Genomic DNA, 178,130 nt, shown 5'->3' on the forward strand with positions numbered 1-178,130 from the left:
TATAGGTGTTATCGACAGCGTTGTTCTTGTTGGGATCAAGCACGTTGAATGCGTCTGCAGGCTCGACTTTAGGACGAGGGTAGGGTGTTGCGTTAATGGATAAAGTGCCGTCAAGCGCCTGCTTGATCGCAGCCGTCAATTTGTCTTTTTGGTCGGTGGTGAGGGAAGTGATCTTCATTTTCTTTTGCTCCTTCCAAGATTGCGCGTTGTCATCTTGATGTTGTCCCACAGCGTCCAGTCGGTCTCTCCGGTAACGCGGATGAAGTGAATGGGCAGGGCGGTGGTGGAAATGAAGTGATGATTTGTCGTTGCTGGCAGGGTTTTAGTCTCGACGATAGTTTTACCGGCATCCAGCAAGTCGATACGGGTTTTACCGTTGCAGCCATAAATGTCGAATTCAATTTTCGAGCAGTCGCGTCTCAAATCCATCAGGACGACTTGGGTTCCTGGTTGGTTGGCCGGATGTTGATAGCAAATGTGAAGTACAGGCAGTTGCAACGCCGCCGCCCCGTCGGGGGGTACGTCATCGCGTATCGGGAATCCTGCCTGGCCGTTGCCCGACTCAAAAAACAGTGTGATGTAATCGGTGCTGAGCGTTCCTCCGGCCCGGATCATCGCGCCCGTGCGTGACGTGAAATCATCCGTGATCTCGTTCGGGATCGGATCAAGGATCGCAAGCGTTCGGGTGACTGATTTGCCGCTGCCCCCAGCCGTACGCTTTACTTCATAAAACACATTAACGGTGCTGCCGCGGCTTGGATCAATCTGCGCTGCCAACACCGGCCAATCGAGGGACTGATTATCGCTGGCGATCGTAAACGTCTGCGACGCACTGCCCTCTTGAACGGGGCCGGTCCAGTAAATCGTCACTTCGTCCAGGCGCTTGAGGGCAGCAGCGACGCCATCCACATGTACCGAAGTGCCATTGGGATTGGCCGCCGGATCGAAAATGTCGCCAGGGGCGTTCAGCACCGTCGGGATGGTAAGCAATATGCTTCCGCTGACGGTGTAAGCCGTGACCTCTGACTTCAACGTTGCCCCACCCGGTTTGTTAACGCGATAGCTTATGCTCAACGAGCCACTGGCCAGGGGCGTGAGTAGGTTTTTGTTTACCTCCATGTCTTTCCCAATCGAGGCTTCACCATTCCCTACGGTATAGGTGTCCGAGTACACCAGCGCGTTACCGGCCTCCGTCAGCCCCTCCCAGGAGAGAAAAATCACATCATTCTCTGCTTTACCGGCATAGGCAGGTATCCGAACCAGTACCGGATCCGAGATCACGCCAATGTCTATGTCACCGACAACGCCAGGGATCAGTGGTGCTGTCAGTTGCGCGGGCACACCGACCACAGTGATGGTGGTGCGTTTCGAACCTTTGCCTTGTACCAGATAGCTGACAACTGCCCCGCCACCGGCAATGGCCACAACATCAGCGTTGGCCACGGTGAACTCCAGATTGAGTCCGCCTCCGGGGTATGTTGCTGGCCCAAGGACCTTTTCGAATGGCATACCGTCCGCAGCTCTGCCCTTCCAGTTCAGCGTTATCGAGTCCCCGGCAGCGGGAATTCCGTTGTCGTGGGGAATTTCGACCTGGACATTGCCGCTGCCCAACTGATCGAGATCGATGATGCTCACCCGCGTCCCGGCTACTTTGACGGCCGGTGCTGGAGGAGCGTTGGGATCAACGATGACGTTGGTAAAAGCTGGCCTGGACACGAGCGAGTAATTGTTGACGATGTCCCTGATCTCATAACTCACCGTCACGGGGCTGCCGTCGCCCGCACCAATGAGCGTTTCTCTGGGGATAACAACGGTCTGAGGCTGACCTACCTGCGCGCTGTCCAATGGAGGCTGTGTAAGTCGAACGCCGTTCCAGATGACCGTGAGTTCGTCGCCTTCGGCCATGTACAGCCATGGCGCGACAGTGACACTGACTGGGGTATTCTCGTCAGTTATGTCGCCTGCAGGTGTAATACTCGCTACGGTCAGTCGGTCATTGAGGTAGGGCGTTGAAGCGTCGGTATCAGGTCCGCCGGGCACTGACAACTTTACGCGCACCGTTCGTTTGCCTGACGGTTCAGTTGAGTCGCTGAGTTGGTCATAAATGGTGTAATAAACTTCACCACTGGGCTCGACAATGGAGACCGGATAGAGGTTGAACGCCATGAAGCTGTTTTGAAAGTGCGATTCCTCCAATGAGAAGGTCTGTACAGTTTCGTCGTTCCAATAGAGCGTGACGAAGTCTCCCGGTTGGTAAGCCTGGATATTTAACCGAGCCTGCAAGAACACGGGCTTACTGGGGTCGTTCAAGTCATCCCAGCCTAAGCCAGGCCTCGCCGACCCGTAATCCATAACGGGGATGATCAATGGATTGAGCGCTAACGTTCCACTTGAGCGGGGTGAGACAGTGCCGTCTGGTAAAACTGCCATAACATGATTCCTTTCAGAGCGAACGGTGTTAGAAGCCAGACCTCTACAACAGGGCCCTACTGCGCCCTGTTGTAGAAGAGTGACTACGCGCGAGGAATAACTACGGTTCTCGAACGCGAATCGGCCGGTATTGTAGGGTTGATCGGACAAACAAAAAGGTCTCCTACTGGACCCAGTGCGATCCGGATATACTTCTGATCCGCCTCAACAGGTGTGCCAACTTTATTGGTAATGGAGTAATTCACCGTGCAGCCAGCACGGCAGATTTTTTGCAGATAGGGATTATAAGGAACAGCAAGTTCGTAATAACCCAGTGCTATTTCCTGGTCGGTGATCTTGTGGTCGATGACAACAAGTTCGGTCCCGGAGATTTCCGGAGACGTGGGGTCAACCAGACCTTCCCGACCCACAAACCTCAAGTTGATGAGGTCATCCTTGGCAATGTTGCTCACACCCTTCAGCATAATCTGGATGGGCGTTCCGTCCAGCCCGTTTACTCTGTTGATCACATTCTGAACGGTATCCTCTTCGGGGAATATCGCCTTGGCTAACGAACCGTCCCCTGGCAGTAAGCCTGGCGATTGCACATCGACCGGTGTCGGTTCGGATACTGCAGTCGCTACCTGATTGCTGGGGGGCAAATCACGGCTTACGATGTAGAACACATCTTTCAGTCCGGTCGAGGCTCCCACTGTCACTGCGGGTATAGTGATTTTCGCATCTTGTTTTTCATTTGCGAGGGTAATGGGAAATGGCGTTCCAATGAGTATGCCGTCCCAACTGACTTGCACCCGATCCCCTGGTTTCCAGATAACCATCCCGTCTTTGCCGATATGGGGAACAGTGGCTACAGCATCCTTGTTGAAGTCGCCAGGCGGAATCACGTTATCACCGCCAGCGCCGCTGTCACCGACGACGACCAGCGGCACGAGGTTTTCATGCCAAGGCGTTCCTGGGTCTGGATCGGGGCCTGGGCCTGGGCTGTCGAGATTTACGTTAACGGAAGTTGACGGAGAAGTGTTTGCAAGCACGCTCCCGCGCCATACTTCGTATGTAACTAATTTGCCGTTTCCGCTGCCTTCGGCTAGAACATCCGCATAAGGCAACTTGATCACTTTCAAAAATGCGGGTGGGGCAGGGTTTAAGTCGGCCGCCACCAACGTCACGGGCGGCATTTTCGTATTGCCCCATACGACGTAGATTCTGTCGCCTTCCGCAGCGTTCGTATAATTCGGTATTTCGACTTCCACCAGTTCAGCCGCATCTTGCTGAGTCACGACGCCGTGTGCTTCGTTGTCCGGAACCACCGGAGGCTCAAGATCAGTTGGCGCTTCAGTCAGGAGTACTTCAATAGCGACAGGATTCGAGCGTGAACTGATATTGCCGGCCTTGTCCGTGAGTCGATAAGCAAAGTAAAGGACCTTGTTGCCCATCGGCTCGATGTCTGTGACCAAAAACTCGACATCCAAGGCTTTGCCTGCGCTTGCATCTGTCAGCGTAAAGGTGCCGGGAAGATATTTAGCGTCGTCCTCTGCTGCGGTATCGCTTAGCCACAGTTGCGCAACATCCAGGCCGGCGCTCAGATACCAGGCGGGCAGGCTGACGGGAATGCCATCACCGACGACATCCGCCAGGGTAATGCCTGACAGTTGCTCCTGGGTGAATTCCAGCAAAGGCATGTCGGGGGGCGAAGCTCCACCTGGGGCTTCGCGATCGAAGATCACTGTTACAAGATTTCCTGACAGACCTTCTCCGCTGGAAAGCGGGTCAAAAACGCTGTAATCGAGTGCCCATGGCGTGGTGCCCGTTGCAGGAAAATCCGTTTTGGGAATCGCCAAATCGAACACGAAGCTGCCATCATCTGACTCGGTCTGGGTAATAGGGCGTTGAGGTCCTAGTTCCGTCGCTGTTCCGTCTTCGGCCACCCGGTACAACTGAATGACGGCGCCCGCCGGAAACTCGGGAACTTTGTTCGGGATGCGAACTGGAAGATCCGCACCCAGTATCGCAAGAGGAAGAGTGCCGTCCGGAAAGACCGTGTCTGGCACTTGGAGTGGGGGGAGTAGGGTGGCAACAAGCTTGCCCACGCCGTTATCGACCGATGCGCGACCGCTTTTCTCAAAACGTTTTTTTGATTTGTAACGCCAGCGTGTCAATGACACAGGAATTTCGCGGCTGCGTGCCACCTCGGACTGGTTCCCCAACCCGTCCCTCAGTTGATACGCGAAATATTGAGGAACATCACCGTTGATGAGCAGGAGAGACTTGGGGAAGCGCGCAAAGGTAGTTTCGCTGATACTTGTGACTTCCACCGCACTCTCGGTGACCAGCACTCCTTCCGTTTCAGAAGTGCCCAGCCATGGCGTAAGAACATCCCCGATACGCTTGCCATACCAGAGTGGCGCCCGGACTTCGAGGTAGTCGTCCGTCAAGTCGCTCTGTGCGATGCCGTCGAGTTGCTCAGGTGTGAAGCTCAAGTAGGGAAGCGGCGTTCCACCTGGAGGTTCTCGATCCAGAATCACCTCCACAGGCAAATTGGATAAGTCCTTTACGCTGCCAGAGCCTACGTAGTAATCCACGTTGAACGTTACACTTTCACCCTCGGACGGAAAAGAAGCCTTATCAATAGTCATTGAGTAGTAGAAAGCGGGGTTGCCCTGGGCGGCTTGCTTGTCGGCAGCGGTGACGGTACGGCGTGTTCCGAGCGGGGTGCCTCTCACATAGAGTTCCAGAAAATCGCCGACGAAGATGTCGTCGCTGTCGGGAATTCCCACCTCAAGGTCTGCGTCCAGAAACTCAAGCGGAATCGTATGAGTAACCGGGTCTCTATTAAAAACAGTCAGTTGCAAAAGCGCGCGTCCTGCTCGAGCTCTTGTTGATGACGGAAAGATATTGTTTCCCATGTCCAACTCCCTGTGAAGATATGGCGTAAATGCCGATAACAAGATGGTGGGTTTTCAAGAGTCTGTCTGCTGTCATAAATGACAGTGCCGTGGGCGGGCGATAAATAAATGTCAACGAAAGTACTTGGCATATCAATGTGTTGTCGGCGCCGTTGGGCGGTTAGAGCGAACTGAAATAACCATTATTTCGAATGGTTATTAAAACGGGCGTTAATACGCATGCTAAATAATGAGTGCTGCATACACTTGGTTTACCCTTTGATAAGCGCCATGAGCACGCTCGGCAATCGCTAATCAATCAGGGGCGACTCAAGGAAACAGGGAGGTTAGTTATGACACGTCGTAAAGGATTCGGAACTGAAGGTTGGGAATTTCCCGTTCTCATGGTGTTTGGAATGGCCGTCAGTCATTGCGCAGGCGCGGCAATTTTAGCTCCGGGCACAACGGGTATCGTCAATGCCGGGTCGCCCGTGACATTCTGGCGACTTGATAACGCGACTCTGCTCGTCAATCCGGGGGGGGCAACTCAGGGGATCAGCGCTCAGGCAGGATCAACAGTGAATCTCGACGGTGGCTCGGTTTCGGCTATTGATCCTGCCACCCAACCTAACTCTTCCGGCGTCAGCCTGATCGTCAGCAACGGCCTGATCAACGATTCAACCATTTCATCGGTCAATGCTGTTGGCCTGTCTGTCAACCGTCAGATTTCCGGTGCAGGAGGCGGGTCGACTGCCAGTGTCACTAACAGCTCGATCAGCGGCATTGGACGAGGCGTCAATGTCGTGGGCAACAGCACGGCAACGCTGATCAATACCCAAGTGACGAGCAGCGGCAGCGGGCCCGGGGGCGTCATCGCCGATGGAGTGGGGCTGACGGTTATTGGCGGATCGTTATCCCTGCAAGGGGGGGCGGCTACCGGCAGTAACCGGGGCGCGGTTCTGACGGCCGACAACGGCGGCCGAATCACCCCGTCGCTCAGCCTGGATGGCGCCACTCTCACAGGCACCTCCGGCAGCGCAATTCTGATCGGGACAGTCGTCGGCACGGTGACCAACGCCACGGTGACCGTGCAGAACGGTTCCACGCTCAATAGCGGCAATGGCGTGATTCTCGAGGTTGGGCAGGCGGCTACGGCTTCCCGGGCATCGAACGTGAACTTTGTGGCCGATGACAGCCGACTCGTCGGTGATGTCAATGTCATCCAGGGCTCGCTCGCCGACGTCACATTACGTAACAACGCTGCTTTCACCGGCGACATGACCCATATCAACAGTCTGAACATAAATGCCGCCACCATGACCGGCAACGTCATTGCCTTGCCCGGTTCGCCGACTGCGGTCGTCATGGCAAACAACTCGACATTCACAGGATCCATGTCCGACATTGCAAGTCTTGATCTGAGTGCGAGCACCGTGACCGGTAACGTAACCGAGAGCAGTGGATCAGTTGCGAGGGTGTCCATGACCAATGGTGCAAACCTTGTCGGCACATTGAGCAACCTGGGCAGCCTGAGTCTCGATGGGAGCACTATGACCGGCGACGTGGTGCAGGACGCTGTTACCCCGGTTTCCATCGCGCTCAATAACGGTTCACAACTGACCGGGACAGTGGTTCAGGGGCAACGGATGGCCGTCGACGGGGCCTCCACGTTCAACATGGTCAGCGACTCCTCAGTGGGCGAGCTGACAATGGCTGGCGGGACGGTAAACATGCGAGCGGGCGGTCAGGGTTTCCGCACGCTCAACGCCAGCAGCCTCGCGGGGAATGGCGCGTTTACGATGGGCACGGATCTGGCCGGACATCTCAGTGACCTGGTCAACGTGGTGGGGAATGCCGATGGGGCGTTTGTGCTGCGTGTGCAGAATACGGGCGTCGAGCCCATCCAGGAGGATTTCGCGCAGAAGGTTGTGCACTCGGGAGGCGGTAGCGCGGCCTTTTCTGTCCTGGGCGGCCAAGTGGACGTGGGGACATTCGTGTACCGGCTCGAAAAAAGAGGCAACGAGTGGTTTCTTGCCCAGGCAACCACCGGTGGAGGCGAACCGCCGGTGGGCCCAGGCGAAGGGGGCGGAGGTGAACCGCCGGTGGGTCCAGGCGAAGGGGGCGGAGGTGAACCGCCGGTGGGTCCAGGCGAAGGGGGCGGAGGTGAACCGCCGGTGGGCCCAGGCGAAGGGGACGGAGGTGTACCGCCAGTCGATCCTGGCAAGCCGATCATCTCGCCGTCGGCGCGCGCCGTCATCGGAGTGTTCAGTGCCGCCCCTACTGTCTGGTACGGCGAGACCGCTACGTTGCGCAGCCGCATGGGGGAACTGCGCAACGGGCGCGATCAGGGCGGCGTCTGGGCGCGAACCTATGGAAACCGATATAGGGTCTCGGCAACGGACCAGGTCAATTACACACAGACCCAGTCTGGCATTTCATTCGGCGTAGACACCCCGGTCTCTGAAGTAGACGGGCAGTGGCTGGTGGGTGTAATGGGCGGTTACAGCGAATCCGCGCTCGACTTGCAGCGAGGCAGCGATGGTCGGGTCCAGAGTTATTATCTGGGTTTGTACAGCACCTGGCTGTCGACAAGTGGTTACTACGTTGACGCGCTGATCAAGGCCAACCGCTTCCAGAACAAGGCGGATGTGCGCATGAGTGACGGTGAAAAATCGAGGGGTAATTATCAAAACTACGGCATCGGCGGTTCTGTCGAAGTGGGTAAACACATTAAGTTTGCCGAAGACTGGTTTGTCGAACCCTTCGCACAGGTCTCGGCTCTGTGGGTACAGGGAGAGGATTACGCACTTGATAACGGATTGGAGGCCCGCAGCAACAAGGCCGATTCCTTAGTTGCCAAAGCGGGCACCCACTTGGGCAAAAATATTCCGTTGACCGGGGGAGGATTCGTTCAGCCTTATTTGAAAGTCGCCGCGGCTCATGAGTTCGCACGCAACAACGAAGTCAAAGTCAATCGGACGACGTTTAGCGATGATCTGTCCGGTAGCCGCGTTGAGTTGGGCGCGGGCGTGGCGCTTCAACTCAATAATGTGTTGCAGCTCCATGCCGATGTGGACTACAGCAGGGGCGAAAACATCGAGCAACCCTGGGGTATGAATGTCGGGTTGCGCTATTCCTGGTAATGCGCCGTTTCGCGTGGTTGCGTCTCAGGCGCAGGAAACTTCTCGATTCTTCCACAATTTGTGTACCAAGATAAGTTTGTTTAGGAAATGTCCTACATGACCGTAGGACCTTTCTTGCCGTAATTTAAGAAGTTCTCCTATCAAATGGCCTCTCTTTAAAGCCGCACATCGTTGTGCATGAGGGAGAGGAACTGTTTGATGAAATCCGAACGAGTATTTATGCGAGCTGCACCCTGGCCCATCGCCGTTTTCCTGGGGACTGCGCTCACGTGCGAAGGGGGATGGGCCAGCTATCTTCGCCCAGGCAGTGAGGCCACAGTCAGTTACGCCGATACACCGGAAGACTGGCGGCTGAATAATGCGCGACTCGTCGTCACACCGGGAGGTGAAACAGGAAACATTGATGCCCGCTGGAATTCCACCGTTGATATCGACGGTGGCACAGCGACAAGCCGGGGCAGCGCCGGCGTGTTACTCGAGACAAGCCGTGCCGTCATCAACAACGCAACCATTACCGCGCAGAACATCACGTCCTCAACGTCGGAAGCCAGCTTCGGACTGCATCTGTATCGCTATGACACGGACACGGGCGGCTCAAGCGCGGTTGTCACTAACAGCATCATTTCCGGTGCCGGTCGCGGGATTAACGCATTCGACGGCGCTGAAGTTTCACTGGTGAACACAACCGTCAAAGGCAATGCTGGCGTCGACACAGTGGGGCCTATTTCCGGTGGTGTCGGTATGGTGCTGGGCGGCAGTCGCGCCACGATGTCGGGCAGCACCGTCGTAGGGGAAAACAACGGCGTGGTCATGGTATCGGGTCGAACAGGGGCTCAGTCTTCTGCCGCAAGCCTGGTTGTGGCCGATGGTTCTGCGGTCGTGGGTGAGAAGGGCAGCGCCATCCTGGTCAGTGCCGGCAACTCTCCGGCTGTCGAAACCAGGATCGATGTCGCCAACGGCTCCACCCTCAAAGGTGGCAACGGGGTGATCCTCGAGGTAGAAAACGCTGCTATCGCCACATTCAACGTCAGCGCCAGTCAACTGGAAGGTGATGTTCTGGTGCAAGAGGGGTCTACCGCCAAGCTGTCGCTGGATAGCAATGCCAGTCTCACAGGCAAGGTGACTAACGCTACGAGCCTCGCTATCGATCACTCTTCTGCGTGGATCATGCAGGGCCACTCCTCAGTCAACTCGCTCTTGCTGAACGGTGGGACCGTTGATCTGCGAGGAACGACACCCGAATTCAGCCGCTTGACACTGGGCCAACTGGAAGGCAATGGCACATTTGCCATGGGCACCGATCTGGCGGCTGGCGAGAGTGATTTCCTGGAGGTGACAGGAACTGCCGTCGGCAGTTACCAGCTTTTGGTACAGAACACCGGTGTCGATCCGGTTCAGGCCAATGATACCCACACCCTCGCGCATGTGGCAGAAGGCGATGCACAGTTTTCTCTGCTCGGCGGCAAGGTCGACTTTGGCACCTACGCCTATCAGCTTGAGCAGAACGTGGCCGAAGGCGGCACGGACTGGTCGCTGGTGAAGACCGACGAGCTCTCCGAGTCTTCACAAGCCGTGATCGGCCTGTTCAGCGCCGCGCCAACCATTTGGTATGGCGAATCAGCGACGCTGCGCACTCGCATGGGAGAATTGCGCAACGGTACTGATCAGGGCGGCGGCTGGATTCGCAGCTACGGCAATAAATTCAATATGTCTGCGGGTGGCGGCGTGGCCTATAAGCAAGTCCAGCAGGGGGTAGCGTTCGGTGCTGACGCGCCTTTACCAAGCAACGAGGGCCAATGGCTTGTGGGCCTGATGGGCGGTTACAGCAAGTCCGACCTGGACCTTCAGCAAGGCACATCCGGTACGGTTGACAGCTATTACCTCGGCGCCTACAGCACCTGGCTTGCCGATGATGGGTTCTATGTCGATGCGCTGATCAAGGCCAACCGTTTCCAGAACCATTCCGAAGTGCGCATGAGCGATGGCGAGAAAGCAAAGGGTAATTACAACACTGCAGGCGTCGGTGCCTCGGTAGAGGTCGGCAAGCACATCAAGCTCGCAGATGACTGGTTCGTCGAGCCCTTCGCTCAAGTTTCCGGGCTGTTGGTCGGTGGAGAAAGTTACGATCTCGACAACGGCATGCGCGCCAGCAGCAACCGGGCCGATTCGTTGCTGGGCAAAGCCGGTACGCAAGTGGGCCGCACATTCACGCTGGACGATGGGGCATTTGTTCAGCCCTATATGAAGGTGGCCGCTGCTCACGAGTTTGTGTCGCGCAATCGCGTCAGCATCAACGAAAACCGCTTCACAAACGACCTCTCTGGCTCTCGCGTCGAGTTGGGGGCCGGCGTTGCCGCGCAAATGACCGACGTGCTGCAGTTACATGCGGATGTCGACTTTATGAAGGGCCGCAACATCGAACAACCTTGGGGCGTAAGCGTAGGCGTTCGCTATAGCTGGTAACGAAGACGCAACCATTTGCTGTCATGGAAGGGGTCTTCAAAGGCCCCTTATTTCTGAGTGTTCGCTTGGCATCCGTGACGTTAGGGGGGCCTTCCTTTGATATGACCCATTGGCAGAGGGCTTTATGGCTGATCGACAGGGTATCGCTGCGCCCGGCATGAAACCTGCTTTGCAGGTGTAAGCGCCGTAGAGGCAGGTATTGAATCCATGGTCGAGTCGCATAAGCCCCTACTCGCCGACAGAGGATTGCCGTATAACGAGCAACAATCGCGTGTTTGGCAACGAAGGACCCCCAATAAAAGCTGATGAAGACTCCTAAACGCATTGAACCCCTGATCGAAGACGGTCTGGTCGACGAGGTGCTGCGCCCGCTCATGAGCGGCAAAGAGGCAGCTGTTTATGTGGTGCGCTGTGGCAAAGAGCTGCGGTGTGCCAAGGTTTACAAGGAGGCCAATAAACGTAGTTTCCGTCAGGCGGCGGAATACCAGGAGGGCCGCAAGGTCCGCAACAGCCGCCAGGCCCGCGCCATGGCCAAGGGTTCGAAGTTCGGCCGCAAGGAAACCGAAGACGCGTGGCAGAACGCTGAAGTCGCGGCGCTGTTCCGTCTGGCAGGGGCCGGCGTGCGAGTGCCCAAGCCGTACGACTTTCTCGAGGGCGTGCTGCTCATGGAGCTTATTGCCGATGAGTACGGTGATGCCGCGCCGCGTTTGAATGACGTGACGCTTGAGCCCGATCAGGCGCGCGAGTATCACGCGTTCCTGATTCAGCAAATCGTGCTGATGCTGTGTACCGGCCTGGTGCACGGTGACCTGTCCGAGTTCAATGTGCTGCTCACGCCTACCGGGCCGGTCATTATTGACTTGCCGCAAGCGGTAGATGCTGCGGGCAACAATCATGCATTCACCATGCTGGAGCGCGACGTCGGCAACATGGCGTCCTACTTCGGCCGCTTTGCGCCCGAGCTGAAAGAGACGCGCTACGCCCGTGAGATGTGGTCCCACTTCGAAGCCGGCACGTTGTCCCCTGCGACCGTGCTGACCGGGGAATTTGCAGATCCGGACGATATTGCCGACGTCGGCAGTGTGTTGCGCGAGATCGAAGCGGCGCGACTGGATGACGCAAGGCGCCAGGCCGCGCGAACGGCGGACGATGCGCCGCCGAACAAGTCCGAAGAACCGCCTCCGCCCTGGATGCAGTAGCAAGCCGCCAATGAAGCGCTGGATCAGTGTCCAGCGCTTCATCTAACGATGCTCAGCCACCGCCAGGTCTGGCAGGGATTCAGTGGTAGACAGGGTCCGGATCGGGCTCGAGAGGGTTGCATCCGGCTGCTACCGTTTTGGTATACCCCACGTATGGCCTCCACGGCTCCAGATTCCACTCAGGTTTTTCCCGCGCGATGTAGAGGTGACAGGTCAATTGATTGATCATGCCCCGGTTATTCGACCAGTGTTCGCTCTGTCCGAACTTCTTGACGACTTCATAAAACATGTACGCCGTTTCAGTTGCGTCGATGTAGCGGCCGCATGCACTGGGTGTCAGTGACAGCATCCATTCGTTGAATTGATAATCGCTGCTGAAGCGATACACCCATTTTCCGCTCTGAATGTACTCACTGCAGTTCTGGGCAACAGAAGGTTTAAGGGGCTGTTTCATGGCCACCTCTGCAGCTGAGAGCTGTGTGGCGGCAGCGCCGGCTAATAACGCGGCGATTAAAAGCATCCTTGTTTTCATGGGGCGTTCCTCGCCAACTAACGTTTGAACAGCAGCTTGATGAGCACATAGGCGCTCGCTATGAAGCGTTGAATAGCATCGCGCGTAGCCGGATCGAATTGCTCGATCGTTCCAGGATCGACTTCCTTGTACTTCAAGTCGTTGACCCGCAGTATTTGCGAGTAAAAGATTTGACTATTGCCGAAGCGTTTCAAGCTCCAGTTAAACAGTACGGGCCTACCCCTGTTTGCGTTCAGCCAGGTTTGATCAATAGTGAAGTTTATATAGTTGCCGTTAAACTGTTTTATAGGACTTTCAACGGTGGTCAGCCCGATGAACCGCGCCTGCGCCGAGTAGTAATCAGTCGCAAACTGAACGCGCAGGTTGTTGTTGTCCGGGCTATTGATGGTGGGCGCGGCAATGGCACCGGAATGGCCCATGACCGTCAAGGACAAGGCCAGAGACCTATGCACTTCGTTGCTGGGCGGCCGTACCACGGTGTATTTGATGGTTGCGTTGACCCCGATGCAGTCGATGACCTCGTACATGGAAATCTTGAAGACCAGCGGAATCGCAGGATTGGTTACCGTTTGGATCTCGGAGTCTATCGTGACGCTCCTGCCCACCCAAGACACACGCACCGTATCTCCATTCAGGGCACCATAGGCAGGAATCTCCACGTAACCATCGCCTTCGTAGGCGTAATAATTGATCTGCTCTCTGCCGTTCCCTGCACTTGTCGCATTTTTGAAATGGGGTTCGACAAGGTTCATCTCATTATTCTGTTGGATGTTGACGGTCCATGGATTGGAGATAACGCCATCAACGCGAGCAGTAAAGGTATGTGTGCCTTGTGCGAGCCCCGCAGCGGGTAAGTTCCATGTGCCATCGGCCTGGAGTGTGGCGGTGCCAAGAGGAACTCCATTGTCGAGAACTTGTACTGATCCTGCTGTAGGCGGAAGACGCGCCATTTTGTAAACTCCTTTTAAGTAGGGGTCGCGTGACTCCTTGTCTTGACTTCAATGTATAGATGGAGAGAGCGCGGTATGCCATGTTCTTCAAATATTGATTCGCGATAGTGTCCTGTCAGGCATATAGCGAATAACCTGCGGGCGTCGGCAGTACCGAGTTGCCTGTTGGCCGTTGTGAAAGGGAATCAGGGGAGGGTGCGCATCGCGCAGGCATCGCTAGCTGAAGTTGATTACTTTCAGCTCATCCTTGCCAGGGCGGCAAGGTCGTTCTGAGCCGTTATCAGTAATTCAAATCCGCTTTTTTCAGATACATCCCGTTGGGCCCGGACGCGATGCGGTATTTCAGAACGTCACCTGCATTGATGTGCAGGCGTGTGTTGTTCTGCGCCTCAATGCCCGGCGAGCAGCCCGGCGTCTGGCCTGGCAGTACACGCAAGCGCACAGACAGGTCGCCCGCGGGCAGGTTGAAGGAGCGAGACTCTTCCTGGTACAGGCGCCCGACGAGTTGGTCCTGCATGAAGATCCCGATTTCGCAGGACGTGGAGATCTCCAGGCGCTCGCGGGAAATGATCAGCACGCCATAGTCCTGATCGGCATGAGCCCAGGATGCGCAAGCCAACAGTCCGGCGAAACCTGCAATACGAAAGGCTGACCAGCGCATGTCTGATTCTCCTGATATGACGGTTGTAGGCGCACTCTGGCGCAGAGTACGGATGAATGCCAGCCCGGCCGATTAACTGGAAACTTGACCTTGCCCCGACGGAAAGGTCTTAGATGGCGTCATCACACGTTTTCGATGGGAAGAGGAGTCAGCAAATGCAGGTATTCAAGGTTCAAGGCATGACCTGCGCACATTGCGTGCGAGCCGTCACCGGCGCCATTCAGGGGCAAGACCCCACGGCGCAGGTGCAGATTGATCTCGCCACAGGTGAGGTGAAAGTCCAGAGTCAGCTTGAGGCTGAGCAGATTGTGGAATTGATCGAAGAAGAAGGTTACACCACGACGCGCACATAGCAGTGCTGGCCTCTTCCCGGCTAAAGCCAGTCCTACACAACCGTCGCGCGCATTGTAGGACCGGCTTCAGCCGGGAAGACGTCGGGCATCACACTGAAAAACCAGGAGCGCATCACTCAATAGTGATACCACTTCAGCTCAAGCATCACTTCATTAACCGGTGAGGTCAGCTGGCTGAAATCCCGCTGCGCACTGAGCCGCAGGCCGAGGTTGCGCGACAGTTCCCATTGCTGATTGAGGCTGATGTTGCGCCGTACTTCGCCGTTGGTGAAGTAATCGCCCTTGGTTTCCAGGCTGAAATTACCCAGTGGATTGCGCCACAGCACGCCGGTATTGAAACCCGCCGCCGGCGAAATAAGCGCCGAGAAATCGTTGTTGTGTTCAACCCGCACGGTGCCCAGTGCGAAGCCCAGCACGTCATCCCCCAATTTCCATGTCCCGCCCGCGCCGCCGTTGACGTGACTCACCAGATTCTCGTCGCCGTGCTTGCCCAGCACCCGCTCAAGGCCGCCCGCCACTTGCCACGACCAGGGCTGCAATAGCTCGTTGCGAGGTGTCAGCGAGCGGATTGTCGCCAGATCAAGCCGCTGCACCTGCCAATGACTGTCTTCGTATTGGCGCAGCTTGAGCTGCAGGATTTCGATCTGCGCGCCGAGCGGAAAGCCATACGCGTTGTCATTCAAATCGTGATACGCCATGCGCAGGCCGTATTCGGCGAACTCCTTGTCATCCCGGGTGCCGGCACCCAATTGCCATGTGCGCGACTCATGCCCGTCCTCCGGCAGACCCGGGCGTTCAATCTCCAACGGCGGCGGCGGATTGGTGCTGATCGCACGCAGCAGGTCATAGCTGCGTTGCGCGCTCGTCGGATCACGTTCCTGGCCGTTGGCGCGATACCGCTCCAGCCTGTAGGCCGCGTCCTGAATCAATGCGCGACGTTCCTTCGGCAACGCGATGTACTCGGCGCTCTGCATTTGCTTCTGGTCCGCGCTGACTTTCAAAACCCACTGCTGCTCATCGTGATTCAGCGGCTCGGCGCGGCTCAGCAGCTCGCGTTCCCTGGAAGGGCGATACTCGATCTTCTCGACCAGACCCGCTTCCTTGACCGCGCGCACGGTGTCCGTGGGAATGGCCGTCAGACGAAACTGCGGCGTCAGGTCCAGACTAGGGCGAGCCACCTGAAGCAGCTCTAGCAAGCGGTAGGAGCAGTTCTCGTCAAAAAAGAAATACCCGAAGCGAATCTGTTTGAGTTCCCACACGTGCTCGACCATGCGCCGGGTTTCTTCGGGCGTCAGGTTGAGGCGGTATTCCCACAAATCGCGGTTCTCCAAACTACGGTACTCGGAGAGTTTTTCCTGGTACGGCACCAGCGCGAACAGCCCCGGATAGCCTCCTGCCAAGCCTTTCCACGCATACAGAATGCTGTTGTCGGAACCCTCGATGTAAGCGCCGAAATTAATCGCGTAGCTGAGCAAAGCGGTCTTGTTGGCCTGCACGTCCGCCTGATCGATGCGCAGCAGCGTGTGGCCGAACATGGACGACGGGCTGTTGAGGTAGGCCGCCGGGAAGATCAGCACGGTGCTGTCCGGGGCCACATCGGAAAACCATTTGTTGAATTCTTTGCAGTCAACCGCGGGCAAATCGGTCAGCTTCAATTCGTCGCGCAGAAAGCGCGTGCGGGAGGGGTAAACGCATTGCGGATGGGCGTTTTCCTGGCCTTGGGTGACAGGGCGGTAGATCGCCTCAAGCGTCGCGGCCAGCTCGGCTTTGGGGTCATGGGCGCCGTTCTGGGCGAGGAAGAATTTCGGGTCGTCGACATAGCTGCGCCAGCCACCCAGCTTGCCGGCTTCGTAGTGGCCGATGGAGATCCAGAATCTGGAATTGGCCAGTTGCTGCAAACGATCATTGTCGACGTGAGGCGCGGCGGACAGCGGGGCGCAGACACAGAGCATCAGCCAGGCAAGGCGTTTGAGCATAGAGTGGCAACTAGTCAGAAGTGGGCAGGGCGGAGAACCTGCCTTCCGGGGAGGAAGGCAGGCGGCACGACTTTAAGCTTGGGTTGCGTATTTAGCCAGAGTCGGATCGTTCTTCAGGATGTCGATGGTGTTGGTGTGAACGTCTTCAGCAGTGGCGTCGGCCTTGGTGAAGATCTGCTGATAGTGCTCGTGGGTGACTGCGGCGAAATGCGCACGGTCTTCCGGTGCAACGCCCAACACGACCGCATACGTGGTCAGTGCTTCGCCTTGGCCCATGGCCATGTCCTTGGAAAGCTCATCCATCATGCCGTTCATGGCAATCCAGGATTTGCCGCCGTAAGTCAGCGCGCTGTTGGTGGAGCAACCGTTGGTGCCCGAGGTCATGCCGAAGGTGGCGTTGCCCGAAGTACCGTTGGTGGTGGAAGCGAGGAAGTGAGCGGGAGTACCGCGTTGACCTTCAAACAGCATGTTGCCCCAACCGCAGTCCGGACCGCCAGGCGCTTGAGCCATGGCGTTGATGGACACAGCGGCGAAGAGAGTACCAAGAAGAATCCGTTTCATAGCTTTAGTCTCTGTTGTTTCAACCAAGGGTCGGATTCCTGGCCGTAAGGGCGCCAGGGCGAACCGGTTATTTAAATTGTTACCGGTCGCGCAAGTTGGAGTTTAGGCACGATATGAACGTTCCGTCAGCAATTGCAGATTGTTGCGTGTAATCCACCTCCGCCGGGTGTGTAGGCAGGTTCCTCATACGGAAAAGCGATCAGGTGGTTCATGCCTTGCCAGTGCGGTGCGGCGAGCGCCAGAATGCGCCCATCTGCCCCGCCTGATGTAAGGATGTCCGATGCCCGATTCTGTTGCTGCCAGCTTGCGACTTGCGCCCGAAGCGCTGACCCGTCCCTTTTCCGCTGAACAGTTCAGCTTCACGACAACCAACGATCTGGAACCCTTTCGCGGCGTGCTCGGCCAGGAACGAGCGGTCGAAGCCCTGCAATTTGGCGTCGCCATGCCGCGCCCCGGCTACAACGTGTTCGTCATGGGCGAGCCTGGCACCGGGCGCTTCTCTTTCGTCAAACGCTACCTCAAGGCCGAAGCCAAGCGCATGCAGACGCCGTCGGACTGGGTGTACGTCAACAATTTTGACGACGCCCGCGAGCCGCGCGCATTGGAATTGCCGCCCGGCAGCGCCAGTGCGTTCATTGCCGACATCAACGGACTGATCGACAACCTGCTGTCGACGTTTCCTGCGGTGTTCGAGCATCCGTCCTACCAGCAAAAGAAGAGCTCGATCGACCGCGCCTTCAACCAGCGCTATGACCGTGCACTCGACGTCATCGAGCGTCTTGCGCTGGAAAAGGACATCGCGCTGTACCGCGACAACACCAATATCGCCTTCACCCCGATGCTCGAAGGCAAGGCGCTGGACGAGGCCGAGTTTTCGCAATTGCCGGAAGTCGAGCGCGAGCGTTTTCACACCGATATTTCGGCGCTGGAGGAGCGCTTGAATGAAGAGCTCGCCAGCCTGCCGCAGTGGAAGCGCGAGTCCAACAACCAGATGCGTGAGCTCAATGAAGAGACCATCATCCTCGCGCTTCAGCCCCTGCTGGCACCGTTGTCCGAGCAGTACGCCGAAAACGCCGCGGTGTGCGCCTACCTCCAGGCGGTGCAGGTCAACCTGCTGAAAACCGTGGTCGAGCAACTGGTCGACGACAGCAAAACCGATGCCCAGGCACGCAAGCTGCTCGAAGAGCAATACTGCCCAAGCCTGATGGTCGGCCATGCCGCCAGCGGTGGTGCGCCGGTGGTGTTCGAACCACACCCGACTTACGACAACCTCTTCGGCCGTATCGAATACAGCACCGATCAGGGCGCGCTTTACACCACCTATCGTCAGCTACGGCCCGGAGCGTTTCACCGGGCCAACGGCGGCTTTCTGGTGCTCGAAGCCGAGAAGATGCTCAGCGAGCCATTCGTGTGGGACGCCCTCAAGCGCTCCCTGCAATCGCGCAAGCTGAAGATGGAAGCACCGTTGGGTGAGCTGGGGCGTCTGGCTACCGTGACCCTGACCCCGCAGACCATTCCGCTGCAGGTCAAAGTCATCATCATTGGCGCACGATCGCTCTATTACACACTGCAGGACCTCGATCCGGACTTCCAGGAGATGTTCCGGGTGCTGGTGGATTTCGACGAAGACATCCCGATGGTCGACGAGAGCCTGGAGCAATTCGCCCAGCTGCTCAAAACCCGGACCTCGGAGGAGGGCATGGCCCCCCTGACGGCGGACGCGGTCGCGCGCCTTGCCACGTACAGTGCGCGTCTCGCCGAGCATCAGGGGCGCTTGTCGGCGCGCATCGGCGATCTGTTTCAACTGGTCAGCGAGGCGGACTTCATCCGCAGCGTGGCCGGTGACGAGCGCACCGACGCCGGACACATCGAGCGGGCGTTGAAGGCCAAGGCCACCCGCACCGGTCGTGTTTCCGCACGCATTCTCGACGACATGCTGGCGGGCATCATCCTGATCGACACCCATGGCGCGGCGGTCGGCAAATGCAACGGCCTGACGGTGCTGGAAGTGGGGGATTCCGCGTTCGGTGTGCCGGCGCGCATCTCAGCGACGGTCTACCCGGGCGGCAGCGGCATCGTCGACATCGAGCGTGAGGTCAACCTGGGTCAGCCGATTCACTCCAAAGGCGTAATGATCTTGACCGGTTATCTGGGCAGCCGTTATGCCCAGGAATTCCCGCTGGCCATTTCCGCGAGCATCGCGCTGGAGCAGTCATACGGCTACGTCGATGGCGACAGCGCGTCCCTCGGCGAGGTCTGCACGCTGATTTCCGCACTGTCGAAAACCCCGCTCAAGCAGTGCTTCGCCATCACCGGCTCGATCAACCAGTTCGGTGAAGTCCAGGCGGTGGGTGGCGTCAACGAGAAGATCGAAGGATTCTTCCGGCTCTGCGAAGCCCGAGGTCTTACGGGCGATCAAGGCGCCATCATTCCCCATGCCAACGTTGCCACGCTGATGCTCGACGAGCGCGTGCTGCAAGCGGTGCGCGCCGGCCAGTTCCACGTGTACGCCGTGCGTCAGGTGGATGAAGCGCTGAGCCTGTTGGTGGGCATGCCTGTCGGAGAAGCGGACGAAGACGGTCAATTCCCCGATGATTCGGTCAACGGCAGGGTAGTGGACCGCCTGCGCGACATCGCTGAAATGCTCAGTGACGACGACCTCAAAGAGCTCGAAAAGGAGGCGCCACAATTACAGCCCGAGCTGAAAAGCTAGGCCTTTGACGTCAATGAAACGGGGCGCTTGATGGCAAAATGACCATTCGGCGCCCTTTTCGTTTTCGCGCTTTTCCAACGGGGTATTTGTTCGATATTGTCGGGTTGCAGCAGTTGTCAAAGGGACTGACGCATTTCTCTCGTTACGCGAAGGAGATGAATACTGCAATCAATGAGGAGCTCGCCATGCCGCGCAGCCTCTGTCTTACTCGCCAATGCCTGGGTCTGGTGACCCGAATCGAATGTGTCGTTCGCCCGTTGTCAGGCGATACAGGAATGTGGACCTTGTTGTTCGCTGCCGGAATGTCTGGCGAACAGCCCTCGGCACTCAAGGCTCAGGGGCCTTTTCATGGACCGATTGCTGCCGAATCGGTGCTTGATGCCATTGCTGAAAGCCTTGTGTTGCATGGCTATGAAACGGCGGAGGAGATCCCGATCTGGAGCCTTCACCTTCAAGGGGAGCTGCGAAGGATCAACAGCGACGCTGCTCAGGCTCAGCGGACGTCTCCGGTCAACTGATCCCAGCCTCTCGACGCGTCCGCATGTGCTTTCTTCGGTCTCCAAAATGCGGATTCGTCGATCTCCTCCGGCGCCCGATCGGGCGTTATTGTTTCAACTCTTTTCGCGGTGGGTTGTGCTAATTGGCCTTCGCCCTATACTCGCGAGCTTTTCAATGATCTGTGAGCTTCAATGGAACGTTTTATCGAAAATGCCATGTACGCATCGCGCTGGTTGCTGGCGCCGATCTACTTCGGTTTGTCTCTGGGGCTTCTGGCGCTGGCGCTGAAGTTTTTCCAGGAAATCTTTCACATCATCCCTAACGTGTTCGCGCTGGCCGAATCGGATCTGATTCTGGTGCTGCTGTCGTTGATCGACATGGCGCTGGTCGGTGGTCTGCTGGTCATGGTGATGATCTCCGGCTACGAAAACTTCGTGTCTCAACTCGATATCGACGAAGGCAAGGAAAAGCTCAACTGGCTGGGCAAGATGGATTCTTCGTCGCTGAAGATGAAAGTCGCCGCGTCCATCGTCGCGATTTCGTCCATTCACCTGTTGCGGGTGTTCATGGACGCCAAGAACATCGAGCCTCAATACCTGATGTGGTACGTGATCATCCACATGACATTCGTGGTCTCTGCCTTCGCGATGGGCTATCTGGACAAGCTGACCAAGCACTGATCGCCTGCGCTTCCGGCTGTAGGGTGATCGCAGCGTTACGAGCCAATATGACCAGCGGCACTGCTGGTCCCTTGCGCTCAGGCCAGTGTCAGCGAGACTTGGGGTTCGCTTATTCAGCCAGTCACCACGAGGCTTAGCCATGAACTTGCAGGAACTCACCTCACACGCCGGCGCCGGCCGCATCGACGAACTCAACCTTATCTCCATCGAAGGCGGCATCTACCTGCTGGAAGCGCGGATGCAGGGCGTCGCACATCGTCTGGTCGACGCACAGAACAAAGCGTTGCACCTGCGTTCGGTCGAGCACGCACGGCAACTCCTGCAATCTGTGCCGCCCATCCCGTTCAGTCTGGTCCACGCCGTGGTCCATGATGAGATGTGTGGCGTGGAAGACGCCCTGGACCAGAACGTCAAGATCCCCCTGTCCATCCGCTCGACCTGGTAGGTTTTTACTGGATATTGCCCTTTGTGCTAGTCTGCCCGGCCTTTAAATGTGAGCACCCACGGGTGCTCTTCAGCGGAGCAGTGTCATGTCCGAAGTCAATCTGTCCACCGACGAAACCCGCGTCAGCTACGGTATTGGTCGTCAGCTGGGCGACCAACTGCGTGACAACCCGCCGCCGGGCGTCGACCTCGACGCCATTCTGGCCGGTCTGACCGACGCCTTTGCCGGCAAACCGAGCCGCGTTGGCCAGGAAGAAATGGGTGCGAGCTTCAAAGTCATCCGCGAAATCATGCAAGCCGAAGCAGCGGCCAAAGCTGAAGCAGCCGCTGGCGCCGGCAAGGAGTACCTGACCGAGAACGCCAAGCGTGATGGCGTTACCACTCTGGCCTCCGGTCTGCAATATGAAGTGATCACTGCGGGCGAAGGCGCTCAGCCGACCCGCGAAAGCAACGTGCGCACTCACTACCACGGGATGCTGATCGACGGCATTGTGTTTGACAGCTCCTACGATCGTGGCGAGCCGGCTGAATTCCCGGTTGGCGGCGTGATCCCAGGCTGGACCGAAGCCCTGCAACTGATGAAGGCCGGCAGCAAATGGCGTCTGTATGTTCCTAGCGAACTGGCCTACGGCGCTCAAGGCGTTGGCAGCATTCCGCCGCACAGCGTTCTGGTCTTCGACGTTGAACTGCTCGACGTTCTGTAAGCCTCTGTAGCGACCGCTTCACGCTCGACAGATGCCGAGTCAGCCCCGCGCTGGCTCGGCATTGTCATTTTAGGTGTCGTCATCAATGCAGTTCACTGGTCGGACGCAATGCCCGCGCATAGCAGAACAGAAACAGGCTCCGCACCATCTCCTTCTGAACGCCGGGTTCGCTTGAACTCAGGCTGCTGACATCCAGATCCCCCTGATCGCGCAATTCGTCCAGCGCCTCTTCTTCCAGCACCGCACACACTTGACCCGTCTCGCGATCGAGGATGCGCAGGTAGGGTTGTGGCCGGTCAAGCCAGGCATCAATCAGATACGTCATGTGATTCTCCTTGAGTGTTTCAATGAGAATAATTCTTATCTGAGGAATAGCAAGGATCTATTTGAGATTAATTCGCATTGCTGACGGGGCAGGCCTTGAGGGTGGGCCTGAATCCCGCACAACAAAAAGCCCGTCACATGGACGGGCTTTCAGCGGAGTGGAGCGGGGCAGCGGTCAGTGTGTGCGAGCGACCGCAAATTCACTCAGCTCGACGAGTGCGTCGCGATAGACGCTCGGCGGCAGCACATCCAGACAGGCAATGGCGCGAGCGATGTAGTCGCGTGCCAGCTGGGCGGTGTACTCGAGGGCGCCTGATGTTTCCACGGCGTTGCGGATGCTTTCGAGATCTTCCAGGCCGCCCTTCTGAATGGCCTGACGAACCAGCGCAGCCTGTTCAGCGGTGCCTTCGCGCATGGTGTAGATCAGCGGCAGGGTGGGCTTGCCTTCGGCGAGGTCATCACCGACGTTCTTGCCGAGGGTCTCCGCATCGCCGCGATAGTCCAGCAGGTCGTCGACGAGTTGGAAAGCGACACCCAGATGATCGCCGAAGGTACGCAGCGCTTCGCTTTGCTCCGGGCCGGCGTTGGCCAGGGCTGCGGCGCTGTGGGTCGACGCTTCGAAGAGCATTGCGGTTTTGCCGCGGATGACTTCCATGTAGGTTTCTTCGGTGGTGCTGGCGTCGCGTACTTTGGACAGCTGCAGCACTTCGCCTTCCGCGATGACCCGCGTGGCCTTCGAGAGGATCTGCATCACCTGCATCGAGCCCAGTTCAACCATCATCTCGAACGAGCGCGAATACAGGAAATCCCCCACCAGCACGCTGGGTGCGTTCCCCCACATGGCGTTGGCTGTCGAGCGGCCGCGACGCATGCCGGACATGTCTACCACGTCGTCGTGGAGCAGGGTGGCGGTGTGCAGGAATTCGATGGTCGCCGCCAAAAGGCGCAGGTCATCACCGCCAGAGCCCAGCGCTTTGCCGCACAACAGAACGAGCAACGGACGCAGGCGTTTACCGCCAGCGGAAGTGATGTAGTCGCCGATTTTGGAGACCAGCGGCACGCGCGATGTCAGCTGCTTCTTGATAATGTGGTCGACGGCTGTAAAGTCGTCCGCCACAGCGGTGTAGAAGGCTTGGGGTTGCATCAGCGAGACGTGCTCCAGAAGGGTTGCGCGGCATGCTAGGTTGCAGGCCCCACCCTGTCAAGGCGTGACATAACGCAGCTTGCAAGGCGTTGATCGCTTGCGTACAATCGCGCACCCTAACTTCCTGGGCAGCACCTGCCTTACGCAATTGCATGTCGGCCTTCCAGCCTTGTGCAGCCATGCCAGCCAATACCTCTTCCTATAAAGAGCTGGGTGAGCAGGATTATCGGAGATACACCATGTCTTATGCAGTAATCGTTACTGGCGGCAAGCAATACAAGGTCGCCCCAGGTGAATACCTGAAGATTGAAAAACTGGAAATCGCTACCGGCGAATCCGTTACTTTTGATCGCGTTCTGTTGGTTGCCAATGGCGACGACGTGAACATCGGCGCTCCAGTTGTTGCAGGCGCTACCGTTGTGGCTGAAGTGATCTCCCAAGGTCGTCACGATAAAGTCCGCATCATCAAGTTCCGTCGTCGTAAGCACCACATGAAGCGTATGGGCCACCGCCAGTGGTACACCGAGATCAAAATCACCGGTATTCAGGCTTAATTTCAGCCTAATCCTCACTAGGAGAATTGACTCATGGCACACAAAAAAGCTGGTGGTAGTACCCGTAACGGTCGCGACTCAGAAGCCAAACGCCTTGGCGTGAAGATGTATGGCGGCCAGGTTATCGTTCCGGGCAACATCATCGTGCGTCAGCGCGGCACCCAATTCCACGCTGGCTACGGCGTTGGTATGGGCAAAGATCACACCCTGTTCGCTAAAGTCGAAGGCGTGATCAAGTTCCAGGTTAAAGGCGCCTTCGGTCGTCGCTATGTAAGCATCGTGCCAAAGACTGAAGTCGCGGCATAATCTTGCGTTCAGGGGGTATGAGGGCCTGACCTTCATACCTCCTGAGCTGAAAAGCCCTGTCGATGACAGGGCTTTTTCGTTTGTAGAAGGGTCTGTTTCCGGTGAGTCTCTTGCAAAGCTGTTTGTGTGGGCCGTTGTGGTGTGAAGTCGCTGGTTTTTGATCGGTATCGCAACGCTCATCTTTGCAAGAGCCTTATGAATTTATGTTGTTTGCTCGTCTTTGTGACGGGAGGCGTGCGCTATGAAATTTGTTGATGAAGTATCCATTCGAGTAAAGGCCGGTGATGGCGGTAACGGTTGCATGAGCTTCCGTCGCGAGAAATTCATCGAGAACGGTGGTCCTAACGGTGGTGATGGCGGTGACGGCGGCTCGATCTACATGATTGCCGACGAAAACCTCAACACCTTGGTCGACTACCGCTACACCCGTCACTTCGACGCCGAACGCGGCTCGAACGGCGGCAGCACCGACTGCACCGGTCGCAAGGGTGAAGAGCTGGTGTTGCGTGTGCCGGTCGGCACGACTGTGATCGACGCCGGCACCCAGGAAGTCATCGGCGACCTGACCAAGGCCGGCCAGCGTCTGCTGGTGGCTCATGGCGGCTGGCACGGTCTGGGCAACACGCGTTTCAAATCCAGCACCAACCGCGCGCCGCGTCAGACCACCCCCGGCAAGCCGGGTGAGCAGCGTGACCTCAAGCTTGAGCTGAAAGTACTGGCTGACGTCGGTCTGCTCGGTTTGCCGAATGCCGGCAAGAGCACGTTCATTCGCTCGGTATCGGCTGCCAAGCCAAAGGTCGCTGATTACCCTTTCACCACGCTTGTCCCGAACCTGGGTGTCGTCAGCGTCGATCGCTGGAAGAGCTTTGTCGTCGCCGATATTCCCGGCCTGATCGAAGGTGCTTCCCATGGTGCAGGCCTGGGGATTCGCTTCCTCAAACACCTGGCCCGGACACGTCTGCTCCTGCACCTCGTCGACTTGGCGCCGCTGGATGAAAGCAGTGCGCCGGATGCCGCTGAAGTCATCGTCAACGAGCTGGTCAAGTTCAGCCCTGCGCTGGCCGACCGCGATCGCTGGCTGGTCCTGAACAAGTGCGACCAGATCCTCGAAGAAGAGCATGAGGCCCGCAAGCAGGAGATCATTGATCGTCTGGAGTGGACCGGCCCTGTCTACGTGATCTCGGCCATCGCCAAAGAAGGCACCGATCGCCTGACCCACGACATCATGCGCTATCTCGAAGACCGTGCTGATCGTCTGGCCAATGACCCGGCCTACGCTGCCGAGCTGGCTGAGCTGGATCAACGCATCGAAGACGAAGCTCGCGCCCAGTTGCAGGCGCTGGATGATCAGCGTGCCTTGCGCCGTAGCGGCGTGAAGAGCGTACATGACATCGGCGATGACGATTGGGATGAGGAAGACGTGGAAGACGAAGATGGTCCGGAAATCATTTACGTCCGCGACTGATCGACTGAAGTAAACTACGACGCCGCTCTTGAAGCGGCGTTTTAGTATCTAGAATTCGGACTCTCTGGCTTAAGGTTGAAAGATCATGCGGAGCAAGGTGACAGGTGCCCAGCGTTGGGTGGTGAAGATCGGAAGTGCGCTGCTGACGGCGGACGGCAAGGGTCTGGATCGCAACGCGATGGGTGTTTGGGTCGAGCAGATGGTGGCCCTGCATGAGGCGGGTGTCGAGCTGGTCCTGGTTTCATCCGGCGCAGTAGCGGCCGGTATGAGCCGTCTGGGCTGGACTGCGCGACCGAGTGCCATGCATGAGCTTCAGGCCGCTGCAGCAATCGGTCAGATGGGTCTTGTGCAGGCGTGGGAATCCAGCTTCGCCGAGCATCAACGGCATACTGCGCAGATTCTGCTCACTCACGATGATCTGTCCGATCGCAAGCGCTACCTGAACGCCCGAAGCACGTTGCGTACTTTGGTTGAGCTGGGAGTCATCCCTGTCATCAACGAAAACGACACCGTCGTCACCGACGAGATCCGTTTCGGCGACAACGACACCTTGGCGGCTCTGGTGGCCAACCTGGTTGAAGCTGATCTGTTGGTCATCCTGACCGACCGTGACGGCATGTTCGACGCCGATCCTCGCAATAATCCGGAGGCGCAGCTCATTTATGAAGCGCGCGCCGATGATCCCGCCCTAGATGCGGTGGCTGGCGGCACCGGCGGTGCGCTGGGTCGTGGCGGCATGCAGACCAAGTTGCGTGCGGCGCGACTCGCCGCCCGTTCCGGTGCGCACACCGTGATTGTGGGTGGCCGCATAGAACGCGTCCTGGCTCGTCTGAGGGCGGGTGAGCGATTGGGCACGTTGCTGTCCCCTGAGCGCGAAATGCTCGCGGCTCGCAAGCAATGGCTGGCCGGGCATCTGCAAACCCGTGGCACGCTGGTGCTGGACGAGGGGGCGGTAAAAGCACTGACCCAAAGCCATAAAAGTTTGCTGCCTGTCGGCGTCAAGCTGGTGCAGGGCAGCTTTCGTCGCGGCGAAATGGTGGTCTGCGTGGCGGCTGACGGTCGCGAGATCGCCCGCGGGCTGACCAATTACAGCGCGCTCGAAGCGCAGAAGATCATCGGTCTGCCCTCTGACGCCATCGTCAAGGAGCTGGGTTACATGGCCGAGCCTGAACTCGTGCACCGTGACAACCTGATTCTGGTCTGAAGTGCATCATCAAAAGAAGGAAGCATACATGCGAGTCATGAAAGGGCTGGTAGGCGCGTTGCTGATGTTGCCGTTGCTGGCATCGGCTGAAGAGATCGGCCAGGTATCTACTGTGTTCAAGATGGTCGGTCCTAACGATCGGATTGTGGTCGAAGCATTCGACGACCCCAAGGTCGACGGTGTGACGTGCTATCTGTCTCGCGCGAAAACCGGTGGGGTGAAGGGTGGTCTGGGCCTGGCTGAAGATCGTGCCGAAGCGTCCATCGCGTGCCGGCAGGTCGGTCCCATTCACTTCAAGGAGCAATTGAAGGATGGCGACGAAGTGTTCAAGGAGCGAACTTCGCTGGTGTTCAAGACGATGCAGGTCGTGCGATTCCTCGACAAGAAGCGCAATACGCTGGTGTACCTCGTTTACAGCGACAAGGTGATCGAGGGCAGTCCGCAGAATGCCGTGACCGCGATCCCGATCCTGCCATGGACACCTGCGCCGGCACCTTGAAGCTGCAGAGGCAAATCGAAGGCAATAAAAAACCGACCCTGGGGTCGGTTTTTTAAAAAGCGAATCGCTTAGGCTGCAGCAGCAAGGTTCAGAGCCTTGATGTGGCCATTCAGGCGACCTTTATGGCGAGCAGCTTTGTTCTTGTGGATGATGCCTTTATCGGCCATACGGTCGATAACTGGCACAGCCAGAACATAAGCAGCTTGCGCTTTTTCAGCGTCTTTAGCGTCGATGGCTTTAACTACATTCTTGATGTAGGTACGAACCATGGAACGCATGCTGGCGTTGTGGCTGCGACGCTTCTCAGCCTGTTTTGCACGTTTTTTGGCGGAAGGTGTGTTGGCCACCGTCGAGCTCCTCGAAAGACTTGGGAAATAGCTAACAAAATAGGCCGCGAATCATGCCGATGAGTTTGACACTTGTCAAGGGCAGTTGATGCGTTCCGCTGAGTGGTCGCAGTGTGGTGCCGAGGTGATTTCTTTCCGGCGTGCGACCTGTAAACTCGCGGGCTTTGGCTCTGAGCTGTTTTGCGGCGCGGAGTATCGCATATATGGAACGCGCTTTGGCGCTTCCTTTGGTCAGGCGTATAACCTTTCGATGAATCTACTCAAATCGCTTGCCGCCGTGAGCTCTATTACGATGCTTTCGCGGGTGCTGGGCTTTGTCCGCGACACCATCATCGCGCGCGCTTTCGGTGCCGGCATGGCCACTGACGCCTTCTTTATCGCCTTCAAGCTGCCCAATCTGCTGCGCCGGATCTTTGCCGAGGGCGCTTTTTCCCAGGCCTTCGTTCCCATCCTGGCGGAGTACAAGAGCCAGCAGGGCGAAGAGGCAACCCGCACATTTGTCGCGTATGTCACCGGCCTGCTGACCTTGGCCCTGGCGATCGTCACGGTGCTGGGCGTCGTATTTGCCCCGTGGGTCATCTGGGCCACCGCGCCGGGTTTTGCCGATACGCCGGAGAAGTTTCAGCTGACCTCGGACCTGCTGCGGGTGACCTTTCCTTATATATTGCTCATTTCTCTGTCATCACTGGCCGGCGCGATCCTCAACACGTGGAATCGCTTCTCCGTACCGGCGTTCGTGCCGACGCTGCTCAATCTGGCGATGATCTTCTTCGCCCTGTTCCTTACGCCCTATTTCCACCCGCCCGTGATGGCGCTGGGCTGGGCTGTGCTGGCGGGCGGTTTGCTGCAGCTTCTTTATCAGCTGCCGCACCTGAAAAAGATCGGCATGCTGGTGCTGCCGCGACTCAACCTGCGCGACACCGGTGTCTGGCGGGTGATGAAGCAGATGCTGCCGGCCATGCTCGGGGTGTCCGTCAGTCAGATTTCGCTGATCATCAACACCATATTCGCCTCGTTTCTTGTCGCCGGTTCCGTGTCTTGGATGTATTACGCCGACCGCCTGATGGAACTGCCTTCCGGGGTGCTCGGCGTGGCGTTGGGGACGATTTTGCTGCCTATCCTCTCGAAAACCTACGCCAGCCGGGATCGCCATGAATATTCGCGGATTCTCGACTGGGGCCTGCGCTTGTGTTTCCTGTTGGTGCTGCCGTGCACCCTGGCGCTCGGGCTGCTTGCCGAGCCGCTAACAGTTTCGCTGTTCCAGTACGGCAAGTTCGACGCCGTGGATGCTGCGATGACCCAGCGTGCGCTGGTCGCGTACTCGGTGGGACTGCTGGGCATCATCGTGATCAAGGTGCTCGCGCCGGGCTTTTATGCTCAACAAAATATCCGCACGCCGGTGAAAATCGCGATCTTCACCCTCATAGTGACTCAGCTGTTCAATGTGCTTTTCGTCTATGTCATCCATCTGGCACACGCCGGTTTAGCGCTCGCGATCAGTGTCGGGGCTTGCCTCAATGCGTTGCTGTTGTTCTGGCAGTTGCGCAAGCAGGACCTGTTTCAGCCGCAGCCGGGTTGGCCGATGTTCCTGGGCAAGCTGATTATCGCGGTGGTGGCGATGTCCGCCGTGCTGCTGGGCCTGATGCATGTGATGCCCGCTTGGTCAGACGGCGAGATGCTGCAGCGATTCCTGCGCCTCGGCGCGCTGGTACTGGCAGGTGTCGTGACGTATTTCGGCACTTTGCTGTTGCTGGGTTTCCGGGTCAGGCATTTCGCTCGCAAGGCGATCCTGTAGGATCAGTCGTCGTTTTCTGCCGGTTAACGTCGATTGTTGTGGTTTGCCCGGATGTGTCGCCTGTCGTAGACGGCGGTGTGTGGTTATAATCGGCCACTTTATGAGCAAGAAGCGCGTTATGCAGCTGGTTCGAGGCCTTCACAATCTGCGCCCGCAGCACCGGGGCTGCGTCGCCACCATTGGCAATTTCGACGGTGTACACCGGGGTCATCAGGCTATCCTGGCGAGACTGCGTGAACGCGCCGTCGAGCTGGGCCTGCCCAGCTGTGTAGTGATTTTCGAACCGCAACCGCGTGAGTTCTTCGCTCCCGACACTGCGCCGGCCCGTCTGGCCCGGCTGCGCGACAAGCTCGATCTGCTGGCTGGCGAGGGCGTTGATCTGGTGTTGTGCCTGGCCTTCAATCAGCGCTTCAGCAAGCTCAGTGCATCCGAGTTTGTCGACACCGTGCTCATCGATGGCCTGGGTGTGAAACACCTGGAGGTGGGTGACGACTTCCGTTTTGGCTGTGACCGCGTGGGCGATTTCGATTTCCTGCAAACAGTCGGCGCCGAAAAGGGCTTCACCGTCGAAGCGGCGCAGACCGTTGAAATCGATGGCGTCCGCGTCAGCAGCACCAAGGTGCGCACCGCGTTGGCCGCCGCAGACTTCACCCTGGCCGAGCATTTACTGGGCCGCCCGTTCGAAATCTCTGGCCGCGTACTGCATGGCCAGAAACTGGCGCGTCAGTTGGGTACGCCCACGGCCAACGTGCAACTCAAACGTCGTCGCGTGCCATTGACCGGTGTCTACCTGGTCAGCGCGCAGATCGATGGCAAGGTATGGCCGGGCGTCGCCAACATTGGCGTGCGTCCCAGCGTGGCGGGCGATGGACGTCCCCATCTGGAGATTCACCTTCTGGATTTTACCGGCGATATCTATGGCCGGCGTTTGACGGTGGTATTCCACCACAAGCTGCGTGATGAGCAGCGCTTTGCCTCCCTTGAGGCGCTCAAGACGGCGATCGATGCGGATGTCGCTGCCGCTCGTGCCCACTGGCACGACCAACCGCTAAACTTTAGAGCCTGAAATGACCGACTACAAAGCCACGCTTAATCTTCCGGACACCGCCTTCCCGATGAAGGCCGGCCTGCCCCAGCGCGAGCCGCAAACTCTGCAGCGCTGGGACAGCATTGGCCTGTACCAGAAGCTGCGCGAAATTGGCAAGGATCGGCCCAAGTTCGTGCTGCACGACGGGCCTCCGTACGCCAACGGCAATATCCACATCGGTCATGCGGTCAACAAGATTCTCAAGGACATGATCGTTCGCTCGAAGACCCTTTCCGGCTTCGACGCGCCTTATGTCCCGGGCTGGGATTGCCACGGCCTGCCGATCGAGCACAAGGTCGAAGTCACCCACGGCAAGAACCTGCCTGCGGACAAGACCCGGGAACTGTGCCGGGCCTACGCGGCCGAGCAGATCGAAGGGCAGAAAGCCGAGTTCATCCGTCTGGGTGTGCTGGGCGACTGGGACAACCCGTACCGCACCATGGACTTCGCCAACGAAGCCGGTGAAATCCGCGCGTTGGCTGAGATGGTCAAGAACGGCTTCGTCTTCAAGGGCCTGAAGCCGGTCAACTGGTGTTTCGATTGCGGCTCTGCATTGGCTGAAGCGGAAGTTGAATATCAGGACAAGAAATCGTCCACCATCGACGTCGCCTTCCCGGTGGCCGATGCCGACAAGCTGGCTGCCGCCTTCGGTCTGCCAAGTCTGGGCAAACCTGCTGCCATCGTGATCTGGACCACCACCCCGTGGACCATCCCGGCAAACCAGGCGCTCAACGTTCACCCGGAATTCACCTACGCACTGGTCGATACCGGCGAGCGCCTGCTGGTGCTGGCTGAAGAGCTGGTTGAGCCCTGCCTGAAGCGATGGAACCTTGAAGGTTCGGTGCTGGCGACGGCCGAAGGTTCGGCGCTCGAGCTGATCAATTTCCGTCATCCGTTCTACGATCGTCTTTCGCCCATCTATCTGGCCGACTATGTCGAGCTGGGCGCGGGCACCGGTGTCGTTCACTGCTCGCCGGCCTATGGCGTCGACGACTTCGTGATCTGCAAAAGCTACGGCCTGACCAACGACGACATCATCAGTCCGGTGCAGAGCAACGGCGTGTACAGCCCGTCGCTGGAGTTCTTCGGTGGCCAGTTCATCTTCAAGGCCAACCAGCCAATCATCGACAAGCTGACCGAAGTCGGCGCGTTGCTGCACACCGAAACCATCACCCACAGCTACATGCACTGCTGGCGCCACAAGACGCCGCTGATCTACCGCGCCACCGCGCAGTGGTTCGTCGGCATGGACAAGCAGCCGACGTCGGGTGACACCCTGCGCAACCGCGCCGTGAAGGCCATCGAAGAAACCAAATTCGTCCCGGCATGGGGGCAGGCGCGCCTGCACTCGATGATCGCCAACCGTCCTGACTGGTGCATCTCCCGTCAGCGCAACTGGGGCGTGCCGATCCCGTTTTTCCTGAACAAGGAAAGCGGCGAGCTGCACCCGCGCACCGTTGAGCTGATGGAAGAAGTCGCTCAGCGCGTCGAGCAGGAAGGCATCGAAGCCTGGTTCAAGATGGACGCTGCCGAGCTGCTGGGTGACGAAGCGCCGCACTACGACAAGATCTCCGACACTCTGGACGTCTGGTTCGATTCAGGCACCACGCACTGGCACGTCCTTCGCGGCTCCCACCCGATGGGCCACGAAAGCGGTCCACGCGCCGACCTTTACCTCGAAGGCTCGGACCAGCATCGCGGCTGGTTCCACTCGTCGCTGCTGACCGGTTGCGCCATCGACAATCACGCGCCGTACCGTGAATTGCTCACCCACGGTTTCACCGTGGACGAGAACGGCCGCAAGATGTCCAAGTCGCTGGGCAACGTCATCGCGCCGCAGACCGTCAACGACACACTGGGCGCGGACATCATGCGCCTGTGGGTTTCGGCGACCGATTACTCCGGCGAAATGGCCGTTTCCAACACCATTCTGCAGCGCAGCGCAGATGCGTATCGACGCATCCGCAACACCGCGCGCTTCCTGCTCTCGAACCTGACCGGCTTCAACCCGGCCACCGACTTGCTGCCAGCCGAAGAGATGCTGGCGCTGGACCGCTGGGCGGTGGATCGCGCCCTGCTGTTGCAGCGTGAACTGGAAGAGCACTACGGCGAATATCGGTTCTGGAACGTCTACTCGAAGGTGCACAACTTCTGCGTTCAGGAATTGGGTGGCTTCTATCTGGACATCATCAAGGACCGCCAGTACACCACCGGTGCCAACAGCACGGCGCGCCGCTCTTGCCAGACTGCGCTGTTCCACATCTCCGAAGCGCTGGTTCGCTGGATCGCACCGATCCTGGCGTTCACCGCCGATGAGCTGTGGCAGTACTTGCCGGGCGAGCGTAACGAGTCGGTCATGCTCAACACCTGGTATACCGAGCTCAGCGAACTGCCTGAAGGCTTCGAGCTTGATCGCGCCTACTGGGAGCGGATCATGGCGGTGAAGGTGGCGGTCAACAAGGAAATGGAAAACCTGCGCGCGGCCAAGGCCATTGGCGGCAACTTGCAAGCCGAAGTCACGCTGTACGCCGAAGACGCGCTGGTGGCGGATCTGTCCAAGCTGAGCAATGAGTTGCGCTTCGTGCTGATCACCTCAACGGCCAGCGTCGCGCCTTTCGTCAGCGCGCCTGCCGATGCGGTGGTCACCGAAGTGGCTGGTTTGAAACTCAAGGTCGTCAAATCCGGCCACGCCAAGTGCGCGCGCTGCTGGCATCACCGCGAGGATGTCGGGGTCAATCCGGAGCATCCGGAAATCTGCGGTCGTTGCGTCGACAACATCAGCGGCGCAGGCGAGGTTCGTCACTATGCCTAATGCATCGGCTGGCCGTATGGGCCGACTGGGTTGGTTGTGGTTGAGCGTGCTGGTGGTGGTCATTGACCAGGCCAGCAAGTTCTACTTCGAAAACCGCCTGGAGTTGTACGAGCAGATCGTCATCCTTCCTGACTACTTCAGCTGGATGCTGGCCTACAACACTGGCGCTGCGTTCAGCTTCCTGGCCGACAGTTCCGGCTGGCAGCGCTGGTTGTTTGCGCTGATCGCGGTCGTGGTGAGTGGGGTGCTGGTGGTCTGGCTCAAGCGGCTCGGGCGCGACGAAACCTGGCTGGCGATTGCCCTTGCCCTGATATTGGGCGGGGCGCTCGGCAATCTGTATGACCGAATCTTCATCGGCCATGTCATAGACTTCATATTCGTGCATTGGAAAGAACACGGCTTCCCGGCCTTCAATGTTGCGGACAGCGCCATTACCGTTGGCGCGATCATGCTGGCTCTGGACATGTTCAAGAGCAAGAAAACCGGAGAGACCGTCAATGACTGATCAGTTGATGACCGAACAGGCTACTCAGGAAACACGCATCGGTCAGAACACGGAAGTCACCCTGCATTTCGCGCTGCACCTGGAAAACGGCGACACCGTCGACAGCACGTTTGACAAGGCGCCGGCGACCTTCAAGGTCGGCGATGGCAGCCTGCTTCCGGGCTTTGAGGCGCTGATCTTTGGCTTCAAAGCCGGTGACAAACGCACGCTTCAAGTGCCGCCGGAAAACGCTTTCGGTCAGCCGAACCCGCAAAATCTGCAGGTCATGCCCCGTTCGCAGTTCCAGAATATGGAGCTGTCGGAAGGGCTGCTGGTGATCTTCAACGATGCGGCGAACACCGAGCTGCCGGGCGTGGTGAAATCGATGGACGATGATCAGGTCACCGTCGATTTCAACCATCCGCTGGCGGGCAAGACGTTGACCTTCGAAGTGGAAATTTTCGAGGTGAAGGCACTCTGAGCATCGCCAGAGCGCCTGGCCCCGGCACTGTTCGGGGCCTTTTCGTTTATATGTTTCATTGCGCGTAGACACGAGGCACATCATGCAAATCAAACTCGCCAACCCACGTGGCTTCTGCGCCGGGGTGGACCGTGCGATCGAAATCGTCAATCGCGCGCTAGAAGTGTTTGGCCCGCCGATCTACGTGCGTCATGAAGTGGTTCATAACAAATTCGTCGTCGAAGACCTGCGCAGCCGTGGCGCGATCTTCGTCGAAGAGCTCGAGCAGGTGCCGGATGACGTCATCGTGATCTTCAGCGCCCACGGCGTGTCGCAGGCGGTGCGCACCGAGGCGGCAGGTCGCGGCCTGAAGGTGTTCGACGCCACCTGTCCGCTGGTGACCAAAGTGCATATCGAGGTCGCGCGCTACAGCCGTGATGGCCGCGAGTGCATCCTCATTGGGCACGCCGGCCACCCTGAGGTCGAGGGGACGATGGGGCAGTACGACGCCAGCAATGGCGGCGCGATTTATCTGGTCGAAGACGAAGCAGACGTCGCCAACCTCCAGGTGAGCAATCCTGAGAACCTTGCCTTCGTGACCCAGACGACGCTGTCGATGGACGACACCAGCCGGGTCATCGACGCCCTGCGCACACGATTCCCGGCCATTGGTGGCCCGCGCAAGGACGACATCTGTTACGCCACGCAAAACCGTCAGGATGCGGTCAAGGTCCTTGCCGATGAGTGCGACGTGGTGCTGGTGGTCGGCAGCCCGAACAGCTCCAACTCCAATCGCCTGCGTGAACTGGCTGAACGCATGTCGACCCCTGCCTATCTGATCGATGGTGCCGAAGACATGCAGCGCAGCTGGTTCGACGGCGTGGGCCGCATCGGCATTACCGCCGGTGCTTCGGCGCCCGAGGTGCTGGTGCGTGGCGTGATCCAGCAGCTGCACGCCTGGGGTGCGACCGGCGAAGACGAGCTGGCCGGGCGCGAAGAAAACATCACCTTCTCGATGCCCAAGGAATTGCGCGTCAAGTCGCTGCTGTAATCCGGTCACTCCGTAACCGCATCATGCGCAGGGCTCGCTGCTGAATCCCTCGGATCGCAGCGTGACCCTGCCGGTCACCGCAATCACCAACTGGTAGCGACTGGCAGGTGCGTCTCTGAGGCACACCGCCAGTGTCCCGTTAGCGTTGTTCAGCAGCCGCCCCGTGTTATCGAAACCAATGCGCACGGCCACTTTGCTGTTGCCCACCACCCTGACGTCACGGTGGCTGGCGAACTCGGCCAGCGACAGCTCACCCTCGTCTCTGAGCTGGTTGCGGTTGCTGTCGACGAACACGTTCCAGCCTCGGCTCCAGTCCTTTTCAAGGGCCTGTATCACCACTGGCTGACTGCGCAGAATCGCCTCTGTGCGAGCCATTCGCAGCCCGCTGGCCAGTTGCTGAGCCGTGTCCTGACGTCGTTGTGAGTCGATCAACTGCCCGAAGGCGGGGATCGCGAGCGTCGCGACGATACCCACAATCACCAACCCTGCCAGCAGTTCAATCAGCGTCAATCCTTGCTGTTTCACGAGCGTCTTCCGTTGAGTTCGGCGCTCAAGCAAACACCCGCTCCGTTGCGCTGACAACCGGTTCGATTGTCAGCCGGTATGTCCGCAAGCCGCCGTTACACATCCTCCGGGCAAACCGCTGCGCATCGACTTCACTGGTCCCTGCACAGCGGACGGCAGAGGTGGGCGATGGCAGGGAAGGCGATGCAATCAGGGATGACATTGATCGAAGTGCTGGTTGCGCTGCTGATCTTCAGCGTTGGCGTATTGGGTGTGGCGATGCTGCAGCTCAACGCGCTGAAGTACACCGACAGCTCGATGCGCAGCATGCACGTCAGTTTCATCGCCCATGATCTTCTCGAGCGAATCCGCGCCAATCCGGGCACCAGTTATGCGCTGGCTTCGCTGAGTCAGGCGCCATCGTCCGGCAGTCTCGCCGTCCCACGCCAGCAAGACCTGTACGACTTCGCGACGCAGTTGAGACGCGCGGTCGGTGACGATGCCGAGGCATCCATTGCGGTGTCGGGATCGAGCGTGACCGTTACATTGAAGTGGGACGATTCCCGCGCCAGCCAGGAGGCCGCACAGAAGCAGACGCTGACGTTGACCGCAGATGTATCTGCCGAGCGGGGCGCACGACCATGAGGCCTTTGGAGAAAGGCTTTGGCCTCGTCGAAGTTATGCTGGCGCTGGTGTTGGGATTGGTGATGTCGCTGGCCTTGGCGCAGATATTCATCAGCTCAAAGAGCAGCTATGCCAGTCAGACATCGTCCGCCAGCCTGCAGGAAGACGCGCGATTCGTGCTCAGCAAAATGGTCCAGGAAGTGCGGCTGGTCGGCATGTTCGGCTGTTTGGGAAAAGTCGACGACGCCAGCGTCGGCAATGGCTTCTCCAAGGCGTTTGAAGCGCCGATCCACTGGGACGCGAGCTCGCAGACACTGAGCCTCGCCACCGCCGGAACCGGGGAGGGCGGAGGCTGGTCGACCTGGGTCATACACACCGACTGCGTGTCATCCGCCACCGCGTACTCCAACGGCCGGGCGCCCCGGCTCGCCGGACATGAGACCGCGATGCCCATTCACAAGCAGGTGTATCGCTTCAACAAGGCCCGCAATGAGCTGTCGCTGAATGGCCAGCCCCTGGTCAGCAACGTGCGCGCGTTCAGCGTGCTGTTCGGCGTTGCCGGTTCGATCAATGACCGCTCCGTTGCGCGGTACGCGGCCACCGCCGAACCCTCGTTGATCCGCAGCATACGGCTGACCCTGACACTGTTCGACCCCGCAGATCGGGCGCAGGAACAGACCATCGACGTCGTTGCCGCCCTCCGTAATCGGCTGGGGTGATCACATGAATATGAATCCACAACGTGGCGCGGTGTTGATCGTCAGCCTGGTGTTCCTGCTGTTGCTGACCCTTTTGGCGACATCGTCGATGCAGAACGCCACCCTCCAGGAAAAAGTGGCGGGCACGCTCAAGCGGCGTGATGCGTCGTTTCAGTCCGCCGAGACAGCGCTGCGCATTGCTGAATCAAACATCCTGTCATCCGGGTTTTCACTGCCGGCCTGTTCGTCGCCAGCGAGATGTTTGCCTCCGCCTGAAGCGCTGACACTTTCCAAAAGCGAAACGGGCGGGGCGTCGGGTGTGAATTGGGTCGCAACGCGGGGTGGTTTCTACGGCATTCAGCATGTCGGCCAAACCGATCAGCCACCCGGTGGCGGAGACGGTCAGTTTCGGATCCTGTACCGCGTGACGGCCATCGGCATTGAGGGCGACTCACGCACCGTGCTCGAAAGCATCCACACCCTGGAGCGCCGCGTAATGTGGCGGCAGCGGCAATGAGCAGACGAACCGGGGGCTTCACCCTGATCGAACTGCTGATTGCCATCGCCATCGTCGCGATTCTCGCCGCCGTCGCGTACCCGCAGTACAGCGAGTACATCCGGAAAACCCGCCGCTCGGAGATCGCCGGGGTGCTGGTTGAAGAGGCGCAGAAGCTTGAGCGGTTTCATTCACGGGCAGGGCAATACTCGGACGTCAGCGGGCCTCCGGCGCTTAGTCATGAGGTGTCGATGGGGAATGGGTTTTATCGGATAGGGGCTGAGCGCAAGGAGCGGACGTTCGCGCTGACCGCTTCGCCGGTTGGCGGAGGAATGATGGCGGGCGATGCGTGTGGGAATTTTGTGCTGGAAAACACTGGCAAGCGCGACAATCTCGAGATGTCGGGGGCTGCCAGTGTGGCGGGGTGTTGGGGGCGCTGAAATGACCTGGATCGGCTACGGCGCCGCGCGTCAGGGCGTTCGTCCGCCGAAAACAGCCACACATCCCCCCGGCAAATATTGAAACAACCGGTTGCTATATAGTTTCTCCATTAAGGAGAGATTAAATGCCCAAACGGTGTCGGGGTTTTACGCTGGTCGAGTTGCTGGTGACCATCACGTTGGTCGGCATCCTCGCCGCGATCGCCATTCCAAGTTTCACCTCTGCTATTCAGAACACCAAGGCCGACACGGAAGTAAGCGACTTTCAGCGTTTCCTTAACTACGCCCGCCAACAGGCTATAAACAGCGGCACTGTCATCCGTGTAACGCCATCGGTGGCGGGTGCTGCCTGGAATACTCAGCTGAGTGCCATTGATCCTGCGGCAACGGCGCCGATTCCCATTCTGCGAGTTTTGCCAGCGATGGACTCTGCATCAGTGCTTGCAGTGAGCGGAAATCCTACTGCGATCGACTTCAACAACCTGGGGGGGTTGGCCGCACCGGTGCCGACGGCGGCTGCTGCCGTAAGCATCACCTACACACGCGGCACCATCACCCGCGTGATCAACATATGCCTGAGCGGCCGTATCGTGTTGGGCGGTTGCTGATGAAGGCCAGAATTGATTCCAGGCAACAGGGCACGACGCTGATTGAGGTGCTGGTTGCCCTGCTTGTTCTAGCCATTGGGCTGTTGGGTGCGGCAGCGCTCCAGTTGAATGCGCTGAAATACACGGACAGTTCAAGGCTCAGCAGCCAGGCAAGCTTTATCGCGTACGACATGATGGATCGCATACGTGCCAATCCTGATGCTGACTATAGTTTGACTTCCCTGGCGGCGGTGACTTCTGGTCCCAATCTGACTGTTCCGCGGACGCAGGACCTCTACGACTTCAAGACTAATATCCGAACTCTCGACCCTGTCACGGGGGATGGGACGATTGCGGTGGATTCGGCAAATAAGCGGTTGGTCACCATTACTGTGATCTGGAGTGATGCCCGGGCCACCAACACGGCAACTGCCTTGCAGACCTTCAAAGTTACAAGTCGTGTGGCGATAGACGCGAAGGTGACGCAATGAAGCACCGCGCCATGGGCTTCGGCCTGATCGAGATCATGATCTCGCTGCTATTGGGTTTGCTTATAGTGGCGGGTGTTATTCAGATTTTCATTTCAGCCAAGAACACCTATCTGTCACAGAACGCCTCGGCGGTCATGCAAGAGGATGCACGTTTCATCCTCACCAAGATGGCTCAGGAAATACGCATGGTCGGAATGTTTGGCTGTCTGGCGACGGTCAAAGACTCAAGCGCCAACAGTGACTTCGCCGCTGCGCAAATGACGCCGGTCCGGTGGGATAACGCAACGTCGAAATTGACGCTGGTAACAGCCGACGTGGGAAATAATGGTGGTGTTCCTACCTGGACCGTTGTCTCCGATTGCAAGTCAGGAGCGACCGCTCGGACCGGAACGGCCATCCCTGCCGCCACCGAATTAGCATTTCCAATACGCCAACTCGTCTACCAGTTTGCGAATAAGCAGTTACTTCTTGGGGGGGCTGTCATCGTAAATAACGTGAATGACTTCTCGGTGATGTTTGGTACTGCCAATACGGCGTCGGACACAACGGTTACAGCGTACACCGCGACGCCCGCCAGCATGGCTACGGTGCGCAGCGTCAGGCTGACCCTAGAACTGCAGGACGCAACAGGTCGAGTTAAAAACCAGAAGTTCAGCGTTATGACCGCTTTACGCAACCGTCTCTACTAGGTGTTGCCATCTTGAATGTAACCAGACACAGAGGTGTACAACGTACCCGGGCCCGCGAGCGCGGAATGGCGCTGATCGTCAGTCTGGTGTTTCTGTTGCTGCTGACGTTGATCGGGATTTCATCAATGCAGAACGCTACGCTTCAGGAAAAGATGTCCGGCAGCGTCAAGTTCCGCAACGAGTCCTTTCAGATTGCGGAGGCGGCTGCGCGTATGGGGGAGTCTGCAGTTCAGGCCAGTAATTACAAGCTGGCGACATGCATAAAATGTGCTCCACCTCCGGAAGCTACAAGCGTAACGGGACCGGGTGCCAACAGTACCTCGGGAGTGACCTGGTTCGCGACGACAGGCATGACGGGAGGTTTGTGGGCTGTCCAGAAAATCGCCACAACCAAGGACCCGGTTAACATCAATTCTGTGGGGTGGGATGAAAGTAAGTCGTGGACGCTTTATCGCATCACAGGCGTTGGCATCTCTGGTAACTCACGAACTGTAGTGGAAAGTATTTATGCCAAACGTTGAGTGGTGCCGCAGGGCAAGGCTTTATCTGTGCAAGCTGATGATGGGCGCACTGCTTGGCCTTTATGGCTCGGCCACCGCTTTCGCCGCATTTGTGCCGTCTGATTCTCCCTTGTTAACCGTGGGGTCGGTGACGCCGAACGTCATGCTGCTGGTGGATGACTCCGGGAGTATGAACAGTATCATCTGGGCCTCGGGGTTTGATCCCAACGCGGATCCGGTTCAAGTTTACAGCTGCAATTCGGATTTCAACTGCAGTAATGTCACTGCAATGGATATGACGGACACCAACTTTTTTGTGGGAAACCTGCGTGCCGGCGGCTGCGATAATGGGTATGACGGTTTCTACAAGTTCACCACACGCACGCGCGTCTGTCTCAAACTCCCCGACCCGGTGGGCAACGGGAATACCCGGTACACCACTGCTTACATCAGCTACTTGCTTTACGCCACGTCGTTGTCCAAAAAAGACTACACGGATGATTCGATTCCCGACGATTACAGAATCAGTGTCGCGCGCACGGTGTCTGCCGCGCTGGTGGCCAGCAATCGAAATCTGCGAATTGGCCTGGCCACCTTCAATCCCCCTACGAGCGGAAACGCTGGGCCTGGCGGCAACATCGCAAGGGCGATCAGCGATCTGTCCCAGACGACCGCTACAACTACCGCGCAAGCCAATGCCAACTACAACTCGCTGATCTCGTCCATCAACGGCCTTGCGGCAATCGCCAACACGCCATTGGCTGAAACCTATTACGAGGTGACCCGCTACTTTCGCGGAATGACGCCCTATTACAATACGACGCCTTCGACCTACACCAGCCCGATTCAGTACCGTTGTCAGCGAAACTATGGAGTCGTGATTACCGACGGTCTGCCGACCTACGATCGAACCTTCCCCACGAATGATCCGCTGGGCGGCGCAAGCTTGCCCAACTGGGACGGCAAGAACAACGACGGTGATAACCTCAATGGCGATGGGGAGGGTGACACCCTTTATCTGGACGATATCGCGAAATTCGCCTACGACATCGATATGCGAGCGAGCGGAACCGATGCCGCCGGCAAGAGCTGGGACGCTGCAGATTTCACCAAACAGAACATGTTCACCTACACAGTAGGATTTACAGCAGCCAATGCAATGCTCTCGGACGCGGCCACTTATGGTAAGGGTACTTATTACCAGGCGACGGACAGCGCGGGTCTCAATGCTGCGTTATCCGCGGCTCTGAACGACATCACCTCCCGCGCAGGAACCGGGGGAGGTGTAGCGTCGAATTCATCCACACTGTCCAGCTCATCGGTTTATTTCCAGACGCAATACGATCCGACTGACTGGCGGGGCACAATCAAGGCTTCGGCAATTTTGGCTGATGGAACCGTAAACACCGCATCGCCTATCTGGTCCACCGACAAACAAATCGTTCCGGGCATTACTGCTACTTACGAGTCCTGGAACTCCCTGACCAATGCCGTTATTCCGTTGTCCTTTCCAAGCTTTTCATTGCCCCAACAGACCGTGCTCAACGCCAATCTGCCGCTTGGGATTTCTGGGCTGGATTTAGTGCAATGGAGTAAAGGGACGAACAAAACAGGATTGAAAACACGTACGGTGTTGCTCGGTGATGTGATCAACTCGCCCTTGACGTACGCCTCACCTACGGACAACCCAGCGTCGGACCCTGCCTCTGATAATAGCTATTCCACGTATTTGGATATCAAATCAAACTCAATGAATCCCTCCCTCGTGGTCAACGCCAATGATGGGTTAGTCAACGTGATCGACCCGTCGACGGGTAACAGGCTTTATGGGTACATGCCATCCACCGTTCTCGCGAACCTGCATTACGTCGCTGACCCTAACTACATCAACGGCGTATCTCACAAATTTTTGGTGGATGGGCAAATTTCCATCGTAGATGTCCAGTTTGCTTCGTCCTGGAAAACTCTAGCCATCGGGGGGACGGGCTCCGGTGGCAAGGGATTTTATGCGCTGCAGCTGTTTAATGCCGGTGCTTCTAATACGGTTAAAGCGCTTTGGGACATCAGCAGCGTTAGCACAGGTTTTGCCAACATGGGTTACGCGTATGCCAAACCGGAGGTGGCTCAACTGCCAGACGGCCGATGGGCAGCATTCATCTCTAATGGCTATGGCAGCACCAATGGCGTGGCGTCACTCTTTGTCGTTGATGTCAGCAATGGGGCTCTGATAAGAGAGATCGCCGTCGATACCTCAGGCAACAATGGATTGTCCTCAGTCAAGTTACGCGTCAATGCACAGAGTGTTGTTCAGTACGCTTATGGCGGTGATTTGAAGGGTCAGATGTGGAAGTTTGACTTCACGGGGCAAACCGCATCCACCTGGAAAGTAGGGCTGGGTGGAAGTCCACTGTTCACTGCCTCAGGAGGGGCGAATCAGCCGATCACTGTTCAGCCGGTCGTGGGAAATAATCCGAACGGCGGCAAGATGGTTTATTTTGGCACGGGCAAATTGCTCGAAACCGCGGACAAGACCACGACCGCGACTCAAGCGTTTTATGCGGTCTGGGACAATGACGGGACGAGTGCCAACTATCGCGAAAGCGACCTTGTAGCGCAGGCTATAAATGGGGTCTCAAGCGGAGCTTCTGGGCAGTTTTTTACCACTACCCAAAATGATGTGAATTATGCAGCCAAGAAAGGCTTCTACCTTCCGTTGATCTATAACACCGTCGCGACGGGGGAGCGTGTCATCTATCCGGCGACACTCGCGTTCGGCCGGGTTCGATTTACCACGGCTATCGTCGACACAGGTGATCCATGTTCAAGCTCTGGATCGGGTAGATACGTTGAACTTGATGCATTAAGCGGGCGGATGCTTAGCTATCCGGTTCTGGATACAAACGGTGATGGGCAGGTCAACAGCGCTGACGCTAATTCAAGCGGTATCCTGATAAGCGGTGGCGTGCCTAACGCAGCCGTTACGCTTGATAAAGAGAACGGCAATCAAGCAATTCCTTTGGGCGGTTTAGGTACCCCTCAAACCATCACTGATTTGGGCGGGGTGTCAAACCGACGCATCATGTGGCGACAGATCAGATGAGGAAAGAAAAAATGATGGGCAGTAAATCGAAGGGATTCACCCTCATAGAACTGATGATCGTGGTGGCGATTGTGGGTATTCTCGCGGCGATCGCCTACCCCAGTTATACGGAATATGTGAGGCGCACTCACCGTACCGAGATTGCTGGGATTTTGATGGAGCAGAGCCAGGTATTGGAGCGTTACTTCACCAAGACCGGTAGCTATAAAGACGCGACGGTGACGGCCTCGAATGCTTGGTACACCGTTGCAGTGGTGCCCGCCGATGCGATCTTCACCTTGACGGCTACACCCATAGCCAACTCCATGATGAACGGCGACAAGTGCGGCACCTTCCAGATCACCAATACCGGCGCGCGCACCAACTCCACCGGGCTGTCGAATAAAGACTGTTGGGGCCGTTGAATCCATGCAGATGAACAGGCCGTGGCCGTCGTGCTAAATCAAAACATAGTCATCATCGGCGGAGGCGTCATCGGCCTTCTGACCGCCTTCAACCTCGCCTCCAAAGTCCGAAGCGTAACGCTGATCGACCGATCGGAAGTCGGCCAGGAATCCTCCTGGGCCGGTGGCGGCATTGTGTCTCCGCTTTACCCGTGGCGCTACAGCCCCGCCGTAACGGCACTCTCGCACTGGTCGCAGGATTTTTATCCGCAGCTCGCCGAGCGCTTGCTGGCAATGACCGGCATCGATCCGCAAGTGCACAAGACCGGCCTTTACTGGCTGGATCTCGACGACGAAGCAGAGGCGCTCGAATGGGCAGCGCGTGTGAATCGTCCGATGACATCGGTGGATATTTCTGCGGTCTACGACGCCGTGCCCGTCATGGGCGGCGGGTATTCACGTGCGGTGCACATGGCCGATGTCGCTAACGTGCGCAACCCGCGTCTGGTCAAGTCGCTCAAGGCTGCGTTACTGGCATTGCCCAACGTGGTGATTCGCGAGCACTGCCAGGTCATCGACTTTGTGCGCGAAGGTGATCGCGTCCTGGGTGTCACGACGGACGGGGGCGATGTGCTCGGCGACAGCGTGGTGCTGGCCGCCGGTGCATGGAGCGGTGATCTGCTCGGCAAATTGGGGCTGGCGCTGCCCGTTGAGCCGGTCAAAGGGCAGATGATCCTCTACAAGTGCGCCGCCGACTTTCTGCCGAGCATGATCCTCGCCAAGGGCCGTTACGCGATCCCTCGGCGTGACGGGCATATCCTCATCGGCAGTACACTTGAGCACGAAGGGTTTGATAAGACACCCACCGAAAATGCCCTGGACAGCCTGAAAGCCTCGGCGATCGAACTGATCCCGGCTCTGGCGGATGCGCACGTGGTCGGGCACTGGGCGGGGTTGCGACCGGGGTCGCCTGACGGCATTCCATTCATCGGGCCGGTGCCGAATTATCAAGGCTTGTGGCTGAACTGCGGGCACTACCGCAACGGCCTGGTGCTGGCGCCGGCTTCGTGCCAGTTGCTGACGGATTTGCTGGTGGGGGAAAAGCCGATTATAGATGAGGCGCCTTATGCGCCAGAGGGGAGACTGAAACCATGAGCGGCCATCTCCGACGCCAGTAGGCCTCGAAGAGCTTCGGTACTCGTGAGTAGCTCCGCGAGCAACGCGTCATCGATATCCATGTAGCCTTCGTACTCAGCGAGGTTTCTGCGCTCGTGGCAAAGCGCAAAGAGCCGTACCCGCACTTTATCCAGATTCAGCGTGTGTGGAAGGCACTGAAACACGAGATAGCGGCGGTCCGACCGGTATCCTTTCAGGCGCAGTGCCGACAGCGCCATTGCGTGTGCAGCGTTATAGGCCAGATCAAAACGGCTGGCGTATGAAAGAGCGGAATTATGAGCGTCCAACAGCCTATCAAGGGCCGAGCGGACCAGTCCGATATTCGTTCTTGTCAGCAGGCTCGGCTTTCAATCCGCCGGTACCTACCAAGTTCGCCAAAGGCTCGTTGCCCATTCCGTGGGTTCTCCCTAATCGCTTCCGATGATGTCGATCTTTTCCTGCTCTGCCACTCGGGTCACGAAGCTGTTGCCGGTGGCGAGCTTCGCTTTCCAGTCCGACGGCGTGTAGAGCGTTGGGTTGATGGGCCTGCCCAGCATCTCTTCGAGCCGGATCATACGCTCCATCACTTCGCTGTAGCTGACGCCTTCACCGATCAGCATCAGATCTATGTCGCTGGATGTGTTGGCGGTCCCTTTCGCAACCGAGCCGTAGATAAACGCTCGCTGAATCTGGTCTGCGAAAGGCAGCAACTCCACTCGGAGGTGATCGGCGATGCCGAATGTTTTGCGCACAAGGCCAACCAGTTCGGGGTACACCGGGCTTTCAGGATTCGCCTGATAATGGATTTGGTTGCCCTGCCGGGTTGCGGTCAGCAAACCTGCTGAGTGCAATTTCTCCAGCTCACGAGTTGTGCTGCCTTTGCCGACCTGGACCCAGCGACTGATTTCGTTGGTATAGAAGCTCCGCTCCGGATTGCCGAAGAGCAGGCCCAGCACTCGTTGCTGAGTCGTGGTGAAGAGCGCGTCGCCGATGTTCATAGGGATCTGTCTAGATAAGTCCCAAAAAGGGAACGATAGGTCCCTTTTTGGGACCTGTCCAGCGCGGCGTAATCCATCACTCCAACCCCAACTTCTTCAACCGATAACGCATCGACCTGAACGTCAAATTCAGGCGCTGCGCCGCAGCCGTGCGATTCCAGCGGGTTTCCTCCAGCGCCTGCAGGATGAGCTTGCGCTCGATGCTTTCCAGATAGTCTTCCAGGTTATCGATGTTGGCCAGGCTCGGGCCGTCCTCCTCGGCGGGGCGTGACGGCTCGGCCAGGCGCAGGTCGGCGGTGTCGATCTGATCGTCTTCGCACAGCGTGTATGCCCGCTCAAGCATGTTTTCCAGCTCGCGCACGTTGCCGGGGAAGCGGTAGCCCTTGAGCGCCGCCAGCGCGTTGGGCGGGAGGAGGGTGACAGGCTCGCCGGCAGATTCAGTCAGGCGGCGCAGCACGCTGTTGGCGATCTCTTCGATGTCCTCGCGGCGTTCGCGCAACGGCGGTACGCGCAGCTCGATGACGTTCAGCCGGTAATACAAATCCTGCCGAAAGCGCCCGGCAGCCACTTCCTGATTAAGGTCCTTGTGGGTCGCGCACAGCACGCGAACATCCACCACTTGCTCCTGCTGACCGCCGATGGCGCGAACGGACTTTTCCTGGATCGCGCGGAGCAGTTTCACCTGCATCGCCAGCGGCAGGTCAGCCACTTCATCGAGAAACAGGGTGCCGCCGTGGGCGACCTGAAACAGCCCGTGCTTGTCTTCATGGGCGCCGGTGAAGCTGCCTTTGCGATGTCCGAAGAATTCGCTTTCCATCAGCTCTGAAGGGATCGCGCCACAATTGACCGGCACAAACGGCTGCTCGGCGCGCGGGCCTTGCTCATGAATAAGCCGGGCGACCAGTTCTTTGCCGCTGCCCGATTCGCCGCTGATGTAGATCGGCGCCTGGCTGCGCGCCAGTTTGGCGATCTGCTTGCGCAGCGCCTGCATCGGCGGGGAGCTGCCCAGCAGGCGATGGTCAATGCGGTTTTCTTCGGCAGGCGCGGTGCGCAGGCGCAAGGCGCTGGACACCAACTCACGCAAGCGTGTCAGGTCGACCGGCTTGGTCAGGAAATCGAACGCGCCGGCTTTCAGTGCATGGATCGCCGTGTCGAGGCTGCCATGGGCGGTGATCATCGCCACCGGTACCTGGCTGTGGCGTTTCTGAATGTGTTGCACCAACTCCAGGCCGTTGCCATCGGGCAAGCGCATGTCGGTCAGGCACAGGTCGAACGGCTCGCGGGCCAGCCACTCCTGGGCTTCCTTGACGTTGCGCGCGCTGCGGGTGTCCAGTTTCATCCGACCGAGCGTGATTTCCAGCAGCTCGCGAATGTCCGGCTCATCGTCGACGATCAGGATCTTTTGCCGTTGGCTCATGTTCAGCTCAGCTTGAACGGATGGGCGAAGGTCATTCGCATGCAGCTTCCGCCGCCTTCCCGTGGAATGTAATTGAGGCTCGCCTGATTGCTTTCGCACAACTCGCGCGAGAGATACAGGCCCAGGCCGGTTCCTTTGCTTTCGGTGGTGAAGAAGGGCTCGAAGATTTTCGCCAGATGCTCTTCGGCAACGCCTGGCCCGTCGTCGAGAACCTCCAGTGTAGGCAGTTCGCTGAACGGGGCTTGAAACAACCTTAGCCAAACTTGCGCGTGTTCGTGGAGCTGGCCGCTGTAGCGCAAACCGTTTTGCACCAGATTGCTCATCACCTGCTGCAATTGTTCGGCATCCATCTGCGTACTGAGCACGCCTGCGCCGATGTCCAGATGCACGCTTTGACCCGCCGTCAGCTCATCCCGAAGGTTAACGACGAACGCCTCCAGCCATTGCTTGAGATCGAGCAGATGGGGTTCGGTCTGACGTCGACGAGACAGCTGCAGAACGTTCTCGATCACCAGATTCATCCGCCGCGATTGATCGTGAATGATCTGATTGAGACGCCGGTCCGCCGCGGTCAGTTCCTCCGATTCCAGCAGCAGTTGCGCGGCATGACTGATGGCGCCCAGCGGGTTGCGGATCTCGTGGGCAATACCGGCGGTCAGTCTGCCCAGCGCGGCCAGTTTGAGCTGCTGGGCCTGTTGGGAAATCTGCGACAGGTCATCGAGAAATACCAACGTGTGGCGATGACTGCCGCGCGCCAGGGCGATGAACCCCGGACGCAGCACCGGGCCAATGGCCGAGGTGGTGATGCTGCGCGGGGCCATTGACGGATTGGTTATCCACTGACCCAGGCGCTCGACCAGCTGGGGCGAGTAAACATCGATGATTTCCCCCAGCAAGCGCTCGTGGCCCAGTAAATTCAGCGCGCTCTGGTTGGCGAGCAGTACTTTGTGGTCCTCGTCGAGCACCAGAATGCCGGTGCGCATGCGCTGCAGGATCAGCGCGTTGAGTTCTTCAAGGTTGTCGACGTCAGCGGCGCGACGTTCGGCGATGTCTTCACTGAGCTGCAAGCGGCGTGACAGGGCCTGAACCAGCAGTGCCGCCGCAAAACACAGGGCGCCCAGCGAGCCGGCCTGCACGAAATGATTGGCGGCAGAGGGCTTGTGATAGCTGATGTAGAAGGTCAGATAGATGATGCCGATGGCTGACAGCGCGGCAATCAGCAGGCCGGTTCGCTTGCGCAGGAGCACATTGCTGATTGCCACCGAGGCGATGATCAGGTTGCCAATGCCGCTCGGTGCACCGCCCCCGGCGTAGAACAGCGCCGCCAGCATCAGCGTGTCGGCCATGGCGAGGGAGAACAGTTGCCCCTGGCGGCTCGGGCGTTCGAGCAGCACCACGACAAGGATGTTGAAGACCAGATACAGCCAACAGCCGATGCGGAACAGCTCGATGTCGGCCAGCTCCAGCAGTTCGGCATCCAGGCTGCTGGAGATCAGCAGCACCAGCAGCACGCCGATGCTCAGACGGTACAGGTGATACAGCCGCAGGATGCGTTGGGCCTGAGGCGTCGCCAGCGACAGGCTGTCAGCGGTCACGTGCAGCGGGGCCCTGCAAACGGTGCGCTTCGGTGCAATACCATTGCTGGTTTTGGCTCAGCGCGCGATCGCGGGGGACATGCACGCCACATTGCGCGCAACGCACCATGGGCGCTGCGTCGAGCTCCGGCGTTGCGGGCTTCTGGCGTGGTGCAGGGCCGTTGACCAGGCGTTTGAAAAACCAGACGACCGCCACAATCAGGGCGAGCCACATAATCAAGCGAATCATGTCTGTCAGCTTATGAAGTGAAGAGCGCGCAGTGTAGCCAAGCGGATGTCGGGCGCACAGTCATCTCCATCGCCGGATGCTGTCGGAAAGTGGTCGGGCATGAAAAAAGGCCCCGAAGGGCCTCTTTTAGCTGACGTTTGGCAGGGACTGAATCAGTCGAACAGGCCAAAGGTCATGTAGCTGAAGATCGAGCGGCTTTTCGGCGTGCCGTCGTCGTCATCGTTTTTCTTCTCTTCGTCAGCCGACTGGTTCTCAGGCAAGAGTTCGGCAGGGATGGCTTCCTTGGCGTCCTGATACTGCTTGATCACGTCCTGGTTGGCGCGGGTTTGTCCTGGCGGCAGCGGCGGACGGCTTTCAATCAGACCCAGGGTCGCCTTGGACAGCCAGGAGCGGTTGTCGGCTTCTGCCGTGCGCGCTTCGAACTTGCCATCTACCAGCTGCGGGTGATCCGGATAGTTGGTTTTCAGGACTTCCAGGCTGGTTTCAGCCAGGTCGTCCAGGTGCAGACGCTGATAAGCCTCGACCATGACCGCCAGGCCGTCACCGACCGATGGGGTTTCCTGGAAGTTTTCGACAACGTAACGACCGCGGTTGGCCGCTGCGACGTAGGCCTGACGGGTCAGGTAGTAGTCGGCAACGTGAATCTCGTAGGCCGCCAGCAGGTTGCGCAGGTAAATCATGCGCTGCTTGGCGTCAGGGGCGTAGCGGCTGTTCGGGTAGCGGCTGGTCAGCTGGGCGAACTCGTTATACGAATCGCGAGCAGCGCCCGGGTCACGCTTGGTCTGATCCAGCGGCAGGAAGCGGGCAATGATGCCGACGTCCTGGTCGAACGAGGTCAGGCCCTTGAGGTAATAGGCGTAGTCGACGTTCGGATGTTGCGGGTGCAGACGAATGAAACGCTCGGCCGCCGACTTGGCAGCCTCGGGCTCGCCATTCTTGTAGTTGGCGTAGATCAGCTCGAGTTGCGCCTGGTCAGCATAGCGACCGAACGGATAACGCGACTCCAGCGCCTTGAGCTTCTCGGTGGCGCTGTTATAGCTGTTGTTGTCCAGATCGGCCTGCGCCTGCTGGTACAGCTCGACTTCACTGAGGTTTTCGTCGATGACTTCTTTCTTCGAAGAACAGGCAACAGTAAGTCCGAGGATGGCTATCAGCAGCAGGTGTTTCACTTGCATGGCGGCTTGCGTCCCTATAACGGCCTGCTGTCTTGCGCAGGACCGTCCTGTTATGATGGGCGCCCCGTGGAACCCCCGGGACAAAAGACGCCGTATTTAACCACAAGCGCACAGCCGAAACCAAAGGCCAGTGCCACCTCCTAGTTTGAGCATGTCTGAGATCATAGAACTCCGCGCAGAGGTGCCGTCCGAATTGGGCGGTCAACGCCTCGACCAAGTCGCCGCCCAACTATTCGCAGAGCACTCGCGCTCGCGCCTTTCCGCCTGGATCAAAGACGGCCGCCTGACTGTGGATGGCGGCGCTTTGCGCCCGCGTGACATCGTGCATGGCGGCGCCGTTCTGCTCCTCAAAGCCGAGCAGGAAGCCCAGGGCGAGTGGATCGCGCAGGACATCGAGCTCGATATCGTCTACGAAGACGACCAGATCCTGGTGATCAACAAGCCGTCCGGTCTGGTGGTGCATCCGGCAGCAGGTCATGCCGACGGCACCCTGCTCAACGCTTTGCTGCATCACGTGCCGGACATCATCAATGTTCCGCGTGCCGGCATCGTGCACCGCCTGGACAAGGACACCACCGGTCTGATGGTGGTCGCCAAGACCATCCAGGCGCAGACGCAACTGGTCACCCAGCTGCAGAATCGCAGCGTCAGCCGCATCTATGAGTGCATCGTCATCGGCGTGGTGACCTCGGGTGGCAAGATCAACGCACCCATCGGTCGTCATGGCCAGCAGCGTCAGCGCATGGCGGTCATGGAAGGCGGCAAGCCTGCGGTCAGCCATTACCGGGTTCTGGAGCGTTTCCGTTCGCACACCCACGTGCGGGTGAAGCTGGAAACCGGGCGTACCCACCAGATCCGCGTGCACATGGCCCACATCAACTTCCCGCTGGTCGGCGATCCTGCCTACGGCGGTCGTTTCCGGATTCCGCCTGCAGCCAGTGTCACCATGGTCGAATCGCTGAAACACTTCCCGCGTCAGGCGCTGCATGCGCGTTTCCTTGAACTGGATCATCCGACGACCGGTAAGCGCATGAGCTGGGAATCGCCGCTGCCGGACGACTTTGTCTGGCTGCTGACCCTGCTCAAGCAAGACCGCGAAGCGTTCATCGGATGACTGAGCGCGTGACGGACTGGCTGTTTCCCGACTGGCCTGCGCCTGCGGGTGTCAAAGCGTGCGTCACGACGCGTTCGGGCGGTGTCAGTGTGGCGCCGTTCGACAGCTTCAATCTCGGCGATCACGTTGATGACGATCCGGCAGCCGTTGCACATAACCGTTCGGCGCTGACCACTCGCCTGCACGTTCAGCCTGCATGGCTGAAGCAGGTTCATGGTATTGACGTCGTCGAGGCTGCACCGGCAGATGTACTTCAGGCTGATGCCAGCTGGAGCCGAACCCCGGGCGTTGCCTGCACCATCATGACGGCTGATTGCCTGCCGGCGCTGTTCTGCAACAAAGCCGGTACTCAGGTCGCCGCTGCCCATGCAGGTTGGCGCGGTCTGGCGGCAGGTGTGCTTGAGGCGACTGTGGACAGTTTTGCCGATGCGTCATCCGAGATCCTCGTCTGGCTTGGCCCTGCCATCGGGCCGCAGGCATTCGAAGTCGGTCCCGAAGTGCGTGAAGCCTTTATAGCCATGCACCCCGAGACGGCCGATGCGTTCGTGCCGGGCGCCAACGCCGGCAAATTCATGGCCGACATCTATCAGTTGGCGCGTCTGCGTCTCGCTGCCCACGGTGTCACAGCGGTCTACGGCGGCGGTTTTTCGACCTATAACGATGAGCGCTTCTTTTCTTATCGCCGTGGCGCACGCACTGGACGCTTCGCTTCGCTTGTCTGGGTCGAAGCCCGTTAGCCTCCGCCGCTCCACTCTTTCCTCCCGAATCCTCTCCTTCAAGCTAATGTTGACCCATGTCAACCAGTGCGCGCTTGAATCCTGCCTAATCGACCGCATCTAAAGAACCATCTGGCAGGTTTTCTTTATTAGGTGTGTTCATTACTCCGGCCTGCCCATATAGGAAGGTGAAGAATGCGTATTGACCGTTTAACCAGCAAATTACAACTCGCTCTCTCAGATTCTCAATCACTGGCGGTGGGCCTGGACCATCCGGCTATCGAACCCGCGCACCTGATGCAGGCGCTGCTTGAGCAGCAGGGCGGTTCGATCAAGCCTTTGCTGCTGCAAGTGGGCTTCGATATCAACAGCCTGCGCACCGCGCTGACCAAAGAGCTCGACCAACTGCCGAAGATCCAGAACCCGACTGGCGACGTGAACATGTCGCAGGATCTGGCGCGCCTGTTGAACCAGGCCGATCGTCTGGCTCAGCAGAAGGGCGATCAGTTCATCTCCAGCGAGCTGGTGTTGCTCGCCGCGATGGACGAGAACAGCAAACTCGGCAAGCTGCTGCTCGGCCAGGGCGTCAGCAAGAAAGCCCTGGAAAACGCCATCAGCAACCTGCGGGGCGGCGATGCTGTCAACGACCCGAACGCCGAGGAATCCCGTCAGGCGCTGGACAAGTACACCGTCGACCTGACCAAGCGCGCCGAGGAAGGCAAGCTCGACCCGGTGATTGGCCGCGACGACGAGATCCGTCGGACCATCCAGGTACTGCAGCGTCGGACCAAGAACAACCCTGTGCTGATCGGTGAGCCTGGCGTGGGTAAAACCGCCATCGCCGAGGGCCTTGCCCAGCGCATCATCAACGGCGAAGTGCCGGACGGACTGCGAGGCAAGCGTCTGCTGTCGCTGGACATGGGCGCACTGATCGCGGGTGCCAAGTTCCGTGGCGAATTCGAAGAGCGCCTGAAAGGCCTGCTCAACGAACTGTCGAAGCAGGAAGGTCAGATCATTCTGTTCATCGACGAGCTGCACACCATGGTCGGTGCCGGCAAGGCCGAAGGCTCGATGGATGCCGGCAACATGCTCAAGCCGGCGCTGGCCCGGGGTGAGTTGCATTGCGTGGGCGCCACGACGCTCAACGAGTACCGCCAATATATAGAGAAGGACGCTGCCCTCGAGCGTCGCTTCCAGAAAGTGCTGGTGGATGAGCCGAGCGAAGAAGACACCATCGCCATCTTGCGCGGCCTCAAAGAGCGCTATGAGGTTCACCACAAGGTGGCGATCACTGACGGCGCAATCATTGCGGCCGCCAAGCTCAGCCACCGCTACATCACCGACCGGCAACTGCCGGACAAAGCCATCGACCTGATCGACGAAGCCGCCAGCCGCATCCGCATGGAGATCGACTCCAAGCCGGAAGTGCTCGACCGTCTTGAACGTCGCCTGATCCAGCTGAAGGTGGAAGCGCAGGCGCTGAAGAAGGAAGATGACGAGGCCGCGATCAAGCGCCTGGAAAAACTCCAGGAAGAGATTCAGCGCCTTGAGCGGGAATACGCCGACCTCGAAGAAATCTGGACCTCCGAAAAAGCGGAAGTGACCGGTTCTGCACAGATCCAGCAGAAGATTGAGCAGTCCCGCCAGGAACTGGAAGCGGCGCGGCGTAAGGGCGACCTCAACCGCATGGCCGAATTGCAGTACGGGGTCATCCCCGATCTGGAACGCAGCCTGCAGATGGTCGACCAGCACGGCAAGCCGGAAAACCAGCTGCTGCGCAGCAAGGTGACCGAGGAAGAGATTGCCGAAGTCGTGTCCAAGTGGACCGGCATTCCGGTTTCGAAGATGCTCGAAGGCGAGCGTGACAAGCTGCTGAAGATGGAAGAGCTGCTGCACCAGCGGGTAATCGGCCAGAACGAAGCGGTCGTCGCCGTGGCCAACGCGGTGCGCCGGTCGCGTGCCGGGTTGTCGGACCCGAATCGTCCGAGCGGCTCGTTTATGTTCCTTGGCCCAACCGGTGTGGGTAAGACCGAGCTGTGCAAGGCGCTGGCGGAGTTCCTGTTCGACACCGAAGAGGCCATGGTGCGCATCGACATGTCTGAGTTCATGGAGAAACATTCCGTGGCTCGTCTGATCGGCGCGCCACCTGGCTATGTCGGGTACGAAGAGGGCGGTTATCTGACCGAAGCGGTACGCCGCAAGCCTTACTCGGTCATCCTGCTGGACGAAGTCGAGAAAGCGCACCCGGACGTCTTCAACGTCCTGCTGCAAGTGCTCGAAGACGGGCGTCTGACCGACAGTCACGGGCGTACGGTGGATTTCCGTAATACCGTGATCGTCATGACCTCCAACCTCGGCTCGGCTCGCATCCAGGAGCTGGTGGGTGATCGGGAAGGGCAGCGCGCGGCGGTCATGGATGCGCTCACCACGCACTTCCGTCCGGAGTTCATCAATCGGGTGGACGAAGTGGTGATCTTCGAACCGCTGGCCCGCGATCAGATCGCAGGCATCACCGAGATCCAACTCGGCCGACTGCGCAAGCGTCTGGCGGAGCGCGATCTGGGACTGGAGCTGTCCAGCGAGGCGATGGACAAGCTGATCGCTGTCGGCTACGACCCTGTGTATGGCGCGCGGCCGCTCAAGCGGGCCATCCAGCGCTGGATCGAAAACCCGCTGGCTCAGTTGATTCTGTCGGGTGGCTTCATGCCTGGTACCAGCATCAGAGGCACGGTGCAGGACGACGAGATCGTCTTTGGCTGATTCGCACTTCTATATAGAGGCGCAGAGGGCTCTCCTGGTGGGGGCCCTTTTTTATGCGGGGTGATTTATTCGCCGAGCGCAGGATTTTCGCGAGGTTGAGGGCGATCCGCAAAAAATTCGCAAATCATTGTCTTGAAAGCAATTTAGAGGGTTGACAGGTGTTTCTGGAAATGTAGAATAGCGCGCCTCAGAGACGTGAACGCAGCGATGCAGACAGGTCGAAGAGGCTGAAAATGCGGTAGGTTCAGTGAGGTAAACGCCAGATTCGTTTGGTGCGAAATTACTGAATTTGTTGTGTTGAAGCGCGTCAAACGCTGCATCTGAAATTGATAGATTTGAAAAGATCGTTCCGTGATAGCTCAGTCGGTAGAGCAAATGACTGTTAATCATTGGGTCCCAGGTTCGAGTCCTGGTCACGGAGCCAATTTCAAGAGGTAGTACCGTCGGGGTATAGCGCAGTCCGGTAGCGCGCCTGCTTTGGGAGCAGGATGTCAGGAGTTCGAATCCCCTTACCCCGACCATTATTTGGGTCGTTAGCTCAGTTGGTAGAGCAGTTGGCTTTTAACCAATTGGTCGTAGGTTCGAATCCCACACGACCCACCATTTTTGACCTGGCTTCATCGGGTTGGATCTTAGGGAGTGACGCCATTCGCGTCACCCGCTCTGGAAACGCCTTAGGGTGTTTTCATGTTTCACCGGGGTATAGCGCAGTCCGGTAGCGCGCCTGCTTTGGGAGCAGGATGTCAGGAGTTCGAATCCCCTTACCCCGACCATTTTCGCCTAAGCAGTATTCGGGCAGAAAATACCGCTTCAACGCCACTCGCGCTGAAGCTACAAAAAAGCGTCCTTCGGGACGCTTTTTTCGTTTCTGGCCTTCACTGAGCCTTGGGCGGATTAGCCCAGTACGCCTCGATCTGATTCTTCAGGTCATCCGGGATCGGCGCGAAGTCCAGCGAGCGTGCGTGTTCCTGCCCGCTCTCCAGCGTCCAGCGAAAGAAATCCTGGACGGTCTTCTGACGATCAGCGTCCTTGGGTTGCCTGTACATCACGATGAACGTCGCGGCGGTGATCGGGTAAGCGTTTTCCCCCGGCGCGTCGAGCATCGACAGGTCAAAATCCTTCGCGTTTTTCCAGTCTGCCGTCGCGGCTGCCGCCTGAAAGCTTTCGGTGCTCGGCGTCACGAACGTGCCGGCAGCGTTCTGCAACAGCCCATAATTCAACTTCTGCTGTTTGACGTAGGCGTACTCGACGTAGCCGATCGAGTTCGGCACCTGTTTCACGTACGTCGCCACGCCCTCGCTGCCCTTGCTGCCCATGCCTACCGGCCAGTGCACCGATGCGCCTGCCCCGAGCTGACTCTTCCATTGCGGGCTGACCTTCGCCAGATAGCTGACCCAGTTAAATGTGGTGCCGGAATCATCCGAGCGATACACGACGCTGATTTTCGCGTCAGGCAGTTTCACGCCCGGGTTCAGGGCTGCGAGGGCCGGGTCATTCCATTTGCTGATCTTCCCCAGGTAGATGTCGGCCAGCACTGGGCCTGTGAATTTCAGGGTGCCGGGTTTTATCGAAGCGATGTTGATGACCGGTACGATGCCGCCGATCACCGAGGGAAACTGCTGCAGCCCGAAGGATTGCAGGTCTGCCGAGCTCATCGGCCGGTCGGTCGCACCGAAATCCACGGCGCCTTCCTTGATCAGCGCAATGCCTGCGCCAGAGCCGATATATTGGTAGTTAACCTTGATCTGGGTCTTCTGGTTGTAGTCAGTCGCCCACTTGTACAGCACCGGATAAATAAACGTGGAGCCGGCGCCGGTGACCTCGGACGCTGCGGCTGCCGTGGCGGCCATGGATAGATTGAGCGCGATGCCAAGGCCTGCGGCCAGCATCAGTCGGGAGAGCTGCGACATGGATGACTTCCTGTAATCGAGCGACATCGGGGTGAGATGCGTTGATGGGATCACAGCAAACAGCACGTTTTTATGACAAGGCGTGACAGAATTCCTTCTTTGATAGCGTGATCAATTGCCACGGCCAGGTCAGTTATTTACACGTCGCTCCGGTGCGGATTCATGAGGCCGGGTATAGACTTCAGGCAGTCTTTTCAGGATCGGCCGTGTTATGAAGTCGCCAACTCCTTCATTCGAGCAACAGCGACTTGAAGCGCTGCATCTTCTCGAAGTACTCGACACCCCACCCGAGGTCGCGCTGGACCGGATCACTCGTCTGGTGGCGCAAGTGCTGAACGTGCCTATTGCCCTGATATCGCTGGTGGATCAGGACCGCCAGTGGTTCAAGTCCCGAGTGGGGCTTGAGGCTGTCGAGTTGCCGCGGGAGCTCGCTTTCTGTGCGCACGCCATCCTTGAGGCCACCGAGCTTGTGGTGCCCGATGCCATCGAGGACGCGCGGTTCTGCAACAGCCAACTGGTCACCGGCGATCCCCATGTCCGCTTTTATGCCGGCGTACCCATACGCACCAGCCAGGGCTTCGCTGTGGGCACGCTTTGCGCCATTGACGCACGGCCCAGAATCCTTACCCCAGACGAGCTGTCCATCCTCCACGACCTGGCCGAGATCGTCAGCCGCGAAATGCAGCTGCGGGAAAACCTGATGCTGACGCGGATTCAGAAGAACCGCTCCGAAGCAATGTTTCAGGCCAGCGAGGCAGGCTATCGCTCGATGTTCGAGCTGGCCTCGGTGGGCATTGCGCTGGTTGCGCCGGATGGTGGCTGGATCAGCGTCAACGCCGCGCTGTGCGACGTCCTTGGCTACGCACCCGATGAGCTCAAGCACCTGACGTTTCAGGACATCACTCACCCCGACGATCTGGACAGTGATCTTGAGATGCTGCATCAGTTGAGTGTCGGCCAAATCAACAGCTACCAGATGGAGAAGCGCTACCTGCGCAAAAACGGCAGCTCGGTCTGGGTCAATCTGAGCGTCACGAAGAAGCTGTCCGAAGCCGGAGAGCTGGAATATTTCATCTCCATCATTCAGAACATTCAAGCGCGCAAAGAGCTTGAGCAGGAAGCCCGACATGACGCCCTGACCGGGCTGCACAATCGCCGCGCGCTGGACTCGCTGTTGCCGATCGCTCAGGCCCGTGCCGACCGCTCCAGGTTGCAGCTGGCGTTGATGTTCATCGATCTGGATGGGTTCAAAGTCATCAACGACAGTTACGGGCACGATGCCGGGGATGATCTGCTGCGCGCTGTTTCCACACGTTTGCAGAGCTGCATTCGCAGGACTGACAGCCTGGTGCGGCTGGCCGGTGATGAATTCATCGTGATCCTGGAAGGCATCACGCCGGGTGTGGAGGAGGCCCGCGAAGTGGCTCAGAAACTCCTAGTCGCGATTGCACAGCCCTTTACAATCAAAGGCGATGTCATTCGCTGCAACGCCAGCATCGGCTTTTCTATGTACGAACCCGGCTCGGGCAAGGCCCCTGACGAACTCATGCGCGAAGCCGACCGCTGGATGTACAAGGCCAAGCATCTGGGCAAAGGGCAGGTGATGCCTTAGCGCAGGCGTGCGCTCGTGGCAGACGAGTTGCGAGGGCGGTTGGGCGGAACGGGGAGAGGTGAGGCCCGCCGCATTGGCGCGGCGGACCTGCAGGGCTGATTCTTAGTGCAGCTTCATCCGTGGCTCGGTGCCGCGGCCGATTCGGCTGCCCAGCATGAGCATCAACGTGCGGAACATGCCGTAGAGTGCCATCTGGTGCATGCGGTACAGCGAAACGTAGAACATCCGCGCTAGCCAGCCTTCGAGCATGACACTGCCGGTCAGATTCCCCATCAGATTACCGACTGCCGAGAACTTCGACAGCGAGATCAGCGAGCCGTAGTCCTGATAGCGATACTCGGGCAGTGTGCCGCCCTCGATGCGCAGCTTCAGCGATTTCACCAGCAACGACGCCTGTTGATGCGCCGCTTGCGCACGGGGCGGGACATTGCGGTCGGTGCCTTTTTGCGGGCAGGCCGCGCAGTCGCCGAAGGCGAAGATACTGTCGTCGCGGGTGGTCTGTAGCGTCGGACGCACCTGCAGCTGATTGATGCGGTTGGTCTCAAGACCGGCAATGCCCTCCAGAAACGCCGGAGCGCGGATGCCCGCCGCCCAGACCTTCAGCGTTGCAGGAATCACCTGACCGGTCGCAGTCACCAGGCTGTCAGCCGTCACCTCGCTGACCGCCGAATTGGTCAGCACCGTCACGCCGAGTTTCTCCAGCGTCTTGTGTACCGGGCCGCCAATACGCTCCGGCAGCGCAGGCAGAACGCGCGGCCCTGCCTCGATCACCGTGATACGCAGGTTTTCCGGCTTGATCTGGCCGAGCCCGTAGGCCGCCAGTTCATGCGCAGCGTTGTGCAGCTCTGCAGCCAGCTCGACACCGGTCGCGCCGGCACCGACGATGGCGACGTTGATTTCTTCGGCCGCATCGTTCTGGCTGGCGTGGGCCTGCAAATAGCGATTCAGCAATTGCTGATGGAAGCGCTCGGCCTGCTTGCGCGTGTCGAGGAAAAGGCAGTGCTCAGCCGCGCCTTTGGTGCCGAAATCATTGGTCGTGCTGCCCACGGAAATGACCAGCGAGTCGTAATCCAGGCTGCGCGCCGGGACCAGCGCACTGCCGTTTTCGTCGAGGGTCTCGGCCAGGTGGATCTGCTTGTTCTCGCGGTCCAGCCCGGTCATGCGGCCCATCTGAAACTGAAAATGGTTCCACTTGGCTTGCGCCACGTAGTTCAGTTCGTCCTCATAAGAGTTGAGCGAACCGGCGGCCACTTCGTGCAGCAGTGGTTTCCAGATGTGGGTCAGATTGGCGTCCACCAGCGTGACGCTGGCCTTGCCTTTCTTGCCGAGGGTTTTACCCAGACGGGTAGCCAGTTCCAGACCGCCAGCGCCTCCGCCGACAATCACAATACGATGGGTCATGGGGGTATCTCATAAGGCTTAAGGAATTCTGTGTCAGCGAAATCCGCGCGAGCGCAAGGCAGCTCATAGCGTCAGATCGCTCGGCAAACGGGTCAACGGGCCCGGTCCGAGCACCACCACAAGGAGCAGCCGAAGCCAAAAAGGCCAGCGCTCGACTTGGGGTGGGGGCTCGAATGTACGCTTCGACACGCGCTGGGTCGGCAGGTTTCAGGCCGCTGATCATTTGAGGCGCTTTATCAACATTGACCCGGATCAGGAGGCGGCGCTGTTGGCTGCGTTAAAGTCATGGACGCTCGGTTCGATCGGCTCGATACACAACACGTCGTCCAGACGCACGATGCCGCTTTGTATCACCCGCGCGGTGATTCCGCCATGGCCGCGAACGGCCTGAAAGATGCCGTGGCCGAGGCGTTGCTCAAGGCGCGCGCAGGGCTGGCACCAACCGGTGGTTTCGAAGATCGCCTGACCGATGCGGAAGCGTCGGTTCTTCAGGCTGAACAGGTTGATGCCGCTGATCACGATGTTGCGTCGCAAATCCTGGGGCAACACCGGATTGTCCTCGGGCCGCCCCATCAGCGAACTGACCACTGCAAAGTGTTCCCACTGGATCAGCGTCACCTGTCGAGCGTTGCGCGGGCCGGGGCGGGCATGATCGCCCGTCAGGCCTGCTTCGCGACGGGCTTCCACGGCGTCCAGCTCAACCATCTCGCCCCGGGATTCCGGGCGCACACCAATCCAGCGCACACGCCCGCGCTGGGGTACATCGGCGATCAATTCCTGCAACGGGCTCATAAACTGATTCCTACATCAAACACCACGCTGCGGCCCAGATTGGTCCGCAGGAAATCCGGGGCATCCGGATGGGCGAACAATACCCGGGCGAAGGTCGGCCCGACCAGCGAGAGTGACCGCCAGCCCTGACGCAAATACTCGGTGGGCGGCGGAAAGTGGCTGTTCAGGTCGAGGACCTCGCGCTTGAGGCTAGCGAAGGCAATGATGTCCAGCTCGCCCACATCCAGCCCACGCTCTTTGTAGTTGTGGGCCTTTTTGCGCAGCGTGGGTGCCAGGCGTCGGAGCAGCTCGGCAGCGGGAATGCGCTTGGGTTTGGCTTCGCGCCGCACCAGTTGGCTGAGGGAAAACGCGCTGCGTCGACGTTGCAGTTCTTCACGCCACTCATCGTTGAGCCGACGGCCTTCATCCAGAACAAAGAACACTTCAAAACACGCGTCGCGAAACAGTACGTCCGGCGGCTCTTGCCCGGCAGGCAGGAAGTCGTCAGTACGATGGGGAATATTCAGGCCCTGCAGCAACCGCTCGCACACCCAACGTTCGCGCTCCCACTTGCGCGCATTGGACAGAAACGCATTGGCTTGCTCGGCCTGGCTCGTCAAAAGACGCAGATAATCAGAGTCATCCATGGCGCCAAGCTTAACGCTGCTGAGGGGATAAGAAATACTGGAGCGGAGATAAAGTTGGGCGGGGCGGTGCTTATCGGCTCAAGAAATTGCCGCTAGCCCATTGTGGGAGTGTGCTTGCTCACGAAGACGGCATTGGAACTGCTGGATATCCAGCGGATGTACCGGCCTCTTCGCGAGCAGGCACGCTCACACAAAACGTCATCCCGCTCGCCGCTCGCTTTTGTTGACGGGATGCTCTCAGCTCTTGGGAGATGTGGCAGCACTGGCGTTGTCCGTTCTGTGTGGCTGCCAAGTTTGATCAATGCTGACGAGGGTCGAAGTCACCCGAAAACAGCTCGTCTTCAGCATCCGGCGCCACCGGAATCGCATGTTCTTCCGACGCCCAGGCGCCCAGGTCGATCAGCTTGCACCGGTCCGAACAGAACGGCCGAAATTTACTCTCCGGCGTCCATTCCACGGGCGCTCCGCAGGTTGGGCAATCGACGGTCATTGGTTGGCTCATCATTGGCCTCCACGCAAAGTTAAATAAAAGTGATGCAGACGCTCCACCTCGCTTTTCAGCCAGGCCGGGTCACGGTCATTGACGATTACATCGTCGGCCCGGCTCAAGCGCTCCTCGCGACTGGCCTGCGCTTTGAGAATCGCCCGCACCTGTTCCTCGTTGGTCTTATCGCGCAACACTGTGCGCTGGATTTGCACCGATTCCGGCACATCAATGACCAACACCCGCTGAACCATCTGGTGCTGAGAAGTCTCCAGCAACAACGGCGACACCAGAATCGCGTAAGCCGATTCAGCGCGCGCCAGGTACTGACGGATTTCCTCGCGGATCAGCGGATGCAGCAGGCTTTCGAGCCAGAGCCGCTGCTGGGGATCCTTGAAAATCAGCTCGCGCAACGCCGAGCGATTCAGCGTGCCATCGGCCTGCAACACGCTTGGGCCGAAGTGCTCGGCAATCTGCGCCAGGGCAGGGCGCCCGGGTTCGACGACCCAGCGTGCAGCGTGATCGGCGTCCACCAAGTGCACGCCCAGATCCACGAAGCACTGAGCCGCCGCACTCTTGCCGCTGCCGATGCCACCGGTGAGGCCCAGAATCCAGGGTTTTGACGCAGGAGAAGTCATCTGAAACCGGCGATCTGCAGATACGAAGTCGTTATTTGATCACCCCAGAGCAAAGCGATCCACCCTGCGAGCGCCAGATAAGGACCGAAGGGGATCGGCGTGCTGGTTTCGACATTGCGCAAGCGCAGCAGAATCAGGCCCAACACCGCACCGACAATCGACGACAGCAGAATCGTCAGCGGCAGAATCTGCCACCCGCCCCATGCGCCGAGCATCGCCAGCAACTTGAAGTCGCCGTAACCCATGCCTTCCTTGCCGGTGATCAGCTTGAACAGCCAGAACACACACCACAACACCAGATACCCGGCGACCGCGCCCCACAGTGCGTCGGTCAGCGAGGTGAACAGGCCGAAGGCGTTGACGATCAGGCCCAGCCACAACAGTGGCAGCACGATTGCGTCCGGCAGAAGCTGGTGGTCGGCGTCGATCAGGCTCATCGATAGCAGGCCCCACGTCAGCACCAGCATCGCACCTGCCTGCCAGCCGAAACCGAAATGCCAGGCGATGAAGGCTGAGAGTAGGCCGCACGCTAATTCAGCCAGCGGGTAGCGCTTGCTGATGGGGGCTTTGCACTGGGAGCACTTGCCGCCGAGGAACTGGTAGCTCATGACCGGAATGTTCTCCCAAGCGCGGATTTTGTGAGAACAGTGCGGGCAGCGGGAGTGGGGGAGGATGAGGTTGAAGGTTTCTGTTGGGGGCTCGGCGGGGAGGTCGAGGATTTCCCGGGACTGGGCTTTCCAGTCGCGGAGCATCATTTTCGGCAGGCGGTAGACGACGACGTTGAGGAAACTTCCGACGAGCAGGCCCAAGACGAGTGCGCATAAAACAAAGGCCAGCGTGGAGCTGGCCAGGAGGTCGAGGAGGGGCATGGTTAGACGACACTGCCGAGTTGGAATATTGGAAGGTACATAGCAATGACGAGCCCGCCGACAATGACACCGAGGAAGGCCATGATCATGGGCTCCATTAGGCTTGTCAGACTGTCGACCATGTTGTCGACTTCGTCTTCGTAGTAGGTAGCCACCTTATCGAGCATAGAGTCCAGCGCGCCAGACTCTTCGCCAATGGCGGTCATTTGTACTGCTAACATTGGGAATACGCCTGTGCTGCGCATTGAAAAGTTTAGTTGCATGCCCGTTGATACGTCTTGTTTAACTTTTTGAACTGCATTTCTAAATACAATGTTGCCTGTTGCACCTGCGACGGAGTCCAAAGCCTCAACTAAAGGGACACCAGCGGCGAAAGTTGTTGAGAGAGTTCGGGCGTAGCGAGCTACGGCTGATTTGTAGAGCAGTGGACCGATGATCGGGAGCTTCAAAAGTATCTTGTCTATTCGGTCTCTGAACTTGCTTGAGCTTTTGTATGCCTTTCTGAATGCGATGAAAATAGCTGTTGATGCGATCAGGATCATGTACCAGTAGTCCTGAACAAACTCTGACAGGCCAACCACCATTTGAGTGAACGCAGGCAATTGTGCTCCGAAGCCTTCAAAAACTGACTTAAACTGCGGAACAACTTTTATAAGGAGAATGCCCGTCACGATAAAAGCGACAATCACTACTGCGATGGGGTAGGTCATAGCTTTTTTTATTTTTGCTTTTAGTGATTCAGTTTTCTCTTTATAAGTTGCTACCCTGTCGAGAAGAGCTTCAAGGGCGCCAGCTTGCTCACCTGCGTCTACGAGATTGCAAAACAGATCATCAAAATATTCCGGCTTTTGCCGCAACGCGGTGGCGAAGCTGTGGCCTGCTGCAATCTCTTGTTTAATATCATCAAGGAGTTTCCGCATTCGCGGATTCTCAGAGCCTTCTATGATGATGTCAAAAGATTGCAAAAGCGGCACTCCAGCTTTCATCATTGTGGCCATTTGCCGGCTGAAGAAAGCAATGTCCAGTGGCTTTATCTTTTTTCCCGAGCCAAAAAACGAAACTGACTTCTTTCGTACTTTAGTTGGATTTATACCTTGTTTTCGAAGTTGTGCTTTAACAAGTGCGATATTGTGCCCGTTGATTTCACCCCTTTGTTTGGTTCCTTTTTTATCGACCCCCTCCCATGCGTAAGCGCTGATTTTAAGTGGTTTGGTAGCCATTCTTAATCCTTGGTCACGCGGTTGATTTCTTCGAGGCTGGTCACGCCTTGCATGGCCTTTATCAGGCCGGATGTTCGGAGGTCATTGAACCCATCCTTACGCATCTGAGCGGAGATTTCAATTGAGTTACCCTCCTCCATGATTATGCGCTCCAACTCGGGAGTGCTTTTTACCACCTCGTAGATCCCTACCCGCCCTTTGTAACCCGCATTGCAGTGATCGCACCCTACCGGGGCGTAAAGCTTAAATAAGCCAATTTCTTGCGCAGGGAAACCTTCTGCTATCAATACGTCGCGGGGAAGGTCTGTTTCTTTCTTGCAATGCGAGCATAACTTTCGAGCAAGACGCTGAGCAATGATCAAGTTTATAGCTGTTGCTATGTTAAAAGCCGCAACGCCCATGTGATGGAGACGAGTAAGTGTCTCTGCAGCACTGTTAGTGTGAAGGGTGGAAAGTACCATGTGCCCGGTTTGCGAAGCTTTGATCGCGATCTCTGCCGTCTCGAGGTCTCGAATTTCGCCGACCATGATTACATCTGGATCTTGGCGTAGGAATGCCCGTAGGGCTTGGGAAAAGTCCATTCCCTGGCGTGGGTTTACATTAACTTGGTTTATACCTTCTAAGTTAATCTCTACCGGATCCTCAGCAGTTGAAATATTGATATCGACTGTGTTGAGGATATTCAGGCCCGTGTATAGGGACACGGTCTTACCCGACCCCGTTGGGCCGGTGACCAAAATCATGCCTTGCGGTTGGCGTAGCGCCTGAAGATAGAGTTCTTTCTGGTCGGGCTCATACCCTAATGCGTCGATGCCCATCTGCGCGCTGGTCGGATCAAGAATCCGCATAACAATCTTCTCGCCCCAAAGCGTGGGCAGTGTGTTTACCCTGAAATCGATAGCGCGGTTCTTGGAAATACGAAGCTTGATCCGGCCATCCTGCGGTTTGCGACGTTCAGAAATATCCAGGCTTGCCATAACTTTCAGGCGCGCAGCAATCCGGCCAGCCAAATGAATGGGCGGCTTCGCTACCTCATGAAGAATTCCGTCAGTCCTGAGGCGGACGCGGAAGATCTTCTCGTAGGGCTCGAAATGCAGATCGGATGATCCAAGCCGGATGGCGTCCATGAGCATTTTATTGACGAAGCGAACGACTGGAGCGTCATCAGCGTCTTGGCCAGCAATGGCTGATTCTTTTGACTCGTCAACGGTTTCGATTTCCAACCCCAGATCTACGTCCGCCAAATCCCCCATTCCTGCATTGCCATCGAAGAACTTCTCGATGGCAAGAGTGAGTTTGTCGTCCTCCACCAGTATCGCTTCTGTTGTGAGACCGGTACTAAATTGGATGTCAGTGATGGCTTGATGATTCGTTGGGTCGGAGATGCCTACGAACAACTTGTTTCCGCGGCGCCAAAGCGGGAGCGCGCAGTGCTGGCGTATCAGCTTCTCACTGACTAGGCCTCTCGGCTGGCTTTCCCTTTCTAAGGCACTGAGGTCCAGAAACGGGATGCCGAATTGGTCGGAAGCGACTTCAGCAAGCGTGATGCTTTTTAATAGCTTGGTCTCGACGAGATGGTGCACCAGCGAAGTTTTATCTCGCCGTGCTTGTTCGTAGGCCTTCACAGCCAGTTTTTCATTGATCAGCTCAGCGACAACAAGCTGCTTGGCCAAACCGGTTAACACGACATCAGTCATTACAGCCACCAGACACGGACATTGAAGCGTTTATAGCGTAGTCAGGCTTGACTGCCAAATGAACCACGTTGAGGTGACGAAAAATGTCAGTTTATGCGCGCCTGCATCTGCATCGACGTGTTCGTCACAGCCAGACGGCTTGCGAGTGGCATTTCTGGAGATGGCACGCTGCGTGCTAACACAATTGGGAGCAACACCAAATTGACGCTTGGAGTAGTACCGATGAATGCACAAAAAGGTTTCACACTGATTGAACTGATGATTGTAGTGGCAATCATCGGTATTTTGGCAGCCGTAGCGTTGCCTGCCTACCAGGATTACATGATCCGCAGCAAGGTCACTGAAGCATTTGGTCAAGCCGCTTCTGCTAAGCTTGCCGTCACCGAGGCCGCTGCCAACCAGGTCAACGGTGTCGCTGGTGTGACAGCTCTAAACTCAGGCTACACGTTCAACGCAGTTGCTACTAACAACACCTACGTAGCATCGGTCGTGATTGCCAACGGCGGGACCATTACGGTGACGACGAAAGCCACGGGCGCTGCAATTCAGCCGGTCTTTACACTGACCCCGCTGCAGGCCTCGATAAACGACCAGATTACCTGGACATGTGCCACGACTGCAGGCCTGACGAAGCATATGCCTGCTAGCTGTCGTTAATTGTCAATCCGGAACGCTATGTGCGTTTTGCTAGGCTAGCTAAAACGCCGAAATAGCTCAGTAGGTAGAGCAGCGCACTCGTAACGCGAAGGTCGTAGGTTCGATTCCTATTTTCGGCACCAGAAACACGAAAAGCCCGGTCCTCAACACCGGGCTTTTTCGTACCCGACAGCCCGCAATTTAATCAGCCCCGGCGGAATCTCTGTTTCAGGAGGAGTCCACAGCCCGCTTTCTCCTAAGTGGAAAACGAGGGAGAGGCCTCCAAACGTAAGGCATCGCCGCAAGCCCGCTTGCCATTCAGTCAGTTGTTAGCTTTGATGGGAGACGGTGTCATCACCTCTACGGACTCGCTAAACCGCGCCATATCTACAGCCCAGCAAACGGATGCGCGAGCGTGTTTGATACTTTAATCGAAGAGATTTTTCGTGTTGCCTGCTTTCCGATCGGTTGGCCTTTGGTGAAGCTGGTCACGCTAGGCAAATATCCATCGAAGGGCTCATGGCTTGCCTGTACACCGGAAGCTGAGTGGACTGCTGGTGTAGGGCTCGCCATTTTAGTCGTCGCATTGATGGCAGCCATGAAACAGTTCGTTTTTTCTTAGCGCGTCAATAACATCGCCGAGAGGTGCGATCACTGGGTGCGTATCCTGGCAAACTTGGAGACCCAGGAATCGATGAGGAGACCCGCAGGAGATGAGATACAAAAGGATTTTGACGCGCATCGTCGTGTACGGCATCTACTCCGCCTGCCTACTGCTGTACGCGCTTTTTCAAGGGTCTGAATACGATTGGATGAACACTGGCTCGCCGCTGGATGCACCATCGGATTGGGGAGAAAACGGCTCCAGCAATCGGTCTGTGCTAAGAGGACTGGCGGTCGCGACAGCGATCGGAATGCAGCTGTTGATCTACGGCAACTTCACCACGCGTGAGGCAATCTTGACGTCTATCTTGCTCGGAGTCGTGCTCGCAGTATTTTGGTAACTAGAATCCCATGACTAACCTTTGAACTTGGAAGGGTGCAACCCAGGCGAGGGCCGCATTCCTTCTCAGGCGACGCGGCCCACATCCCGTATCCCGTATCCCGAATCAACAAATCCCCGGCGGAATCCCGTCCTTATTGAAATCCTTTAACCGTTCCTTCTCCTCCTCAGTCGAGTGAGCCGGAACGTCCTCTTCAGGTTCGACAGGTTGCTTCTCGTCAGCCATCGTTATTTCCTCTTCCGTTTGATTACCAATTCGATCTCAGAGATCTCAAGCCCATAACCAGCAGAGCCCGATCATCCGTCGCAGTTCAACCTTTAAGACGTCGCAACGCTCTCAAATGCTCAACCGCATCGACAAATCCACCGCCTTCACATCCTTAGTCAGCGTCCCAATAGAAATGTAATCAACACCAGTTTCAGCAATGTTACGCAAAGTCGCATCGGTCACACCGCCGCTGGCCTCAAGCTTGGCGCGTCCGGCAGTGAGGTGCACGGCTTCGCGCATGTCGTCCAGGCTCAGCTCATCAAGCATGATGATGTCGGCGCCGCCGTCGAGGGCTTGTTTGAGTTCGTCGAGGCTCTCCACTTCGATTTCCACGGGCTTGCCTGGCGCGATTTTGTGCGCGGCGGTGATGGCTTCCGCAATCCCGCCACAGGCAGCGATGTGGTTTTCCTTGATCAGAAAAGCGTCGAACAAGCCGATCCGATGGTTATGGCAACCGCCGCAGGTGACGGCGTACTTCTGCGCCATTCTCAGGCCTGGGAGGGTTTTGCGGGTGTCGAGCAGTTTGACCTGAGTGTCGGCGACCATGTCCGCGTAGTGCTGCGCGCGGGTGGCGACGCCTGACAGCAGCTGCAGAAAATTGAGTGCGCTGCGTTCGCCCGTCAGCAGCGAACGGGCAGGGCCTTCCAGGTGGAACAGCGCCTGATTGGGCTGCACGCGATCGCCGTCAACGACCTGCCAATGCACCGCGACGCGCGGGTCAAGCTGACGGAAAACAGCATCGACCCACGCTGTGCCGGCGATCACCGCTGCGTCGCGGGAGATTACAGTGGCCTTGGCCAGGCGCTCTGCCGGAATCAGCTGCGCGGTGATGTCACCACTGCCCACATCCTCCACCAACGCACGGCGCACGTTGGCTTCAATTTCGGCAGTGAGGGCGTCGAGACGTAGGTTTGGCATATCAGGCTCCACGAACTAAGTGCGCCGAGTATATGGCAGGCGCGTGTACCAACCTATGTAGGCCACGTGTCCAGTCGGGTGCATAACCTGCACTTTGTCGGTTTTTTCCTCGCTTATGCGACAGATTGTGATTTTGAGGGTCTATCGCTGCGCACGTCCCTTCGCCGCCTCCTATTATTCCAATCAAGGCGAAGTGTCCGCTGGCGAGCGGCCCGGATTTAACTGATACTTTCGCCTTGTATTTGACGTCATAGCGTTGACGTTAGCCTGCAACATCCCCAGGGATAAAATGTTGAGATCCGTTTGAATGGAGTCAAGTCTTCATTCGCTGCGGGGTGTAGCTGTTGTTAAAGCAGTTGTGTCGACGGTGTGAAGGAGTCCTTGATGCAGAACGACGGAAACAAAGTGGTGCCCTTGAAGGCAGGTGCGGATCATCCGGGATCCTCGCCTGTCGCTCGGCTGCCCGTCGTTTTGCTTCAGGTTCGTGACCGAGCCGCGCAGCAGTTGAAGGAGAGCCTGCAGACGTTGTTCGATAACGCTGACGACACGCTTTTCGAAATGGCCGACCGTGCTCACAACAACGCTGAGCAGAACATCTTCTTCGAGGCCATGCGCGACTTGCGTTTGAAGCGCAAAAGCATCGAGCGCAACTTCCTCGACAAATTCTTTGAAGCATTCCTGCGCCTGGGTCAGTACGAAGTGGCCGAGCCCCCGATGCCCGAGCCCGTTTCCTACGACAAGTTAGCCTTGGTCCATAACGATGATCTCGAACGCACCGTTGCGGTTGACGCCATGGTGGTCAAGGTCATGAGTCGCGACGGTATCGCCCTCGGTCAACTGACCACGCGTTTGAATGTTCTTATCCCTCAGCCGTTGACCGACGAGACCAATCCGTTGGGACCGACGCTGCTGTGCGACTATTTCCTGCAGGCCGGACGCAGTCTTGGCGTTGAAATCAAGGTGAAGCTGATCATTCTCAAGTTGTTCGAGAAGTACGCCTTGAGCAACGCCGATCAGCTCTATGAGGAAGCCAACCAGTTGCTAATTTCCGCAGGTGTATTGCCGGAACTGAAGGCGTTGCCGTCCCGTCGCTCCACTGATCGTATCGCCAGCGTGCCGCCTTCGAGTGAAGCCTTGCGTGCCGACAACGCCGCTATTCTCCAGGCGACCGAAAGTCTCGATAAAAGCGTGCAGGACGTGTTTTCCGCGTTGCAGGAGTTGCTGGTGCATGTGCGTGGTCACCTGACGCCGCGCCCCGAGTCGGTGACCGATGCGCGTCCGATTTCCAGTCAGGACTTGCTGCGTCTGCTGTCTCACTTGCAGCAGTACGTACCGAAAGCCGAGGAGAGCGACGACTTCGACCTGCGCGCCCAGCTTGAGCAGTTGATCAGTCGTGTCAGCGCGAGAAGCGGCAAGTTTCGCGTTGTGGGTACCATGGATGAGGACGTCATCAACCTCATCTCGATGTTGTTTGAATTCATTCTCGACGACCGCAACCTGCCCAGTTCGCTGCGGGCGTTGATCGGCCGTTTGCAGATTCCGATGCTCAAGGTCGCGGTGATCGACAAGAGTTTCTTCAGCCGTGGCAGTCACCCTGCGCGTCGGCTGCTGAATGAAATCGCCTCTGCGGCGCTCGGTTGGGGTGGTCGCGACGACACCCAGCGTGACTCGCTTTACGCCCGCATCGATCAAATCGTCCAGCGCCTGCTCCACGATTTCGTCGATGACCCGGCAATTTTCACTGAGCTGCTGGTGGATTTTCTGGCCTTTACCGGCGACGAGCGTCGTCGCAGTGAGTTGCTTGAGCAACGCACCCGTGACGCCGAACAAGGCCGCGCACTGGCAGAGTTGGCCCGTCAGCGGGTGCAGCAGGCGCTGAACGATCGCCTGCTCGGCAAGACCCTGCCGCAGGTCGTTGTTCGCCTGTTGCAAGAGGCTTGGAGCAAGGTGCTGTTGCTCACGTGCCTCAAACACGGCGACCAGTCAGTTGAATGGACGTCAGGCCTTCAGGCGATGGACGATCTGATCTGGAGCGTTGAGTCCCATGACGAGCCGGAAGCGCGACAGCGTTTGCTCGAGCTGGTGCCTGGGTTACTCAAGTCCCTGCGCGACGGCTTGAGCAGTGCCGCCTTCGATCCGTTTGCCACCAGCGAATTCTTCAGTCAGCTCGAAGCGCTTCACGTCCAGGCGTTCAGCCACGTGACGAAAGCACCTGGCACGACCACCGTTGGCGACCAGGTCGCGTCTGATCATGGGCCGACGATGATGGCCGTGGTCGAAGAGATCGTTCTCGTTGGGCCGGGCGAGCAGATTCAGACCGAGCCATCGATGCAGTTGCCTGCCGACGACGAAGGTTTGATGCAAGTCGAAAAGCTTCGCCTGGGCAGTTGGGTCGAGATCCAGGAAGACGAATCCCACAAGCTGCGCTGCAAGCTGGCGGCGATTGTTGATCCGAGTGGGCGCTATGTGTTCGTCAATCGTACGGGTATGAAGGTGCTTGAGAAAACCCGCATGGGCCTGGCGGTGGAATTTCGTCGCGGCGCTATTCGTGTCCTCGACGACGCCCTGCTGTTCGACCGCGCCCTTGAGTCGGTACTGGGCAATTTACGCAAGCTGAAGGGCTAGGGCGCAGATCGAGCCTACGACTTCTTGCTGCGAATTCGCGCAACCTCAGGGTAGATTCGCCATCCACATCCTTTCCTGTCGCGGGCATACTGCGCGCTGTTGTTTCACGCCCTAAGGATTTTCCATGCATCTGGACCCTGCCACCGGCTGGTGCCACGGCGCGCAGCATTGCCCTTCACCCAATTTCAATGCCCGGCCTGACAATGAAATTTCGTTGCTGGTGATTCACAACATCAGCCTGCCGCCCGCGCAGTTCAAGACCGGCAAGGTCCAGGCGTTTTTTCAGAATCGGCTGGACGTCACAGAACACCCTTACTTTGAAGGCATCGCTGAACTGCGGGTGTCTGCGCATTTCCTGATTGAGCGCGATGGAGCGGTCACTCAATTCGTGTCGTGCCTCGACCGTGCCTGGCACGCAGGTGTCTCGATCTTCGACGGTCGCGAGACGTGCAATGACTTTTCCGTTGGCATCGAGCTCGAAGGCACGGATGATCAACCTTTCACCGGCGCGCAGTATGAGGCGCTGATCGAGTTGACCCGCCAGTTGCAGGCGGCGTGGCCAGCGATCACGGGGCAACGCATATGCGGTCACAGCGACATTGCGCCGGGGCGCAAGACCGATCCGGGTCCGTGTTTTGACTGGGAGCGGTTTCGTGCCGCCCTGGACGTTTGAAGTGAGGAGCAGCTAATGAGTTTTCTGGTTTTGCTGCTGGCGGTCTGGATCGAGAAGTTTTCGGCCCTGCGCCAGCGCATTCAGCGCGACGGGCCATGGCTCAATCAATTGAGCCGGCTTGAATCCAACCCACGCTCAGCCAAGCGACCGTGGTGGATTTTAATGGTGACGGTTGTGCTGCCTTTGGTGGTCCTGGCCCTGGCATTGGTGATCGTGGGCTCGGTGGCCTACGGCTGGCTCGCGCTGCCGATCCACTTGCTGGTGCTGATTTACAGCCTCGGCCGTGGCGACGTCAAAGCCGCGCTCGGCTCGTTTCGAGATGCCTGCCGTCGAGGCGATCAGGAAGCGGCGGTGCTAGTTGCCGAACGCGACCTTGGGGTCCTGGCCGAGAATGAAGAACAGCTACTGGGCGGCGCTCAGACATATTTGCTGTGGCAGATTTATCAGGGCTTTTTTGCGGTGATTTTCTGGTATTTCGTGCTCGGCCCTGTTGCGGCGTTGGCCTACCGCTTACTGGCCCTTGCTTCGGAACACGGCAAAACACCGGCGCTCGTCGAGCGTGCAACACAGGCAAGGCATGCCTTTGACTGGGTGCCTGTGCGCTTGCTGGCCGCCAGCTTTGCGCTAGTGGGCAACTTCGTCGCGGTCAGCCGCGTGATGCTCAGCGAACTGCTCAACTGGAACATCAGCGCCTCCCGCCTGATCAGCAAAGTCGGCTGCGTCGCTGGCGAGGTCCCTGCGCCCGTGGTGGGCGTCGAGGGCGTCAACAGCTTGGACGTGTTGTGGGAGTTGCTCATCCGCTCGGCCATCGTCTGGTACGTCGGGTTTGCGCTGATCACGTTATTCGTTTGAAACGGTGGGAGCCGGCAAGCCGGCTCCCACCTGTTCAGCCCTCGCTTCGCTTGGTCCAAAAAAACCTGTCCGAATTGACCAGCGTTGCCGCTTCGCTACCTGACCACTGATTGATATAGATCAATACCCCTCCGGTCCTTGACGCTATCCTCTTTTGCCTTCGGCAAGACGCCGCCATCCCTCTGAACTGACAGTTCTTCTTAACGTTATTCACCCTTCAAACAACATAATTAGTCCAAGTAAAGATGGCTTGTCGCCAGCAACTAGCGGCTGGCCGGTTCTTGATTAACAAAACGCTGTTTTCTTGATTAACAAGAATCCTTTGCTATAGCTAAATCCTCTCACCTTTTGCAAACAGGGCAACGGAATGTCAGTCGCTAAGAAAATGAGCGTCGGTCAGCTCACGATGTTGACTGCGGTCAACATGCTCGGGTCCGGCATTGTGCTATTGCCCACCAAACTCGCCGAGGTGGGCGGCATTTCCATCCTGTCCTGGCTGATTACGGCCACCGGTTCGCTGGCTTTGGCCTACGCTTTTGCGCGGTGCGGCATGCTCAGTCGCAAGACCGGCGGCATGGGTGGATACGCGGAATACACCTTCGGTAAATCAGGTAACTACATCACCAACTACACCTACGGTTTGTCGTTGTTGATTGCCAACGTGGCCATCAGTATCACCGCAGTTGGATATATACAGACGCTGTTCGATATCAAGTTGGGTTCGCTTCAAGTTGGCCTGGCCACCATCGCGCTGTTATGGATCACCACGTTCGCCAACTTCGGCGGCGCACGTATTACCGGCAAGATTGGCGCGGTGACCGTATGGGGCGTTATTGCTCCGGTGGTGCTGGTATCGACGATCGGCTGGTTCTGGTTCGACAGCAGCACGTATGCGGCCGGATGGAATCCCCACGACAAAACCTGGTACGAGGCAGCGGGCGCTTCGGTAGCGATTACCCTGTGGGCGTTTCTCGGCCTGGAGTCGGCGTGCGCCAACGGCGATGCGGTGGAGAACCCCGAAAAGAATGTGCCCATCGCAGTGCTTGGCGGGACACTTGGCGCAGCAGTGATTTACATCGTGTCCACCAACGTCATTGCCGGCATCGTCGACAACGCGGCACTGGTTTCCTCAACGGCGCCGTTCGGGCTGGTGTTCGCCAAGATGTTCAACCCCATGATCGGCGACATCATCATGGGGCTCATGGTGCTCGCCTGCGTCGGCTCGCTGTTGGGCTGGCAGTTCACGGTGGCGCAGGTGTTCAAAAGCTCCGCAGACACCGGTTACTTCCTGCCTATCTTCGCCAAAGCCAACAAGCACGGGGTGCCCATCATCAGCATGCTGATCCTGCTGGCGATCCAGACCGCCCTGGCGCTGCTGACCATCAGCCCTGACCTGGCCAAGCAGTTCGACACACTGGTCAATCTTGCGGTGGTCACCAATCTGGTGCCGTACATCCTGTCGATGGCCACGCTGATGACCCTGCAAAAGGTCTCCAACGTGCCGCCGCAAAAAGCCCTCATCACCAACATCGTCGCCGGGATCGCCACCGCGTACAGCTATCTGGCGCTGTACAGCTCCGGCGCCGAGGCGTTGATGCTTGGCGGTGTGGCGACCATCGTCGGTTACACCCTGTTCGGCTTCGTCAACACGCGCCTGATCAAGCTTGAAGCGCTGAACAACAGCGTGCCGACCCAGACCGTTTCCGCGCAGCACATCGTCGGCGAGCCGATCCCCGTCAACAACCTGAACCTGGCCACCCTGGAGACTCGACCATGAGCGACAACAGACACCTGCTCGGCATGCTGGCGCTGCTGGTCAGCAGCCAGCCCGACAAACGCAGCGTGTTCGGCCGGGCCCTGATCCAGCTGATCAGCGATGTGGAAGATCGCGCCATCAGCGTGCTGACCTCCGAAAGCCTCAGCGACGCGAAGTCGATCCTCAGCACCGATCCGGCGATCCAGTGTGTGTTGCTCAGTTGGGAAATGGACAGCAGCGACGACCACAAGCAATGCATCGATCTGCTCACCACGCTGCGTGAGCGCAACACGCGTGTGCCGGTGTTTCTGATCAGCGATCGCAGCACGGCATCGAGTGTGCCGTTGATCGTCATGCAGCACGCCGATGACTTCATCTGGCTGCCGGAGGACACCAGCCGCTTCCTCAGCGGACGCATCATGGCGGCCATCGAACGCTACCGTCAGGCGGTGTTGCCGCCGATGTTCGGTGCGCTGCTGAAGTTTGCCCGCAGCTACGAATATTCCTGGCACACCCCGGGACACGCCGGCGGTACGGCCTTTCTGAAAAGCACGGCAGGCCGAGCCTTCTACGAGTTTTTTGGCGAGAACCTGCTGCGCTCCGACCTGTCGATTTCCGTCGGCGAACTCGGCTCGTTGCTCGACCACAGCGGCCCGATCGGCCAGGGCGAGCGCTATGCGGCGAAGGTGTTTGGCGCCCATCGCACGTACTACGTGACCAACGGCTCGTCGATGTCCAACCGGGTGATCCTGATGGCCAGCGTCACCCGGGACCAGATCGCCCTGTGCGACCGCAACTGTCATAAGTCTGCCGAACACGCGATGACGCTGTCCGGCGCCATCCCCACCTACCTGGTGCCCACGCGCAACCGCTTCGGCATCATCGGCCCGATCCTGCCGCAGACCTTGAGCGCCGAGAGCGTCAAAGCCGCCATCGCCAGCAACCCGCTGGTCAAAAGCCACATCGACCCGACGCCGGTGCATGCCATCGTCACCAACTCCACCTACGACGGCCTGACCTACAACGTCACCCGCGTTGAAGAGCTGCTGGGGCAGAGCGTTGACCGGCTGCATTTCGACGAAGCCTGGTACGGCTATGCCCGGTTCAACCCGCTGTACAAGGACCGCTTTGCCATGCACGGCAGCCCGGATGATCACGATCCGTCCAAACCCACCGTGTTCGCCACGCAGTCGACTCACAAGCTGCTCGCGGCGCTGTCCCAGGCCTCGATGATTCATGTCCGTAACGGCCGCAACCCGATTCCCCACGGGCGGTTCAACGAGTCCTACATGATGCACGCGTCGACCTCGCCCAATTACGCGATCATGGCGTCCTGTGACGTCAGCTCGGCGATGATGGAGGCGCCTAGTGGCCAGATTCTGACCAACGAATCCATTGAAGAAGCGGTGGCGTTCCGCCAGGTCATCTCGCGCATGCAGACCGACATGCTAAGCCAGGACGACTGGTTCTTCTCTTGCTGGCAGCCGCCTACGGTGCAGGTCGGGGCCACGGCGATTGCGTTTCACGAAGTCGATCCGGTTCGGCTCAAGACTGACCCGAACTGCTGGGTCTTGCACCCCAACGAGGTGTGGCACGGCTTCGGCGACATCGAAGACGGCTACTGCATGCTGGACCCGATCAAAGTGTCCATCCTCAGCCCGGGAATGGGTGATGACGGCAACCTGCTGGACTTCGGCATTCCGGCCTGCTTGCTCAGTGCCTACCTGGGGCATCAAGGCATCATCGTTGAGAAGACCACCGACTTCACCATCCTTTTCCTGTTCTCCATCGGAATCACCAAGGGCAAGTGGGGCACGCTGGTCAACGCGTTGCTCGACTTCAAGCGTGACTACGACACCAACCTGGAACTGGAGCTTTGCTTGCCCGAATTGCTGACGGCGAATCAGCAGCGCTATGCCGGCATGGGCTTGAAAGATCTGGCAGAAGACATTTTCGCCGCGATGAAAGAGACCAAGACCACAGCGGCCATGTCGAAGGCGTTCGGCACGTTGCCCAAGGCCGAATTCAGCCCGGTGGAGGCGTACGAGAAGTTAGTCAAAAACGAGGTAGAGCAGGTCACCTTGGAAGAGGCCGCCGGACGAATTGCCGCGACTGGCATCGTGCCTTATCCGCCGGGCATCCCGCTGCTGATGCCCGGGGAAAACGCGGGCCCTGCAGATGGGCCGTTGCTGGCCTATCTTCGGGCGCTGGAAAGCTTCGATCGGTCATTCCCCGGCTTCACCCACGACACCCACGGGATTGAAAGCGAAGCGGGGGTGTATCGGATGCTGGTCTTGAAATAGCTGCAGCGCTGAAAGGGGTGAGCCGTCTGGCGCCCCTCCGGCTCAGTTGCTCTGGGCCTTCTGCAGCGCTTGCTGCGTCAGCGCCACACATTCACGCCCGCCGTCATCGTTGTGCCGCGCCAAGGCCGCTTCGGCGCGGTGCACGGTCGTGTCGATATCGCTTTTGACCGCATCGCTGAGATGGGGGTTAGCGACTTTCGCGTCACGAACCTTGCTCAGGTTCATCTGGCACTGATTGTTGTCGTCGTTGGCATTTGCCGTGAAGGGCAGGGCACATGCAGTCAGGAGCAAGCCGGCAAGCAGGGCGTGTTTCATGTGGGTTTCCGCAGAATTGGGGGTGTGGCTCGTTATCGGTACGAGCCTTGTGCATCAGACCTCAGATTCCGGATTTCTGCCAGTGGGTGCCCAATGCTGGCTATCAGTTCACCAGCGTGATGATGCCCACCACCTTCTTGTCACCATCCAGCACCGGCAGATATTTGCTGTCATTTTTGGCGAGCATCTTCATCGCGTCAGCCATCGAATGCTCCAGCGAGAGGCTGTGGGTACTGCGCGAGAGAATCCGGGCGGCGTCGATATCGGAACGGTTGCGTCGCAGCGCATGGGCTTCGGTCTTGTGCAGAATCTCCTCAAGGTCCTCGCGAGAAACATCGACGAACTCGCCCATTTCCTCCAGCGCCTTGTCGAGATCTTCAGCGTTGAAGCCGTCGCTGTTGAGTGGCACCTGTTCGGGCGTCGGCAGCTCACTGGCCTGCGCCTTGGGGTAACGCACCCTGGTCAGGTTGTTGTAGATCAGCGCGCCAGCCAGCAGACACACTGCGTTGAGCATCACCGGGCCAAGCACTTGAAGGCCCATGGGCGACAGCTCGTTCTTCGAGGTGACGATGCAGATCGCGACCGCAGCAGCGGGCGGGTGCAAACAGCGGAGCACGCACATGAGCAGGATGGACGAGCAGACCGCTAGGCTAGCGGCATTAATGGTGTTGCCGAGCAGCCTGATGGACAACAGCGCCACCAGCGCGGCGATCAGGTAACTGCCGAGGATCGCCCACGGTTGAGCGAGCGCGCCGGTCGACACCGCGAACAGCAGCACCGCCGACGCGCCCACCGGCCCCAGCAGGTGCAGCGTGATGTCGATGCCGTACAACTCGCGGCAGAACACCGCGCTGACGAAGATGCCCAGGCACGCGCCGATGGCGGCACGCGACCATTCGGCAGGGTGGGTGTTTAGCGAGTGGGGGATAAAACTACGCAGGAGGTTTTTCACGATCAACACATTTCAAGAGAGAGGATAAAAGCGTTGAAGCCCACCACCTCATTGCTGAAGTGGTTTTCCGCCGAAGGCATCATGAAGGCGCCGAAGCGATTGTCCTCAACGAGACCGTGGCCGTTCTTGCGGGCGATGACATGTTGTGAGTAATAGTTCTTTCCAAATGTTGGAAAACTAACGTGCAACGTGACGTCTCGGGTCATGTCGATTGCTCCGCATGTAACAGAACGTTGAAAGCGTGAAAGGTGCTGATAAGTGTCAGCTACTTGGCCTTAGTTGGCCGGTGCCACAACACGACTGTCCTCATCGTCCGCGGTCATCAAGACCGATCCCAGATCGAAGAGTTTGAGGGCGACGACGTAGCTGGTAAGCGCTGCGAGCGTCAAGCAAGTAAGGAGATGAACGATCATTTTTCCTGCCCTCGGTTCGTGTTTGGGTGTGAGGGCGATGGTACGCCCATCAGTTTTGAGCGGAAGGCATTAGCGGGAATGTTGGTTATCGATGGGAATGATGGATCGTTCGCCGTGGCGCGGCGAACGCAGTTCATGTGGGAGTGAGCTTGCTCACGAATACGGCGTTTCAGACGCTGGCTGTCTGGCAGATACACAACTGTTTGAGAGGAAGCTTGAGCGACATCACGGTCGCTCCCGCCTTTCATACTGTGTTCGGCGTTTCGTCTTTATGCCCGAATGGTTTCGCCATAGCGATGTGTCGCCAGGCACGCCAGCAACAAACCACTGATCGCGACCATCCCGCCTACCAGTCCGATGTTGGCCACGCCGAGCTGGCTGATCACCACGCTGCCCAACAGCGCGCCGCCGCCGATGCCAATGTTGTAGATGCCCGAATGCAGCGCCATGGCCACGTCCGTGGCGTCCGGCGCCATCGCCAGGACCTTGGACTGCATTACCAGACCAAAGCACATGATCGCCATGCCCCAGACCACGCTCAGCGTACCCATCGACGATGAGTTGCCGGACAGCGGCAGCAGCAGAATCAGACACGCCGCCAGGGCGCCGATCGCAGTGATCAGCAGGCCGCGCGGGTAACGGTCGTTGTAGCGGCTGAAGATCACCGACCCGACGATCCCGGCGCCGCCGAACAGCAAGAGGATAACGGTGGTCATGTCGCCATTCATCTTCGCCACGATCTGTGCGAACGGTTCGATGTAGCTGTAGGCCGTGAACTGCGCCGTGACCACCAGCGCCGTCAGCAGGTAGAGCGACATCAGCGCCGGGCGCTTGAACAGCATCGGCAGGCTGCGCAACGAGCCCGAGTTCTGGCTCGGCAGCAGCGGCAGCGACTTCATCAACACTAACACCGTGAGGCCCGAGGCAATGGCAATCGCCAGGAAGGTTGCGCGCCAGCCCAGCGCTTCGCCGAGCACGCGTCCCAGCGGAATGCCGAGCACCATCGCCAGCGCTGTGCCGGTTGCCAACAGACCGAGGGCTTGAACCTGCTTGCCCTCCGGTGCCACTCGCACAGCCAGCGATGCGGTCACCGACCAGAACACGGCGTGGGCCACTGCGATACCGACGCGACTGACCAGCAGCATGCCGAAGCTCGATGACAGGCTCGACATCACATGGGCGGCGATGAACGTCAGAAACACAAACAACAGCAACTTGCGCCGCTCGATGTTGCGGGTCATCAGCATCATCGGCAGCGACGTGAGGGACACGATCCACGCATAAACCGTCAGCATCAGGCCGACTTGGGCGGTGGTCATGTCGAAGCTATGACCGATGGCGCTCAACAAACCCACCGGCACGAATTCCGTGGTGTTGAAGATGAACGCTGCCAGGGCCAGCGCGATCACGCTCAGCCAACTTCCGGTGTGTGCATTAGTGGTATTCATCAATACGAATGCCCTCCTGAAGAATTCGGTTTGCCGTTTCCCCAGTGAAAAACGCCGACAAGCAGAAAGACCGCTCGAGGCGTGTGCCTGGGCGGTGCATGCGGTCAGCTGAATATTATGAGTATGGGGAGATGCGACGAGATGTTGCGGATTCTACGCCGTTGTCATCGTTGTCACAACCGCGGCCGGGCGCGGTCGCCGGGTCACAAGCCGGTGCTGATCGAAGGCTTCAGGCGTGTGCCTAAGCGGCGTTTTCCCGCAAACTCACCTGTCGATAAGGCTCGCGCCGTTTGACATGTCGGGGTTTGTATCCTTCGCTTGTACTGTCAGGGCGACAATTGGACGCACTTGCTTGAGTGCGCTCTTTATAGGGATGTAAGCACGCGGGTCATTCCGCAGGACGTTGTGATGAAACAGCCCGATCGGGCATTTTTCCGCCAGTTTCTCCGTGTGTCTTGTGTATCAGTGCTGTTGCCAGTCACGCCGATCGAAGCGGCTTGCACGTTGGTGTCAGGGACAGGAAATGACAACTACGTATGCGACAGCAGCACCAGTCCGGGCCTGGTCGATCTGGCCGGCGATAACGTGCTGACGTTTCCAACTGGCGGCACGGGCGTGGTGACGGGCAACATCCTGTTTGGCAACGGCGCCGACCGGATTGTCATGAGCTCCGGCCGGGTACAGGGCACCATCAACCAGGGCGCGGGCACAAACGTGATGGTGATGGAGGCCGGGACCATCACCGGCAGCCTCATGCAGGGTCCCGGTATCGACAACTTTTTCATGAGCGGCGGCACCCTCCAGTCACTGGCGCAGGGTGATAGCCGCGACGTGTTTTCCATGAGCGGCGGGACCATCGTCGGGGCGTTTGAAGACGGTGACGTCGCGACCCTCAGCGACGGCACCATTGGCCGCGTCGACATGAAGCTCGACAACAATCTTTTCGACATGTCGGGCGGCCGGATCATCGGCAACCTCGTCACCGGTTTCGGCCGCGACACCATTGTCGTTTCGGGCGGCAGCATTGGCGGCAACATCAGCGTCAGTGGCGGCAACGACAGCATCAGCGTGAACGGCGGGACGGTATCCGGCGAAATCCGCGCCAGCTTCGGCGACGACACGTTCGCGTGGAACGGGGGCGGAGTGATCCAGTCCTCCGTGCTGATGGGCGACGGCAATGACCGCGCCTCAATCAGCAACCTCAATGAAAGCACGCTGAGTTCGAACCCTTTGCTAGACGGCGGACTGGGTAATGACCAACTGACGTTTTTCCAGACCCTCAGCGCCGGGGCCGGGCGCTACCTGGGGTGGGAAGCGATTGATCTCACCGGGCAGTCGCGTTTCACGCTCGACACCGACCTCTTTCTTGGCGACAGCGTGAGCAACACCGGCACGTTCAACATCGACAGCTCCAGTACGTTGGAGGTGACACAAGGCGCCTTTCGCCCGTACGCCGCAGGGCAGCTCGCCTCGTTGAACAACGCCGGGACTGTCGACATGACCGCCAACAGCGTCGTGGCCGGCGACAGACTTACCGTGTACGGCAACTACCTGGGCAATAACGGCCGGTTGCTGCTGCAGACAACGCTGGGCGACGACCGCTCGGCCAGTGACCGACTGGTGGTGTCCCAAGGTGCAATCAGCGGCAACACCCAGCTGGGCATCAGCAACCTCAACGGGCTGGGCGGAGTGACTCAGGACAATGGTATTGAGGTAATTCAGGCCGTCAATGGAGCGACCAGCACCGGCGACGCCTTTGTGCTGGGCAACCGCGTCGTGGCCGGCGCTTACCGCTATCAGTTGTTCAAGGGCGGCGTGACGGCCGGGACCGAAAACAGCTGGTTCCTGCGCTCTTCGGTGGCTGCGGTCCGAAGCCCATTGAGCGTACCGCCGCCCACCGCACCGCATGTGGTGGATCCGACACCCCAGCCCGTCACGCCGTCGCCTGTCATTCCGACGCCTATACCAACGCCAACACCAACACCAACACCTGTTCCTGTTCCCGTTCCCGTTCCCGTTCCCGAGCCAGTGCCAGTGCCAGTGCCAGTGCCTCCGGTCCCTGTCGATCCGGACGAACCGGCCGTTGAGCCACCGACCCTTGTTCCCGTCCCACCGCCTGCTGCTCCGGTTACACCCTCCGTTGCGCCTGCCGTTGTCTCGCCAGTCCCGGCCCCGTTAACGGCACCATTGCCAACGGCGTCGCCCGGCGCCGAGCCCATCCCGTTATATCGCCTGGAAGTGCCGATCTATTCGGTGTTCGTGCCGGCTGCGCAGATCATGGCGCGTGAAGCGCTGGGTACTTTTCATGATCGTCAGGGCGATCAAAACCTGCTCAGCGGTGCGCCCGGCGGATGGGCGCGGCTGTATGGCAGCGACATACGCAGGGACTGGGCCGGCGATGCCTCGCCGCATTTCGATGGGTCGACCAAGGGCTACCAAGTGGGCCACGACCTGTATGTCGCACCGACTGATTCCGGCCGGGTGCAACGCGCTGGCGTCTTCGTCGGCCAGAGCCGGTTACAAGGCAGCGTCGAGGGATTCGCCGAAGGCTTCAAGGGCACAAAAGCCGGCCGCATGAAAATCAACGGCGACCACTTCGGCGCCTATTGGAGCCTGGTCGACCCGGGCCGCTGGTACCTGGACGCCGTCGCCATGGGCACACGTCTCGGCGGCAGCAGCCGATCCGATCAAGGCATCAGGCTCGACACCGACGGCCATGCCATCAGCCTGTCTCTGGAAACGGGCTACCCGATGGCCGTCTCCGAACGCTGGGTCGTTGAACCCCAAGTGCAGGTCATCCATCAACGGATCGACCTCGACCGCCAGAACGACGGCATCTCCGACGTCTCGTTTGATTCACAGGACTACTGGACGAGTCGAGTCGGCGCGCGCTTGAAGGGCCGTTACTTGATCGACAATCTGCCCGTCGAACCCTACCTGCGCGCGAACGTCTGGCAGGTGCTGGATGGCAAGGACACCGTGACCTACAACGGCGTCGACCGGATCAAAACCCGACACAGGTCCTCATCCACCGACATTGGCGCTGGCTTGATCGTTGGTGTGGCGAAGGGAGTAAGCGTGTACTTCGCGGTGGACTACGCCGCCCAGCTGGACAGCAATGAACTGGCGGGAGTCAGCGGCAGTGTCGGCATTCGTGCGAGTTGGTGAGCCGTGTGATGGGCAGGCGATTTCGAAACCGCCCGTCTAATCCGCGGCACTTGGAGCGCTTGTGGGCTTCTCATGGTCATGGTGCGGATAACTCGCACGTAAACGAGGAGATCGAATTCATGGCTAATGACACTTCGCTTACAGGGACCAGCGCGCAGACGGATCCGGATAAGGATCTTGGGTTTAATGAGGAATCGCCCGATGTTTCCGACCCGCAGGTTGATCCGACAGAGCCCGCGCGTACCGAGAACGATCCGGTGACTGAAGAGCCAACCACTAGGCGTGGGAATGATGAGCTGTTGCCGGGGAAGGGCGGGGTCTGATCGACTCGCGGTGAACCCAAAAGCCCTGCTGATTCGAGCGGGGCTTTTTTATGGCTTTTGGCGAATGTTGACGGCGTGCTGATCAGCGCTGCTTGCGCTTGACCGGAATAACACCGAGCTCATTCTGCTGATAAATCGTGTAGGGCAGGACGAGGGTGTCTGCAATCCCTGAAAGCAGCATGTCGGCCGCAGCGATCGGAGCTGAGTCATGGACGCCATACCTTTCCGGCGCATCCATGGTGCAATACCCGTAAGCGAAGCCGCTGTAAACGCGCGGGATCTGAGAGCAATACGAATGCCACCCGGCCAGATTTTCCGCTGCGCCCGGCCCGTTGTAGAGCGTGAGGATGGTGCCGCAGCCAGATAGGGGTAGGGTGAGGAATGCTGCAATCCATTGCTTCATGAGCGGTCCTGGTTTTGGGGTGTTAGGGGCTGCAAATCCAATTGCGGATTAGAGTCTGACGACGTGGCCAAATAATTTTTGGTTTGAGGTATATACCATTCACGACAGAGACCCTTGCCGCTATATCTCATGCCCTGGCAGCGGTATGTCGGTCTTACTGTTGTACAAAGGGATATTGCTGTAGCTGACCTGCTCCAGCAGAGTCGGATCCCAAGTTTGTGTTTTGGCGGCCAGATACAACATCCCTAGCTTAATTGGTATCTTCCCCTGTCTCTCCTTGCCACGCCTGAAAGAGAGCAGGTCAAAACCTTCTGGCACGAAGTATCTGTAAGGGTCATAGTTATCGATGTTCACCGAGAACCGTTGGAAAAACTCTGGCATCAGCTCGTTGGCGTCGTCGCCTTCAATGCCTAGATCACGGTTGATATCCGTGGATAGACTTAAATCTTTAAATGCGGTTGCGCTGAATTCAAAGGTTTCGTGAATGCACTCTATTATTTTGCCGAGCAGTTCGTAATCAACTTCATTATTGTTCATTCAAAATACCTGATCTTCAGGGCGCACAATAGCGTTGTAGGTAACGACAGTCTTGTAGCCTATTAGGCCTAGCTCGGCGGCAGTGTAAGCCCATCCGAATACAGGTATGGCACGCCCTACGAATGCAGCGAGATAAGGGGTTCGTCTTAATCTGGGCGGCCACATTCCAACAACTGTTGGTGCCCGATACCCGCCAGGGAACTTTGTTTTTCTAAGCACGCGTCGGGAAAGGACAGACGCTACGGAAGTGTTCGGAATCGCGCCCCCAGGCTTCCCCCGAGTTGGAATTACATTAGCCCCGCTAACGATTGCCAACGCAGATGCTACATCGTCTAGACCAAATTCTTCCATTGTCGTCTCAGCGGCAATCACCCAGAGCAACTGATCCGCCGTAAGCCCACAATCGCCGTCATAGCAATATATATTAGGCGCTTATACCGTCCTTATGCGTAAGTGTTGTTTCGGGTTTGGTCCCAGCCGGCAGAGCTTTGCCCTGTGATTAGCCCGGTGATGCGGCTTTGCTGGGAGTACACAATGTTGACTTTGGCATAATCAAACCATACGACCTCTTCAGGGAATAACGAGGCCGCAGCGTCGAAAATATTTCCGCTGTGGATGCCACTTATGATAACTTCCTCGAATACAATCTCCAGAAATTTTTGTTTTTCTCCACCTGCTCTATACACGCTCATTACTATCTTTTTGAAGTGCCGTCCCGCGCAGCAGGCTTCGAGTATTTTAGGTGTTGCAACATCCACTCGTTTTACAACGCTGAAGTGACTTAAATAAACGCGGCCTACTGTGGCACCGCCAGCCGAGCTCGCTGTTCTGGAGACCGCTTGAGTAGCGGCGAGGTTGTACGCGGATATCTCTATCCAGTTTTTATGCTCGAAGTCCGAGCAATCGCCATCCAGACCGTCTATCCATAAAAAAGTATCAAATGCCTTTCCTGCTCCCTGCAACTGATCGTGCGGATTTGATTGATGTCAGGGGCAAAGCTTAACGTCGCTATCAAACCTCGCCAACCCTTACCAACAGATGCCAGAGCACCTGAATGCTCATAGCCATTGGCATCAAGCAAAACAGACATCAGTAGGTGTCTTTTTGGATTCGAGCCAAGGGCGGCTCTTTGCGGCTAGTCTTGGATGCCGGGACACCGGATCACGCTGGCAACCCCTTGCTGGGCGGAGCGGTCATCGGGCTGTTTGGGGGGGGGGCTGTCAGGGCAAAGGCAGCCGACTCTATCAGCGCCAAGGGGATGTCTGCGTAATACATTCATTTTGTGAGGTCCTAAGCTGGTCATTGAAATGCCCAGCCGAATGATGGCACTGTCTGGTCTCTCCAACGAAAGGATTCCGACTGTGCACCGCAAACTTTCCCTGATCCTGTGCCTTAGCTGCCTGCCTGCTTTCTCTCAAGCCGCTGATTACGATATGAAAAAATACTGTGGAAAAGTTTCGGATGCAGTGGGGGGTAGTGCTCAGATCGAGCTCGGCTGTCGAGAGCAAGAAGCGGATGCTCGGGCTGAGATCCCTGCCAAGAACGCTTCGCCAAAAATAATGGCTTACTGTGATCGAGTAGCGAAAGCAGTAGGCGGGAGTTACCAAATATTGTCAGGTTGCATCGACCAAGAGCAGGAAGCCCAAGCGCAACTCGACAGGTGATCCTATTTAGCCGATCAATACCGCCCCGGCCCATCATTTCTGAAGAATCGGATGAGCCTGCCGCTTATGCTGGCGCTGGCGGTTCAATCCTAAGCTCAGCAAGCGCATCGAGTCGTTGCGTGGCCGCAAATCACTACACCTTCGCAGTGCCTGGCAGTGCATGGGCTCTTGAGTTAATCGCATTTCAGCCACAAAAAAAGACGTCCAAGGACGTCTTCTTTTTAGGATTTGGTGGAGCCGGGGGGATTTGAACCCCCAGCTAAGCCTTGAAATACGTGGCCCTCAGTCCGAAGGCTGGCATAAAGCTGTCATTGTCTAGCATCGGTCCGTCATAGCTGTTTTGAAAAACGTTCCACCGCCCCAACAACTTCACGAGCCCCGGCTTGAATTTCTAAAATCACGCTACCCGCTTGTTGAGCAAGGTTCAGACCTAATTCTGCCTGCGATTTGCTAGTACCCATGCCAGACACCGCTTGATTTACCAAGGACTGGTTCTCTTGGACTACGGTAACTATCTCCTCAGTGGCGGAGCTTGTGCGGGCCGCGAGTTGCCTAACTTCGTCAGCCACCACCGCGAATCCTCGTCCTTGTTCTCCTGCCCTTGCCGCTTCAATAGCAGCGTTCAATGCCAGGAGGTTAGTTTGCTGCGCAATGCCTCCAATGGTTTGAACAATTGAGCTAATCAATAATGACTGTTTTCCCAACGCCTCGATACCGTTTGAAGCCGACGTGACCTGATCAACGATCAAATTCATCGTAGCAACCGTTTCCTTTACTACTGCAGCTCCACGCATCGCCGTAGCATCAGTTCGCTGCGAAATATCGAAGGCGGTATTTGCCGCGTCATTGACCTCTTGCTCTCGACGCACCTGATCAGTGACTGGTGTTGCAAACTTTACGACTTTATAGAGCCTGTTTTGAGTGTCTAGGACTGGGTTGTAGGTGGCTTCTAGCCAGATCTCATTGCCGTGACTGTCAATTCTCTTGAAGCGATCGGCAACAAAGCGCCCTGACCTGAGAGTATTCCAAAAGCTTTCATATTCCGGTGATCCCACGTGTGTCGGGTCACAGAAAATACGGTGATGTCGACCCTTGATCTCGGCGAGTGAATAGCCAACAGCCCTTAGGAAGTGGTCGTTAGCGGTAATCACATTGCCTGCCATGTCAAATTCTATGACCGCTGTAGATCTCAGCAAAGCTTGAATGAGTGCGCTCTCTTCTTGATGCTTGTCGATAGATTCGGTGACATCAAAGCCGTAGCATGTCATGGCGATGACCTGGCCAGTGACATCGATCGATGGTCTCCATGCCGCACGCATCCAGACAAGAGTATTGTCATTTTTGATGAATCTATAATCATCAGATGTCGAGGTGCCATTTTTCATAGCTTTCATGAAATTTTTGTAGCAGGGAAGTTCGCTGACATATGGAGGCGTGATGCTCCCCAATGGTTGGCCTAGGAGCGATGATTTATCTCTGCTCAGAAAAGCCGCAAACTTTTCGCCAACCTGGATAATGTTCATGTTGCGATCGACGGTGATCGTCAGCATCTCCTGAGCAAGCATCTCCTGTGCGCTCCGTAGGTTCTGAACCTCAGCTTCTAGACTAGCAACCGTGCTTTTCAGCCTTTTGTTAAACATGCAATCACCGTCCGATATGAGCGCTCATATCGTTGTATCGGTGCTTAGGACATAAAGCTTAGCCTGCCAGAGAGAAATATTTAGTTGTATGGCTTGCTATTTATATTGGCATCCGCTTCGGCAGAGCTCGCATACCACAACTTCTCAGCTTTTGAGCCGACGGTTTCGTCCGCGCTTGGCATCCATCGGCCGTACACCCTCGCTATCATCGTCCAGTCGCTATGACCCATTTGCTGAGCGACCCACATCGGATGCTCGCCCGCAGATAGCATCATCGAGGCGTATGTGTGGCGGGTCTGGTACGGCCGCCGGTACCGAACACCAGCTTTCTTCACCGCGTGTGCCCACATGGTCTTCCGGATCGGTCCGTCACCAGCCCAGCGTTCGAGAGTGCGAGGATTCTGGAACACCTCATCCCCGGCTAGGAAGGTGTGATCCTTCTGCGCTTTTAATGCCGTCAGAGCTGGACCAAGTAGCTTTACCGCTCGGCGGCCTGATGCCGTCTTCGGTATCTCTGCAACCCCCTTTGCCGCTTGGGTCATAGCCTTGGTGATCATTATCTCTCCACGTATCCAGTCAACGTCCCCCCAATTCAGCGCAACCATCTCGCTCGTCCGGAGACCAGTCCATAACGCGAACTGCACTAGGTTTGCCGCTTGGCCAGCGAGGGCGGCAATGATCGCTCGCTGCTCTTCCGGACTGAATGGATCAACGTCATCCTCATCTGCCGGAGCCGACTTGCGCTTGTACGTCCATCCGGCCATCGGGTTGTTCTCAATCAACTCCTCGTCGACCGCTTCGGTGAGTGCCGAGCGGAGGCAGCTCTGGATGTTGCTCAGCGTCTTGTTGCCAATCTCCAGCGTGTCGAGCCAGTCCTTGATCATCTTCCGCTTCAGATCGACCATCATGTGCGTGCCGAGGGCTGGCACGAGTCGGTGCTCGACAAGTTTGCGATAGCCTTCGTAGGTGCTGCTGGAAAGGTGCTTCTTCTTCGACGCGAGCCACCTGGTCAGGAAACCGGCGACCGTTTCATGCGATGCTTGCGGCGCAAACTTAGCAGCCCTGGCCGAGCCCGGGAAGGTGACCGAGTAATCGAACGTGCCGATGGAAATTGCATGCTCGATCGCCGCCTTGTGCTGCCCGGCTTTCTTCAGATTAGTGGCGGTGGGCTTGAGCGTGATGCGCTCGCGGCACCGGACGCCCCGATACATGAACGTGATTTCGATACTCGAATCGGAGATCGCCCGAACTCCCCGCCCATCTCTACCCATGACTCATATCCCTCTGTGTCGATCAGCGTCCGGCCGTCCGGAGCCTTGTACCAAATCTCGCCAAGCCGCCAGATTCCATCACGGATCTTCGAGCGGATAGCGTCCTCGCTGTAGCCAGACTCGCTGGCAAATTTTCTAATAGTCATGTAGCGCATTGAGTGACTCCTGACGCGTCAGGTTTGCTATCCGTCTAAAGCTGACGTGCGCGCCAATCCGCGCCAACTGAGTTGATTGGCGGGACGGTGCGGCGTGCTTTATCGTTTGGCATCAGACCGCAGGAGGCCCTATGCGCCAAAGAGGCTTGAAGTTTCATCAGTGGACCGAGCGAAGGCTCAGTGCTTTCAGATATAGCGAGATTTTGCCAGGCGGCACGCAGCTCGACATTCGGATTCATGTCTCTGAGCCAGTAACGCTCATCTTCGTCGGCATTTATACGAGCGATGGCTCGATGGTGAGTGAGGAAACTTACGCCACCCTGCACGTCGCACATGATGAAGCACTCAGCCGAATGACCAGCTCCCCGTTCAACTGCGACTTGCCTGACGCACCGGCGAGCAAATTGCCCGGTGCAGGCAGTATCGCGCCGGGCATCAGCGGCAGCGGGCGATCAAAGATCGGGCCGTTGTCGGCCGTAAACGACTCTTTTGGCTGACTGAGCCCAGCGGTGACGACTGGCGCTGCCTGCCGAGGAACCTGCGCCGCAGCGACAGGCGCAGCCTGTTTAATGCCATCTGCTGCAACCACGGGCGCAGGCTGCTGACTGATGCCCGCTGCGAAGTGCCTGAGCCCTTCCGTGCCGGTATTGATCACACCGCCGGACAGCGTGGCAGGGTCGCTTTTCGAGAAAAAGTTGCTGACCTGCGCCGCCTTGCCCTTGACCCAGCCCGTGGCCGCTTCGGTTTTCTGATTGGCCCAGTCACCTGCCTCCATCAGCGGCTGAATGTAAGGCCGAATCCTCTCGAACAGGCCCTTGAAGTAAGCCACCAGTCGCTCCCACTTCTCGGTGACGATCTGCACCGGATCAAAGCCCAACTGCTCTTTGATCCAGCCCCATGCCGCAGCCATGGTGTCCTTGATGCCTTCCCAGGCAACCGCAGCCAGCGCGCGAATGACGTCCCACAGCGCGCTAAAGAACTCCGACAGCGGTTGCCAATTGCGAGCGATAACCGTCATGGGTGCCCAGTTGAAAGCAGCCTTCATGAAGTCCCAGGTGGACACAGCGGCGGCCTTGATGACGTCCCAGAGCGCTCCGAGGAATTCGCTGATGGGCTCCCAGTTGGCAATGATTTGTCCCACCGGGGACCACTTGAACAACTGTTTCATCCAGCCCCACACCGCCATTGCCGGTCCCTTGATGCTGTCCCACAGCTGCTCGAAGTACGGCGCCAGGGTGTCCCAATTTGCGACGATCACACCGACAGCGGCGGCAATAGCCACGGCCGCAATGCCGATCGGGGTCGCTGAAAAGGCAAGCCCTAACAACCTGGTGGCGACAGTTGCTGCTACCGCGCCCACGCGAATGGCAGTGAAAGCGACGCCAGCCATGGCGAGTCCTCTGACAAACGCAGGGTTGGCCTGAATCAAGTCGCCCACATGGCTGATAAAGGGCCGCAGCTTATTGATCACGGCATTTAGCGGGGGTAAAAATGCTTGGTCCAACGCTATGCTCGCCCGGTTCAAAGAACCTCGCATGAGCGTCAAGTTGTTTTCAGTCGTGGCCGCACGCGAAGCGTATTCGGCTTCCATTGAGCCGGCGTACTGCGAAGCGTCACCGGTCTTTTTAAGATTGCTCTCAAGCAGCCCTAGATTGGTAAGCAGTGGCGAGATTGCAGCAACGGACTCAGTGCCGAAGAGATTGGTCAGCAGCGCTGGGCGCTTGACTGCATCAACCTCAGCAATACGCTTGAGCACCTGAAGCATCGTGCCTTGAGCATCCTTCTGCATTCCTGCCGCCACGGTTTTCGAGTTCAATCTGAGCGACTTCATCGCGTTTGACTGAGTCTTCGTCGCGGCGCTGCCCTTGGTAAGCGCCAGCATGAAGTTCTTGATGCCGGTGGCAGCCACCTCCTGCTCGACACCCGTGCCAGCCATAGTCGCGCCCAGCGCCGCAATCTGACCCGACGCTACGCCCGCGACTTCCCCCAACGGCCCGACGCGAGTAACGATGTCGGAAATCTGCTTGGTATTGGCCGGCCCGGTGTTCCCCAAGTAGTTGATCTTGTCAGCGAGCCCGACCACCTCGGCTTGGGTCATTTTGAAGGAGGTCCGCCACTTGGCCATCATGTCGCCGCTTTGCTCAGCGGTCTGGTCAAACGCGATGCCCATCTTTACCGCGTCTTGTGCAAAACCCAGAAGTTCTCCCCGGGCAATGCCTGACTGCCCGCCCGCTGCAACGATCTTGGCGATGTCATTGGCGGCCATCGGCAGCCGTTCCGACATTTTGGTGATGTCGTCGCCCATCTCCTTGAATTGGCTGGGCGCGTCAAAGTTGACTACCTTGCGCACGTCGGCCATCGCCGATTCGAACTCTATCGCTGCGCGCGTCCCCATCACGAACGGCGCTGCCAGCGCGCCGCCGGTGATGACCTCCTTGAAACTGAGATTGCCCAGACCTGTGTTCTGCAGGCCCTTGCGGAAGTTGGCAACGTTCTTGCGAATGCCGGCCAGCGTTGGCGACAGCTTGTCGACACCGGTGATCAGTGCCTTGAGCTGAAATTGATCTGCCATCAGTCCACCTGCAACGCGCGGTTGATCCGCTGCGCCTGATCCAGCGATTCAAGAAAGATATCCAGCGGCCTGGCCATCATCTGTTCAGGGTCAACCTTCCAGAAATAGGCCAGGTCGTAGACTAGGGAAATCAGGTCTTCGAGGCTGGTGACGCCGGGGTCATGAAAAAACCTGCCACCATCCAGGCGAGTTTGTTGAGGTCCGCCAGATCCAGTTGATTCACCGACGAAGGCGGAATGCCGGCGCACACGGCGATGTACTTGGCCGACACATCCAGATCCAGGCACACCGCCTCATCCGCGTCGATCTTGTACGGCAACGCTTTGATCGCGCGGGCTTCCTGCGACGTCGGGCGGCGCAGCACCAACTCAGTGAGCTGTTCGCTATGCGCCTGAATCGGGGAGCTCAACTTGATCGGCGCGTTCGGGTCAACAACCTGCTTTTCTTCACTCACAGCCATACCCCTTTAACGCCGTCAAATTGCAGTTCAATGGTGCCTTCCTCGCCGTTGGAACTCGGCTGATCCACCAGGTAGGCGCCGGAAAGTGTGTAGACCTTGCCGTTCTTGAGCTCGGCAGTAATGGTCATGTTCGTCCCCTCGGTCAAAGCCTTGAGCGGGAAGTTCGCTGTATGCACCGCGGAGAACTTGAGCCAGGGCGCCTTGTCCTCCTCCTTGAAAAATCCAGGGACCACGGTCTCCCGCGTTTTGTCCATGAGCGGTGCTTCCACGCCGCCCTTGAGGGTTAGCTGCGTGCCGTCAACCTTGACGTAGCAGGTACCAGCAACTTTCTGCCCCATGAGTGGGCCTCCAAATAAAAAGGCCCGCTCGTGGCGGGCCTTGAAAACGGGACAGCGTTACGCCGCTTCGGCGGTGTACTGCAGGCGGAACTGATTGAGCAGCGCGAAGATGCGCAAGCCGTTCACGTAATCCGGCGGGTACAGCACGTTGATGCGCGTCGGGCTCTTGCTGTCGCGCTCCACGATCAAGTACTGGGCGAATAGCGCCGAGTTCTCGACGTGGCCGTCGCGCTCCATGTTGCCGTATTCACTGATCAGCTCACCGCGAATGACGTTGGGTGTGACGATCGGCTGACCATCGCCGAACTGGGTTCCATCGCTCGCGAGCTTGTGGCGACCGTACTTGCTGGTGATGATGCCTTTGAGGCGGCGCACGATGTACGCGCTCTGGTGCATCGTCTCGCTGTCTAGGTAGGAATCATCCGCCTGACCATAAGCGTTTTTCTGGTACGTGGTGATCGCGCGCTGAATGCGCACATAGCCGCCTTCAAAGAACAAGGTCGCGATACCGTACTGCAGCAGCGAGTTGAACTCGGTCAGCGTGAAGCGCGCCCCCTCAGGCGCGGGATCAATTCCCACCAGCACGCCGGTCTGGGTTGGCCGGCTGGCATCGGCGGAAAGGAACAGCGCCTGACGTGCAGCGCCAGCAGCGGCCACGCGCCAGAATGGCTGAGGAACGCCCGCTTCGAAGCCGAAGATGGTCATGTGCTGGTCGTTTCGCGGCTGACCAGCTGCTACCAGGGTGCCAAGCGTGCCGCGCAGGGCACTGTAGACGTGACCGTAGAGCTGCTTGGCCCAGGACCAGCGGCCACTGGCATCACCCATCGCAATCTTCCATGCGTCCAGTGTGGTGGTGTCGGCCCAGGGTACGCAAATAAACTCGAACGGTGCGTCGCCGAGCGCGGCAAGGGCGGCTGTAGCATCGGGGGTGCCCGCGCCGCCGGACATTGGCGCTACCACAACAGTAAGGCCCGCCGGGGTGAATTCGCCATTGCTCTTGCCCAGACGGTTCAGGCTCAGGCCGATATCGTTGCCTGAGTCACCCAGCCACTTGGACGTCAGCGTCACCACACCTGCCGCCGCAACCGCAGTTACAGGAAGATCGGCAGCAGCGTTGATCTTGGTAGCCAACGAAGCGGCAGCGACGGCGGCTGCAGCGCCAGAGGCCACGGTTGCCTGAACACGCACACCCGCCACGTACAGGTTGATCAGCCCGGTTTCGGTGGCGGTGTTGGTGATGGTCACCTTGCCCGTCGCCGCAGCACCGGCACTGGCCTTGACCGGCAAACACCAGATCTCGCCCACCAGGTCGTTCTGACGCCAGGTGTCGTACATCGCCGCGAGCATCGAGCCTTGGCCGCCGATCGTCTTGGCCTGGGCCAGGCTCGACACCAGCACCAGCTTGCCGATTTCATCGGCGGTGGACAGGTCGTTGACCTGACCCACGATCAGGCGGCGCAGCGCGCTCGACGCGCTATTGGCGTTCGAGTTGTCCATCTCCGCATAGAACAGCGGCACGCGGATATCCGCGGGGATCTGTTGAAATCCTACGCTCATTTGGTCGCGACCTCTTTGGCGGGGGCGTTAGGGATCACGACGTCGCCATCAGCAAGACGGCGGCGCCAGTAAGCGTCATCGGGCACATCCCGACCTTCGGGCAACAGGAGTTCCCCGGTTTCCGGATCGGGCACCGCGCGCCCCTTGGCCGGCACCACAGTAATGCGGTTCATGGCAGTTCCTCTTTGAGTTGAATTTCAATACGCCCATCCGGGCCGGGGTATTTGAGGTTGCGGTCTGCCGGGTCGATGCAGTCCACGTTGATGTCCATGCCCTCCAGCTTGGGCAAGCCGTCGAGCTCAAGCTCATGCCAGGTCTCGGCAGGATCCGTTGACGCATTGCGGCCCAGCTGGAAAGCAGTCACGAAGGAATAGCGGAAGATCACCAGCGCCCGGTCGATCTGAACCAAGTCCCCACCGTCGTAGGTGACGGGTTCGTACTCGGCGCCAGGCTTCCAGCCGACCAAAGCGCGCCACAGATCGGCGCGTATGTCGTGGAGCACGTCCACCGCCAGTTGCCCGCGCTGATCCTTCGCATCCAGGATGACCACCACGTCAAAAGCGTCCGTGATGTCTTGGCGGATGCCGTTCTGTAGGTCGTTGTCCGTTGCGTCATCACCGGTCGCGATGACGAACGCCCCAGGCCGATCAACTTGCTGACTGGCCTTCACGGCATCGAAGTCGATGCCGCCCGCCACGCGCCCACCGAACAGCGGGCAGCGCTGCCGCAGGTGCAGCACCACAGGAGTGATTTTCATTGGTTGTCTCGTTGATCAGCGCAGAGCGGCGGCAAAGGCCTGCTTGAGGATCGAGCGCACGGCGTCCTTGCTGTTGTTGAGCGCGTCGACCATGTAGTTCTCGCGCGGTTCGATCCGCCATGCTCCGGTCGCTTCCTGCTTTTTATGGGACTTGCCACGCTTGGCACCGCGGCGCACTCCGTACCAGAGGTAAGCCGGGTAGAAGTCCTTCATGTCGGCGGTCTTCTGCGGTTCGATCTTTACCAGGAAGCCGGCACGGCTAACCCGGTATGTGATCGAACGGCGCAGCCTGCCTTTGCGCATGCCGGGGTACTGGCCTTTGCCTGACACTGCGCGCTTGCTGACCAGCTTTCGGCCCTCGGCGCGCACCAGCACGCCAGCCTTGCGCATGGCCTTGCGGATTTCCTTCTTGTCGAAGTCGAGCTTGCCGTAGCTGTCGAACTCGCCGAAGTGCAGATAGGCTGCAGGTCTAGCCATATAGGCTTCCTCCAGGCTGTTCTAAGCCAAGTTCCTCGACCTCGAGCACGGTGAATCGGCGGCCGCCATTCATGGCAGCGACACGACGCACCGCATAGATACAGCCCTCCGACGTGATTTCATCTGCCTCGGTAACTCCTTGCAGGTACCGAACAAAAACCCGGTGGGTAATTTTTCTGTCGGTTTGCACTCCGTTGGCATATACGGCCGTGCCCACGGGCTCGATCTTTGCCCATCGCTCCCTGGGCAGCGTGAGCACCGAATCAAGACCCATGTCTTCGGCCGGGTAATCGGTTCTTCGTTGAATCGTAATGCGCCGATTAAGGTCGCCAGCACCAAGGTCCTGGTATGCCATTTTCTTCGTCCGGTTCGGGTGCATCGCGGAAGTTGCGCGAGCTCCATAGAAAGGAGTCGACCGCCAACGGCAGCGTTTCCAGCGCAGCGCCCGAGGCGACGGCCTCTCGGTTTTCGTAGGAATGAGCAGTGAGAAGCAGCAGTGCGACTTTGAATGATGCCGGTATGTCGGATGCAGCAACCAGCAATGGGTTATCGCAATACCACAAGGCCCATGGTATTCGTCCACGATCGCGCAACTTGGTGAAGCGCCGTCACCCGGGTCGCCAATCAGCGGCTCGAAGCGGCTGAAGTCGGAGGGGATATTCATGTTCGAGGCATTGACCTCGATCCCCGCCGCCTGGACCAGCATTGGCGATTTGCTGACCATCAGCTTCGCAGGCCTGAAAACCTCCCACGCCTGTTTCTCCGTGGTCGCTCCGGCGTACACCTCGGCGCCATGCTCGCCATCGGCGACAAACATGCTGATGCCCACGCCGCCGGCGACAACGGATTTACCGTTCTTGCGGGGTACCTCCCAATAGCTTTCGCGGAACCGTCGATGCCCGCCCTTCTTTTTGACCCAGCCAAATGTGACGGCCAGGCCGAACAGCTGCCAAGGCTCCAGGCTGATCAGCTGCCGCTTGAAAGCCCACTCGCCCTTTGTATGAGGCAGGAGCTGTATCAGCTTGAGTTTCTTCTCAGCCTTTACCGGATCGAACTTGAATCGGAAACCACGCTTACGACTGGCAGCCATGTCGTCGAAGTGACGCTGCACCGCCTGATGAATGAAGCGGCACGCCGGTACCTTGCCGCGCAGCAATGACCGACCCCACGCCATCGCCTTGTCGACGTTGGGGTGGGATGGTTTGGTCATCAGCTACTCAATAGTTTGGCGAATTCGTTGGTTTCTTTTTCCTTGTTGCCGCCGATAAGGCGTGTGCGGCTCGCCGGGTCCAACCCAAGCATCGCGCCGAAGGTCACCATCTGGCGCATCGTTTCGTTTGCCGCGGTCAAGGCCGGGTTTTTCATCGGGCCGCCAGTGGCTCCGGTCACCACAATGCCGAACTGCTTGATCGACTCTTGCGCGAGCCGCCAGTTGTCATAGGCGCTGCAGAATGCTTCGACGTTATGCAGATCGGTGATGGCCACCACGTTCTCGCGAAGCAACTCTGGAACGATCATTTTCCACATCGTGGCTGCGCGTTCGCTCAACCACTCGGGCGGGTCGATCTGAGTGATCTTTGAAAACTGGGGCTCTGCATGGTTGAGCGCTCGCTTGCCTGGATTGCCTGCGAGAACCTTCTGGGCCGTGGGTTTGGGAGTACGGCCCGACCTCCCCTTCACCCCGGCCATGGGCCCACTCCTGAGTTTTATATTTCGCGGGTGTAAAAAAACGACGGGCAGGCGGTGTCCGCCTCGTAAACCCCTAGACTTTCGACCCTCCCCCCGCCCCAAAACGGTGCACATCCGACGAGCGGTCGGGAAGTTGGCGTGCCACACAGGGCCTGCGACGTGCCACACTGGGCCACTGCCGTGTCACAGCCTCCCGCCACGCCTCAGCCGTTGGCGCGGGCGGCCTGCGCCTCGCGCGCCGTCTTCAGCTTGTGGCAGTCGTGATGGATCGCCCTGAGGTTGCTTGGGTAGTCAGTGCCGCCATGTGCCAAGGCCACGATGTGGTCGACCTCCGTCGCAGCACGCACTCTGCCAAGCCGAACGCAATCATCGCAACGGCATAGGTAATGATCGCGCGCGAGAATCTGATCTCGCAGTCGTCGCCATGGCCTGCCGCCACGGCCCGAGCCTTGCCTGGCTCCCCATGCCTTGGAGAGATCCAGGTGCGCGTCGCAGTACTTGGCGTTGCGAGTCAGCGCATTGCAATCTCTCGCGGCGCATGGCTTGAGAGTTCTCTGCGGCATGAGCGCCTCAACATATGGAGCAGGTCGGCCACTTGCATCGCGCGAATGCCAGGGCACCAGCGTAATCGTGGTCTTCCTGCATGATCATTGGAGATGGTTTGTAGCCCTCGTACAGGCGGCCGGGTATTCGGCTTCGGGCAAACGCGGCTGCGTCCCGCTCCAGAAAGTGGCCCGAGCATTGCTTAAACGTGCGACTAACTAAACCGCGGTGGAAACTTGGCGTACCGAACTCGCCATAGAGATCAACGCCACCTTCATGCGAGGAGTGAACATGAAATACGAAGAGTTTGAGCAGCTGTTTCAAGATTACAAACTGCTTGCAGCTCAGCTAGCCAAATTGAGAGCCGAGGGGACGCATGGTCATCCCGCCCTCATAGATGCTATGGAGCAGTTGTGCGACGCAAATCTTAATCTCAAAGAAAGGCTTGAGGAACTTAGCTGCGCCGAAGCTGGCATCAGTCCCGCGCGCAAGCGGAAGCCAGATCTGCGAATCGTGAAGTAGACCTCGTCGTCGATCATTTACTTCTACTGCGAAGGATTTGGGCGTCTACCTGATCGGCGCACGTGTCGAGCAGCTTGATGGCCTGATCCTTCAGTTCCCATACGTCGCCGTTATCACGCAGATCGGTATCGTCTGCATTCACCCGCTCGCATGGGATCAACTCAGGGGCTTCCAGCCTTATGGCTGTTGTCTTTGTTACCACTTGCGGCTTTGCCGCGCAGGCCGTCAGGCAAAGGCTGAGCAGCCCAATCACGAACAGGTTTGCTGTTGCGCTTAAGATCATCGAAATCCTTCTTGGCCTTTTTGGCCTTGTCTTCGCTGGCTTTGATGCGCTTAGTGAGGTCCGCCGTGTAGTCAGCGTTCCGCTTCGCTTCCGCGCGCAGCGTGGTGATCGTCGCCTGGCTGGCGTTGTTCGCATCTACCGCTTCCTGCTTAGCTTTAGCCTCGACGGTCACAGCGCCCTGAAGCGTGACGACGCGGATCTGCTGGATAGCGATCAACAGGCTCATCACGATGACGATGACGATGGCCGCCGCAATGGCTCGCAATGTGGAGCCAACCTTGGCTACTGCGACAACGGGTTCGAGGCTCATAGTGAGTCCGCCTTGCGGCCGAGGAATCGGATGATCAGTTCGCGGATCGCGGTGACACCGATGAACCCGATAGTGCCGCCCGCGGCGACAGACAGGCTCGAGGGCCAGGCCATCCATTCGATGACGCTGCTGGCGGACAGGCTCAGGGCGCCGCAGATCAGCGCCTCGAGCACAACGCGCCACTTGTTGGCCTCTTTTCCTTCGTACAGCACGCGCAGTAGTGAAATCGTTGCGGCCATGATCGCTCCTTGCCAGAGCGGATTCGACAGGACGAGCCAGACCTGCGCCCAGAAGTCAGGTGATTTTTCAGGCATGTTCGTCGTAGTCCGACATCCGCCCTTTCGGGATCGGGGAATGGGTCAGCCCCACAGCACTCCCAGCTCGGAGCGATGGGTGTGGCGGGGCTGAAACTAAAAAGCCCCGGCAAATGCCGAGGCTAAAAATCGCGATGTCTTTCCATCAGCCCGCCAAAGCCGCCCCGCGCACTCTCGATAGAGGAGAAGCCATGGATTGAGTGATGCCTGTTCAGCGGCTCATCCAACATTCCGGATAGTTCCAAACGGGCTCACTAGCTGGCAACATGACATCCCCTAAGCCAATTCAGGAAGATTCGCTATGGCTATAGATCACATCGTCGAGTTTGACGGCGTTGTAGGTAATGTCTTAAAGGCGCTTCATCAAAGTTTTCCTACGCCTATATACCTAGATCCTTGCGTCATAGGCTTGTCGACGGTAGCTGCTACTTTCAATGAGTGGGGGGAACCCACCAATGATGAGGGATGGATACGAGCCGACGCGCTAATCCGGCTGGCTGCTAGGTGGCTGGCTGATGAAGGATACCTTCAGGATCGATCCTCATTGTGGCCGAACCATTACTCGCTTTCTGCAGCCGGGCTGAAATGCGTTCATAGTCTGCACGGGGACGAATGCCCACTACCGCGCTTATTGAAAGACTGAAGCAACAAAAAGCCCGATCTAAATGTCGGGCTTTTCATCTGGGGTGTCGCGCTGAATGCGTTGAACACCGTGCCATGAAAACAGGTGTTTATCCGCCCGCATAGAACTTTTACGCAGCTTCGCGAAAATGTTCTAAAGCCGAGTCAATCCACGCCACTCCCTGCTTGATGATCTCCCGCGCCTTGCGCTCCGCCATCCGGTTTTGCTCACCGATCCTGATGGCCGTCCACTTGGCTCCGAAGTAAAGCCACACGAAGTCCCCCATCTGCTGATTACGCCCAATCAGCCGCGCAATCGCCGAGTCCACCACCATCGCCACGTCGTCAGTGATGACATAGCTCATCTGGTCATTGCACGGGTCAGCTTGGGCAATGACCGATGCAAGCTGCGAGACGTAGCGCGGAACGCCCATGCCGGACACGCAAGCGCGCTGCCTTGGGCCTGATCCGGGTTCGGACGAAGTCGGTGAACTTCAGATCGGCCATCGGGTTGGCGTCGAGCAGCTTCAACCGGGCAGCTTGCCGAAACGCCGCCGCCAGCACGCCGTAGACCGAGCGCACGAACGACAGCGCGTATTTCTCCTGCATCGGCCACATCAGCAGGCGGTCGAGCGATGACCGATTGAGGCTGGCCAGCTCCAGATCCTGAAGGCGCGGCACCAAGTGACAACGCAGCGCCGACTGCGCGCTGGCCTTGCGTTTGGGAGAGAGGCCACGGTCCCGCGTCATCCGGTCGGTGTACCAGGTCAGCACGTCGCCGACGGTGCGCCAACTGGTGGTCGTCGACGCTGCAGTCGAGTCCACGGCTCGGCGCGCGAGAATGTCGGGCAGCGTGGCCTGCATCAGCTTGGCGTTGATGCCCGGGTAGCTGCCGGCCTTGCCCCACTTGCCGCCCACGACGACGTGCCAAACGCCCTTGGCGCGGTCGACGGTCGAATATCGGAAGCGCAGCTGCGGATAGCGAGGATCGCGTAGCTGACGAGCACTGGTGGCTGCCTGCTTGCGGATCTCGGTGTCGGTGATGGACACATGAACGGTCCGGCCTTGGTCATTCATCACCACGCTCCTGCCGCAACCGGTCGGCCTTGCCGATATGCTGGTTAACGCGCTCGAGGTGGCTGTCACGCTCGGCTCTCAGCGTGCGAAGCCGATCAGCCTCGCGCTCCGCAGACCGCTCCCTCATCTCATCGCGGATTTGGCGCAAGCGATCCCTTACCTTTGGCGAGGGCGACGCAGTCTTTCCTGTGAGCAGCCCGGCTATCGCACGCCCGTCTTCGTTGATCGCTGGTTGTCCAAGCCCTTCGAGCGCAAGATTTGCAGCCATCGGTTCAAGGCGCTTCATCAGTACCGCCTGTTGAATTGCGGCTACGCGGCGCTGTGGATCAAAGCCTGCGGAAATACTCCACCGCGCTGGCTCGCCTTTCTGCCGCGCCTCGGCGATCAGACGGTCATAGGCAGACATAAACGCCATGCGAGCACCGACTTTGTCGCCCACTGTCAGAATTGGCTGTGCCGCCGACATCGCCAGGCGAATTTCCTCGGTCATCACAACGGTGTCGGTCTCGTCGCTTGATGCCAGCCCGATGGACCAAGCTTCGTCCCGTCCAGGACGCCCATCCGCCGACTGCAGCCGCTGGATGATTGCTGCCAGCGTTAACCGGCCATTCAGCTCGCGGCGGCAGAGCTGCAGCGCGTCAACCAGCGCAGACACCGAGAACTGCTCCAGATCGTCGGCCATAGTCTTGGCGGTGTTTGGGCTCAAGGTGGTGCCGAGCGCCTCTGCGGTCACGCACAGAGCTTCGACCAGAGCGATTTTATCGGCGGAGGAAAGCATTACCCTGCCCTCCTTCCAGAATCATCGCTTTGGCCTGTTCGGCGGCGTTGAGATTGGCCTGGGTGTTTTCCATCTGCCGAGCCGTAACCCCATTCACCTGCGTGTTGGTTGCCCACTGCGTTCGGTAGGCTTCCGCCTTTGCCAGCAGCGATCCAAGGTCATGACAGCTCCGGATTAAGTAGCTGTCATTGATCGTCACGTAGTACGCCGCGACATGAGGCGCCTCAACGCTGCCCAGCCGCTTGAGCAGATCGTTCACCTGCGTGTTGATCTTGGCATTGCGCACCGGCTCAGTCCGGTACCGCGCAAAGTAAGCCGTCGAGTAGGAGGACCAGATCATGCGGCAAGCTTCTTGCCGCTCAGCATCGGCCAGCTCCGCCTTCGGTCTTTTCGCCGATTTGTTCGAGACGGCGGCCTTCGTCGGGGGGGCCGAAAGGTCGCCGCAAGGCTTTTCAGTTTTACTTCCTGTTTTATCTTCCTGGTTATATTCCTGTTTTATAGGTCTGTGTGACCCTACCCCCAGGTCACTGTGACCTAACCCCTCGGGTCTGTGTGAACCCACGGTGGGTTCATCCTGAACCGGGTAGGTTCTGTGTGACCCTACCCCCCTTTCAAGGCAAAGCCGGTACTGATTCGGCAGCTTCACCGCATTGAATGCTCGGTTTTCGATGACCAGATAACCGTCCTCCTCCAGCTGCTGGATAGCACGCTTCACAGTCGAGGCGCTCATACCGCAGTCATCTGCCAGACGCCGATGCGAGGGGTCACAGCGGCCGGTGTCGTGGTTGGTTCTGTTGGCCAACATCAGAAGCACGAACTTCTCCCGAGTAGGCAACTTCTGCTCGACCGCCCACGCCATGGCTTGGAAGCTCATTGCAGGGTCTCCCCGGCAGGCCGGTAGGAGCGAGTGACAATTTCCCTCATGCTTTCGATGCTGCCACCTGACATGCGCCGTACGAGCAGACGCAGAGCCGTCAGCGAGTTCTTCATGGGGATAATGCAGTCGCGGAAATCCTGTGGGTTCATCTGGTGATCCGCCCCGAGAACAGCAGCCTGTCCGACCCGAAGACGGTTGTGACGCTGACCGTTGACGGGCTGGATTATTCCGGTTGGACCTCGGTTGAAATCAGCGCCGGTCTTGAGCGGCAGGCGCGCAGCTTCAACATCGGCATCACCTGGAAGTGGCCCGGACAAAATGTGCTACGCCCGGTCAAGCAGGGTGCTCGCTGCGAGGTGCGCATCGGCGGTGATCTGGTGGTGACGGGCTGGGTGGATGCCACGCCGATCAGCTATGACCATGAAAAGGTCACCACATCGATTGCGGGCAGGTCCTCAACTGGCGACCTGATCGACTGTGGCGCTATCAATCAGCCGGGTCAGTGGAAAGGCCAGAGTGTGCAGGCAATCGTTCAAGCGCTGGCCAGCCCCTATGGACTTTCTGTCAGGAGTGAGATCGCGACCACCAGCGGCTTGACAGACCACACCATCGAGCCGGGAGAAACGGCGTTTGAATCCATCGATCGCCTGCTCACCCTATATCGGGTGTTCAGCACCGACGATGCGAAGGGCAACGTTGTACTGGCCGAGGTGGGTAGCGCAGGGCGCTCAGCCGAATCGCTGGAGCTGGGCCGCAACGTGCTCAAGGCAGACGCCGCGCTGGACTTCACACGCGTGTTCTCCGAGTACCGGGTCATCGGCCAGCGCTCAGGCACCGATGAGGACTTTGCCAAGACCACCACCGAGGTCAACAGCTCTGTCGCGGACCCGCGTATGGCGCGCAAGCGAGTCAAGGTCATTCATGAGAGCGGACAGCTCAGCGACAAGCTGGCGGCCGACCGGGCCAACTGGGAACGCGGCACCGCCGTGGGCAAAGCGCTGGAAGTGACCTATGACGTCCAGGGCTGGCGGCAGAGCAACGGTGCGCTGTGGCTGCCAAACACCATCGTGCGCGTCGTTGATCCAGTGATCGGTTACGACCGCGACATGCTCATCGCCGAGGTGACCTACACGCTCGACGAGCAAGGGACGATCTGCCGTCTTCGAGTGGGACCGCCCGAGGGCTACCTGCAAGAGCCTGACGACCCGCACAAGAAGCGCAAGGCCAAGAAAACCGACGCCGTCGAATACCTCCTACCTGCGGACTACAAAGACAAATGAGCCGACTGATGAACCTGCTGACGCGCGGCGTCGTGGCCATGGTCAAGTCCACGGGCAAGATGCAAAGCCTGCAGATGCGCCTGACCCATGGCGAGCTCAAAGACGGGATGGAGCACCTTGAGCCCTACGGCTTTACGAGCTGCCCCCACGAGGGGGCGGAAGGTTTGGCCGCGTTTATGGGCGGCGACCGATCCCATGGCGTCGTGGTAGTCGTCGCGGACCGACGATATCGCTTGCAAGCCCTGGAGGCGGGCGAAGTCGCGATATTTACCGATGAGGGCGACAAGATCCATTTCAAGCGTGGCCGCATCATCGACATTGAGACCCAGACGCTGAACATTCGCGCGGCGAAGGGTGTTCACTTCGAAACGCCCAGCATTACGCAGACCGGGACAATCGTCAGCCAGGGCGACCAGATCGCCGGCGGCGTTAGCCAGATCAACCACCCGCACACCGGTGTGAAGGAAGGCCCAGACCAGAGCGGCCCGCCGGTCCCTGGGGGTGCGTCATGACCGTCATCGTTGCGGATGGCGTAGAGGTCAACCTGCGCCGGGCTGTGGAAATCAGCCTGTTCACGTGGCGCCGCGCCAATGCCTCCGATCAGGTCGAAGACGAGGAGCGCTACGGCTGGTGGGGTGACAGCTTTCCGCTGGTTGCGAACGATCGTATCGGCTCGAGGCTCTGGCTGCTGCGCCGGCGCAAGCTGACCAGCGCAACCATCGGTGATGCCGTGACCTATGCCCAGGAGGCGCTCAAATGGTTGCTGGATGACGGACATGCCACTGCGGTGCAGGTGCTTACAGAACGCGCCGGGCATTCCCGGCTCAACCTGGGCGTAGTCATGACCCTGCCCTCGGGCGAAACCCTGGATATCTACCCTAACGAACATTGGCAGGTGCTCTATGCCGTTTGAAACCCCGACCCTGCCCACGCTCATCAGCCGCACCGCTGCTGACCTTGCCAGTGATGCCTTGCGCCAGTCAGATGCGCAGGTGCTGTCACGCACGATCAGTGGCGCGGCTTATGGGCTGTACGGTTACCTCAACTGGATTGCCAAGCAGATCCTCCCCGACACCGCGGACGCCGTCACGCTCGAGCGCCAAGCGCTGCTGCGGCTGGAAACCCCGCGCATCCCGGCGAAAAGTGCAACCGGATCGGCGAGCTTCTTGGCCTCAGCAGGATCTGTTCTGGATGCGAATCTGGTGGTGCAGGCGAGCGACGGGCGTCAGTACCGTGTGGTGGACGCTATCACTCCGGCTTCAGGGATAAACACCGCGAAACTCGAAGCCGTTGACGGCGGAATCCTGGGCAATGCAGCCGCAGGCCTGACCCTGAAGCTGGTGCAGCCGGTGACGGGCATTGACGAGACGTTCACCGTCTTGGCGCCGGGCATCACCGGTGGCAGTAACCAGGAGTCAGTCGAATCGTTGCGCAGTCGCGTCATTCGCAGCTACCAGGTTATTCCCCACGGGGGAGACGCTGATGACTACGTGACGTGGGCGCTGGAGTGCGCAGGGGTGACGCGCGCCTGGACGGTGAAAAATTACCTGGGCCCCGGCACCGTGGGTGTGTTCTTCGTTCGCGATGGCGACGCCTCGATCATTCCGGACGCCAATGAGATCGCCACGGTCAAGAACTACATCCACACCAAGGCGCCGGTGACCGCCGAAGTGATCGTGCTTGCGCCGGTGCTCAAAGCCGTCAACTACACGATCAAGCTCACCCCGGACACCACCGTGGTGCGCACTGCGGTTACCGCTGAACTCACAGACCTGCACGAGCGAGAGGCGGGCCTGGGTGAGACGCTGCTGATCAGTCATATCCGGGAGGCGATTAGCAGCGCACAAGGTGAGGTCGACAACGTGGTTGGCAGCCCTGCGAATGACGTTACCGCCAAGCCCAACGAGCTGCTCACGGTGGGGGCAATCACATGGCAATAAGGACCGCCGATGAGTACCTCTCACAGTTGATCGCTCTTCTTCCTCAAGGTCCGGCCTGGGATCTGGAGGGGGCTCCCGAGCTGGAAGTCGTGCTCACCGGGATTGCGCAGGAAATGGCCCGGCTGGATGCCCGGGCGTTTGCTCTTAATTCCGAGATGGACCCGGCCCATGTCTTCGAGCTGGTGCCGGAATGGGAGGCAGTTATGGGGCTCCCTGATGACTGTCTGGGCAGCTCACCGGCATTTGCTGATCGCCAGCTCGGGGTGCAGCAACGACTTCTCGCGATTGGCAGCCAGCACGTCAGCTATTTCATCGCGATCGCCAGAGGGCAGGGCTATCCGAACGCGTCTGTCACTCAGCACAGAGCGCCACGCTTTGGTCGTGCTCGCATGGGGAAGAGCCACTTCGGCACGTGGCAGGCCCAGTTCATGTGGACCCTGAACACGGGCGGGCGGCAATCCCTCGGCCGCCGATTTGGTGTGAGCCATTGGGGTCAGCGATTTGGTGCGAATCCCGGCAGTGCCCTTGAATGCATCATCCGCCGCTACGCACCTGCGCACACCATCGTCAATATCAACTACAAGTGAGAATAATCAGTGGACTATCCAATTAGCGTCCCCAGCGTCGGGCTCGTGGGCGGAAGGTTTGTGGATGAAAACACGGCCACCGGCACGATCGGCTCGTTGATCCCCTCGGACTGGGGCAATGCGGTCACCGATGAAATCCTGAATACCATTCGGGGCGCATCGCTGGTGCCCAAGGAAAATACAAACAATCAGCTACTCGCTGCCATCAGGGCGATCATCGCGAGCCAGGTTGGCAAACTCAAAAATATGGTCCGGCTCACCGCCAATGGCACTTTCATCGTGCCGGATGGTGTGTATCAAATCTGGCTAAGCGGTTGCGGTGCTGGCGGCGGCGGTGGCGCAACTCTGTCGACCAATTCATCGTCGTTTGTCACGGGAGGATCAGGCGGCGGCGCAGGTCAATCGCTCTATCGGCAGTTGATCAACGTCAACCCCGGACAGTCGATTCCCTACGTAATCGGCGCTCCAGGTGTTGGAGGGACACCTGCCGCCAATAACGCAACAGATGGCGGCGCCACTATTTTCGGGAATCTTACGCTTGCAGGCGGCACCAAGGGGCTGCTGGGCTCCGGCGGTACCGCCTCCCCTGCAAACTACGCAGGCCCAGAAGGCGGCGCTGGATTCCCGAAAGGCGGGTATGCCTCAGACACCATGGTGTATTCCGGCGGACAGGCTTCCGGTGGCATGGGTGGAATTGGCGGCAGCACCCCATTCGGCAACGCAGGACCTCCGGGCCGAGGCGCGGTAGGCGCTAACCCCAGCGCTTTTCCGGGAAGTGGTTACGGTGCTGGCGGCAGTGGTTCTGGTGGTGCGTACACCTCGCCCGTTTCAGCGCCTGGCGGCACCGGTGCGCCAGGTTTACAAGGTGTTCTCATTCTGGAGTGGTAATTGGCAATGGCAAACTACGCAATCGTTGAAAAAGGAAAGGTGATCAACGTGTCGGTCTGGGACGGAGACACCGAGAACTGGACCCCGTCCGAGGGTCAGGAGGCGGTGCTAATTCCTGACGGGCTTCCGGTAACCACCGGCACCAAATGCAAAAAAGGGGTCTTCACTTTGGAGCCAATTGCGCAGGCGCCTGAACTCGTGCCATCGGCGGAAGACATTCTGAAGAAGAACACCAACCTTCGTGACACGGCGCTGGCGACGGCGACGCTCGCCATCGGACCGCTTCAGGACGCAGTGGATCTCGACGAAGCTACCGCTGAAGAAACCGGCCTGCTAAAAAAGTGGAAGCAGTACCGGATAGCGGTAAACCGCATCGACCTGACGCTGACGTCCCCGCCATGGCCTGAACAGCCCTCGTAACCCCCCCGACCGCCTTGAGCGGTTTTTTTTCGTCTGGAGAAAAGTGATGACTGTAACCGAGAAAGATCGCGACGTGCTGGCGCGCACGCTGTGGGGCGAAGCGCGCGGCGAGGGGCTGGCCGGGATGGTGGCCGTGGCCTGGACGATCCGCAACCGCGTGGACGACGGCAAGGACAAGTCGTGGTGGGGAGAGGGTTACGCCGGGGTCTGCCAGAAGCCTTACCAGTTCAGCTGCTGGAACCGCAACGACCCGAACTATCAGTTCCTGAGCGGCGCGCGGCCGATCCCGTTCCGCGAGTTGGCACAGTGCCGAATTGCTGCTGACCAGGTGATCGACGGCAAGGTGCCAGACCCTACCGGCGGCGCTACCCACTACTACGCCACCACCATGCCGAAGGCGCCGGACTGGGCCGCTAAGGCGAATCGCACGCTGAAGCTGGGCAATCACATGTTCTTTCGCGACGTGCCCTGATAGCGGCCTCTCGATTTCGACCACTAGGAGAACGCAGTGCAGACAACAACGAAAGAAGAGACCTTCTCGCGCGCGATGCGCGTGACGCTGGGCGTGAAGGCAAACGGCGGTTCGGTCGCGGTTCAAGTCAAGATGGGCGACAGCTGGGTGACGTCCGACACGCTCTGGGCCGACGGGGCGTATCAGCTCAATATTCCCCCGGCCACGGTTCGATTCGTGCCATCGGCTGGCGCCGCCTTCGAGGTGTTCGCATGAGTCTTATCGCCGAGGGCCAGCAGACCCGCCGTCGCATCCGTCGTGGCCTGGGCCTGTTGGGCGACAGCTTCAGCGCAAACTGCCACACGATTGATCCGAAAGCCTTCGGTACCGAGGCGTATGGTTACGCCGGCGCGGTTGCCGCGAAGACAGGCCTCTTTCCAAGCTACCTGGACAATCAGGGCAAGGTCGGCGACCACACCGGCCAGTTCATGCCGCGCCTGCCGTCCTGTCTGACGTCAGTCACGGCGGATCTGTGGCTGCTGTTGTCGCGCACAAACGACAGCACCACGCCAGGGATGACGCTCGCGGACAGCAAGGCGAACGTGATGAAGGCGGTCATGGCGTTCCTGAATACGCCGGGTAAGTACCTGATTGTCGGCACCGGCACGCCGCGGTTCGGCACTAAAGCGCTCGCCGGCCAGGCATTGGCGGACGCGATCGCCTATAAGGATTGGGTGCTGACCTACGTCAAACAGTTCGTGCCGGTAGTGAACATCTGGGATGGCTTCACCCAGGCCATGACGGTCGATGACCTGCACCCGAACCTGATCGGCGCCGACTTTATCCAGTCCCGCTGCGTGCCGATCATCAATGCCAACTTCGAGTTCTTCGGCGTGCCGCTGCCAACGGATGCCGCCGATCTGTACTCGGCGATTCGGCCCTTTGGCTGTCTCAACGCGAACCCGCTGCTGGCCGGCACTACCGGAGCGATCAACGCCTCGGTCAACCCGGTGGCAGGTTCGGTGCTGGCGGACAGTCATAAGGCATCGGGCTCTGGCCTGACCGGTGTCGCGACGCGCTGGTACAAGGAGCCCGCAGCATTCGGCGAGGCGCAGTGCATCGAACTCAGCGGCACGATGGCGGCAGCCGGCGGATACATCTACGTCCAGCCAGCGGCGAACCTGACCCTGAGCAACCTGGCCCTCGGTGACGTTATCGAAATGGTCGCCGCGCCAGAAATCGTGGGAACGACCCGGGGGATTCTCGGATGGGAAGCCGAACTGATCGTCACCAAGCCCGTCGGCGGCGCATCATCACTGGTGTATTACCGCTCGATGGACAAGTACCAGGAACCGTTCACGCTGCCGGCGAACTGGAAAGGCGAGCTGGAGACACAGCGATGCAGTTTCGACGCGACCGAGACGGTAATCAGTTGGCGGATGGGCCTGTACTTGGCCGCCGGAATCGCGTTCGATTCGAAGGTTAAAGTCGGCCAGATGGGCGTTCGCAAGCTCTGACTGAGAAGAATTAAAAGGCGGCGCGCATGGATGCCGTGCCGCCTTCCGCATACTACTTGCCGAGATGTTCGCGAACCTTCTTGGCCGAATGCCCGACGGCTTGTACGGCCCGCTTTAGTTGATCCTCAGTTACACCAAATTTCTTTGCCCAGTCCCTTAGCTCCCAGGGTTCCTTGATGCTGATCAAATCGGTGTCTGGGTGTCCGCGGTTGGATAGGTCATCAGCCATATTCATCTCCTTTTGATACCTGCAAGGTTCAGGTTGATGAAATATAGGTCAAACAATTTCGATGTCAAACCGGTCAATTTACGGCACGGCGATGTGACTGGCGCGCAATTAACAGCCACCGCGAGAAGCTGGGCGCATCTATATGCAGTCGCGTACGATCAGTGTCTTCTGCCTACTGTTTTTTATGAAATTGCTCTTGACGCATCTTCTGAGTCGCTTCGTGCCTTGCCGTTGCGATGTCCCGCAGCGTGGCTCCTGCTGCTCCGACCATTCCCACCCCAACGAACAGTATTAAAACTTCACCCGCAAACCAGAGATTGTGAATCTCTAGGATGTCTATAAGACTAGGCCGGGCAGCAATCGCCCAAACTGTACTGATGAGTGGTATTTGAGTCTGCTCATAAATGGCGCTAGTAATCCTGACAATCGGCCCTATCCCGTAGTAATGGGAGTAGTCATACAGTGCGAGGAGCATAGAGGCGACAATAAAAGGAAAGCTCAAAAGGATTATAAGCAAGCCAAAATTTCGCTGCTTTCTAGCGGATGATATTTCTTGTTGAACGTTCACAACTGATTCCTTTCTAGGTGATAGATCCTGAACCGCACGTGCCGATTGTTGGCAAAAACTAGCCTCAAGCTTCACATCGGGACGGTGGAAATCTTGAAGGTTCGCGTCAGAATTGTACGTTCATTTGTACGTGAAGCACAAAAAAAAGGCCTGCATCGCTGCAAGCCTTTGTTTTGTATGGTGCCGGCACCAGGAGTCGAACCCGGGACCTACTGATTACAAGTCAGCAGCTCGAAGTCGGAATCGCGATTTCTGGCTGATCAGTAGTATCTGTTCGCAGCGCGGGGCAGCATCGCTGCGCACCCTCGATAGTAGGATGAAACGCTCCTAGTTTAGCTCGGGCAGGCGATCAACTTCTCTAACTTAAACGCGTCATGAAATACCTGCTGAATCGCAGCCTTTTGAAGCTTATTAGGCTTAATGATCACGAAGATATCCGCATGAGACGTTTTATCTTTGAGCGGAGTGGCGAACACTCCGAACAACCGCTGGCCTTCTGGGAACTCAGCTTCTCTGAAATCAGAGCACAGTCCGTTAATGAACCCGATGTAGCTTCTTTTCTTCTCAGGATACTTGGTATTATGTTTCAGTACCTTATCTGCACCAAACGCATGAATTTCTTCGTCGCAGGTCATCTCGTACCGTTGTACCGAAATGCCACGTTGAGTGGCTTCAGTGAACGCCCCTCTTGTGAATTCCATTATTTCAGAATCTATATGGCTCGGGTCTTCAAGTACGCGGGCTAATAGCTCACCACCACCCACTGGCCCACAGCCGGAGCCGTATACAGTTTCTTCAGCTTCATTCAGCTGAGCAGAACTCAAAGAGCATGCCACGATTAGATCGTGGCGCTCTTTTGGGTCTGTAACGTCTTCGTCAAGTATCGTTGTTAGCTTGGGAGACATTGGTTGCTCTCAAAAGCTGTCTACGAATTCTAACGTCTTTGCAAGCTCTCTGGCATCGCCCATGTTAAATTCATAGGCCTCAATCTTTCCGCTCGCTCGTTTCTTCGAATACATTGTTACGTAGTAGTCCCCGTAGAAAGATAGTGAAAGGTAACTCTCGTTGTTGTCGACGACATACGACGGAATACCTTCATGATCAAGCACGCAGGAGATTTCTGGGCACGAATCGACATTAGCGCTCACTAGCTGTAGGAACAGCTCAGCATCGTACAAGCTTTTGACAGATGGAGCTGGTGCATCACCGCCGTCCCAGCCATCAACTAAGTCGTAATATTTGCGCAGTTGTGTTTGAGCACGCAGACAGAAGTCTCTAAAAATGACCTCGTCTTCTTCTATTGATACCAGTTCAGAGTCAGCGCTGTACAAGTAATTCTGATAGTCTGACGGACGAATCAGGGCTTCATCTAAGCCACTCCAAAAAAAGTGCGGCTCCGACATCGTTGTCTTGTTTACTAGCTTTAAGCAGACATCAAACGCCGATTCAAAAAAAACAGTTCTCGTAAACTCGGTAGGGGCGAGTGGAAAGCTGATTTTTTGGAATACATCGAGAGCACCATTCATGGACTCAAACTTTGTAGCTTCCAAGCTTCTCATTGCTACGCTCATGATTATCTCCCTTCGTGCCGCGCCAAGCCAATTTTTTCTGCCATGCTGTCTGACAGCATATCTTTCAGAATGGTCTTGTGGTAATTCCTTAATGCATGTGCATTTTCCTCAAGCATTGCCGAGAAGGAATCGCCTGTATCTACTTCTGCCACTTTTAGTACGTGCAACAAATCAATCGCCAAAACATACCTGGCGTCACCGCTCGCTGTTGGCTCGGTGTCGTCCGTGGTGACAATGACGTGGCTAACTTTAATATTGTGCAGTAACGGTAAACCGCGTGGAAGCTCGCTATCAAAAACTCCGATTTGAGAGTGCCAAAAATCACCTTCGCGGAGGCAAGCTTTAGCAATATATTTCGTTTCGGGATTTAGCGCTTCCTGAATAGGCCAGTCAATATTGTCACTGACAAACTCATCCCTATAGCTTAGAATAATGCGGTCTATGTTATGGCCGGACTTAGCATAGGCTTGATAGGCTATTGAAAGCGCAAAGGAAGCTTCTGCGAGAAAACTATTAAAGTCTGTATAAGCTTTACTTGTAAAGCTGGCTCTCGATTGTAATATATCAAACCGAGTAACTTCTTTATCTGCCAGTTTATTAATGTAAGCATGACCAACCACATCTGGCAATGAGCCCTGCGGGTCGTGAGCATCCGGCCGACCTTTACGTATGGTACGTCTGATCGGAAATTTGACTTTCAGCCGGGAGGCTTCATCTCGCACCACGGCGAGCCCGTTACCATCCACTTCACCGCTGAATTCGCATATCAGCGATATGGACTCAATGGAATGAGCTTCGGAAATGGGTTTCAGCACAAAAATTTCCTTACGTTCAGAATCTGAAAGCCTGCGAGGTCCGGCGTGCATCTGGGTAGACTAGCAGGAACACCGTTTAGCTGCATCGGCTTAGCTATAGAATTCTTGAGCATGCCCATGCTGTCATTAAGCTGGCATTCCCCAGCCAAATCAGCCCTAAAAGGCACAAAAAAAGCACTGTTGCAAAATGCTAAGTGCTTGATTTGTAATGCTTGTTTGGTGGAGCCGGGGGGATTTGAACCCCCGTCCGCCAGTACTCCGCTTTCGGGCCTACATGCTTAGCCGTGTCTATTAAGTTAACCCTCAGCGACCCGACGGGCAGGGTGCTTTGGGCGAGCTGTGTAAGTTTTAGCCGATTCGTCCACAGCGTACTGCACGGCGATCCTGTTCTATATGACAATCACTTTGGGTTTACAGGCATCCCCTGGTGATTGCTGGAGCCGAAGCTACCAGAAGGAAGGCTAGCACCGCTTACGCGGCGAGAGCTTGTTCCCCGTAGGTTTCGTCATTGGCAACTATAGAAAGTTGCAACAGTGGATTTACGACTTCTGTTACCAAGTCGGCATGCCCCTAGAGTTTCATCACCGGCGTCGAATCCTAATCGGCCCCAATTCTGCTGCTCTAGCAGTCAGGCGGCGGAGTCTACCCGAATCAATGAGATACGTCGACCGTCCGCCTGACATTCCGCTCGCTACGGCTTTGGAGCCGTCGCGATTCGGCAATTACTTCGCGGCACCGCCGTCGCTGCCGTCACCGCCGGTCTTCAGCTCGGTGATTTTCTTCTGAGTGATCGAGATGCACTCTTTCTCATTACCAGCTTTTTGCGCGGCGGTGGCATCAGCAACGGTTTTTTCAATATCGGTCTTGCTGTCGCCGGCGAGGTTGGTGACAGTCGACGCTTCAGCATTCTTCAGTGCCGCGATGTTCGCGCCGCACAGGTCATCAGCAGCGAAAACCGGGGAGCCCAACAGTGCAGCGGTAAGAAACAGTCCAGTCAGTGCGGTGCGCTTCATGTGTATCTCCTTGAGCCTGTTGACTCGGGGTCGCCGCTCAATTTGCCGGTGCCCGAGATAGAGGGAAAAGCGCCGAATGGTTTGTGGCGCCTAAAGACATGGACTGCCGCCTGTCGCAGGGGTTCTATTTTTTTTTCACGATGCTGTGAAAAAGCCACGTTGCCGGATGTTTCGGGATTATGGGGCGATCTGCGCCCCATTTGTGTGCATTAAGGGGTTCTTGGTTGAGTCACTCGATCCACGAGATAGACCAGGCCGTGGTAGTCGATACCACCGTATTGCGTAAGCCCGATCTCGCACGTCCGGCTGGTCGAAATGCCTTCATCACAGTACTGAACCGCGTCTTTCAGCGAGCGCAGCGCATGGGCGTTCAGCTCCGGTGTGGTGAAGCCTTTGTCGCCCGCGAACCCGCAGCAATGAATGCCTTCGGGCACGACCACATTCACGCTGCACATCCTCGCAAGGTCGATCAGCGCCTGGCTCTCGCCCAGGTGTTGCGTGCTGCAGGTGACGTGAACGGCGATGGGCGCCTGCTGCGGGGTGAACACCAGTTTATCCAGCAGATGGGTGCGGATGAAACGTACCGGGTCATACAGGTCGAGCCGTGTTTCCTTGAGGTCCTGAACCAGACGCAGGGTGCAGGGGCTGGTGTCGCAATAGATCGGATCAAGCCCGCCACGACTGGCCTGGGTCAGCGCAGCGAGCATCTGCTGGCGCTTGTCCTCCGCCTGCCCGGCGTAGCCCTTGGAGGCGAAAGGCTGGCCGCAGCACAGACTGTCCTGGTTTTCCGGAAACACCACTTGATAGCCGGCTTTCTCCAGCAGCCCTCGGGTCTTGTCCATCAGCGACATCTGTTCGCGATCCCCCGCCGCAGGCCCCATGACGCGGGACACGCAGGCGGCCAGATAGACTACGCGGGGGCGCGTATCTTCAAACGGGGGCGTGAAGCGAATAGCGTGCTCGGGTTGCGGCATCGCCGGCGTCCATTGAGGTACGCGGCCCGACGACGCCTTGCTCAGCGCGCTGGAAATCTTCGCCAGCCTCGGCGCGCCGAGCAGCATGCGTGCGCCATTGGCCGCATGCAGCGTAAATCGCGCGCCCTTCAACGCTGTCGCAAAATGCTGACTGATCCAGCTGGCCGCCCAGTCATGATGCGCTTGGTCCCCACGAAGCTTTTTCACCAGTTCGCCGGTATTGATGCCGACCGGGCAACGTTGCGCGCACAAACCGGTGGCGGCGCAGGTGTCGATGCCCTGGTACTGGTAGTCGCGCTCCAGCTGAGTGGTGTCGGTGCCCGCACGTTTTTTCGCCTGAATGTCACGCCACATGACGATCCGCTGCCGTGGACTCAGTGTCAGCCCTTTCGATGGACACACCGGTTCGCAAAAGCCGCACTCGATGCATTTGTCGACGATCGCATCGGCAGCGGGCATGGGTTTCAGGTGCTTGAGGTGCACCTGCGGATCCTCACTGAGCACGACGTCCGGATTAAGAATGCCGGCGGGGTCGAGCAACCGTTTGAGTTGCCACATCAGCGCATAAGCCTCGCTTCCCCACTCAAGCTCCACGAACGGCGCCATGTTGCGGCCGGTGCCGTGTTCAGCCTTCAGTGAGCCGTTGAACTCCACGGCCACCAGTTGCGTGACGTCATCCATGAACGCGGAATAACGCGCGATTTCCTGCGGGTCGTTGAACCCTTGGGTGAAGACGAAGTGCAGGTTGCCCTCCAACGCATGGCCGAACAGGATCGCTTCGTCGTAGCGGTGCTTTTCGAACAGTTCGATCAGTCGCCGAACGCCGACGGCCAGTTGCTCGACGGGGAAGGTGACGTCTTCGATGATGACGGTCGTACCGGTCTCACGCACCGCGCCGACGGCAGGGAAGGTGTCTTTGCGAATGGCCCAGAGCCGCGCGTTTTCGATCGCGTCTTCGGTGAAATCAACCTGCTTCTCGACCGGGAAATGCGCGATGGACGCCATGATCTGGGCCAGTTGTTCGTGCAGCAACGGCCGGGTCGCGGCGCGGGCTTCGATCAACAGGGCGCAGGCGCCTTCCGACAGCTCACGAACGAATGCCGGCATGCCTGGCTTGTTCTGCACCGAACGCAGGCTGCGTCGATCAAGCAGTTCGACGGCAGCGACTGGCTGGGTTTTCAGAACCGTTACGGCGTTGCAGCAGGTTTCGATGTCGGGAAAGACAATCAGCGTCGTCGCCTTGTTCGGGTGATCGGGCACCGTGTCATATGTCACCGCACTGATGAAACCCAGCGTGCCCTCCGAACCCACCAGCAGGTGACTGAGGATGTCGAGGGGCTCGTCGAAATCCACCAAGGCGTTTAGCGACAGGCCGCACGTGTTCTTCAAGCGGTACTTGTGGCGGATCTTCGCAGCGAGTTCCGTATTTGCGCGCGTCTCACGACCCAGTTGCGCGAGGCGATCCAGCAGCTCGCCATGGCTGACTTTAAATGCAGCGACGCTGGCGGCATCTTCCGTGTCCAAGCGTGTGCCGTCGGCGAGCAGCAGCCGAATGCCGGCGAGGGTGTGGTAGGTGTTCTGGGCCGTGCCGCAGCACATGCCGCTGGAGTTGTTAGCAACGATGCCGCCAATTTTTGCTGCGTGCATGGACGCCGGGTCTGGACCGATCTTGCGCCCGAACGGCGCCAGCCAGACATTGGCCTGTGCACCGATGACGCCCGGTTGCAAACGGATCTGCGCACCTTGCTCGCGTATTTCACGGCCGTTCCAGTTGTCGCCGAGCACGATCAATACTGAGTCGCTGATGGCCTGCCCCGACAGGCTGGTGCCCGCCGCGCGGAAGGTCACGGAGACTTTATCCGCCTGCGCCAGCTTCAGCAGCGCCACGACTTCGTCTTCTGATTCGACGCGGATGACCAGTTTGGGGATCAGCCGATAAAAACTGGCGTCGGTGCCAAAGGCCAGGGTCGAGAGCGGGTCGTCGAAGCGTCTTCCGGCAGGAATGAGGCTGTTCACTCCGTCCAGAAACGCGGCGGGCAAGGTCATGCGGTTTTCCTCGTGGGTGCATCTCATTGGCGGCTGCGGCCTCTGTCGGGCCGCATGGGGCGGGATCGGCGCGGATCAGGCGCCCAGTTCGCGAACCAGCGAATCGCGAGTGATCTCGCTGATCGACTTGGCACCGGTCAGGACCATCGCCACGCGCATTTCCTTCTCGAACAGATCCAGCAGGTTTTTCACGCCGGCCTCACCGTGAGTGGCCAAGGCGTAGATGAACGCGCGGCCGATCAGCACGGTGTCGGCCCCGAGGGCGATCATGCGCACCACGTCCAGGCCGCTGCGAATGCCGGAGTCGGCGAGAATCTTCAGATCGCCTTTCACCGCGTCAGCGATGGCGGGCAGCGCGCGGGCGGTGGACAGCGCGCCATCGAGCTGGCGACCGCCATGGTTGGACACAACGATGCCGTCGGCGCCGAATTTCACGGCATCCCGGGCGTCTTCCGGGTCGAGGATGCCCTTGATGATCATCGGGCCGTCCCAGGAATCGCGAATCCATTCCAGGTCTTTCCATGAAATCGACGGATCGAAGTTGTTGCCCAGCCAGGCGATGTAGTCGGTGAGACCGGTAGGGTTGCCGCGATAGGCCGACACGTTGCCCAAGTCGTGGGGGCGGCCGTTGATGCCGACATCCCACGCCCATTGCGGGTGAGTCATGGCTTGCAAAACGCGGCGCATCGGCCCGCTTTTGCCGCTCATGCCGGAATGCGCGTCACGGTAACGCGCGCCCGGGACGGGCATGTCGACGGTGAATACCAGTGTCTTCACGCCGGCGGCTTTGGCTCGCTCCAGCGCATTCCGCATGAAGCCGCGGTCTTTCAGCACGTAGAGCTGAAACCACATGGGCCGCTTGATCGCCGGAGCGACTTCTTCAATCGGGCACAACGAAACCGTCGACAGCGTGAACGGAATGCCCTTGGCGTCTGCAGCGCGCGCGGCCTGCACTTCGCCACGGCGGGCATACATGCCGCAGAGACCGACCGGTGCCAGTGCCATCGGCATGCTCAGGGTTTCACCGAACAGCGTCGTCTCCAGACTCAGCTCGGACATGTTCTTCAGGATGCGCTGGCGCAGCGCAATGCTGGCCAGGTCGGAGACGTTGTGGCGCAGGGTGTGCTCGGCGTAGGCGCCGCCGTCGGCGTAGTGAAACAGGAAGGGCGGCAGTTTGCGCTGAGCGGCGGCGCGGTAGTCGGTGGAGGCAGAAATGATCATGGGATCTCGCAGATGAGTGAGCGGGGGCCACAGCCGGGCGCTAAAAACGCACCCGGCGCTCGTCTGATTAATGAACCAGCATGCCGGTGAACCAGTACGCCTGGGCGTAGGTGATGCAGCCAACGATGGTGGCAAAGAAAATGCTGTGCTTGAGGGTGAAGCGGAACAGGTCGGATTCTTTACCCACCAGGCCAGTCGCCGCGCAGGCCACTGCGATCGACTGCGGGGAAATCATCTTGCCGGTCACGCCGCCGCTGGAGTTGGCCGCCACCATCAGCACGTCACTGACGCCCAGTTGATGTGCGGTAGTCGCCTGCAACGAGCCGAACAGCGCGTTCGACGAGGTGTCGGAACCCGTCAGGAACACGCCCAGCCAGCCGAGGAACGGTGAGAAGAACGGGAACGCGCTGCCTGTCCCGGCGAGGACCAGCGCCAGGGTGGAGGACATGCCGGAGTAGTTCATGACGAAGGCAAAGGCCAGCACCATGCCGATGGACACGATGGCCCAGCGCAGTTCGATGAGCGTTTCTTTGAACGTGGTCAGCCCGGTTTTGGCGCTGATACGCAGCACGATCATCGCCAGAATCGCCGAGATCAGAATCGCGCTGCCCGAGGCGGCGAGCAGGTCAAACTTGTACACCGCTGGCATGGCGGTCGGGTTGGCGACAATCGGCGCCATCTTCATGACCAGTTGATCCAGGTGCGGGACGGGGAAGTTCATGGTCAGCCCTTGCAGCGGACCGCCTGCCGCGAACAGCGCCTTGAACGGCTTCAGCGTCCAGATCGTCACGACGACTGTGAGGATCAGGAAGGGCGACCATGCTTTGACGATGGTGCCCGCCGAGTACGGCGATTTCTTGGTGGTGCGCGGCTGACCAAAGCCGCCTGCATTTCCTGCGCCGCCGCCCATGACTGCGGCACCGCCTGGCGTACCGGCGATCTGCGCATCGGCTGCGCGAGCGGGCTGCCAGACTTTCAGGAAGAACGTCAGGGCCACGAGGCTGACCAGCGCTGAGGTAATGTCAGGCAGTTCCGGACCAATGAAGTTGGAGGTCAGAAATTGAACGATGGCGAAGCTGCCGCCCGCGACCAGCGCCGCCGGCCAGGTCTCCTTGACGCCTTTCACGCCGTCCATCATGAACATCAGCCAGAACGGCACGAACACCGACAACAGCGGCAATTGACGACCGGCCATTGCACCGATCTTGAACGGGTCGAGGCCCGACACCTGACCGGCCACGATGATCGGAATACCCAATGCGCCAAAGGCCACGGGTGCAGTGTTGGCGATCAGGCAGAGGCCGGCGGCGTACAGCGGGTTCAAACCCAGGCCAACGAGCAACGCAGCGGTGATTGCCACCGGTGCGCCGAAGCCTGCGGCCCCTTCCAGAAACGCGCCGAAGCAGAAACCGATCAGCAAGACCTGCAGGCGCTGGTCGTCAGTGATCGACATGACCGAACTGCGAATGATTTCGAACTGGCCGCTTTTGACCGTCAGTTTGTAGAGAAACACGGCGGCGACGATGATCCACGCGATCGGCCACAAGCCATAGAGGAACCCGTAACCGGCGGAAGCAACGGCCATGTCGGCAGGCATCTGGAACGCGAAGATCGCGATCAGTATGGCGAGAACAAGCGTGATGGCGCCTGCGACGTGGCCCTTGAGCCGGAATATCGCCAGCGCGAGAAAGAAGAAAACGATCGGAATGACAGCCGCCAGCGCCGAAAAGCCCAAGCCGCCAAGAGGTGTGTAGAGCTGTTGCCAGGTTTGCATGTATGAGGCCCCTAATTGTTTTTGGTTAGGCCCGGTGTCCATGTCTTACGTGCGCGGCTCCTGCAGGTGACAACTGCTTGTCTGTCTTCCTGCCGGCGCTGACGAACGAGTCGCACAGCTCACCAGCTCAAGCGTTCCGCCGTCGGGAAGTGCCTGCGGCGTGGTACAGCGGCAAGCCGTCCATTGCCGGCATTGTAAATTGGTAATACCAATTTACAATGTCTTGGCGCTAGGTTAGAAGCCTTGCCGATGGTGTGTCAATTTATGACGCTTAAACTTTCGTAGCAGCTCGCCCGGATTTCGCCCGCTCTTCGCCTGAGAGGGCGATTTCTCCTACATCTGCCGGGTGAATGTCTGGTTACGATGGGCGAGAATATGCGCCCTGCGGCCATGTCAGGCGGGGCAGTCGGGATGTGGAGTGAAGGGTTATGGGGTTTGATCAGGTGCGTCAGCGCCGCTTGTCCGACGATATTGTCGAGCAGCTGGAAAGGATGATTCTGGAGGGCACGCTGCGCTCCGGCGGTCGCCTGCCGGCTGAGCGAGCGCTGGCCGAGCAATTCGGTGTGTCACGCCCCTCGCTGCGCGAAGCCATTCAAAAGCTGACGGCCAAAGGGCTGTTGGTCAGCCGTCAGGGGGGCGGCAACTACGTCGTCGACAGCATTGGATCGACGTTCAGCGATCCGCTGCTTCATCTGCTGGAAAGCAGTCCGGAAGCCCAGCGCGACCTGCTCGAATTTCGCCACACCCTTGAAGCCTCCTGCGCCTACTACGCGGCGATACGTGCGACAGATGTTGATCGGATGCAGCTGCGCGAAGCCTTTGATGCTTTGCAGGACTGCTACACCCGTGCGGAGGAAGTGAGCCGCGCGGAGGAGGGCGCGGCGGACGCCAATTTTCACCTCGCCATCGCCGAAGCCAGCCATAACGCCGTGTTGCTGCACACCATTCGCGGTCTGTTCGATCTGCTGCGGCGCAGTGTCGTCACCAACATTGGCGGCATGTACAAACAGCGCGCAGAAACCCGGGACATGCTGATTGATCAGCATCGTGAGTTGTACCTGGCGATTATCGAAGGGCGGGCGGACGACGCTCGAGAAGTGTCGAGCCGTCACTTGCTGTACGTGCAGGAAGTGCTGGAGGAAGTGCGCCAGCAAGTGCAGCGAACTGCCCGGGCTGAGCGGCGCAGCCGGATTTGAAGAGGTGATGTTGCGCACGATGGGGAGAGTGCCGCTTATAACCAGCCGGCGCTGCTGAACGTGCATCTTTACCGGGCCTCAGCCGAGACCCGGTCTTGCCGAAACAGGCGGGAGAGACTGAATCAGTCTTCCTTGCCCTTGTTCCGCACGGCGCGTTGCAGCTCGCGATTGGAATCGCGCTCGCGCTCGGTGTCGCGCTTGTCGTATTCCTTCTTGCCTTTACCCAGAGCAATCTCGCACTTGATCAAGTGCTGCTTCCAGTAAAGGGCAAGGGCCACGCAGGCATAGCCTTTTTGCTGAACAGACGACGTTAGCTTCTCCAGCTCGCGCTTGTTGAGCAACAGTTTACGGGTGCGTGTCGGGTCAGCGATGACGTGGGTACTGGCTGTCGTCAACGGCGAGATATGGCTACCCATCAGCCAGGCCTCACCGTCCTTGAGCAACACGTAACTGTCAACCAGCTGCACCTTGTTGGCACGCAGGCTTTTTACTTCCCAGCCAGCCAGGACCAGACCGGCCTCGAACTTGTGTTCGATGAAGTAATCGTGACGCGCCTTTTTATTTTGCGCGATGGTCCCTGTGGGATGTTTCTTGAGCTTAGCCATAGGCGACGCATTATAGGGATCAACGGGCGTCTCGGCTATGGGCTCGCACGCTGAAGCTGTGTGCTTGAGCACGTGGAGTGAATCCCGGACAATGCGCGATCTTTTTTGCGTGTTGGACGTGTCAACGATGTCGACGGACAAGGTTTCGGTTCACGGGAGTTGGGCCAGTCGCTGGGTGTTCATCCTGGCTGCCACCGGCTCCGCCGTGGGGTTGGGCAGCATCTGGAAATTCCCCTACATGGTCGGCGTCTACGGCGGCGGTGCGTTTGTGCTGGTGTTCCTCGCGTGCATCGCCCTGATCGGGATTCCGGTGATGATCGCCGAGACGCTCATCGGCCGTCGTGCGCGGCAGAGTCCGGCCAACGCGCTGCGTTCGCTGGCGCTCGCCGCCGGGCATTCGTCGAAGTGGTCATGGGGCGCGTTTGCCGGCATGGTCACCGCGTTGCTCATCCTCTCTTTCTATAGCGTCGTGGGGGGCTGGTCGCTCGAGTACATCATCGATGTCGGCAAGGGCGATTTCAAAGGCGTGACGCCTGACGGTGTCGGTGCCTATTTTGGCGAGATGATCGCTGATCCATGGCGCCTGGTCGGCTGGCACACGCTGTTCATGCTGCTGTCGGCGATCACCATTGCCAAGGGCGTCAACGCCGGCCTTGAGCGCAGCCTGCGCATCCTGATGCCGTTGCTGTTCGTGCTCATCGTGATTCTGTTGGGTTATAGCCTGACCACCGGGCACTTCATGGAAGGCGTGCATTTCATGTTCGACTTCACGCCTGAGAAGGTCCTTGATGGTCTGCTCCCGGCCATGGGGCACGCGTTCTTCTCGCTCAGCGTGGGCGTTGGATCGATCATGATCTACGGCGCCTACATGACCAAGGAGGCTTCGATCAGCGCGACAGTGGTCGGCGTGGCATTGCTCGACACGTTTGTGTCGCTGCTGGCGGGCCTTGCATTGTTTCCGATTGTGTTCGCAGCGGGCCTGAACCCAAGCGAAGGGCCGGGCCTGATGTTCGTTACCTTGCCGTATGCATTTGGTAACGTCGCCTTCGGTACCGTCATGGGCGTGGTGTTCTTTATTCTTGTCGCCGTCGCGGCCTGGAGTTCGGCCATTTCCTTGCTCGAACCCATGGTCGCGTACCTGGTCGAGCGTACAAAGGTGCGCCGTGGCTGGGTGACTTTCTGGCTATCGTTCATCTGCTGGTTCGTGGGCCTTGGTACGGTTTTCTCGTTCAACATCTGGAAGCAGGCCAAATTCTTCGTGAACGAAGGCGGCGGGTTCCATCTCTATCAGTGGGGATCGTCGTCGGGGCTGGATTTCTTTGGCGTGATCGATTTCTTCACCTCGCGGATCATGCTGCCGTTGGGTGGATTGTGTTTCGTGGTATTCGCAGGTTGGGTGATGGGACGCGGTGCGGTGCGCGACGAGTTGTCGGTACGTAGCCCGGTTCTGTTCGCTTTAACGTTCTCTTTGATGCGCTATGTGGCGCCGATCGGCATCTTGATTGTCTTTGCCGCTCAGCTTTGGAAATGACGCTGACATGACTACGCATATTCAACGTTCCGCCCTTTTGCCGTATCCCGCCCAGGCGCTTTATGACCTGGTCAATGACGTGAGTCGCTACTCCGAGTTTCTGCCCTGGTGTTCCGGCGCCAGTGTGCTGGAGCAGAGTGATACCTCAATGCGTGCGCGTGTCGAGATCGCCAAAGGCGGCTTGAGCCAGCACTTCGTCACACGCAATACGCTGACGCCGGGGCAAACCATCGAGATGAATCTGGAGGAGGGGCCTTTCAGCCAGCTGCACGGCGTCTGGACCTTCAAGGCCCTGAATGAAAAGGCCTGCAAGATCAGCCTAGACCTGTCGTTCGACTACAGCGGCTCGATCGTCCGCGCAACATTGGGGCCGCTGTTCAATCAGGCCGCCAACACCCTGGTTGACGCCTTCTGCCAGCGAGCCAAAGAGCTGCATGGCTGAGCGGCTGATTCGCGTTGAGGTGGTGTATGCCGCCGTTGACCGTCAGACGTTGCTCGCACTGGATGTGCCATCCGGAACATCAGTACGCGCTGCGGCTATCGCGTCGGGCATGGCCGAGCGTTTTCCTGAGCTGGATCTCGCGCAGTGCCCGATGGGCATCTTCGGCAAGCTCGTTGGCGATCCGGAGCGGCGCGAGCTGGATGACGGTGACAGGGTCGAGATTTATCGCCCGTTGCTCGCTGATCCGAAAGAGGTACGGCGTCTGCGCGCTTTAAAAGCCGCGGCTTCAAGAAAGGCGCAAAAATCGATTTAATTTTCTCATCGACACGATTGAGAGACGTAAAAAAGCCCGGGATGTCCGGGCTTTTTTGTGCGGCTGATGCTACTGGGAAACGGTGGATCAGCGCGGATTTGTGTCCAGCGGTTCCTGGGAAGGAACGGGCACGGTTTCGACCTTGTCGACGTCGTTCTGAATCTGCTCAAGCAACGAACCAGGCTTCGGCGGCTCTTCCTTCGGCGGCTGCGTCCCTTGATTTTCGGGGGTGACAGTCGTGTCGCTGCTATTGCCGAGAATGGCCTCGTCGCGGCTGACGCCCGGCTTGAAGTCACCGGACAGGCTCGCCAGTTGGTCATTGCCATTGAATATCAGGCTGACACGCTCCTGCTGGCGTTCACCACCGCCAGGCTGCAGGCTGTACAGATAGTCCCAGCGTTCAGGGTGGAAGGTGTCGGTCAACAAGGGGTTGCCCATGATAAACCTTACTTGCCGACGGGTCATTCCCGGGCGTAACTGGTCTATCATGTCCTGCGTGACGACATTGCCCTGTTGGATGTCGATTTTATAAACCCCGGGGAATGAACAACCGGCGAGTGCGAGCAGTCCCACGAAGGTGAAACTGGTTAGCAAGAGCTTGGTGTTTTGCATCGGTGGGCGACTTCCACTATCTTGGCTGGGACAACGTAAACCCCGATCATACCTGCATTAAGAGAAGCTGCGAAGCAGCGTCTGCGAGAAAGCTGACCATGGTTGAAAATAGCGAACTACGCAAAGCCGGACTTAAAGTGACCCTGCCGCGGGTCAAGATCCTTCAAATGCTCGATTCTGCGCAGCAGCGTCACATGAGCGCGGAGGACGTCTACAAGGCGCTGATGGAGGCCAACGAAGACGTCGGTCTGGCAACGGTTTATCGAGTTCTGACTCAGTTCGAAGCGGCCGGATTGGTGGTTCGCCACAATTTCGACGGCGGCCATGCGGTATTCGAGCTGGCTGACGGAGGTCACCACGACCATATGGTCAACGTGGAATCCGGCGAGGTTATCGAGTTCTTCGACGAAGAAATCGAAAAACTGCAAAAAGCCATTGTGAGCAAGCACGGCTTCGAGCTGGTTGATCACAATCTGGTGCTCTACGTACGCAAGCAAAAGGTGTAAGCCTTTTGTGAAGTACGACAAAGGCGACCCGCGGGTCGCCTTTGTTGTGTCTACGTTGCGTGATCGGGATGCCGCCACATCAACGCCGTCCGGCTCAGGCCATAATGATCGTCACGATTTGGATGTGACCACCATCTTCTTGGCGTGCGCGAGCGACTCCTTGGTCAGATCGATCCCTCCCAGCATTCGCGCCACTTCTTCCACACGTTCATTTTTGCTCAGCTTGGACACCGCCGTGCGCGTCACATCCGCTTCACGAACCTTGTGCACGAACAGGTGTTGATGCCCTTGGGCGGCCACTTGCGGCAAGTGGGTAACCGTCATGACCTGGCCGCGTTCGCCAAGACGTCGCAGCAGCTGGCCAACAATCTCAGCCGTTGGGCCACCGATACCAACGTCGACTTCGTCAAACACCAGCGTCGGAACCCGGGATGTCTGTGCGGTGATCACCTGTATCGCCAGGCTAATTCGCGACAGCTCCCCGCCCGACGCCACTTTCGCCAGCGCCTTGAGCGGCTGACCCGGGTTGGCGCTGACCAGCAGCTCAACCTGCTCCAGCCCGTTGGGTGACAGTTCTTTATCTACGTTCTCACGCAGCTCGATATTGAAGCGGCCGCCCGGCATGCCCAGCCGCTGGATTTCGTGCTCGACCTTGTGGGCCAGCTCCGGTGCAGCGCGGTGACGCAGGTCACTCAGTTCGCGTGCCTTCTCTTGATAGTGCCGCGCGTAGGAACCTACCTCATGCTCCAGTCTCTCGATCGCTTCATCGTTGGCGTTGAGGGTTTCGATCTCGTCGAGCAATTTCTGATGCAGCGCCGCGACTTCAGTCGGCTGCACGCGGTGTTTGCGTGCCAGCGTGTAGATGGTGTCGAGGCGCTCTTCGATTTGCTGCAGGCGGGCGGGGTCCGCTTCGAAGCGATCGAGGAAGCGATTGATCTCGCCGACGGCCTCTTCGACCTGAATCTGCGCACTGGAAAGCAGATTGGTCGCCTCGTTCAGTGCATCGGGCGTGTTGTTCACGCTGCTGAGTCTGTTGAGGCTGGCGGTCAGTGCGTTCAGCGCATTGCCCGAATCGCTTTCACTGCACAGCTCGACCACTTGCCGGCAGATGCCCAGCAGGCTCTCGGCATTGGTCAGCGTGGTGTGTTCCTGCTCCAGCCGCTCGAGTTCGTTTTCGCCGAGGCTCAGGCTTTCCAGCTCTTCAAGCTGGTAGCTCAGCAACTGATGCTTGGCACGCTGCTCGTCGCCGGAGTTGGAAAGACGTTCAAGCTCCTGCCGCGTTTGCCGCCACCGCTGGGAGGCCAGTTGAACCTGACGGGCAAGATCGGTGGCGCCCGCGTATTCGTCCAGCAGTCGCCGATGGGTATCGGTCTTGAGCAGTGACTGATGCTCGTGCTGACTGTGAATGTCGATGACCAGTTCACCAAGTGCCTTCAGGTCGCCTTGGGGGCATGGCGTGCCATTGATGTAGGCGCGTGAGCGGCCTTCGGCAGTAATGACGCGGCGCAGAATGCAGGGGCCATCGGTTTCGAGGTCCCGCTCCTTCAGCCATGCGCTTGCTTCAGGGATATCCGACACGTCGAAGGTCGCGAGAATGTCTGCCTTGTCGGCCCCTGGCCTTACCACGCCACTGTCGGCGCGATCGCCCAGCGTCAGGCCGAGCGCGTCGAGCATGATCGACTTGCCGGCCCCGGTTTCCCCGGTGATCACACTCATGCCGCGATCCAGTTCGAGATCGAGATGTTCAACGATGGCGTAGTTATGTATGGACAGGTGGACCAGCATCAGAGCGGCTCCCAAACAATTTGTCTGGTTATTTATACAGTGTTTTGGTTTGGGCTGACAATGCCCGCCCTTAGCTCGATTTGAAAGGTCATCGCCCATTTTTAGCATCAAACCCGCATTTCGCCACCGCGCGGCGCCGTCGAACTCATGTCGGAACATTTGTAGGGTTATTCAGCCGATCCTGCACCTAAACCCCTTGAACCCGAAAATTACGACCCCATATAGCCGGGCAGAGGCGTGAGTTGAGCTCACGGATGTAATTAGAAGGAGAGAATTTATGGCTGACGAACAGAACCCGGACATGCAGGCCCAGGATCAGGCTGCCGACACGGCGACTTCTCAAGATGATCTGGCAACCCGTGTGCAAGTGCTTGAAGAACAGCTGAAGGCGGCGCAGGACCAGTCTCTGCGTGTGGCTGCGGATCTGCAGAACGTCCGCCGCCGTGCCGAGCAAGACGTTGAGAAGGCGCACAAGTTTGCGCTCGAAAAGTTTGCGAGCGATCTGCTGCCGATCGTCGACAGCCTTGAGCGTGGTCTGGACTTGTCCAACTCGGATGACGAGAGCATCCGGCCGATGCGGGAAGGCATCGAGCTGACGCTGAAAATGTTCTACGACACGCTAAAGCGCTACAACCTTGAAGCCATCGAACCACATGGCCAGCCGTTCAACGCCGAGCACCATCAGGCAATGGCGATGCAGGAAAGCGCGGACGTCGAGCCGAACAGCGTGCTCAAGGTGTTCCAGAAGGGTTATCAGCTCAATGGCCGTCTGCTTCGCCCGGCCATGGTCGTGGTCAGCAAGGCGCCATCGCCTGTTTCGCCGTCGATTGACGAGCAGGCTTGAAATTAGCTGAGTGGCCCCCATTTACAGGCCAAGCGTTTAAGAATTACCGCAATTTGTAAATGCAGTTGCGGCAACCAAATTTAAGTTTCGGGAGAGTCAAAAATGGGCAAGATTATCGGTATCGACCTGGGGACCACCAACTCCTGCGTCTCGGTTCTGGAAAACGGTAAAGCCAAGGTTATCGAGAACGCCGAAGGCGCTCGTACCACCCCGTCGATCATTGCGTATGCCAATGATGGCGAGATCCTCGTAGGCCAATCGGCCAAGCGTCAGGCAGTCACCAACCCGCACAACACCCTGTACGCGGTGAAGCGTCTGATCGGCCGTAAGTTCGACGAAGAAGTCGTGCAGAAAGACATCAAGATGGTCCCTTACAAAATCGCCAAGGCTGATAACGGCGATGCGTGGGTTGAAGTCAACGACAAGAAAATGTCCCCTCCTCAGATTTCGGCTGAAATCCTGAAGAAAATGAAGAAGACCGCCGAAGACTACCTCGGCGAGACCGTGACTGAAGCAGTCATCACCGTCCCTGCTTACTTCAACGACAGCCAGCGTCAGGCCACCAAAGACGCCGGTCGTATTGCAGGTCTGGACGTGAAGCGCATCATCAACGAGCCGACCGCAGCCGCGCTGGCTTACGGTATGGACAAAGCGAAGGGCGATCACACCGTCATCGTTTATGACCTGGGTGGCGGTACGTTCGACGTCTCCGTTATTGAAATCGCTGAAGTCGATGGCGAGCACCAGTTCGAAGTGTTGGCCACCAACGGCGACACGTTCCTGGGTGGTGAAGACTTCGACATCCGCCTGATCGATTACCTGGTTGACGAATTCAAGAAAGAATCCGGCATGAACCTGAAAGGTGATCCGCTGGCGATGCAGCGTCTGAAAGAAGCTGCCGAGAAAGCGAAGATCGAACTGTCTTCGAGCAATTCGACCGACGTGAACCTGCCGTACATCACTGCAGATGCCACCGGTCCTAAGCACTTGAACGTGAAGATCTCGCGCGCCAAGCTGGAATCGCTGGTTGAAGACCTGGTTCAGCGCACCATCGAGCCTTGCCGCATTGCGTTGAAAGATTCGGGTATCGACATCGGCGCGATCAACGACGTGATCCTGGTCGGCGGTCAGACCCGTATGCCACTGGTTCAGCAGAAGGTCACCGAGTTCTTCGGTAAAGAAGCGCGTAAAGACGTCAACCCTGACGAAGCCGTCGCCATGGGTGCAGCCATCCAGGGTGCGGTACTGGCCGGCGACGTGAAAGACGTTCTGCTGCTGGACGTCAGCCCGCTGACGCTGGGTATCGAAACCATGGGCGGCGTGATGACCGCGCTGATCGAGAAAAACACCACGATTCCTACCAAGAAATCCCAAGTGTTCTCGACTGCCGACGACAATCAGGGCGCAGTGACCATTCACGTGCTGCAGGGCGAGCGTAAGCAGGCGGCTCAGAACAAGTCCCTGGGCAAGTTCGACCTGGCCGAGATTCCGCCAGCACCACGTGGCGTGCCTCAGATCGAGGTAACCTTCGACATCGACGCCAACGGCATCCTGCACGTCGGCGCGAAAGACAAGGCGACGGGCAAGACTCAGTCGATCGTGATCAAGGCCAACTCGGGTCTGTCGGACGAAGAAATCCAGCAGATGATTCGCGACGCTGAAGCGAACTCGGACGAAGACCGCAAGTTTGAAGAGCTGGCATCTGCCCGTAACCAGGGCGATGCGCTGGTTCACTCGACGCGCAAAATGATCTCCGACGCTGGCGATAAAGTCACCGCCGAAGAGAAGACCGCTATCGAGGCTGCACTGGTTGCACTTGAAGCCGCTGTGAAAGGCGACGACAAGGCTGCCATCGACGCCAAGATCGAAGAGCTGTCGAAAGTCTCCGCGCCGGTCGCTCAGAAAATGTACGCCGAGCAAGGCGAAAAACCTGAAGGCGGTGCTCAGCCCGCTCAGGAAGAAAGCAAGCCGGCCGACGACGTTGTCGACGCCGAGTTCGAAGAAGTAAAAGAAAACAAGTAAGCGCAGGCTCACTTGATCGCCGGTTGACCACCTTCCAGTGGTCGCTGGTAGGATGTCGCCGCGCGGGAGCTTGCTCCCGCGTTGGCGTGTCTGGAACACCCGAATTTTCAAGCGCGCGATTCCGTATCGCGGGCTTTGTGGCAAAGCCGGATGCTCCTGCACTCCGGCTTGTTCAGCCGCTTTTCTCGGTCGATCGAAGGCCGTTGAACCAAGACCAGGATCGTTGAATTGACGTGAGTTGGGTCCGGGCCTGAAAGGGGCTCAACGAGTTCGGCAGACTCAGGAGGGTCATGCCGGACGTCCTCAAGAGTGCGGAAAAGTTATGTCAAAGCGTGATTATTACGAAGTATTGGGCGTGGAGCGTGGCTCCAGTGAAGCAGATCTGAAAAAGGCGTATCGCCGTCTCGCCATGAAATATCACCCTGACCGCAACCCGGGTGACAAGGCTTCGGAAGACGCCTTCAAGGAAGCCAACGAAGCGTACGAAGTGCTTTCCGATGCCAGCAAGCGCGCGGCCTATGACCAATACGGTCATGCCGGCGTCGATCAAGGTATGGGTGGCGGCGGATTCGGCGGCGGTGGCGCCAACTTCTCCGACATCTTCGGCGATGTCTTCAGCGACTTCTTCGGCGGGGGGCGCGCTGGCGGCGGTGGTCGTGGTGGTGCCCAACGTGGCAGCGATCTTCGCTATACCCTCGAGTTGAATCTTGAAGAAGCGGTGCGCGGCACGACCGTCAGCATCCGTGTGCCGACGCTGGTCAACTGCAAGCCGTGCGACGGCAGCGGCGCCAAAAAGGGCTCGTCCCCTGTGACCTGCCCGACATGCGGCGGCATCGGCCAGGTGCGCATGCAGCAGGGCTTTTTCTCTGTTCAGCAGACCTGCCCGCGTTGCCACGGCAACGGCAAGATCATCTCCGATCCTTGCGACTCCTGCCATGGCGAAGGCCGTGTGGAAGAGTCCAAGACGCTGTCGGTCAAAGTGCCGCCAGGCGTCGATACCGGCGATCGCATTCGTCTGTCGGGCGAAGGTGAAGCGGGGACGCAGGGCGGCCCAACGGGCGACCTGTACGTCGTGATCAACGTGCGTGAACACGCGATCTTCCAGCGCGACGGCAAGCACCTGTACTGCGAAGTGCCAATCAGCTTCACCGACGCTGCACTGGGTGGTGAGCTGGAAGTCCCGACGCTGGATGGTCGCGTCAAACTGAAGATCCCGGAAGGCACGCAAACCGGTAAGCAGTTCCGCCTGCGCGGCAAGGGCGTTGCCCCTGTACGTGGTGGCGCCGCCGGCGACCTGATGTGCCGTGTTGCCGTCGAAACTCCGGTCAACCTCGGGCGTCGTCAGCGTGAATTGCTCGAAGAGTTCCGTGCCTCCCTTGAAGGTGACAGCTCTCACTCGCCTAAAGCCAGTGGCTGGTTCGAAGGTGTGAAGCGTTTCTTCGGCGATCTCTAAGGGGCAGGGCATGCGACGCATTGCAGTGATGGGCGCCGCCGGGCGCATGGGCAAGAACCTGATCGAGGCGGTGCAGGATCGTGCGCCGCTCACCGGGCTGACGGCGGCAATCGTTCGTCCCGGCAGCACGATGATCGGTGCCGACGCCGGCGAACTCGCATCGCTGGGGCGTATCGGTGTTCAGTTGACCGGTAATCTGGAGCAGGTTGCCGACGAGTTCGACGTCCTGATCGACTTCACATTGCCGGACGTCATGCTGAAAAATCTGGCGCTCTGTCGTAAGGCGGGCAAGGCGATGGTCATTGGTACCACCGGCTTGAGCGTCGAACAAAAGCGCCTGCTGGAGGAGGCGAGCCGGGACATTCCTGTCGTCTTCGCGTCCAATTTCAGTGTGGGTGTGAACCTGTCGTTCAAGCTGCTGGATCTGGCGGCGCGAGTGATGGGTGAAGATGCGGACATCGAGATCATCGAAGCTCATCACCGCAACAAGGTCGATGCGCCGTCGGGTACGGCGGTCAGCATGGGCGAGGTCGTTGCCAATGCCTTGGGGCGTGACTTGAGCAAGGTCGCTGTCTATGGTCGTGAGGGCTACACGGGTGTTCGTGACCGCGAGACGATCGGTTTCGCCACGGTCCGTGGCGGTGACGTCGTAGGTGATCACACTGTGCTGTTCGCCGCCGAGGGCGAGCGCCTGGAGATTACGCACAAGGCGTCAAGTCGCATGACATTCGCCAAGGGCGCAGTGCGTGCAGCGCTGTGGCTCGATGGCAAGGCGCCGGGTCTTTACGACATGCAGGACGTGCTCGATCTGCGTTGAGTGGTCCGGTGCTCTGAATCTGACAAGTAACAATGCGGGCAGGAGAGGGGCTTTCCCTGTATCCTGCCCGCAGTTTCAAGCCATTACACACCCGCTACGCGATGTCCCGTCGCACTCCCCAGCCCTCACGGCAATTTTAGCGGTGGATTAAAAAGACCTCTTTCTGTAAGCTACAGCTTTAGTGTGTCCACTAAAAGCGCGCAGATAATTCTATGAAAAAAGCGGGGTGACGTGTCTATACGTCATTCCGCTTTTTTACAACCTGCGATCGCCCTTTCAGGCTTTATTACGGGAGGTCTTCTTGACTAAGCCAGCCATACTCGCCCTTGCTGATGGCAGCATTTTTCGCGGCGAAGCCATTGGTGCCGACGGTCAAACCGTTGGTGAAGTGGTGTTCAACACCGCAATGACCGGCTATCAGGAAATTCTTACCGATCCTTCCTATGCCCAGCAAATCGTCACCCTGACTTACCCGCACATCGGCAACACCGGCACCACGCCGGAAGATGCCGAGTCTGACCGCGTCTGGGCGGCGGGTCTGGTGATTCGCGACCTGCCACTGGTGGCGAGCAACTGGCGTAACAAGATGCCGCTCGCTGAGTATCTGAAAGCCAATAAAACCGTTGCGATTGCAGGCATCGACACTCGCCGCCTGACGCGTATCCTTCGCGAGAAGGGCGCTCAAAATGGCTGCATCATGGCTGGCGACAACATTTCCGAAGAAGCGGCCATCGCGGCAGCACGGGGCTTCCCGGGCCTGAAGGGCATGGACCTCGCCAAGGAAGTCAGCACGAAAGACACCTACGAGTGGCGCTCCACGGTCTGGAATCTGCAGTCCGACAGCAGTCCCGAAGTTGCCGCAGCTGATTTGAAGTACCACGTGGTCGCCTGGGACTACGGCGTCAAGCTGAACATCCTGCGCATGCTGGTTGAGCGTGGTTGCCGTGTGACGGTCGTACCTGCGCAAACCCCTGCCAGTGAAGTGCTTGCCCTCAAGCCGGACGGCATCTTCCTCTCCAACGGCCCTGGCGACCCGGAGCCCTGCGACTACGCCATTCAGGCGATCAAGGATGTGCTGGAGACTGACATTCCAGTCTTTGGTATCTGCCTGGGTCACCAACTGCTGGCGCTCGCCTCCGGCGCTCGGACCATCAAGATGGATCTGGGCCACCACGGCGCCAACCACCCTGTTCAGGACCTCGACACAGGCGTGGTCATGATCACCAGCCAGAACCATGGTTTTGCGGTGGACGAAGCGACCTTGCCGAGCAACGTTCGCGCGATTCACAAATCGCTGTTTGATGGCAGCCTGCAGGGCATTGAGCGCACCGACAAGGACGCGTTCAGCTTCCAGGGTCACCCTGAAGCGAGCCCGGGCCCGACTGACGTCGCGCCGCTGTTCGATCGCTTCATCACAGCCATGGACAAACGCCGCTGAGGCTGCCTTGCGACTGTAGCGAGCAGGTGACCGCGGCGGACCGGACCCGATCCGACAGCCCGCCCGGCACCTGAGATGTTCAAGACGGCTTGCCGACTGACACAGGATTCGAGTGACAACCCATGCCAAAACGTACAGACATTAAAAGCATCCTGATTCTTGGCGCTGGCCCGATCGTGATCGGCCAGGCCTGCGAATTCGACTACTCCGGCGCCCAGGCCTGCAAGGCCCTGCGCGAAGAGGGTTACCGCGTCATTCTGGTCAACTCGAACCCGGCCACCATCATGACCGACCCGGCCATGGCGGATGCGACCTACATCGAGCCGATCAAATGGGCGACCGTCGCCAAGATCATCGAAAAAGAACGCCCTGACGCTCTGCTGCCAACCATGGGCGGGCAGACCGCACTGAACTGCGCACTGGACCTGGAGCGCGAGGGCGTTCTGGAGAAGTTCGGCGTTGAAATGATCGGCGCCAATGCCGACACCATCGACAAGGCTGAAGACCGCTCGCGTTTCGACAAGGCCATGAAGTCCATTGGCCTGGCTTGCCCGCGTTCCGGTATCGCCCACAGCATGGAAGAGGCCAATGCGGTCCTCGAAAAGCTGGGTTTCCCGTGCATCATTCGTCCGTCCTTCACCATGGGCGGCACCGGTGGCGGCATCGCGTACAACCGTGAAGAGTTCGAAGAAATCTGCGCCCGCGGTCTCGACCTGTCGCCGACCAAAGAGCTGCTGATCGACGAGTCGCTGATCGGCTGGAAAGAATACGAAATGGAAGTTGTCCGCGACAAAAAGGACAACTGCATCATCGTCTGCTCCATCGAAAACTTCGATCCGATGGGCGTCCACACTGGCGACTCCATCACCGTTGCGCCAGCACAGACGCTCACCGACAAGGAATACCAGATTCTGCGTAACGCCTCGCTGGCGGTTCTGCGCGAGATCGGCGTAGAAACAGGCGGCTCGAACGTTCAGTTCGGTATCTGCCCTGACACCGGCCGCATGGTTGTGATCGAGATGAACCCGCGGGTTTCTCGTTCTTCTGCACTGGCTTCCAAGGCCACCGGTTTTCCGATCGCCCGAGTGGCAGCCAAGCTGGCTGTCGGCTACACGCTGGACGAGTTGCAGAACGAAATCACCGGCGGCAAGACCCCGGCGTCGTTCGAGCCATCGATCGACTACGTCGTGACCAAACTGCCACGCTTTGCGTTCGAGAAGTTCGCCAAAGCTGACGCGCGCCTGACCACTCAAATGAAGTCAGTCGGCGAAGTCATGGCCATCGGCCGGACTTTCCAGGAATCCCTGCAGAAAGCCCTGCGCGGCCTGGAAGTGGGTGTCAGCGGTCTCGATCCGAAGCTGGACCTCAGCAATCCGGAAAGCATGAGCATTCTCAAGCGCGAGCTGACGGTTCCGGGTGCCGAGCGCATCTGGTACGTCGCTGACGCTTTCCGTGCCGGCATGACGGTTGAACAGATTTTCGGCATGAACATGATCGACCCCTGGTTCCTGGTGCAGATCGAAGATCTGATCAAGGACGAAGAGAAGGTCAAGACCCTCGGCCTGTCGGCGATTGACCGCGACATCATGTATCGCCTCAAGCGCAAGGGCTTCTCCGATGCCCGCCTGGCCAAGCTGCTGGGTGTGACCGAGAAGAACCTGCGCACGCATCGTCACAAACTGGACGTGCTGCCGGTCTACAAGCGCGTTGACACCTGCGCCGCCGAGTTCGCCACCGACACCGCGTACATGTACTCCACGTACGAGGAAGAGTGCGAAGCCAACCCGACGAATCGCGACAAGATCATGATTCTGGGTGGCGGTCCGAACCGCATTGGCCAAGGCATCGAGTTCGACTACTGCTGCGTACACGCCGCGCTGGCCCTGCGTGAAGACGGGTACGAGACCATCATGGTCAACTGCAACCCTGAAACCGTATCGACCGACTATGACACCTCTGACCGTCTGTACTTCGAGCCGGTGACCCTGGAAGACGTGCTGGAAATCGTCCGCGTCGAGAAGCCGAAAGGCGTGATCGTCCAGTACGGCGGCCAGACCCCGTTGAAGCTGGCGCGCGCGCTGGAAGCTGCAGGCGTGCCAATCATCGGCACCAGCCCGGACGCCATTGACCGTGCAGAAGACCGTGAGCGCTTCCAGCAGATGGTCGAGCGACTGAACCTGCGTCAGCCACCAAACGCCACCGTGCGCAGCGAAGACGAAGCCATTCGGGCGGCGGCGAAGATCGGCTACCCGCTGGTGGTGCGTCCGTCCTACGTACTGGGCGGCCGTGCGATGGAGATCGTCTACGAAGAAGACGAACTCAAGCGCTACCTGCGTGAAGCGGTTCAAGTGTCCAACGACAGCCCGGTGCTGCTTGACCACTTCCTCAACTGCGCCATCGAAATGGACGTTGATGCGGTCTGCGACGGCACCGACGTGGTGATCGGCGCGATCATGCAGCACATCGAACAGGCCGGTGTTCACTCCGGTGACTCGGCATGCTCGCTGCCACCGTATTCGCTGCCGGCGCATATCCAGGACGAAATGCGTGAGCAGGTCAAGAAAATGGCCTTGGAGCTCGGCGTTGTCGGTCTGATGAACGTGCAGCTCGCATTGCAGGGCGAAGACATCTACGTCATCGAAGTGAACCCGCGCGCATCGCGTACGGTGCCGTTCGTGTCGAAGTGCATCGGAGTTTCCCTGGCGATGATTGCCGCTCGCGTCATGGCTGGCAAAACGCTGAAAGAACTCGGCTTCACCAAAGAAATCATTCCGAATTTCTACAGCGTGAAAGAAGCGGTGTTCCCATTCGCCAAGTTCCCGGGCGTCGACCCGATCCTTGGCCCAGAAATGAAGTCGACCGGCGAAGTCATGGGTGTCGGCGACACCTTCGGCGAAGCCTTCGCGAAAGCCCAGATGGGCGCCAGTGAAGTCCTGCCGACTGGCGGCACGGCCTTCATCAGCGTGCGTGACGACGACAAGCCGCTGGTGGCAGGTGTGGCACGCAGCTTGATCGAACTGGGCTTCGACATCGTTGCAACCGCTGGGACCGCACGCCTGATCGAAGAGGCCGGGCTGAAAGTTCGCCGCGTCAACAAGGTGACCGAGGGCCGTCCACACGTGGTCGACATGATCAAGAATGACGAAGTCACGCTGATCATCAACACGACCGAAGGGCGCCAGTCGATCGCTGATTCCTACTCCATTCGTCGCAATGCCCTGCAGCACAAGATCTACTGCACCACGACTATCGCTGCGGGCGAGGCCATCTGTGAAGCGCTGAAGTTCGGCCCTGAAAAAACCGTACGCCGCTTGCAGGATCTACACGCAGGACTGAAAGCATGATCAAGTACCCAATGACCGTTCAGGGCGCTCGCGCCCTGGAAGAGGAACACGCACACCTGACCAAGGTGGTTCGTCCCAAGCTCAGTCAGGACATCGGGACTGCGCGCGAGCTGGGCGATCTCAAGGAAAACGCCGAGTACCATGCCGCCCGCGAACAGCAGGGCATGGTCGAAGCGCGCATCCGCGACATCGAAGGCCGGATCCAGAATCAGGTGATCATCGACGTCACCACCATCCCTCACACTGGGAAAGTGATCTTCGGCACTACCGTCGAAATTGCAAACGTGGAGACAGACGACCGCGTCACCTATCACATCGTGGGTGAGGACGAAGCTGACTTCAAACTGGGCAAGATTTCGGTGGGCTCGCCGCTCGCTCGCGCGTTAATTGGCAAGGAAGAGGGCGATGTCGTCGCTGTGAAGACACCAAGCGGTGTGATCGAGTACGAAATCGTGGAAGTGCGTCACGTTTGATGATCAACACCCGCATTGCGCGGGTGTAGATTCAGACAGCGGGTTCGAAGGTCATTGCATGGCCTATCGAACCGGCGGTCGCATGTCGGGTCTGACCGGTTCGGCGCTCAACTTTGCAGCTGGGCATCGAATCTAACGGCCAGCGCGTGTTCGCCGCTGACCCGAAGAGGATCAGTTGAAGCGGTGGACGTTGGACAGCTGCTTGTTTACCTTCGGGTTCTTGCGGTAAATCAGCGCCATTTTGCCAATGACCTGCACCAGATCGGCCTTGCCGACTTTGCACAGTTCAGCGATGGCTGCCAGGCGGCTTTCGCGGTCGAGGATGTTGAGTTTGATTTTAATCAACTCGTGATCGCCCAGTGCGCGCTCCAGTTCGGCCAACACACCTTCAGTCAGACCATTGTCCGCCACGATCAACACCGGTTTCAGATGGTGGCCAATGGATTTGTATTGTTTCTTCTGCTCTTGAGTGAGCGGCATAATCTGACCTCTGCGTCTGATCTTGTAAAAAGCGGCGGCCAGTTTACCCGAGCGAGTCCGGGACCGCCCGGTTAATCGCGACTCGTCCTAATTTTTTGAGGTGCTCCGTGGCACGTTCCAAAACCAGCCATAACTGGCTTAAAGAACACTTCGACGACAAGTACGTCAAAATGGCGCAGCGGGATGGCTACCGTTCCCGCGCCAGTTACAAGCTCCTGGAGATTCAGGAGAAGGACAAGATCATTCGTCCTGGCATGACGGTCATCGACCTTGGCGCGGCGCCAGGCGGCTGGTCGCAGGTGACCAGTCGTCTGATTGGTGGTCAAGGTCGGCTGATTGCATCTGACATCCTGGAAATGGACAGCATCCCTGACGTGACTTTCATTCAGGGGGATTTCACCCAGGATGAGGTACTGGCGCAGATCCTCGAGGCTGTCGGTAATACGCAGGTAGACCTTGTGATTTCCGACATGGCACCCAATATGAGTGGATTGAGCGCTGTTGATATGCCTCGCGCAATGTTCCTCTGTGAGTTGGCGCTTGATTTAGCCGGCCGTGTGCTGCGCCCAGGTGGCGATTTCCTGATCAAAGTCTTCCAGGGTGAAGGGTTTGACGTGTACCACAAGGACATCCGCAAGCTGTTCGACAAGGTACAGATGCGCAAGCCTTTGTCGTCGCGAGACCGTTCCAGGGAGCAGTACTTGTTGGGTCGCGGCTTTCGCGGTGTAGAAGGATCGGCAAGCGATGAGCGCCTTTGATCAAGCGATAGCTTTTTTCAAATGGCTTTATCAAGGGAGCGTAACCAACATCGCGTAGTCAAAGTTTCACAAAGGGTTACAGACGCCGCCTGCCACGCCTGTAGGATCTGTAGTACGTTAGGCCGGTAAATATCATGCGAGGCACGCTCCAGCGTGGAGCTTGCTTCAGAGGGTAGCTAATTGAACGATATGGCAAAGAATTTGATCCTGTGGTTGATCATCGCGGCGGTTCTCGTGACCGTGATGAACAACTTCTCCAGTCCTAACGAGCCGCAGACCCTCAACTATTCCGAATTCATCCAGCAGGTGAAGGACGGCAAAGTCGAGAAGGTTGCCGTTGACGGTTACGTCATTACCGGCAAGCGCAGCGATGGCGACTCCTTCAAGACCATTCGTCCTGCCATTCAGGACAACGGTCTGATCGGTGATCTGGTCGACAACAACGTTGTGATCGAGGGCAAGCAGCCAGAGCAGCAAAGCATTTGGACTCAGCTCCTTGTCGCCAGCTTCCCTATCCTCGTTATTATTGCTGTCTTCATGTTCTTCATGCGCCAGATGCAGGGCGGTGCGGGGGGCAAAGGCGGACCGATGAGCTTTGGTAAAAGCAAGGCGCGTCTGCTCTCCGAGGATCAGGTCAAAACCACGCTGGCTGATGTCGCCGGCTGTGATGAGGCCAAGGAGGAAGTCGGCGAGCTCGTCGAGTTTCTGCGCGACCCGGGCAAGTTCCAGCGCCTCGGCGGTCGCATCCCTCGCGGCGTCCTCATGGTGGGTCCTCCAGGTACAGGTAAAACCCTGATCGCGAAGGCCATCGCGGGTGAAGCCAAGGTTCCGTTTTTCACGATCTCCGGTTCCGACTTTGTCGAAATGTTTGTCGGCGTGGGTGCAAGCCGTGTTCGTGACATGTTTGAACAGGCCAAGAAACACGCGCCTTGCATCATCTTCATCGACGAAATCGATGCCGTAGGCCGCCATCGTGGCGGCGGCATGGGCGGTGGTCATGATGAGCGTGAGCAGACGCTCAACCAGTTATTGGTTGAGATGGACGGCTTTGAGATGAACGACGGCATCATCGTGATCGCCGCCACCAACCGTCCAGACGTTCTCGACCCTGCGCTGCTGCGTCCAGGCCGTTTCGACCGTCAGGTGGTGGTTGGCCTGCCCGATATCCGCGGTCGTGAGCAGATTCTTAAAGTACACATGCGCAAAGTGCCAATGGGCGACGATGTTCAGCCAGGCGTGATTGCTCGTGGTACCCCGGGGTTCTCCGGTGCCGATCTGGCCAACCTGGTTAACGAGGCATCGCTGTTCGCTGCTCGCACAGGTAAGCGCATCGTCGAGATGAAAGAGTTCGAATTGGCGAAAGACAAGATCATGATGGGCGCTGAGCGCAAATCGATGGTCATGTCCGACAAAGAGAAGCGCAATACCGCTTATCACGAGGCAGGTCATGCGATTGTTGGCCGCGTCGTGCCAGAGCATGATCCGGTCTACAAAGTGTCGATCATCCCGCGCGGTCGTGCGTTAGGTGTGACGATGTTCCTGCCCGAGGAGGACCGCTACAGTCTGTCCAAGCGTGCCCTGATCAGTCAGATCTGCTCGCTGTACGGCGGTCGAATTGCCGAAGAAATGACGCTTGGCTTCGATGGTGTCACCACGGGTGCCTCCAACGACATCATGCGGGCCAGCCAGATCGCTCGGAACATGGTCACCAAATGGGGTCTGTCGGAGAAGCTTGGTCCATTGATGTATTCGGACGAGGAAGAAGGCGGTTACCTTGGGCGTGGCGGTGGCGGTCAGAACGCCAGTCTCTCCGGGGACACTGCCCGTCTGATCGACTCCGAAGTGCGCAGCATCATTGATCAATGCTACGGCACCGCGAAACAGATCCTCACGGACAACCGTGACAAGCTGGAAGCGATGGCTGATGCGCTGATGAAATACGAGACCATCGATGCCGAGCAGATCGATGACATCATGGCAGGCCGCACACCACGCGAGCCTCGTGATTGGGAAGGTGGTTCCGGAGATTCCGGCACCCCGATCGCACCTGTAGGTCCGCGTCCGGAATCGCCTATTGGCGGCCCTGCTGCTGAACACTAAGGTCTGACATGACTTCTGCGCTTCACCCGACCCGGTTGCCTTGCGGCAACCGGGTTCTTGATTTATCCCGCACGCACGTGATGGGGATCCTCAATATCACCCCTGATTCGTTCTCGGACGGCGGCCGTTTTGCGCAGCGCGACCTTGCGTTGCGTCATGCCGAAGCGATGATGCTGGCGGGTGCGACCTTGATCGACGTCGGGGGTGAGTCAACAAGGCCTGGCGCGCGATCGGTTTCTCCCGTTGAAGAGCTGGAGCGCGTGGCACCTGTCGTTGAAGCCATCAGCGCCGAGCTCGATGTGATTATTTCGGTCGACACCTCTACGCCGGCGGTCATCCGCGAGACTGCACGTCTGGGGGCAGGGCTCATCAACGATGTTCGCTCGCTTCGCCGTGACGGGGCGCTGGACGCCGCTGCGGCAACGGGTTTACCCGTCTGCCTCATGCACATGCGGGGCGAACCGACGGACATGCAGAATGACCCTCACTACACTGACCTGGTCGGTGAGGTCAGTGCATTCTTGCGCGAGCGCATGGAGCAGTGCGTCGAAGCGGGTATTCCTGTCGAGAGGATTATCCTTGATCCGGGATTCGGGTTCGCCAAGACCCTTGAGCATAACTTGAGCCTCTTCAAACACATGGAAGCGCTTCATGCATTGGGCCGTCCACTGTTGGTCGGTGTCTCCCGCAAAAGCATGATCGGCAAGGTTCTCGACAAACCTGTTGACCAGCGTCTGCACGGCGCCCTGGCGCTTGCCGCCATGGCAATGGTCAAAGGCGCAAAAATCCTGCGTGTGCACGACGTCCCGGAGACGGTCGACGTAGTGCGTATGATTGCTGCTGTTCAGTCAGCAAAATAAGAAATCTGGAGCACCCATGAGCACCAAGAAATATTTCGGTACCGACGGTATCCGCGGTCGTGTAGGCCAATTCCCGATCACCCCTGATTTCATGCTCAAGCTTGGCTGGGCGGCAGGGATGGCATTCCGGAAAATGGGCGCATGCCGAATTCTGGTAGGCAAGGACACCCGTATTTCGGGCTACATGTTCGAGTCGGCGCTCGAAGCCGGCTTATCTGCAGCGGGTGCGGACGTGATGCTCCTGGGGCCGATGCCGACGCCTGCGATCGCCTATCTGACGCGTACATTCCATGCCGAAGCGGGCATCGTGATCAGTGCGTCACATAATCCGCATTACGACAACGGCATCAAATTCTTCTCCGGGCAGGGCACCAAGCTGCCTGATGAAATCGAGCTGATGATCGAGGAGTTGCTTGACTCGCCGATGACCGTCGAGGAGTCCGAGAAACTCGGCAAGGTGTCCCGTATCAACGACGCCGCTGGCCGTTACATCGAATTCTGTAAAAGCAGCGTTCCGACCAGCACTGACTTCGACGGGCTGAAGCTCGTTGTCGATTGCGCCCATGGTGCGACGTACAAGGTAGCGCCAAATGTGTTCCGTGAGCTTGGCGCCGAGGTCACTGTACTGTCGGCGGCCCCCAACGGGCTCAACATCAATGACAACTGCGGCTCCACCCACATGGGAGCGCTGCAGGCCGCCGTTGTCGAGCATGGCGCTGACCTGGGCATCGGTTTCGACGGTGACGGCGACCGTGTGCTGATGGTCGACCATACCGGCGCGATCGTTGATGGTGATGAGCTGCTGTACATCATTGCGCGGGACCTTCAGGAGCGCGGCCAGTTGCAAGGCGGTGTCGTGGGTACGCTGATGAGCAACCTCGGACTGGAGCTGGCGCTTGCGGATCTCAATATTCCGTTCGTGCGAGCCAATGTTGGCGACCGCTATGTCATCGCAGAGCTGCTGGAGCGCGATTGGCAAGTGGGCGGCGAGAACTCGGGCCATGTCGTCTGCTTCCGGCATACCACAACGGGGGATGCAATCATCGCTGCATTACAGGTACTGCTGTCGATGAAGCGTACCGGACAGAGCCTCGCGCAATCGCGCGAAGGCCTGAAGAAATGCCCTCAGGTATTGATCAATGTGCGGTTTGAGGGTGGAGGCGTTGATCCGGTCAAACACCCCGCCGTTATTGAAGCCTGTGACCGCGTGACCGTCGCCATGGGCGGGCGTGGGCGTGTGCTTCTGCGCAAGTCCGGTACCGAGCCGCTGGTGCGTGTAATGGTCGAGGGCGAGGACGAAATCCTGGTTCGCGGGTATGCCGATGAACTGGCAAAACTGGTTGCTGAAGTTTGCGCCTGATTTCGGCTTGCCAGTGTTGAAACTGTTGGGTAACATCTGCGCCCACTTTGACCGACGAGGTACAGCATGCGTCGCCCTATGGTAGCTGGTAACTGGAAGATGCACGGTACCCGCGCCAGCGTCGCTGAGCTGATCGAGGGTCTCGCAAATCTTGCCCTTCCGGGTGGTGTAGATGTGGCGGTCTTCCCGCCAAGCCTGCACGTGAGTCTTGTAGTTGATTGCCTGGAAGGGCAGTTGATCTCCGTCGGTGCGCAGAACTGCGCCCATCAAGCAGGGCAGGGCGCTCTGACTGGCGAAGTGTCGTCGACCCAGTTGGCGGATGCAGGTTGCAAGTTTGTGCTCGTCGGGCACTCGGAGCGTCGTCAGGTAATGGGCGAAAGTAACGAGGTCCTGAATCGCAAGTTCGAGGCTGCCCAGGCAGCAGGTCTGATCCCGATACTTTGCATCGGCGAGACACTCGAGGAGCGAGAAGCAGGCAAGACGCTTGAGGTTGTCGGGCAGCAGCTGGGCAGCATCATCGAAGAGCTTGGCGTCGGTGCTTTCGTTAATGCGGTCATTGCTTATGAGCCAGTCTGGGCCATTGGTACCGGATTGACTGCCTCGCCTGAACAGGCGCAGGAAGTGCACGCAGCGATTCGTGCGCAGTTGAGACAAGAGAATTCTGAAGTCGCACAAGGTGTGCGTCTTCTATATGGCGGCAGCGTGAAGGCGGCCAATGCGGTCGAACTGTTCGGCATGCCGGATATCGATGGAGGCCTCATTGGTGGCGCCTCCCTGAATGCAGATGAGTTCGGTGCGATCATTCGCGCCGCGGGAAACTGAAAAAATGCTGGAAACAGTCGTAGTCGTTCTTCATCTGCTGGGTGCTCTGGGCGTTGTTGCTCTGGTTTTGCTGCAGCAGGGTAAAGGTGCCGACGCTGGCGCATCATTTGGAGCAGGTGCATCAAATACTGTGTTCGGTGGACAAGGTTCCTCTACCTTTCTCAGTAAACTTACTGCTATACTTGCCGCCTGTTTCTTCATGACCAGCTTAGGGTTAGGTTACTTTGCTAAAGAGAAAGCTCACCAGCTGACTCAAGTAGGTTTGCCAAATCCAGCGGTACTGGAAGTGAAGCAAAAGCCGGCAGCAGATGATGTTCCGGTTTTGGAAGGGCAACAGAAACCAGCTGCAGTACCTGCTGATGTTCCTGCCACTCCAGAGCAAAAGTAACACCGGATTCGCAGCTGTTTTTGGGGCTGCAAAAGAGTTGTAATGCCGAGGTGGTGGAATTGGTAGACACGCAACCTTGAGGTGGTTGTGCCCATAGGGTGTAGGGGTTCGAGTCCCCTTCTCGGTACCAATTAACAAGAAAGCCCGCAGTAGCGGGCTTTGTTGTAGGTGGATGTGTCGGATTGACCCAAATTTGGATCGGTCGTATACTTCCGCCCCAGCTTTGTCGCGGGGTGGAGCAGTCTGGTAGCTCGTCGGGCTCATAACCCGAAGGTCGTTGGTTCAAATCCAGCCCCCGCAACCAGTTTTAGCGGAGCCCCTTTTCAGGGGCTTTTTGTTAGCTGGACACTTTATGACGCCGCTTTTCGCCGGCGTTTTCATGATTGGGCTTTTGCCCATTTTTTATTTGCAGCATGCACGAGGGGGTTCAGGTGTCGAGCAAGCTAGAAGAGTTGCAGGCCTTGCTGGCCCCGGTGGTCGTGGCCCTAGGCTATGAATGCTGGGGTATCGAGTTTTCGTCTCAAGGGCGTCACTCGATGTTGCGCGTCTATATCGATAAAGAAGGCGGCGTGTTGGTGGACGATTGCGCGATCGTCAGCCGTCAGATCAGCGGTATTCTGGATGTAGAAGATCCGATCAGCTCCGAATACACGCTCGAAGTTTCCTCTCCAGGCATGGAACGCCCACTGTTTACCATTGAGCAGTTTGCGGAGTTTGCCGGGGCACAAGTGAAGATAAAGCTGCGTTCACCGTTTGAAGGTCGACGCAACTTTCAAGGCCTTCTCCGCGGGGTGGAGGAGCAGGACGTCGTGGTCCAGGTTGAAGATCACGAGTTTCTGTTGCCGATCGATCTGATCGACAAAGCCAACATTATTCCCACGTTTGACTAAGACGTGCCAGATACAGCGGATCCCGCGGATCCAATGGCTTGCGAAAGGCGAGGCGTACGATGAGCAAAGAAGTACTGCTGGTTGTTGAATCGGTATCCAATGAAAAAGGCGTACCGGCCGATGTGATTTTTGAAGCGCTTGAGATAGCGCTGGCTACGGCCACCAAGAAGCGTTTTGAAGATGAAGTAGATCTGCGTGTCGAGATCAATCGTCAAACAGGCGCCTATGAGACATTCCGTCGTTGGACGGTGGTCGAAGAAGACGATCTCGACGATCCGGCGATCGAAACGTGGCCGAGCAAAGTTGCGCTGACGCACCCCGGTGCCAACGTTGGCGATGTAGTAGAAGAGAAGATCGATTCCATCGAGTTCGGCCGCATCGCTGCGCAGACTGCCAAGCAAGTCATCGTGCAGAAAGTTCGCGAAGCCGAGCGAGCTCAAGTCGTGGACGCCTACCGTGAGCGTCTGGGCGAAATCATTTCCGGCACTGTTAAAAAAGTTACACGTGACAATGTCATCGTCGACCTTGGCAACAATGCCGAAGCTCTGCTGGCGCGTGAAGATATCATTTCGCGGGAAACTTTCCGCGTAGGTGTCCGCGTCCGAGCATTGCTCAAAGAAATCCGCACCGAGAACCGCGGCCCTCAGTTGATCCTGTCGCGTACTGCGCCGGAAATGCTGATCGAGCTGTTCCGGATTGAAGTTCCGGAAATCGCTGAAGGGCTCATCGAGGTGATGGCTGCCTCTCGTGATCCTGGATCGCGTGCAAAGATCGCAGTTCGCTCCAAGGACAAACGCATTGACCCGCAGGGCGCGTGCATCGGCATGCGTGGTTCGCGCGTACAGGCTGTTTCCGGCGAGTTGGGCGGCGAGCGTGTGGATATCGTGCTTTGGGACGATAACCCGGCGCAGTTCGTCATCAACGCCATGTCGCCTGCCGAAGTGGCAGCGATCATCGTTGATGAAGATGCCCACGCCATGGACATCGCTGTAGGCGCAGATAACCTCGCCCAGGCGATTGGCCGCGGTGGCCAGAACGTGCGGTTGGCCAGTCAGTTGACTGGCTGGACCCTTAACGTGATGACCGAATCGGACATCCAGGCCAAGCAGCAAGCGGAAACCGGTGACATCCTGCGCAACTTTATCGACGAGCTGGAAGTCGATGAGGATCTCGCTCAGGTTCTGGTAGACGAAGGCTTCACCAGCCTGGAAGAGATTGCCTACGTACCGTTGGAAGAAATGCTCAACATCGACGGCTTTGACGAAGATACCGTCAACGAGCTTCGCGCTCGTGCCAAGGATCGTTTGTTGACTAAAGCCATCGCTACTGAGGAAAAGCTGGCAGACGCCCATCCGGCCGAAGACCTGCTCTCGCTTGAGGGTATGGACAAGGATTTGGCGATGGAACTGGCGGTGCGCGGCGTAATTACCCGCGAAGACCTGGCCGAGCAGTCTATTGACGATCTGCTCGACATCGACGGCATTGACGATGATCGTGCCGGCAAGTTGATCATGGCCGCCCGAGCCCATTGGTTCGAGTAAGTAGATGCGGCCTGAGGAGAGAAGTGCATGACGCAAGTCACGGTGAAAGAACTGGCCAAAACGGTCGACACACCGGTAGAGCGCCTGTTACAGCAGATGCGTGAGGCAGGTTTGCCGCACAACGCCGCCGAACAAGTTGTGACCGATATCGAAAAGCAAGCCCTGTTGACGCACCTGAAAAGCGGTCACAAGGCCAAGGTGGAAGAGCCGCGCAAGATCACTTTGCAGCGCAAGACCACCAGTACCCTGCGCGTTGCTGGCAGCAAAAGCATCAGCGTTGAAGTACGCAAAAAGAAAGTTTTCGTTCAGCGCAGCCCGGAAGAAATCGAAGCCGAACGCAAGCGCGAGCTGGACGAACGTCGTGCGGTAGAGAATGCCGCTCGCCAAAAGGCTGAAGAAGAGTCCCGTCAGCGCGCTGAAGAAGAAGCGCGCCGTCAGCCTTCGTCTGGTGCCCCGGCTGCCGAGGCTGTTGCAGCGCCGGCACCGGCACCGCAAGCTGCCGAGCCAGCCCGGGAAACTCCGGCTGCGGCACCTGCGCCTACTGCCGATCGCAAGAAAGACGAACAGCGTCGCCCTGACAAACCACGCAACGACGATAACAATCGTCGCAGCGGCGGCGGTGGTGACGGCGAGCGCAAGAACGCCCCGCATCGCGCATCGGTCAAGGAAAAGGCGCCAACGCCACGCGTTGCTCCTCGTACTACCGACGAAGAAAGCGATGGCTTCCGTCGCGGCGGTCGCGGCAAGGCCAAGCTGAAGAAGCGCAACGCGCACGGTTTCCAGAGCCCTACCGGCCCTGTTGTGCGTGAAGTGAAGATCGGCGAGACCATCAGCGTGGGCGATCTTGCTCAGCAGATGTCGGTCAAAGCGGCCGAGATCATCAAGTTCATGTTCAAGCTGGGTACTCCGGCCACCATCAACCAGGTTCTGGATCAGGAAACTGCCCAGCTGGTCGCTGAAGAACTGGGCCACAAAGTGACCCTGGTCAGCGACACCGCGCTGGAAGATTCCCTGGCCGAGTCCCTGAAGTTCGAAGGTGAGACGTTCTCCCGTGCGCCGGTTGTAACGGTCATGGGTCACGTTGACCACGGTAAGACCTCGCTGCTCGATTACATCCGTCGCGCCAAGGTTGCTGCTGGCGAAGCCGGTGGTATCACCCAGCACATCGGTGCGTACCACGTAGAAACCGAACGTGGCATGGTGACGTTCCTCGATACCCCGGGTCACGCTGCGTTTACCGCAATGCGTGCCCGTGGTGCCAAGGCAACCGACATCGTGATTCTGGTTGTCGCTGCCGACGACGGCGTAATGCCGCAGACCATCGAAGCCGTGCAACACGCCAAGGCTGCCGGTGTTCCGCTGGTTGTTGCCGTGAACAAGATCGACAAGCCGGGCGCCGACCTGGACCGTATCCGCAGTGAACTGTCCGTTCACGGCGTAACGTCCGAAGAGTGGGGTGGCGAGACGCCTTTCGTCTCGGTCTCCGCGAAGATGGGTACGGGCGTTGACGAGCTGCTTGAAGCCGTTCTGCTGCAGGCCGAAGTTCTGGAATTGATGGCAACGCCGTCGGCTCCGGGTCGTGGTGTTGTCGTTGAATCGCGTCTGGACAAGGGCCGCGGCCCGGTTGCGACTGTTCTGGTTCAGGACGGTACGCTGCGTCAAGGCGACATGGTTCTGGTTGGCTCCAACTACGGTCGCGTTCGGGCAATGCTCGACGAGAACGGCAAGCCAATCAAAGAAGCCGGTCCATCGATCCCTGTCGAGATTCTCGGCCTGGACGGTACGCCGGACGCTGGCGACGAGATGAGCGTTGTTGCCGACGAGAAGAAAGCCCGTGAAGTGGCTCTGTTCCGTCAAGGCAAGTTCCGCGAAGTCAAGCTGGCCCGTGCTCACGCCGGCAAGCTGGAAAACATCTTCGAGAACATGGGTCAGGAAGAGAAGAAGACGCTCAACATCGTCCTCAAATCCGATGTCCGCGGTTCTCTGGAAGCGTTGCAGGGTGCATTGAATGGCCTGGGTAACGATGAAGTGCAAGTGCGCGTAGTGGGCGGCGGCGTCGGTGGTATCACCGAAAGCGACGCCAACCTGGCACTGGCCTCCAACGCTGTACTGTTCGGCTTCAACGTGCGTGCCGATGCTGGCGCGCGCAAGATCGTCGAGCAGGAAGGTCTGGACATGCGTTACTACAACGTCATCTACGACATCATCGAAGACGTCAAGAAAGCCCTCACCGGTATGCTTGGCAGTGACGTTCGGGAGAACATCCTGGGTATCGCTGAAGTCCGCGATGTGTTCCGCTCGCCGAAATTCGGCGCGATCGCAGGTTGCATGGTCATCGAAGGCGTTGTCTTCCGTAACCGTCCAATCCGTGTACTGCGTGAAGACATCGTTATCTTCGAAGGCGAGCTGGAATCCCTGCGTCGCTTCAAGGATGACGCTTCCGAAGTACGTGCCGGCATGGAGTGCGGTATTGGCGTCAAGAGCTACAACGACGTCAAGGTCGGTGACAAGATCGAAGTCTTCGAGAAGGTCCAAGTGGCTCGCAGCCTCTAAATCGCGAGCTTCAGGAGTCATGGCTTGCGCCGCATGAAAGTGCCAGGCGTCGGTCATGGACTCTAAACGCAACGCCCGGTCCGGCTCTCGCCAGGCCGGGCGTTTGCCGCTTTCAGACCACATGGCTTTTGCCATGGGTCAGCAGTGACAGGTAACAAGACATGGCAAAAGAATACAGCCGTACCCAACGTATCGGCGATCAGATGCAGCGTGAGCTGGCACAGCTGATCCGTCGTGAAATCAAAGACCCCCGCGTGGGGTTGGTCACCATCACCGCCGTCGACGTCAGCCGTGATGTCGGCCACGCGAAAATCTTCATGACCGTGATGGGGCAGGACAGCGCCGAAGAAATCGCGCAGTCGATCAAGGTGCTCAATGCTGCTGCAGGGTTCCTGCGTATGCAGCTGGCCCGTGAGATGAAGCTGCGCAGCGTTCCGCAACTGCATTTCCATTACGACGAAAGCGTTGCCCGTGGCGCGCATTTGTCGGCATTGATCGAGCGTGCGGTGGCTGAAGATGGTCAGCACCAAACCGCACCCAAGCAAGACGGTCCGGAGGAATAAGGCGTGGCTCAGGTCAAGCGTATTCGCCGTAACGTCAGCGGGATCATCCTGCTCGACAAGCCGCTGGGCTTCACGTCCAACGCCGCGCTGCAGAAAGTGCGCTGGTTGCTCAACGCCGAAAAAGCCGGCCATACGGGCAGTCTCGATCCGCTGGCAACCGGCGTTCTGCCGCTGTGCTTCGGTGAAGCCACCAAGTTTTCCCAGTACCTGCTCGATTCCGACAAGGGTTATGAAACCCTGATGCAGCTCGGCAAGACCACCACCACGGCCGACGCCGAGGGTGAGGTGCTGCAGACGCGGCCTGTGACCGTTGGTCGCTCGGATATCGAGGCGGTGCTTCCGGCATTTCGCGGGGATATCAGTCAGATACCGCCGATGTACTCCGCCCTCAAGCGGGACGGTCAGCCGTTATACAAGCTGGCCCGAGCAGGGGAAGTGGTGGAGCGCGAACCGCGTTCTGTTACTATTGCGCGCCTGGAATTATTGGCGTGTGAAGGTGAGACCGCTCGTTTGGCTGTCGACTGCACCAAAGGCACCTATATTCGTACCCTCGTGGAAGATATCGGTGAAAAGCTGGGCTGCGGTGCTTACGTCGCCCAGTTGCGTCGCACCCAGGCCGGTCCTTTCACGCTGGCCCAGACGGTAACGCTGGAAGAGCTGGAAGCCGTGCATGCCGAAGGCGGTAACGAAGCGGTTGATCGCTTCCTGATGCCATCGGACAGCGGATTGCTGGATTGGCCGCTGCTGCAGTTCTCCGAGCACAGTTCGTTCTACTGGCTGCATGGCCAGCCGGTGAGAGCCCCCGACGCGCCGAAGTTTGGCATGGTGCGGGTGCAGGATCATGAAGGACGCTTCATCGGGATCGGTGAAGTGAGTGAAGACGGGCGCATTGCGCCGCGTCGACTGATTCGGTCAGAGTGACCGGACCCGTCGCGGCAGGGTTTCCTGGCACGGCGGTACGAGGGTGGCTGTTAACAGGCATGGTCACTCCTCACATTTAAATACGAGAGTCAGCTCTCGGCCTGTTGAAACCGTCTCTCAGGAGCGGTTTCTTGATAAAAGGAATGCCCACATGGCACTCAGCGTTGAAGATAAAGCTCAGATCGTAACCGACTACCAGCAAGCTGTTGGTGATACTGGTTCGCCAGAAGTGCAAGTTGCACTGCTGACCGCCAACATCAACAAACTGCAAGGCCACTTCAAGGCCAACGGCAAGGATCACCACTCCCGTCGTGGTCTGATCCGTATGGTAAACCAGCGTCGCAAGCTGCTGGATTACCTGAAAGGTAAGGACGTTAGCCGTTACAGCGCCCTGATCGGTCGTCTGGGTCTGCGTCGCTAATAACGACTCGGATAGAGGTTGGTTGGTCGTCATGTTCCGCTGGTTTTACCAGTGGGCTGGCGGGCTCCCAGCCTCTAGTTGTATCTGGACTGCCGAAGGGTCCGATTCCCCTCGCTGCCCAAGAATTCGCAAGAAACCAGTTCCCCAAGAGCCACAAAGAAGGTAGGAAACCGTGAACCCGGTAATCAAGAAATTTCAATTCGGTCAATCGACCGTAACCCTCGAGACTGGCCGTATTGCCCGTCAAGCCTCTGGTGCTGTATTGGTCACCGTTGACGACGACGTCACCGTTCTCGTGACTGTGGTCGGCGCCAAGCATGCAGACGCAAGCAAAGGCTTTTTCCCTCTTTCCGTTCACTACCAGGAAAAGACCTACGCCGCTGGCAAGATCCCTGGTGGTTTCTTCAAGCGTGAAGGCCGTCCTTCCGAAAAAGAAACACTGACCTCGCGTTTGATCGACCGTCCGATCCGCCCACTGTTTCCAGAAGGCTTCATGAACGAAGTGCAGGTTGTCTGCACCGTCGTCTCCACCAGCAAGAAAACCGATCCGGACGTCGCTGCGATGATCGGTACTTCGGCTGCGCTGGCAATCTCCGGTATTCCGTTCGACGGCCCGATCGGTGCCGCGCGCGTTGCTTTCCACGAGAGCACCGGCTACCTGCTGAACCCGACTTACGAGCAACTGAAAGCATCGAGCCTGGACATGGTCGTTGCCGGCACCGAAGAAGCGGTACTGATGGTTGAGTCGGAAGCCAAAGAGCTGACCGAAGACCAGATGCTGGGCGCCGTGCTGTTCGCCCACGACGAATTCCAGTCGGTCATCAAGGCCGTCAAAGAGCTGGCCGCCGAAGCTGCCAAGCCAACCTGGAACTGGGCGCCGAAAGCTGAAGCCACTGAACTGCTGGGCGCTATCCGCTCCGAGTTCGGCGCAGCGATCTCCGAGGCCTACACCATCACCGTCAAGGCCGATCGCTATGCTCGCCTGGGTGAGCTGAAGGATCAGATCGTTGCCAAGCTGGCTGTTGAAGACGGCAGCCCGTCCGCCAGCGAAGTCAAAGCGGCATTCGGCGAGATCGAATACCGCACCGTTCGCGAAAACATCGTCAACGGCAAGCCGCGTATCGACGGTCGCGACACCAAGACTGTGCGTACGCTGAACATCGAAGTCGGCGTTCTGCCGAAGACTCACGGTTCGGCGCTGTTCACCCGTGGCGAAACTCAGGCGCTGGTCGTGGCCACCCTGGGTACCGCGCGTGACGCTCAGCTGCTCGACACCCTCGAAGGCGAGAAGAAAGACCCGTTCATGCTCCACTACAACTTCCCTCCGTTCTCGGTGGGCGAGTGTGGTCGCATGGGTGGCGCCGGTCGCCGTGAAATCGGTCACGGCCGTCTGGCCCGCCGTTCGGTTCAGGCCATGCTGCCGGCTGCCGACGTGTTCCCGTACACCATCCGCGTCGTATCGGAAATCACCGAGTCCAACGGTTCCAGCTCCATGGCGTCGGTCTGTGGTGCTTCGCTGGCGCTGATGGACGCTGGTGTTCCAATGAAGGCGCCGGTCGCCGGTATCGCCATGGGTCTGGTTAAAGAAGGCGAGAAGTTCGCCATCCTGACCGACATCCTGGGTGACGAAGACCACCTGGGCGACATGGACTTCAAAGTGGCCGGTACCGCCAAAGGTGTCACCGCGCTGCAGATGGACATCAAGATCAAGGGCATCACCGAAGAGATCATGGAGATCGCTTTGGGTCAGGCGCTGGAAGCACGTCTGAACATCCTGGGTCAGATGAACACCATCATTGGTCAGTCGCGCACCGAGCTGTCGGAAAACGCTCCGACCATGATCGCGATGAAGATCGACACCGACAAGATCCGCGACGTGATCGGCAAGGGCGGCGCTACCATCCGTGCCATCTGCGAAGAAACCAAAGCGTCGATCGACATCGAAGACGACGGCTCGATCAAGATCTTTGGCGAAACCAAGGAAGCTGCTGAAGCTGCACGTCAGCGCGTTCTGGGCATCACCGCTGAAGCCGAGATCGGCAAGATCTACGTCGGCAAGGTCGAGCGCATCGTCGACTTCGGCGCGTTCGTTAACATCCTGCCGGGCAAAGACGGTCTGGTGCACATCTCCATGTTGAGCGACGCTCGCGTAGAGAAGGTCACCGACATCTTGAAAGAAGGTCAAGAAGTCGAAGTGCTGGTGCTGGACGTGGATAACCGCGGCCGTATCAAGCTTTCGATCAAAGACGTTGCAGCTGCCAAGGCGTCGGGGGTTTAACCCGCCTCCTGCAGTAGATGAAAAAGAGCCCTTCGGGGCTCTTTTTTTTGAATGCAATTAATGGCTTAGGGAGCCAGACCGTCGTCGGGCGGCTCGTCAGAACATGCATCTTGCAAGCGGAACTTTCGTAAAGCGGGCAATCTGCACGACAGCTGTGGATCCATGAAAACATAAGTATTTGATTTATAAGGAATATATTTGTGATCGTGTGTTGGCACAGCGCTTGCGACATTGTAGGTAACCCTGCAGCCAATCAGATTGGCGCAGATTCTGAGAAAAACAGGAGTTACCCGTATGAAGAAGTTCGCTATTGCTGCTGCTACCGCCACTGCTCTGACTCTGACTATGGCCAACGTAGCCATGGCTCAGACCTCTGCTCAAGCTCCAATGACTGTAGCTGCAAACGAAGTCGCCAAAACCAAAGAAGCTACTTCTGACACTTGGATCACCACCAAGGTCAAATCTGACCTGCTGACCGAAAAAGGCATTCCAGGCTCCGACATCAAGGTTGAGACCAACAAAGGCGTGGTATCCCTGTCGTCGACTGTCGCTATCACTGATGCGCAGAAAACCACCGCTGTTGCGATCACCAAGAAAATCAAAGGCGTGAAAGCTGTTTCGGCTGATGGCCTGAAAGCTGAGTAATTACATTCTGCTGAACCTGGAAAATAGCCGGCTGACAGTGTGAAAGTCGTCAGGCGACTGATTCAAGGTTCATGCGAAGGGCCACAAGGATTTGGTCAATAAAACCCCGACGTTCGCGCCGGGGTTTTTTTATGTCCTCATTTCTGCACGACCAGCTTGTTTCGCAGCTGAGACGAGCATTTGACATCTTCTCGCCACGCCCACTGAGTTATCCTCCTACGCCACGCGCTATCCAAGTGAAGGTGTCTAGACCATCCAATTGATAGAAGTCAGTGCGGCTGTGCACAGTAATTGCATATCACGCAGCCCATTGCTGGATGGGTGGCGAATCTACCCACAGCGTTGACACTTTGATGACCTGTCATCGGCTACAGTCTGGCGTACCTTCGCTTCTCTGTGGCGAAGCTGCTTTACTCCGGGCCAGGCCTGAAACTCTTTTGCTGTGAGAAGTAGATGCCCACGATTCCCTTACTGATTTGCGACGACTCCAACATGGCGCGCAAGCAGCTGATGAAGGCCCTGCCGCCCGAGTGGGATGTGTCGGTGACCACGGCGGCCAATGGCCGTGAAGGGATCGAGGCGATTCGCCAGGGTCTGGGCCGCGTGGTGCTGCTGGATCTGACGATGCCGGACATGGACGGTTATCAGACGCTGGCCGCCATTCGCGCGGAAAGCCTGCAGGCCAGCGTCATCGTTGTCTCCGGTGACGTTCAGGAAGAAGCGGTGCGGCGCACCCTGGAACTGGGCGCGCTGGCCTTCCTGAAAAAACCGGCTGATCCCGATCAACTGCAGCAGACCCTTGAGCGACTAGGCCTGTTGGGAGAGAGCGCCAATCAGTCTCTGGCCCTGGCATCGGGTGGCGATCAGGCCGCCATCAGTTTCAATGACGCATTCCGCGAGACCGTGAACGTGGCAATGGGCCGCGCCGCCGCGTTGTTGGCGCGGGTCTTGGGCGTGTTCGTGCAACTGCCGGTGCCCAACGTCAACATGCTGGAGGTGGGCGAGCTGCACATGGCGCTGGCGGATGCCCAGGCCAATGACCGGCTCACGGCGGTGTGTCAGGGCTATATCGGTGGCGGCATCGCCGGCGAAGCGCTGTTGTTGTTTCATGATTCGGATATCGCCGACATGGCGCAACTGATGAAGGTCGACGACGCCGACTACTCTGACATGGAGATGTTGCTGGACCTGTCGTCCATCCTGATCGGCGCTTGTCTGAGCGGCATTGCGGAGCAGCTCGACGTCGCCTTTTCCCAAAGCCACCCCCAAGTGCTGGGCTTGCACAGCGGCATTGAAGAGCTGATCCGTCTCAACGAGCGGCGCTGGAAGAAGACGCTGGCTGTGGAGATCAGTTACAGCCTGGAAGGCCATAACATCCATTTCGATCTGTTGATGTTGTTCACCGAGGACTCGGTCGAGCTGCTGTCGCGGAAACTCGCCCATTTGATGAGCTGATTCATGAACGATCGTATCGATTTCAAAGAATTGCACTGGCTGCTCACCGTGACGCAGAACATCGACGTCGGCGTGGTGGTGCTGGATCAGGAGTACCGGGTGCAGGTCTGGAACACCTTCATGGAGAACCGTTCCGGGATACTGTCGTATGAAGCGGCGACCCGTTCGTTCTTTTCGCTGTTCCCGGAGATCAACGAGCGCTGGCTGAAGAACAAGATCGACAGCGTGATTACGCTGGGAACCCCAGCGTTCACGATCTGGGAGCAGCGCCCTTATCTGGTTCATTTCAAGAGCTATCAGCCCATCACCGGGCAAGAAGACTTCATGTACCAGAACACCACGATGTACCCGCTGCGGTCGACGACCGGGGTGGTCAGCCATGTGTGTCTGGTGATCTACGACGTCACCGATGTGGCGACGAACCGTCTGCAATTGCAGGCCGCCAACCGCGAGCTGCAGAAGCTATCGAGCACTGACCGCCTGACCAGCCTGTACAACCGCGGTCACTGGGAAGAAGCACTGCGTCTGGAGCATGCGCGGCACGTGCGCTACGGCACTACGGCGTCGCTGGTGATGTTCGACATCGATCACTTCAAGCGCGTCAACGACACCTACGGGCATCAATGCGGAGACCGGGTGATCCAGCGGGTGGCGGACGTCGTGCGTGAACACATCCGTGAAGCTGACATCGCCGGTCGTTACGGCGGCGAAGAGTTTGCGGTCTTGCTGCCCGACACCGACAAGCAAGGCGGCGCCATGTTCGCTGAGCGTCTGCGCGCCGCCGTCGAGGCGCTGGACGTCATGCAGGAAGGCGAAGCCATTCATTGCACGATCAGCCTGGGCGTCGCTGACATGACCTCGCCGATGGATGATCACAAGACGCTCATCGAGCGCGCAGATCAGGCCCTGTACGAGTCCAAAAAGAACGGTCGCAATCGCGTGTCGGTGGATACGTCGGATTGAAGCACCGGCGGAGGGCCGCCTCGAAGGCGGTCTTCACCCGCTAGGACAACTCCGCGAAATCGCTGAGCACGTCATCCCTTAGAGAGATAAACCGTGCGTCGCTGCGATTGCGCGGGCGGGGCAGGTCGATGTCGACGATACGCCGGATCCGCCCCGGATGCGGCTGCATTACCACCACCCTATCACCGAGATAAACCGCCTCATCCACATCATGGGTGACATGGACCATGGTGATCTTTTCCTGCTGCCAGATGTGCTGCAACTCACGCTGCAATCGCGTACGGGTCAGCGCATCCAGTGCGCCGAAGGGTTCGTCAAGGAGCAGCACGCTGGGCCGATTGACCAGTCCCCGGGCAATCGCCACCCGTTGCGCCATGCCGCCGGAAATCTGGTGCGGGTACGACTCAGTGAAATCCTGCAGGCCAACCAGCTGAATGTGTTCGCGTACGGTGTCACGCTTTTGCGCGGCGCTCAGCGGTGCGTTCTTCAGGCCGACCGCGACGTTCTGCTCAACCGTGAGCCACGGGAAAAGCCGGTGATCCTGGAACACGATGCCGCGCTCAAGCCCCGTGCCCCTGATCGGCTTGTCGTCCAGCAGGATGCGGCCGTCGAATGCTTCGTCCAGGCCGAGGATCAACCTGAGGAGCGTTGATTTGCCACAACCACTGGCACCGACGATGGTGATGAACTCCCCCGGCGCGATGTCCAGCTGGACGTTGTCCAGAACGTGCAGTTGGGTGTCGGCGCCTGCATGGGTAAAGTGCTTGCTGATGTTTTCCAGGCGCAGCCCGTTGCCCTGTGACGGGGCGAGGGGCTGGGCGGTAAGCGGTTGGGTACTGGGCATGAGCGTTCCTTCTGACATTCGGTTTGGGGAAGCGAGAGATTCGGGAGAGGCCGAGCACGACGACCTCAGCGAGGGGCAATGCCGTACAGCCGTTGCAGGCGTCGTTCAAAAAGACGCGCCAAGAGGTTAAGCCCCCAGCCGACCAGCCCGATGACGATCATGCCGAACAGCACGAGGTCCATCATGAAGTGCTCGCTGCCATCGATCAGCGTATTGCCGATGCCGCTGCCCGACACCAGCAGGTATTCCGCGCCGATGGTCGCCAGCCACGAATACACCAGCGCCAGGTAGATACCGGTAAAGATCGAAGGCAGCGCTGCGGGCAGCATGACGCCGGTGATCGTCTGCCAGCGGGTGAAGCCGTAGACCTTCGCGACTTCCAGCAGCGCCGGGGAAACGCTGCGCAAGCCGTCGCACGTGTTGACCACCACCGGCACCAGTGCTGCGAGGGACAGGAACACCACTTTGGCGACGTCGCCCAGACCGAACCACACCGAGATCAGCGGGATCCAGGCGAACAACGAGATCTGTTTGAACGTGTTGAAGCTCGGGCCCACCACTCGCTCGAACAGCCGCGAAAACCCCAGCAGACAACCGAGCACCAGACCCAGTGTGGTGCCGATGAAAAAGCCGCTCAGGTCGCGGGCAAGACTGGCGGAAATCGCACGCCAGAACTGCCCGGACGTCACTTGCTCCCAGGTGGTGACGGCGACCTTTTGTGGCGAAACCAACAAGCCGGAGCTGCTCCAACCCTGGCTGGATGCAAGCCACCAGACTGCCACCGCCAAGAGGGGAACCACCCAACCTCGATAGCGGTGGGTCTGGGTGCCGTGTGAGATTGTCAGTGTGCTCATGCCAACCTCCCGGTCTTGACCGGACGGCCTCGGTTTAGGCGCCGCTCGATGAATTCGAAACCGCGATCAATCAGTAGCCCGAGGGTGCCAACCACCACCACGGCGGCCATGACCAGATCCAGCTGAAACAACTGCCGACCATAGGCGATCAGGTAGCCCAGCCCTTCGCTGGACGCCAACAGCTCAACCACCACCAGCGACAGCCAGGCCTTGGTGAATCCCAGACGCAGGCCGGTGAAGATCGGCGCGACGGCGGAGGGCAGGACGATGTCGGTGACGATCTGACGTTGGCTGAATCCGTACGCGCGGCCCACTTCCAGCAGGCGTTTGGGCACTTCATGGAAGGCTTGAAGCGTACACAGCGTCACCGGGACCAGCGCGGCGTGAGCGATCAGTACATATTTCAGCGGCTCGCCGATGCCGAACAGCAGCAGGGCAAACGGCATCCAGCCCAGTACCGGAATCTGCACCAGCGCGTTGAACGTCGGCAGCAGATAATCTTCGACGGTTTTCGACAACCCCATCGCTAGCCCCAGGGTGATCCCCAACGCCGAGCCGATCAGAAAGCCCACCAGCACGCGCTGCAGACTGGCGGAGGCGTTCAGCCACAAGTCGCCGCTGCTGACCAGATCGCCCAACGTCTGGTAAACGAACGCGGGCGGCGGCAGTACTTGCTCCGACAGCCAGCCGCGTTCAGTGCCGAGGTACCACAGGCCCGACAGCGTGATAGGCAGCAGCCAGGCCAAGGCAATATTTGCGCCGCGGGTTCGCCAGGCTGTGGCGGGTTTGACGACCGGGACGCGGCGAGGGGCTCGCGACGGTGAATGGGGCAGACGCTTGACCGGCGCCAGGGTTTTCACAGGAATGTGCTGCCGATCAAGCGCTTCAGCGGTGGCTCGGGCCATGGCATCAGCCTCCGTTGTTGGCGGGTTTGTCCGAAGACGCCGTCGCCGTGTTCGCGGCTTTGCCGTCCGCACCGTAGGCGGTCCAGTAGTGCTCAAGACCTTTGGCTTTCAGCGCATTGTCCAGATAGCGGGTGTCGAACCAGCCTTCGACGCTCACAGGGCGGCGAATCATCTTCTCGTCCCTGGCCTGATCAGCGACGGCCTGATAGCTGTCGCGCAGGAACGCATCCACCAGCGGTGACGCGCTGTCGCGCAAATCCAGACCACCGAAGTCGGCTTGCAGCGAGGCCAGCGGTTCGTTGGTCTTCGCCCACTCGTTGAGCACGGCGTCGCGGTTGCTGGCTTCGGATTCCCATCGCGCGGCATCGACCAGCACGTTGACGACTTTCTGCACATTGTCGGCGTGCTGTTTTTCGTAATCCCCACGGACCACCAATGCGCACTGGCGGGTATAGCGCACGTTGTTGTCAGGGTTATCGAAGATGATGTCGGCCAGCCCTTGATCGCTCAGTTTGAACAGCTCGCGCCCGCCGAATGCGGCATCGACGCCTTTGGACGCCAGCGCGGCCTGGCTGCTGCCGCTGTCCAGATTGATCACTTTCAGGTCGCGCTCGGTCATGCCGTGATCGGCCAGTAACTTGATCGACACCAGGTGGGCGTTGGTGCCACGGAACACCGCGACCTTCTTGCCCTTGAGGTCTTCGACGCTCTTGATCTCGGAGCCTTTGGGCACCGCCAGATACACATTTGAGCGCACGCCGATGGCCGCAAGCAATTTGGTGTCCAGGCCATTGGAACGGCCGACTACCGCGGGCAAGTCGCCTTCGTAGGCGAAGTCCAGTTGCTGATTGGAAAGTGCCTCGTTGACGGCCGGCCCGGCGCCCTTGAAGAAGAACCACTGCACTTCGGTGTCGGTGCCGGCGAAGGCTTTTTCAAGGCGCTGCTGGTTGCGCACGATGCCCAGGGACGAGCCGCTGAACGTGACCGGATCACCGCCACCGGCGCTGGCCACGCCAATGCGCAGAACGTCGGCTTCGGCCAAGGGCATCATCAGCAGCGCCGCCAGTGCGGTAGCTACGCGTGTCTTGCTGAATAGAGATGTTCGCTTGGGATTTGCCATGACGTTTCTTCCTTGGAAAGTGGTTGACGCGCGATCAGGCAGCCAGGTGTTTCTTGTCGGCTTCGGTCTTGGGCGAGAGGGTTTCGGGTGTGGGTTTGATGGCCTGGCTGGCGCGTCCGTCGACGCCGACCGGAATGTCGCCTGCGACAGTGGTACGGCGCACCACTCGCTCGGCCTGGCCATAGTCGTTGACGGCGATGTGTTGGGTGGCGCGGTTGTCCCAGATCACCACGTCGCCTTCGTTCCAGCGCCAGCGCACGGTGTTGTCCAGGTGCGTGATGCGATCGTGGAACAAGCGGATCAGCTGTTTCGAGTCGTCGCTGCTGACGCCTTGAATCTGTTTGACGAAGTGGCCGAGCAACAGGCTGGGCTCGCCGGTTTCAGGGTGCACGCGCACCAGTGGGTGTTCGGTTTCGTAGACTTCGGCGGTGAACTGCTCGCGGTAGCGTTTCACGCCCGCTTCGCCGGTGTCGCGGGGCGCCGCGTAGTCGTAGACGTTGGTGTGCAGCGCGCGGAGGCCGTCGGCCAGGGTTTTCAGGCTGTCGGGGAGGTCAGCGTAGGCAGCCGCGGTGTTGGCCCACACTGTGTCGCCGCCGTAGGGCGGGATGACCACGCCACGCAGGATCGAGATTTTCGGGTAGTTGGCGACGAAGGTGACGTCGGTGTGCCACGAATTAGCCCGAGTTTCCCTGGCGTCGAGGTGCAGTATGGCGCTGCTTTTCTCGGCGGAGCGAACGGTGGGGTGAGGGACCTGATCACCGAAGCGGCGGGAGAAGCCTTCATGCTGTTCGTCGCTGAGAAACTGCTCACGGAAGAAAAGCACCTTGTGCGTGAGCAGCGCCTGATTAATGAAATCGAAATCCTGCGTGGAGACATCTGCGGAGAGTTTGACGCCGCTCACCTCGGCACCGATTTTTCCCGCAACGGGTTTGATCTGAATCGCCATGTCCTTGACCTCGATCTGGGCTATTGAGGCTCAGATCATAAGGATATAAATCGACGCTTCGCTAATCACTATTTGGCATAAATATAGAAGGAGAGTTTATGCAGCAGATTAATCTCCGAGGCTCAAGGTCATAAGCCTTTCGTTTTGCGGCATCACCCGATCACTTCACATCTGTGGCACATCCTCCTGCAAACCCTGGTCCTTCCAGGTGCCGAGTGATCGGCGCAGCCGGCTGGCCAGCGAACTGCTGCCGTGGACGTTGTGGTAGTGAAACACCGCTGTGGCGCGCAGGGCGTCTTCGGCTACGGGCATGTTGGTGTGCAGCGAGCGATAACCCCAGAACAGGTACAGGTGGCCGGGTTGCATGGCGATGCGGGTAAAGGCGTTGTCAGCCTTCGCGGCTTTGCTCCTGAGGCGGCGCTGCACCCAGCCGTTGTCCACGCGCACCTTGTCGAGCAGGTTGGCGAAGTAGGTGCGGCGGATTGGCCGACGGTTCGGCAGCATCAGCAGGTCGCCGCGTTCTCCGCTGGTGGGCATGCAGACCGGGAGGATGGTGGTCAGCACAAACGAGTCGTAGTGAAAGATCAGCGATTCGCGACGCCCGCCGCTGCCGGTCAGGCAGCGCAATGTCTGGGTCATGCCATTTTCGCTTGAGCGATCGCCGGTGACGCCCGCCACGATGCGTCGGCATAAATCGACGAAGTCCCGCGACGAGCCCCACTCATGGAGCGGCGTTCCCTGCACGGCCTGTCGGCCAGAGAGGGCCACGTAATCGTTGCCGCTATCGGCCACGGTCCGGGCAACCAGTGCTTGCAGTGATTCCAGCTGGGACGAACTGGCCCAGTCCGGCAAGACAGCGTATCCGTCACTGTCGATGGCCTTGATCAAGCTCTGAACCTGAGCTTCCGAAAAAGTCGTGTAAGGCATCTGGCGCAACCTCATGACGTAGACCGAGGAACAGCGAAACCCGTCGGACCTACTGCTTGAGATGTACCGGTTCAGCCGGGCGAGGCCAGAGCCTAGCAGCTAGCACAACTTTATCCACGCGCAAGGAAGTAATATTTCAAAATGTTAATTTTCAGCTAAAAAGCCGAGGTTTTCCGTCCATTTATGAAACAGATCGGCGAAGAACGCGCCGAATAGATGGGCGGCGAGACGTAACGAATTTGTGTCACTGAATATGTCGGCGCCTGTTCCTTCCGTGAGACAGGCCAGGATGTCTGCCAGGGGCGATAACTGAAAACGCCCTCGGAAAGAGGGCGTTTTTTAGCGCTTTCACTTCACGTGACTTACAGCACCACGCTCGGCAGCCACAGCGAGATCGCAGGAATGTACGTCACTGCCATCAGCACCAGGAACAGTGCGACATAGAACGGCAGCAGCGCTTTCACCGTGTCCTCGATCGTGACCTTGCCCACTGCGGCGCCGACGAAGAGCACGGCTCCCACAGGCGGCGTTATCAGCCCGATGCCCAGGTTGACCAGCATGATCATCCCGAAGTGCACCGGATCGACGCCGATGCCGACGATCACCGGCAGCAGGATCGGGGTGAGGATGAGGATCAGCGGCGCCATGTCCATCACCGTGCCCAGCAGCAGCAACATGACGTTGATGCACATCAGAATCACGTAGCGGTTGTCCGACAGCGTCAGAAACGCTGTGGTGATCTTCATCGGGATTTCCATCAGCGTCAGGATGTAGCCGAAGCTGGCGGCGAAACCGATCAGGATCATCACGATGGAAACCGTGCGCACGGCCCGATGCATCAGCTTGGGCAGGTCGCGCCATTTGTAATCGCGGTAGATGAACATGGTGACGAAGAACGCCCAGAGCACAGCGATCGCCGCGGACTCGGTGGCGGTGAACACCCCCGACAGGATGCCGCCGAGGATGATCACCATCGCCATCATGCCCCACAGGGCCTCACCGGCAATTTTCAACGCCTTGCGCAGCGGGATCACTTCGCCCTTCGGGTAGTTGCGCTTACGGGCGAAGATCATGCACAGCACCATCAACACGGCGCTGAGCAGCAGGCCCGGCATGATCCCGGCCATGAACAGCGACGCGATCGATACGGTGCCACCCGCTGCCAGCGAATACAGCACCGAGTTGTGGCTGGGTGGTGTGAGCAGCGCCTGCACCGAACCACTCACCGTTACCGCCGTGGAGAAGTCGCGGGGATAGCCATTGCGCTCCATTTCCGGAATCAGCACCGAACCGACCGACGCGGTGTCGGCAACCGACGAGCCAGAGATGGCGCCGAAGAACGTCGAGGCGACGATGTTCACCAGTGACAGGCCGCCGCGCACGAAGCCCACCAGCACGCCCGCAAACGCCACGAGCCTGCGGGACATGCCGCCCTCGGCCATGATCGCGCCGGCCAGCACGAAGAACGGGATCGCCAGCAGCGAGAACTTGTTCACGCCACCCGCGACCTGAATCATCAGTGCGTCGAACGGGATCTCGATCCACCATGCGCCGATCAGCGCAGACAGGCCCAATGCGAACGCCACCGGCATGCCGACCAGGATCAGTGCGATGAAGCTGCCCAACAGAATAAATGCGTCCATCATGCTGCCTCTTCGCTGGATTCGACCACGTCGTAACTCACCACTCGACGGTGACGCTGGTCACCCAGAAACAGCTTCTCCAGAACGAAGATCAGCGTCAGTACGCCACCGATGGGAATCGGCAGATAGGAGATGCCAACCCGCAGCCCCGGCATTTCACCCAGAAACTGATTCCAGGTGTTCAGGCACAGCTTCATGCCCTTGACCGCCATGAACACGCAGACCACGGCCATGAGGATTTGCACCAGCACGGCGGCAGCCTTGCGTGCGTTTTCCGGCAGGCGGTCAGTGGCCATATTCACGGCCATGTGCGCGCCGGCCCGGTAACTGGCAGCGGCGCCAAAGAAGGTGAACACCACCATCAACAGAATGGCAGTCGGTTCCGGCCAGCTGGAGCCGGTACCCAGGACGTAGCGGGCGAAGATGCCCCACGGGATGATCAGCGCCATGGTCAGCATCGACAGGCCCGCGATCCCGATGCAGAGGCGATACAGTGCGTCATTGAAGCGCAGAATCGTGTTTTTCATAGGCTCACCACAACGACGGTGGACGGCCAGGGCCGCCACCGCCGTGCTATCGGGCTGAAGGACTTATTGGACCGCTTCGATGCGCTTGATCAAGTCAGCGTAAGGCGCACCATACTTGGCTCGCACGCCCGCTGTCGCGTCGTAGAAGGCTTTCTTCTGCTCAGGCGTCAGCGTGATGAACTCCACACCTGCCGCCTTAAGCTTCGTCTCGCTTTCGGCCGACTTCTTGTCCCACAGAACGCGCTCTTCAGCCTGGGCCTCGACTGCCAGTTTCTTCACCAGCGCCTGCTGTTCCGGGTTCAGTTTTTCCCAGGCGGCTTTGGACATCACCACAGGCTCCGGCAGGATCAGATGCTCGGTCAGGGTGTAGAACTTGGCGTTCTGATAGTGGTTGTGTTCAAGCAGGGTGGGCATGTTGTTCTCGGCGCCGTCGATGACACCGGTCTGCAGGGCGCTGAAAATTTCGCCCGTCGCCATGGCAATACCGTTGCCGCCCATCGCGTTGATGGTGTCGATGAACACCGGGTTGCCCTGCACGCGGATCTTCATGCCCTTGAGGTCGGCTACGTCGTGTACCGGCTTCTTGGTGTAGAGGTTGCGGGTGCCGCCGTCCATCCAGGCCAGGGCGACCAGTTTGGCTTCGGAGTTGGTGATTTTGTCGAGCATTTCCTGGCCGATTTCGCCATCGATAACCTTGCGCATGTGGGCGTGATCACGGAACACGAAGGGCAGGTTGAACACGTTCACGTCCGGTACCACCGGCCCGACGATGCCGAGGCTGATGCGGGTCATCTGGACGGCGTTGGCCTGAACCTGTTCGACGACTTCTTTCTCGGAGCCGAGCACACCGCCGGCGAACATCTTGAAGCTGATCTCGCCTTTGCTTTGCTCCTCCAGTTTCTTGCCCATGTTTTGTTCAGCGACAACGGGCGGATAACCTGCGGGGTGTACTTCAGCGAATTTGATTTTGGTTTCCGCCAGCGCTGTGTTCGAGAGGCACAGCGCGAGAGGGAGTGCGGCGAGGAGTAACGTGCGTTTGAATTCCATGGATGTTCTCCGGTGTTGTTATTGTTTTTTCAGATAGAACGGGGCAGCGGTACGGCGGCGCAGCGGTGGCCGAGGGTGTGGCTCAGCCGTTGAACAGGGGTTCTTCGAGGCCCTTGACCCCAGGGTTTAACGCGAACACGCCGCCGGCCAGCGGCTGGTCGCTGATGTCCCCGCCGGGGCGTATGGAGGTGACGTAAAGGGTGTCCAGGCCTGAGCCGCCGAAGGCACACATGGCCGGTTTTTTAACCGGCACCTTGAGTGAGCGATCCAGCTTGCCTGCGGGGGTGAAGCGATGGATCACGCCTTCATCGTTGCCGCAGATCCAGTAACAGCCCTCCGCGTCGACCGCTGCGCCATCAGGGCGGCCGGCGTGGTGATTCATGTCCACGAACAGCCGACGGTTGTGCGGCGTGCCGGTGTCGATGTCGTAATCGAACGCCCAGATCTTCTGCACGGAGGGGTGGGAGTCGGAGAGGTACATGACGCGACCGTCGGGGCTGAACCCCAGGCCATTGGGCACGATCATGTCGGTGAGCTGCGCGGTCAGTGGCTCGGGCTGGCCGGCGCTGTAGCGATACAACGAGCCCACTGGCAGCGTTTTGGCCATGTCCATGAACATGGTGCCGGCCCAGAAGCGGCCCTGGCGGTCGCAGCGACCATCGTTGAAACGCATATTGTCGGTCGCGTGCTCGACGCTGCTCAGCAGTTGCGTGGCGACAGTGCCATTGTCCTGGGGATGAAGGCGGAACAGGCCGCTTTCCATGCCGGCCAGCCAGCTGCCGTCATCGTAACGGGCGATGCAGGCGAGCATTTCCGGCGTTTCCCAGCTTGTGGTGAGACTGTCCTGCGGGCTCCAGCGGTGGAGGCGACGGGCCGGAATGTCGACCCAGTAGAGCGCCTGTTCCCGGGCGTTCCAGACCGGCGATTCACCGGTTGCGTTGCGTGCATCGAGAATCAGCTCAGCTTCCATGACGATCATTCCCTGATTTTTATGATGAGAGGCCGACCTTGCAGTCGGCCTGGCCGTCGTTGAGGCCTACTCGTCGCCGAACGGCCCGCTCGCCACGAATGCACCACCCTGATAAACCATGGCGGGGTCGTCGGAAGCCGGCATCGGTTGTGCTTCGACCTTGGCGCGAAACTGCTCGGAGCTGTCTTTCGGCTGATAGCCCAAGTGATTGGCCAGGCGGTTATCCCACCAGACCTTGCTGTTGTCCGACGCGCCGTAAACGATGGTGTGGCCGACGTTCGGGGTGAACAGGCCGCGCTCGATCAGTTGGGTCAGGTCGTTGTAGCTCAGCCAACTGGCGAGCATGCGGCGGTTCTGTGCTTCAGGGAATGAGGAGCCGATACGGATGCTGACGGTTTCGATGCCATACCGATCGAAATAGAAGCTGGCCATGTCTTCACCGTAGGATTTCGACAGGCCGTAATAGCTGTCCGGGCGACGCATGGCGCTGGCGTCGATGACCTCATCCTGACGGTAGAAACCGATGACGTGGTTGGAGCTGGCGAAGATCACTCGCTTCACGCCATGTCGGCGCGCGGCTTCGTAGATGTGGAAAACGCCGCAGATGTTCGGGCCGAGGATTTCTTCAAAAGACCGCTCCACCGAGACGCCGCCAAAGTGGACGATGGCGTCGACGCCTTCGACCAACTCGTGAACCGCGTTTTTGTCGGCCAGGTCGCAGATCTGGATTTCTTCGTGGGGGCCGGCTGCCGGTGTCATTTCGGCGATATCGGAAAGACGCAGGACCTTGGCAAACGGACGCAGGCTTTCGCGCAGGACTTTACCAAGGCCGCCTGCGGCGCCCGTCAGCAAAATGCGGTTGAGCGGGGCCTGGGCGTTGAATTCAGTCATCGTTGCAAACCCTGATTCTGATGTTGTTTTTATGGTGTCATCGGTTGTCGTATGACGCTTGCGGGATTATCGACAGGGCCCACAAATTTTGTCAACGCGACGAAGGTGTAAGCCCCTTTGACGCCGGTTTGTACATGTCGTCCGAACAGCGCAGCTACCGGGAGAATGCCGTGCCTGCACTTTGCAGTGTGACGCCCGGCGCTTTCCCGGCTAAAGCCGGTCCCACTGACTGTCCGGCACGACGCTTGAACGCTTACATCAGCGAGATCGGGTAGCTGACAAACACTCGGTTTTCGTCGAACTCGTTGGTGCTGTAATCACGCCGCATCGAGGAGTTGCGCCACCGGACGTTCAGGCTCTTGAACGTACCGCTTTGCACCGTATACGCCAGCTCGGACTCGCGTCCCCACTCCTTGCCGTCGGTCACGGTACCGGTGTGCACGTTATCGCCGCTGATGTAGCGGTTCATCATTGTCAGGCCGGGGACGCCGAATATCGCAAAATCCAGGTCGTGACGCAGTTGCCAGGAGCGTTCCTTGGCGTTGTCGTAGCTGGAGTTGTAACTGTCGTTGGCCAGCGTGCCGCCGCTGGTGCCGTTGACCCGCATCCACTGGTCATCGCCATAGACCTTTTGCAGGCCGAGGTAGACGGTGTTGCCCTTGTAGTTAGCGGAAAGCATCGCGTAGGCGGTCTTGTTATCCAGCTCGCCGGCCAGCTTGTTGCCGTCCTCTTTGCCGAGGAAGTAGCCCAGGTTGGCGCCCAGGGTCCAGTCGCCGATGGGTTGCTTGTGGATAACGTTGAGGAACTCCTGCTGGTAGACGTCTTCCAGCTGCGCGTACCAGAGCCCGACCTGAGTGCGCTTCTCGTTGAAGGTGTATTCGCCGCCGCCAAAGTTGAAGCGGTCCGACTTGAACGCAGCGGATTTACCGTTCATGAACATGTCTTCCATGCTCGCATCGTTGCGCGGGCTGTTGCCGCGGAACTGGCCGCCGTACAGCGTCAGGCCGGCGATCTCCTTGGAGGTGATCTGCCCGCCGCGGAAGGTTTGCGGCAGAGAACGACCGTCATCGGAGCGCAGGATCGGCAGCACCGGCATCCACTCGCCGATCTTCAATTCGGTGTTGGAAAGCCGCGCCTTCGCCGCCACACCCAGGCGGCCAAAATTGTCGGCGGGGCGCCCGTCGTCATGGATCGGCAACAACTGAGTGCCGCCCGTGCCCTTGCCGCCATCGAGCTTTTGCGAGTACAGGCCCAGCACATCGAGGCCGAAGCCGACCGTGCCCGGGGTGAAGCCCGATTTCACGTCGAGGATGAAGTTTTGCGTCCACTCTTCGGCGTAGTTCTGAGGGTTCGCCGCATTGGTGAAGTTGCGGTTGAAGTAGGCATTGCGCAAGTTGAGCGTGGCCTTGGTGTCATCGATAAAACCTTCAGCGAGGCTCATCAATGGCAGGCTGAATGCGACGCTGCCGGCGCCAAGCAACAGCCACGAACGGTTGGTCTGGATCTTCATTTCTTATTGTTCTCCCTTTCTGCTGACAAAACGGTCCCGCACCGGAGGTCGCCGCCGAGGCGCCGAAGGCGTGGACATGGGTGCTCAAGTCACCGGTTTTGAATGAGGCTCACTGGCTGATCGAAACGGCCGTCGTCGATCAGTCCCTCGCGGTGGCGGCGTGGGCAAACACAGGCGCACGCGCGGACACAGGCACAGCGGAGTCATAAGAACGAGAAGGGGAGGTGGGGCGGATTTCTTGGGGCGACAGGCGCCGGTTGACTGTCATCGTCATGGAAGCATTCCTTTTTATTTTTGTTATCAGTTATGCGTTGTCGTACAACGCGATCCTGAGTATCGGCAGAGATCTTTAGACTGTCAACGCGCGGGGCGAGGAAACTCGCCAACGGTCGTCATGCCAGCCTTACCAACGGTTGCCAGCGGATATTGCGGCCCCCCCGTTTCTCTGCTAATTTCGAAAATGTTAACGATGACATTTCCGCTTTAAAAATAAAAACAACGGGATTTTTCGCTATGACAACTCGCCTCAAGAAGGGCTTCTCCGCCGTTCTCTGTTCCCTCGCCGTGGCTGTCGCCTGCGGCAGCGCCCTCAACGTTCAAGCCGCAGACGCCGCCAAGACCGGTCCGCTGAAGATCGGTGCGTCGTTTCAAGAGATCAACAACCCGTATTTCGTGACCATGAAGGACGCCCTTCAGGACGCCACTGCCAGCATCGGTGCAACGCTGCTGGTCACTGACGCGCGCCATGACGTGTCCAAGCAGATCAGCGACATCGAAGACATGCTGCAGAAAGGCATCGATATCCTGATCATCAACCCGACCGATTCGGTGGGCGTTCAGTCCGCGGTCAAGCAGGCCCATGACAAAGGCGTGGTCGTCGTCGCAGTGGACGCACAGGCCAATGGCCCGCTGGACTCGTTCGTTGGCTCGAAGAACTTCGACGCCGGGGTGCAGGCCTGCGATTACCTGGCCAAGAACATCGGCGGCAAGGGCGACGTCGGGATTCTCGACGGCATCGCGGTAGTGCCGATTCTTGAGCGCGTGCGCGGCTGCAAGGAAGCCCTGGGCAAGTACAAAGACATCAAGATTGTCAGCATCCAGAACGGCAAGCAGGAGCGTGATCAGGCGCTGACCGTGACTGAAAACATGCTGCAGGCGCAGCCCACTCTCAAAGGCCTGTTCAGCGTCAACGACAACGGCTCGCTCGGCGCGCTGGCTGCCATCGAGTCCAGCGGCATGGACGTCAAGCTGACCAGCGTCGACGGCGCGCCCGAAGCCATCAAGGAAATCCAGAAGCCCAACAGCAAGTTCATCGCCACTTCCGCTCAATACCCACGCGATCAGGTACGTCTGGCCCTCGGGCTGGCGCTCGCCAAGAAGTGGGGCTCACAAGTCCCGGCGACCATTCCGGTCGACATCCTGCTGGTGGATCAGGCGAAGGCGAAAACCTTCACCTGGTAACGGCCGTGGCGCTGCTCGCCTGAGGTTTTCGGTCAGGCGGGCGCCACGGGTTCTGGCCAGGGACTTAGGCCCCGGATTTTGGTGAGTTGCGCAGCGATATTCTGCTGCGACGAGGTGCCCATGAGCTGCCTTCTGCAATTGGAAAACATCTGTAAAAGCTACCCCGGCGTGCAGGCGCTCAAGTCGATCAACCTGCAAGTGGAGCGCGGCGAAATTCACGCGCTGCTCGGTGAAAACGGTGCGGGCAAATCGACCCTGATGAAGATCCTCGCGGGCGTCGAGCATCAGGACAAAGGCAGCATTCTCATTGACGGCGCGGAGCAGCATTTCGCGACCTACAACGAGGCCATTGCCGCCGGCATCGGCATTGTCTTTCAGGAGTTCAGCCTGATCCCCTATCTTAATGCCGTGGAAAACATTTTCCTTGGCCACGAGATCGTCAACGGCTTCGGCTTGCTGCGCAAAGGCGAGATGCGCGAGAAGGCCATCGCGCTGTTCGACCGCCTCGGCGTGAAGATCAATCTGGATTGTTCGGTGCAGCACTTGAGCGTGGCCGAGCAGCAGTTTGTCGAGATCGCCAAGGCACTGGCCCTTGAAGCGCGTTTGCTGATTCTCGACGAACCCACCGCCACCCTGACGCCGTCCGAGGCCGAGCTGCTGTTCGACATCATGCGCGAGCTGAAAAGCCAGGGCGTGGCGGTGATCTTCATCTCCCACCATCTGGAAGAGATCTTTCAGGTCTGCGACCGCATCAGCGTGCTGCGCGATGGCGCTAACGTCGGCGCACTGACCGTCGCCAACAGTGACATCGACACGCTGGTGGAGATGATGGTGGGGCGGCGTCTGGAAGCGAGCTTTCCGCCCAAGCAGTCCCGGGCCCAAGGCGAAGTGGTGCTGCAAGTGCGTGACATCCAGCTGACCCGCAACGGCCCGCACAACAGTTTCAATCTGCACAAGGGCGAGATTCTCGGCTTTGCCGGGCTGGTCGGGTCCGGGCGTACGGAACTGGCGCTGGGGGTGATCGGTGCGTTGCCGGTGGTCAGCAAGGACGTGCTGCTGCGGGGGCAGCCTGCGCACCTCAATGATCCGGCGCAGGCGCTGGCCAACGGCATCGGCCTGTTGCCGGAAAGCCGCAAGAGCGAAGGGCTGATTGTGGATTTCAGCATCCGCGAGAACATCTCCCTGAACAATCTGGGCAAGTACGAAGGCGCGGCGCACCTGCTTGATCGGCACAAGGAAGACACCACCACCGCTCAACTGATGAAGCAGCTGTCGATCAAGGCGCCGAGTTGTGAAAGCCGGGTCATTAATCTCAGCGGCGGCAATCAGCAGAAGGTGGTGATCGCGCGCTGGATCAATCACCACTGCGACATCCTGATCTTCGACGAGCCGACCCGAGGCATCGACGTCGGCGCGAAAGCGGAGATCTACACCCTGATGCGCACACTCACCGAACAAGGCTTCGCGATCATCATGATCTCTTCGGAACTGCCGGAAATCATCGGTATGTGCGACCGCGTGGCCGTCTTCAACAAGGGCGCCATCGTCAACGTGCTGGAGGCTTCGGCCATCAATCCGCAGGAAGTGATGCGCCACGCCACCGGGAGTCTGAACAGTGAACACCTCCATTAAACCCATGAACGCGCAACCCAACCGGATGCAGCTCAACTTCGCCCGATTGATCCGCTCGCCCGCCTTCTATCCCTTCATTGGCCTGGTGGTGGTGACGGTCTTCATGATCTTCGCCAGCGACAAGTTTCTCACTGGGGCGAACCTGGAAAACATCGCCCGCCAAGTGTCCATCAACGCCATCATCGCGGTCGGCATGACCTGCGTGATCCTCACCGGCGGCATCGATTTGTCGGTCGGTCCGGTGATGGCCTTGTCCGGTACGCTGACCACCGGACTGATGGTCGCAGGCGTGCCGGCGCCGATCGCCATCCTCATCGGTTTGCTGATTGGCGTGGGCTTCGGAGTGGGCAACGGCATCTTCGTCGCGTACCTGAAAATGCCGCCGATCATCGTCACGCTGGCGACCATGGGCATCGCGCGCGGGCTGGGCCTGATGTACACCGACGGCTACCCGATTGCAGGGATGCCGGAGTGGTTTGCCTGGTTCGGGCGCGGCACGCTGTTCGGCATCCAGGTGCCGATTCTGATCATGCTTGCGACCTACTTCTTCGCCTGGGTGCTGCTGCAGCACACCCGCGTCGGTCGCTACGTTTATGCCATCGGCGGCAATGAAGAAGCCGTGCGTCTGTCCGGCGTTCGCGCCTCGCGGTTCAAGCTGCTGGTGTACTCGATCAGCGGGCTGACGGCAGCGATTGCCGGGCTGGTGTTGTCGTCGCGGCTGATGAGCGGGCAACCGAACGCGGGCGTCGGCTTCGAGCTGGACGCCATTGCGGCCGTGGTGCTGGGCGGCGCCTCGATTGCCGGCGGGCGCGGCGTGATCATTGGCACGCTGGTGGGCGCGATGCTGCTGGGCGTGCTGAACAACGGCCTGAATATGCTCGGCGTCTCGCCTTATGTGCAGAGCGTGATCAAGGGCGGAATCATTTTGCTGGCGATCTTCATCAGTCGGCAGCGGCATAAATAAACCGAAAAGCAGCGCGTGTAGAAGCGCGCTTCTACACGCCATCCAACGATCAAAACAGGTGAACCGACATGGAACAAAACACAATAAACACCATGCAAGCCGTCGTCTGCCATGCCCCGAAAGACTACCGTCTGGAGCAGATCAGCAAGCCCGTTGCGCGGGCCAATGAACTGGTGATTCGCATCGGTGCCTGCGGGATCTGCGCCAGTGACTGCAAATGCCACTCAGGCGCGGCGATGTTCTGGGGCGGCGAGAGCCCGTGGGTCAAGGCGCCCGTGGTGCCGGGCCACGAATTTTTCGGCTATGTGGATTCGGTGGGCGAGGGCGCTGAAGAGCACTTCGGCGTGAAGGTGGGTGACAAGGTCATCGCCGAGCAGATCGTCCCGTGCGAGAAGTGCAAGTTCTGCAAATCCGGCAAGTACTGGATGTGCGAAGTGCACAACATCTTTGGCTTCCAGAAGGACGTCGCCGAAGGCGGCATGGCGCAGTACATGCGCATCCCGAAGACCGCTATCGTGCATCACATTCCCGAGTCGGTTTCGCTGGAAGATTCGGCGTTGATCGAGCCGATGGCCTGCTCGATTCACACGGTGAACCGCGGTGATGTTCAGCTCGACGACGTGCTGGTGATCGCCGGCGCCGGCACGCTGGGTCTGTGCATGGTGCAGGTCGCCGCGCTGAAGACACCGAAGAAGCTGGTGGTCATCGACATGGTCGACGAGCGCCTGGAGCTGGCGAAAAAATTCGGCGCCGACGTGGTGATCAACCCGAGCCGCGACAATGCCAAAGAGATCATCAGCGGCCTCACCGACGGCTATGGCTGCGACGTTTACATCGAGACCACGGGCGTGCCGATCGGGGTGACTCAGGGCCTTGATCTGATCCGTAAGCTGGGCCGTTTTGTGGAGTTCAGCGTGTTCGGCGCCGAGACCAGCGCTGACTGGTCCATCATCGGCGACCGCAAAGAACTGGACGTGCGCGGCGCTCACTTGGGCCCGTATTGCTACCCGATTGCCATCGACCTGTTCGAGCGCGGGCTGGTGACGTCGGAAGGCATCGTCACCCACGACTTCGGTCTGGACGACTACGCCGAAGCGTTCGCCCTGGCGGACTCGACCAAGTCGATCAAAGTGCTGCTCAAACCGGTGAACTGATAACCCCATTCTGTAGGAGCGTGGCTTGTCCCGCGATCTGCCGGGCACCGGCAGCAAACCTCGCCACGCGGTGAATCAGGCATACCGTGGCCTCATGATTGCGACCGGTTCCCGGTCGATCGCGGGACAAGCCACGCTCCTACAGGTTTTGCGTAGCACTCCAATAACAACAAGAGCGCTTCCGGATGGATTACGTCATCGGTGTCGACATCGGCACCCAAAGCACCAAGGCATTGCTGGTCGATGGTCAGGGCCGGATCGTCGCGCAGCACAGCCACAGTTATAAGGTCGACACCCCCAAACCGCGCTGGGCTGAGCAATGGCCACAGGTCTGGCTCGACGCCGTGGAAATCTGCGTCGCCGCCTGCATGCGCAAGAGCGCGTTGCCCAAAGACAGCGTCAAAGCCCTGTGTGTCAGCAGCCTGTACGGCGGCTCCGGCATTGCGGTCGATGCGCAGATCAAACCCTTGTACCCGTGCCTGATCTGGATGGACCGCCGCGCTGAGGAACAGGTCGAGTGGGTCAACCAGCACGTGGATCTGGAGCGGCTGTACGCGATCACCGGCAATGCGGTGGACAGTTATTACGGCTTCACCAAAATGCTCTGGCTCAAGGACAAGCAGCCGCAAGTCTGGGCCGACACGCGCTACCTGCTGCCGCCCAACAGCTACGTCAATTACTGCCTGACCGGCGAGGTTGCAGTGGACCACAGCTCTGCCGGCAACATCGGCGGCGTCTACGACGTCAAGGCACGGGGCTGGTCGGCAGAGATGCTCGACGCGCTGGGCATCCCGGCGTCGATGATGCCCGAGCGGCTGGTTCACTCCGGTGAGGTGGTCGGCGGTCTGTTACCCGAATGGGCCGATCGGCTTGGGCTTAGCCCTGACATTCCGCTGCTTGGGGGCGGGGTCGATGCCGCCATGGCGACCTTCGCCGCAGGCGTTACCCAGGCCGGCAACCACGTGGCCATGATCGGCACCAGCATGTGCTGGGGCTACCTCAATCAGCAGGTCGATGCCCGGCATGGTCTGGTCAGTTTTCCCCACGTCTTCAACGGCGCCAAAGACCTCTACATCTTCGGCGGCGCGATCACCGCCGGCGCCTCGGTCAGCTGGTTTCGCGAGCAGTTCTGCCAGGCCGAAGAGCAGCAGGGTCGCGAGAGCGGCGAAGACAGCCACGTCATACTCGAACGCGCGGCGATGAAGGTCCCGGCCGGCAGCGACGGCGTGCTGTTCCAGCCTTACCTGATGGGCGAGCGCAGCCCGGTATGGGACGCAAAAGCCAGCGGCAGTTTTATCGGCCTGAGCCTTTATCACAGCCGGATTCACCTCTACCGCGCAGTGCTCGAAGGCGTCACGTTCGCGCTTCGGCACAACATCGAAGCGGGCACAAAAGGCGCGCAGTCCCTGGACCCTCGGCTGATCGTGGTCGGCGGCGCCAGCCACTCGGATTTGTGGATGCAGATCATCGCCGACGTCACCAACTTCCCGGTCTACACCATCGTTCAGGAGGTCGAAGCGGCGCTCGGTGCCGCGCTGCTCGCTGCTCATGCGGTCGGTCTTGTGGATGAGGCGCAGGTCCATAAAGGCTGGGTCCAACTGGAGCGCCGGGCCGAGCCTCAAGCGCAGAACGTCGAGTTGTATTCGCGACTGTTCGCCGATTACGTGGCGCTGTATCCGGCGCTGAAACCCATCATGCATCGCTTGCAGGGAGCGTGACTGTGAACACGGCTCAATTTGATTTCAGCGGCCAGCGGGTGCTCGTCACCGGCGCCAGCAGCGGCATTGGCTGGGAGGTCGCGCAGCAACTGCTGAACAGCGGCGCCGAGGTGTATGCGATGGGCCGCGATGCAGCGGCGTTGGAAAACCTGGCAGGGCAGGGCTGTGTGGCGTTGCGCGTGGACGTGGCCGATCAGCCTTCATTGGCCGCAGTGTTGGCGGACTTGCCGGTGATGCACGGGCTGGTCAACTGCGCCGGGATTTCCATACTGGAGTCCGCGACCGAGGTGAGCGCCGGGGCGTTCGATCAGGTCATGGCGGTCAACGTGCGGGCGGCGGCGATGATCGCCGGGGCGGTGGCGAAAAAGATGATCGCCGAAGGCGTGGCGGGGAGCCTCGTCAACGTGTCGAGTCAGGCTTCGTTGGTGGCGCTGGATGATCATCTGAGCTATTGCGCGTCGAAGGGCGCGATGGACGCCATGACCCGGGTGCAGTGTGGCGAATGGGGTCGCCACGGGATTCGCGTCAACAGCGTCAACCCTACGGTGACCCTGACGCCCATGGCGCAGATGGCCTGGAGCGAGCCGAGCAAACGCGACCCGGCGCTGGCGGCGATTCCCCTCGGCCGCTTCGCCGAAACCGCAGAAGTCGCGGCCCCAATCCTGTTCCTGCTGAGCAGCGCAGCGTCGATGATCAGCGGTGTGTCGCTGCCGATTGATGGGGGATACACGAGCCGCTAGAACGCAACTCGCAATGGTAGGAGCGTGGCTTGTCCCGCGATCTGCCGGGCACCGGCAGCAAAGTCTGTCGACGCGGTGAAACAGAAATACCGTAGCGTCTGTCATCGCGACCGGTTCCCGGTCGATCGCGGGACAAGCCACGCTCCTACAGGGGACCGCGTCGAGTTGGGGAGGGTAAGAGTTTCACGGGAGAGGTTTGGCGATGAGTCGATAATAAAGGCTCACCCGCTAACGCCATTCTCCAGCTCCCCGACAATCACCACCTGCGCCTTCGGCAGATGCCGATCCTCGATTCGCTCCAGCAGCAGTTTCACCGCGCTGCTTCCCGCCAGCGACGCATCGTGGGCGATGCAGGCGATGGGGATGCCGAAGATGTCGGCGAAGGGCAGCCGGTCAATGCCGCAGATGGCCACGCTGTTGTGGGCGATGTCGCGGTCGCGCAGGGCTTTCATGGCGCCCAGGGTGATGAGCTGGTTGAAGCCGAAAATCGCGTCCGGCAGCGGGTGGTCGCGCAGGTAATCCAGTGTGCTCTGATGCGACGGCTCCAGCGTGTAGTCACCGGCAAACACATCCACTTGCACCGGCTTGCCGCTCTCGGCAATTGCCGCCTTCACGCCCTTCAGGCGTTCCTCGGAAATCCGCGAATGCGCAGGGCCGGTCAGCACCAGCATGCGACGCATCGACGGGCTTTGTGCCAGCAGGTAACGGGCGCCTTTCAGGCCGCTGTGATAGTTGTCGAGCACCACATGGCTGAACGGGCTGGCAGGCAGCGCGCGGTCCAGTTGCACCACGGGAATGTCGCCGTTGCTCAGGCGACTGAGATAGACCGGCTGGTACGCCGGCTCGTCCGACACCGGCGACAGCACGATGCCGGCCACGCGGTAACTGAGCAGCGTATCCACCGCCTTGGCCTCGAGTTCTTCAGAGCCGTCGGTGTCCACCAGCATGATGGTGTAACCACGGGTTTTCGCCTCGCGGGAGATCGCCTTGATCATCTCGCTGTAGAAGGGGTTGTCCACCGACGCGGTAATGACACCGATGATCATGCTCTCGCTGCGCTTGAGGCTGCGGGCAAAGGCATTGGGGACGTAATCGAGTTCTTGCGCCACTTCCAGAATGCGCGCCAGGGTGGCGGGCTTGACCAGATCGGGTTTGTTCAGCGCCCGGGAAACAGTGACAGGCGTCATGTTCACGCGGCGGGCGATGTCGGAAATGGTGACGGGGGTTTTCTTGCTCATGGGCGATTGGCTGCCTGAAATCCGGGACAACCTGCGGGGCAGTCGCATCCCTCCAAAGAGTGCCAAGGCTAGCACGATGGAGGGCGCCAAAGGGATGCCGATGTCGGGCCTGACAGGCAAACCGATGGCTTTATTTTCGGGCGTGGGGGGGGGGGGGGGGGGGGGGGGGGGGGGGGGGGGGGGGGGCGGGGGGGGGGGGGGGGGGGGGGGGGGGGGGGGGGGGGGGG

171 protein-coding genes, 7 tRNA genes, 1 other RNA gene and 3 pseudogenes are annotated in these 178,130 nt (G+C 58.7%); 98 read left to right on the forward strand and 84 right to left on the reverse strand.

What is annotated here, in order from left to right:
• Positions 1-174 precede the first annotated feature (174 nt).
• On the reverse strand, positions 175-2,430 hold the full coding sequence (locus SLW74_RS16810; RefSeq protein WP_410929566.1) for a hypothetical protein: 2,256 nt from the start codon (positions 2,428-2,430) through the stop codon (positions 175-177).
• An 83-nt stretch (positions 2,431-2,513) separates the two neighbouring features.
• A complete protein-coding gene (locus tag SLW74_RS16815; RefSeq protein WP_410929567.1) occupies positions 2,514-5,333 on the reverse strand; it encodes a hypothetical protein in 2,820 nt (939 codons plus the stop codon).
• Positions 5,334-5,665: 332 nt separating this feature from the next.
• Between SLW74_RS16815 and SLW74_RS16820 the strand changes: the two genes are divergently transcribed.
• From SLW74_RS16820 to SLW74_RS16830, 3 genes are all read left to right on the forward strand, one after another.
• Positions 5,666-8,455 carry an autotransporter outer membrane beta-barrel domain-containing protein gene (locus tag SLW74_RS16820; protein ID WP_410929568.1) on the forward strand — a complete coding sequence of 930 codons (2,790 nt, stop codon included), beginning with the start codon at positions 5,666-5,668 and terminating at the stop codon, positions 8,453-8,455.
• 198 nt (positions 8,456-8,653) lie between these two features.
• A complete protein-coding gene (locus SLW74_RS16825; RefSeq protein ID WP_410929569.1) occupies positions 8,654-10,918 on the forward strand; it encodes an autotransporter outer membrane beta-barrel domain-containing protein in 2,265 nt (754 codons plus the stop codon).
• A 305-nt stretch (positions 10,919-11,223) separates the two neighbouring features.
• A complete protein-coding gene (locus SLW74_RS16830; RefSeq protein ID WP_192133180.1) occupies positions 11,224-12,117 on the forward strand; it encodes a PA4780 family RIO1-like protein kinase in 894 nt (297 codons plus the stop codon).
• A 79-nt stretch (positions 12,118-12,196) separates the two neighbouring features.
• On the opposite strand, the gene SLW74_RS16835 is transcribed toward SLW74_RS16830, so the two are convergent.
• The 3 genes from SLW74_RS16835 to SLW74_RS16845 form a co-directional block, all read right to left on the reverse strand.
• A complete protein-coding gene (locus SLW74_RS16835) occupies positions 12,197-12,649 on the reverse strand; it encodes a DUF2599 domain-containing protein (protein WP_065987690.1) in 453 nt (150 codons plus the stop codon).
• A 17-nt stretch (positions 12,650-12,666) separates the two neighbouring features.
• Positions 12,667-13,599 (reverse strand): Ig-like domain-containing protein, encoded by a 933-nt coding sequence (locus SLW74_RS16840; RefSeq protein ID WP_192133178.1) that lies wholly within the window; start codon positions 13,597-13,599, stop codon positions 12,667-12,669.
• Positions 13,600-13,879: 280 nt separating this feature from the next.
• Complete coding sequence (locus tag SLW74_RS16845) at positions 13,880-14,260, reverse strand: hypothetical protein (RefSeq protein ID WP_065987688.1); 381 nt, start codon at positions 14,258-14,260, stop codon at positions 13,880-13,882.
• A 155-nt stretch (positions 14,261-14,415) separates the two neighbouring features.
• Here SLW74_RS16845 and SLW74_RS16850 point away from each other — a divergent pair, with 155 nt between their 5' ends.
• A complete protein-coding gene (locus SLW74_RS16850; protein ID WP_065987687.1) occupies positions 14,416-14,613 on the forward strand; it encodes a heavy-metal-associated domain-containing protein in 198 nt (65 codons plus the stop codon).
• Between the two features lie 116 nt (positions 14,614-14,729).
• Here the strand turns inward: SLW74_RS16850 and SLW74_RS16855 are convergent, their stop codons facing one another.
• Both SLW74_RS16855 and SLW74_RS16860 read right to left on the reverse strand, forming a co-directional pair.
• Positions 14,730-16,589, reverse strand: a complete 1,860-nt coding sequence (locus SLW74_RS16855) for a DUF4105 domain-containing protein (RefSeq protein ID WP_410929570.1) — start codon at positions 16,587-16,589, stop codon at positions 14,730-14,732.
• Between the two features lie 72 nt (positions 16,590-16,661).
• Positions 16,662-17,150: a DUF3015 domain-containing protein gene (locus SLW74_RS16860; protein ID WP_065987685.1), complete on the reverse strand. Its 489-nt coding sequence runs from the start codon at positions 17,148-17,150 to the stop codon at positions 16,662-16,664.
• Positions 17,151-17,430: 280 nt separating this feature from the next.
• Here SLW74_RS16860 and SLW74_RS16865 point away from each other — a divergent pair, with 280 nt between their 5' ends.
• From SLW74_RS16865 to SLW74_RS16885, 5 genes are all read left to right on the forward strand, one after another.
• Positions 17,431-19,863: a Lon protease family protein gene (locus tag SLW74_RS16865; protein ID WP_192133172.1), complete on the forward strand. Its 2,433-nt coding sequence runs from the start codon at positions 17,431-17,433 to the stop codon at positions 19,861-19,863.
• Positions 19,864-20,048: 185 nt separating this feature from the next.
• On the forward strand, positions 20,049-20,381 hold the full coding sequence (locus SLW74_RS16870) for a hypothetical protein (protein ID WP_192133290.1): 333 nt from the start codon (positions 20,049-20,051) through the stop codon (positions 20,379-20,381).
• Between the two features lie 171 nt (positions 20,382-20,552).
• Positions 20,553-21,041 (forward strand): TIGR00645 family protein, encoded by a 489-nt coding sequence (locus tag SLW74_RS16875; protein ID WP_065987683.1) that lies wholly within the window; start codon positions 20,553-20,555, stop codon positions 21,039-21,041.
• Between the two features lie 139 nt (positions 21,042-21,180).
• Positions 21,181-21,486, forward strand: coding sequence for a DUF6482 family protein (locus SLW74_RS16880; RefSeq protein WP_369318901.1), 306 nt, complete (start codon positions 21,181-21,183; stop codon positions 21,484-21,486).
• Between the two features lie 85 nt (positions 21,487-21,571).
• Positions 21,572-22,189, forward strand: coding sequence for an FKBP-type peptidyl-prolyl cis-trans isomerase (locus SLW74_RS16885; protein ID WP_410929571.1), 618 nt, complete (start codon positions 21,572-21,574; stop codon positions 22,187-22,189).
• A gap of 82 nt (positions 22,190-22,271) precedes the next feature.
• Here the strand turns inward: SLW74_RS16885 and SLW74_RS16890 are convergent, their stop codons facing one another.
• Entirely contained in the window at positions 22,272-22,514 is a 243-nt protein-coding gene (locus tag SLW74_RS16890; protein ID WP_065987680.1) for a hypothetical protein, read from the reverse strand.
• Between the two features lie 174 nt (positions 22,515-22,688).
• Positions 22,689-23,657, reverse strand: a complete 969-nt coding sequence (locus SLW74_RS16895; RefSeq protein WP_369318902.1) for a polyprenyl synthetase family protein — start codon at positions 23,655-23,657, stop codon at positions 22,689-22,691.
• Positions 23,658-23,896: 239 nt separating this feature from the next.
• Here SLW74_RS16895 and rplU point away from each other — a divergent pair, with 239 nt between their 5' ends.
• From rplU to SLW74_RS16920, 5 genes are all read left to right on the forward strand, one after another.
• Positions 23,897-24,211 carry a 50S ribosomal protein L21 gene (rplU, locus tag SLW74_RS16900; RefSeq protein WP_003176051.1) on the forward strand — a complete coding sequence of 105 codons (315 nt, stop codon included), beginning with the start codon at positions 23,897-23,899 and terminating at the stop codon, positions 24,209-24,211.
• Between the two features lie 33 nt (positions 24,212-24,244).
• On the forward strand, positions 24,245-24,517 hold the full coding sequence (rpmA, locus tag SLW74_RS16905; protein WP_037015434.1) for a 50S ribosomal protein L27: 273 nt from the start codon (positions 24,245-24,247) through the stop codon (positions 24,515-24,517).
• Between the two features lie 241 nt (positions 24,518-24,758).
• The gene (cgtA, locus tag SLW74_RS16910) at positions 24,759-25,982 is read left to right on the forward strand and encodes an Obg family GTPase CgtA (RefSeq protein ID WP_410929572.1); all 1,224 of its coding nucleotides are present in this window, start codon (positions 24,759-24,761) and stop codon (positions 25,980-25,982) included.
• An 85-nt stretch (positions 25,983-26,067) separates the two neighbouring features.
• Positions 26,068-27,186: a glutamate 5-kinase gene (proB, locus tag SLW74_RS16915; RefSeq protein WP_410929573.1), complete on the forward strand. Its 1,119-nt coding sequence runs from the start codon at positions 26,068-26,070 to the stop codon at positions 27,184-27,186.
• Positions 27,187-27,214: 28 nt separating this feature from the next.
• Positions 27,215-27,685, forward strand: coding sequence for a CreA family protein (locus tag SLW74_RS16920; RefSeq protein ID WP_108118986.1), 471 nt, complete (start codon positions 27,215-27,217; stop codon positions 27,683-27,685).
• A gap of 68 nt (positions 27,686-27,753) precedes the next feature.
• On the opposite strand, the gene rpsT is transcribed toward SLW74_RS16920, so the two are convergent.
• Positions 27,754-28,032, reverse strand: coding sequence for a 30S ribosomal protein S20 (rpsT, locus tag SLW74_RS16925; RefSeq protein WP_037015424.1), 279 nt, complete (start codon positions 28,030-28,032; stop codon positions 27,754-27,756).
• Between the two features lie 250 nt (positions 28,033-28,282).
• Here rpsT and murJ point away from each other — a divergent pair, with 250 nt between their 5' ends.
• The 6 genes from murJ (at position 28,283) to ispH (ending at position 35,721) form a co-directional block, all read left to right on the forward strand.
• The gene (gene murJ / locus SLW74_RS16930) at positions 28,283-29,827 is read left to right on the forward strand and encodes a murein biosynthesis integral membrane protein MurJ (protein WP_296310843.1); all 1,545 of its coding nucleotides are present in this window, start codon (positions 28,283-28,285) and stop codon (positions 29,825-29,827) included.
• A 118-nt stretch (positions 29,828-29,945) separates the two neighbouring features.
• The gene (gene ribF, locus SLW74_RS16935) at positions 29,946-30,893 is read left to right on the forward strand and encodes a bifunctional riboflavin kinase/FAD synthetase (protein ID WP_369318905.1); all 948 of its coding nucleotides are present in this window, start codon (positions 29,946-29,948) and stop codon (positions 30,891-30,893) included.
• A gap of 1 nt (position 30,894) precedes the next feature.
• A complete protein-coding gene (gene ileS / locus SLW74_RS16940; protein WP_369318906.1) occupies positions 30,895-33,726 on the forward strand; it encodes an isoleucine--tRNA ligase in 2,832 nt (943 codons plus the stop codon).
• Positions 33,719-34,231 carry a signal peptidase II gene (gene lspA / locus SLW74_RS16945; RefSeq protein ID WP_065987672.1) on the forward strand — a complete coding sequence of 171 codons (513 nt, stop codon included), beginning with the start codon at positions 33,719-33,721 and terminating at the stop codon, positions 34,229-34,231. The genes ileS and lspA overlap by 8 nt, the downstream gene beginning before the upstream one ends.
• Positions 34,232-34,238: 7 nt before the next feature.
• A complete protein-coding gene (gene fkpB, locus SLW74_RS16950) occupies positions 34,239-34,691 on the forward strand; it encodes an FKBP-type peptidyl-prolyl cis-trans isomerase (protein WP_065987706.1) in 453 nt (150 codons plus the stop codon).
• 82 nt (positions 34,692-34,773) lie between these two features.
• Positions 34,774-35,721, forward strand: a complete 948-nt coding sequence (ispH, locus tag SLW74_RS16955; RefSeq protein WP_122535361.1) for a 4-hydroxy-3-methylbut-2-enyl diphosphate reductase — start codon at positions 34,774-34,776, stop codon at positions 35,719-35,721.
• Positions 35,722-35,742: 21 nt separating this feature from the next.
• On the opposite strand, the gene SLW74_RS16960 is transcribed toward ispH, so the two are convergent.
• Positions 35,743-36,246, reverse strand: coding sequence for a GspH/FimT family pseudopilin (locus SLW74_RS16960; protein ID WP_065987670.1), 504 nt, complete (start codon positions 36,244-36,246; stop codon positions 35,743-35,745).
• 183 nt (positions 36,247-36,429) lie between these two features.
• Here SLW74_RS16960 and pilV (SLW74_RS16965) point away from each other — a divergent pair, with 183 nt between their 5' ends.
• The 11 genes from pilV (SLW74_RS16965) to thiO all read left to right on the forward strand — a co-directional run bounded on the left by pilV (SLW74_RS16965) (position 36,430) and on the right by thiO (position 45,388).
• The gene (gene pilV / locus SLW74_RS16965; RefSeq protein WP_410929574.1) at positions 36,430-36,870 is read left to right on the forward strand and encodes a type IV pilus modification protein PilV; all 441 of its coding nucleotides are present in this window, start codon (positions 36,430-36,432) and stop codon (positions 36,868-36,870) included.
• Positions 36,867-37,568 (forward strand): PilW family protein, encoded by a 702-nt coding sequence (locus SLW74_RS16970; RefSeq protein ID WP_410929575.1) that lies wholly within the window; start codon positions 36,867-36,869, stop codon positions 37,566-37,568. The genes pilV (SLW74_RS16965) and SLW74_RS16970 overlap by 4 nt, the downstream gene beginning before the upstream one ends.
• Before the next feature lie 4 nt (positions 37,569-37,572).
• Entirely contained in the window at positions 37,573-38,064 is a 492-nt protein-coding gene (locus tag SLW74_RS16975; RefSeq protein ID WP_410929576.1) for a PilX N-terminal domain-containing pilus assembly protein, read from the forward strand.
• Positions 38,061-38,483, forward strand: a complete 423-nt coding sequence (locus SLW74_RS16980; protein ID WP_410929577.1) for a type IV pilin protein — start codon at positions 38,061-38,063, stop codon at positions 38,481-38,483. Before SLW74_RS16975 ends, SLW74_RS16980 begins: the two co-directional genes overlap by 4 nt.
• Before the next feature lie 125 nt (positions 38,484-38,608).
• On the forward strand, positions 38,609-39,091 hold the full coding sequence (locus SLW74_RS16985) for a GspH/FimT family pseudopilin (RefSeq protein WP_192133149.1): 483 nt from the start codon (positions 38,609-38,611) through the stop codon (positions 39,089-39,091).
• Positions 39,091-39,561, forward strand: coding sequence for a type IV pilus modification protein PilV (pilV, locus tag SLW74_RS16990; protein WP_410929578.1), 471 nt, complete (start codon positions 39,091-39,093; stop codon positions 39,559-39,561). The genes SLW74_RS16985 and pilV (SLW74_RS16990) overlap by 1 nt, the downstream gene beginning before the upstream one ends.
• Positions 39,558-40,250 (forward strand): PilW family protein, encoded by a 693-nt coding sequence (locus SLW74_RS16995; protein ID WP_410929579.1) that lies wholly within the window; start codon positions 39,558-39,560, stop codon positions 40,248-40,250. The genes pilV (SLW74_RS16990) and SLW74_RS16995 overlap by 4 nt, the downstream gene beginning before the upstream one ends.
• 65 nt (positions 40,251-40,315) lie before the next feature.
• Positions 40,316-40,771, forward strand: a complete 456-nt coding sequence (locus SLW74_RS17000) for a PilX N-terminal domain-containing pilus assembly protein (protein ID WP_192133142.1) — start codon at positions 40,316-40,318, stop codon at positions 40,769-40,771.
• Positions 40,758-43,850, forward strand: coding sequence for a pilus assembly protein (locus SLW74_RS17005; RefSeq protein ID WP_410929580.1), 3,093 nt, complete (start codon positions 40,758-40,760; stop codon positions 43,848-43,850). Before SLW74_RS17000 ends, SLW74_RS17005 begins: the two co-directional genes overlap by 14 nt.
• Before the next feature lie 14 nt (positions 43,851-43,864).
• Complete coding sequence (locus tag SLW74_RS17010; protein WP_410929651.1) at positions 43,865-44,254, forward strand: type IV pilin protein; 390 nt, start codon at positions 43,865-43,867, stop codon at positions 44,252-44,254.
• Between the two features lie 30 nt (positions 44,255-44,284).
• Positions 44,285-45,388, forward strand: a complete 1,104-nt coding sequence (thiO, locus tag SLW74_RS17015) for a glycine oxidase ThiO (RefSeq protein ID WP_410929581.1) — start codon at positions 44,285-44,287, stop codon at positions 45,386-45,388.
• Here thiO and SLW74_RS17020 read toward each other — a convergent pair.
• The 6 genes and pseudogenes from SLW74_RS17020 to SLW74_RS17045 all read right to left on the reverse strand — a co-directional run bounded on the left by SLW74_RS17020 (position 45,358) and on the right by SLW74_RS17045 (position 50,802).
• A pseudogene (locus SLW74_RS17020) lies at positions 45,358-45,802 on the reverse strand (hypothetical protein). The gene thiO and the pseudogene SLW74_RS17020 sit on opposite strands and share 31 nt — an antisense overlap.
• A gap of 14 nt (positions 45,803-45,816) precedes the next feature.
• Positions 45,817-46,386 carry a nucleotidyltransferase domain-containing protein gene (locus tag SLW74_RS17025; protein WP_410929582.1) on the reverse strand — a complete coding sequence of 190 codons (570 nt, stop codon included), beginning with the start codon at positions 46,384-46,386 and terminating at the stop codon, positions 45,817-45,819.
• A gap of 76 nt (positions 46,387-46,462) precedes the next feature.
• The gene (locus SLW74_RS17030) at positions 46,463-47,803 is read right to left on the reverse strand and encodes a sigma-54-dependent transcriptional regulator (protein ID WP_410929583.1); all 1,341 of its coding nucleotides are present in this window, start codon (positions 47,801-47,803) and stop codon (positions 46,463-46,465) included.
• A 2-nt stretch (positions 47,804-47,805) separates the two neighbouring features.
• Entirely contained in the window at positions 47,806-49,398 is a 1,593-nt protein-coding gene (locus SLW74_RS17035) for a sensor histidine kinase (protein WP_410929584.1), read from the reverse strand.
• Positions 49,388-49,627 (reverse strand): PP0621 family protein, encoded by a 240-nt coding sequence (locus SLW74_RS17040; protein ID WP_410929585.1) that lies wholly within the window; start codon positions 49,625-49,627, stop codon positions 49,388-49,390. Before SLW74_RS17040 ends, SLW74_RS17035 begins: the two co-directional genes overlap by 11 nt.
• A 152-nt stretch (positions 49,628-49,779) precedes the next feature.
• A complete protein-coding gene (locus SLW74_RS17045) occupies positions 49,780-50,802 on the reverse strand; it encodes an outer membrane protein assembly factor BamD (protein ID WP_065987656.1) in 1,023 nt (340 codons plus the stop codon).
• A 151-nt stretch (positions 50,803-50,953) separates the two neighbouring features.
• On the opposite strand from SLW74_RS17045, the gene rluD reads away from it, so the two are divergent.
• The 7 genes from rluD to SLW74_RS17080 all read left to right on the forward strand — a co-directional run bounded on the left by rluD (position 50,954) and on the right by SLW74_RS17080 (position 56,165).
• Entirely contained in the window at positions 50,954-51,916 is a 963-nt protein-coding gene (gene rluD, locus SLW74_RS17050) for a 23S rRNA pseudouridine(1911/1915/1917) synthase RluD (protein ID WP_065987655.1), read from the forward strand.
• Between the two features lie 8 nt (positions 51,917-51,924).
• Positions 51,925-52,653 (forward strand): peptidoglycan editing factor PgeF, encoded by a 729-nt coding sequence (gene pgeF, locus SLW74_RS17055; RefSeq protein ID WP_410929652.1) that lies wholly within the window; start codon positions 51,925-51,927, stop codon positions 52,651-52,653.
• 174 nt (positions 52,654-52,827) lie between these two features.
• Entirely contained in the window at positions 52,828-55,392 is a 2,565-nt protein-coding gene (gene clpB, locus SLW74_RS17060; RefSeq protein WP_065987654.1) for an ATP-dependent chaperone ClpB, read from the forward strand.
• Between the two features lie 348 nt (positions 55,393-55,740).
• Positions 55,741-55,816, forward strand: a tRNA-Asn gene (locus tag SLW74_RS17065).
• A 20-nt stretch (positions 55,817-55,836) separates the two neighbouring features.
• Positions 55,837-55,913: transfer RNA gene (locus SLW74_RS17070), tRNA-Pro, on the forward strand.
• 6 nt (positions 55,914-55,919) lie between these two features.
• Positions 55,920-55,995, forward strand: a tRNA-Lys gene (locus tag SLW74_RS17075).
• A gap of 93 nt (positions 55,996-56,088) precedes the next feature.
• Positions 56,089-56,165: transfer RNA gene (locus tag SLW74_RS17080), tRNA-Pro, on the forward strand.
• A gap of 102 nt (positions 56,166-56,267) precedes the next feature.
• Here the strand turns inward: SLW74_RS17080 and pstS are convergent.
• Entirely contained in the window at positions 56,268-57,302 is a 1,035-nt protein-coding gene (gene pstS, locus SLW74_RS17085) for a phosphate ABC transporter substrate-binding protein PstS (RefSeq protein ID WP_410929586.1), read from the reverse strand.
• 211 nt (positions 57,303-57,513) lie between these two features.
• Between pstS and SLW74_RS17090 the strand changes: the two genes are divergently transcribed.
• On the forward strand, positions 57,514-58,914 hold the full coding sequence (locus tag SLW74_RS17090; RefSeq protein WP_410929587.1) for a diguanylate cyclase domain-containing protein: 1,401 nt from the start codon (positions 57,514-57,516) through the stop codon (positions 58,912-58,914).
• Between the two features lie 102 nt (positions 58,915-59,016).
• Here the strand turns inward: SLW74_RS17090 and SLW74_RS17095 are convergent, their stop codons facing one another.
• The 8 genes from SLW74_RS17095 to pilB all read right to left on the reverse strand — a co-directional run bounded on the left by SLW74_RS17095 (position 59,017) and on the right by pilB (position 66,641).
• The gene (locus SLW74_RS17095) at positions 59,017-60,315 is read right to left on the reverse strand and encodes an NAD(P)/FAD-dependent oxidoreductase (protein ID WP_410929588.1); all 1,299 of its coding nucleotides are present in this window, start codon (positions 60,313-60,315) and stop codon (positions 59,017-59,019) included.
• A gap of 252 nt (positions 60,316-60,567) precedes the next feature.
• Positions 60,568-61,107, reverse strand: a complete 540-nt coding sequence (locus SLW74_RS17100; RefSeq protein ID WP_410929589.1) for an MOSC domain-containing protein — start codon at positions 61,105-61,107, stop codon at positions 60,568-60,570.
• Positions 61,104-61,733 carry a DUF1780 domain-containing protein gene (locus SLW74_RS17105; protein ID WP_065987649.1) on the reverse strand — a complete coding sequence of 210 codons (630 nt, stop codon included), beginning with the start codon at positions 61,731-61,733 and terminating at the stop codon, positions 61,104-61,106. The genes SLW74_RS17100 and SLW74_RS17105 overlap by 4 nt, the downstream gene beginning before the upstream one ends.
• A 298-nt stretch (positions 61,734-62,031) precedes the next feature.
• Positions 62,032-62,235: a DNA gyrase inhibitor YacG gene (gene yacG / locus SLW74_RS17110; RefSeq protein WP_062378727.1), complete on the reverse strand. Its 204-nt coding sequence runs from the start codon at positions 62,233-62,235 to the stop codon at positions 62,032-62,034.
• Positions 62,235-62,855, reverse strand: a complete 621-nt coding sequence (coaE, locus tag SLW74_RS17115) for a dephospho-CoA kinase (protein ID WP_410929590.1) — start codon at positions 62,853-62,855, stop codon at positions 62,235-62,237. The genes yacG and coaE overlap by 1 nt, the downstream gene beginning before the upstream one ends.
• Positions 62,852-63,724, reverse strand: a complete 873-nt coding sequence (locus SLW74_RS17120; RefSeq protein ID WP_410929591.1) for a prepilin peptidase — start codon at positions 63,722-63,724, stop codon at positions 62,852-62,854. The genes coaE and SLW74_RS17120 overlap by 4 nt, the downstream gene beginning before the upstream one ends.
• Positions 63,725-63,726: 2 nt before the next feature.
• Positions 63,727-64,944 (reverse strand): type II secretion system F family protein, encoded by a 1,218-nt coding sequence (locus SLW74_RS17125; RefSeq protein ID WP_410929592.1) that lies wholly within the window; start codon positions 64,942-64,944, stop codon positions 63,727-63,729.
• A gap of 2 nt (positions 64,945-64,946) precedes the next feature.
• Complete coding sequence (gene pilB / locus SLW74_RS17130) at positions 64,947-66,641, reverse strand: type IV-A pilus assembly ATPase PilB (protein WP_410929593.1); 1,695 nt, start codon at positions 66,639-66,641, stop codon at positions 64,947-64,949.
• 222 nt (positions 66,642-66,863) lie between these two features.
• On the opposite strand from pilB, the gene SLW74_RS17135 reads away from it, so the two are divergent.
• The 4 genes from SLW74_RS17135 to SLW74_RS17150 all read left to right on the forward strand — a co-directional run bounded on the left by SLW74_RS17135 (position 66,864) and on the right by SLW74_RS17150 (position 68,281).
• Positions 66,864-67,298, forward strand: a complete 435-nt coding sequence (locus SLW74_RS17135) for a pilin (RefSeq protein WP_410929594.1) — start codon at positions 66,864-66,866, stop codon at positions 67,296-67,298.
• A 46-nt stretch (positions 67,299-67,344) separates the two neighbouring features.
• Positions 67,345-67,420: transfer RNA gene (locus SLW74_RS17140), tRNA-Thr, on the forward strand.
• A gap of 272 nt (positions 67,421-67,692) precedes the next feature.
• The gene (locus tag SLW74_RS17145) at positions 67,693-67,899 is read left to right on the forward strand and encodes a hypothetical protein (RefSeq protein ID WP_410929595.1); all 207 of its coding nucleotides are present in this window, start codon (positions 67,693-67,695) and stop codon (positions 67,897-67,899) included.
• 91 nt (positions 67,900-67,990) lie between these two features.
• Positions 67,991-68,281 (forward strand): hypothetical protein, encoded by a 291-nt coding sequence (locus tag SLW74_RS17150; protein ID WP_369318929.1) that lies wholly within the window; start codon positions 67,991-67,993, stop codon positions 68,279-68,281.
• Positions 68,282-68,617: 336 nt separating this feature from the next.
• Here SLW74_RS17150 and nadC read toward each other — a convergent pair whose 3' ends face one another.
• A complete protein-coding gene (gene nadC, locus SLW74_RS17155) occupies positions 68,618-69,466 on the reverse strand; it encodes a carboxylating nicotinate-nucleotide diphosphorylase (RefSeq protein WP_410929596.1) in 849 nt (282 codons plus the stop codon).
• 384 nt (positions 69,467-69,850) lie between these two features.
• Between nadC and SLW74_RS17160 the strand changes: the two genes are divergently transcribed.
• The 5 genes from SLW74_RS17160 to SLW74_RS17180 all read left to right on the forward strand — a co-directional run bounded on the left by SLW74_RS17160 (position 69,851) and on the right by SLW74_RS17180 (position 77,675).
• Positions 69,851-72,091 (forward strand): DUF1631 domain-containing protein, encoded by a 2,241-nt coding sequence (locus SLW74_RS17160; protein ID WP_192133104.1) that lies wholly within the window; start codon positions 69,851-69,853, stop codon positions 72,089-72,091.
• Between the two features lie 124 nt (positions 72,092-72,215).
• The gene (gene ampD / locus SLW74_RS17165) at positions 72,216-72,764 is read left to right on the forward strand and encodes a 1,6-anhydro-N-acetylmuramyl-L-alanine amidase AmpD (protein WP_296310638.1); all 549 of its coding nucleotides are present in this window, start codon (positions 72,216-72,218) and stop codon (positions 72,762-72,764) included.
• Between the two features lie 15 nt (positions 72,765-72,779).
• Positions 72,780-73,616: a regulatory signaling modulator protein AmpE gene (gene ampE, locus SLW74_RS17170; RefSeq protein ID WP_410929597.1), complete on the forward strand. Its 837-nt coding sequence runs from the start codon at positions 72,780-72,782 to the stop codon at positions 73,614-73,616.
• A gap of 367 nt (positions 73,617-73,983) precedes the next feature.
• A complete protein-coding gene (gene potE / locus SLW74_RS17175) occupies positions 73,984-75,393 on the forward strand; it encodes a putrescine-ornithine antiporter (protein ID WP_410929598.1) in 1,410 nt (469 codons plus the stop codon).
• Positions 75,390-77,675 (forward strand): Orn/Lys/Arg decarboxylase N-terminal domain-containing protein, encoded by a 2,286-nt coding sequence (locus SLW74_RS17180; protein ID WP_410929599.1) that lies wholly within the window; start codon positions 75,390-75,392, stop codon positions 77,673-77,675. Before potE ends, SLW74_RS17180 begins: the two co-directional genes overlap by 4 nt.
• 42 nt (positions 77,676-77,717) lie before the next feature.
• Here the strand turns inward: SLW74_RS17180 and SLW74_RS17185 are convergent, their stop codons facing one another.
• The 4 genes from SLW74_RS17185 to SLW74_RS17200 form a co-directional block, all read right to left on the reverse strand.
• Positions 77,718-77,990, reverse strand: coding sequence for a hypothetical protein (locus tag SLW74_RS17185; RefSeq protein ID WP_065987633.1), 273 nt, complete (start codon positions 77,988-77,990; stop codon positions 77,718-77,720).
• 103 nt (positions 77,991-78,093) lie between these two features.
• Complete coding sequence (locus SLW74_RS17190; RefSeq protein WP_410929600.1) at positions 78,094-78,942, reverse strand: HPP family protein; 849 nt, start codon at positions 78,940-78,942, stop codon at positions 78,094-78,096.
• A gap of 2 nt (positions 78,943-78,944) precedes the next feature.
• Positions 78,945-79,148 (reverse strand): hypothetical protein, encoded by a 204-nt coding sequence (locus SLW74_RS17195; protein ID WP_410929601.1) that lies wholly within the window; start codon positions 79,146-79,148, stop codon positions 78,945-78,947.
• Between the two features lie 476 nt (positions 79,149-79,624).
• Complete coding sequence (locus tag SLW74_RS17200; protein ID WP_192133090.1) at positions 79,625-80,803, reverse strand: sugar transporter; 1,179 nt, start codon at positions 80,801-80,803, stop codon at positions 79,625-79,627.
• A 408-nt stretch (positions 80,804-81,211) separates the two neighbouring features.
• Between SLW74_RS17200 and SLW74_RS17205 the strand changes: the two genes are divergently transcribed.
• Both SLW74_RS17205 and SLW74_RS17210 read left to right on the forward strand, forming a co-directional pair.
• Positions 81,212-83,971 carry an autotransporter outer membrane beta-barrel domain-containing protein gene (locus tag SLW74_RS17205; RefSeq protein WP_410929602.1) on the forward strand — a complete coding sequence of 920 codons (2,760 nt, stop codon included), beginning with the start codon at positions 81,212-81,214 and terminating at the stop codon, positions 83,969-83,971.
• Positions 83,972-84,090: 119 nt separating this feature from the next.
• Positions 84,091-84,294: a DUF6021 family protein gene (locus SLW74_RS17210; protein WP_410929603.1), complete on the forward strand. Its 204-nt coding sequence runs from the start codon at positions 84,091-84,093 to the stop codon at positions 84,292-84,294.
• 82 nt (positions 84,295-84,376) lie between these two features.
• On the opposite strand, the gene SLW74_RS17215 is transcribed toward SLW74_RS17210, so the two are convergent.
• The 4 genes from SLW74_RS17215 to SLW74_RS17230 form a co-directional block, all read right to left on the reverse strand.
• Complete coding sequence (locus tag SLW74_RS17215) at positions 84,377-84,697, reverse strand: YceK/YidQ family lipoprotein (protein WP_410929604.1); 321 nt, start codon at positions 84,695-84,697, stop codon at positions 84,377-84,379.
• 120 nt (positions 84,698-84,817) lie between these two features.
• On the reverse strand, positions 84,818-85,234 hold the full coding sequence (locus SLW74_RS17220) for a DUF1493 family protein (protein WP_410929605.1): 417 nt from the start codon (positions 85,232-85,234) through the stop codon (positions 84,818-84,820).
• Positions 85,235-85,657 (reverse strand): STM2901 family protein, encoded by a 423-nt coding sequence (locus tag SLW74_RS17225; RefSeq protein ID WP_410929653.1) that lies wholly within the window; start codon positions 85,655-85,657, stop codon positions 85,235-85,237.
• A 20-nt stretch (positions 85,658-85,677) separates the two neighbouring features.
• A complete protein-coding gene (locus tag SLW74_RS17230; protein WP_410929606.1) occupies positions 85,678-86,196 on the reverse strand; it encodes an Hcp family type VI secretion system effector in 519 nt (172 codons plus the stop codon).
• Between the two features lie 399 nt (positions 86,197-86,595).
• Here SLW74_RS17230 and SLW74_RS17235 point away from each other — a divergent pair, with 399 nt between their 5' ends.
• Positions 86,596-86,898 (forward strand): hypothetical protein, encoded by a 303-nt coding sequence (locus SLW74_RS17235; protein ID WP_410929607.1) that lies wholly within the window; start codon positions 86,596-86,598, stop codon positions 86,896-86,898.
• 329 nt (positions 86,899-87,227) lie between these two features.
• On the opposite strand, the gene SLW74_RS17240 is transcribed toward SLW74_RS17235, so the two are convergent.
• From SLW74_RS17240 to SLW74_RS17310, 15 genes and pseudogenes are all read right to left on the reverse strand, one after another.
• Complete coding sequence (locus SLW74_RS17240; RefSeq protein ID WP_410929654.1) at positions 87,228-87,692, reverse strand: methyl-accepting chemotaxis protein; 465 nt, start codon at positions 87,690-87,692, stop codon at positions 87,228-87,230.
• Between the two features lie 69 nt (positions 87,693-87,761).
• Positions 87,762-88,538, reverse strand: a pseudogene (locus SLW74_RS17245) (PAS domain-containing protein); the annotation flags it as partial.
• A gap of 80 nt (positions 88,539-88,618) precedes the next feature.
• Positions 88,619-89,809, reverse strand: a complete 1,191-nt coding sequence (locus SLW74_RS17250; RefSeq protein WP_410929608.1) for an Arm DNA-binding domain-containing protein — start codon at positions 89,807-89,809, stop codon at positions 88,619-88,621.
• Between the two features lie 465 nt (positions 89,810-90,274).
• Positions 90,275-92,536: a phage tail tape measure protein gene (locus SLW74_RS17255; RefSeq protein WP_410929609.1), complete on the reverse strand. Its 2,262-nt coding sequence runs from the start codon at positions 92,534-92,536 to the stop codon at positions 90,275-90,277.
• A gap of 130 nt (positions 92,537-92,666) precedes the next feature.
• Positions 92,667-92,990 carry a phage tail assembly protein gene (locus SLW74_RS17260; protein WP_410929610.1) on the reverse strand — a complete coding sequence of 108 codons (324 nt, stop codon included), beginning with the start codon at positions 92,988-92,990 and terminating at the stop codon, positions 92,667-92,669.
• The gene (locus SLW74_RS17265; protein WP_133776789.1) at positions 92,987-93,334 is read right to left on the reverse strand and encodes a phage tail tube protein; all 348 of its coding nucleotides are present in this window, start codon (positions 93,332-93,334) and stop codon (positions 92,987-92,989) included. Before SLW74_RS17265 ends, SLW74_RS17260 begins: the two co-directional genes overlap by 4 nt.
• Positions 93,335-93,391: 57 nt before the next feature.
• Positions 93,392-94,891, reverse strand: coding sequence for a phage tail sheath subtilisin-like domain-containing protein (locus SLW74_RS17270; RefSeq protein ID WP_410929611.1), 1,500 nt, complete (start codon positions 94,889-94,891; stop codon positions 93,392-93,394).
• Positions 94,888-95,064, reverse strand: coding sequence for a DUF2635 domain-containing protein (locus SLW74_RS17275; RefSeq protein ID WP_410929612.1), 177 nt, complete (start codon positions 95,062-95,064; stop codon positions 94,888-94,890). Before SLW74_RS17275 ends, SLW74_RS17270 begins: the two co-directional genes overlap by 4 nt.
• Entirely contained in the window at positions 95,061-95,648 is a 588-nt protein-coding gene (locus tag SLW74_RS17280) for a hypothetical protein (RefSeq protein ID WP_410929613.1), read from the reverse strand. The genes SLW74_RS17275 and SLW74_RS17280 overlap by 4 nt, the downstream gene beginning before the upstream one ends.
• 15 nt (positions 95,649-95,663) lie before the next feature.
• Positions 95,664-96,125 (reverse strand): hypothetical protein, encoded by a 462-nt coding sequence (locus tag SLW74_RS17285; protein WP_133776785.1) that lies wholly within the window; start codon positions 96,123-96,125, stop codon positions 95,664-95,666.
• Positions 96,118-96,504, reverse strand: coding sequence for a phage head closure protein (locus SLW74_RS17290; protein WP_410929655.1), 387 nt, complete (start codon positions 96,502-96,504; stop codon positions 96,118-96,120). The genes SLW74_RS17285 and SLW74_RS17290 overlap by 8 nt, the downstream gene beginning before the upstream one ends.
• Positions 96,446-96,718 carry a head-tail connector protein gene (locus SLW74_RS17295; RefSeq protein ID WP_410929656.1) on the reverse strand — a complete coding sequence of 91 codons (273 nt, stop codon included), beginning with the start codon at positions 96,716-96,718 and terminating at the stop codon, positions 96,446-96,448. Before SLW74_RS17295 ends, SLW74_RS17290 begins: the two co-directional genes overlap by 59 nt.
• Positions 96,694-97,335, reverse strand: a pseudogene (locus SLW74_RS17300) (terminase large subunit domain-containing protein); the annotation flags it as partial. The gene SLW74_RS17295 and the pseudogene SLW74_RS17300, both read right to left, overlap by 25 nt.
• Positions 97,335-97,814, reverse strand: coding sequence for a phage terminase small subunit P27 family (locus tag SLW74_RS17305; protein ID WP_133776777.1), 480 nt, complete (start codon positions 97,812-97,814; stop codon positions 97,335-97,337). The gene SLW74_RS17305 and the pseudogene SLW74_RS17300, both read right to left, overlap by 1 nt.
• 203 nt (positions 97,815-98,017) lie before the next feature.
• A complete protein-coding gene (locus tag SLW74_RS17310) occupies positions 98,018-98,377 on the reverse strand; it encodes an HNH endonuclease (protein ID WP_369303661.1) in 360 nt (119 codons plus the stop codon).
• A gap of 271 nt (positions 98,378-98,648) precedes the next feature.
• Between SLW74_RS17310 and SLW74_RS17315 the strand changes: the two genes are divergently transcribed.
• Entirely contained in the window at positions 98,649-98,879 is a 231-nt protein-coding gene (locus SLW74_RS17315; RefSeq protein ID WP_369303663.1) for a hypothetical protein, read from the forward strand.
• Positions 98,880-98,892: 13 nt separating this feature from the next.
• Here SLW74_RS17315 and lysC read toward each other — a convergent pair whose 3' ends face one another.
• The 7 genes from lysC to SLW74_RS17350 form a co-directional block, all read right to left on the reverse strand.
• Positions 98,893-99,132, reverse strand: coding sequence for an Rz1-like lysis system protein LysC (gene lysC / locus SLW74_RS17320; RefSeq protein WP_410929614.1), 240 nt, complete (start codon positions 99,130-99,132; stop codon positions 98,893-98,895).
• A complete protein-coding gene (locus SLW74_RS17325) occupies positions 99,041-99,427 on the reverse strand; it encodes a hypothetical protein (protein ID WP_410929657.1) in 387 nt (128 codons plus the stop codon). Before SLW74_RS17325 ends, lysC begins: the two co-directional genes overlap by 92 nt.
• Before the next feature lie 41 nt (positions 99,428-99,468).
• The gene (locus SLW74_RS17330; RefSeq protein ID WP_074893635.1) at positions 99,469-99,786 is read right to left on the reverse strand and encodes a phage holin, lambda family; all 318 of its coding nucleotides are present in this window, start codon (positions 99,784-99,786) and stop codon (positions 99,469-99,471) included.
• A gap of 752 nt (positions 99,787-100,538) precedes the next feature.
• Positions 100,539-100,841 carry an antitermination protein Q gene (locus SLW74_RS17335; protein ID WP_410929615.1) on the reverse strand — a complete coding sequence of 101 codons (303 nt, stop codon included), beginning with the start codon at positions 100,839-100,841 and terminating at the stop codon, positions 100,539-100,541.
• Entirely contained in the window at positions 100,789-101,484 is a 696-nt protein-coding gene (locus SLW74_RS17340) for a hypothetical protein (RefSeq protein ID WP_410929616.1), read from the reverse strand. The genes SLW74_RS17335 and SLW74_RS17340 overlap by 53 nt, the downstream gene beginning before the upstream one ends.
• Positions 101,477-102,262 carry a hypothetical protein gene (locus SLW74_RS17345; RefSeq protein ID WP_410929617.1) on the reverse strand — a complete coding sequence of 262 codons (786 nt, stop codon included), beginning with the start codon at positions 102,260-102,262 and terminating at the stop codon, positions 101,477-101,479. The genes SLW74_RS17340 and SLW74_RS17345 overlap by 8 nt, the downstream gene beginning before the upstream one ends.
• Positions 102,243-103,136: a helix-turn-helix domain-containing protein gene (locus SLW74_RS17350; protein ID WP_192133062.1), complete on the reverse strand. Its 894-nt coding sequence runs from the start codon at positions 103,134-103,136 to the stop codon at positions 102,243-102,245. Before SLW74_RS17350 ends, SLW74_RS17345 begins: the two co-directional genes overlap by 20 nt.
• 179 nt (positions 103,137-103,315) lie before the next feature.
• Here SLW74_RS17350 and SLW74_RS17355 point away from each other — a divergent pair, with 179 nt between their 5' ends.
• The 10 genes from SLW74_RS17355 to SLW74_RS17400 are packed head-to-tail and all read left to right on the forward strand — an operon-like array spanning position 103,316 to position 110,222.
• Positions 103,316-104,419 (forward strand): phage baseplate assembly protein, encoded by a 1,104-nt coding sequence (locus tag SLW74_RS17355; RefSeq protein ID WP_410929658.1) that lies wholly within the window; start codon positions 103,316-103,318, stop codon positions 104,417-104,419.
• Positions 104,416-104,931, forward strand: coding sequence for a phage baseplate assembly protein V (locus tag SLW74_RS17360; protein WP_369303636.1), 516 nt, complete (start codon positions 104,416-104,418; stop codon positions 104,929-104,931). Before SLW74_RS17355 ends, SLW74_RS17360 begins: the two co-directional genes overlap by 4 nt.
• Complete coding sequence (locus SLW74_RS17365; protein WP_410929618.1) at positions 104,928-105,332, forward strand: phage GP46 family protein; 405 nt, start codon at positions 104,928-104,930, stop codon at positions 105,330-105,332. Before SLW74_RS17360 ends, SLW74_RS17365 begins: the two co-directional genes overlap by 4 nt.
• The gene (locus SLW74_RS17370) at positions 105,322-106,359 is read left to right on the forward strand and encodes a baseplate J/gp47 family protein (protein ID WP_410929619.1); all 1,038 of its coding nucleotides are present in this window, start codon (positions 105,322-105,324) and stop codon (positions 106,357-106,359) included. The genes SLW74_RS17365 and SLW74_RS17370 overlap by 11 nt, the downstream gene beginning before the upstream one ends.
• Entirely contained in the window at positions 106,350-106,946 is a 597-nt protein-coding gene (locus SLW74_RS17375; protein ID WP_410929620.1) for a YmfQ family protein, read from the forward strand. The genes SLW74_RS17370 and SLW74_RS17375 overlap by 10 nt, the downstream gene beginning before the upstream one ends.
• Before the next feature lie 60 nt (positions 106,947-107,006).
• Complete coding sequence (locus SLW74_RS17380; protein ID WP_369303630.1) at positions 107,007-107,834, forward strand: hypothetical protein; 828 nt, start codon at positions 107,007-107,009, stop codon at positions 107,832-107,834.
• Positions 107,835-107,840: 6 nt separating this feature from the next.
• A complete protein-coding gene (locus SLW74_RS17385; protein ID WP_369303628.1) occupies positions 107,841-108,254 on the forward strand; it encodes a tail fiber assembly protein in 414 nt (137 codons plus the stop codon).
• 46 nt (positions 108,255-108,300) lie between these two features.
• Positions 108,301-108,726: a cell wall hydrolase gene (locus SLW74_RS17390; RefSeq protein WP_410929621.1), complete on the forward strand. Its 426-nt coding sequence runs from the start codon at positions 108,301-108,303 to the stop codon at positions 108,724-108,726.
• A gap of 36 nt (positions 108,727-108,762) precedes the next feature.
• Positions 108,763-108,981, forward strand: a complete 219-nt coding sequence (locus SLW74_RS17395; protein ID WP_410929622.1) for a hypothetical protein — start codon at positions 108,763-108,765, stop codon at positions 108,979-108,981.
• Positions 108,978-110,222, forward strand: coding sequence for an SGNH/GDSL hydrolase family protein (locus SLW74_RS17400; protein ID WP_410929623.1), 1,245 nt, complete (start codon positions 108,978-108,980; stop codon positions 110,220-110,222). The genes SLW74_RS17395 and SLW74_RS17400 overlap by 4 nt, the downstream gene beginning before the upstream one ends.
• A 52-nt stretch (positions 110,223-110,274) precedes the next feature.
• Here the strand turns inward: SLW74_RS17400 and SLW74_RS17405 are convergent, their stop codons facing one another.
• The 10 genes from SLW74_RS17405 to SLW74_RS17450 all read right to left on the reverse strand — a co-directional run bounded on the left by SLW74_RS17405 (position 110,275) and on the right by SLW74_RS17450 (position 120,433).
• Positions 110,275-110,451: a DUF3606 domain-containing protein gene (locus SLW74_RS17405; RefSeq protein WP_410929624.1), complete on the reverse strand. Its 177-nt coding sequence runs from the start codon at positions 110,449-110,451 to the stop codon at positions 110,275-110,277.
• Positions 110,452-110,623: 172 nt separating this feature from the next.
• Positions 110,624-111,019 (reverse strand): hypothetical protein, encoded by a 396-nt coding sequence (locus SLW74_RS17410; protein WP_410929625.1) that lies wholly within the window; start codon positions 111,017-111,019, stop codon positions 110,624-110,626.
• Between the two features lie 332 nt (positions 111,020-111,351).
• On the reverse strand, positions 111,352-111,924 hold the full coding sequence (locus SLW74_RS17415; protein WP_410929626.1) for a hypothetical protein: 573 nt from the start codon (positions 111,922-111,924) through the stop codon (positions 111,352-111,354).
• Between the two features lie 9 nt (positions 111,925-111,933).
• Positions 111,934-112,590: a hypothetical protein gene (locus SLW74_RS17420; protein ID WP_410929627.1), complete on the reverse strand. Its 657-nt coding sequence runs from the start codon at positions 112,588-112,590 to the stop codon at positions 111,934-111,936.
• A gap of 2 nt (positions 112,591-112,592) precedes the next feature.
• Positions 112,593-113,405 carry a TIGR04255 family protein gene (locus tag SLW74_RS17425; RefSeq protein ID WP_410929628.1) on the reverse strand — a complete coding sequence of 271 codons (813 nt, stop codon included), beginning with the start codon at positions 113,403-113,405 and terminating at the stop codon, positions 112,593-112,595.
• Positions 113,406-113,622: 217 nt separating this feature from the next.
• Positions 113,623-114,014: a transfer-messenger RNA gene (gene ssrA, locus SLW74_RS17430) on the reverse strand.
• 113 nt (positions 114,015-114,127) lie between these two features.
• The gene (locus tag SLW74_RS17435) at positions 114,128-114,418 is read right to left on the reverse strand and encodes a hypothetical protein (protein WP_410929629.1); all 291 of its coding nucleotides are present in this window, start codon (positions 114,416-114,418) and stop codon (positions 114,128-114,130) included.
• Positions 114,419-114,627: 209 nt separating this feature from the next.
• Entirely contained in the window at positions 114,628-117,438 is a 2,811-nt protein-coding gene (locus SLW74_RS17440) for an FAD-binding and (Fe-S)-binding domain-containing protein (protein WP_410929630.1), read from the reverse strand.
• Positions 117,439-117,513: 75 nt separating this feature from the next.
• Positions 117,514-118,659 (reverse strand): FMN-dependent L-lactate dehydrogenase LldD, encoded by a 1,146-nt coding sequence (lldD, locus tag SLW74_RS17445; RefSeq protein ID WP_410929631.1) that lies wholly within the window; start codon positions 118,657-118,659, stop codon positions 117,514-117,516.
• A 67-nt stretch (positions 118,660-118,726) separates the two neighbouring features.
• Complete coding sequence (locus SLW74_RS17450) at positions 118,727-120,433, reverse strand: lactate permease LctP family transporter (RefSeq protein WP_065987701.1); 1,707 nt, start codon at positions 120,431-120,433, stop codon at positions 118,727-118,729.
• A 428-nt stretch (positions 120,434-120,861) separates the two neighbouring features.
• Between SLW74_RS17450 and SLW74_RS17455 the strand changes: the two genes are divergently transcribed.
• Entirely contained in the window at positions 120,862-121,629 is a 768-nt protein-coding gene (locus tag SLW74_RS17455) for a GntR family transcriptional regulator (RefSeq protein ID WP_410929632.1), read from the forward strand.
• Between the two features lie 122 nt (positions 121,630-121,751).
• Here the strand turns inward: SLW74_RS17455 and smpB are convergent, their stop codons facing one another.
• Positions 121,752-122,234: an SsrA-binding protein SmpB gene (gene smpB / locus SLW74_RS17460; protein WP_065987620.1), complete on the reverse strand. Its 483-nt coding sequence runs from the start codon at positions 122,232-122,234 to the stop codon at positions 121,752-121,754.
• A 127-nt stretch (positions 122,235-122,361) separates the two neighbouring features.
• Between smpB and SLW74_RS17465 the strand changes: the two genes are divergently transcribed.
• The 3 genes from SLW74_RS17465 to SLW74_RS17475 are packed head-to-tail and all read left to right on the forward strand — an operon-like array spanning position 122,362 to position 124,520.
• Positions 122,362-123,765: a sodium-dependent transporter gene (locus tag SLW74_RS17465; RefSeq protein WP_065987700.1), complete on the forward strand. Its 1,404-nt coding sequence runs from the start codon at positions 122,362-122,364 to the stop codon at positions 123,763-123,765.
• Positions 123,766-123,772: 7 nt separating this feature from the next.
• Entirely contained in the window at positions 123,773-124,207 is a 435-nt protein-coding gene (locus tag SLW74_RS17470) for a type II toxin-antitoxin system RatA family toxin (RefSeq protein WP_065987619.1), read from the forward strand.
• Entirely contained in the window at positions 124,200-124,520 is a 321-nt protein-coding gene (locus tag SLW74_RS17475; RefSeq protein WP_410929633.1) for an RnfH family protein, read from the forward strand. The genes SLW74_RS17470 and SLW74_RS17475 overlap by 8 nt, the downstream gene beginning before the upstream one ends.
• Before the next feature lie 87 nt (positions 124,521-124,607).
• Here SLW74_RS17475 and SLW74_RS17480 read toward each other — a convergent pair whose 3' ends face one another.
• Positions 124,608-125,132, reverse strand: a complete 525-nt coding sequence (locus SLW74_RS17480) for an outer membrane protein assembly factor BamE (RefSeq protein ID WP_192132976.1) — start codon at positions 125,130-125,132, stop codon at positions 124,608-124,610.
• A 98-nt stretch (positions 125,133-125,230) separates the two neighbouring features.
• Between SLW74_RS17480 and fur the strand changes: the two genes are divergently transcribed.
• Positions 125,231-125,638, forward strand: coding sequence for a ferric iron uptake transcriptional regulator (gene fur / locus SLW74_RS17485; protein WP_065987616.1), 408 nt, complete (start codon positions 125,231-125,233; stop codon positions 125,636-125,638).
• A gap of 111 nt (positions 125,639-125,749) precedes the next feature.
• Here the strand turns inward: fur and recN are convergent, their stop codons facing one another.
• The gene (recN, locus tag SLW74_RS17490) at positions 125,750-127,423 is read right to left on the reverse strand and encodes a DNA repair protein RecN (protein WP_074888451.1); all 1,674 of its coding nucleotides are present in this window, start codon (positions 127,421-127,423) and stop codon (positions 125,750-125,752) included.
• A gap of 277 nt (positions 127,424-127,700) precedes the next feature.
• Between recN and grpE the strand changes: the two genes are divergently transcribed.
• From grpE to greA, 7 genes are all read left to right on the forward strand, one after another.
• Positions 127,701-128,267 (forward strand): nucleotide exchange factor GrpE, encoded by a 567-nt coding sequence (gene grpE / locus SLW74_RS17495; RefSeq protein ID WP_410929634.1) that lies wholly within the window; start codon positions 127,701-127,703, stop codon positions 128,265-128,267.
• A gap of 102 nt (positions 128,268-128,369) precedes the next feature.
• Positions 128,370-130,289, forward strand: a complete 1,920-nt coding sequence (gene dnaK / locus SLW74_RS17500) for a molecular chaperone DnaK (RefSeq protein WP_065987613.1) — start codon at positions 128,370-128,372, stop codon at positions 130,287-130,289.
• Between the two features lie 322 nt (positions 130,290-130,611).
• Positions 130,612-131,742 carry a molecular chaperone DnaJ gene (dnaJ, locus tag SLW74_RS17505; RefSeq protein ID WP_410929635.1) on the forward strand — a complete coding sequence of 377 codons (1,131 nt, stop codon included), beginning with the start codon at positions 130,612-130,614 and terminating at the stop codon, positions 131,740-131,742.
• A 10-nt stretch (positions 131,743-131,752) separates the two neighbouring features.
• Positions 131,753-132,559, forward strand: a complete 807-nt coding sequence (dapB, locus tag SLW74_RS17510; RefSeq protein ID WP_410929636.1) for a 4-hydroxy-tetrahydrodipicolinate reductase — start codon at positions 131,753-131,755, stop codon at positions 132,557-132,559.
• Positions 132,560-132,860: 301 nt separating this feature from the next.
• Positions 132,861-133,997: a glutamine-hydrolyzing carbamoyl-phosphate synthase small subunit gene (gene carA, locus SLW74_RS17515; RefSeq protein ID WP_065987610.1), complete on the forward strand. Its 1,137-nt coding sequence runs from the start codon at positions 132,861-132,863 to the stop codon at positions 133,995-133,997.
• A 122-nt stretch (positions 133,998-134,119) separates the two neighbouring features.
• Positions 134,120-137,341 (forward strand): carbamoyl-phosphate synthase large subunit, encoded by a 3,222-nt coding sequence (gene carB, locus SLW74_RS17520; protein ID WP_369318943.1) that lies wholly within the window; start codon positions 134,120-134,122, stop codon positions 137,339-137,341.
• Complete coding sequence (greA, locus tag SLW74_RS17525) at positions 137,338-137,814, forward strand: transcription elongation factor GreA (RefSeq protein ID WP_037015137.1); 477 nt, start codon at positions 137,338-137,340, stop codon at positions 137,812-137,814. Before carB ends, greA begins: the two co-directional genes overlap by 4 nt.
• A gap of 171 nt (positions 137,815-137,985) precedes the next feature.
• Here the strand turns inward: greA and SLW74_RS17530 are convergent, their stop codons facing one another.
• The gene (locus SLW74_RS17530) at positions 137,986-138,294 is read right to left on the reverse strand and encodes a YhbY family RNA-binding protein (protein WP_065987608.1); all 309 of its coding nucleotides are present in this window, start codon (positions 138,292-138,294) and stop codon (positions 137,986-137,988) included.
• A gap of 107 nt (positions 138,295-138,401) precedes the next feature.
• Here SLW74_RS17530 and rlmE point away from each other — a divergent pair, with 107 nt between their 5' ends.
• The 18 genes from rlmE (at position 138,402) to SLW74_RS17620 (ending at position 156,812) form a co-directional block, all read left to right on the forward strand.
• Positions 138,402-139,052 carry a 23S rRNA (uridine(2552)-2'-O)-methyltransferase RlmE gene (gene rlmE / locus SLW74_RS17535; RefSeq protein ID WP_192132956.1) on the forward strand — a complete coding sequence of 217 codons (651 nt, stop codon included), beginning with the start codon at positions 138,402-138,404 and terminating at the stop codon, positions 139,050-139,052.
• Positions 139,053-139,241: 189 nt separating this feature from the next.
• Positions 139,242-141,152: an ATP-dependent zinc metalloprotease FtsH gene (ftsH, locus tag SLW74_RS17540; RefSeq protein ID WP_065987606.1), complete on the forward strand. Its 1,911-nt coding sequence runs from the start codon at positions 139,242-139,244 to the stop codon at positions 141,150-141,152.
• 8 nt (positions 141,153-141,160) lie between these two features.
• Positions 141,161-142,012, forward strand: a complete 852-nt coding sequence (gene folP / locus SLW74_RS17545) for a dihydropteroate synthase (protein ID WP_410929637.1) — start codon at positions 141,161-141,163, stop codon at positions 142,010-142,012.
• A 16-nt stretch (positions 142,013-142,028) separates the two neighbouring features.
• The gene (gene glmM, locus SLW74_RS17550; RefSeq protein WP_192132954.1) at positions 142,029-143,372 is read left to right on the forward strand and encodes a phosphoglucosamine mutase; all 1,344 of its coding nucleotides are present in this window, start codon (positions 142,029-142,031) and stop codon (positions 143,370-143,372) included.
• Between the two features lie 66 nt (positions 143,373-143,438).
• Positions 143,439-144,194 carry a triose-phosphate isomerase gene (gene tpiA, locus SLW74_RS17555; protein ID WP_065987603.1) on the forward strand — a complete coding sequence of 252 codons (756 nt, stop codon included), beginning with the start codon at positions 143,439-143,441 and terminating at the stop codon, positions 144,192-144,194.
• A gap of 4 nt (positions 144,195-144,198) precedes the next feature.
• Entirely contained in the window at positions 144,199-144,582 is a 384-nt protein-coding gene (gene secG / locus SLW74_RS17560) for a preprotein translocase subunit SecG (protein WP_074888489.1), read from the forward strand.
• 44 nt (positions 144,583-144,626) lie between these two features.
• A tRNA-Leu gene (locus SLW74_RS17565) sits at positions 144,627-144,712 on the forward strand.
• A gap of 97 nt (positions 144,713-144,809) precedes the next feature.
• A tRNA-Met gene (locus tag SLW74_RS17570) sits at positions 144,810-144,886 on the forward strand.
• Between the two features lie 127 nt (positions 144,887-145,013).
• Positions 145,014-145,472: a ribosome maturation factor RimP gene (gene rimP, locus SLW74_RS17575; protein WP_065987699.1), complete on the forward strand. Its 459-nt coding sequence runs from the start codon at positions 145,014-145,016 to the stop codon at positions 145,470-145,472.
• A 59-nt stretch (positions 145,473-145,531) separates the two neighbouring features.
• Entirely contained in the window at positions 145,532-147,013 is a 1,482-nt protein-coding gene (nusA, locus tag SLW74_RS17580; protein WP_065987602.1) for a transcription termination factor NusA, read from the forward strand.
• Positions 147,014-147,040: 27 nt separating this feature from the next.
• Positions 147,041-149,566 carry a translation initiation factor IF-2 gene (gene infB, locus SLW74_RS17585; RefSeq protein WP_410929638.1) on the forward strand — a complete coding sequence of 842 codons (2,526 nt, stop codon included), beginning with the start codon at positions 147,041-147,043 and terminating at the stop codon, positions 149,564-149,566.
• 161 nt (positions 149,567-149,727) lie between these two features.
• Positions 149,728-150,129: a 30S ribosome-binding factor RbfA gene (gene rbfA / locus SLW74_RS17590; RefSeq protein WP_065987600.1), complete on the forward strand. Its 402-nt coding sequence runs from the start codon at positions 149,728-149,730 to the stop codon at positions 150,127-150,129.
• A 3-nt stretch (positions 150,130-150,132) separates the two neighbouring features.
• Entirely contained in the window at positions 150,133-151,050 is a 918-nt protein-coding gene (truB, locus tag SLW74_RS17595) for a tRNA pseudouridine(55) synthase TruB (protein ID WP_065987599.1), read from the forward strand.
• A gap of 151 nt (positions 151,051-151,201) precedes the next feature.
• Positions 151,202-151,471, forward strand: a complete 270-nt coding sequence (gene rpsO, locus SLW74_RS17600) for a 30S ribosomal protein S15 (RefSeq protein WP_037015114.1) — start codon at positions 151,202-151,204, stop codon at positions 151,469-151,471.
• A gap of 172 nt (positions 151,472-151,643) precedes the next feature.
• Entirely contained in the window at positions 151,644-153,749 is a 2,106-nt protein-coding gene (gene pnp / locus SLW74_RS17605; protein ID WP_410929639.1) for a polyribonucleotide nucleotidyltransferase, read from the forward strand.
• A 294-nt stretch (positions 153,750-154,043) separates the two neighbouring features.
• Positions 154,044-154,394 carry a BON domain-containing protein gene (locus SLW74_RS17610; protein ID WP_065987597.1) on the forward strand — a complete coding sequence of 117 codons (351 nt, stop codon included), beginning with the start codon at positions 154,044-154,046 and terminating at the stop codon, positions 154,392-154,394.
• 453 nt (positions 154,395-154,847) lie between these two features.
• Positions 154,848-155,849: a response regulator gene (locus SLW74_RS17615; protein ID WP_410929640.1), complete on the forward strand. Its 1,002-nt coding sequence runs from the start codon at positions 154,848-154,850 to the stop codon at positions 155,847-155,849.
• A 3-nt stretch (positions 155,850-155,852) separates the two neighbouring features.
• The gene (locus SLW74_RS17620) at positions 155,853-156,812 is read left to right on the forward strand and encodes a GGDEF domain-containing protein (protein WP_192132947.1); all 960 of its coding nucleotides are present in this window, start codon (positions 155,853-155,855) and stop codon (positions 156,810-156,812) included.
• Positions 156,813-156,852: 40 nt separating this feature from the next.
• Here the strand turns inward: SLW74_RS17620 and SLW74_RS17625 are convergent, their stop codons facing one another.
• From SLW74_RS17625 to SLW74_RS17680, 12 genes are all read right to left on the reverse strand, one after another.
• Positions 156,853-157,656, reverse strand: a complete 804-nt coding sequence (locus SLW74_RS17625) for an ABC transporter ATP-binding protein (protein ID WP_192132945.1) — start codon at positions 157,654-157,656, stop codon at positions 156,853-156,855.
• Between the two features lie 65 nt (positions 157,657-157,721).
• The gene (locus SLW74_RS17630) at positions 157,722-158,510 is read right to left on the reverse strand and encodes an ABC transporter permease (protein ID WP_410929641.1); all 789 of its coding nucleotides are present in this window, start codon (positions 158,508-158,510) and stop codon (positions 157,722-157,724) included.
• Entirely contained in the window at positions 158,507-159,415 is a 909-nt protein-coding gene (locus SLW74_RS17635) for an ABC transporter permease (protein ID WP_410929642.1), read from the reverse strand. Before SLW74_RS17635 ends, SLW74_RS17630 begins: the two co-directional genes overlap by 4 nt.
• Before the next feature lie 4 nt (positions 159,416-159,419).
• Positions 159,420-160,535 carry an ABC transporter substrate-binding protein gene (locus SLW74_RS17640; protein WP_410929643.1) on the reverse strand — a complete coding sequence of 372 codons (1,116 nt, stop codon included), beginning with the start codon at positions 160,533-160,535 and terminating at the stop codon, positions 159,420-159,422.
• A gap of 34 nt (positions 160,536-160,569) precedes the next feature.
• Positions 160,570-161,481 carry a TauD/TfdA dioxygenase family protein gene (locus tag SLW74_RS17645; protein ID WP_410929644.1) on the reverse strand — a complete coding sequence of 304 codons (912 nt, stop codon included), beginning with the start codon at positions 161,479-161,481 and terminating at the stop codon, positions 160,570-160,572.
• 165 nt (positions 161,482-161,646) lie between these two features.
• A complete protein-coding gene (locus SLW74_RS17650) occupies positions 161,647-162,408 on the reverse strand; it encodes a hypothetical protein (protein WP_410929645.1) in 762 nt (253 codons plus the stop codon).
• Positions 162,409-162,770: 362 nt separating this feature from the next.
• A complete protein-coding gene (locus SLW74_RS17655) occupies positions 162,771-164,051 on the reverse strand; it encodes a TRAP transporter large permease (protein WP_065987589.1) in 1,281 nt (426 codons plus the stop codon).
• Positions 164,051-164,578 carry a TRAP transporter small permease gene (locus tag SLW74_RS17660; RefSeq protein ID WP_065987588.1) on the reverse strand — a complete coding sequence of 176 codons (528 nt, stop codon included), beginning with the start codon at positions 164,576-164,578 and terminating at the stop codon, positions 164,051-164,053. Before SLW74_RS17660 ends, SLW74_RS17655 begins: the two co-directional genes overlap by 1 nt.
• Positions 164,579-164,641: 63 nt before the next feature.
• Entirely contained in the window at positions 164,642-165,625 is a 984-nt protein-coding gene (locus tag SLW74_RS17665; RefSeq protein ID WP_369318947.1) for a TRAP transporter substrate-binding protein, read from the reverse strand.
• An 82-nt stretch (positions 165,626-165,707) separates the two neighbouring features.
• Positions 165,708-166,595 carry an SMP-30/gluconolactonase/LRE family protein gene (locus SLW74_RS17670; protein WP_410929646.1) on the reverse strand — a complete coding sequence of 296 codons (888 nt, stop codon included), beginning with the start codon at positions 166,593-166,595 and terminating at the stop codon, positions 165,708-165,710.
• A 66-nt stretch (positions 166,596-166,661) separates the two neighbouring features.
• Entirely contained in the window at positions 166,662-167,486 is an 825-nt protein-coding gene (locus SLW74_RS17675; RefSeq protein ID WP_410929647.1) for an NAD-dependent epimerase/dehydratase family protein, read from the reverse strand.
• 253 nt (positions 167,487-167,739) lie between these two features.
• Positions 167,740-168,996 carry an OprD family porin gene (locus SLW74_RS17680; RefSeq protein ID WP_065987584.1) on the reverse strand — a complete coding sequence of 419 codons (1,257 nt, stop codon included), beginning with the start codon at positions 168,994-168,996 and terminating at the stop codon, positions 167,740-167,742.
• Positions 168,997-169,509: 513 nt separating this feature from the next.
• Here SLW74_RS17680 and SLW74_RS17685 point away from each other — a divergent pair.
• From SLW74_RS17685 to SLW74_RS17710, 6 genes are all read left to right on the forward strand, one after another.
• A complete protein-coding gene (locus SLW74_RS17685) occupies positions 169,510-170,457 on the forward strand; it encodes a substrate-binding domain-containing protein (RefSeq protein ID WP_065987583.1) in 948 nt (315 codons plus the stop codon).
• Positions 170,458-170,577: 120 nt separating this feature from the next.
• A complete protein-coding gene (locus SLW74_RS17690) occupies positions 170,578-172,089 on the forward strand; it encodes a sugar ABC transporter ATP-binding protein (protein ID WP_410929648.1) in 1,512 nt (503 codons plus the stop codon).
• A 4-nt stretch (positions 172,090-172,093) separates the two neighbouring features.
• Positions 172,094-173,053, forward strand: coding sequence for an ABC transporter permease (locus SLW74_RS17695; protein ID WP_410929659.1), 960 nt, complete (start codon positions 172,094-172,096; stop codon positions 173,051-173,053).
• A gap of 68 nt (positions 173,054-173,121) precedes the next feature.
• Positions 173,122-174,207, forward strand: coding sequence for an alcohol dehydrogenase catalytic domain-containing protein (locus SLW74_RS17700; RefSeq protein ID WP_410929649.1), 1,086 nt, complete (start codon positions 173,122-173,124; stop codon positions 174,205-174,207).
• A gap of 185 nt (positions 174,208-174,392) precedes the next feature.
• Positions 174,393-175,925, forward strand: a complete 1,533-nt coding sequence (locus SLW74_RS17705; RefSeq protein WP_410929650.1) for an FGGY-family carbohydrate kinase — start codon at positions 174,393-174,395, stop codon at positions 175,923-175,925.
• 2 nt (positions 175,926-175,927) lie between these two features.
• Positions 175,928-176,665, forward strand: a complete 738-nt coding sequence (locus tag SLW74_RS17710) for an SDR family oxidoreductase (protein WP_369318952.1) — start codon at positions 175,928-175,930, stop codon at positions 176,663-176,665.
• Positions 176,666-176,886: 221 nt separating this feature from the next.
• Here the strand turns inward: SLW74_RS17710 and SLW74_RS17715 are convergent, their stop codons facing one another.
• Positions 176,887-177,903 carry a LacI family DNA-binding transcriptional regulator gene (locus tag SLW74_RS17715; protein WP_065987577.1) on the reverse strand — a complete coding sequence of 339 codons (1,017 nt, stop codon included), beginning with the start codon at positions 177,901-177,903 and terminating at the stop codon, positions 176,887-176,889.
• Positions 177,904-178,130: the final 227 nt, after the last annotated feature.

This window comes from Pseudomonas sp. W5-36, assembly GCF_046540455.1.
GTDB classification, from domain to species: domain Bacteria; phylum Pseudomonadota; class Gammaproteobacteria; order Pseudomonadales; family Pseudomonadaceae; genus Aquipseudomonas; species Aquipseudomonas graminis_B.

What these genes read in the sequence shown, in the direction of transcription:
- rplU (WP_003176051.1), top strand. Translation starts at nt 23,897, where the DNA reads ATGTCTTATGCAGTAATCGTTACTGGCGGCAAGCAATACAAGGTCGCC.
- SLW74_RS17345 (WP_410929617.1), bottom strand. Translation starts at nt 102,262, where the DNA reads ATGCTTTCCTCCGCCGATAAAATCGCTCTGGTCGAAGCTCTGTGCGTG.
- SLW74_RS17120 (WP_410929591.1), bottom strand. Translation starts at nt 63,724, where the DNA reads ATGCCCCTCCTCGACCTCCTGGCCAGCTCCACGCTGGCCTTTGTTTTA.
- SLW74_RS17375 (WP_410929620.1), top strand. Translation starts at nt 106,350, where the DNA reads ATGGCAATAAGGACCGCCGATGAGTACCTCTCACAGTTGATCGCTCTT.
- SLW74_RS17040 (WP_410929585.1), bottom strand. Translation starts at nt 49,627, where the DNA reads ATGATTCGCTTGATTATGTGGCTCGCCCTGATTGTGGCGGTCGTCTGG.
- SLW74_RS17215 (WP_410929604.1), bottom strand. Translation starts at nt 84,697, where the DNA reads ATGAAGCAATGGATTGCAGCATTCCTCACCCTACCCCTATCTGGCTGC.
- SLW74_RS17195 (WP_410929601.1), bottom strand. Translation starts at nt 79,148, where the DNA reads ATGACCCGAGACGTCACGTTGCACGTTAGTTTTCCAACATTTGGAAAG.
- ribF (WP_369318905.1), top strand. Translation starts at nt 29,946, where the DNA reads ATGCAGCTGGTTCGAGGCCTTCACAATCTGCGCCCGCAGCACCGGGGC.
- SLW74_RS17310 (WP_369303661.1), bottom strand. Translation starts at nt 98,377, where the DNA reads ATGCCGCAGAGAACTCTCAAGCCATGCGCCGCGAGAGATTGCAATGCG.
- SLW74_RS17150 (WP_369318929.1), top strand. Translation starts at nt 67,991, where the DNA reads ATGAGATACAAAAGGATTTTGACGCGCATCGTCGTGTACGGCATCTAC.
- fkpB (WP_065987706.1), top strand. Translation starts at nt 34,239, where the DNA reads ATGACCGAACAGGCTACTCAGGAAACACGCATCGGTCAGAACACGGAA.
- SLW74_RS16830 (WP_192133180.1), top strand. Translation starts at nt 11,224, where the DNA reads ATGAAGACTCCTAAACGCATTGAACCCCTGATCGAAGACGGTCTGGTC.
- SLW74_RS16815 (WP_410929567.1), bottom strand. Translation starts at nt 5,333, where the DNA reads ATGGGAAACAATATCTTTCCGTCATCAACAAGAGCTCGAGCAGGACGC.
- SLW74_RS17635 (WP_410929642.1), bottom strand. Translation starts at nt 159,415, where the DNA reads ATGGCCCGAGCCACCGCTGAAGCGCTTGATCGGCAGCACATTCCTGTG.
- SLW74_RS17160 (WP_192133104.1), top strand. Translation starts at nt 69,851, where the DNA reads ATGCAGAACGACGGAAACAAAGTGGTGCCCTTGAAGGCAGGTGCGGAT.
- SLW74_RS17390 (WP_410929621.1), top strand. Translation starts at nt 108,301, where the DNA reads ATGACTGTAACCGAGAAAGATCGCGACGTGCTGGCGCGCACGCTGTGG.
- SLW74_RS17670 (WP_410929646.1), bottom strand. Translation starts at nt 166,595, where the DNA reads ATGGAAGCTGAGCTGATTCTCGATGCACGCAACGCAACCGGTGAATCG.
- secG (WP_074888489.1), top strand. Translation starts at nt 144,199, where the DNA reads ATGCTGGAAACAGTCGTAGTCGTTCTTCATCTGCTGGGTGCTCTGGGC.
- SLW74_RS17200 (WP_192133090.1), bottom strand. Translation starts at nt 80,803, where the DNA reads ATGAATACCACTAATGCACACACCGGAAGTTGGCTGAGCGTGATCGCG.
- SLW74_RS17420 (WP_410929627.1), bottom strand. Translation starts at nt 112,590, where the DNA reads ATGAGCGTAGCAATGAGAAGCTTGGAAGCTACAAAGTTTGAGTCCATG.
- SLW74_RS17250 (WP_410929608.1), bottom strand. Translation starts at nt 89,809, where the DNA reads ATGGGTAGAGATGGGCGGGGAGTTCGGGCGATCTCCGATTCGAGTATC.
- SLW74_RS17005 (WP_410929580.1), top strand. Translation starts at nt 40,758, where the DNA reads ATGCCAAACGTTGAGTGGTGCCGCAGGGCAAGGCTTTATCTGTGCAAG.
- SLW74_RS17690 (WP_410929648.1), top strand. Translation starts at nt 170,578, where the DNA reads ATGAGCTGCCTTCTGCAATTGGAAAACATCTGTAAAAGCTACCCCGGC.
- SLW74_RS17335 (WP_410929615.1), bottom strand. Translation starts at nt 100,841, where the DNA reads ATGGGCGTTCCGCGCTACGTCTCGCAGCTTGCATCGGTCATTGCCCAA.
- SLW74_RS17330 (WP_074893635.1), bottom strand. Translation starts at nt 99,786, where the DNA reads ATGCCTGAAAAATCACCTGACTTCTGGGCGCAGGTCTGGCTCGTCCTG.
- SLW74_RS17655 (WP_065987589.1), bottom strand. Translation starts at nt 164,051, where the DNA reads ATGGACGCATTTATTCTGTTGGGCAGCTTCATCGCACTGATCCTGGTC.
- SLW74_RS17000 (WP_192133142.1), top strand. Translation starts at nt 40,316, where the DNA reads ATGGCGCTGATCGTCAGTCTGGTGTTTCTGTTGCTGCTGACGTTGATC.
- SLW74_RS16980 (WP_410929577.1), top strand. Translation starts at nt 38,061, where the DNA reads ATGAGCAGACGAACCGGGGGCTTCACCCTGATCGAACTGCTGATTGCC.
- SLW74_RS17455 (WP_410929632.1), top strand. Translation starts at nt 120,862, where the DNA reads ATGGGGTTTGATCAGGTGCGTCAGCGCCGCTTGTCCGACGATATTGTC.
- SLW74_RS16995 (WP_410929579.1), top strand. Translation starts at nt 39,558, where the DNA reads ATGAAGCACCGCGCCATGGGCTTCGGCCTGATCGAGATCATGATCTCG.
- SLW74_RS16840 (WP_192133178.1), bottom strand. Translation starts at nt 13,599, where the DNA reads ATGGCGCGTCTTCCGCCTACAGCAGGATCAGTACAAGTTCTCGACAAT.
- SLW74_RS17530 (WP_065987608.1), bottom strand. Translation starts at nt 138,294, where the DNA reads ATGCCGCTCACTCAAGAGCAGAAGAAACAATACAAATCCATTGGCCAC.
- SLW74_RS17315 (WP_369303663.1), top strand. Translation starts at nt 98,649, where the DNA reads ATGAAATACGAAGAGTTTGAGCAGCTGTTTCAAGATTACAAACTGCTT.
- rpmA (WP_037015434.1), top strand. Translation starts at nt 24,245, where the DNA reads ATGGCACACAAAAAAGCTGGTGGTAGTACCCGTAACGGTCGCGACTCA.
- nadC (WP_410929596.1), bottom strand. Translation starts at nt 69,466, where the DNA reads ATGCCAAACCTACGTCTCGACGCCCTCACTGCCGAAATTGAAGCCAAC.
- SLW74_RS17180 (WP_410929599.1), top strand. Translation starts at nt 75,390, where the DNA reads ATGAGCGACAACAGACACCTGCTCGGCATGCTGGCGCTGCTGGTCAGC.
- SLW74_RS16860 (WP_065987685.1), bottom strand. Translation starts at nt 17,150, where the DNA reads ATGAAACGGATTCTTCTTGGTACTCTCTTCGCCGCTGTGTCCATCAAC.
- SLW74_RS17625 (WP_192132945.1), bottom strand. Translation starts at nt 157,656, where the DNA reads ATGCCCAGTACCCAACCGCTTACCGCCCAGCCCCTCGCCCCGTCACAG.
- tpiA (WP_065987603.1), top strand. Translation starts at nt 143,439, where the DNA reads ATGCGTCGCCCTATGGTAGCTGGTAACTGGAAGATGCACGGTACCCGC.
- clpB (WP_065987654.1), top strand. Translation starts at nt 52,828, where the DNA reads ATGCGTATTGACCGTTTAACCAGCAAATTACAACTCGCTCTCTCAGAT.
- SLW74_RS17220 (WP_410929605.1), bottom strand. Translation starts at nt 85,234, where the DNA reads ATGAACAATAATGAAGTTGATTACGAACTGCTCGGCAAAATAATAGAG.
- potE (WP_410929598.1), top strand. Translation starts at nt 73,984, where the DNA reads ATGTCAGTCGCTAAGAAAATGAGCGTCGGTCAGCTCACGATGTTGACT.
- SLW74_RS17105 (WP_065987649.1), bottom strand. Translation starts at nt 61,733, where the DNA reads ATGGATGACTCTGATTATCTGCGTCTTTTGACGAGCCAGGCCGAGCAA.
- ileS (WP_369318906.1), top strand. Translation starts at nt 30,895, where the DNA reads ATGACCGACTACAAAGCCACGCTTAATCTTCCGGACACCGCCTTCCCG.
- SLW74_RS17125 (WP_410929592.1), bottom strand. Translation starts at nt 64,944, where the DNA reads ATGGCTACCAAACCACTTAAAATCAGCGCTTACGCATGGGAGGGGGTC.
- SLW74_RS17465 (WP_065987700.1), top strand. Translation starts at nt 122,362, where the DNA reads ATGTCGACGGACAAGGTTTCGGTTCACGGGAGTTGGGCCAGTCGCTGG.
- SLW74_RS17480 (WP_192132976.1), bottom strand. Translation starts at nt 125,132, where the DNA reads ATGCAAAACACCAAGCTCTTGCTAACCAGTTTCACCTTCGTGGGACTG.
- ftsH (WP_065987606.1), top strand. Translation starts at nt 139,242, where the DNA reads ATGGCAAAGAATTTGATCCTGTGGTTGATCATCGCGGCGGTTCTCGTG.
- SLW74_RS16875 (WP_065987683.1), top strand. Translation starts at nt 20,553, where the DNA reads ATGGAACGTTTTATCGAAAATGCCATGTACGCATCGCGCTGGTTGCTG.
- SLW74_RS17095 (WP_410929588.1), bottom strand. Translation starts at nt 60,315, where the DNA reads ATGACCCATCGTATTGTGATTGTCGGCGGAGGCGCTGGCGGTCTGGAA.
- folP (WP_410929637.1), top strand. Translation starts at nt 141,161, where the DNA reads ATGACTTCTGCGCTTCACCCGACCCGGTTGCCTTGCGGCAACCGGGTT.
- carB (WP_369318943.1), top strand. Translation starts at nt 134,120, where the DNA reads ATGCCAAAACGTACAGACATTAAAAGCATCCTGATTCTTGGCGCTGGC.
- greA (WP_037015137.1), top strand. Translation starts at nt 137,338, where the DNA reads ATGATCAAGTACCCAATGACCGTTCAGGGCGCTCGCGCCCTGGAAGAG.
- SLW74_RS17090 (WP_410929587.1), top strand. Translation starts at nt 57,514, where the DNA reads ATGAAGTCGCCAACTCCTTCATTCGAGCAACAGCGACTTGAAGCGCTG.
- SLW74_RS16835 (WP_065987690.1), bottom strand. Translation starts at nt 12,649, where the DNA reads ATGAAAACAAGGATGCTTTTAATCGCCGCGTTATTAGCCGGCGCTGCC.
- SLW74_RS16880 (WP_369318901.1), top strand. Translation starts at nt 21,181, where the DNA reads ATGAACTTGCAGGAACTCACCTCACACGCCGGCGCCGGCCGCATCGAC.
- SLW74_RS16825 (WP_410929569.1), top strand. Translation starts at nt 8,654, where the DNA reads ATGAAATCCGAACGAGTATTTATGCGAGCTGCACCCTGGCCCATCGCC.
- glmM (WP_192132954.1), top strand. Translation starts at nt 142,029, where the DNA reads ATGAGCACCAAGAAATATTTCGGTACCGACGGTATCCGCGGTCGTGTA.
- yacG (WP_062378727.1), bottom strand. Translation starts at nt 62,235, where the DNA reads ATGAGCCAACCAATGACCGTCGATTGCCCAACCTGCGGAGCGCCCGTG.
- SLW74_RS16820 (WP_410929568.1), top strand. Translation starts at nt 5,666, where the DNA reads ATGACACGTCGTAAAGGATTCGGAACTGAAGGTTGGGAATTTCCCGTT.
- SLW74_RS16850 (WP_065987687.1), top strand. Translation starts at nt 14,416, where the DNA reads ATGCAGGTATTCAAGGTTCAAGGCATGACCTGCGCACATTGCGTGCGA.
- SLW74_RS16865 (WP_192133172.1), top strand. Translation starts at nt 17,431, where the DNA reads ATGCCCGATTCTGTTGCTGCCAGCTTGCGACTTGCGCCCGAAGCGCTG.
- SLW74_RS17685 (WP_065987583.1), top strand. Translation starts at nt 169,510, where the DNA reads ATGACAACTCGCCTCAAGAAGGGCTTCTCCGCCGTTCTCTGTTCCCTC.
- lspA (WP_065987672.1), top strand. Translation starts at nt 33,719, where the DNA reads ATGCCTAATGCATCGGCTGGCCGTATGGGCCGACTGGGTTGGTTGTGG.
- proB (WP_410929573.1), top strand. Translation starts at nt 26,068, where the DNA reads ATGCGGAGCAAGGTGACAGGTGCCCAGCGTTGGGTGGTGAAGATCGGA.
- cgtA (WP_410929572.1), top strand. Translation starts at nt 24,759, where the DNA reads ATGAAATTTGTTGATGAAGTATCCATTCGAGTAAAGGCCGGTGATGGC.
- SLW74_RS17680 (WP_065987584.1), bottom strand. Translation starts at nt 168,996, where the DNA reads ATGAAGATCCAGACCAACCGTTCGTGGCTGTTGCTTGGCGCCGGCAGC.
- SLW74_RS17450 (WP_065987701.1), bottom strand. Translation starts at nt 120,433, where the DNA reads ATGCAAACCTGGCAACAGCTCTACACACCTCTTGGCGGCTTGGGCTTT.
- ispH (WP_122535361.1), top strand. Translation starts at nt 34,774, where the DNA reads ATGCAAATCAAACTCGCCAACCCACGTGGCTTCTGCGCCGGGGTGGAC.
- SLW74_RS17370 (WP_410929619.1), top strand. Translation starts at nt 105,322, where the DNA reads ATGCCGTTTGAAACCCCGACCCTGCCCACGCTCATCAGCCGCACCGCT.
- SLW74_RS16970 (WP_410929575.1), top strand. Translation starts at nt 36,867, where the DNA reads ATGAGGCCTTTGGAGAAAGGCTTTGGCCTCGTCGAAGTTATGCTGGCG.
- dnaJ (WP_410929635.1), top strand. Translation starts at nt 130,612, where the DNA reads ATGTCAAAGCGTGATTATTACGAAGTATTGGGCGTGGAGCGTGGCTCC.
- SLW74_RS17470 (WP_065987619.1), top strand. Translation starts at nt 123,773, where the DNA reads ATGACTACGCATATTCAACGTTCCGCCCTTTTGCCGTATCCCGCCCAG.
- SLW74_RS17275 (WP_410929612.1), bottom strand. Translation starts at nt 95,064, where the DNA reads ATGAACCGCATTACTGTGGTGCCGGCCAAGGGGCGCGCGGTGCCCGAT.
- SLW74_RS17415 (WP_410929626.1), bottom strand. Translation starts at nt 111,924, where the DNA reads ATGTCTCCCAAGCTAACAACGATACTTGACGAAGACGTTACAGACCCA.
- grpE (WP_410929634.1), top strand. Translation starts at nt 127,701, where the DNA reads ATGGCTGACGAACAGAACCCGGACATGCAGGCCCAGGATCAGGCTGCC.
- SLW74_RS17435 (WP_410929629.1), bottom strand. Translation starts at nt 114,418, where the DNA reads ATGAAGCGCACCGCACTGACTGGACTGTTTCTTACCGCTGCACTGTTG.
- SLW74_RS17705 (WP_410929650.1), top strand. Translation starts at nt 174,393, where the DNA reads ATGGATTACGTCATCGGTGTCGACATCGGCACCCAAAGCACCAAGGCA.
- SLW74_RS17695 (WP_410929659.1), top strand. Translation starts at nt 172,094, where the DNA reads ATGAACGCGCAACCCAACCGGATGCAGCTCAACTTCGCCCGATTGATC.
- SLW74_RS16810 (WP_410929566.1), bottom strand. Translation starts at nt 2,430, where the DNA reads ATGGCAGTTTTACCAGACGGCACTGTCTCACCCCGCTCAAGTGGAACG.
- SLW74_RS17210 (WP_410929603.1), top strand. Translation starts at nt 84,091, where the DNA reads ATGGCTAATGACACTTCGCTTACAGGGACCAGCGCGCAGACGGATCCG.
- coaE (WP_410929590.1), bottom strand. Translation starts at nt 62,855, where the DNA reads ATGACTTCTCCTGCGTCAAAACCCTGGATTCTGGGCCTCACCGGTGGC.
- SLW74_RS16920 (WP_108118986.1), top strand. Translation starts at nt 27,215, where the DNA reads ATGCGAGTCATGAAAGGGCTGGTAGGCGCGTTGCTGATGTTGCCGTTG.
- SLW74_RS17620 (WP_192132947.1), top strand. Translation starts at nt 155,853, where the DNA reads ATGAACGATCGTATCGATTTCAAAGAATTGCACTGGCTGCTCACCGTG.
- pstS (WP_410929586.1), bottom strand. Translation starts at nt 57,302, where the DNA reads ATGTCGCAGCTCTCCCGACTGATGCTGGCCGCAGGCCTTGGCATCGCG.
- fur (WP_065987616.1), top strand. Translation starts at nt 125,231, where the DNA reads ATGGTTGAAAATAGCGAACTACGCAAAGCCGGACTTAAAGTGACCCTG.
- SLW74_RS17630 (WP_410929641.1), bottom strand. Translation starts at nt 158,510, where the DNA reads ATGAGCACACTGACAATCTCACACGGCACCCAGACCCACCGCTATCGA.
- SLW74_RS16895 (WP_369318902.1), bottom strand. Translation starts at nt 23,657, where the DNA reads ATGCAACCCCAAGCCTTCTACACCGCTGTGGCGGACGACTTTACAGCC.
- rpsO (WP_037015114.1), top strand. Translation starts at nt 151,202, where the DNA reads ATGGCACTCAGCGTTGAAGATAAAGCTCAGATCGTAACCGACTACCAG.
- SLW74_RS16870 (WP_192133290.1), top strand. Translation starts at nt 20,049, where the DNA reads ATGCCGCGCAGCCTCTGTCTTACTCGCCAATGCCTGGGTCTGGTGACC.
- SLW74_RS17475 (WP_410929633.1), top strand. Translation starts at nt 124,200, where the DNA reads ATGGCTGAGCGGCTGATTCGCGTTGAGGTGGTGTATGCCGCCGTTGAC.
- SLW74_RS17610 (WP_065987597.1), top strand. Translation starts at nt 154,044, where the DNA reads ATGAAGAAGTTCGCTATTGCTGCTGCTACCGCCACTGCTCTGACTCTG.
- SLW74_RS16890 (WP_065987680.1), bottom strand. Translation starts at nt 22,514, where the DNA reads ATGACGTATCTGATTGATGCCTGGCTTGACCGGCCACAACCCTACCTG.
- SLW74_RS17010 (WP_410929651.1), top strand. Translation starts at nt 43,865, where the DNA reads ATGGGCAGTAAATCGAAGGGATTCACCCTCATAGAACTGATGATCGTG.
- SLW74_RS17025 (WP_410929582.1), bottom strand. Translation starts at nt 46,386, where the DNA reads ATGAACATCGGCGACGCGCTCTTCACCACGACTCAGCAACGAGTGCTG.
- ampD (WP_296310638.1), top strand. Translation starts at nt 72,216, where the DNA reads ATGCATCTGGACCCTGCCACCGGCTGGTGCCACGGCGCGCAGCATTGC.
- SLW74_RS17650 (WP_410929645.1), bottom strand. Translation starts at nt 162,408, where the DNA reads ATGCCTTACACGACTTTTTCGGAAGCTCAGGTTCAGAGCTTGATCAAG.
- SLW74_RS17640 (WP_410929643.1), bottom strand. Translation starts at nt 160,535, where the DNA reads ATGGCAAATCCCAAGCGAACATCTCTATTCAGCAAGACACGCGTAGCT.
- nusA (WP_065987602.1), top strand. Translation starts at nt 145,532, where the DNA reads ATGAGCAAAGAAGTACTGCTGGTTGTTGAATCGGTATCCAATGAAAAA.
- SLW74_RS17365 (WP_410929618.1), top strand. Translation starts at nt 104,928, where the DNA reads ATGACCGTCATCGTTGCGGATGGCGTAGAGGTCAACCTGCGCCGGGCT.
- SLW74_RS16885 (WP_410929571.1), top strand. Translation starts at nt 21,572, where the DNA reads ATGTCCGAAGTCAATCTGTCCACCGACGAAACCCGCGTCAGCTACGGT.
- SLW74_RS17360 (WP_369303636.1), top strand. Translation starts at nt 104,416, where the DNA reads ATGAGCCGACTGATGAACCTGCTGACGCGCGGCGTCGTGGCCATGGTC.
- pilB (WP_410929593.1), bottom strand. Translation starts at nt 66,641, where the DNA reads ATGACTGATGTCGTGTTAACCGGTTTGGCCAAGCAGCTTGTTGTCGCT.
- rbfA (WP_065987600.1), top strand. Translation starts at nt 149,728, where the DNA reads ATGGCAAAAGAATACAGCCGTACCCAACGTATCGGCGATCAGATGCAG.
- SLW74_RS17255 (WP_410929609.1), bottom strand. Translation starts at nt 92,536, where the DNA reads ATGGCAGATCAATTTCAGCTCAAGGCACTGATCACCGGTGTCGACAAG.
- SLW74_RS17715 (WP_065987577.1), bottom strand. Translation starts at nt 177,903, where the DNA reads ATGAGCAAGAAAACCCCCGTCACCATTTCCGACATCGCCCGCCGCGTG.
- SLW74_RS17665 (WP_369318947.1), bottom strand. Translation starts at nt 165,625, where the DNA reads ATGGAATTCAAACGCACGTTACTCCTCGCCGCACTCCCTCTCGCGCTG.
- SLW74_RS17440 (WP_410929630.1), bottom strand. Translation starts at nt 117,438, where the DNA reads ATGACCTTGCCCGCCGCGTTTCTGGACGGAGTGAACAGCCTCATTCCT.
- SLW74_RS17660 (WP_065987588.1), bottom strand. Translation starts at nt 164,578, where the DNA reads ATGAAAAACACGATTCTGCGCTTCAATGACGCACTGTATCGCCTCTGC.
- SLW74_RS17645 (WP_410929644.1), bottom strand. Translation starts at nt 161,481, where the DNA reads ATGGCGATTCAGATCAAACCCGTTGCGGGAAAAATCGGTGCCGAGGTG.
- SLW74_RS17305 (WP_133776777.1), bottom strand. Translation starts at nt 97,814, where the DNA reads ATGGCCGGGGTGAAGGGGAGGTCGGGCCGTACTCCCAAACCCACGGCC.
- SLW74_RS17385 (WP_369303628.1), top strand. Translation starts at nt 107,841, where the DNA reads ATGGCAAACTACGCAATCGTTGAAAAAGGAAAGGTGATCAACGTGTCG.
- SLW74_RS17675 (WP_410929647.1), bottom strand. Translation starts at nt 167,486, where the DNA reads ATGACTGAATTCAACGCCCAGGCCCCGCTCAACCGCATTTTGCTGACG.
- rluD (WP_065987655.1), top strand. Translation starts at nt 50,954, where the DNA reads ATGTCTGAGATCATAGAACTCCGCGCAGAGGTGCCGTCCGAATTGGGC.
- murJ (WP_296310843.1), top strand. Translation starts at nt 28,283, where the DNA reads ATGAATCTACTCAAATCGCTTGCCGCCGTGAGCTCTATTACGATGCTT.
- SLW74_RS17290 (WP_410929655.1), bottom strand. Translation starts at nt 96,504, where the DNA reads ATGCACCCGAACCGGACGAAGAAAATGGCATACCAGGACCTTGGTGCT.
- SLW74_RS17700 (WP_410929649.1), top strand. Translation starts at nt 173,122, where the DNA reads ATGGAACAAAACACAATAAACACCATGCAAGCCGTCGTCTGCCATGCC.
- SLW74_RS17240 (WP_410929654.1), bottom strand. Translation starts at nt 87,692, where the DNA reads ATGCGTGGAGCTGCAGTAGTAAAGGAAACGGTTGCTACGATGAATTTG.
- SLW74_RS17185 (WP_065987633.1), bottom strand. Translation starts at nt 77,990, where the DNA reads ATGAAACACGCCCTGCTTGCCGGCTTGCTCCTGACTGCATGTGCCCTG.
- SLW74_RS16975 (WP_410929576.1), top strand. Translation starts at nt 37,573, where the DNA reads ATGAATATGAATCCACAACGTGGCGCGGTGTTGATCGTCAGCCTGGTG.
- SLW74_RS17265 (WP_133776789.1), bottom strand. Translation starts at nt 93,334, where the DNA reads ATGGGGCAGAAAGTTGCTGGTACCTGCTACGTCAAGGTTGACGGCACG.
- SLW74_RS17285 (WP_133776785.1), bottom strand. Translation starts at nt 96,125, where the DNA reads ATGGCTAGACCTGCAGCCTATCTGCACTTCGGCGAGTTCGACAGCTAC.
- pilV (WP_410929578.1), top strand. Translation starts at nt 39,091, where the DNA reads ATGAAGGCCAGAATTGATTCCAGGCAACAGGGCACGACGCTGATTGAG.
- SLW74_RS17030 (WP_410929583.1), bottom strand. Translation starts at nt 47,803, where the DNA reads ATGAGCCAACGGCAAAAGATCCTGATCGTCGACGATGAGCCGGACATT.
- SLW74_RS16985 (WP_192133149.1), top strand. Translation starts at nt 38,609, where the DNA reads ATGCCCAAACGGTGTCGGGGTTTTACGCTGGTCGAGTTGCTGGTGACC.
- SLW74_RS17135 (WP_410929594.1), top strand. Translation starts at nt 66,864, where the DNA reads ATGAATGCACAAAAAGGTTTCACACTGATTGAACTGATGATTGTAGTG.
- SLW74_RS16855 (WP_410929570.1), bottom strand. Translation starts at nt 16,589, where the DNA reads ATGCTCAAACGCCTTGCCTGGCTGATGCTCTGTGTCTGCGCCCCGCTG.
- SLW74_RS17350 (WP_192133062.1), bottom strand. Translation starts at nt 103,136, where the DNA reads ATGAGCTTCCAAGCCATGGCGTGGGCGGTCGAGCAGAAGTTGCCTACT.
- SLW74_RS17280 (WP_410929613.1), bottom strand. Translation starts at nt 95,648, where the DNA reads ATGAAAATCACTCCTGTGGTGCTGCACCTGCGGCAGCGCTGCCCGCTG.
- SLW74_RS17340 (WP_410929616.1), bottom strand. Translation starts at nt 101,484, where the DNA reads ATGAATGACCAAGGCCGGACCGTTCATGTGTCCATCACCGACACCGAG.
- smpB (WP_065987620.1), bottom strand. Translation starts at nt 122,234, where the DNA reads ATGGCTAAGCTCAAGAAACATCCCACAGGGACCATCGCGCAAAATAAA.
- SLW74_RS17615 (WP_410929640.1), top strand. Translation starts at nt 154,848, where the DNA reads ATGCCCACGATTCCCTTACTGATTTGCGACGACTCCAACATGGCGCGC.
- SLW74_RS17405 (WP_410929624.1), bottom strand. Translation starts at nt 110,451, where the DNA reads ATGGCTGATGACCTATCCAACCGCGGACACCCAGACACCGATTTGATC.
- SLW74_RS17045 (WP_065987656.1), bottom strand. Translation starts at nt 50,802, where the DNA reads ATGCAAGTGAAACACCTGCTGCTGATAGCCATCCTCGGACTTACTGTT.
- SLW74_RS17270 (WP_410929611.1), bottom strand. Translation starts at nt 94,891, where the DNA reads ATGAGCGTAGGATTTCAACAGATCCCCGCGGATATCCGCGTGCCGCTG.
- lldD (WP_410929631.1), bottom strand. Translation starts at nt 118,659, where the DNA reads ATGATCATTTCTGCCTCCACCGACTACCGCGCCGCCGCTCAGCGCAAA.
- dapB (WP_410929636.1), top strand. Translation starts at nt 131,753, where the DNA reads ATGCGACGCATTGCAGTGATGGGCGCCGCCGGGCGCATGGGCAAGAAC.
- SLW74_RS17205 (WP_410929602.1), top strand. Translation starts at nt 81,212, where the DNA reads ATGAAACAGCCCGATCGGGCATTTTTCCGCCAGTTTCTCCGTGTGTCT.
- SLW74_RS17400 (WP_410929623.1), top strand. Translation starts at nt 108,978, where the DNA reads ATGAGTCTTATCGCCGAGGGCCAGCAGACCCGCCGTCGCATCCGTCGT.
- infB (WP_410929638.1), top strand. Translation starts at nt 147,041, where the DNA reads ATGACGCAAGTCACGGTGAAAGAACTGGCCAAAACGGTCGACACACCG.
- SLW74_RS17100 (WP_410929589.1), bottom strand. Translation starts at nt 61,107, where the DNA reads ATGAGCCCGTTGCAGGAATTGATCGCCGATGTACCCCAGCGCGGGCGT.
- dnaK (WP_065987613.1), top strand. Translation starts at nt 128,370, where the DNA reads ATGGGCAAGATTATCGGTATCGACCTGGGGACCACCAACTCCTGCGTC.
- ampE (WP_410929597.1), top strand. Translation starts at nt 72,780, where the DNA reads ATGAGTTTTCTGGTTTTGCTGCTGGCGGTCTGGATCGAGAAGTTTTCG.
- recN (WP_074888451.1), bottom strand. Translation starts at nt 127,423, where the DNA reads ATGCTGGTCCACCTGTCCATACATAACTACGCCATCGTTGAACATCTC.
- SLW74_RS16845 (WP_065987688.1), bottom strand. Translation starts at nt 14,260, where the DNA reads ATGCGCTGGTCAGCCTTTCGTATTGCAGGTTTCGCCGGACTGTTGGCT.
- pilV (WP_410929574.1), top strand. Translation starts at nt 36,430, where the DNA reads ATGCAATCAGGGATGACATTGATCGAAGTGCTGGTTGCGCTGCTGATC.